The organism is Streptomyces capitiformicae (assembly GCF_002214185.1).
Classification (GTDB): Bacteria; Actinomycetota; Actinomycetes; order Streptomycetales; family Streptomycetaceae; genus Streptomyces; species Streptomyces capitiformicae.
The window spans coordinates 6358973-6589658 of record NZ_CP022161.1 but is presented as its reverse complement, the minus strand read 5'-3'; the positions used below and the strand labels follow the sequence as shown (position 1 = coordinate 6589658).

The window sequence follows — 230686 nt, the reverse complement described above, 5'->3', positions numbered from 1 at the left end:
GCAGCCGGGACACGGCTGAGCGCAGCTCCGTCACCCTCGGATCCTCGTCACTGCCGGTCACTGGCGTCTGCCCCAAGCTCCGCAACACAGCTCTCCCCCCTCTCACGCACACCCTTGTGCGCGAGCCCCGGTCGTACGCCGTCGCACGCCCCACCACCCCGTGGCGTCGGTCGGGCGCCGGGGTGGCGCGGGACAGTAAACGCCAACAGTGTGGCGAGCGCCACTCCACGGACCGAAATTCAGTCCGTCGAGATCACACCGGACCGCCCCCGGACGGGGGCGCTCCCGCGCCGGGTCGGGTATGCAGGGGGCATGACGCACCACACACGCCCCGGCAGGGGGCAGGCCACGGACCAGGCCGTCGGGGTCGTCGGGCTTCTGCTCGCCGCCGGCGGCGGTCGGCGCCTCGGCGGACGGCCGAAGGCCCTGCTGCCCCACCGCGGCCGGCCTCTGGTCGAACACGCGGTCGCGGTGCTGCGGGCAGGCGGCTGCTCGCGGATCCATGTGGTCCTGGGCGCCGAGGCGGCAGCCGTACGCGCCCGGGCCGACCTGTCCGGCTGCGTACTGGTGGACAACCCGTCCTGGACCGAGGGCATGGGCTCGTCGTTGCGGGCCGGACTGGGGTCGCTGGCCGGGACGGGCGCCGAGGCCGTCCTGGTCTCGCTCGTCGACCAGCCGGGAATCGGACCGGAGGCCGTGGCCCGCGTGCTCGGCGCGTACGAGTCGGGCGCGTCGCTCGCTGCGGCGGCGTACGACGGCGAGCGGGGCCACCCCGTTCTCTTCGGCGCCGATCACTGGGCGGGCATCGCGGCGACCGCCACCGGCGACCGAGGGGCACGCGCGTATCTGAGGGCCCACGGCGACGCGATCACGCTCGTCGAGTGCGGGGACGTGGCGCGGCCGTACGACATCGACACGGAGACCGACCTCGTCCACCTCGAATGAGCTCGTCCACCTCGTGGCATCGACCCGAATCATCTCGACATCAACAAAAGATTGAACTTCCACCATGAGGAAACTAGTATCCACTTTTTAGAAGCGCCCCCGCCGAAGGAAGTGACAGCTCATGTCCGCACCAGCGCCGTCCCCGCTGGCCATCGTCGACGCCGAGCCCCTGCCCCGCCAGGACGAGGTCCTCACGGAAGCGGCCCTCGCCTTCGTGGCCGAGCTGCACCGGCTGTTCACGCCCCGGCGTGACGAGCTCCTCGCCCGCCGTGCGGAGCGCCGCGCCGAGATCGCCCGCACCTCCACGCTCGACTTCCTCCCGGAAACCGCCGCGATCCGCGCCGACGACTCCTGGAAGGTGGCCCCGTCGCCGGCCGCCCTGAACGACCGCCGCGTCGAGATCACCGGTCCCACCGATCGCAAGATGACGATCAACGCCCTCAACTCCGGCGCGAAGATCTGGCTCGCGGACTTCGAGGACGCCTCGGCGCCGACGTGGGAGAACGTGGTCCTCGGCCAGGTGAACATGGCCGACGCGTACACCCGGAACATCGACTTCACCGACCCGCGGACCGGCAAGTCGTACGCCCTGCGTCCGAACGAGGAACTGGCGACGGTCGTCATGCGCCCGCGCGGCTGGCACCTCGACGAGCGCCACCTCGTCGACGCCGACGGCAAGCCGGTCCCCGGCGCGCTCGTCGACTTCGGCCTGTACTTCTTCCACAACGCCCAGCGGCTGCTCGACCTCGGCAAGGGCCCGTACTTCTACCTCCCGAAGACCGAGTCGCACCTGGAGGCCCGCCTCTGGAACGACGTGTTCGTCTTCGCCCAGGACTACGTCGGCATCCCGCAGGGCACCGTCCGCGCCACCGTCCTCATCGAGACGATCACGGCCGCGTACGAGATGGAGGAGATCCTCTACGAACTCCGCGACCACGCCTCGGGGTTGAACGCCGGCCGCTGGGACTACCTCTTCTCCATCGTGAAGAACTTCCGTGACGGCGGCGAGAAGTTCGTCCTCCCGGACCGCAACGCCGTGACGATGACGGCCCCTTTCATGCGGGCGTACACCGAACTCCTCGTCCGCACCTGCCACAAGCGCGGCGCGCACGCGATCGGCGGCATGGCGGCCTTCATCCCGTCGCGGCGCGACGAAGAGGTCAACAAGGTCGCGTTCGAGAAGGTCAAGGCCGACAAGGACCGCGAGGCGAACGACGGCTTCGACGGCTCCTGGGTCGCCCACCCCGACCTGGTCCCGATCGCCATGGCCTCCTTCGACGCGGTCCTCGGCGACAAGCCGAACCAGAAGGACCGCCTGCGCGAGGACGTCCACGTCGACGCGGCCGATCTGATCGCGATCGACTCGCTGGACGCCAAGCCGACCTACGCCGGTCTCGTCAACGCCGTCCAGGTCGGCATCCGTTACATCGAGGCCTGGCTGCGCGGCCTCGGCGCGGTCGCCATCTTCAACCTCATGGAGGACGCGGCCACCGCCGAGATCTCCCGCTCCCAGATCTGGCAGTGGATCAACGCGGGCGTCGAGTTCGAGAACGGCGAGCGGGCCACGCCCGAGCTGGCCCGCAAGGTCGCCGCGGAGGAGCTGGCGAACATCCGCGCGGAGCTGGGCGAGGAGGCCTTCAGCGCCGGCCACTGGCAGCAGGCCCACGACCTGCTGCTGGAGGTCTCGCTCGACCAGAACTACGTCGACTTCCTGACGCTGCCGGCGTACGAGCAGCTGAAGGGCTGACCCTAGGAAGCAGGCTTGTCCGAGTGGCCCAGGGACTTTCCCGGGGCCACTCGGTCGCGTACGGCCTGCTTGACGGCCGTCGGCTCCGGGAAGCCCTGCTCGCGACGGTCCCAGACGACCTCGTCGCCCACGCGGACGACGAAGACGCCGCCCTTGCCCGGCTTGAGGGCCAGTTCGGTGAGTTCGGTCTCGAAGGTGGTCAGCAGCTCCTGGGCCAGCCAGGCGGCACGCGGCAGCCACCGGCACTGCGTGCAGTACTCGATCTCCACGCGCTGAACGTCGCTCATCCCAGATGCACCGACCAATCCTGTTCCGCCGCCGGTTTGCCGTGCAGGTCGGGGACCCGCTTGAGCCAGTTCGGGCGGCCTCGCTGTGTCCTCGCCGCGCGGAGGGCCTCCTCGGCGGCCAGTTCCTCCCGGGAGGGGAAGTCGGTGGGGAGCCAGGCGGCGGAAGCCCGCACGCGCGCGTGGAGGTAGTTCACATACGCCGAGCGCGCCTCGTCGGGTGACACGAACCCGTCCTCGGTGGTCAGCCAGGCGTCCGGGACCTCCGCCACGATCCCCCGCAGCAGCTCCTCCGTCACCTTCGGCGCCAGCTCGGCGTCGGCCGCGCGGACGTCGGGGGTGTAGTGGCCGAGGGCGTGGTGGCGGAAGTCGTAGGCCTTCGCGGGGTCCGAGGCGTCCCAGCGGTGGTGGAAGACGAGGGCCGCGCCGTGGTCGATCAGCCAGAGGCGCGGAGGTACGGTGCCGAACGTGGGCCAGATCATCAGGTTCGAGCTGTGGACGGTGCGGTCGACGTTGACCGTGAGGGCGTCCAGCCACACGATCCGGCCCGCCTCCAGCGGGTCGACCCGGAACTCCTTCGCGACCTCCGGCGTGAAGTCCTTCGCGCCCGGCAGATAGTCCATGCCGAGGTTGAGGCCCGCGCTCGCGCCATGGAGTTCCCGTACCTCCTGATGGGCCTCGTGCTCGGCGATCGCCGGGTCGAAGTGCGCGAGGACCAGCTCGGGGAACCTCAGCCCCAGCGCCCGCGCCAGCTCCCCCACGATCACCTCGGCGACCAGCGCCTTGTGTCCCTGCGCGGAGCCGGTGAACTTCACGACGTACGTGCCGTCGTCGTCCGCCTCGACGATTCCGGGGACGGAGCCGCCGGAGCGTAGGGGCGCGATATAGCGGGTTACGCTAACCTCTCTCATCATCTTCAAAGGCCCCATAGCTCGATCGCCTTACATTTCACGGCCAGCTCCAACGCGGTGCAATCCGGGAAAACCTCCCCGCTCAGCCCTGGGGAGAATCTGGGGAGCTTCGGCCGGCATGCTCGTCCCCCGTCCCCAGCAGTCCGTCAATGGCGGTGCGCCCCTCGCTTCCGGCTTCCGGCTTCCGGCTTCCGGCTTCCGGCTTCCGGCTTCCGGCTTCCGGCTTCCGGCTTCCGGCTTCCGGCATGAAGTGAGCATAGTAACCAAGCGTGACAGCCGGGGAGGAGTGCCCGAGCCATCGTGCCAGCGTCGCCACGGACTCCCCCGCCTCCAGCATGATCGAGGCGTAGGTGTGCCGCAGCACGTGGAAGCCGTCCTTCGGCGCCGCCTCCCACTGCCAGTCCTTCGCACCCTTGGCGCGCGGCGGAATGACGCCGGCCTTGGCCAGCGGCGGCTTCCAGGTGTAGGTATTCCACGCGTTCACCGCCACGGCGTTGCCGAATCGGGTGGTGAGCAGGAGGGAGAACTTCTTCCGCTGCTTGTCCGCCTCTGGCGTCCCCCACGGAAGCTCCACCTCCACCGGCGGGAACGCCTCGACGTGACGCTTCAGCTCGTCGGCCACCGAGGAGGGCATGTCGACGATGCGCGTCTTCACCCCCTTCGGCAAGGCGAAGTGCAATCTCCCTTTGATCGTCTGCACTCGGCGACGAACGTGGAGGACTCCTCGGGCATAGTCGATGTCCTCCGGGCTCAAAGCGAAGACTTCGGCCTGCCGAAGTCCGTACCCCAGTCCGACCACGACGGCTATCCGATGCCGCGAACTGATCCCATCACGGACTCGGAGCGCTCTCTCCAGCGGCCACGCTTCCCGTCGCTCCTTCGGCGCCTTCGGCCAGCGCACGGATTTCGCGTGCATGGGGTTCCTGGCGAGCTGCTTGTCGTCGACGGCAGCCTCCAGAATGCTCGACAGCTCGGACAAGATGCCGCGCCGGTAGTCGACCGAAGAGACTGCCGTCTCCAACTTGGCTACGTACGCACGCAGTTCGGCCGCCGTGATGCTCCGGAGTGGGAGTTCGCCCAGATGCGGAACGATATGATGGCGCGCCCTGCGCTCCTGGTTGTCCTGCGTCTTCGGAACACCGCCTCGGCCCGGCGCCCAGTGCGAGGCGATGTAGTCGGCCAGCGTGATGGATCCATCGCGCGGGTCCACGAACTCCCCACGCTCCTCGTCGGTGGCCGCCCGACGTAGCCACGCCTTGGCGTCTTCCAGGGTGTCGAAAGAGCGGTCCCGGACTCCGGGTATGCCGGCGACCTTGTACCGCTTCCCCTTGCCGTAGCGAGCGGTTCGTTCCTCTTCCCCGTGATCGGGTCCTTCTTCTTGATCCAGCGGTCTTCGATGTAGCCGGCCAGGGGAGCCTCCTTGTCGAAGGCGAAATGGCGCTCTACGGCGCCTGGCGCTTCAGGTGCTGGCGGTACGACTGAACCGTTGCTGCGGAGTCGCGTTTACCGGGTTCAGGACGGTGTTGGAGCGGGAGTCAGCCTGCTCCTGTTCACAGAACCAGGCGTCGAGGGCTTCCCGCCGGAACATGACGCGACCACGAGGCCTCATGCGGAAGCTCGGCGGTCCCTGCCGTCGGTGCCGCCAGACGTAGAGCGTGTGCGGTGATAGACCGAGGTACTCGGCGGCGTCCTTCACGCTGAGGAACGCGGCACGTGTTGCACCCATGGCAACGGGCGCGGGTTGCCGGAGCAAGGAGCGGATTTGCCCCCTCGCCGTTGGTGATGTAGCGCGAGAGGTCCGGGCAGGCTGCAGCGCTAACGGCGGCGCTCAGCGGTCGTCGACTCGCCCACTTCAGGAAGGGCGAGGGCGGCTTCGAGGCGACGCACGGGGAGGGTCCCCTCCAAAGCCGCTTGGGCGCAGGTGGGTTGAGGGACCGTTCTATCGCGTTCTCGCAGGTCGGAGCCGTCCGCGCCGTGTTGCCCGAGCGCCCGCGCCGAGCACACTGCAAATTTTACCTAGCGCAATGATTCATTCGCCGCTCTCATCCGTACCCCCTGGCGACCCAGCCGCTCGGGCGGGTCCGGCGCACCACGTCGAACCCGCCCGAGCGGCCACCCGCTGCCAGGAGCTGCCATGCCCCGTACGTGGAACATCGGAGCGATCTTCATGAGCGGCGGTCTAGTGCTGACCGTCGCCGCGCTCGCCTACCCCGCCATGCTGGGCGTCGAGAAGACGGCCACAGGCTCGGAGCGGATCATCGCCAACACGCCATACGGCCCACTGACCGAGGCCGACCGGGACTTCGTCATCAAGGTCCGCTCCGCCGGGCTGTGGGAATACCCGCTCGGCGAGATGGCCATGGAACGCGGTACGACGCCGGAGATGAAGGAGGCCGGCGAGCACCTGGTCGTCGGGCACGCCGGGCTCGACGAGATGTGCCGCAAGATCGCTCCCGAGCTGAACATCACCCTCAACAACCAGGCGAGCCCGCAACAGCAGCAGTTCGTGGCCACCGTCGACGCGGCCACCGGCAAGGAGTTCGACTCCACTGCGGTCACCATCATGCGCGTCACGCACGGTCAGATCTTCCCGACCATCGCCAAGATCCGCGCCAGCACCCGGAACACCCTGGTGCGCGCGCTGGCCGACCTCGCCAACGACACCGTGCTCGACCACATCACCGTGCTGGAGAAGACAGGGCTGGTGAACCACGACCAGGTCAACTACCAGCAGACCAACCCCCCGAAACTCCCCTCAGAGCAGGCCACCCCGCCCGTGCCCCAGCCGGGCGCCCCGGTGGTCGTCCTGAAGCCGCGCCCGGATCTGGACGTACAGACCGCCGCCCCTACGGCCAGCCCGACACCCGCTCCGCCGCCGTCGGAGTGACACGCGGCCGCCAGGTTCACCGCCGCAGCCTCGTCCTCAATAGGCGAAATCGACGGGGGTACGAGTCCGGCTGCGGTCGGCTAGAAGCGTCCTGAAGGTCTTGAAAATGCGCCCGGCTTGCCCTGGTTGATGGCGATTGACATTTACCGGCAATCCGGGGTGAGTCGGGCAGCCGGAGCAAGATCTTCAGCGGTCTCCCAGGGGTCTCAGGGCGACGAGGAGGCGGGACTCAGCCGGAAGGAGCGTACGACCGCGACCGCGCACCCGGCGACCAGTGCGCACGCCAGGGCGGCGACGCCGGCCAATCGCCCGCGCTCGGCCTCGGGGTCCACGCCTCGGGGCGGTACCTTGCCTTCGGGGTCGTACACGACCTCCAGCGCGTCCCCGGGCCTGGTCGACTGTCCGCAGCCCCGCCAGATCCTCGTACTGAGGGGGACGCCTTCTGGGCTGGCCACCGAGCACAGGTAGCGCCCGTGCCCGATGCCGACGCCCGGTCCGCCCTCGACCGCGGTCACCACCACCGGCTGCACCCGGCCCCGCTGTTCCAGCACCAGTCCCGCGGCGGCCTGCGGCGTCAGCAGCGCCAGGCACGCCCCGAGCACCGCGACGATCCCGACCAGCGCCCGTCCGGCCCCGGTGACGAGCAGATACACGCCCAGCGCGACGGCGACGATCAGCCCGGCCTCCCCGCCTGCGAGGGCCGTCCGTCCGGTCCACGCCCCCACCGCGCCCACACCGGTGATCGCCACGACAGCCAGGACCCCCGCGAACAGTCCCTCGGCGAGAAGCCGTCGCGGGGGCAGGCCGACGAACTCCGCGGGCCCCCACACGGTCGTCCGCAGATGAGACATCAGCCCCGCTTCCGCCACGGGCGGTCGCCGGCGCGGTCTTGGCATGCGCTTCTCCACCCCCGGGTCGTCCGCTGTCCACGAGTCGCAGCGCCCTTATAGTGGCGCGCTGACCCAACGACCCGCACCGCCTTCAGCAGCACATCCGGGAGCGGCGTATGCTGCCGGGCCCCGGCAACCGGACACCACTCCCTTGCATTATGCAAAACTCGTCAAGGGGGACACAAAGCGGGCCGGGAATTCCACGAACAGCGTTCAACTGGCGGGAGCGGCGGACGGTGACTCGTCCTCAGGCGCCACGCCCCACCGTCGTGTCCATCCAGCCCAGCGGATACGGCTCCGCGTCGTCCGCCTCCGGGGCCGGGGGCTCCCCGCCCGCCTCGTTGAACGCGGTGAGTGCCCCGACGAGCGCCCCCCGCTGCTCCGGAGCGAGCCGCTCGACGATCGCCGCGATTTCGGCACGCCGCCGGGCGGTGACGTCCGCGACGGTGCGCCGCCCCTCGTCGGTGAGCATGAGCATGGTCTCGCGGCGGTTGTTCGGGTTGACCTGACGGTCGGCGAGCCCGGCCGCGATCAGCCGGTCGACCATGCGCATGGCGGTGGACGGCGCCACCTGGAGCAGGTCCGCGAGCACGACCAGTTTGGTGGCACCCCGGGTGGACAGCACCACCAGCATGCGGAACTGCGGGAGCGTCACCCGCTCCTCGACCTCGGCCAGGGACCGCGCCGAGACCGCCACCAACAACCGCGACGCGGTCAGCACCGCACGAGTGACCGCATCGACATCGTCCACGCCCCCTACAGGGGTCTTACGCTCCGCCATGCCTCCCTTTCTACGCGCCGAGGCACCCGCGCGCTCAACCGGTCGGAACAGATTTTCCCTTTCCATGACCGTGGTAGCGCAGCAGGAGCATCGCGGCGTCGTCGTGCGGCGGCCCGGCCGCGTGCCGCCGCACGTCCTCGCGCAGCGCGTCCAGCGCGCTGTGCGGGTCGGGGTCCTTACGTTGTAGGTGGGTTGGTTTCGGTCACTCGTAGGATCGAAAGACCCAGGGATGCTGGGTGTGGCTCGTGGGTGTCCGCCTGTTGGTGGCTTGAAAGGATTGGCCGCTCGGCATCCCACGACGACTCGACCACTCATTGGGATGCGCGGCACAAGATCGCTTGGTAAGGACACGCTGGCGAGGTCGTCTGTTGGGCTGTGAACGGATACGACTTCAGAGGTGGCCGTGCCCGAACTGTGGGCCGGTACGGATGCGGGCAAGGCCGCGCATCACTGCGTGGTGCTCGACACGGACGGCAAGCGTCTGTTGTCGCGGCGGGTGGACAACGACGAGACCGCCCTGCTCAAGCTGATCGCCGACGTGCTGGAGCTGAGCGAAGGCGCCCCGGTGACCTGGGCGATCGACCTCAACGCCGGCGGTGCCGCGCTGATGATCGCGTTACTGACCGACAACGGCCAGCAGGTCCTCACCGTCGGTCAGCAACCCGACGACCACGGACCGCCCGCCGCCTGCAGGGCACATTCATGACCCGGATGTCCGCATGAGGCAGGGGCCTATTCCGCCTGTCCGGCGTCGCGTCGGGCCGCCGGGCGGGTGTGGACGTACAGCTTGCGGCGGCCGACGTCCCGCAGGCGACCTGGGAGGGTTCGGTGCGGAAGCGGCGAGCCTGCGCAGCCACCTCCGGCACGACCCGCAGGAGGGCGACTGATCCTCTTCACACAGGCGCAGGGCAAGGCCGTCATGTACCTCACAACAGCAGAGATGGTGGGAACGGTCGCAGCCTGCACCGTCACCGCCACGCATCGCGGGCTGCGTCTGAGGACCCGCGGCCGTAGACACCACACCCTCGACTGGAACAACCTCCAGTCATTCGGCCCGGACGCGGTCGCCGTCGAAAAGGCCGACCGCGTCCGCAACGACCCACGTGAGCGCAGCGCGACGACCGGGAGCACTGGGGAGGCGATCCGGTGACTCCGGCAGCCGGGAGGGTGAGAGAGGATCTCCGCCCTGCAGGGCCCGGGCCTGATATGGACGGCATGCCCGCAACAAAAGCGGCGGGCCGCCCCCTGCCGGTGATCGGCTGGGAGCGGCCAGGGGGCCGATGTCAGGCGCGGCCGAGCTCGGCGGCGCCGAAGGACACGTCGAACCGGTCGCACCAGATGCTCACGCTGGTGTAACGGGACGGGTCGACATTGTCGGGTATGGCGTAGTTCTGGCTTCCCTTGTTTCCCTTGAGTTTGCCGAGGCTGACGTACTCGCCGTCGTCAAAGACGTGCCATCCGGCCTGTCCCTCCTTCACCGGCGCGTCGGTCAGCCACACCCGCAGGTCCGGTCCGTTGCTCGTGTCGAGGTTCTCCAGTCGGACGACATGCGAGCCGTCGTCCAGCCGTACGAGCTTCACCGTGCCGGAGGTCGCGTGCTCATGGCTGATCAGCTCACCGCTGGCCAGCGTCTGGGGCCCGGCCGGGGAGGAGGGTGCCTCGGACGGCTCCGCCTCGGCGGCTCCCGGGGTGGTCGACTGCTCCTCCTCGGCGGGCCCGGGGGTCACCTGGGCCGCGGGCAGGGCCTCCTCCACGGTCTGGTCCTGCCACAGCTTCCACGGCTGGAACCAGTACAGCCCGAAGCCGGCCACGGCGACCGCCACCACCAGCACCCCGATGCCCAACGGCCTGCCCAGCAGCTTCCGTACGCGTGCCATGCCCGCCTCTCCTTTTTGCGGTCGACCTTCGTCACCCATTCAACGGGCCGGGCGGTCGTTCCCGTACCCGAGGGAGATGACGAAACCCTTACGGCGCACCCGCGCATACGGTCGAGGGCAGGTGCCCGGCTCTTGTCAGGCACGGGGGGACAGCCGGTGGCCCGTCCCGAAGACAGCCGGGCCAAGGCCGGGCCGGTGGCCGTGGCAGAGGGCACCCGGGAGGCTTCGCTGACGGTGTCCTCCCGAAGGTGGCCTTCTGTGCGGTAGCCGCGATGCCGGTTGCGTCACCGTCACTGCCCGCAGCAGCTGCCCTGCGATGTCCTCCAAACGGTCGCCCGGCACGTCGCCATCATGCCGATTACGTCACCGTCACTGCCCGCAGCAGCTGCCCTGCGATGTCCTCCAAACGGTCGCCCGGCACGTCGCCATCATCCTGACGGCTGCCGTCCAGCCGCCCGACACGCGCACAGGGACGTGCCTCGCGCGGCGCGCCGGCGGGGATACCCGCACCCGGTCGACGGCGCACCCTCACACAGCGATCGACAGCCGCCCGAGTCGGTGTCGCACCATCCGCCGTGCCCGGTCGGAGCGCAGGAAGGCGCCGAGGACCACGGTCAGAACAGCCGCACCGTAGGCAAGTGCCTGAAGGGGCCAGCCGGGCAGTATGCCTCCCGCGAGATACAGAACGGTGCCTGCGAGGGTGACGGTCAGCCATTCCCAGCGGCCGTCCAACGCCACGAGAGCGACGACGAGCAGCGAGTACCAGGGGTAGTTGGGCGAGACCAGCAGCAGGGCCGTGCCGGTCAGCAGCAGGGCGCCGCGCCAGGGGCGGGCGGGGTCGCCGCGCAACCATACGTACAGGGCGGTCAGTGCGAGGAGCACGACCACGGCCACTCCGGCGGCGGCGTCCGGCAACAGCAACCGCAGCAGGGCGAAGCGTCGGACGTGACCCGGTTGGTAGCCCTCCTCGTGGAGATAGCCGGGGAGGTAGCCGAGGACGCCGGCGCCGGAGGCGGCGACGTAGGGCAGGTAGGCGAGCGCGACCGCGGCGAGGACGGCCGCGAGCAGGCGCGCGATGTGTTTCGGACTGCGCCGGCCGGACAGGGCGCCGGGCAGGACCAGGACGGGCAGGAGTTTCACGGCGATGGCTGCGCCCAGGAGCGCACCGCGGCGTGCGCCGGCGGTGGCGGTGCCGAGGGCGAGGACGGTGAGCAGAACGCCGAGGGTGTCTATGTGGGCGTTGTTGACCGCTTCGAAGGGGACGGCCGGACACCAGGCCCACAGGGCGGCTCGGGCCGGTGCTCGCTGGGGATCTCCGCGACGGCGCAGCACGGCCAGAAGAGCGACTGTGGTGCCGAGCGCCAGGACCGCGCCGCCGACCTGGAGCGGCTTGTGGCGGCTGTCCGGTGGGGAGACGGCGTGCACGGCGAAGAACCAGCCCTCGGCGACGGGCGGGTAGATGGTCGGGACGGTGGGGCGGTTGATGCGGGCACACAGGCCGCTGTCCGTCCGGGTCACCCCCCAGTCCTCGCAGGCGCCTTCGCGGGGGAAGAGCCAGTCGTCGCGCAGGTGGGCGAGTTCGGGGGCGGCCGGCGGGTGCGCGTAGGGAGAGATGCCCGCGGCCTGGACGCGACCGTCCCAGGCGTAGCGGAACATGTCGGTGCTGGTGCGGGGCGGGGTGGCGAGCGCGGCCAGCGCGATGGCTGCCGACCCGGCCAGTACGAGACCGGTCGCGGCGCGGGCCGGGACCTTGCGCACCGTCCGGGCCGCTGCGGCGAACAGGGTCCAGGCGACGGCGTAACCGGCCAGCAGATAGCCGGATTCGCCCTGGTTGTCCCCCGCGTGGAGTGTGCCGACGACCGTTGCGGTGAGTGCGGCGAGCAGGGCCGCGGTGCAGGCGGCGCGGATACGTGTGCGCCGGCTGCTGCGACTCGGCGGCCGTCGGGGCCGCCCTTGGGGAGGCTCGGTCGGCAGGGGTTGCGGCGAGTGGGTAGCGGCGGTGTCGATCATGGGCGTGCGTGCTTTCCGTTGGCCGTGGGCGGCGCGGCGCCGTGCGTCGGCTTCCGGCGGTGGAGTTCGAGGAAGGGGCGGCCATAAGCCGTCCACCGACCGGTCAGGACCCAGCCCGTGGCGTCGGCGGCATACAGCAGCGCGGTGGTGCCGACACGGGCCCAGGGGAACGGCCGACCGTGCCGTCCCCGGCCGTCCTCGACACGGACGGTCAGTCGTTCGTCCACGTCGTGCGGGGCGGCCTCGGCCAGCAGGCACCCGCCGGGGGCGACCAGTTCTCGCAGCCGGGTGAGCAGGGCGAACGGATCGCCGCCGATGCCGATGTTGCCGTCCATCAGAAGGACGGTGCCCCAGCGGCCTTCATCCGGCAGGCGGTCGAAGACCGACCTCCTCACGGCGGCACCCCCGTGGCGCCGGGTCCGGGCGACGGCCGCCGGGCTGAGGTCCGCGCCCAGCGCAGGTACACCGCGGGCGGCCAGGGCGGCCACCAGACGCCCTGGCCCGCAGCCGACGTCCAGGACCGGACCGGTGCAGCGGCTCAGCACGCTGGTGTCGGCGGCGTCGGGGGGTGCGCACCAGCGCTCGACATCCAGTGGGAGCAGCCGCTCGCGGAGGCCGTCCGGATGATCAGGGGATGACAGGCGGCGCAGGAACAGCGGGCCGCGGCCGACGCGAAGGGCGTGGGCATAGGGGTCGTCGGTCCACGGCTCGCCGGGTGCGGCCGCAGGTTGTGTCAGCGTGGAGATCCGCGCCGTGCGCGCCGTCAGGGTCTGCGGCCGCGGTCCCGTCGTGGCCGGCTCTGTCCGCCCCGTTGCGGCGGTGTCCAGGCCGGTCGCCGCCCCCCTCATCGGGCGACCTCCGCGAGCGAGGCCAGGGCGGTAGTGAAGCGGGAGCCGGGCGGACAGCAGGCGGCGACCTGTGCGGCGTCGGCGGCGGTGTCCACATCGCGCAACTCCGGCAGATTGGCCACCGCCAGTCCCGCCTCGGCCAGGCGCGACCGTTGGACCGCACCGGTGCGGTCCGTGGACATCGGCACCCCCCGGACGACCGACCCCGCCCGCGCCGGATCGGCGAACCCCAGCGCCCAGAAGCCACCGTCGGCGGCCGGACCGAACCAGGCGTCGTGACCGTCCCGGCCGACACCGGACAACAGCTCGGGAGTGAGCTGCGGGGTGTCCATGCCGACCAGAAGGGCCGGTCTGTCCTCGCACCGGGCGAAGGCGGCCGCGATCCGCTCGTCCAGACCGCCGTCCGCCTGCGGTACGACGTCGAAGCCGGGCGGCAGCCAGGGTCCGGGAGTCCCGTCGAGGACGAGGAGACGACGGCGGGCGGGGACCCGGAGCAGGGTGTGGAGGGTGTCGGCGAGGGCGGCCTCGGCCAAAAAGGCGGCCTCTTGGGGCGTGTAGGGCGGCGTGAGCCGGGTCTTGACCCGGCCCGGCACCGGCTCCTTCGCGATGACCAGTAGGGTGGCCGCACCCCGGCCCTGGTGCCGGGCGCTCATCGTCCGCCTCCCGGGACGGTGGTGGCCGGGACCGCCGGTGCCGTGACGACTCGCTCGCCGAGGACGGCGCGCATGTCGCGTACTGCCTGCCAGGTGCCGCGCCAGGTGCCCGTCACCTTCGAGCGGCCGGTGCGCGGGTGGTACGGCACGTCCGTCTCCGTCACCCGCCAGCCGGCCTCGGCGGCACGGACCACCATCTGCAGCGGGTAGCCAGAGCGCCGGTCGGTCAGGTCCAGGGCCTGCAGCGCTTCGCGGCGGGCGGCGCGCATCGGGCCCAGGTCGTGCAGGCGCAGTCCGGTGCGGCGGCGGATCAGGCGGGCCAGTTCCAGGTTGGCCAGGCGTGCGTGCACCGGCCAGGCGCCCAGGCTCGTGGGCCGCCGTCGGCCCAGGACAAGGTCGGCGGAGCCGTCGAGGACGGGGCCGGCGACCTCAGGCAGCAGGGCGGGGTCGAGGGAGGCGTCGCAGTCGCAGAAGCAGACGACGTCGGCGGTAGCGGCGGTCAGGCCCGCGTGACAGGCGGCACCGAAGCCGCGGCGCGGCTCGTGGACGACGTACGCCCCGAGGTCGCGGGCGAGGTTCGCGGAGCCGTCGGTCGAGCCGTTGTCGACGACGATCGCGCGCCAGCCGGCAGGGATCCGGTCCAGGACCCACGGCAGGGCCTCGGCCTCGTCCAGGCAGGGCAGCACCACGTCGACCCGGGCAGGGGTGGAAGGGGATGTCTCGATCACCCCACTCACCCTACGAACACGAAAGGGACATAAGGGATTTGGCGATCTTACGGATCGCTGACGTCCACAGCCGCTCCCGCCGCCGGCCGGACACCGGTGCGAGACTCCCCCATGTGAAACGTGTACTCGTCGTGGACGACGATCCGACCGTCTCCGAGGTCGTCGCCGGTTATCTGAACCGGGCGGGCTTCGCCGTCGACGTCGCCGCCGACGGCCCCACCGCCGTGACCAAAGCCACCGCGCAGCCACCCGACCTGGTGGTGCTGGACCTGATGCTGCCCGGCATGGACGGGCTGGAGGTCTGCCGCCGTATCCGCGAGGACGGCCCGCTGCCGGTGATCATGCTGACCGCACGGGGCGACGAGGAGGACCGCATCCTCGGTCTGGAGGTCGGGGCCGACGACTACGTCACCAAGCCGTTCAGCCCTCGCGAACTGGTCCTGCGGGTGGAGTCGGTACTGCGCCGCGCCGGGGCGGTGGCGGCCGCCCGGACCGCCCCCGCCCGGGCATGGCTGCGGGCCGGGCCGCTCGCCCTGGAGCCCACCGCCCGCCGCGCCACCCGCCACGGCGATGAACTCGCCCTGACCATCCGCGAGTTCGACCTGCTGGAGTTCTTCCTGCGCAACCCCGGGCGGGCCACGAGCCGGGAGGAACTGATGCACAAGGTCTGGGGCTGGGAGTTCGGAGACCTGTCGACCGTGACCGTCCACGTGCGGCGGCTGCGCGGGAAGATCGAGGACGATCCGGCGCACCCCCGGTTGATCACCACGGTGTGGGGGGTGGGCTACCGCTTCGACGCCCCCGGTACGAACGGAGCCGACGATGCTGCATGACACCCTCCTGATCGCGCTGTACGCGGCGATCGGCGCAGTCGCCGCCGGACTGCTCGGCACCGCGGCCCTGCGACTGCTGCGCCACCGCTCGGTCACGCTGTCGCTGGCCGTGGTCGCCGCCGTCACGGTCGCGGCGATGCTCGCCGGAACGATGCTGGTGGCCTGGGCGATGTTCCTGTCCGAGCATGATCTCTGGGTCGTGACGATGGTGTGCTCCATGGCGGCCGTCGTCTCGCTGGCCGTCGCCCTCGTCCTCGGCCGCAGCGTCGTCAAGGGCAGCCGGGCCCTGGCCCAGGCCACCCGTGCTCTCGGCGACGACGGCAGCTTCACTCCGCCCGCCGCCGCGCCCACGGCCGAACTCGCCGCGCTCAGCCGCGAGCTGGCCACCACGAGTGCGAAACTCGCCGCCTCCCGCGAACGGGAGCAGGCCCTCGAAGCCTCCCGCCGCGAACTGGTCGCCTGGATCTCCCACGACCTGCGTACCCCCCTCGCCGGACTGCAGGCGATGACCGAGGCACTGGAGGACGGCATGGTCGCCGACCCACGCGTCTACCACGCCCGCATCCGCACGGAGGTCGAGCGGATGAGCGACATGGTCGGCGACCTGTTCGAACTCTCCCGTATCCAGGCCGGTGTCCTTGCCCTGAACACCGCCCGCATCTCGGTCTACGACCTGGTCGGTGACGCCATCGCGGGTGCCGACGCCCTGGCCCGGGAGCACGGCGTACGGCTCGTGGGAGCCGGGGTCGAGCCCGTGCCGATCGAGGTCGACGGCCGCGAGATGTCCCGCGTCCTGGCCAACCTGCTGGTCAACGCCATCCGCCGGACGCCCGCCGACGGCACGGTCGCCGTCTCCGCACGCCGGCAGGCCGACAGCGTCGTCGTGTCCGTGACCGACGGCTGCGGCGGCATCCTGCCCGAGGACCTGCCCCGTGTCTTCGACACCGGCTGGCGCGGCACCCACGCCCGCACCCCGCCCGCCGGAGCAGGACTGGGCCTGGCGATCGTGCGCGGCATCGTGGAGGCCCACAAGGGGCGCGCGGCGGTGTGCAACGTACCGGGCGGTTGCCGCTTCGAGGTCCACCTTCCCGCGGCTGCCTGAGCGGTCCACACTGCGTGAAGGGCCGGCCCGACGGATCAGCAGGCAGCGTCCGGGGCGGTAGCCGCACCGGAAACGTCAGCCCGCCCGCAGCGGTGCCGTCGCGAACTCCGCCATCCCCTCCGCGAAGGAAACCTGCGCCTTCCACCCCAGTTCGTCGCGCAGCCGCTGCGAGGAGGCGGTGATGTGCCGGACGTCGCCGAGCCGGTACTGCCCCGTGACGACCGGCTTCGGCCCTCCGTGCGCCGCGGCCAGTGCGGCGGCCATCTCCCCTACGGTGTGCGGCTGCCCGCTGCCCACGTTGTACGCCCGCAACGCGCCCTCCGGCAGGTCGTCCATCCCTGCCAGAGCGGTCGCGTTGGCCGCGGCGACGTCCCGGACGTGGACGAAATCCCTCAGCTGACCGCCGTCCTCGAAGACACGCGGCGCCTCACCACGCTCCAGCGCGGACCGGAACAGGGAGGCGACGCCCGCGTACGGGGTGTCCCGCGGCATCCCGGGCCCGTACACGTTGTGGTAGCGCAGTGCTGCCACCCGGCCGCCCGTCGCCCGCCCCCACGCGGCCGACAGATGCTCCTGGGCGAGCTTGGTGGCCGCGTACACGTTGCGCGGGTCCGCCGGCGCCTCCTCGGCCACCAGTCCCGGGACGAGCGGGTCGTCGCACGTGGGGCACGGTGGTTCGAAGCGTCCCTCCTCCAGGTCCGCCACCCGGCGCGGCCCCGGCCGTACGACACCGTGCCGTGGGCACTCGTAGCGTCCCTCTCCGTACACCACCATCGAACTCGCGAGCACCAGCCGGCCCACGCCGGCCTGCGCCATCCCGGCCAGGAGCACCGCTGTGCCCAGGTCGTTGCAGCCCACATAGTCGGGAGCGTCGGCGAAGTCCTTGCCCAGCCCGACCATCGCGGCTTGGTGACAGACGGCGTCCACGCCCCGCAGAGCGGCGGCGACCGCTTCCCTGTCACGGACGTCGGCGTGCCACCAGTCCGCCCCGTCCGGGATCGGCGGAGCCGTACGGTGCGCGGCGGACAGCAGCGAATCGAGCACGCGCACCTCGTGCCCGGCGCCGGCAAGGGCGGTGACGATGTGCGAGCCGATGAAGCCCGCACCTCCAGTGACCAGGATCAACATGCGCCCGACGCTACGGCCGCGCACTCACCCACGGGCCCTGCGGCGGGGATCCGTCAGGAGTTCGTAAGGCTTCCCGCCGTGGCCCGCGTCCGCCGGACGCCACCGGTCCGGGACGCCACCACCAGCAGGCCGAATCCCACGGCGAAGCCGAGCATGGTCAACACGCCCTGCGGCCAGAAGATGTGGCTTTCGGCGAACGACCAGCACGCCCCCAGCACCACCACGACGCCGGGCAGCACCCGCGCACCGTGGCGCCGCAGCAGCACCAGGCCCGTGGCGAGGGTGGCGACCGCCAGCGCGTACACCCCCGTCAGGCCCAGATCATTGCCGGTCGCGAACAGCCGCCCCACCACCCCGCGCACGCCCGTGCCCGCCGCCGTCCCGGCTCCTATTCCGGCCACCGCGTCGAGGCCGGTGTAGTAGGCGGCGTAGCAGAAGCATCCGGCCCACGCGAGCACGGTCAGGGCGCCTTCCACGTCGCGCCCCGGCCTGCCCCACAACGGGAGCAGCAGGCCGAGGACCAGGAGGGGGAAGGCGGGCAGCAGGACGATGTGCAGTTCGGCCCAGTGGTCGGCCGTCGCAGCCGTCAGATGGCGTGGATGCGTCAGACCCGCCACGGCCAGCAACAGGGGCGGCGCGGTCACCAGAGCGGTCGTACGAAGGGTTCGCATCGCGCCACCGTAGGGGCCGGCCGAGCCCGGTACCGCCGCTGCCGCCGATGCGTAAGACACACGTAAGACACCCGCAGGACGGTGCTACAGACGTCATGTGGCGTCGGACTTACGAAGGTGGCCGCCGCCGGATGCCACGGATCCCCCGCACGGCCGCCAGGAGGGTCGTCACCGCCGCCACTGCCGCCAGCGCCAGCAGCCAGTTGCGCGGGTAATCCAGCGGCAGCACCGAGGAGTTGGCCGGCTTCCCCGGGCGCAGCAGCACCGGCAGCGCCACCGCCGTCATGGCGCCCGCGACCAGCAGCGCCCCGCGCACCGGTCCGCGCGCACCACCTCGTACGAGCACCAGCCCGACGAGCAGGACCACCGGCGCGATCACGACGTCGTGCAGCACCACCGCCCCGCCCAGCCAGACCAGCACACCCGTCAGGTCGCGCACGTCCAGCAGCAAGGACGCGCCGACGCCCATCAGTGCCACACCGGCCGCACCGGCCAGCACCCGCGGCACGCTCACCTTCATGACAGAACCTCCAGCCGGCCGACCCACTTCGTCTGCAGCACGCCGGGCCGGTTCGGGGCGATCAGGCGCACCGGGTACCCGTGGTCGGGGGAAAGCACCTGGCCGTTCAGGCGCAGCGCGAGCAGGGTCAGCGGGTCGCGGGCGTGTTCGTGCCCCATCTCCGAGACCCGGTAGCCGCCCCGGGTCTGCAACGACACCACCCGCACCCGCGCGTGCGGCGGGGCCCCCACCTGCTCCAGCAGGTCCACGACCCGCACGCCCGTCCAGCGCGCCGACTTGCTCCACCCCTCCACACAGGCGATCGGCAACTCCGCCTCGTGCTGTGGCAGGGAGCGCAGCTCATCCAGCGTCAGTGTGTACGCCCGCGGTCCGGCGACCGTCAGGCGGTAACGCTCCGCCGGAATCAGACCGACGCCGGCCGCGGCGGCGGTCCGGTTGACCGGCAATCCCTGGGGGCCGTGGTCCGGATGGCGGGGCGCGAGCAGAGCGAGGTCCTTCAGCGGGGTGAAGGACTGGCCCACGGTGGTCACGGTGACCGCCCCCACCGCCGCGGCCACCGCGGTCAGCAGCGAACGCCGGTCGGCCCCGTCCCCCTCCGGCAGGGCCAGTGTCCCCGGCGACCGCCGGCTCCAGTGGGCCCGGATCTCGGGCGCCTTGACCGCGATGTGCAGCACCAGAGCTCCGGCCAGCAGCCAGGCCACGGCGTAGTGCACCGGCACGAAGGAGAACGGCCACGGATACCACTGGGCGGTGTTCAGCAGGCCGGTGGCCACCTCGAAGACGGACGCGGCCACCAGGACCGCCACCGACAGCCGCTCCAGCGCGTGCCGCACCGAACGCACCGGCGGCCAGGCGAACAGGCGCGGATACACCGTCCACAACTTGGCCAGCAGCAGGGGAATCGCCGCGATGCCGGACGCGACGTGCAGCCCCTGCGTGAGCCGGTAGCCCCACACCGGGCGGCTGGGAAGGCCGCCGGCCGCCCATCCCGGCGGATGCTGCATCACATGACTGATCAGGCCGGTGACGAAGCACACCGCGAAGACGATGCCGAGCCACCGCCCGATCGAGGTCGCCGTCCGGGCATCGTGCAGCCTGCCCCGGAAGACCGGCGGAAAGAGACGCTGTTCCATACACCTCATCCCACCCGTTTCCAGGCCCCTTCGGAACGCCCGAGCCCCTTACAGAACACGGACGTATCCCTGACGGAAGTGGGCCTGCCTGCGATGCGTGGTGGCCGCAGACAGGCCCGGCGGTGGCTCAGCGGATCACCGTCACGTGCGGAATGGCCTGGAAGCCGTTCGGGCAGGCACCGGTGTCCGGGTCGGCGAACGCCACGTGATCACGGTGGTTGGCGCTGTCGATGTTCTGACCGTCCCAGCAACTCTGGAACTTGGACGTCCGGACCAGACTGCTGCCCTCGGGACAGATCGGGTACTTGTCCGTCAGCTGCCGGTCCTCGAAGCCCGTGCAGCTCCATGCCGCATTGGCGTTGGCCGTTCCGTTGGTGAACGCCTTGGCGTCTCCAGTGATGATCCGCAGGAACTTCGGCATCGCCACGACCTTGCTGCTCGGGTTGCCCACGTACTCCAGGGTCACCTCGGACGCGGTGAGGATCCTGCCGACGTTGCCCTCCGCGCCACCGCCCGGCTGGTCGGCGTCGAACTCCTGGGTGCCGTCCTGCAGGCGGAGAACCGGCCAGTAGTACGACGATTTGTCGCCCTGGTTCCGGCAGGTGGTCTCACCCGCCGCGCAGTCCTCGTTGTCGGCGAAGGCGTCGTTCGCCGAGCGAGGCGTTCTGTTGTTGCTGCGGGCTCCTGGTTGTCGCCGCCCTCGCCCTTGCCGGTGCCGGCTGGGTTCTCGGCAGCGAGGAGCGGGCATGCGGCAAGGGAGTCCAGGCCCTGCGGCCGGTCGGCCGTACGGCCGATGGCGATCGCGATGCGTTCGATGGCCGCGGCCCGCTTGTCCTTCAACGGGCCCATGATCGCGTTGTTGGCGACCTTGCTGTCCTGCCGTATGGCCTGGGCCGAGTTCTGCAACCGCTGGTAGACATGCGCGACTTGCTGGTCCAGCGACGCGAGTTCCCTGTCGACCTCACCCCTGGCCTGGTCGGGCACCTGCCGCAGCCGGGTACCGACATCGGGGCAGTCGATGGTGGCGGCCCCCGCCGCCATGGTTTGGTTCGTTCGATCCTGGGGCGAGCTCCTGGTGGTGTTGCCACTCCCGCCCCCCTGCCCCCTGCCCCCTGGGCCGTCGCCGCCATGGCGGCGACGGCCCGGCGGGTTGTCTTCGATCGCTTGCGCGTCTTACGTCGCATGCGATTCCTCAGTCGTGGCGTCCCTCCTCTGGTTCGAGCAGGCCGAAGAGAAGTCGCCCACCGTCGGTGAAGCAGCGTGTGGTCATGTGCCGCCCTGCGGAGAGGCGGCGCTGCTCCCGGGCCGCCCGACTCTCCGTACGGAGAGTCGGGCGGTACTTCCCGGCAGAGGGCGGCCGGTCACCGGTCCGCCCTTCTGCTTGTGGCGGCGTCAGAAGCCCACGGCGCCCCAGGAGTGGGCGGTGTAGTCGCCCGGCCCGAATTCCCAGCCGGCCATGACGCTGTTGAGGTAGTGGTCGTTGGTGTAGAGGCCCTTGTTCAGGCCGTAGTTGAAGAACGGCGTGAGGCTGCCGGACCACCAGCCGGACCTGCTCCTGTCCAGGAAGCTGAGGGTGTGGTCGCCGTTCGGCCAGTGGTAGTCGTAGATGTCCCAGCTGCGGCCGGCCAGGCTGACGTTGGTCGCGGTCGGGATCGCTTCGCCGTTCGCGTCGTAGCGGTCGGCCAGCGGCCTGGTGTTGTGCCAGTTGAGCCAGATCATCAGCTCGGTCTTGGAGTTGCGGTTGTTCGGCTCGGGGATCGGGTCGATGAAGATGTCGTACGTGGCGTTGTAGCGCGAGCCGGACTTCGGCCACGCCGACTGGCTGAACCACGACGTGTTGTTGGGATTGACGGCGCCGATCTTCTTGGGGAGTGTGGTCACCGGGGACGACCAGCCCCAGTCCTTGCCGTTGACCATGGCGACGAAGCCGGTGCCGGTCGGGGAGTTCACACCCCAGGAGTTGTCGTTGGCGTACCACGTCGTGGCGTTGCCGCCGGTCGAGTAGTGCTTGAACCAGTACGTCTGTGACGCGGCCACCGCCGAATTCGGCAGGGTGAAGACGAGAGCCAGAGCCGTGAGAAGCGCGGCCCAGCCGGTACGGAATTTCATCAGCCCTCCGGAATGTGTGCTGAGTGGGGGGATCACACAGGAGAGGAGAAGTCGGTCGCCCTGCCCTGATGGCAGGGCGACGTCGGTCTCCCTTTCGGGACGGCGGGTGCGGAGCGAGGCGGCCGGGAGCCGAACCTCACTTGGGGTCGCCGTAGATGACTCCTCGTCCGTTCGTCCCGAAGTAGACGCGACCGTGGACCCGGGGGTCTCCGGTGATGGTGTTGCCGGTCCAGGCGTACTGGTGCCGGTCGTCGTTGATGCGGATCCAGGTCCGGCCCGCGTTGTCGGACCGGAAGATGCCGCGCACGCCGCGGATCTTGGAGCTGGTGTAGACGGCGGGGTAGGTGGCGCCGGGCGCGGCCTTGCCGAATCCGACGACGTCGCCCTCGTCCACCGCCGTGAACCTGGTGAAGGACGTTCCGGAGTCGGTCGACCGCCACAGCCCGTACGGTGTGGGGGTGGTGGGCTTGGTGGTGCCGCCGGCCAGCCAGATGTCGCCCTCGTGGCCCGGTACCGGCTTGAACCGAACGTTCCCCGCGGTGGGCAGACCGGTCGCCGCCGTGGCCTCGAAGCTTTTGCCGCCGTCGGTGCTGAGGTAGAAGACGCCGGAAGCGTAGGCGTAGAACTTCGCCGGGTTCACCCGGTCGGAGCGTACGGGGGCCCCGCTCGGCAGCCCCTTCGACGCCGTCCAGGTCGCTCCGTGGTCGTCGGACCAGCTGACCGGCGCACCGGCCGGGGACCAGACGATCCGCCTGCCGTCGGCGCTGACGGCGACGGCCTGGTCCTCGACTCCGGGCCCGGTGACGCCGGCCGGCTCACTGCCCGACGGCTTCCAGGTGCCGCCGCTGTCGGTGGAGACGGCGAAGTGCTGGGTCCAGCCGCTGGTGGGGTGGCCGACCCGCACGATGGTGTGGGGCGCCAGCTCCGCGTAGTCCAGGGCCGGGGTGCCGCCGAAGGTCGGGTTGTCGTACATCTTCGGCGCCTTGTGGAAATCCGTGTGCCGGAAGCCGCCGACATCGCCCACGCCGGAGAAGAGGTGCGCCGCGCCGACGGGCGGGCTGATCACACACATGACAGCGGTTTCCTCCAACCCCTGGGCCCGTACGGCCAGGTGCACCGTGCCGCCGCTGTCCCAGTCGGTCAGGTTGTCGGCGCCGTAGATCGTCGCTCCGGTGCCGTACATGAAGTGGTCGGAGTCGAAGGGGTCGATCTGGACGGACTCCATCATCCAGCCCAGCTTGGGGGTCATCTCGGGCAGCGACGGCGAGGCGTTCCAGGTCAGCCAGGGGGAGTCGGAGATGTCGATGTCGTAGCGCAGGGTGCGCTCGGAATTCGCGCCCATGTCCCACGCGCGGGTCCAGCTCGCGCCACCGTCGGTGGAGCGGAAGAGGATGCAGTCGGGCCACCACTTGAGCTGGGTGGACACCATCAGGGTGTCCGGGTTCTGCCGGTCGATGGTCAGACCGCTGTAACCCCACTCGTTGTCGGCGCTGGTGGACGGGACCGGGCTGATGCAGGTCCAGGTGTCGGTGGCGGTGTCCAGCTTCCACACGTCGCCCTTGAAGCCTTCATACGGGCCGGCGGTGTCGCTGGTCGCCAGGTACAGGTAGCCGCCGACGTGGTCGAAGACCGCGTGGTGCGGGATGAAGCCGGTGGGCTGCCCGGGTACGCGCTCCCAGGTCGCTCCCGCGTCGGTGGACCGGTACAGGATGTTGTCCTTGTCAGCGACGGTGACGTAGAGGGTCCGGGTGGCCCTGCCCGCTCTGCCGGTGCGCTTGTCGAAGACGACTTGCAGCACACCCAGGTTGTCGCCGTTGTAGCCGTCGGGGGTGCTGGGGTCGATGACGAAGTTGCCCACGTTGGGGAAGCTGGTCACCTTCTCGAAGGTCTTGCCGTGGTCGGTGCTGCGCCACAGCCCATGGCCCCCGCGCACGCCCAGGTAGAGGATCTTGTTGCGGTTGGGGTCGATCACCAGCCGCTCGCCGATGCCCCGGCCGGGCATGTTGCCGCCCAGCCGGAACGGCAGGGTAGTGGTCTTCCAGGTGCGGCCGCGGTCGGTCGAGCGCAGGATCGCCGCCGTGGTCGGGTCCCAGTCGGGAAGGGTGTAGGTGCCCGCCGCCAGGTAGACGCGGTCGGGGTCGACCTCGTCGGTGGCGAGGCTGATGATGCCGGTGTGTCCCCACTCGTCCCAGCCGATCCAGTCGGTGAGGGGGATCCACCGCTTGGTCGCCGTGTCGAGGCGGTAGGCGCCGCCGATGTCGGTCCGGGCGTACACCAGTCCGGGTTCGCTCTGGTTGAAGACGATGCCCGGGACGAAGCCGCCGCCGACTATTTCCGCGTTGCGGAAGGTGTAGGGCGTGCGTCTGAGCTTCCCGGCCGCGCCGGTGGACGCGGCGGAGGCAGCGGAGGGGGCGAGCACAGGGAGTGCGGCCGCGGCCGCGCCGGCGGCCAGCAGTCCTCGGCGGGAGAGGTGCGGGGCATGGGTCATGACGGGTACTTGCCTTTCAGGTGCGTGGGAAGAGTGAGGTAACCCGGCTCCGTGACCGCTCCGTTGGGGAGCCTCGCAGACGCGACGTCCGGCTTGCCGACCGTCCTGGGCCCTTCCACTGGCAGCGCGGCGGCCAGGCCCTTCTTGCTGCCGGTGCCGCCCTTGCCGGTACCCGAGGCGCTGCCCCGCAGGCGGCCGACAGCGGTGAGAGAGAGGCGGCGCCCGCTACGCCGGCGGCTGTTCGCAGGACGGCTCGGCGGTTCATCTCGGTGCTCATGTCGGTGCGGCCCTTCGTTTTCGTGGATCCGACCGGCGGGCGGCCGACGCTGAGTCGTCCGGGGCCTGATGCCGGGACGGCGGGAGGAAAGCGGCGTCGATGCGCTTCGACGTTTCGGTGACACTAAGGCCGTGTTTCAGGGCGCGACAACGGGCCGTCCAGGTCACTTTTCGGTAACAGGCATGGTCTCGGGTGGCGGCACGCCCTGCCCTCCATGCGGCTTTCCCCAGGTGATCTGTGACTCTGGGCGAACTCTCAGAGAGGAACACCAACGCTGGAAAAACGGCTGGCGACGGCTGGGCGGCCTGTCATTGACGCACGACTCAGCGTCATGCGGTGTCGAAGCGCTTCAACGACACGAGAGCGCGATCCAGGAAGGCCGTACGCCGCTCGGGCCCGCAGGCGCCCACGCTTCCCACGCCCTCTCGACCTCCTGGAAGGGACATCTCACGTGAGTACCGCCGCGACATCCCTCGAGCCGTCCGGGTCAAGCCGGCCCGCAACCTCATCGGTCGACACTGCGGGGCGGTGTCCACCTGGCCGCGATCGCCGACGGGACGCGGTAACGACCGGTGGGGCGCGGTAACGACCGGGTGGGACGCGGCAGGAAAACTGTCCACCGCCGCCGCGTTCCCTACTTCCCGAGCATTGACGCACGTGGTCCGCGCGGATCTATCCTCTGCCTGAAGAGGGGGCGCCTTCGCTCCGGCCGCGTCGTCGTACCGCCGGACGGCGTGGAGGATCGAGGGCCTCCGCGCCGTCCGGTCGGCGAACTTGCCGCGCACATCCGCGAGACGTGGCACGCCGCCGACGTACCGGAGGAGGGCCGGGGCAGGTATGCGACAGATCGCACGCCATGACGTCGTCTTCGTCGCCGGCACCGCCGGAGAGCATGAACTGACGTGGTCGCAGAAGGCCCATGAACGCGAGGGATGCCACCCCCATCTCCACGGACCCCGCAACAGGAACGTACGGATGGGGCGGGCACTCGACGGCACGCCGGACATGGCTGCGGTGCTGCATGCCTTCGCCGTGGTCATGGCCCACTTCGAGGCGCTGCGCACGCTGTATCCACGTGACGCGGACGGGCGCCCGCGCGCGGTCGTCGTGGCTTCCGGGGTGCTCCAGGTCGACGAGTACGCCTCCGACGTCCCGGCGACCCACGACGAGCTGAACGCCTTCACTCTCCGGCTGGCCGAGCCCGGATTCGCCCCGGACGACCTGCCGTTGCGGGCCGCCGTCGTCACCGTGGACAGCAGGCCCATCCACATCGCGCTGTCATTGCACCATTTCTCGGCGGACACGACGGCCGCCCGGATCGTGGCCGAACACATAGCCCGACTGGCCGCCAATCCGGGCGCCGACCTCGGTTCGGGGTGGCAGCCGCGGCAGATCGCGAGCTTCGAAGCCAGTCCCTCGGGGCTGCGGCACGCCCATCGTGTCGACACCCATGACCGGGCCATGCTCCGTCAGTCCGTCATGCCCGAACTCCGGACGCCCGCGGGCCACAAGGACGCCGTCTACAACTTCGTATGCCTCGACTCGACGGCCGTCGCCCTCGCGGCAGCCGGTCTGGCGAAGCAGTACCGGACATCCGTGGCCGCCGTCCTGCAAGCCGCATACGCGTGCGCGCTCGCCGAGCACCTCGGCATTGGCAACTGCGTGTTCAACACCGTGATGGCCAACCGGCAGACCACCTTCGCCCGCGAGTCGGTGGCCCATATCGCCGGCCGGGCACTCGTCCTGGTCGACACGTCCCTGGGCAGCGACCGGTTCCCGACGCTGTGCCGGGCCGTTGACACGGCACTCGTCAGATCCTCGTCCGTCAGCCTGCGAGAGCCCGACCGCTACGCCAGGTCCCTGGACGAGGTCTCCGCCGAACTGGGCCGCTCGGCACACAACCCGTACGTGGTCAACATCCTCCCCATAGCGCCCCGCACGCTGATTCGGGCTCGCGCGGACAGGGCACAGCAGGACATCGAGCGAGCCATGGAATCCAGCCTTTACAGACGATTCCCCAAACCCGTCGACCCATACTCCGGAAAGCTCTGCTTCGTTGTCTGGGGTATGTCCGAGACGGCCGGAATCAGTCTCGGGACGGATGCGACGTCGTTCGACGCGAACGATCTCGAACAGATACTCCTCTCCTTCGAGAGGCGGCTGGTCAAAGCCGCGACCGGCGATCACGCCGCACGGAGTGGCTCCTTCGCCGGCGCGTAGGGACGCGGCGGGCTGCGGATGGCCGACGCCGAGATCCGGCTCGGTGTTCCAACTGCTTGTGGGCCGTCTCCGGCAACCGCAGGTACACCACCGACGAGCCCAGGCAGCGGCGGGAAGACCTCGCGTTCACCGCCGCGCTGATCGAGGTGAACCCGCTCAGCAGTTCAGCTGCATCACCGCAGGTCAGCGCCACCCTGTGGACAACTTCACCGCGCCGGCCGCGCTGGAGGCCACCGGCGCGCGCACCGTCCCGTGGCACAGGGCGCTCGACGCCTCGTGCTACCTGATCGTCGCGGCGGACACGGTCGTCACGGACCACGACTCGACCGCCCGTGTGGTCTTCCCGACGCCGCGCAGTCCGCTCAGGAGGGCCACGAAGGGCCGCCCGGCACCTCGCCACTCCAGGTGGAAGTCGATCACTGTGAAGTGCCGTACTCGGACAGGGGGTTGGGCAGTGGCAGATACCTTGCGTCCGCCCCGTCCGCCGCCGTCCAGCGGAGCAGTAGGTTCGTCTTGCCTGGGAGCGTGGGGGAGTTGAGGAGTTCCTCGGCCTCCGGGATGTCGCGGTGGCGCTTCAACTCGCGTCGTACGGCGGGCCAGTGGTCGACGCCCGGGTGGTGTTCGGCCAGGGCCGCCGCGATCTCCATGAGGTTGTTGACGAGCAGGCAGTAGACCAGCCGTTCCCAGCCGGCCGCGCGCGTCACGTCCGGCAGGAGCTTGACGCCCTCGGCGTCACGGTAGAGGGCCTGTACGGGGGTGCCGGCGGGGTCGCAGGCGACGAGGGTGTTCTGGAGGTGGGCTTCGAGGACGACGCCGTGGTGGTGGAAGACGCCGAGGGCCGGGGGTACGACCGCGCGCAGATACGCCTCCCACCAGGCCTCGGGCTCGGCGGTACGGACCAGTGGGTTGCCTGGGAAGGCCGCGGTGTCCTCGGTGAGGGCGGCGGCGAGGAAGGGGGTCGTGCCGGGGGCCAGGTGGTCGGCCAGTCCGTCGCGGGTCAGTACGGCCAGTTCCTCGAAGGCGAAGTCGGCGGTGCGGTAGCCGCGGTCACCCAGCCAGGCGGCGCCCGGCAGTTCGGCGAAGGCCGCGGTGACCGCCGTGTCCGTGCGGCGCAGCTTGAGCAGATCGTGGCGCCACAGGCGGCGGATGTCGTTGGTGATGCGCACATCCAGGCTGAACTTGAGGAAGAGGTCCGCCTCGGGGGTGTACACGGTACGGATCGCCGCCGTCGGCCACACCTCCCCCTCCGTACGCCCCAGCCGTACGAGGCGGCCGTCGGCGAAGGCTTCCGCCAACTCCCTGCCCACGAGGTCGAGTTGCCAGGGGTGGGCCGGCAGGAGCCGGTAGCCGGGCGGGGCCGTGCCCAGCGTGTCGAGGGCGGCGGTGTCGCCCTCCTCGACCACCGCGTCCTCACGGACGCCGAGCAGGATCAGGGGGAAGGCGGCGTACGCCTCGGGCGCGTACGGCAGCCAGGCGGCGGGCGGGCCGCCGCCGCGGGCCTTGGGGGCGGGGTGGTACGGGTGCCCGGTGATCAGGGACTGCTCGGAGAGACGGTACGGGTCCTCGGGTGCCGTCGCGTGGGCGCGTGCGGTGAGGACGGCGGCCACGGCCTCACGGCTGTCGAGCATCTCGGCGGGCAGTTCGGAGTTGGGCAGGCCGGTGAGGAGGCGGAGTTCCTCAGCGGTGAGTTTGACCAGTTCCGTATGGGTGAGTCGCTGCCAGGTGCCGTTGGTGAGCAGTTCGGGTTCCGTGGGGCGGCGAGTACCGCGTACGCGCAGGAGACGACCGCTGGCTCTGAGCCGGTGCGCTCCGGCGGCTCCGGCCGCGCCCGGCTCGACGAGCTCCCCCGCCTCCCGCAGGAGACAGTTGAGCAGCGGGGCGGCGGCGTGGGCGTCGGCGGCGGTGCCGTCGCGGGTCGGGTTGGCGTCCACGGGGTCCATTCGTTCCATACGGTGCACTCGTGATCAGTATCTCTGCCCGCCGCGATGCGCCACGAAGCCGTCATACGGCATCCGTGCGTTGTCACAGAGGTGTGCGGGCAGTGGTCGTACGCCGTTCCGATGCGGTCCCCGTATCTGCCCTCGTACCCGCCCGACGCCGTTTCCGCACCCGAGGAGCCCGCCCGTGCATCGTCAACCGTTGTCCGACGCAGAGGCGGCGCTCGGCGCCGAGTTGGGCGCCGTACGCCCCGATCTGACGCAGCCGTACACGGCCGCGCTGCCCGGCGCCCGCGCGGCCGTGTTGTCCCGGCTGTGGCGGGGCCTCGTCCATGAGCCCATGCCCTGGGTGGTACGCCGGGAGGCGGCCGGGGACGACGGGGTCACCCTTCACCTGGCCGACGGGCATCGGCTGCACGGCCCGCTCGTGGACCCGTACGCCACGGCCGCGCGCGTCGACGAGGTGCGGCTCGACGCGTTGTCGTACGACCGTCCGGCACGGCTCATGACCGCCCTGGCCGTCCCGCACAGCGCCGCCTTCGCCGCCGAACTCGACCACAGCGTGGCCTCCTTGGCACTGTCACGTGCCAACCGGGCGGCCGCGACCGCGCGCCCCCCGGTGACGAGCTGGGAGTGGGAACAACGGCTGGTCGACGGACACCCCTTCCACCCCAACTGCCGCTCCCGGCCCGGCTTCTCGACCGCCGATCAGCTCGCCTACGGGCCGGAGCACCGGCAGATCGTACGGCTGGGTCTGGCGCCGGTGGACGAGGCGCTGGTGGTCGGGGAGTGGCCGGAGCGGTTCCGGGACGGGGGGCGGGTGCTGATCCCGGTGCATCCCTGGCAGGCGGCCCATGTACTCAAGTGCCCCCTGGGTGAAGTGATCGAGGCCCACCCCCTGATGTCCCTGCGGACCCTCGCCCTCCCCGGCGGCGGGCCGCACGTCAAGACCACGCTGAGCGCCCGGATCACCTCCTCCGTCCGGGACATCTCGGTCTACTCGATCGAGACCTCGGCGATCGTCTCGGACTTCATGGCGAAGGTCGCCGCCCGCACGGACGGTCTGCTGCACGTGACCCGCACGCTCGGCGCGGTCACCGCCGGTTCACCGGATCTGGCGGCGGTGTTGCGCGAGTCACCGGAGGCATACGCGGACACGGCGACCGGGGAGCGGGTCGTTCCGGTGGCCGCGCTCGCGACGACCGAGCTGCCCCGGTCGCCCTCCTGGCTGGCGGATTTCACCCGGCTCACGCTCACGGTCTGCCTCCGGCTGCTCGACCTGGGTGTGGCCCTGGAGGCGCACGGTCAGAACCTCCTGGTGGTCCTGTCCCCGTCGGGTGCCCCCCGCCGCCTGATCTACCGTGACCTCGCCGACATCCGGGTCAGCCCGGCCCGCCTGGCCCGGCACGGCATCCCGGCCCCCGCGATGGCCGGCCGCATCATCACCGACGACGAGACCACGCTGCGCCGCAAGCTGTTCGGCGCCCTGGTCACGGGCACACTGGGCGCCACGGCCGGTTCGACGCCCGTACTGCGCGAGGCGCTCTCCACCGCCATACGGGACCTGCCGCGCACCCCCGATCTGGACACGCTGCTGGAGGGGCCGGTACCGACGAAGGCGTTGACGCTCATGCGCCTTTCGCCGGAGCGGCCGGGTGACATCTGGACGGAGGTACCCAGTCCGCTGCGGTGAACAGCTCGTCAACAGTGGGCTCGTTTTGAAGGGTGACCCCGTGGATCAATAGGATCCGCCGATGATCACAAGACAACGGCTGGCGGCAGGAATATTCGCCCTGCTCGCCGCCCTGACGGTCGGGATCGCCGTCCCGTCCACGGCCGTCGCCGACGAGACCACGGCCACCGCGCCCAAGGTCAACCTCCTACTGGACGTCAGCGGTTCGATGCGGGCCAAGGACATCGACGGGCAGTCCAGGATGGCCGCCGCGAAGCAGGCGTTCAACGAGGTGCTGGACGCCACGCCCGAAGAGGTCCAGCTCGGCATCCGCACCCTGGGCGCCAACTATCCCGGCGACGACCGCAAGACGGGCTGCAAGGACACCGCGCAGCTCTACCCGGTCGGCCCGCTGGACCGCACCGAGGCGAAGGCGGCGGTCGCCACACTCGCGCCGACCGGCTGGACCCCGATCGGTCCCGCGCTGCTGAAGGCGGCCGACGACCTGGAGGGCGGCGAGGGCACCAAGCGCATCGTGCTGATCAGCGACGGCGAGGACACCTGCGCCCCGCTGGACCCGTGCGAGGTGGCCCGCGAGATCGCGGCGAAGGGCATCGGCCTGACCATCGACACGCTGGGCCTGGTGCCCAACGCCAAGATGCGCCTCCAGCTGAGCTGTATCGCCGAGGCGACCGGCGGCACGTACACCTCGATCGAGCACCGCGACGAACTCACCGACCGCGTCAACCAGTTGGTCGACCGCGCCGCCGACCCGGTCGTCGTGCCGAAGGCCGTCGAGGGCGCTGAGGCGTGTGCCAAGGCACCCACGCTCACGTCGGGTCTGTACACCGACCGTGAGGAGTTCGGGCAGCAGCGCTGGTACCGCGTGGACGTGAAGCCGGGCCAGGAACTGCGCGCCTCGGTGAGCGTGGCGGCCGATCGCGAGGTCAACCCCGACTACGGGGTGCTGCTGCGGGCGGTGACCGTCAAGAACCGCGAGATCGTACGCGGCGAGGCGGCGGGCACCGGCCGTACCGATGTCATCTCGACGGGCCTGCGCTATCCGAAGCCGGAGGCCGAGGAAGAGGAAGAGGAGGACGTCGCCGAGAGCGTGTGCCTCCAGGTGACCAACTCGTACTCCCCCGCGAGCGGTGTGAAGACCACGCCCGGTCTGCCGCTCGAAATCACCGTCGACGTCGTGGACGGTCCCGACCAGGCGAGCGATGTGGCCTCCTTCGGCCTCGGCCGCGGCTGGTGGCTGCTCGGCGTGCTGGTGCTCGTCGGTTTCCTGGCGGGTGTGCTGTGGGGCTGGCTGTCGCGCTGGCGTGTCGCGGTCTGGAGGACCAACTGATGCGGATCACACGTGTGTTGAGCGCGGCCCTGCTGACACTGGGCCTGGCGGTGTCCCCGGCCGTCGCCGACTCCACCCCCTCCGCGAGCCCCTCGGAGGAGAGTGACGCGCCCACCGAGGCGGGCACCTCCTTCCGTACGGCGGCGGAGTTCGAGCAGGGCCGGACGGCGACGGCGAGCGCCTCGACCGGCGACTACCTGTACTGGTCGTTCCCGGCGGACGCCGGCGGGCGGCCCACCGTACGGGCGACCGTCAAGCTGCCCGAGGCGGCCCAGTCCTCCTCCACCTGGCAACTCGACGTGTACGACGGCCTGCGGCGCCGCCAGGCCTGCCAGTACGGCGCGCAGACCCGGACCGCCGGGGCGGAGGCCACCTCCGTGGAGCTGTCCTGCACCCTGCGTACCGTCCGAGCCTGGTCGGAGCAGTGGTCCGACGACCCGCTGCCGGGCACGTACTACATCCGCCTGACCACGATCCGGCTGGCCACGGCCGATCTCGGGTTGCCGGTCGGTGTCGAGGTCGAGGCCGATTCCAAGGACATCGGCGGTTCGGCGGCAGTGGACGGTTCGCTGGCGCAGCCGCTGGTGCCGGGCATCGCGGTGACCTCGCAACAGGACGAGGACGAGGAATCCTCGACGGACGCCGTCCTCTCCTCCCTCGAACCGGACGACGGCTGGGCCTCGGGCTGGTGGAGCGACCGCTGGGTCTGGACGGCGATCGGCGCGGTGCTCGCCGCGCTGGCCGGCATCGGAGGGTATTCGCTGACGCGGGGCGCGGGGCGACCGACTCGGGTCCCGCCACCGGGGGCCTGACGCCACATCAAAGGCCCGCCGAACCAGGCCGGTTCGGCGGGCCTTTCGCTGCGCCGGGTGCGGTCCCGCAGGGTCGGCCGAGCGCCTCAGAGCCCGGCGGTCAGGGCCCTTCTGATGGATCTCCGTGGGAGAAGGAGCGGCGTCCGGTGCGTGCTCTCGGCGTGCCGCGTGGAAGCCCTCGATGGGGGTCCCCCCACTCGCGCGAAGCCGAGAGTGGGGGAGCGTGCCGGGCGTCGCGACGCCGCGGAGATCCATCAGAAGGGCCCTAGTAGTGCTTCGTTACGTTGAGTGATCTCGGCTGATTGTGGGCAGCTTCCCGGGGTGAGGTTGGGGGAAGTGGACCGCCAAGCCCGCATCAGCCACTACAAACGACGCGGACACAGTCCCTGAAATCTGCCCAGCAATCAGCACAAGCACCGTTGCAGTACTAGTTGCGATCAAGGGTTGGTCCGTGTGAGGTGTTGACCCAGATGATCGAGGCGGAGGTGGAAGCCGACGAGGTAGCTCCCAGGGCGCATCGCCGACGAGCTGACCACCTTCGTCTTCCCCGACAACACCCTGGTGTACAGCGCCCGCGACGAGGCCGCCTACAGCCCGGTCGCCCCGGACGCCATCCCGTCCACCGGCACCTCCGGCACCAACACTTCGAAGGCGACGACGGTTCCGGCTGGACCGGCTGCGGACACCTCCGCTCCGTACAGGTGCGGGCTACCGCTGCCGTCGTGGAACCGGCTCTTGCTTTCGAGACCGGGCCGCAGAAACCTGTCAGGCACGGCGGCGAGGTCGACTGTGTGCTTCCGGGAGACGAGGTGAGCCGGCCCGAACTCCTCAGGCACGTCCGCCAGGTACACGAACATCTCCAACTGGCGGAAGCCGGGCGCGCTGCTGGGCACCAGGAGGGTATGGCCCAGGTAGTCGCGGTGCAGGTCCTGGTCGTAGTCGCTGGCGCCGGCGAACTTCGCCCAGGCCTCGGCCCGTAGATCTGGAGACCTTCGTCCTCCAACAGCATCTCGGCGAGCGCCAGGATCCGATGGTTCACGGCCAGCAGACTGATCTCCGTGCTGGCGAACGGGAAGTAGTCGATCCCGGCGAACGGGTCACCGATGAACCGCTCGCGCCGCTGATCGGTTTCGTCATGGAAGCCCTTGGCGGACGGGAAGAGCACGTGCAGCTCGCCGGCCGCGGGCTTCAACTCGTCCGGAGGAATGAAGCCAGGGAGGATCACGGAGCCGTATCACGCCACGCCTGTGCCGCTTCTCTGAGATCCATCAGGCCAGGATGATTACGGCGAGGGCGGCGGGTAATCGGTTTTCCGGTAGGTCGTGCGGCTCCGGACCAGAGGATCTTCGACCTCGGCCCCGCCGTGCAGAATCCGGCGCGGCACCGTGAGACCTGAGTGAAGGGGTCGTGGTCCACCTGGCCATGCGCTGGGCACAGGGGTGCGCAACCGGGATGATGAGCGAGCTGGCTGCGTCGATCGCCCAAGGGGAGTGGCAGTTGATGAGAGCGTGTGTTGTCGGGGCCGGCCCCGGGGGAATCGTCACCGCCAAGGTACTGCTGGAGAACGGCTTCGACGTCACGGTCTTCGACAAGTACCAGCAAGTCGGCGGAATTTGGTCATCAGGAGGCTGCTACGACGGGCTGGCCAACCAGTCCGCGCTCCGCATCTTCGAGTTCGCGGACCTGCCCAACCGCTTGCACTTCGCCAGCGCGGCGGACACGCAACGCTACTTGGAGAACTACGCCGAGACCTTCGGCGTGCTGGACCGCGTTCGACCCGGCACCGAGGTGATCTCCATCCGGCCGGTGGACGGTCCTGGGAGGGTGGGCGCCTCCGGCTGGTCGATCGACTCTCGGCCCGCTGGGGACAAGGCGGCGGAGGTTCATCGCGAAACATTCGACTACGTCGTTGTCGCCACCGGGGCTCATCATCATGCCCAGCTGCCCGAGCTGCCAGGGCGCGAATTGTTCCGCGGGACCGTGCTGCACTCCAACGAGGTGCGGGCGGGGACATTCGCCGACCGGCGCGTGGCCGTCGTGGGCGGCGGCAAGTCCGCGTTGGACCTGGTCACCCGGGCCGCACGCGAGGCGGCCTCGGCCACCCTCGTGCAGCGCAAGGTGAACTGGATGGTCCCCGAGCGGTTCCTGCTCGGTCTGGTCGGCTACAAGTGGATCCTGTTCACCCGGCTCGGTGAGGCCCTCCTGCCCCGCTACCACGATCCGGCCTGCATCCGTCCGATCGACCGTATCGACGAGCGGGTCAAGCGAGCCCTGTGGTGGCTCATCACCCGCGACACGCTGTTCTCCACCGGGCTGTACCGGCTGCCGAGGGAGCTGCGGCCCGCTCACGCGCTCCCTTTCCACCTGGCCCACGCGGGAGTGATGCCACGCGGCTACGTGCGGGCCGTCCGCCGCGGCCTGATCGCCCCCAAGATCAGTGCGGTCGAGGCGTACACCGACAAGGGGCTGCGACTGGCGACCGGCGAGGAAGTGGCGGCGGACGTCATCGTGTTCGCCACGGGGCACCACAAAGTCTTCCCCTTCCTGGATCCGAGAGTACGAGTGCACGATTCCGCCGGGCGGCTGCGGCTCTACCGAGGCATCGTGCCACCCAGCGCCGACCGGCTCGGGTTCGTCGGTTTTCGGCAGGTCTTCAACAACATCATGGGCATGGAACTCACCGCGCACTGGCTGACCTGCCATTTCCGCGCGACGCTGCGCACCACCCCGAGCGAGCAAGAGATGCGGGAGGCCACGGACGCGCGCCTGGCCTGGCAGGAGCAGGTGCTGCCGGGCTCCGGCGGCTACGACTTCGGCCCCTACGACATCCACTGCGCGGACGAACTCCTGCACGACATGGGACTGCCGTCCCACCGCGCCGGCAACCTACTGGCCGAATACCTGCTCCCCGGCGGACTCGCACACCGCTACGCGGGCCTGACTCGATCGGGTTCGGCGAAATGAACGCGGGGCATGAGCAGCCCCGATGGCGTGATCGGTGGCAGGTGATCACCCGTCAGCGCTGGATCTCGTCGGTCACCCAGCTCGGGGAATCCCGCCGGGGGAGGCCGGGCCCGCCTCGGCCGTTCACGCTCCTTTGGCGCTCTGAGGGCCTGACACCCGCCCGAAGGACCGCGAAACGCCCATTGACCTGGCATTTCTCCCGCTACCTGCTTCATGTGACGGGATTCCGATGACGCATCACGTGGAGATTCCGCGCTCGGGTACCTTGACGGTTGTCTAAACGGAGTTTGGCGGACACGAACAGGGACAATCCCAACCGTCAGGTCCGCCTGTCGTTTCTCGGGTAGCCCTGGTGCGGCCACGACTGTAGGGCCGAATTCCGGCCACACCAAGTGAGTGGGTGCGGGGCGACGGCGTCGACCGTCGATGTGGATGTGCGGGAGACAGGGCGGCCGACGGGCCGAATTCGGGCGGCAGGGCCAAGACGGTGAGGAAGATGGTTGTCGTCTTTCGAGCGGTCGTCACGGTTGAGTCCCCTTGGCTGATGCCGACGGCGGGGCCGCTGGGCCGAGACCCTGGGCCACGCTGATCTTGTGGAGGAGGAGTTCGGTGGTTTCGACGGAGCGTGCGGGGCCTCCCGGAGCGGTGCGCTCGGCTTCGCGGGCGCTCGCGTACAGCGCGGCGAAGGCCTCACCCCGTCTGCCCCCGCACCGCTCGGCCGCTCTGACGAGGAGGTCGAGCAGAAGCTCACCGCGGTGTCCGGTGTCATCGGCCGCCCGGTGGAGCCAGCGTGCCGCGTGCGGCTGCCACGTCGCCCGCGGCAGCTCGGCCAGTACCGCATACCAGCACGTGATCAGGGAGCGCTGTACTTCGTTCTCCTCCACCAGCGCGCGAGAGATGTCGGAGGAGTCCGTCAGCGGCACCGGATCGCTGGCTCGCAGGAAGATGTCGAGGTCGGACAGATGGAGTTCGGATCGCGCGAGGCGGTCGAGCAGCCTTCGGCGCAGCCGGTGGCTGCCCGCCACCAGATCGTCCAACGCCTGCAGGGCAGGCTGCGCCGGGTCGCGCTCGCGGCGGGCCAGGTAATACAGCCTGAGCAGAGCCTGATCCGGATGGCTGGCCGCGAGGACATCAGCGCAGATCCGGACGAGTACCTGTGCGAACTCCCCCCGGAGACGACGGTATGCACACCACTGATAGATCCGTCCGCGGAACTCCCTGCCGTGAGCTGGATCCTCAAGACCACAGGTGAGCGCATGGACAGCGGCTTCCAGCCCCGCCCTGCTCGTCGCCTCGACGCTCCATCGTTCGGCGAGGGACGCCAGACCGTCCCCGCGCCCGGTCCGCAGGTACTGTCCGGCCAGACGTGCCACCAGCCCGTCACGAACGGCAGGGACGACGTGCGGGTCGTTCAGGTCCACTACACTCGCGGCCCACGTGCCGAGGTGGGGCCGCAGGTCAGGCATGTGGTCCCAGAGATGTGCGCGGACGGCCGAGTCGTAGTCCAGTTTCTCGAAGCGCACGTGTCCGCTCGACCCGGTATGGGCTGAGATCTCCGCGAGCCGCTCGGCGAGGTCCTTGTGCTGGAGCAGCGGGACCCCGTCCGAAGGGGAGCGGAGAGTGCGCAGCAGGAGCTGGGCCGCGCGATGGATGACATCGGCGTGCGCCCCGTGGAGCATGGAGACGGCGATCAGCAGCGCTCGTTGTGGCGCCTCGCGCAATTCAGCGACGAGAGCGGCGACTTCCCTCCGCCGGTCGTTCCGTGCGCTCCTGGCTGTCGCGCACCACTGTGCGAACCCTTCGTCCGGCTGAGCGGTCTCGCGGGCTCGGCGCACCAGGTCGGCGAAGTCCGCGATCTCCCACATCGGCCTTTCCACGCCCAGGAACTCGTCGACGGTGACGTCGGACCGCATGTACTGCTCGTACGGCACGCCGTGCATGCGCAGGTGTCGCCTGAGCACCTGCCGGCCGGGTGGCCGCTCGATGGTGACCCGGTAGTACTGGAGATCGGGGTCGAGGGTGCCGCCGTGTGGCATGACGACGACAAGATGTGCCTGGTGTTCGTGTACGGACTTGCGGAGCGCGGGGAGGTCGGCCCGTGCCGCGGACCATTGGCGGTCGTCGGCGGCGGACAGATCCAGCAGCAACTGGTCACCGGTTCCGACCAGCGCAGGCTCGTGGAGGGCCAGTTCCTCCTCCTCTCCGGGGAGAAGTTCGTGGAAGACGCCGCAGTCCCGGTGGCATTCGCGAAGGAGTACGCGGGCCGCGGAGGTACGGCCGCTGCCCGGAGCACCGTCCAGGACGACGGTGCCGGTGTCGGCGAGCAGGGAGCGGGCCTTGCCCATGCCGACCGGCTCGACCAACACGCGCCGCAGCCACTGCAGTTGGTCCTCGGCGACACGTCGGAAGGCCGGCTTGTCCGAGTCCTGCGGGTGGGCGCCGCCGTTGACGTAGATGTGGCCGGGACCTGTGTGGATGAAGCCCTGCGGGTTCTCGACTCGTGTATCGCCCTGCTGGTTCACCGGCTGTCGTCCTCGCGCCGATCCGGCTCGCCGAACCGATGCTGGACGTTGCCGTGGTTGTCGCCCTCGAAGTACGTCATCCCGTTGCCCGAGAAGTGCCGGTCGCCCGACACATGTCGGGTGTTCTGTGTCGCAGCGCGGTGAGCAGGGAGTCGGGGTAGGCCTCGCCGGGAGCGATGGACCTCGACGCACGGAAGATGTGCTGCGGGCCGAAGCGACGTGACAACTCCTGGTCGATCAGGGCGGCGGTCTTCTCCCCTTCGCCTGTGCGGTAGTTGATGAAGACCTCTTTCATGGTGGTGTCTCCTTCAGGAAGTGGACGAGCGGGACAGCGTGCCGAGCCGTGGTCCGAGCTGACTTACGGAAGGGTGATCCGCATGGCGGGCAAGGACCTTGGCGAGACGCTGAAGATCGGTCGTGACGGTCGCCGAGCGCACTGCCGCCACGCCGTCGAGCAGCGGTGCCGTCAGTGCACACGCGTGGTCGATCTCGCCGGCGGACGCATGGGCGAGCGCACGGCGCACGCCGTACCGGACCTGCGTACGCACCGCGTCCTGGCCGACCAGGGCGAGTTGTCGGTCGAGTTCTCGCTCGCTTCCCGTGGCCGGCCGAGAGTGCGGCAACCCCTCCCGGACGGACAAGGCGATCGATGCTGTTTCCCGTTTCCTTCTCCGAGGGCGGGGCGCGGCATTCGGGGGTGCCTCTATGTGCCGTCGCGGAGCATGGCGAACAGGACGCTGGTGCGGTGACGGGCGAGGCGGAGGAGGGCAGGCCTGTGTGTGGGGCTTCCCCCCCGACCGGGCGTTTGTCGTGGTAGGCGCGGGACCGTGGGACGCCTCGTGCAGGGCGGCGAAGACCGAAAGGAACACGGCCCGTTTGAGCTGCCGATTTCCGCCTCGGGGCGCGTGTTCGCCGTGGATCGAGGTGCCCGAGGACTTCGTGACCGGGGCGAGGCCAGTGGCGGAAGCCGGTGCCGTCCGCGACGGTGACCAGCAGCACTGCGGTGGTTCTGACCGCGACCCCCGGCATCCAGGTGGTCAGTGGGCTTCGACAATGCTGGGCGTGCCGGTTGCTGCACGCCTCCGTGATCTGACCTTTGTGTAGCCACTGGTTCTCGACGGACGTTGGTGAGGCCGTAAATCCGTTGCCAGGGCATCGGCATCTTCGATCCAATGCCTCCATGACTGCCCATGACAGCCGTACGGACCATGTGGAGCAGAACCGACGCTATTGGGATGACGAAGCGGCTGCGTGGCACGGGCCGCTCGCCCGCGATCACTGGTCACAGGCGGAACCGCGTTGGGGCTTGTGGGCCACCCCTGAGTCACAGGTTTCCGTACTTCCCTACGACATAGGCGGGATGCGGACCATTGAGCTGGGCTGCGGTACTGCCTACGTCTCCGCTTGGCTGGCCAGAGCAGGGGCCCACCCGGTCGGGATCGATCTGTCGGAGAAGCAGCTCGCCACTGCTCGCGCGATGCAGGCGGAGTTCGGCATCGACTTCCCCCTCGTCCTGGGCAAGGCTGAGAAAGTTCCCTACGACGACAACACGTTCGACTTGGCGATCAGCGAGTATGGCGCCTCGTTGTGGTGCGACCCCTATCAGTGGATCCCGGAGGCGGCCCGGCTTCTCGTTCCTGGAGGCCATCTGGTGTTCATGCGCTACTCACCGCTGTTCGCGCTGTGCGTACGGCCCGAAGGGTCGGCATCCACCACCCTGTCTCGCGCACAATTTGGCCTGAAGCGGCTGGACTGGGGAAATCACGTGCAGTTCATCCTGCCGCATGGCGAGATGCTTCGTCTGCTCCGGTCCTCCGGCTTCGTCGTTGAGGACCTGATTGAGGTCCAGGCACCCCAGCCCGCACACCGGGACTACACAGAAGTCCCCGCTGACTGGGCCCAGCAATGGCCCAGCGAGGAGATTTGGAAAGCCCGGCTGGCAGGCTGACAGGGCGTCGAGGTCACCGCGCCGGACAGTCCGGCGTTCAACTTCTCTCGTCCGGACGTGAAAAGGCTCAGTGCCAACCCAACCGTCAGGTCCGCTTGAGCTTCCTCGCGTGGCGAAATACGGGGCCGCGATTCAAGTGAAGCCGATCGGCCATGTATGTCGAGTCGGATCAGGCCGGCACCATCACGTCACCCTCGTGACCGCTACCCAGAGCACCGGCCTCACATCACGATCACGTAGATCTTCCGTACGGTTTCGATGGTCTTCCAGACACCGACAAAGCCCGGCTTCATGACGAAGCTGTCGCCAGCCCTGTAGACCACCGGCTCGCCACCTTCGGGCGTGAGTTCGACGATGCCGGCGAGGATGTGGGCGCTGCCGCTCCTCGTGCGCCTCGACCGTCGGACCACACCGCCACCGCCAACGCGCTGTCCTCGCGCTGTACGACGTACTCGCGGCGCCTCCGCCTCCACCTCCAGACAAGGTCTGGAGGTGGAGGCGGGAACCTGCCGTGCCAGTGGCGGCCGGGCCGTCTCTCTCAGCCGGTTGACCGGTCGCAGGTGACGTCCGTAACGGGCAGGCGGCCGGTGGCGAGGTAGGTGTTGACCGTCGCGTCGACGCAGGAGTTACCGAAGACGCCGTACACGGCGTGCTGGTCCGCGCCGCGGAGGGTGACCAAGCGGGAGGAGGGCCACATGCGGCGCACCGTCTGCGCGTTCCGGTAGGTGGTGCGCGGGTCACCGGTCGCGTTGACGAGCAGGGCCGGAAGGTCGCCGCGGACCGTGGTCGGGCGTTCGCGCGGCGGGTCCCAGAACGCGCACGGCCCGATGTTGTGGGTGACGGGACCGAACAACGGGTCCTGCGCGCGGGCACGTTGGACATCGCGCCAGTACACCTCGGGGGAGCGTGGCGCGGACGCGTCCCCGCACAGGATCGCTGTCTGGACACTGCCGTATGCGGAGTCGGATCCGTTCAGCAGGAAGCCGAGCGTTTCGGCCAGCCACGGCGAGGGGGTGACCGTGTGGCCGCCGGCGGCGCGTCGCATGTCCCGTACGGCCTGCGCGAGATCGGCGTAGGCGGCGTCGTTGTCCTGTGAGAGGCCGCTGAAGACGACGACGGGCACCAGATGCTCGTCCACCCGGTGGGCGCCGATCAGCAGGGGCGTACGTCCGGCTGCCGCCTGGACGCTGTCCACGGCCGCCAGCACCTCGCCCGGGGTGCGGCCCAGACCGTGGACGGTGTCACGGGCGGCTGCCCAGGTGGCCCAGCCCTTGAGAGCGTGCCGGTTGGCCGGTCCCGTGCCGCGCAGCAGCCGGGGGTTGTAGCGGCCGGGAGCGACGAGGCCGTCCAGTACGACGCGGTCGGTGCGGCCGGGGAACATCGTGGCGTACACCTGGCCGAGGTAGGTGCCGTACGAGTAGCCGAGGTAGGAGATCCTGCGCTCGCCGAGCGCGGCGCGGATGACGTCCATGTCGCGCGCGGTGTTCCGGGTGGTGGTGTATGGCAGGACGTCACCCTGGGAGGTCTGGCAACGATCGGCGAGTTCGCTGGCCAACGCCACCGCGCGGTCGAACCCCGCACGGTCCGTCCCCGCACCGCGTATGAAGGAGCCGGTGGGCCAGTGGCAGTCCAGCGGCGTGCTGCGGCCGACGAAACGGGGGTCGACGCCCACCACGTCGTAGCGCTCACCGACCTGCTTCATCGTCGTGCGCACCCACGGCGGGTCGCCGATGGTCTGCCCGCCGGGGCCACCGCCGTTGAGCAGCAGCGCGCCCGCGCGGTGGGCCGTGTCGGTGGCCCGGATCCGCGAGATCGCGACGGTGATCGTGCGGCCGTCCGGGTCGTCATAGTTCAACGGGACGGTGACATCGGCGCACTGGGCGCCCGCCTGCTGGAGTTCCTTGCCGGTCTCGTCGTCGGGTCCGAGCATGCAGCTCTTCCAGTCGAGGTGCTGTCGGTAGTAGTGGGCGAGGGGGTCAGCGGTCGTACGGGCGGGTTCTGCCGTGGCGGGCGACCCGGGGACGGCGAGCGCCCCGACCAGGCACAGGGCGGTCCCTGCCGCGGCGCGCGACACAAACCGGCGCAGGCCGTCGGTCGCGGAACCGCGCGGGTCGGCCGTGCTCGCGGCTGCGGGGCAGGTGGGGGCAGGTGGATGGGCGGCGGAAGAAGGAGTCGCACGGGCCGAGGAGGTGAGGGACGAAGCCGCACCGGACGGTGTGCCGGGGGAGGGGGAGCCAGTCATGCGGAAGTCCTTTCGGAAGGCCTGCCCTCGCAGAGGGACTTGTCGACGAGGTCCAGGAAGTCGGACTCGGCCTGGAGCGAGGCAGGCACCTCGTTCAGGGCGACGGCGACGCTCCGGCCGCCGGGACCGACGGCCACCAGCGCCCGGTGACCGCCGGGCACCGTGCCCGCGTGTCCCCACCACGTCCCGCCGCAGGACAGCGGTGTCGAGATCAGGCCCAGCCCGTAGTGGGCGCCCGGCCACAGCCGGTCGACGTCGACCTCCACCGTCCGTCGCATCTCCGCGAGCTGGGCCGCGGGCAGCAGGCGGCCGTCGAACAGGGCGGCGGCGAACCGCGTCAGGTCGCCCGGTGATGACACGAGGGCGCCGCCGACCCCGCCTAAGGTCATGTTCCAGGGGGTGCCGTCGACGCGCCGGCCGCCGCCGTCGGTGAAGTAGCTGCGGGAGTGCGCTCCTCGAATGCGGGTGTCGTCGCCGGGCCAGTAGGTGTCGTGCAGCCCGAGGGGCTTGATGATGCGGCGGGTGACCTCCGCCTCGGGGGTACGGCCGGTGACCTCGCGGACGATCATGCCGAGGACGAGGTAGTTGGTGGTGGCGTAGTGCCAGGTGCCCTGCGGGCGCGGCAGTTCGAGAGCACGCGTGACGAGGTCGTGCGGCTCGAAGTGGCGGTACCGCAGCCGCTCGGGATGCTCCCATTCGGGAGCGTCGAGATAGTCGGGCAATCCACTGGTGTGCTGCAGGAGTTGTCGTACGGTGATCAGACGGCCGTCGTGGCCGTCCCCTTGGATCAGGCCGGGCAGATAGCGGTCGACGGGGGCTTCCAGCGAGAGGCGGTGCTCGGCGACGAGTTGGAGGACGAGTGCCGCGGTGAACGTCTTGGTGACGCTGCCGACGCGCAGCCGGTCGGTGGTGTTCGTCGGGCGTCCGGTGCGCAGATCCGCCGTTCCGGCTGTCTCGGTCCAACGCCCGCAGGGCTGGCCCGCGGTGGGGTCGACCACCAGGACCGCGGCACCGGTGATGCCGTGGTGGTCGGTGAGGCTGCGCAGCACCTGGCGGGTCCGGTCGTGCGTGCCGCAGTCCACGGCAGGGCTGGAGTCCGGCGCCTGCGCGGTCGCCGTCGGGCCGGTGGCCAGCACGATGGCCGCCACCAGCGCCGCGAGACCGACGCGCTTGCCGGTCTCCGAAGTCGGTAAGAAGGTTGGCATGCCACATCACGGTAGGCACGGGCCGTCCCGTGATCACTCCGGCAGGCATGTGCTTCCGAGTTGACGCCAGCCCGAGCAGAGAGCAGGGAGAAGACCCCCTGGACGGGTTGGACCTGCTGCTGGTACGGGCGAGCCGGTGCGGCGGTTGCCCCCGCTCCTCACAAGGTCGTTGGGAAGGCCGACGACCGACGCACCATGACCGCGTCCGCCCTCCGAACGCCGGGAAGCTGCTGCCGGGCCAGATCCGGAGATCCTGGCCCCAGACGATCAGCCAGGCGGCGCCGATCCATCAGCACCACGACGACGAGCGGCAGGGCGAGGTGGTCGCCGGGCCGGACGAGAGACTGCGTGCCGGAAAGCCCACGGGCGGCGTGTGCTGGACGCGTTGTGGGGCCTTCCGTACGGGTGGTTCGCAGGCGTCGGCCCGGCCGCAGGACGAGGGCCGCGTCGACACGGTGATCGCGATGTGTCGGCCATCTGGAACCGAGTCGTGGAACCGGGTACGTCCGAGGCTGCCCAACGGAGTTTCGTGGATACGAACACGAGTAACACGGACCGTCGGGTCCGGTTGAGCTTCCTCGGCCAGGTGCCTTGGTGGGACTCCGGGGGCCCAGTCCGGCCGCACCGAATGCCCTCACGCCGGCAGGGCGGTGAAGCCTCCGACGATCGCTCCGAAGCCGACATGGGCCAAGACGGTGACCACAGGGGTTCCGGGCCCGTAGTTGCGCATCAGGAAGCCAGGAGGTTCGAGCAGGGCCACGTCAGGGGCGCTGGTCAGCGGGCTGCCCATGCGCGGGTGGACGAGCGGCAGCAGGATGTTCACCAGTGCCGTGCCGGCGAACAGGCCGTGTGCGAGTCCGAACAGGGCCCCCAGCCACCAGCCGCTGTGGTCGATGGCGAGGAAGACGGCGAAGTAGACGAACCCGAATATCTGTCCGTTGAGGAAATGCATCAAGTAGCCGATGGCCTTCGCGCGGATGCGGTTGATGGTCACCACCGTGCCGAGCAGGAAAGGCAGGTCCATGCGGGTCAGGCTCAGCTCACTGGCAGCGCGCAGCGCCGTCGTGAGCGCCAGTGTGCCGACGAAGGCTCCCGCGGCGGCTGACCACGCGCTCATCGCGACGCGTCCTTGCTTGCCCCGGTGATGGCGCCGGCGGCGCTGATCAGCGCCAGATGGCTCAGTCCCTGGGGAAGGTTTCCCAGGAAGTCGCCGGTGGCAGGGTCGATCTCCTCGCTGTAGAGGCCGACGTCGTTGGCCAGGCCGACCAGCTCGTCCATCAGCTCGATCGCCTCGGGAAGGCGGCCGGTGCGGGCGAGGGATTCGGCGAGCCAGAAGGAGCAGGCGAGGAAGGCGCCTTCGCCGCCGGCGAGTCCGTCCTCTCCCGAATAGCGGTCGACGTACGGCCCGTGACGAAGGTAGCGGGCCAGCGTGGTGATCGTGGACCGTATGCGCCGCTCATCGCCGTATCCGTAGAGGTGCCCCAGCAGGACGGCGGCGTCCAGATCCTCGCCGTCGGCGGCGCGAACGTAGCTGTCGCGGGCGGATGAGAAACAGCGGGTCTCGATGAACGCGGTGATCTCGTCGCGAGCGGCGTGCCAGCGGTCCACATGCTGGTCGGGGATTAGTCCGCGGCGGGCGAGGTCGGCGGCGCGGTCGAGCGCGACCCAGCACATCATCTTGGACTGGGTGAAGTGCCGGGGCGTACTGCGCACCTCCCAGATGCCCGAATCGGGTTGCCGCCACCTCGTACAGACCAGGTCGGCGAGCTCCACGAGGCGTCGCGCGACGTCCGCGTCCAGCCGTCCCGCGGCCTGAGCGTACAGCCAGGCCGTCTGCACCAGCTCGCCGTAGATGTCGAGCTGTGCCTGGCCGGCCGCGGCGTTGCCGATGCGGACCGGCCCCGAGCGCCGGTAGCCCTCCCAGGGCAGGGTCCGCTCAGGGGTGCGATGGCCGCCGTCCAGCCGGTACAGCACCTTGAGGTCGGGGTGGGTGAGCTGGGAGGCGTGCATCAGCCACCAGAAGTAGGCGTGCGCTTCCGCCGGGCAGCCCAGCCGCAGGAAGGCCGCCAACGTGAAGGCGGAGTCGCGCACCCAGGAGAACCGGTAGTCCCAGTTGCGCTCGCCGCCGATCTCCTCCGGCAGTGAAGTCGTCGCTGCGGCGGCGATCGCACCGGAAGGGGCATGGACGAGCAGCTTCAGGACCAGCAGGCTGCGCATCACCGCTTGATGCCACCGCCCCGTGTACAGGCGGCCCTCGACCCAGCTCCGCCACGCCGCGCTCGTGCCGTCCAGGCGCGCCTCGCACTCGCGGCGGGCGGGCAGGACGAGTGGCTCCTGCTCGGCGAACGGCATCGCGATCATGGCGCGTCGACCCTGTGGCAGCTCGAATCGGCCGCTGATCACGCCCCCGTGGCATTCGGGTTCGCCGGCATCCCACGCGCAGACGGCGAGAGCGCTGCTGCCGGCTGTCGCCACCGGGACGCCCGCACGCCGCGCGAGCCGTGTGCGGTGGGTGCCGTAGGCGAAGCAGGGCTTGACGCTCCAACGCAGCGGCACGGACCCGGACAGCCCGTCGACGCGCCGCAGCAGTTCCCGCATCGGTGTCAGTGCGGTGTCGTCGTGCAGGGTGAGCGCGTCGGTGACCCGCACCGAGCCGGTGTGGGTGAGGAAGGTCGTCTCCAGCACATTGGTGCCGGGCAGGTAGCGGCGCTCCGTCCGGTAGGGCACCACCGGCTCGAGCCGGAACCCGCCCCCGCCGGGGGCGTCCAGGAGGGCGCCGAACACGGCGGGGGAGTCGAGGTCGGGCAGGCCCAGCCAGTCCACCGACCCGTCACGTGCGACCAGGGCGGCGGTGCGGCCGTCGCCGATCACCGCGTACTCGCGCAACGGAACATAGCGACCCGTCCGCGAGCCCTCGGCCCAGAGGCCAGGCCCAGGCGATGGTCCTGGAGAACAGCTGAAGCTCCCCATGACACCACCATCCCACCGGCTTCCGTGCGCCGCCGAGGGGCTTCAGCGCGGCTGCCGCTCGCCGTGATAGCGCTGGGCGAGCCGGGCGAGGGCCACCGCGCCGAGCAGGAGGCCGAAGTCGCGCAGCGCGATGTCGTAGTAGCCGGGGATGCTCAGCAGATTGACGATGATCCCGACGAGCCATCCGGCCACCAGCCAGCCCCCGAAGCGCGGTGCGAGGGCCACGACGATGCCCGCGACGATCTCGATGACACCGACGGCGTACATGGCGGCCTGCGCACTGCCCGGAACGACGTCGTCGATCCACGGCGCCAGGTAGGTGGGCCAGTCCACGAGCAGGTTGGTGAATTTGTCCAGCCCGAACAGGATCGGCGCCACGGTGAACCCCGTGCGCAGGATGACGAATGCCTGGTAACCGGGGTCGGTGAGCACGGAACGCCAGGGGGTGGCGGTCGTGGTGGTTGTGGTTGCGGAGGACATGGCGCCCCTCCTTCTATAGGCAACTCTCACTATCAATAGAAGCGCGCCAGCCTTCTTTAGTCAATGGCTGTGGGTTTTACACTGGTGTTCGTGGACCACCCGAAGGAAGCGCCCCGCCCCGACATCTCCGCCGTCGCAGCTCTCGACGAGCCGACCCGCAGGAGGCTCTACGACCATGTCGTTCGCCAGCCGGAGCCCGTCAGCCGCGACGAGGCCGCCGGAGCTCTCGGACTGGCACGTCAGACCGCGGCCTTTCACCTGGATCGGCTGGCTGACGAATCACTGCTCGACGTGGTCTACGAGCGGCGCAGCGGCCGCACCGGGCCGGGCGCGGGCAGGCCGGCCAAGCTCTACAGGCGCTCCACCAAGGAGGTCACTGTCAGCCTGCCGGAGCGTCACTACGAGCTGGCCGGACGGCTCCTCGCCCAGGCCGTGGAGGAATCCGAAGTCACCGGAGAACCGGCCCGCGCCGTCTTGCTCCGGACAGCCCACCAGCTCGGCGAACAGCTCGCGGGCGAGAACAGCCCAGGTACGACAGATGTGTTCGACCTGCTTGAGCGGTACGGGTTCGAGCCCCGCCATGATGGTGACGACATCGTGCTGGGCAACTGCCCCTTTCACGCGCTCGCCCGCCTACACACCCAGACGGTCTGCGGCATGAACCTCCACCTGCTTCGCGGCGCCCTCCTGGGGCTGGAAGAAGACGGCCTCCAGGCCTGCCTGGAGCCCAGCCCCGGCCACTGCTGCGTCCGCCTTCGACCGGCTACCTCCCGGCCTGCGACCGCGAGCTCCTGACCCACACTCACGCGCGGTCCGGCAGGCTCTTCCCCGTCAAGCGAGGAACGCGTCGCGAACTTCGCCGCAGCGATCGGCGATCACCTGTCGCAGCGTGTCGATGCCATCCTCGCCCGGAAGCGCACATCCCGAACTCGTCCACGGCGGCTGACCCGCCTGCGCGGTGACGGCCCTGACGCTGTCCATCGCCGTCCATCGCCGTCCATCGCCGTCCATCACCACCGGGCCATCGACGGGGCCGCGGGTGCCGATGCCGTTCAGGAGCGGGTGGGTCCCTGCTCGGGTGGCCACCACGGCATCCCGCCGCGGGCCGTGCGCGGAGAGCCCGCGACGTACCCTACGACCGGGATGCCCGGTCCTTGCCGTCGGCCTCAGCAAACGGGGGGTTGCCCTAACGGAGTTTGGCGGATACGAACAGGGACAATCCGAGCCTCCGGGTTCGGTTGTCGCTCCTTGGGTTGTCGCTCCTTGGCTGAGGGCCGAGGCATGACGGCTGTAGGTCTCAAGTCCGGCCGGCCTCTGTCGCCGTTCGTGGTCCGCTCGTGGTCCTTTCCGTCGTCGGCGGCGGTTCAGTAAAGCTGTCAACCGACGTCGAAGAGATTCGGCAGTCGGAGGAGGTAACGCGTGCGGTCGTGGCGTTTGAGCGCCTCGAACTCGGGGTCCGGTACAGCGGGGTGACGGTGCATCGCTCGGCTGCCGAACCGATCCTGTCCAGCAGGGCGTTGACAGCCTGCCGGGCTGAGGTGTTGGCGCCTTCCATGGTGGCCAGATCCATGGGCACGGCCACATAGTCGCCGGACAGGAAGAGGTTGGGGATCTTCGTGGCCGACCGCGGACGGTGGTGCAAGGTCCCCACTGGATGGATGAGCAGCTGTTCCTCGTTGACCGGGTTGGGGGTGCCGAGTCCGTCCACGGCCGGATCGAGGAACCATGAGTGCAGCACGGAGTCCTTCAGGACCATACGACCGCTGTCGTTGAGCGCCGCCTTCAACTGCGCCCACACCTCGCGGGCGACTTCGGTGCGGGTGCACTGCTTGGCCGTCTTGCCGTACAGGATGCCCGGCTGGTCCCACTCGGAACCATCAGGGCGAGGAACAGCATGCAGCAGGCGAAGGCCGCGAAGACGGTGAAGACGGTGAAGACGGGGAACGGGCTTTCGGCGACCAGTTCGTACGCGGCGGCGTGTCCGTACACGGCGGCGGCAGGCTCGTACGCGATGGTCATCGTCCGCCCTCCCGGCGGGCCAGCAGACGCTCGGCGACCGGATCGAGATGAGCGGCGGCGTAGCGGGCGTACCACTGGACGGCGCCCGCGGTGGCGGCGCACAGCACCAGGCCCGAGGCGAGGCCGACGGACAGCGGGCCGAGGAGGACCGCGCCCATGAAGTCCGGTGCCACGGCGGCGAGGACGACGTTGAGCAGGTAGAGACCGAGCACCGCACCCGTCACGGCACGATGCTCAGTCCGCGAGAAGGACTTGGCGTCGGAGGAGGTCGAATCCGGCCCGGCCGTACCCGTCCCTTATGATCCGCTTCACCCTGTTGACGTTGCCCTCGCCCTTGCCGGAGCTCCACTCCAGGGCGAGTCCGGTGGCGACGGCATCGAAATCCTGCCGTAGGCCACGGGCCAGGCTCCGCAGTGGCTTCAGCCCGGTGTGCTCGGCACGGGTGAGCCAGCTGCCGAGGTCGCTGCCGCGGCGCTCGGTCATCATCTGGGCGAAGGCACGCACGCAGTCGGCGACGGCTGCCGGCAGCCAGCCCCAAGTGTGGAGCCTTTGCGCGCCGGATGCGAGTCGTCGACGTGCCAACGGATCAGCAAGTGTGTACCGCACCCTGGCTGCCGGACGGCGCATGCTGGTGGCCCTGGACGACGCCGCGAACGCGGAGCAACTCAAGATCAAGATGGCCTATTTGCTTCTGTGAAACCGGTGGGATGGGCCGCACCATGACAGCGCAGGGTTTCAGGCTTGTCGAGACAGGAGCCACACATGCCCCCCACATCCCGTCTGGCCGCAGCGGTCTGTGCCGCTGTAGCTTCCATCAGCTTGGCCGGTTCCGCTCATGCGGCCGATGACGGCCGCCAGTACGTCGGCTTCATCGCGCCGCCCACCGGGCAGTCCATCCTCTTCCAGTACAAGGGCTCGCAGAATCCTGACTGGGCTTCCGCCTGCTTCCGCTGGCCGGGCGGTGTCAACCGTGGTGAACCCGCCAGCGCGTTGAACGGACTGGAGGCATGGAACGCCTACCGCCAGGCGTGGGAGAATGCCGGCATCTGGAGTAAGCCCTTCCGCAAGTGGTCCATCAGGGCCGAGCTCTACAGCGGCGGACACTGCGATGGTGCCAAGGTCGGCCTGAGGAAGGAGTCCCCCTTCCGGTCGAACGATGGCAGCCAGGTTTACTGGATCGACTTCCGGTAGGACACTGCCGCGCTGCTGTCCCAGAGGCGTTCGGCGCTTCTGGGGGCGTTCTTCACGGTCCCAGCCGTCTCGCCGGCTCCAGCGCCACCATCACACGCCCGACGCTTCCGGCCGGTGTGAGCCCTGCCGTTCGCGGCGTCAGGCTCAATCACGCAGTCCTGCGGATCCGCAGGACGAAGCGGAGGCAGCCGGGCGGCAGGTGCGCCATCGCCTCAAACGCCACCGCGCGGTCGCCACGAGACACGGCGAGCTTGCCGTCCGCTACGAAGCGACTGCGCTGGTCACGGCCATCAATGAGTGGCTGTGACCAGCACTTTCGGACTCCCTGGCGTGCCAGGAATTGGCAACGATCTTGTTGCCGAGTGTGTCCAGCCGTGATGACCTCTGTATGGATGACCGGCATGGGCGAGGAGAACCCATGAGTTCAACGGCAGTTGAGGACCTACGGCCGCTGTACTCGGTTTGGGACAAGCGGGCGGCGCCATCGCGAACGATCTGGTCGCGGCGGGGGCGCGCGTACGTGGCTATGACCCTGAGGTGCCGGCACCCGCGGGTGTGATGCGTTGACTCCAGCCGCCGGTTGGGGCTGGCGTTGAGCGGAGTAGTCGATCTCGTATTCGTGGGGCGGGATGTCTCCGATCGTGCTGTGGAGCAGCCGTTGGTTGTTGAACCAGCCGACCCATTCCGCGGTGCCGAGTTCCACATCGGCGAGGCCGTGCCAACAGGGCTTGATCAGCTCCGTTTTGCAGAGCCGATCTGGGACTCCATGAGCGCGTTGTCCAGGGCATCACCGACGGTGCCGACCGAGGCGTCGATGCCGGCCTCGATGAGGCGCGCGGTGAACGCGAAAGACGTGTACTGCCCGCATCCGAATGATGAACCAGCACCCATCCAGCGGGAGTTCCAGCACGGTCGCGCCGCCACAGGGCCATGTCGAGGGAGTCCAGGACGAGCTTGGCCCGCTTGCTGGTGGCTGCGGACCAGCCGACGATCGCCCGGGAGGAGACGTCCACGACGAACGCCACATAGACGATCCCGGACCAGGTGGCCACGTAGGTGAAGTCAGCAACCCACCTCTCGTTCGGCCGGGACGCGGTGAAGTCGCGTTGCAGCAGGTCGTCCGCCCGTTCATGCCCACCGTCGCGGACAGCGGTGCGGATCTTCCTGCCGCGTCGGGTGCCCTCCAGGCCCAGCTCGCGCATGAGCCGGGCGACGGTGCAACAGGCCGCGGGTATGCCCTCGCAGTGCAGCTGCCGCCAGACCTTCCGGACCCAGTAGACGCCGTAGTTGTCGGCATGGACCCGGCTGATGTGCGCTTTCAACTCCGCGACGCGCACCGCCCGGCGCTGGGTGTGCGGTTCTTGGCGGCGTAGTAGGTGCTCGTTGCGATCTTCAGTCCGTGGCCGGACAGCACACGGCAGATCGGCTCGACCCCGAACACCTTCTTGAACTCGTCGATGAATGCTACGAGCGCTTCGACGGCCGGTCGAGCTCGGCCGTGCAGAAAGCCGACGCCGCCTTCAAGATCTCATTGGCCCGCCGCAGTTCGGCGTTCTCGGCCCGCAGCTGCTTGATCTCCGCAGCCTCCTCCGACGTCGTGCCGGGCCGCTGACCGGCGTCTTCCTCGGCCTTGCGGACCCAGGTCCGCACAGTCTCCGCCGCGCCGATGCCCAGCTTCGCCGCGACCGCCTTCATCGCGGCCCACTCGGTCGGATAGTTCGGACGGATCTCGGCGACCATGCGCACCGCACGCTCACGAAGCTCAGCAGGGTAGGGGGACGGACGTGCCATGACTCGATCCTCTCAGGGAATCGAGCCTCCATCAGACCCGGAGCGGTTCATGGGGGGTTGATCCCGGTCGTACGTACCCACTTCCCTGCCTCCGGCGACGCAGCCGAGCCGGGGAAGGCGCGAGGTGCTGCTCTGTACCAGACCACGGCATGACTGCGGCGGGCTCCAGCACCTCGGGAGAAAGCAGCTTCCAGGTACTGCCGGACGAGAGCCCGAAAAAAGCTGACGTGAACACGTCGGCTTCTTCGGTCGGAGCGGGCCCGGACCGGGCTGCCGACCACATGGGCCCCGCCAGGGTTCAGGCCTGTACGGGAAGAGGCAGCCCGGGCCGCCCGGCGTGCTGTGGCCGGGCAGACACCACCCGCGCGCCGCTGTTGGTCCGCCGTCAGGTTGTCGACATCTTCGAGCCCGCTCGCGAGCTGGAGCGACCGTCCACCCTTGCCTTCGTTCCGGGTGCCGAGGGCCTCATTGAGGCCGAGTTGAGGCCGCAAGGACAGGCACAGACCGACAAGGAAACCCGCACATGACGAGGGGCGGCGGACCGAGACCCCGTCCGCCGCCCCGCTCACCGGGTCAACTCACCTGTCAGCGCCCCTTGAAAACAGGCGCCCTCTTCTCCACGAACGCGCTCATCCCCTCCCTCTGGTCCTCTGTCGCGAACAGCGCATGGAACACGCGCCGTTCGAAAAGAAGCCCGTCGCGCAGACCGGTCTCCAGGGCCCGGTCGACCGACTCGCGGGCGGCCGTGACGGCCGGGCGGCCGTAAGAGGCGATGATCGCGGCGGCTTCCGTGCCCTCGGTGAGGACGCGGTCGTCTGGGACCACCCGCGACACCAGGCCCGAGGCCTCCGCCTCGCGGGCGCTCATCGTGCGGCCCGTGAGGATCAGGTCCATGGCCTTGGCGCGGCCGACCAGGCGGGTGAGCCGCTGGGTGCCGCCGATGCCGGGAATCACGCCGAGCTTGATCTCCGGCTGGCCGAAGACCGCCGACTCGCCCGCGATGATCAGGTCACACATCATCGCGAGTTCGCACCCGCCGCCCAGCGCATAGCCGTTGACCGCCGCGATCTTCGGCGTTCGGAATCCGGCGAACTCCTCCCAGCCCGCGAAGTAGTCCTCAGCGGCCATGTCCACGGCCGACTTCCCGGCCATCTCCTTGATGTCTGCACCGGCCGCGAAGACCTTCTCCGAACCGGTGACGACGAAGCAGCCGACGTCCGGGTCGCGATCCAATGGGCGGAGTACGTCGAGGAGTTCGGCCAGCAGCTCGCTGCTGAGGGCGTTCAGGGCGTGCGGCCGGTGGAGTCGTACCGTGACGACGCGGTCATCACGTTCGATCTTGACGGTGTTCATCGACTCTCCCTCTCTCCTTCTCTGCTGCCGGTCCGTTACGAGTCCCAGATCGCGCCGTACGCGGGAATGCCGCGCCGCTCGAGACCGTGAACGACCTGCCAGGTCAGCTTCTTGTTTGAGATGCAGATGACAGCTTCGGCACCGAAGTCGCGGTACGCGGTGTACGCGAGCCGCACCATGTCCGGTTTGCCGTGCCGCGAGGTGTCCCAGACCAGCGCGTTCGGCTGAACGGCGAGGATCTCGTCGACCAGGTCGTCACCGTAGGTCCTGCGGGGATCACGCGTCGCCCACACGAGCCGTGAGGGCACCTCAGCGGCCAGCAGATGCGGCAGACAGGGACCGATACCGCTGCCGGTGGCGACGTAGATCACCTTGCTGAACAAGGTCTCGATATTGGCGACCCCGGCTGTGGTGATGCCCTTGACCCAGACCTTCGGGGGCGCGTCGTCGATGAACGAGCCCGTCCAGTCGCCCGCACGGGAGATGGTCAGCCGGAAGCCAGGTTCGCTGGGTGAGGGCACGTTGGCGAAGGAGTGCCACTCGGTGAGCGGGCTGCGGCTGATTGCGGTGGAGGACCCCGCGAAAGGGGTCACGCCGTAGTCGAAACGAGCCAACACGACGTGCGTGGAGGGCTTTTCGATCCGTACGTCCACCTTGCGCAGCCGCAGCCAGGGCAGGGCGACGCTGAAGGTGACCACGGCCAGCACCCCGAGGGCGACCGGCCCCTGCCCGCTCAACAGCGTATGCGTCCAGAACAGCGCGAGGGCGCTCCAGCCGCCGAAGCGGTGGATCTTCTCGAAGTGGTCGTGGAAGCGGGAGCGGAAGGCAGGCAGGGAGGTTATGACGATGACGACGAGCAGGGCGACCAGTACCCAACTCACTGTGATGAGCGGCAGGTTGGCGCCGTCGACGGTCATCACGAGCGTCCCGGCGACGAACCACACCGCTCCGGCCAGTGCCCCGCCCACGTGCAGTCCGCCGAAGTGGTACACCTTTCCGAGCGTCCATCGCGCCTTCAGCGGCCAGCTCGTCGGAGCCCAAGTCGCCAGCCGGAAGAAGAGGTTGATGACGTACTGCTGCCGTACAACCACTGCGAGCGCGAGGTTCAGGAGGGCCGCGTAGCCGATGGCCTCGGCGTTCGGTGGCCAACTCATCGCCAGTAAGCCGATGTTGGCCAGCACCACCAGGGCCGCCAGACGGTTGTAGTGCATCAGGAGGGGGTGTTTGAGGAGGCGACGGGGCGCGGACGTGAGCGGAGGAAGTTCGGCGAGAGCCGCGGGAGGGACGGGAGGCGCTGCGTGCGTTTCGCCTCCCACCTCGACGGACGAGACCTCAGTGGACGAGGTCTCAACGGACGGCGTCATCAGACCGCCCCCTCTCGCACCGCCGACACCGGCAGCAGGGCTGCTCCCTCGCCATGAACCGTCACCGCCCGCCCGGCCTCCTCCCGTTCCGCCGCCAGCCGCAGCAGTGCCGCCCGGTCGACCTTGCCCCGGTCCGTCTCCGGCAGCGCGGCCACCGGGAGGACCGTGGCCGGCACGCAGTAGTACGGCAGTACGTCGGCCACCGCGCGCCGGGCCGTGTCCGGGTCGACGTCGGCCGGGCAGACGAAGGAGATCAGGCTGCGGGCGTCCCGCTTGAGTGTGACGGCGCGGGAGCAGCCCGCCACCGACTCCAGCACCGAGGAGACGGAGTCGAGTTCTACGCGGAAGCCGCGGACCTTGACCTGGTCGTCGGTACGGCCCAGATGCTCGAGTTCGCCGTCCGGCGTCCAGCGGCCGAGGTCGCGGGTACGGAACATGCGGCGTCCGCCGCCGAGGAAGGGGTCGGGGGCGTACCGCTCGGCGTTCAGTGCCTCGTTGTTCAAGTAGCCCGCCGATACGCAGTCACCCCCGGCCCACATCTCGCCGACCTCCCCGATGGGCAGCGCACGCCTGTGCTCATCGAGGACGTACACCGTGTTGTTGGGGGTGGGGCGGCCGATCGTGAGCAGTGCGTCGTCCACGCGGTGGTGGCGCATCGTGTTGACGATCGTCGTCTCCGTGGGCCCGCAGGAGTTGTGGAAGGCGGACCGCCGGGCCCAGGCGTCCGCGAGCGGGCGCGGGCACGGCTCGCCCGCGACCGCCACCGTCCGCACGTGGGGGCAGTCCGCCGGGTCGATCCCGGACAGCACCGTCGGCGTCGCGATCAGCACGTCCGCCGTACGGGCCGCCGCCGCGACGTCCTTGCCGCGGACGACGAGCGTGCCGCCGTGGGCGAGACAGCCGAGGATCTCCCAGGCGGCCATGTCGAAGGCGATGTTGAGGAGCTGGGCGACCCGGTCACCGGGGCGGATGCCCAGGTCACCGGGTGCGGTGAGGAGGATGTTCGCGACGTTGCGGTGGGTGACCTTCACTCCGTTGGGCTTGCCGGTCGTGCCGGAGGTGAACAGGACGTAGCACCCGTCGTCGGGGCGTACGGGCCGCTCGAGACGGACCGGCCCTTCCGTGGTGAGGTTGGCGAGATCGTCGTCGAGCGTGATCAGCCGGTGTCCGGTGTCAGCCGGAGGCACCCGCTGCGTGTGCTCCGACTGAGTGAGGACGACCCGGGTTCCGGCGGTGCGGATGACGTGCCGCAACTGGGCGGCTGGGGTGAGACCGATGTCCTGCGGGACGTACGCGGCGCCGGCCTTCAGCGTGCCGAGCAGCCCGACGAGCATCGGGATGGAGCGGCGTAAGAAGAGGCCGACGTGATCGCCGGGCCGTACGCCCTCCCGTACGAGTCTGGCCGCGAGCCGGGTGGCACGACGGTTCAGCTCGCCGTATGTGATCGTCGTTCCCTGGTGCTCGGCGGCGACGGTGTGCGGCGCGGCGGTGGCCCACCGTTCGAAGGCGTGGTGGACGAGGGGGTCGGAGACGGGGACTTCAGGACCTTGGCCGAACTGCCAGAACAGGGCCCTGTCTTGGGGGGACAGATGGCTCAGGGGCATGCTTCACAGACCTCCTGGCTGTGTGGGGAGAAGATGCCTCGGGCTACTGAACGCTGACGTGCCTCGATATGTGGATATGTCGAGCATCGTGCGGGGGTGCAGGGCGACACCACCGGAGTCCGGTGGCGGCTCAAGTAGCTTCAACGTTCAATGTGGGCTGCGTCACTGAGAAAACAAGTCACATGACTGGACTGACAGCACATCGACAGCTTCCATACAGGCGGGCGACAGGAGCCTCACGTGTAACGCGCGCAACGGGACGCGAGGGTGAGGTGAGGCGCCGGGACCCAGAAGACCGGCCGCCGGGCGCGACGCGTCTGGTCACCCCCCATGGCACCGGAGGGCGCGGAGGCGGGAAGAACGACCACGCCGCTCTCGCCGCACGGGACTGCCTGCCGCCGAGCACTGGGTGGACGCCGGCTGTCCCAGCTCCTCGCTCTCGGTTCTGGCGCCTGTCTCTCGGCTGGGACGACGGTGGTTGTGGCAGCCGGACCTATTTACCCGGGACGCGTTCGGGACGCAAGTGGGACACAAGGAGCGGAAAAGACTGACAAGGGTGCAAGACGAGAAGGAGCGCGGCATCCAACAGCCTCTGACCTGGGGGAAACGCCCAAGATGAGGGTTGATCGACAAGGCCCGGGGAAAAGCGGCCGGCCTTGTCGCGCCCGGCGCGGCGGCGGCCGTGCCCCTCGCCCTGCCTCCGATGCTGACCGCGAGCCAGCTCTCCGTGCACATCTTGCTCGCTCTGTCGGCTCCATGGCCGTCACCATCGGCAACTACGGCCTGGACACCCTGCGCCACCTCTTCCTGCTGGTCGGCTCCTTCTGGCTCACCGCCCTGTTCTTCGTCCTGGTCCTCCTCGGCACGGTCAGGCGCATCAACGGCCTGCGTCTGCTTCCCTTCCTCCGCTACATCAAGGAAGAGCTGCTGATCGTCCTGGGCACCTCGTCCAGCGAGCCGGTGCTGCCGCGCATGATGGCCAAGCTCCAGCACGCGGGCGCCTCGAAGCCGGTCGTCGGGATCACGCTGCCCGCCGGATACTCCTTCAACCTCGACGGCACCGCCGTCTACCTGACCATGGGCTCGGTCTTCCGCGCCCAGGCCCTCGGCATCGACCTCAGCCTCACCCAGCAGCTGTCCATGCTCGCTGTCATGCTGCTCACGTCCAAGGGCGCGGCCGGCGTCACCGGCTCCGGCTTCATCGCCCTGGCCGCCACCCTCAGCGCCATACCGTACGTACCCGTCGCCGCCCTGGCCCTCATCTTCGGCATCGACCGCTTCATGTCCGAGGCCCGTGCTCTGACAAGCGCCGTGGGCAACGGCGTCGCCACCCTGGCGGTGGCCAAGTGGGAGGGGCAACTCGACGAGGACCGTGCCAAGGCCGTCCTCCGTGGCGACCTCCCTTACACCTCCGCTCCCGAGACCGACCACACCCCCGAGCCGCAGGCAGAACCGACGCCCGACTCCAAACCCGAGGCGGTCGAGGAGGCCGACCCGAAGACGGCGACCGGGGCGGACCGTGAGCCGGTGCCCGCCGCCGGCTGACACACCCCTCACCGCCGGTCCGGAGCGTGGGCTCCGGATCGGCCCCTTCTCGTGATCAGAAGCACCCCGCTCATGGCAGCACCCTGGGACGTCATCGTGGTCGGCGGCGGAAACGCCGGGCCTCTGCGCCGCACAGTCCGCCCGGCAGGAGGAGCCCAGGTCCTCGTACTGGAAAAGGCCCCACGTCAGTGGGCCGGTGGCAATTCCTCCTTCATCGCCGGCGCCATGCGCACCAGTCACGGCGGGCTCGCCGACCTGAAGGACCTTCTCGAACCGGCCGCACAGGACCGCTTTCCCCTCACCGGCCTTGCGCCGTACGCCGAAGCGACTTCCTCGACGAAGTGCGGGTTGACGGCGCCGCGCTGCTCGCCGAACGGGCCGCGTTGACTCCCGAGCGCTTCGAACGCTCAGGACGCCCCGGGTCCGGACGCCCCAGCCCGGTCCACGGGTACGGTGACGACCGCGATGTCCGTCGCTGCCCCGTGCCGGTCACAGGGAGGGGCACAGGTCCTCAGGAAGTGCCGTCCGCGGGTACGGGTTCGGTGAACTGGTCGAACAGCATGACGGCAACCCTTGTGACGAGGGACCAGTTCTCGTCGCCATGCGGGTCCGCCAGGTCCCCGTAGCCGGCGATCCACCGCATGTGGAAGCCGTCCAGCAGGGACGCGATGCTGGTGGCGAGGTGATCGACCTGGTAGGGCGCACGCATGCGTAGTCCGTATGTGTCGAGCAGGGCCTGGTACGCCTCGCAGGCCACCTTCGTGAACGATTCGCCGTAGTGCCCGAGGGCCTCACGCACACGGGGGTTCGCGGCGCTGGCGTAGAAACCGAGCATCACCCGGTAGATCGGATCCACCCGGTGGTTCTTGTGGTTGTCGGTCAGTACGTCGTTGAGGGCTTCCTGCCAGGTGATGCCCTTCTCGACGGCTTCCTGGAAGCGCCGGATGCTGTCGGGTAGACCGGGTACCAGTTCCGCCTGCCGGGAGGTGAGGTGGAACAACAGTTCGGCCTGGAAGTCGGCCTGAGCCGGCCAGATCTGGTAGATCGATCCTGTGGTGACCGCCGGTGCCGCCTTGTCGCCCAGCCGGTCCCGGATGATGCGGGTGGCCTCTTCCGTCACCTGCTTGACCCGCACGTGGGCCAGTGCGGCGGAGACCGCGGCCTCACTGGTGTCGGCGGTCCCCGCACAGACGAGTTTGGTCGCCGCTTCCAGCATGAGGGCCCGGGTCTCCTCGAGTGAGCGCCGAGGCAGTCTGCGCCTTCCGGCCTGCGTCGTCACACCCTCCCCCTTCTCTGCGTGATCGTTAAATCGAAGTGAACCGAGGCGTTGACAGGGGGTAAGCGTACACCTAGATTCCCGGTTCGTAAGAAAGTTACGAAAGCCCGGGAGCTTGCCTGAGCAGGCCTTTCCGGGTGCCTCTGAGCCGCCCTTCGCGCTGGTCACCCCGTGCGCTCCAGGTCTCCGGCCGACCGCTCGACTCACCGTTGCGCATGCCTTCGGCATGTCTCCCCTTCGCTCCGTCCACGGAGGTCTCGTATGCCTACCCATCCGCGTGTCCGAAGACTGGGCCTCATCGCCTCCCTCCTGGCGCCCGTCATGGGCCTCACCGCCTGCAGTGGCTCGCAGAGCCCGGGCTCGACCTCGACCGGTGCCGGCGCAGCCGACTCGTCAGCCGCCGCGGACACCCGCCCGGCGGCCGCCCGGGTGACCGACTATCCGAGTTACGTGGGGAGCAAGGCGGGCAAGGCCGACTCCGGCCTGTCTCCGATCACTCTCGGCTGGGTGAACGTCGAGGGCGGCCCCGGTGGCAGCCCTGAGGCGACCCTGGGCGCCAAGGCAGCCGTTCGGTACGTCAACGAGAAGCTGGGCGGAATCGGTGGCCACCCGCTACGGCTGAACGTCTGCACGGTGGTCTCCGCCGAGGAGGAGGGACAGAAGTGCGGCCAGCAACTGCTCGGCGACAAGGCCGTCTCCGCCATCGCCCTCGGCAATCTGTACCTGGGTGACGCCTCCTTCAACTCCGTGGTGGCGGGCAAGAAGCCGGTCCTGGTCGGCGTGGCGACGGGACCCACCCTGCCCACGGCGAAGAACACCTACAGCACCTTCGGCGACCTGCCGCACATCTTCGGCACCTGGGGCACGTACTCGCGTGACGTCCTCAAGGCGAAGACGGCGGCGGTCATCCACACGAACACCCCCGGCGACAAGATCGCGTCGAGCGCGGCGGTCAAGGGACTCAAGGCCGCAGGTCTCACCGTCAAGTCGGTCGGCTTCGACGCGCAGGCCACGGACCTGATCGGCCCGGTCACCGCGGCAGGCGCCAACTCCGCCGATGTCATCGTGCCCATCACGATCGGCTCCGGGTGTGTCGGAGTCGCCAAGGCACTCAAGCAACTCGGCATCGACAAGCCCGTGGTGTCCACGCCCCTGTGCATGTCACCGGACGTGGCCAAGGGCCTGGGCGGTGATCTGCCCACATGGACGTACGGCGTCGCCCAGACGCTGCCGACCGACACCTCGGCCGCCGACTCCAAGGCGTTCCTGGAGGCATCCGGCAAGGTGGGGCTGGACAAGGCCACCGCGTCCCAGGTCTTCGCACCACTGGGCTGGAGCACGATCCTGACGTACGCCAAGGCGCTCAACGCCGTGGGAGCCGACAAGATCACCCCGGCGGCCGTCTCCGCGCAGCTGAAGAAGTTCACCGGGCCGGTCGTCATGGGTGCCGCCGAGGTCAAGTGCGCCAAGTACCCGGACGCCCCCGCGGTCTGCAACGACCAGGCGCGGTTCTACCAGTACAAGGGCAAGGGTGCCTTCCAGCCGCTGACCGACTGGCTCCGCCCGCCCCGGTGACCACCGTCCCACCGTCCGCCCGGGTCGCCTCCGGCCCGCGACAGACCTTCCCGTGCCGTGTTCCTGAAACCCGACGGCTCCCCTACAGCCTCAGGAACACGGCGCTCCAGGAGTAAGTAATGGAACAGATCCTGCTCTTCGCCGTGCTCGGCCTGGGCCAGGGGGCACTGATCGCCGGCATCGCACTCGGCGTCGTGGCGACCTACCGGGGTTCAGGCATCATCAACCTGTCGACCGGCGCCGTCGCGATGGTCGCCGGTTACACCTTCTGGGCCCTGAGCACCGGCTTCTTCGGCTTCTCACTGCCGATTGCCGCAGCCTTGGCGGGGGCGCTCACGGCGGCGCTCGCGGTCGGTGTGCTCACCGAAGTAGCCGTGTTCAAGCCCCTGCGGGCGGTCTCACCACTGGCCAAGCTCGCGGCGTCACTCGGCATTCTGCTCACCCTGCAGGCCACCGTGCTGCTGGTGTTCGGAACCCAGCCCCAGCAGGCCCCCAGCATCCTGCCCTCGGACGCCGTCACCGTCCTGGGCGTCACCACGCCCGTCGACCGTTTCGTTCTGACAGGACTGGTGATCGCCATCGCGCTCGCCCTCGGGGCCCTGTACCGATGGACCCGGTTCGGGCTCGCCACCCGCGCCGCCTCGGAGAACGAACAGGCGGCCCTGCTGGCCGGTCTGTCACCCAACAGCGTCTCCCTCGCCAACACCCTGCTGTCCGCGCTGATCGCGGGACTGCTCGGTGTCCTGGCCGCACCCATCGTCCAGGTCGACTCCGTCACGCTCCCGCTGCAGGTGGTCCCGGCCCTGGCAGCGGCCCTCTTCGCCGGATTCACCTCACTGTGGATCGCCTGCAGCGCCGGCATCCTCATCGGCGTGATGCAGTCGGTCGTCTACTACCTGTCCACCCAGAGCTGGTTTCCGACCGACAACGGCAACGCCATGCCCGGACTCCAGCAGCTGATGATCTTCATCTTGATGATCATCGCGCTCTACGTGAAGGGAGCGGGCCTGCCGCGCCGTGGCGAACTCGTCGAGCAGCGGCTGCCCGCCGTACCGCTGCCGGACCGACTGCTACGACCGGCCGTCCTGGCCACGGCCGCCGCCGCCCTCGCCTTGATCGTGCTGCCGTTCGACTTCCGCCAGGCGCTGACGAACTCGCTGATCGGCGCGATCATCGTCCTCTCGTACGTCGTCATCACCGGCTACGTGGGACAGATCTCCGTGATGCAGCTCGCGCTCTCCGGCACTGCCGGTTTCGTCCTGTCCCACTTGGCGACCGGACTGCACATCCCCTTCCCCTTCAGCGCCCTCGGCGCGACTCTCCTGGCCACCCTGCTCGGTGTGGCGGCCGGCATCTCCGCCCTGCGGGTCCGCGGCGTGAGCCTGGCCGTCGTCACGCTGGCCGCCGCGCTCGCGATGGAACAGGCCCTGTTCACCAACACCTCCTTCGGCGGCACCGCCGGAGTGACCGTGCCCCCTCCCCGCCTGTTCGGGGTGGACCTCGGTCCGGGGGCGGCCTTCCGCGGCCTGGACGGCAACGAACCCAGCCCCCTCTTCGGCTTCCTCGTCCTGTCCGTCGCCGTCGCCCTGGGGCTGTACGTGGCCAACCTCAGACGCACCGGGCTGGGGCGGCGCATGCTCGCTGTCCGCTCCAACGAGCGCGCCGCCGCGGCGGCAGGCGTCAACGTACGGGGAGTGAAAATCGCGGCGTTCGCCATCAGCTCTTTCATCGCCAGCGCCGCGGGCACCCTGTACGCCTACAACTTCGGCTCCGTCAGTGCGGCCCGGTTCACCGCACTGGCCGCACTCGGCCTCATCGGCTTCGCCTACATCGGCGGCATCACGATGGTCTCCGGAGCCGTCATCGCCGGCCTGATGTCCACCGAGGCACTCGTCCCGCACGCCCTGGACAAGTGGTTCGGCGTCAAGGGGACCTGGGCGCTGCTCTTCGGCGGCGTCTCCCTGATCGTGACGCTGATCGCGAACCCGGACGGCATCGCGGGCGCCAACCACCGCCGTAAGAAATCCAAGAGAGCCGCCCGCGCGGCGAAAGCCGCCCAGGTCCGTGCCGAAAGCGCCACGTCGGACACCGCCGGGGCCACAACGGCGCCCGCCCGCGAGGAGGTCGCACGATGAGCATGTTCAAGGTCCGTTCGCTGGGCGTCAGTTACGGCGGCGTCCACGCACTCAGCGACGTCACCCTGGATGTCGCCGAAGGCCAACTGGTGGGACTGATCGGCCCCAACGGCGCGGGCAAGACCACCTTCGTGGACGCGGTCAGCGGACTGGTCGGCGCCCGGGGCCGGGTGGAACTGGACGGCGAGGACCTGACCGGCATGCCACCGCATGCCCGGGCCCGCCGAGGCCTTGCCCGCACTTTCCAGAGCAGCGAACTCTTCGAGGACCTCACGGTGACGGAGAACCTGCGCGTGACGGCGGAACAACCGACCTGGGTCAGGGCGTTCGGCGAGACCTTCGGCCGCCGCACACCGCCGCCCTCCGCCGTCGCCGACGCCCTCACCACTCTGGGCCTGCAGGATCTCGCCGACGCATCCCCGGCCGAGCTGTCCCAGGGACAGCGCAAACTCGTCGGCGTGGCCCGGGCCCTGGCCGCCCGACCCCGCATCATCTGCCTCGACGAGCCCGCCGCCGGCCTGGACACCGCGGAGAGCGCCGAACTCGGCCGCCGCCTGCGTGCCGTCGCCGACGCCGGTACCGCGCTGCTCCTCATCGACCACGACATGGGCCTGGTGATGGGCATCTGCGACCACCTGGTCGTCCTGGAATTCGGCAAGGTGATCGCGGCGGGACCCCCGAGCCGGGTCCGCGACGACCCCGCCGTCATCACCGCCTATCTCGGCGCGTCCGTCGTCCAGCCCGCCGACGCACCCGTACCGGACGGCGGCACTCCCTCTCCCGCCACCGGCCGACCCGGGGTTCCCAGCGCACCGGAGACATCTTGACTTCCTCCCCCGCCTAGAGGCGGGCGAGTCCAGCGGTCGCCCGCTGGGTTTCCTGCTTCACCGACGACCGCCCCGTCCGGGAGGACCCCCGTTGAGGTCTTACACCGTCTCCACAGGCAGACGCCGCCAGCCCGGCGGCCAGGATGTTGCGTGCCGCGTTCACGTCGCGGTCATGCACGGCGCCGCAGTCGCACGTCCACACGCGGACGTTCAGCGGCAGCTTCTCGCGAACCGTGCCGCAGGTTCCGCACAGCTTCGAGCTGGGGAACCAGCGGTCGATCACGACGAGTTCACGCCCGTACCAGGCGCACTTGTACTCCAGCATGGAGCGCAGTTCTGTCCACGACGCGTCGGAGACGGCGCGTGCGAGCCTGCCGTTCTTCAGCAGGTTACGGACGGTGAGGTCCTCGATCACGGCCGTTTGGTTCTCACGGACGAGACGAGTCGACAGCTTGTGCAGGAAGTCGCGGCGTCGGTCGGCGATCCGCACGTGGACACCGGCGACGCGACGGCGGGCTTTCTCCCGGTTCGCCGAGCCCTTCGCCTTCCGCGACAGCTCGCGCTGCGCGCGGGCCAGACGGTCGCGGTCACGCCGTTCGTGCTTCGGGTTGGCGATCTCCTCCCCGGTGGACAGGGTCACCAGGGAGGTGATCCCGGCGTCCAGGCCGACCGCCGTCGTGGTAGCGGGAGCCAGGGCGACGGTGTCCTCGCACAGCAGGGAGACGAACCAGCGGCCCGCGCTGTCGCGGGACACGGTCACAGTGGTGGGCCCGGTGTCCTCAGGCAGCGGACGCGACCAGCGGATGTCCAAGGGCTCGGCCACCAGCGCTTGCTGGAGCGGGACGGAGGACACCTCCGTCATGAAGGCCAGTTCCTCGGTCTTCTTCCACTGCGTGAGCGCGGCGGACGACTGTACGTAGGAGATCCGGCGCTGCTCGCCGTACCAGGCCCGTGTGCGGTCCTCCAGCGCCTTGTTGTAGACGAGGCGGACGCAGCCGAACGTGCGGGACAGCTCAGCTGCCTGCTCGTCCGTGGGGCGGAAGCGGTACTTGAACGCCCGCTTGACCTGCCGTGTCACGCCTCACACGCTGTCAGCTCCAGTGTGAGTGGCGGGTGTCGGCCCGTGGCGGGTGGACGCCGGTCCGCCCTGGCGGCGAACCGGCTCTTCCTGCCCTGCTCCGCAGGAGCTTCGTTTCTCCCCCGCAAGCGGGAGGTACCCCCACCCCGGCCTGAAGGCCGGGGTATCGACGAAGGAAAGCCCTCATGAACACACCCGTCTTGGAAGTGGCCGGACTCACCGCCGGCTACGACGGAGCCCCCGTCGTCCGCGACCTCGGCATCACCGTCGGCGCAGGCGAGGTCGTCGCCCTGCTGGGCGCCAACGGAGCGGGCAAGACCACCACGCTCAAGGCCGTCTCCGGGCTGCTGCGTCCCTCCGCCGGCACCATCACCTTCAGCGGAACACCCCTCGACCAGGTGCCGGCGGCGGCCCGCGCACGACGGGGCATCGCACACGTCCCGGAAGGCAGGGGCATCTTCTCCGGACTGACCGTGGCGGAACACCTGCGGCTGGGACACCGGGGAGAACGGCTCGACGAGAAGGCGGCGTACGCCTACTTCCCGGTCCTGACCCGCCTGCGGGACCGCAAGGCCGGACTCCTGTCCGGCGGAGAACAGCAGATGCTCGCTCTGGGACGGGCCCTGGCCCGTCGTCCCAAGCTCCTGCTGCTCGACGAACTCAGTCTCGGCCTCGCCCCGGTCATCGTCGAGGAACTGCTGCCCGTCGTCCGGCGCTTCGCCGACGACTCCGGCTGCGGGGTGCTGCTCGTCGAGCAGCACGTCGGCCTCGCCCTGGAAGTCGCCGACCGAGGCTGTGTCCTCTCCCACGGCGAACTCACCGTGCAGGCCACGGCCCGGGAACTGAGAGCGGACCGGTCCCGGATCGTGGCCGGATACCTGGGCGAGAGTTCCTGACCGCTCAACCGGCACGGACCACGCCTCTCCACTCACCCTTTCCTAGGAGAATCATGTTCACTTTCGACAGCGGCAAGGACGGCGTACGCATTCACGTGCACATGTGGCAGCCCGTTGGGCCACCGCGCGGTGTGGTGCAGATCGCGCACGGCATGGGCGAACACGCCGGCCGATACGCCCCGCTCGCCCAGGCGCTGACGGCCCGCGGCTTCGCCGTGTACGCCAACGACCACCGGGGACACGGGCTCAGCAGGCATGCCGCACCCGGCCATCTCGGCGAGGACGGTTGGAACAGACTCGTCGGCGATCTGGTGACACTCTCCGAGACCATCCGGGAGCGGCACCCCGGTCTGCCCCTGACGCTGCTCGGCCACAGCCTCGGCTCCTTCGCCGCGCAGCAGTACGTACTGCACCACTCCCACCTGATCGACGCCCTGGTTCTGGCCGGCACCACCGCGGTCGACGTGATGATGGCCAACCAGGCGGCCGACACCGGGGACCCGCTCGTCGCCCTCAACAAGGGCTTCGAGCCCGCTCGGACGCTGTTCGACTGGCTCAGCCGTGACCCCGAGGCCGTCGACGCCTACCTCGCGGACCCGCTCTGCGGCTCCAGCCTCGACGCCGAGGGAATGCGGCAGGTCGGCGTCGCTTCGGCAGCACTCGCCCAGCCCCGGGGCATCCCGGCACACCTGCCTGTCTGTGTCCTGGTCGGCGACCGGGACCCGCTGAATGCCGGGCTCGCGCTGAGTGACCTGCTCGTCGACCGCTACCGGCAGGCCGGCCTCAAGGACATCACCTACCGCATCTACCCCGAAGCACGGCACGAGCTGTTCAACGAGACCAACCGCGCCGAAGTCGAGGGCGACCTGCTGGCCTGGCTGCAGCGGGTACTCGCCTCCGAGCTGGAGCAAACCAGTCAGGAGCCCCGTGCCCTTGTCCCTCCAGGACGCGTTCGGGACGCGTTCGGGACGCAAGGACAGGAACAGACTGGCAAGAGCTGAGAAGCTCCGACCCCAAAGGACTCATAATCCGTAGGCCGTGGGTTCGAGTCCCACCCGCCCCACCAGGCAGGTCTCTGCCCTGTGGAAACGTATCAGCGGGGGTGCATCGGCCTGTCCGAGGCCGTCCTCAGCGACCGCCTCCTGAAGCTTATCGCGGCCGGCATCCTGAAGACCGTCCCCTACCAGGAGCCGGGCAGCCGCTCCCGCAACGGGTACCGCCCGACCCGCAAGGGCTGGGACCTGTGGCCCGTCCTGATGGCGCTGAGCCAGTGGGGCGAGGCGTACGCCCTCGACTCCGAGGGCCCCGTACTGGACGTTCGCCACACCGACTGCGACGCCTCGGTCCGCGTCGTCGTCGAGTGCTCCGAAGGGCACTCCACCCTCACCCCTGGGCAGGTCACCGCCCGGCTGGGACCCGGTGCCCGGCTTCGGTCGTAAGCCGTCAGCATGAGACCGCAGCCGGGGCTCGACGTCTGGCGCCATTCGGCCCGGTGTCCGCCTTTCCGGGCGGGCATGCCCCATGGAGCCCGGTGGGCGGGGTGACCCACCGTCGGCCACTTGGAGAGCCGACCGTTCAGGGGGTGTGGTCGGCGCGGCGCAGGACAGGGCGCAGGATCTCGATGACGCCGGGGTCGTCCACCGTGGAGGGGATGGGCTCGTCGTGGCCGTCGGCGATGCCGCGCATCGTCTTGCGGAGGATCTTTCCCGAGCGGGTCTTGGGCAGGGCGGCCACGACCGCGACGTCCTTGAGGGAGGCGACCGCGCCGATGCGTTCGCGTACGAGCTGGACGAGCTCGGCCTCGACCTCGCCCGGTTCGCGGTCGGTCCCCGCTTTCAGGACGACGAAGCCGCGCGGCACTTGCCCCTTCAGAGAGTCGGCCACGCCGATGACAGCGCATTCGGCGACGTCGGGGTGGGCGGCCAGGGCCTCTTCCATGCTGCCCGTGGACAGTCGGTGGCCGGCGACGTTGATGACATCGTCGGTGCGGCCCATGACGAAGACGTAGCCGTCGTCGTCGATGTGGCCGCTGTCGCCGGTGAGGTAGTAGCCGTCGTAGGCGGAGAGGTAGGAGGCGACGTAGCGGTCGTCGTCGTCCCAGAGAGTGGGGAGTGCGCCGGGCGGCAGTGGCAGCTTCACGACGATCGCGCCGTCGACGCCCGCGGGCACCGGAGCGCCCGAAGGGTCAAGGACGCGGACGTCCCAGCCGGGCAGCGGGCGGGTGGGGGACCCGGGTTTGAGGGGAGCGGCCTCTAGGCCCATCGGGTTGGCGACGATGGGCCAGCCGGTCTCGGTCTGCCACCAGTGGTCGATCACCGGGATGCCCAGAAGATCACTCGCCCAGTGATAGGTCTCGGGGTCGAGGCGCTCGCCGGCGAGGAAGAGGTGGCGCAGGCCGGTCAGGTCGTAGCCCGAGGTGAGCGTTCCGAGCGGGTCCTCCTTGCGGATGGCCCGGAAGGCGGTGGGCGCGGTGAACATGGTCTTGACCCGGTGCTCGGCGGCGACGCGCCAGAACTGTCCCGCGTCCGGGGTGCCCACCGGCTTGCCCTCGTACAGGACCGTCGTGGCGCCGGCCAGCAGGGGCGCGTAGACGATGTATGAGTGCCCGACGACCCAGCCGACGTCCGAGCCGGTGAACATCGTCTCGCCCGGGCCCACGTCGTAGACGGCGCCCATCGACCAGTGGAGGGCGACCGCGTAGCCGCCGCAGTCACGCACGACTCCCTTGGGTTTTCCGGTCGTTCCGGACGTGTAGAGGATGTAGAGGGGGTCCGTGGCAGGGACGGGAACGCAGTCGGCCGGCGGTGCGCCGGCGACCAGGTCGGCCCAGTCGAGATCGTCGGGCCCCAACTCGGCAGGCTCCTGGGGGCGTTGCAGGATCACGCTCTTCTGCGGCTTGTGGGCCGCGAGTTCGATGGCCTGGTCGAGTAAGGGCTTGTACGCGATGACACGCTTGCCCTCGATGCCGCAGGAGGCGGAGACGACCACCTTGGGGGCCGCGTCATCGATACGGAGGGCGAGTTCGCGCGGGGCGAACCCGCCGAAGACGACCGAGTGGATCGCGCCGATACGCGCGCAGGCCAGCATCGCGATCGCGGCCTCCGGGACCATCGGCATGTAGATGACCACACGGTCGCCGTGCCCCACGCCGAGCTGCGCGAGTGCCCCGGCGAAGGCCGCAACCTCGTCCCTCAGCTGCGCGTAGGTGTAGGTACGCCGGGTGTCGGTCACCGGTGAGTCGTAGATCAGCGCGGGCTGTTGGGCGCGGCCGGCGTCGACGTGCCGGTCCAGCGCGTTGAAGCAGACGTTGAGCCGCCCGTCGGGAAACCAGCGGTAGAAGGGTGCGCCCGAGGAGTCCAGGGCGCGTCGTGGAGTGACATCCCAGTCGATGGCCTCCGCCGCCTTCAGCCAGAAGCCCTCCGGGTCTTCGGTGCTGGCGCGGAAGACATCCTCGTACGTTCCCATCGTGTACTCCTTCGTGGCATCGAGGGACAGACGTGTGGCGGCGTGCAGGACGGTGTCGGACACAAGTACCGCATGCCGGCCGACCTGGTCGAGCAGGATGCCGGAGACCGGTGGCCCGGTCACCGGCCTGGCGGTGGTGCAGCGGGGCCTGCTCGGCAGGCCCCGTCATCGCATTCAGCTCCCGCTCAGGTACCGAGGTGCCGGCGCAGCCACTGGCCCATCTGCTGGATGGTCTGGTCGACCTCGGGTACGCGTCCCGCGCCCAGGATGAACGAGTGCTGTCCCTCGGGCAGCGGGTGGACCGTCAGGTCGGCGTTCACGAGGCTGATCTCGGGAGCGGCGAGGTCCACTTTGGGCTCCTGCAGCCAGGATGCCCGGAAGAGCTCCAGGGTGTTCCTGCTGAGCATCTTGTCGTTGTCCTCGTTCTCGTCCACCGACGCGTTCTGGAGGGTGAGGTCGGTCCACGGCGGGACGCTGACGATCGCGCCCGGGGTCGCCTCGCCCTTCGCGAGCAGACGCAGCGGCAGCATCACGGTGAGGGGGCGCCGATCGAGTGTCCGTGCTGCCGATGTTCCGCGGCTCTCGGGAGCACGTTGACGGCTCTGACCTGCGGCGGAGCAGGTGGTCAAGAGAGTTGCGGGCCTCAACAGGGGCGGTTGCCTTGTGGCGCGCAGCCAAGATCCAGGGGCCAGACAGGGGGGCAGGACGGCGCAGATGCGTCGCGTGTGCGGGACCCCAGAGCCGGGGGCCGGTGGGAGACCGGCTGAGCACACGCGGCGGGAACACCGTCAGTGCGCCGACGTACCAGCTGCGCTTGGCGGTTGCTGCCGTAGGACCTGCCTACGAGGTGACCCGTCGAGAGTCTCCGAGGCGGGCCGGCTGCCGATGGCGGCCGCCGGTGTTGCGCAGGGCGAGCTCCGCGACCGCCCGCGCGTCGAGTGTCCGGCCGGCGTCCACCGCTTCGTCGTGGGCGTCGTCGCCCAGCACGGCCCGTGCCGACTCCTCGGCCGCGGCCCGCAGGCTCTGGTCGGGGTGGTAGTACGCGTAGACGTCGGCGCCGACCGTCTCGCGGAGACCGGTCGTGGCCCCGAGAAGAGTGGCGACGCGGATGTGGTCGCCTTCCTGCGACTCGATGACCGCCAGCGTCTCGACGAAATAGGCGAGGTTGGCCAGGTCGCGGGTCTCCTGGGAGAGGATGATGCCCTCCTCGACGTGCCGGCGGGCGAGGGGATGGTCGCCGAGGGCGAGGGCGGCTTGGGAGAGGTTGTAGAGGGCGACGTACGTCGACAGCCGGTCGCCTCGGGTGCGGGCGAGGCGGAGGCCGCGTTCGATCTCGGGTACGGCGGTCGCGGGTGCGCCGCGGAGCAGGTGCACCGTGCCGAGCCAGACGTGGGTGAGGGAGGCGGTCCAGGGCGAGCCGTGGTCCTGGAGGGCGTAGTCGAGGGCGGCGTGGAAACGGTCCTCGGCGGCATCGAGGTCGCCGTCGGCGAGAGCGGAGAGGCCGGTGCCGGCGCGGGCCTTGCTGCGGACCTCGGGGTCGTCCTGACCGGCGGCGATGCGGTCGGCCTGGGCCCAGTACGAGGCGGCGGTGGCGGCACCACCCGGGTGGTCGGCAACCTGCTGAGCCTGCGTGAACCACCCACAGCGGTCTTCGCCGAGCAGGACGAACTGGCCGCCTCCGTCATCTCCACCCTGCGCACCGTGCAGATCGAGGTGCCCCAGCGCATCTCCGTCCTCGGCTTCGACGACCAGCTGATGGCCGAGTGGCTCGACCTGTCCACCGTCGCCCAGTCCCCCTCCGACATGGGCCGAGCCGCCGCCGAACTGGCCCTGGAACTCATCAACGACCCCGACGCCGACCGCGCCCGGCACATCGTCCTGCCCACCCACCTCATCCCACGAGGAACCACAGCCCCGCCACCCGCTCACCACAGCGAGCAGGAAAGCTCCGGCGGGCTTTCGGACGGCGCGGGCCGAAGGCCCTGACGCCAGGCCGGGCGGCCGATGCGTCAGTTCGGCTCCGGACCCGGCCCGCAGCAGATTCAACGTCGCCGCCGGGCGGGCGGTCACCAGCAGGTCGTACGCGAGGGGGAGTGGCTGGTGCGGTCCGGGTGCGGCCGTGAACGGGACGGCCGCTCGCAGCAGTTCGAGCTCCGCGGCCGGTATGACCCGCAGCGTGCCGTCCTCATGGGTGTCCACCACACGTGGTGCCGTGAGAACTCCGGACCAGCCCGCGCGGTCCACCTCCTCGCGCGGGCGTGACTCCCCGTTGGGTTCGAAACCCACCTCCGAGGAGGCCTCGCAGCGCAGCGCCCGGCGTGATCGCCCGACAGCCCGGTGTTCCTGGCCGCCGAGTCGCCGAGCGGGCTCCTTCCTCGCGCTCCTTACCGTCACCGCTTCCGACCGAAACCCGACCTGTCCCAACGGGCAGTACCCCAACAGGCAGTGCCTCAATAGCCAATAGAGCCAACGCAGTTGAAGCGCATAACGTGCTCGCCTCACGGACGGCAGCCTCGACGCGATGCCGTCCCTCCATCAACGAGGGGACGCACACCCATGCGCATCAGCGCGCCCAGAAAAGCCGTCATAGGTGCCGCTCTCGGCACGCTCCTCCTCACCGGTGTCAGCGCCGCGACCGCGCAGGCCGCACCGGCGAAGTACAGCCTCACCGTCGCCCAGGCCCCGGCCGTCAAGACCGTCTACGCCAACACGGCCGCCGCCGCGAGCTGCAAGATCAACACCATCACCGTCACCCGCACCAGCATGTGTCTGCACGTCGACGCCCGCGTCGACGTGCGCAGGAACGGCAAGCCGGTCGGCTCCGCCACCTTCGACATCAAGCACTCCATGACGCTGAAGACCAACAAGCTGAAGTGGGCAGAGAGCTTCACCGTCGGCAAGGCCAAGCTCGTCAACGCCGGCGGCATACGCATGAACGTTTCTGTCGGCGGCGGCAAGGGCGTCAAGACCGCCGTCAAGTTCCCGCAGGGCTCCACCCTCGGACCGGCCCGCAAGGGAACCGTCGGCTACGCAGCCAGGGTCGCGAAGAAGAAGCAGCTCGCCGGCCCCGCCTCCTACCGGTTCACCTTCACCAAGCCCGGCTACACGATGGGCGGCTTCACCTACAAGTCCGCCAAGTACCGCTGTGACGACACGTTCTGGGGCCCCAAGAAGCGCACCAAGAACCCCGGCTGCGTCTTCCCGGGCGCTTCTCCCGTCTTCACCCTCTCCCGCAGCGACGCGAAGGTGAAGCAGTCCGCCAACCACATCCTCGACGCCCAGCACAAGATCGCCGGTCACCCGGGCGCTTCCACTCCGCTGCACCGCATCACCAGCGAGAAGACCATCAACGCCAACCGCAAGGCCATGTGCGGGAAGGTGCACAACCCCGACCCCAAGAAGTACGACTGCGACGAGTACCCGTTCGCCGCCAGCAAGGAGGGCGGCAACCCGGCCCGCGGCAGCACCCGCATCATCTCCGCCAGTGACAACCGCAGCGCCGGCGCCCGCCTCGGCGGGTTCTACAAGTCCCAGCGCGTCCTCAACGGCGACGGCTACTACGTCCGTATCAAGTAAGGCACACAACGAGCCTGCCGCAGTTCCCGTCTACCCTTCCGAGACGTAACCGGCGGGCACAGCAAGCATGATGGGGGTTCTCCATGCAGCGTTCCAACTGGCCGCTCCTTGACGGCCGCACCCGGCCGCTCAAGTTGAAGGAGTGGGGCGACCTGGCCGTCATGGACCCCGACGCCGGCAAGCCGCCGCGCGGACGCGGGTTCCTGGCGGCCGAGAGGGACTGGCTGCACATCGATGCCGGAAGCGCTCTGGAGAACCCCATCGTCACCCTCTACGCCGGAGAGGACCCGGGTGCGGAGAGCGGCTGGGACGAGGTCGAAGAGATCACCGTGGTCTCCACGACCGGCTTCCTCGCCCTGTGCGACAGCGGATACGAGCCTCTGCGCAAGGAGAATCTCGCCACTGCGGGAGCCGGCCCCTATCTGATGCGCGTCCATGCCAGTGACCGGTCGTCGGACGGCAAGAGGCCCCGCTTCCTCATCCAGGTCATCCCCGGCGAGCGTACGGGGGTCGAGCCCGAGCCGCCCTCCTCCATGATCGAGGAGGCGGCCGGTCCGCTCCTGGTGCGGACGTCGTTCGAGCAGCCGGATGAGTGGGCACGCCTGCTCCAGGCCCTCGAAGGAGGCTCGGAGCACTACGAGTCGATCACCGTCATCGACAACCGCGCCTACGCGGGCTTCACGGCGGATCAGATCCAGGCACGTATCGGGCGCGATGACGAGGACTGGCCCGACAGCACCCTCGTCCTGATCGCCGACGAGCGGGCACTGGCCTCCGCGGAGCTCCCGCTGCTGGCCGTGAACAACTTGCCCGACGATGACGACGACCCGTTCAGGATCACCCTCGCGGCGGCCGGCTCCTTCGTCGTCAACATGGAGCTGGCGAACACGGACTTCGGTGAGTGGGGCCGTGGTGTCGATGCCGACGGCATCTACCGGGAAGAGCACTACTGACAGTGCTGGTGCGCCGCGAGTGGCCGGCCGGGCCTTCCCGCGGCCTGTTCACGCCGGCCGCGCCCGGCGGAGTGTTTCCTCTTTTCACGCCTCCTATTCACCGTTCTCGGCGTCGGTCGAACACTGACCCTCTGACGGCGCTTCAGGGCTCCAGGAGCATGCCCGACTTGGCTGGGGTAGCCCCTTGGCCCGCCCCGCTCTGTTGGGGGCGGGCCAAGGGCGTGCGAGGCGCGAGTCAGAGGGTGAGGACGAAGACCCTGCCCGGGTCGATCTTGCGGTCCCAGATGAGCCGGACCAGGTCGGGCAGGAACCGGCGCACCGGGGTTGGGCCGCCATTCGCTGTGGATGCCGGCGAGGAACACATGTGCCCGCCGGGGCGGATGGCGCCGATCGCCTGGCATGCAGCTGCGCCGACGAACCCTGTTCGATCCGCAGCCCCGATGCCCGGTACGACAGCGGATCCTCATCGCGAAGGCTCTTCTCGGCGACGCCACCCAGGCTGATGACGCGCAGACTCGGTACCAGGCACCTCAGATTTCCCTCAAGCCCCAGAAGCCTCGCGATTCGCTGAACTAGCGTCCCTGCCCGTAAGCACTGGCCCAGTCATTGCTCGTGCGGCTGGCCGGTGATCCCCTGGCCCCGAAGAGGCAAACCGCAGATGAAGCACCGGATGAAGAGCCGTTCCAAGAAGACCGTGATCTTTGCGGCGGCGGGCACCAGTGTGCTGGCCCTGACCGTGCCGATCACGGCGTTGGCGACCAGCACCGAGCCCGGTTCGGAGGCGCCCGGATCACATTGCACCGTCGATATATCCGGCGGTCCCGTGCAATGTTTCCCGACTTATCGGGCGGCCATCGCGGCAGCCACCGACGGCCGGGTCAAGGACGCTCCGCTGGACGTCCGCAAGGCCGTCGCCAACCCGGCCTTCCGGAAGAAGATCGACGTTGCGGGCACCGCCGCCGAGCTGCGGGCCGATGAGGAGTCGGACGAGGAGTCGTCCGTCGTCATCGGTACCGAGTACCTGGACGCGAACCACGCGGGCAAGTCCATGAGTTTCACCGCCGAGAGCAAGTGCACCCCTGACGAGCCGGGCTTCCAGGTCGACCAGGTGCCCGCCGAGTTCAACGACGCCATCAGCTCGTACCAGACCTTCAACGACTGCCAGGCCCGGCACTTCGCCGACCCCGGGCTGAAGGGCGACTCCACCAGCTGGCAGATCGGCGGTCAGCTCTCGGTCGGGGACGGTGTGGACAACCGCACCAGCTCCATCCAGTGGAGCTACGCGGAAGCACCGACTGCCGCCCAGCTCTTTGCGGACTGCGACGAGAAGATCGCGACCTGCAAGTTCGAGCACAAGGGCGACGTCACCTACAGCTACGGCGGGGCACACGAGGTGGCCCGCGCGTACAACTGCACGAGTATCGAGCAGGTGAAGAAGATGACCTGGACGGACGCGACCGGCGGCAAGAACTCGCTCAGCGTCGAGCTGGGAGCCAGTTACAAGATCGGAAATGCCCTGGTCGGCGGGGAGTACAGCCTCAGCTTCAAGACCACTTACGGCCACGAGTGGACCTGGGAGAGCAGGGTCTCCGACGAGACGGACCTCACCGTCCCGGCCGGGGAGGTCGGCTGGGTCAACCGAAACACCAAGATGCAGACTGCGGGGGGTGAGTACACGGTGACGTACAAGGACCGCAAATGGGGCCACTACATCTGGTACGTCCGTGACTTCGTCGCCACCGGTCCCGTCCCGCACGAGATGGGTGTCGTCGACTGGGTCTCCCGCCCCATGACGGCGGCGGAGAAGGCCGATCACTGCAAGGACGGCGCTGCCGTGGTCACCGCCACTCCAAAGAAGGCCAAGGCCGCATCCACCAAGAGTGTCCCCAGCACCGCTCACGTCCTGTCCGGCCCGCGTTGATCCGGCCGGCCTGAACAAGACATCCCCCCAGGCCGCCAACGCACTCGCGCGAGAGGTATTCCGGCGGCGGCTCGGCAGCGTGGCCGGGCTGGTCGGCCCATGGCGCTGCCATCTGCTCTGCGCTGTCGTGGAGACCGCCCAGGAGTGGGATGCCGACGAGCGGTGCTCCGGCCTGCGGGAGGGCCTGCGCACCGGTCCGGACAGGCAGGAGCCACCGGCGATCGTCCGGCGGCACGACCGGAGTCTGCTCCGTGATGGCTTCCGGCAGCTTCCAGCACAGCAGCAGGTGTTGCTGTGGCACACCGAAGTCGAGGCGGAGGACCTCGCCGCGGCCGCCTCGTACGCCGGACTGGATCTGGACACCGCGCGTGTGAAACTCCACCGGGCCCGCGCTCAGTTACGTACCGCCTGCCGACAGAATCATCTCGATCTGGCGCCCGACCAGGACCACTGTCGCTACAACCGGCTCATTGACGTCTCCAGCAGTGACAGCCAGGTCACGGACCGCGACCGGAAAGATCCTCAAGCGGGAGCTCGCCGCGGGCCCGACGCTCTGACCGTCACCGGCCGGTCTCTCCCGCAGGCGCCTCCTCCGGCGACGGACGTGCCGACCGTCCGCGTAGAGCAGAGGACGGAATCCGCACAGGGAGGGGCCGCGAGGTGGCGGTGCGCATGGTGTTCAGGACGGTCGGTACGGCGAGAGGGGCACTCAGAGGGACCAGATGCACGGCGATCGCGGCGGCGGCGATGGCCGCGCTGACCGCCTCCCAGGCGCCGGGGACCTCGGCGCAGGCCGCGGAGCCGGCGCGGACCGCGGCGCGCGCCGAGCACGGGCCGAGTGTGTCCGGCGACGCCCCGTACCGCACCCAGCTTCCGCCACTGCGGGCCGGGAAGTCCGACGAGGACACGGCGGCGGGGCCGGTCGGCGGTGCACTGCCCGCTACCGTGTTCGCCGCGTACCGGCGTGCCGAGTCGGAGCTCGCGGGCACCGCACCGGGATGCCGGCTGAAGTGGCAGCTGCTGGCCGCCATCGGCCAGGTGGAGTCGGGGCAGGCGCGCGGCGGCCGGGTGACCTCGGACGGCACGGCCGTGACACCGATCCTCGGCCCCCGGCTGAACGGCGGCGCCTTCGCGGTCATCCGGGACACCGACGGCGGCCGGTACGACGGGGACACGGCATACGACCGGGCGGTCGGCCCGATGCAGTTCATCCCGTCGACCTGGGCCCACTGGGGCGCGGACGGCAACGGCGACGGACGGGCCGACCCGAACAACGTCTTCGACGCGGCGCTCGCCGCCGGGCGCTATCTGTGCGCCGGCGGGCGTGACCTCTCCGACCCGGCCGACCTGGATCGGGCGATCCTCGGCTACAACCACTCGGAGGCCTATCTGCGCACGGTCAGGGCCTGGTACGCGTACTTCCTGGAAGGGCATCGGGTGGTGCCGGACCGGAGCGGCGGGTCGTCCGTGCGACCGGAGCCCTCGCGACCGAGCAGCACACGCGAACCCTCGCCGGAGCCGTCCGAGCGCCCGGGCGCGAGCCCGTCTCCTACGCCGTCCACACCGCCCGCCTCACCCTCCCCCTCGCCCTCCCCGTCCCGTCCGGCGGGCGGAGTGCAGGAGACGGAGGAGCCGCCGCTCCCCGTACCCGATCCGGGCGTTGAGCTGCCCGGCGACGACGTGCTGCCCGGTGCCGGCCCGCTGATCAGCGGCGGTGCTGACCAGCAACGGTGAGGACACGATGCGCCCCTCCCCCTCCACAACCGCGGATACCGGGCGGTAATGTCGCCACCCGCCGGACGGCACGAGACCGGCGGAGTAGCGCGAAGGGGCCCTCATGGCGACGGACATGCCTGCTGAGACAGAGGCGGCCATGGCTGCTGGGACAGAGTCGGACCACGACCGTTGGCAGCGCATGTGGAGCCACCGCGAGCAGTTGCTCAAGGTGGCCCGGCGCAGGTCGATGAGCCCGGAGGACGCCGAGGACGCCGTGCACGAGGCGATGCTGCGCGCCGCCGAGCGACCGGACCTCGACGACGAGCGCCTCGGCGCCTGGCTGACGACCGTGACCATGCGGCTGTGCGTCGACCGGTACCGGCAGGTCAACCGCGAGGCCGAGGTGGTGCGCACCAGTCCCACGCTGATCGCCCCGGGCCCGGTGCCCGTCGACGAGGCGGTGTGCGACCGGGCCGAGGCGAAGTGGCTGGCCGTGCGCAGCGGGGAGCTGCCCGCCCGGCAGGCGGAGGCGCTGCGGCTGAAGTCCGAGGACCTGGACGTCGGCCAGGTCGCCATGGAGATGGGGCTGAGCTACCGGACCGTCGAGTCGCTGCTCGCCCGGGCCCGGCGGACGCTGCGCGCCTCGCTGGCCGGGACGCTCGGCGTGGTGCTGTTCCTGCTCGGGCGCGGACGGCCGCGGGGAGGCGGGAAAGCGCATGCCGTGGCCGTCGCCTCGACGGCGGCGACCCTGGCGGTGGCGGGGTTCGCGCTGCCGTACGCGCTCGACGGGGGCGGGGACGGTCCGGCTCCGCGGCCCTCCGTGTCCGGGCCCTCGGAGGCGCTCACGACCGACAGGGGTGGCCGGGCGCGCGCGCCGGAGCCGCGCGAATCGTCGCCCGCGTCGGCGGCTCCCGGCGACGGACCGGCGGGATCCGCGGCCGACGACGCATCAGTGCTGCCGCTGTCCGTGCCGGCCTTGCCCGATGCCTCGGTGCCCCCGCTTCCGGGGCTGCCTGCGCCCGGGGTGCCGGGCGTGCCAGAGCTGCCGGACGCACCAGACGTACCGAATATCCCCGAAGCTCCAGATGTGCCAGATGTTCTTGACGTGCCCGATGCGCCGGACATGCCTGATGCGCCGGATGTGCCGGTCGAGTCCGCCGTCCCCCCAGTGCCGTCGGTGTCGTCGGTTCCGGACACGTCTGTCGCACCGGCCGCTCCCCTCTCCCTCCCTGCCGCCACCGAGCTCCCGTAAACGCGCAGGTCAGAGGCCGGGCAAGGCCGCCTGCCCAGTCGTCCGCGAACTCGCCCGCAAACCCGTCAGAAAAATTCGGCCTCGTAGCGACGGACGCCCCGCCCCTCCCCGTAGAGCAGATGTCGGAGCTGCTCCACGGCTGAAGGGTGGACCGGATGGGTGTCGAGATCTGTGTGGAAGGGCTGACCAAGTCCTTCGGTCACCAGGTCATCTGGCAGGACGTCTCGCTGACGCTGCCCGCCGGGGAGGTATCGGTCATGCTCGGCCCCTCGGGCACGGGCAAGTCGGTGTTCCTCAAGACACTCGTCGGGCTGCTGAAGCCGGAACGCGGCTCGGTCAAGATCGCCGGGCGGGACATCACGAAGCTCCGTGAGCACGACCTGTACGAGGTACGGAAGCTGTTCGGTGTGCTGTTCCAGGACGGCGCGCTGTTCGGCTCGATGAACCTGTACGACAACATCGCCTTCCCGCTGCGCGAGCACACCCGGAAGTCCGAGAGCCAGATCCGGCGCATCGTGCTGGAGAAGATGGACATGGTCGGGCTGATCGGCGCCGAGGGGAAACTGCCCGGCGAGATCTCCGGCGGTATGCGCAAGCGGGCCGGGCTGGCACGGGCCCTGGTGCTGGACCCCGAGATCATCCTCTTCGACGAGCCCGACTCGGGCCTCGACCCCGTACGCGTCGCCTACCTCAACCAGCTGATCGTCGACCTCAACGCGCAGATCGACGCCACCTTCCTGATCGTCACGCACGACATCGCCTCGGCCCGCCAGGTGCCGGACAACATCGGGCTGCTGTTCCGGCGCGAGCTGGTGATGTTCGGCCCCCGCGAGAAGCTGCTGACCAGCGACGAGCCCGTCGTACGCCAGTTCCTGGGCGGCCGGATGCAGGGGCCGATCGGCATGGCGGAGGAGAAGGATGCCGCCCAGGTCGAGCAGGAGCTGGCACAGCTCGGCGACGGCGAGCACACCACGACGCCCGGCAGTCAGGAGCTGCCTCCCCGCCTGCTGCCGGGTCCGGGCATCACCAGGCCGCCCCGCTGGGAGGCCATCGCACGACGGGAATCCGAGCTGCACCGGAGGGAGGTGGCCGGAGCGTGAGCCTGTCACCGACCGGAGCGCTGCGGCACTCGGGCAACCTGTTCGCGATGGCGCTGGATGTCGTGCGGACCATACCCCGACGGCCCTTCCAGGCACGGGAGTTCATCCAGCAGGCGTGGTTCGTCGCGAGCGTCACGATCCTGCCCACGGCCCTCGTGTCGATCCCCTTCGGGGCCGTCATCGCCCTCCAGATAGGCAGCCTGACCCGGCAGCTCGGCGCCCAGTCCTTCTCGGGTGCCGCCTCCGTCCTCGCCGTCCTGCGGGAGGCCTCGCCGATCGTCACCGCACTGCTGATCGCGGGCGCGGGCGGCACGGCGATCTGCGCGGACCTCGGGGCGCGCAAGATCCGCGACGAGATCGACGCCATGCAGGTGCTCGGCATCGACCCGATCCACCGGCTGGTCGTACCCCGCGTCCTGGCCTCCATGGTGGTGGCCGTGCTGCTCAACGGCCTGGTGTCGGTGGTCGGCGTCGCGGGCGGTTATTTCTTCAACGTGATCCTCCAGAACGGCACGCCCGGCGCGTATCTGGCGTCCTTCACGACCCTCGCCCAGCTCTCCGACCTGTGGGCGGCAGAGGTGAAGGCGCTGGTGTTCGGGGCGATCGCCGGGATCGTCGCCTCGTACAAGGGGCTCACCGCGAAGGGCGGCCCCAAGGGTGTCGGCGACGCGGTCAACCAATCAGTGGTGATCACCTTCATGTTGCTGTTCGTGACCAACTTCGTGATGACGGCGGTGTACTTCCAAGTCGTCCCGCAGAGGGGCTGAGGGAACCGACGATGCGACCTCTACGACTCCTCGACCGCCCGCTCCGCTCGCTGGAGGAGCTGGGCACCCAGCTCTCCTTCTACGGCCGCTCGCTCGCGTGGACGGGCCGCACCCTGCGCCGCTACAAGAAGGAGATCGTGCGGCTGCTCGCCGAGGTGAGCTTCGGGCGCGGGGCGCTGGCCGTCGTCGGCGGCACGGTCGGCGTCATCGCCTTCCTGTCGTTCTTCACGGGCACCGAGGTGGGCCTCCAGGGCTACGCGGCCCTCAACCAGCTCGGCACCTCCAACTTCGTGGCCTTCCTGTCGGCGTACTTCAACACCCGGGAGATCGCCCCGCTGGTGGCCGGGCTCGCCCTGTCCGCCACGGTCGGCGCCGGGTTCACCGCACAGCTCGGAGCGATGCGGATCAGTGAGGAGACCGACGCCCTGGAGGTGATGGGCGTGCCCTCGCTGCCGTTCCTGGTGACCACCAGGATGGTCGCCGGTTTCGTCGCCGTGATCCCGCTGTACGTGATCGGCCTGCTGTCCTCCTACCTCGCCGCCCGCACCATCACCACCGGCTACTACGGGCAGTCGACCGGCACGTACGACCACTACTTCCACCAGTACCTGCCGCCGGTCGACGTGCTGTGGTCCTTCGGCAAGGTGATCGTCTTCGCCGTCCTGATCATCCTGGTGCACTGCTACTACGGCTACTACGCGAGCGGCGGGCCCGCCGGGGTCGGCGTCGCCGTGGGCCGCGCGGTGCGGACCTCGATCGTCGCCATCAACGTCCTGGACTTCTTTCTGAGCCTCGCGATCTGGGGCGCCAACACGACCGTACGGATCGCGGGGTGAAGTCGATGAGAGCAATGAGAGTACTGAGGCTTCGGTTGTACGGCATCGCCTTCATCGCCGTGCTCGCGCTGCTGCTGTCGCTCGCCGTGGCCGTCTACCAGCAGGCGTTCACCTCGGTGGTGCGCATCACCCTGGAGGCGGGCAGCCTCGGCAACCAGCTGGATCCGCGCGCCGACGTCAAGCTGCGCGGGCTGCTGGTCGGTGAGGTGCGCGCGGTGCGCGCGGACGGCGAGAAGGCGACCCTCGACATCGCGCTCAAGCCGGAGTACGTCGCGTTCATCCCGTCGGACGTGCACGCGCGGCTGCTGCCCAAGACGCTGTTCGGCGAGAAGTACGTCGACCTCGTGGCACCGCGCGGTTCCTCGGCCCGGCCCATCCGCGCCGGGGACGTCATCACCCAGGACCGTACGAAGGTGGGCATGGAACTGCAGCGGTTGCTGAACGACCTGCTGCCGCTGCTGCGCACGGTCGAGCCCGGGGAACTGAACGCCACGCTCTCGGCGTTCGCCACCGCGCTGGAGGGCCGCGGCGACCGCATCGGCGACAACCTCACCCGGGTCGAGGCATATCTGCGCCGCCTCAACCCGCATCTGCCGTCCCTCAAGGAGGACATCTCGCGCTTCGCCGATGTCGCCGAGGTGTACGGGGACGCGGCGCCCGACCTGATGCGGATCCTGCGCAACACGGTCACCACCAGCCGCACGATCGTCGAGAAGAAGGACCGGCTGGCCGCCGCGCTCCGCACTACCGCGACCGTCGCGGGCACCGGTGAGGACTTCTTCGACGCGAACGGCGACCGGCTGATCACGCTGGGCCGGGTCTCCCGCCCCACCCTTCAGCTGTTCGCCCGCTACTCACCCGAGTACCCCTGCCTCCTCGATGGCCTGGTCCGGCAGGAGAAGGCGTCCGAGGAGGCGTTCCGGGGCGGCCGGATGCGGATCACCCTCGAAGTCGTCCGCCCGCAGGCCGCATACGAGCCCGGCGAGGAGCCGCGTTACGCCGAGCGGTCCGGGCCGAACTGCCGGGGTCTGCCGAATCCGCAGGTGCCCGCTCCCCACACCGACCTCAATGACGGTACGTCGTCCGGCCGTTCGAGCGACGCCCTGCCCGGAGGAGTCGACGTGTCCGCCACCGATGCCGAGCAGCGGGCCGTGGGCTCGCTCGTGGCCCCCGTCATGGGCGTACCGGCGGACGAGGTGCCGCCCGTCGCGACCCTGCTGTTCGGCCCGCTGGCCCGGGGAACGGCGGTGAGCGTCGCATGAGGACCACAGGAGCCCGTCGAACCGGCGCCCCGCTCGTCAAGTTCGGCCTCTTCGCGCTGGTGACGATCCTGGCGACGGCTCTGCTCGCCGCCACCATCGTCAACGTGTCCTTCGCGCCGAAGGACACGTACCGGGCTGTGTTCAGCGATGTGACCGGCCTGGAGGAGGGCGACGACATCCGCGTGGCCGGCGTGCGGGTCGGCGAGGTCGAGGGCATCCGGATCAAGGACCGGACACTGGCCGAGGTCACCTTCACGGTCACCGCGGAGCGCCCGCTGCTCACCAGCACCGGCGCGGTCGTCCGCTACCGGAACCTGGTCGGACAGCGGTACATCGCGCTCACCGAGGGCGCCGGCAACGGCACCCGGCTGCGGCCCGGCGGCACCATCCCGCTGTCCAGGACCCAGCCCGCGCTGGACCTCAACGCGCTGCTCAACGGCTTCAAGCCGCTGTTCGCCGCGCTCAGCCCAGGCGACGTCAACCAGCTCGCCACCGAGATCATCAAAACCCTGCAGGGCGAGGGCGGCACGGTGAACAGCCTGCTCGCGCACACGGCCTCACTCACCACGACGCTCGCCGACCGCGACGAGCTGATCGGCTCCGTGATCGACAACCTCAACTCCGTACTGAAGACGCTCGACGAGCGCGGTGGCCGTTTCTCCGGACTGCTGACGCAGTTGCGGCGGGTGATCTCCGGACTGTCCGCCGACCGCAAGCCCATCGGGGAGTCCCTGGTGAGCATCGGCGACCTCACGGAGGCCACATCGGGGCTCCTGCACGACGCCCGCCCGCCGCTGAAGGACGACATCGCCGAGCTGGGTGAGCTCACCGGAACGCTGAACAGGAACGAGAAGACCGTGGAGGGCGTGCTGAAGCGGCTGCCGAACAAGCTCACCGAGCTGACGGGGACGGCGTCCTACGGCTCCTGGTTCAACTTCTACCTCTGCGACTTCGACGGCCGGATCGTGCTGCCGAAGACGAAGCAGGTGCTCACCCCCGAGTTCCACGTGGCGCGGGCGAGGTGCGGCGCATGAGGATCCGCATCGCGCCGCGCAGGACGCGGCGCCGCCGCCCGGAGCCCCTGATGAAGGTGCGCATACTGCCACCGAAGCTGCCGAGGATCAGGCTTCCCCGGAAGGCGGGCCGCCCGCGGCTGAAGCCGTTCCGGGACCGCAACCCCGTGGTCGTCGGCGCGGTCGGGCTCACCACCCTCGCGCTGCTGACCGTGGCGGCGTTCAACGCCGACAGCCTGCCGGTCATCGGCGGCGGCGAGACGTACAGCGCCGCCTTCTCCGAGGCGGGCGGACTCAAGCCGGGCGACGAGGTGCGGATCGCCGGGGTCAAGGTCGGCAAGGTCGAGGACGTCGATCTGGACGGCGACCACGTCAAGGTGACCTTCAAGGTCAAGGACGACCCGGACTTCGGCACCGAGACCGGTGCCTCGATCCGGGTCAAGACGATCCTCGGCGCGAAGTACCTCGCGCTGCACCCGAAGGGGCCGGGCCAACTGAAGGCGGGCAGCGAGATCCCGCTGCGGCGGACGGTGTCCGCGTACGACGTCGTGCAGGCGTTCAGCGATCTGACCACCACGACGGAGGAGGTCGACACGGAGCAGCTCGCGAAGGCGCTGGACACGATCTCCACCACCTTCCAGGACTCGCCCCCGGAGGTGCGGGCGTCCATCAAGGGACTGTCACGGATCTCCCGGACCGTGGCCTCGCGCGACAAGGCGCTGCGCGAGCTCCTCGACCACGCGAACGGAGTCACCGGGGTGCTGGCCGAGCACTCCAAGGACTTCTCCACGCTGGTGAAGGACGGCGACAAGCTGTTCAAGGAGATCAGCAAGCGGCGCACGGCGATCCACAAACTGCTCAAGAGTTCCGCCCTGCTGGGCATCGAGCTCTCCGGACTGGTCGAGGACAACCGCGAGGAGATCGGGCCCGCGCTCAAGAACCTCAACACCTTCGTCAGGATGCTCGAACGCAACCAGGCGAGCCTCGACCGGAGCGTCAAGCTGCTCGCGCCCTACGTCCGGGTGTTCACCAACACCCTCGGCAACGGCCGCTGGTTCGACTCCTACGTCCAGAACCTGGTCGCCGCCCCGGTGGTGCCACGTACGGGAGGCTCACGATGACCAGGCGCTCGTCCGCCCGGCGCACCCTGGTACTGCTCACCGTGCTCGCGGTCGTCGCCGCGCTCGCCGTCGTGCTGTGGCCGCGCCCCGGGACCGTCCGGGTCACGGCGTACTTCCCGCGCACCGTCGGTATCTACCCCGGCTCGGACGTCCGCGTCCTCGGCATCCGCATCGGCGAGGTCAAGCGGATCACGCCGGAGGGCAACCGGGTGCGCGTCGAGCTGGAGTACGAGGAGGGCCGCAAGCTGCCCGCCGACGCCCAGGCCGCCATCATCAACTCCTCGGTGGTCAGCGACCGTTACGTGCAACTGCTGCCGGTGTACCGCAAGGGCCCGGTGCTGCGGGACGGCGACGTCATTCCCGAGTCGCGCACGGCCGTCCCCGTCGAGCTGGACCGGATCTTCGACAGCCTGCACACCACGTCCGAGGCGCTCGGTCCGAAGGGCGCGAACAAGGACGGCTCCCTGTCGCGGCTGCTGGGCGTGAGCGCGGACAACCTCGAAGGCCAGGGCGAGAACCTCAACCAGACCGTCGAGGACCTCTCACAGGCCGTCACCACCCTGTCCGACGGGCGGGGCGACCTGTTCGGCACCGTACAGAACCTCCAGGTGTTCACGGCCGCGCTGGCGGCCGACGACCGACGCGTGCGGTCGTTCAACGACAGCCTCACCAAGGTGGCGGAGCAGCTCGCCGGAGAGCGCGAGGATCTCGCGGCGGCGTTGAAGCACCTGGGTGCGGCACTTGGCGACGTGTCGGAGTTCGTGAAGAAGAACAAGAAGTCACTGACCTCGAACGTGCGGGGCCTCAGCAAGGTCACCAAGGTCCTCGTCGCCCAACGCGCCGCGTTGGAGGAGCTGTTGGAGGTCGCCCCCACGGGTCTGTCGAACCTGCAGAACGCCTACAACGCCTCCGCCGGCACCCTCGACACCCGCAACAACCCCGAGGAGCCGCAGGACCCGGCATCCCTCCTGTGCTCCCTTCTGAAGACGACCGGGGACGAGGGCGGCAAGAACCCCGACTGCGCGGAGCTGAAGAAACTCTTCGACTCCCTGCCCGAGGTACCGGCGGCCCCCGCGGTGACGGGCACGGTCGACCGAACGCTCGGCGGAATCCTGGAGGCCCGAGCATGAGCCGATTCATGAGTGTGCCGCGCGGGGGACGGACGGTCGTGTGGACGGCCGCCGGTTCGCTGCTGCTGTCGGGCTGCGGGTTCAACGGCTGGTACGACGTCCAGCTCCCCGGAGGAGCGGCGGCGGACGGCCGCGCCTACCACGTCACGGTCGAGTTCAGGGACGTACTGGACCTGGTGCCGCAGTCGGCGGTCAAGGTCAACAACGTCACCGTGGGCGCGGTCGAGAAGGTGGAGCTGGACGGCTGGCACGCCCGGGTGCGGCTGCGCGTCGCCGACTCGGTGAAGCTGCCCGCCAACGCGGTCGCCGAGCTCCGGCAGACCAGCATGCTCGGCGAGAAGTACGTGGCGCTGTCCGCGCCGGTCGGCGCCGCGCCCGTCGGACGGCTCCGCGACGGCGACCGCGTCCCGCTGTCCCGCAGCGGCCGCAACCCGGAGATCGAGGAGGTGTTGTCCGCCCTGTCCGCGCTCCTCAACGGCGGCGGTGTCGCCCAGCTCAAGACGATCACCGTGGAGCTCAACAAGGCCCTGGAGGGCCGCGAGAACCGGGTCAGGTCCCTGCTCACGGAACTCGACACGTTCCTCGGCGGCCTCGACGGGCAGCGCGCGGACATCGTCCGCGCCCTCAAGGGCATCGACCGGCTGGCCAAGCGGCTGAGGAAGGAGAAGAAGACGATCGCCGACGCCGTCGACACGCTGCCGCCCGCGCTGAAGGTCCTCGCCGACCAGCGCCGCGACCTGACGCTGATGCTCACCGCCCTGTCGAAGCTGGGCAAGACCGGCACCCGGGTCGTGAACGCCTCGCGGGACGACGCCGTCGCCAACCTCAAGCAGCTGAAGCCGATCCTGCAGCAGCTCAACAAGGCCGGCGACGACCTGCCCAACTCCCTTGAGCTGCTGACCACTTACCCGTTCCCGCGCAATGTGGTCGACGCCGTCAAGGGCGACTACGTCAACCTCGCGGTCACCGCCGAACTCGACCTGGCGGGCATCTACGGCAACGTCAAGGACAAGCCCGGCGAGTCCGGCGGCTCCGATGACGGGGACGACGGTTCCGGCATCCCGGACCTGCCGGAAGTGCCGGAACTCCCGGACGTGCCCGGTGTCCCGACGCCGACCCCGCTGCCCGAGACCCCGGAGGTTCCGGTCGCACCCTCGGCGCCCACTGACGGCGACGACCTGCTGTGCCCGCCGGTGTGCACCGCGGGCTACGGCCCCCGGGCGGACTCCGGCCGCCTCCCGGCGGGGATCGACCTCGCGCTCGCCGAGCTCATGCTGAAGGGAATACAGCCGTGATCACCCGTACGGTCAAGGCCCAGCTGCTCGCCTTCGCCACCCTCACCGCCGTCGGGGTGTCGTACGTCGGCGCCGAGTACACGGGCCTGGTGGACGACGTCCTCGACCGCGGCTACACCGTGCGGGCCGACTTCGCGGCGTCCGGGGGCATCTTCTCCGGTGCCGAGGTCACCTACCGAGGGGTGCCGGTGGGCCGGGTGGGCGAACTGCGGCTGTCCGGCCGAGGGGTGTCGGTGGACCTGGAGATCGAGGACGACGCGCCCCGTATCCCGGCCGACACCCTGGCGGTGGTCGCCAACCGTTCGGCGGTGGGCGAGCAGTACGTCGATCTGCAACCCCGGCGGGCCGGCGGCCCGTACCTGCTCGACGGCAGCCCGATACCGCGCGAGCGCACCCGGGTGCCCCTGCCCACCACCGACCTCGTCCTCAGCCTCGACCGGCTGGTCAACTCCGTCGGCAAGGACGATCTGCGCACCACCGTCGACGAACTGGGCAAGGCCTTCTCCGGTACCGGGCCGCGGCTGAGCCGACTCGTGGACTCGGGGAACGAACTCGTCGAGGCGGCGTCCGACACGCTCCCGGAGACGATCTCACTGATCGAGGACTCGCGGACGGTGCTCAAGACCCAGGCCGACCAGGGTTCGGCCATCAAGTCGTTCTCCCGCGATCTCGCGGCGCTCACCGCCGAGTTGAAGTCGAGCGACGGGGATCTGCGCCGGCTGATCGGCAACGCGACGCCCGCCGCGCAGGAGATCGACTCCCTGCTGAAGTCGACCCGGCCGGATCTGCCGGTCCTGCTGGCCAACCTCATCAGCGGCGGCCAGGTCACCGTGGCGCGGCTGCCCGGAGTCGAACAGGCCCTGGTCACCTTCCCGGTCGTCGTCGCCGGCAGCTACACGGTCATCCCGGGCGACGGCACCACCCACTTCGGCCTTGTCCTCGGCGCCGACGACCCACCGCCGTGCACCCAGGGGTACGGCGGGACGCAGCGCCGCGACCCCGCCGACACCGGCACCCGCCCGGCGAACACCGACGCCCGCTGCACGGCGCCGCGCGGCAGCGACACCTCGGTGCGCGGCGCGCAGAACGCCCCCGGCGCGTCGGCGGGTTCGTACGGCGCCGAACGGGCCGCGTACGTCACCCCGTACGACCCGGACACGGGCACCGCCACCGGCCCGGACGGGAGGCCCGTCGAGATCGGCTCGACGGGCGGCGAACAGACCGTCTTCGGAAAGGAGTCGTGGCAATGGCTACTCGTCGGACCGATGGCATGAACGCCGAGACCGATGGCATGAACACCGAGACCGATGGCATGAACACCGAGACCGATGGCATGAACACCGAGACCGATGGCATGAACGCCGCCGATGGGAAGCGGGGGCGCCGCAAGGCGCTGTCCGCCGTACTCGTCGTCGCGACCGTCCTGACGACCGCGTTGTCGGTCTGGCTGGCCGTGGGGCTGTCCGGGCAGCGCGCGGCCGAGCAGCGGCGGCAGGACATCCTGGCGGCGGCCTGCCAGTCGGCGCTGAACTTCACCTCGCTCGACTACCGCCACTACGACCGGGACAGCGGGAACGTGCTCAAGAGCGCCACCGGCGACTTCAAGGAGCAGTTCGCCGCGCAGACCGAGCAGTTGACCGAACTGGTCGCCGAGAACAAGTCCGTGTCCGAGGGACAGGTCCTCGAAGCGGGCATCGTGCGGTCCGACGCCAGGTCCGCCCGGGTCCTGGTCGTCGCCGACAGCAAGGTGACCAACATCGCCGTGCCCAAGGGAGAGGCGCGCACGTACCGGCTCCAGCTCGACCTCGTGCTCAAGGACGGCCACTGGCTGACGTCCGACGTCGAGTTCGTTGGCTGACGACCGGCCTCCCGTATGAACAGGCACCAGAGTTGAGGAGAAAGACCGTGGCGAACACGACCTCGCGAGGCCGCGGCGCCGGATCCCCCGCCCGCCGCACCATGACCGCGGCCGCCCGCGCGGCGGCCAAGCGCGCCCGACGTGTGGAACACCTCGTGGCCGAGGCACCACCACGGGCCGAGGAGCGGTACTCCGGGCGCACGGTGGTGATCGATGCTCCGAGCGGTGACGGGTGGGACGACCCGCCGGAGCCGGCGTCGGAATCCGAGAAGGCGGCGCCGGAGGAGAGCGCGTCCGTACGACGGTCCTGGCGACGGCTGCTCACCCTGGTGTCCTGCGTCCTGCTCGTGGCAGGTCTGGTTGCCATCGCCGTGCTCGGGTGGCAGTACCGGGAGGGGAGGCGCGCGGAACAGACGCGGGGAGAGGCGCTCGCGGCCGCGCGGAAGGCGGCGCCCGTCGTCCTGTCGTACGACTACCGGCATCTCGACCGGGACTTCGCCCGCGCCCGCACCCATCTGACCGGGTCCTTCCGCACCGAGTACGGAAGGACCACGACGAAGGTGGTCGGACCGACCGCCAGGAAGTACCACGGCGTGGTGAAGGCGACGGTGGCGGCACCCTCGGGCGGTGGCCTGCCCGCGGCGTCCGTCGTGTCGGCCGGACCGGACAAGGCCGTGGTGCTGCTGTTCGTCAACCAGGTCACCACGAGCACCCAGGTCACGAAGTCCCGCGTGGATCTGAACCGGGTGCGGATGACGCTCACCCGCACCTCCGAGGGCTGGAAGGTGAGCGCCGTGGACGCGCTCTAGGGTCTGTCGTCACATTCCCGTCGTCGCCCGGAGGGCGGCCTCGCGCCCGCCGCGGCAGCGGCTGATGTCCGCACCAGACGCCGCCCGACCCGCCCTCCGGGCGGACGACGGGACTTTCGCAACACGCCCTGGACGCCGGCGCCGACTCAGCTCAGCCGGAGTGCCACCCGGGAGCATCCGTTCAAGTGCCGAGCCACCACCTGGGCGCCGCCCATGCCAGCGCGTAGCCGAAACCGTTGATCGCCCAGTGCAGCGCCGCGGGAGCCAGCAGGCTGCCTGAACGGCGCCGCAGCTCGCACAGGATCACCCCGGCGGCGACCATGGCCACGACGGCCACCATGACGGTCGGTGCCACGTCTGCCGAACTGCTTCCGAAAGCCGTTGCCACGGCGGTGTTGGAACGGTTGAGTCCGCGGGACGGCAGCAGATGCCAGAGACCGAAGAGCAGTGACGACACGGCGGTGGCCCACGCCGTTCCGTGCCGGCGCCGGATCATGGCCCACAGAACACCGCGGAAGGCGGTCTCCTCCAGCAGCACGGTGCCGAACGGGACCCGCACCAGCACCCGCCACAGCAGCTGCTCCGCGGACAGGTCGACGGCCCTGGCGTCCCGGAACGCCTCTCGGCCGGCCGGAACGGCGAGAAGGAGCAGGAAGACGGCGAGGACGGCACCGGCCAGGACGGGCGCCCACCGCAGTCCCCGGCGCACACCCGCTGCGTCGAGCCCCAGATCGGCCAAGGTCAGACCGTCCCAGCGGGCGATCAGTACCAGTACGGCCGTCGCCGTCACACACGTGAGCACGTACGCGAAGGGGCCCCGCACGAGCCAGTTGTTGAGCAGGTTCGCGGCGACCAGAACGACAACGACACACACGATCCGCATCCTGCCTCCAGGATCCCGCGTCAGGGCATGGCCGCCACCGCACCTCGAAGAAATGTTCGAACATCCTCCGTGTCACCCTCTGGGCACAAGCACCTGGCAGCGGCCGGCTCGCAGGAGCCGGCCGTGAGGCTCGGCGACGAAGCCGCGCCCGAGGTCGCGGGTTGCCACGGACGCGCCCGGGCTGAGCGCCGAGACGACCGGACCGGACCGCGTCTCAGAGCCCGGTGACCTTGGCGCTCGCGGACAGCTCGTAGACCAGGGTGACTGTGCGGCGGCTGCCGGGCGGCAGGGGGACGTCCCAGCGGGCGATGCCGTCGGCGTCGACCACGTCGGGCGCCGGGGAGCATGAGTCCTTACGGACGCGTATCTCGACCGCCGAGACCTCGGAGACCGGGATCCGCTCCCGAAGGACGACCACCCGCTCGCCGTGCTCCCCGGGGGCGGAGAACCGGGACAGGTGCAGCCGGACCGTGCGGGTGACCACGCTCCGCTGGGTGATTCCGGCGGAGTCGCGGGACTCCTCGGTATGCCGGGTCACCCTGTAGTCGTCGCAGCTGCCGAAGGCCAGCTCGACGGGGGCGCCGGGGGCGGTGAAGTCCAGCGTGCCGCGGCCGCTGAATCCGCTGTCTCGGACCAGGTCCACGGGCCCGGCGAGCAGCGCGTGGCCGGACAGGTTGTCGAACCGCACCACCTGGGTGACCAGCGGCGACACCTCGGGTGAGCAGGCGTACTCGCTGCTCGCGGCTGTGGTGAACACGGAGAGCGGCACCCGGTGGGCGCGGCCGTCTCCGGGCACCGAGACCGGCGCGGGGGATCTCAGCACGCGCACCTCGCCGCCGTCGTCCACCCCGGGCAGGCCGAGCACCGGGGCTGGGCCGAGGTCCCCGATCTCCTCCTCGCGCAGTTCGACGTCGAGCGTGCGGCGCTCCGCTGCGGAGCGGTCCTTGAGCGTCAGCCGGTCCTCGCCCAGCCGCGGCGGTTCGGTGGCCGACGCGGAGCGGGCCGTCGACAGAGTCAGCCGTACGTCCGACCAGTCCTCACCGGTGCGCTGCCAGACCATCGCGTCGGTCTCCAGCGTCAGGGAGTCTCCGTCGAGCACGGCCCGATAGGCGGGCCGCCACAGCGCACACGGGGTGAGGTGGCTCAGGCGCAGCCCAACCGGCCCGGCGACCGCGGACTCCACGGTCAACTCGACATGGCCGACCAGTTCGGCGGGCTCCTCCTCGGAGAGCTGCATGGCCCGCTGGTCTTCGCCGAGTTCGGCGGCGAGGGCGGCCAGCCGGGCCTCCACGGTGCGGAGTTCCTCGCCGTGCGCGTCGCGCTCGCCGTCCACCCGGTCCAGTTCGCGGGCCCAGCGGGGCCGGTCACTCTCCCCGGAGCCGACGCCTTCGCGGATCTCCCGCAGCAGATCGGCGGCGAGACGGCCGAGCAGGTCAAGGCGGGCATGCAGCCGGTCGCGTCGCTGTCCCAGAGCCAGCCGCTCCTCTTCGAGGGCGTGTATGCGGTGGCGCAGGGGGGAGTCGTCGTCGGTGGACGGCCCCGGCCCGCGCGGCGTCCAGGTGCGGACGATCCGCACGTCGAGCACGGTTGCCGGGTGATCGGCGGTCAGCTCCGCATGGAGGGTCCGGTCGACGGCCAGCGCACTGACCGGGCCGAGACGCAGCCGCTGGACCCCGGCCTCCAGATCGAGCACGGCGGCGCGCTCGATGTGGGCGCGATCCTCGAGACATGTGACGGCGGTGACAGGAAGGGCGATGACAGGGAGGGCGATCGGCTTCGGGGCCGTGGACATGGCGTGTGTCAGCTCCTGCGGTTGCCGCCGACCAGGGCCTTGCCGGTCGGGATGCGTATCTCGTAGCCGCCGTCGAGGGCGGCGGTGGCGCCTGCGGGCAGGTCCAGTCGCCAGACGCGAGTGCCCGGCGCATGGCGATCGGGCCCAGTGCCGTCCTCGGGCGCTGCCCAGTCGGCCCGTTCCTCGATCCGGACGTCCGGCTCGGAGGTGACCGGCACCCGCTCGCGGACTTCGACGGTGACGGGCCTCGCGAGCCGGTTGGCCAGCTCCACGTGGACGCGGTGGTCGAGCACGGTGGTGTTGTTGCGCAGGCCCGCGGTGGACTCGTGCAGGTTCGTACGACGCGTGACCCGGATGCCCTCGGCCGGCCCGAGCCCCACCCGGCGGACACCGCCGGGGGCGAGCGTGGGCAGTGCGGTGGTCAGCAGGAAGTCGTCGTCGACGGTGACCTCCACCGGGCCGGCCAACAATGCCTGGTCGGTGGCGTTGGAGAGCACCAACGTGGCGTACACGGTCTGCTCCACGGACGGCACGCAGAGGTACTCGGTGCGCAGGCCGACCGGGATCTCGCCGACGGTGACGGTGTGCCAGGTGCCGTCCGACGGAATGTCGGCGCGGGCGGTGGCATCGAAGCGGTGGTCGAAGGAACCCGCCGACTCGCGGGGCCGCACGGCCTGTCCGGGCAGCGGCAGCGCGGCTACTGCTTCGGCGCGGCGGCGGTACTCGGCCGCCACGGGGTCGAAGGGAGCGTCGGGAAACAGTCGGCCTCTGCGCCCGCCCTGCTCGTCGGGGCCGCACAGGACGAGGGCGGCGTAGTCGAGCTCGGCGCCGCTCGGCTGCGGCGGACCGGCTACCGGTGCCGGAAGAGGTGGCGGTGCGGCCCGGCCGGGAGCAGCGGGCGCCATCGGGGTGGGGGCACCCGCGAAGGAACTGCCGCCGGAACGCGGCCTGCCGGCCGGTCGCGACGGGGCCGACTGCGACGCGAGGTCGGCCATCCCGCCGCCGAAAGGCTCCGGAGAGGCTTTGTACGCACCGCCGGGCACCGGCACCGCGGCCGGCGGACCGCCGTAACCCTGCGATGCCGGCGGCGGGGGAGGCAGCGGTGGCGGAACGGGACCGGACGCGGGGCTGCCCGCGGCACCCACGGGCGCGGAGCCGGCCACGACAGCCGCAGGTGCGGCGGTCGTGGCAGGGCGGGGGCCGGCTGCCTCGTACCCGGTGAACAGGTCGGCGAGCCCTGCCGGAGGCTCGCGCCAGCCAGAGGGCGCGGGGGCGGGTTGACGGCGTCCGATCCGGATCGAGCGGAGCCTCGGCAGGTCGGTGCGGCGCCGAAGATCGGCGGTGGCCAGGGCAATGCGCACGCCGGTCCAGTCCTCGCCGGTCCGCTGGGCGACCGAGGCACGCAGCACCAGACGGCCACTGCCGTCGCCCTGACGGTGCGTGAGGCGGTAGGTCGGCACCCAGACGGCGCCCGGCACCCCGTACTCCAGCTCCAGCTCCACCTCCGGCTTCGCGCCACCGGTGCCGTCGAGGGTCAGGACCGCGCAGACCGTGGTCTCCACATGTGCTGACGGTGCGTCGGTGGAGGCGCGGGCGAGCCTGTCGGCGGCGACGGTGAGCTTGTGCTCGACGTCGTGCAGCGCATCCTCCAGCTCGACGAGGCGGGTGTGCAGTCCCGTCAGCCGCTCGTCGACGAAGTCGGCGAGCTCCAGCCATGCGTCGACCGGGGTGCGGCGGTGCGGATCCTCGCGCCTGCGGGCAGGTGGGACCGGGTGGAGAGCCCTCACTTCCTCGATCAGGCTCAGCTGCCGGTCCCGGCGTCCCTGCGCCGCCGCGTACTCGTCGCCCAGCCGCTCGACCTCGCGCCGCAACTCGTCGGGCGTGCCGGTGCCGAGCGGCTGGGCCTCGACCTCCACCCGGGCTTCGGTGACACGGACCCCGGGGGCGCCCACGACCCGGGCCCGCAGCGAGCCCGGGTCCAGCGAGCGCGGCAGTCCCGTCACCCGTACCCGGCCGTCGGGCGGCACCATCCCCCGGGCGAGGCGGCGGCAGAGCGCGCCCTGCGCGTACACCACGACCGAATCGAGGGTCGACCCCCACCTCTGTGTTGACTCCACCGTCATGTGCTCCGCCCCCCGCCGTGTCCATGCTGAACGAAGCCTACGCCCGGGCGATCCGCGCGTTGGCGTCGACTCAGGTGAGCGCGGTTCTCGCCTCGTTCGTATCTGCCATGGCTCTGTCTCTCAAGGTCTCCGCTCGCCGCCGTCCCGGTGGATCGGGGTGCGTGAACCGGTCAGGGGCGTGCCCGTTCCGCCCTGGCGGGCCGCGATGATCTCCGCCGCGATGGACACGGCGGTCTCCTCGGGCGTACGGGCGCCGAGATCGAGGCCGATGGGGGAGCGCAGACGGGCCAACTCCCGCTCGGGCAGGTCCACTTCGCGCAGCCGTCGCTCCCGGTCGGCGTGGGTGCGGCGTGAGCCCAACGCGCCGATGCAGGCGACCGGCAGCCGCGGGGCCTCCGTCAGCAGGGGTACGTCGAACTTGGCGTCGTGGGTCAGGACGCACAGGACGGTGCGCTCATCGGTCGCCGTCCGCTCCAGATATTGGTGCGGCCAGTCGATCACGATGTCGTCGGCCTCGGGGAAGCGGGCCCGGGTGGCGAAGACAGGGCCGGCGTCGCACACGGTGACGTGGTAGCCGAGGAACTTGCCGGCCCGTACCAGTGCCGCCGCGAAGTCGATCGCGCCGAAGACGATCACGCGGGGTGGTGGTACGCACGTCTCGACGAAGAGCGTGAGGCCGCCGGTGCAGTGTGAGCCGTCTTCGGAGAGTTCGACGTTGCCGGTGCGGCCCGCCTCCAGCATGGCCCGGGTCTCGGCCGCGGCCGTCCGGTCCAGGTCCGGGTGGCCGCCGAGGGCGCCTTCGTACGCTCCGTCGGGATGCACGAGCAGGAGCCTGCCGAGGAGTTCGCCCGGGCCGCGGATCACCCTGGCGAGTGCCACCGCCTCGTCAAGGGCCGCGTACGACAGTGCCGAGCCGACCGTCTTGCCGTCCGGCGTGTGGGCGCGTACCGGCGTGACGAGGACCTCGATGGTGCCTCCGCAGGTCAGGCCGACCGCGAAGGCGTCGTCGTCGCTGTAGCCGAAGCGTTCGAGCACGGTGACGTCGTCCTTGAGGGCCTGGCGCAGGCGTCGTGGACCGCGCCTTCGACGCAGCCGCCGGAGACCGAGCCGATGGCCGTTCCGTCATCGGAGACGGCGAGGGCGGCGCCGGGAGGGCGCGGGGCGCTGCCGCCGACCCGCACGACGGTGGCGACGGCGAAATCCCGGCCCCGCTCGGCCCATCCGCTCAACTCGGCGGCGAGATCAAGCATGGCCGCCTGCCATCAGGATTCGGTCGGGCCGGATGGGCAGGTGGCGGTGGCGGACGCCGGTCGCGTGCCAGACCGCGTTGGCAATGGCCGCCGCGACGCCCACGATGCCGATCTCGCCGATGCCCTATGGCGCCCGCGCGAGAACTCCAGCGCCATCGGCCGGCACCTGGGGCACCAGGCGCACGTCGCCCACTTCGTGATCCGCAACCTCACCGCGGCCGAGCCCAGCCCGGACCCCGAGCTGGACGGCTTGATGGATTCGGAGAACCCCGAGCAGTTCCGCGGGACCCTGCCCACGATCCGACGCCTCACCGACTTCCGCACCACGGTCGCCGAACGCGTGCACGCCCGCATCGGCGACATCGCCGCCGGCCGGGTCGGCGCCGCCACCCAACTCACCATCGTGGCCGCCCACTTGCTCACCACGCTCGTCAACCACGAGTACCAGCACGACCAGTGGATCAGCGAAGTCCGCGCGAGAGACCTCGGCCACGCGCTTCCGCCGGACCCGGACAGTGGGCACGTACGCCGTATCGACGGCTATCTGGGCGTAGACAATCTGTAGCCATGTCGTAGACGCCCGACGCCTGTAGCCATAGGGAGAACACGCTTGTGACAAGCACCGCCCCGGACACCACCGCCGGTATGTCCCCGCGACCCGAGGCGCAGCGTCGCGTCCTCGCCGTCCTGGTCACCAGCCAGATCCTGAGCGGGGCGGGGCTCGCGGCCGGCATCACCGTCGGAGCCCTGCTCGCCCAGGACATGCTCGGCTCCACCGACCTCGCGGGGCTGCCCAGCGCCCTGTTCACCGCCGGCTCGGCCCTCGCCGCCGTCACCATCGGCCGCATCTCCCAGTCCAGGGGCCGCCGACCGGGCCTGGCCGCGGGATATCTGACCGGCGCCGTCGGCAGCGCGGGCGTCATCGCCGCCGCCGTCGCCGACAACGCCGTACTGCTCTTCATCGCCCTGTTCGTCTACGGCGCCGGAACCGCCACCAACCTCCAGGCCCGGTACGCCGGAGCCGACCTCGCCGCGCCCGCCCACCGCGCCCGCGCCGTCTCCACCGTCCTGGTCGCCACCACCCTCGGCGGCGTCGTCGGCCCCAACCTCGCCGCACCCACCGGCGACCTCGCGGACACCCTCGGCATCCCCACCCTGGCCGGGCCATTCCTGCTCTCCGGCACCGCCTACGCGCTGGCCGCCCTCGTCCTCGCCGTGTGGCTGCGCCCCGACCCCCTGCTGCTCGCCCGCAGCCTCGACCTCCAGCAGCGGACGGAGAACACCGCGGCGAGGACTCGTGGGCCGGGGCTGATACCGGGCGCGCTGACGATGATCCTCACCCAGCTCGTCATGGTCGCGATCATGACGATGACCCCCGTCCACATGCACGACCACGGCCACGGCACCGCCGCGTCCGGCCTCGTCATCGCCATCCACGTCGGCGCCATGTACCTGCCCTCGCCACTCACCGGCTGGCTCGTCGACGCGTACGGCCGCACCGTGATCGCCGCCGCCTCCGGCCTCACCCTCCTCGCCGCCGGAATCACCGCCGCCGCGGCGCCCGCGGACTCCGTCACCTTGCTGGCTTTGGCGCTCGCCCTCCTTGGGCTGGGCTGGAACCTCGGCCTCGTCTCCGGCACCGCGATGATCACCGACGCCGTGCCGCTGGCCACCCGCGCCAAGACCCAGGGCATGGTCGACGTCTCCATCGCCATCGCCGGCGCCACCGGCGGCCTCTCCTCCGGCCTCGTCGTCTCCGCCGCCGGCTACCCCGTCCTCGCCCTCACCGGCGGCATCCTCGCCCTCGCCGTCCTCCCGGCCATCGCCACCACCGCGAGAAGCCGGTGAACGGGCCCGCCCCGCCCGCAGAAACCGCCCTCACCGTCGACGGCACCGGCCTGCCCTGCGTCACCCTGCGCCTGCGCCTGCGCCAGGCCACCGACGGGGCGGCACCGGGCACCGTCGTCCACGTCATCGCCACCGACCCCGCCGCACCGCCCGACCTGCCCGCCTGGTGCCACCTGACCGGACATCTCTACCTCGGGCCCGTCTCCGGCACCGATCGGCCGGTGTGCGCCCTGAGGCTCGCCCCCGACGCGTGTCCCACCCGCTCGGACGCGCCCTGGCAGCGGGTCGAACCCGCTGCCGAGCCGGGGCATTTTCGGCCGTGAACGCGCTCGCGTGTACTGCCGACAGGGGCATGACTGCTCACACGAGCAGGAGCGTCTTGCCGATCGTCGTCCTGGCCTCCATGGCGGCGTGGGCGTCGGCCGCACGCTCCAGCGGGAACGTTCGTCCGATCACCGGCCGCAGCCGACCGGCAGCGGCCTCCTCGAGTACGGTGACCGCCGACTCGCGCAGGTTCAGACCCCTCTCCATCACCTGCTGCAGGCCGAGCACGGTGACACCCCGAGCCGCGAGCGCCGCGGCGTCCGTGTACACGCCGCCGGCCGCGCCGGTCGGCACGAATCGCCCGCCGGCCTCGACCAGAGAGGCCGCCCCCGTGCCGATCTCGCCGCCCACGCCGTCGAACACCACGTCGACGGCCGCGCCGCCGGTGAGTGCGCGCACCCGCTCAAATCCAGTCGGGCTGCGTGTAGTTCGGCAGGCGCCCGTCCGTGAGGCAGGTGTTGACGGTGCGGGTGACGCAGGCGGGGCCGCCGGGGAAGCCGTAGATGGCGTGGCCGCTGCGAGACGACGGTCGAGTCCGACGCCGCGGACGTACACGAGGCGCGATCCGTGGAGGGCACGGTGCATGGCACGGCCGCCGGGCAGCGGCGTCTGGGGGTCCCGCTGGTTGTGTAGTACCGGTCGAGACGGAAGGGGTGGTCCGCGGCCGCGGGCCGGGTGGTGGACGCGGTTGCTCCCAGGGGCTCGGGCAGGGCGAGGGCGGCGAGCAGGCCGGCGGCGGCCGACCTCGTGCCCGGCAACCGCCGGACGTACGGCCACATGCCGGAGGGGGTTACCGGAGAGCTGAAGGTACTCCCGCCTTCCACACCCCAGTCTGGGGCATCCATGAACTGGGCACGCTCCAGACCGAGTTCCTGCACAGTCAGAGCTTCGCCACGCAACTCTGAGCGACGAGGAGACCCGGCGTCTGGCCGATCAGCCGCGGAAGTCACCCGCTGAATCCGGTGGGGCACAGGTTTTTTTGGTTTCCCCGGCCCGGGCGGGCGACGCTCTCAGGATTTCCGCGCCGGAAACACCGCCCGCACCTCCCACCCCACGCCGCCCCGCGGGCCGGTGTCCAGTTCGCCGCCCAGCGCGGTCACCCGCTCCTTCAGGCCGACGAAGCCGAAGCCGCCGCCGTGGGCGGCCGCCGGGAGCTGGGTGCCGCCGCGGCCGTCGTCCGTCGACCGTCGCCGTCACGAGCGAGGACGACTACGACAGCCTGCTCGGCGGTGTCAACGGCGTGATCGCCCATGTCCCCGGCGGGCAGGAACGCATCGACACCGCCGTCACCGCCCTGACGCCGCTCGGGCCGGGCAGGTACGCCTTCACGCAGGACTGAGTGTCCGCGCCGGACGACACCGTCACCGCCCGCATCGCCACGGTCAGTACCGCCACCCTGGTGCTGAGCTTCCTCGTCGCGGCCGCCTCCGCAGGCCTCACGGCCGCCGCGAACGTCCTCGACCGGCGCCGCGTCCACGGCCTGCTGCGGCTGTCCGGCACCCCGCTGGAGGTGCTGGACCGGGCCCGGATCCGCGAGACCGTCATCCCGTTGACCGTCCTGGCCGGCGGTACCACCGGGATGGGCGCTCTTCGGCGCGATGCAGCTCAACAAGGCGGCCGGCACCACGATCAACATCTCCGGTGCCGTGCAACTGGTGATCTGCGTGGCCGTCGGCGCGCCGGCCATGCTCACCGCGATCGCGGGCAGCAGGCCGCTGCTGCGGAAGGTGACGCAGGGCCGGGCACAGACAGCGGACTGACGCCGTGCCCACGGTGGAACCGCCTCCAGTACCGCCGCGGTCGGGCCTACTTGGTGAGGTGCTGCTCCAGGTCGGCGAGCACTTCGTCCGCCGCGGTCACGCCGAGGCCGAGGTACCAGGTCTCGTCCGGAACGTCGTAGGCGTGGCCGGCCTTGACGGCGTCGAGGTTCTTCCACAGCGGGTTGCCCTGGGCCTTGGACTTGTCGGTGGCCTTGGGGTCGCCGTAGACGCCGGTGAAGATGTAGTCGGCGTCTGCCTGGTCGATGTTCTCGGCGCTGATCTCGGCCGCGAGGTCCTCGATGTCCTGGTTCTCGGGCCGGGGGATGCCGGAGTCCTTGAGAATCGTGCCGATGAACGAGGCGTTGGCGTAGAGGCGGATGACGCCGTCGGGCATGAAGCGGACCATCGAGACGGTCGGTTTGTCGTCGCCGAGCTTCTCACCCAGCGCGTCGGCCTTCTCCTCGTACGCCGCGAGCTTCTCCTTCGCCTGTGCGGTCTTGTCGAGGGCGGCCGCGTTGAGGAGGTAGTTCTCCTTCCAGGTGAAGCCGGGGCGGACGGAGAAGACGGTCGGCGCGATCTGGGACAGCTCGTCGTACTTGTCGGCGGCGCGCAACTGGCTGCCGAGGATCAGGTCGGGCTTGAGCGCGGCGATCGCCTCCAGGTTGAGGTTGTTGATCGTGCCGACGTTCTTCGGGTTGCCCGAGTCCTTCTTCAAGTACGACGGCAGCTCGGGGGAGCCCTCGGTGGGGGCGAGGCCCACCGGCTCGATGCCCAGCGAAACAACGTTGTCGAGCTCACCGACGTCGAGGACGACGACCCGCTTGGGCTGGGTCTTGATCTCGGTCTTGCCCATGGCGTGGGTGACGGTGCGGGGCCATTCGCCGGGCTCGGCGTCGGTGCCCATCGCGGCGGTCTTCTTCGCGGCGTCCGCGAAGTCCTTCCCGCCCTTGGCGACGTCCTTCTTGTTGCCGGCCCCGGCGGAAGGACTCGCCTCGCCATCGTCGGAGGATCCGCCGCACGCCGTCAGGGACAGCGCGGTGGCGAGTGCGAGGGCGGCTGCGGCGGTGCCGCGGCGGGGGAGGAGAGGCATGGGGGGCTCCAGTCGTACGAGTCAGCGGCCACCAGCCCGGTGGCGCTAAGGTGAGCCTTACCTTACGAGAACCCTGTGGGCGGGGCACAACCGGGTTGAGTGCTTCCCCGCACGGCGGCACGTACTCATGTCCCGTACGGTCACGCGGTTCCTCCGATACGGCCGCTACGGGTGCGGACGATCAGCCACAGCAGATACGGGGCGCCGACGAAGGCGGTGAACACGCCGACCGGCAGCTCCAGGGGCGAGAGCAGCTTGCGGGCCAGCAGGTCCGCGACGACCACGATCAGGGCGCCCGTCAGCGCGGCGCACACCAGGGGAGGGTGCGGGGTGCGGGTGAGCCGGCGGGCGATCTGCGGGGCGAGCAGGGCCACGAAGTCGACGGGGCCCGCGGCACCGGTCGCGGCGGAGGCGAGGACGACGCCGAGCACGCTCAGTCCGAGCCGCACCCGGCCGAGCCTGATGCCGAGGGCGGTGGCCGTGTCGTCGTCGAACGCCGCGTTCCGCTGTGCCCGCGCCGCCCACAGCAGGAACGGCACCAGCAGGAGGAGGACGGTCGCGAGGGGCGCCGCCTGGTCGTAGCCGCGGCCGTTGAGCGACCCGGTGAGCCAGGTCTTGGCCTGCTGGGCGACGAGGTAGTCGCCCTTGGTCACCAGCAGCCGGGTCAGGGAGCCGAGCGCCACCGAGATGCCGATGCCCACCAGCACGAACCGCGAGGCGGCGAGACCGCCCCGCCACGCGAGCACATAGACCAGCAGAGCGGCCAGCATCCCGCCCGCGACGGAGACGTACGGCAGGACGGCGTACGAGGTGAGGCCGAAGGTCATCGCGGCGACCGTCGCCGCGCCCGCGCCGTGCGTCACCCCGATGACGTCGGGGCTGGCGAGCGGGTTGCGGGCCATGGTCTGGATCAGCGCCCCGGAGACACCGAAGGCGGCACCCACCAGCAGCCCGGTCACCAGGCGCGGCAACCGCAAGGTGCCGACGACCAGTTGGTCGGGGCTGGGCAGCCCGAGCAGTACGCGCACGACCTCGCCGGGGGAGACGAACGACTCGCCGACGCTCAGGGACGCCACCACGGCGGCCGTCAGCAGTACGGCGAGGACGCAACCCACGACGACCGACCTGCGGTGCACCAGGAAACTGTTGCCCCGCCCGGTTCGCAGAACGGCGTGCCCGGCGGGCCGAAGGCTCGGTGCCGTCCTACCGCCGTCCGTTATGCCGCTGTCCGTCATGCCGCCGCCACTGTCTTCCTCCGCACCAGCACGATCAGGAACGGCACACCGGCCAGCGCGGTCATGACCGCCACGGGCACCTCCGAGGGCCGTACGACGACACGGCCGAGGACGTCCGCGAGGAGCAGCATCACCGGGCCGAGCAGCGCGGCCATGGGCAGCAGCAGACGGTGGCCCGGCCCGACGAGCGCGCGGGCGATGTGCGGTACGGCGAGACCGGTGAACGCGATGGGGCCGGCCGCGGCGACCGCGGCACCCGTGAGAACGGTCGCGCCCAGGGCGCCCGTCGCCCGCAGCAGGGCGACGTTGCGGCCGAGCCCCCGGGCGATGTCGTCGCCGAGCGCGAGCGCGTCCAGTCCGCGGGCCATGGCCAACACGAGCAGCAGACCGGCCAGCAGGAAGGGCCAGACCTGTCCGGCGATCGACGCGTCCCGCCCGCTGATCGAACCGACGTCCCAGAACCGGAACTCGTCCAGGGCATGCGCGTCGGTGGTGAGGATCGCCGAGATGACGGAGGCCAGGAACGCGTTCATCGCCGCCCCCGCCAGGGCCAGCCCGACCGGTGAGGCGCCGCCGCGCCCGCTGCTCGCGACGGCGTAGATACAGACCGCCGCGATCCCCGCGCCCGCGAACGCGTACCAGACGTATCCCGCCGGCGAGTGCACCCCGAGAAAGGCGATGGCGCACACCACGCCCAGCGACGCCCCCTGGCTGATGCCCAGGATGCCGGGCTCGGCGATCGGGTTCCGCGTGATGCCCTGCAACACCGTCCCGGCGAGGGCGAGCGCGGCGCCCACCAGCACACCGATGACCGTCCGTGGCACGCGCAGCGACCGTACGACAGAAGCGTCGTCGCTGGTACCGCCGTGCACCAGGGCGTCCCACACCGTCGAGGGAGGCATCGCCCGACTTCCGACCGCCAGACTCAGCAGCACCGCCAGCAACAACAGGAGAAAGGCGGCGCCCAACCAACCGGCGCGGCGTCTCGCGACTCCCGACATTCACCCTTCCCCAGATCAATCAGCCAAGCTTGCCCAAGAGTATGTTGTGGGTTTCTTATGCCTCTGACGGGCTGCCGGGTGTGGGGCGTCCGGTGGCAAGTCCGGGGGAACTCAACCTCGTTCAGCCGAGGACGAGCGGGAGTTTCGCGGCCAGTTCGCCCAGTTCGGCCCTCTCGGTGACGGTCGGGACGCGGCGTCCGGTGCCGATCAGCAGCGCGTCCCGGTCGGAGAACGACACGGGGAACTCGGCCCGGGCGATCCTCTCCAGCAATGCGCGTGACCGGGCAAGCCCCGCCGCCGGCGGTCCCGCCGCGTTCGGGAGGTACGCGACCAGGTCGAGGTGGTGCAGCGTCCATTCCAGGACGTACGCGGAGAGGTAGTCGCCCACGGTGAGGACCTCGTCGCGGGTGCTGACCCGGAGGGTCGGGTCGGCGAGTTCGGCGGCGCGTCCGGCCGCGGAGCCGACGTCGTCGAGGTGGAACCTGAGCAGCCACGGCTCCTCATACGCGGCGGCCAGCCGTACGGTCAGCGCGTCGAGCGGGTCGTCACCGGTGGGCGGCGTCGCGGAGACCTCCCAGTAGGTCACCGCGTCACGGGTAGGTTCCTCGTCGGCCGGGGTCACGAGGGTGATCAGGACGTCCTGCGCGTCGATGACCAGGTGGCACACCAGGTCCCGTACGAGCCAGCCCGCGCAGCCGGACGGTTGGGCCAAGTCCTCGTCGGACAGTTCGGCGGCGGTCGTGAGCAACGCTGTCCAGGAACGTGAGAAGAGATTCACCTCGGCAAGGTAGGTCGAAAGGCCGGTCCCTTCAAACCGGTTGGGGTGCGCGGATGGTGTCGTGCCGGGCACGGGTCGGCTGCGGCATGGTCTTGCCACGCCGATGAGCCGGGGCACAGGGCAGCATGACGACGTATGAGCAGAGATCGCTACGTCGACTTCCTGCGCGCATGGGCCATCGTGCTGGTGGTGATCGGCCACTGGCTGATCACCGCTCTGGTCCGCGGGCCCGGCGGGGAGATCACAGCCCTCGAGCTGTTGGCGGTCATTCCGTGGACCCAGTGGCTGACCCTGGGCTTCCAGGTCATGCCGCTGTTCTTCCTGGCCGGGGGGCATGCGGCGGGCGGATCCTGGGTGCGAGCCCGGGCGGCGGGTGGTACGGCGGCCGGGTGGGTGGCGCGGCGGGCGCTGCGGCTGCTGCTCCCGGCGGGGGTGTAGCGCCCTCGTGCTGCTCGCCGTCGGGCTCTGTGCGGCGGTCGGCGTGGATCCGGACACCCTCGCGCTGGTGGGGTGGGCGATGGCGATGCAGTTCTGGTTCCTCCCGGTGTATCTGATCCTCAGCGCGCTGACCCCGGCACTGCACGCGGCGCATCGGCGCTGAGGGCCGGCCGTTCCCCTGGTCATGGGTGTGGTCGCCCTGGCGGCGAGCGTGTCGGTGGTGGCGGCGCACACGCCGTACGTCGGGCTGCTCAACTACGTGCTCGTGTGGGGCGTGGCCTACCAGTTGGGCTTCTGCCGGCGCGACGGTCGGCTGACCGGACACCGGGCGGTCGCGCCCGCGATGGCGGCGGGGGGAGGGTCTCCGCCGCCAGGGTGCGTATACGCACATCCAGCGGATCGCCGAGGTCGAGGCGGACGGCATCGCCCCGGCGGATGTCCTCCAGCGCGTTCGCCACCTCCTCGTAGGAGTCGATGTCGGTCTCCGTCGCCAGCCGCGCCGACTGCGCCGCGACCGCGCCGCGCAGTTGCTCCGGACGGGTCCGCGCCATAACCCCGGCCCGGTCGAAACCGCGTACCTCGGGCTCGGGCCGGCGTTCGTGCTCGGGGAAGTCGTTCAGGACCGACAGCAGCAGGGCGCTGCTCAGCGCCTCGGCCACGTCCTGCTCCGGGCGGTAGACGAGCCGAAGTCCTCTGCCAGGCCCGCCAGAAGACGGGCGTACGCCGCGGTCGAGCCGGGCCAGAGATCCACCCCTTGACGCCTGGCCAAGTGCCCACCGGGCGACTGCACGTTGCCCTCGCGCGGCGACATCACGTGTTGGGCCGCTTCCGGACGCACGACGCCGTCCTCGGTGACGGAGAGGCACACCTCCGGGCCACGCCTGGTCAGCGCCACCGCCCGGCTGCCCGCGGACACCCGTCGTAGCACCTCGGGCCGGGTGAACTGCGCGGCCCCGATCTGCTCGTCCTCCTGGGTGGCGTACGACCAGTCGCCGACCGTGCCCACCCGGACCATCGGCCGGTGCCCCGCCCAGGTCGAGGCGGCCACGTCCTGCGCCCACCGCCGGCCGCGCGGCCGGACCGTGTCGGGGATCGCGCCCAGACGGCGCAGCAGTTCGGCCGGGGTGACGCCCTCCACGAAGACCACATCGGGCTGATCCGGCAGCGGTTCCGGACGGGGGCGGGTGACGCGGGCGAAGGCGAGAACGCGGCTTCCGCCGTCCTGCGCCGATGCGGCGGGCCCGGTGAGTCCGGTGGGAGCGACCGGCGACTCGGCGGCGACGGCAGGCGTCGGCACCGGTTCGGTGGTGGCGGCGGTTCGGTGGTGGCGGCGGCCAGCGCCAGTGGGGAGACCGGGTCCGGGATGACGGGAGGACCATGAGGTGAAGGCGGGCACGTCCTCGTCGAAATACCGGCCCACGCGGCCGAGGTTGGGTCCGCGGCGGCAGGACACGAACAGACCGTCGGAGGACTGCCAACCGATGCCCAAGGTGATCAGCAGCCGCTCCCGGTGCCAGAACACATCCAGTTCATCGTCCGGATTCTCCTGCTCCTCGCCGTCCTCCTCGTCCTCGTCGTCTGCGTGCTCCTCGTCCTCCGCGTCGGCCAGCCCCTCGCCGACATCGCGCGGGAACTGCGTGCTGTTGACGATGTCGGCGACCTTGGACAGCGGCCCGTAGTGGAGCGTGCGCTCGGCCGCGGCTATGTCCGCCTCGGACGCAGGTGGGACGCAGTCGAGCATGGGTGAGGGGAGCATGGCGGGCCAGCCAGGTGCCGATGCGGGCCCAGGACTCTTCGACGGCGGGTAACGCGGTCACGGCACGGACCTTACGGCCCACCACTGAAAAGCCACTCTGAGCTACGGGTCTGCGGTTGAAGGCGGGAGCGGGCCCCGCCATCCTGATCGATATGGCGGCCGGTGACGAGCTACTTCCCAAGCCGACTGGTCCCGGCGGGACCGGCAACGGGCCCGCCGTCTCCCGTCGGGAGTTCGACGCGCTCTTCGCGTCGGTGCGCACCTGGGGCCGTTGGACCCCGGCCGACCGCGGTGCCTGGAACCGGGTGACCGCGGACCACGTGCGTCGCGCCATGGCCGAGGTGCGGACCGGGACGGTCGTGCCGATGGCGCTGCCCTGGAACACCCGGCCCGCGCCCGACAACAAGAGGCCCGCCCTGCACCACATGACCGACCTCGGGGACGTGGAGAGCCCGGAACCCTCCACCCACAAGGACTTCATCGCCGCCGACTACCACGGCAAGGGAGTCACCCATCTCGACGCACTGTGCCACATCGCCTACCGGGGACAGCTCTACGACGGCCGGGCCGCACGCGAGGTCGTCGACGCCGCGGGCGCCCGCTTCGGCGCGGTGTCGGCGCTGGGCCCCCTCGTGACGACGGGTGTACTCCTCGACCTCCCCGCCGCCCTCGGCACCCGCTGGCTGGAACCCGGCCAGGCCGTGCACGCGGACGACGTCATCGCCGCCGAGGAGGCGCTCGACGTGACGATCGGCGAGGGCGAGGCGGTGCTGCTGCGCACCGGCGGCGTCCGCCGCCGCGTGGAACTCGGTGCCTGGGACCCCGACACGGCGAGCGCGGGCTTCCACGTCGACGCCGTACCGCTGCTGGCCGAGAGGGGTGTCGTACTGCTCGGGAGCGACGGTGACAGTGACGTACGGCCCTCGCCCGTGGATGGTGTGCACTCGCCCGTCCACGCCCTGGCCGTCGCCGCGATGGGAGTTCCGCTGCTGGACAACCTCGACCTGGAGGCCCTCTCCGCCGCGACCGCCGAGGCGGGGAGGCACAGATTCCTGTTCGTCGTGGCGCCGCTGAACGTACCTGGAGGGACCGGTTCGCCCGTCAGCCCGATCGCGGTCCTGTGAGCGGTCCTGTGACTAGTGCCCCCAATGCCCGTATCCTCGGCAATATCGGCTTTGTCCAAAAGTGGATGATCGTAGCCGGAGTGAGGTGAAGCGTGGTTCGGTCCGGCAGAGAACCGATGCCGACGGGGTGTGCCACAGGCGGCACCGGCCCCGCCCTTGTCCGTGAGCGGTTTCTGCAGGGCGAGCCGGTCGAGGTGATCGAGGGGGGTGTGCGGACGTCGATCCTGGACTCGTGGCAGCGCTGCCGGACCCTCGGGCTCTCACCCGACCGGGCCGACCTCCCCTTCCACGACGGCTTCGATCCGGACGGCCCGCTCGTCCACGCGGCTGTACCGGTGCTCGACCGGCTGCAGTCCAGGTACTCCGGAAGCGAGATCAACATCTCCGTCGCCGACGCGAACGGAACCGTCCTCCTGCGCCGATTCGGCGAGCCGACCCTGGCCGGCGGCCTCCCGGCGATCCAACGGGTCCCGGGCTTCGTGTTCGCGGAGCAGTACGGCGGTACCAACGGCATCGGCCTGGCCCTGGCGGAGCGGCAGCTCATCCGGGTCTACGGCGCCGAGCACTTCGCGGAACGCGCCCAGGGAAGCGCCTGCGTCGCGCTGCCCGTCCACGATCCGCTCAGCGGGCGCATCGAGGGCGTGCTGTGCTTCGGTTATCCGCGCAGCGCCGAGAACCCGGAGTTCGCCGTCGTGATCCGTAAAGCGGCCGAGGCGATGGAGCGGCGCCTGCTGGGGCAGAGTTCCGCGCGTGGGCGCGCTCTGCTGCGGGCGTACCTCGCCGCCGGCGCCGAAGCCGCCGCCGGGCCGCACCACAGCATCGCGGTGGGCGAACTGGCCTCCGAGCTGCGCCCCGGCGACCAGGCCCTCCTCCTGGAGAAGGCCGCCGAGCTGATCTCCCGCGCACAGCGGGCCGCCGTCGACGTACCCCTGTCCGACGGGCGCCGGGTCCGGCTCGTCAGCCGCCCGATGACGAGCGCCTCCGGAGTGGAGGGCATCGCCGTCGAGGCCGTCCTCCCCGGCCTGTCACCGGGAGGGGCGCTCACGGTGGGAACCCAGCCGGGACAGGACCGGGCGTGGCAGGCCCTGGCAGGAAGGGCCGTGGTGGGGCAGACCTTGGCGGGAGGCGCTCAGGCAGGGGAGACCCTGGCCGTTCCGCGCCGACTGGACGAACTCCTGGGTACCCCCGCCGAGCCTGCCGTCGCCACAGCCGCCTCCCGCCCCGCGGTCTCCGCCATACCCCCGCGCGAGTCCTCTGCTGCCCCCCGCCCCGTCACCCCGCCGCCCGGCCCCCTACCAGCGCCGTCGCCCAGAGGCCTCGTCCTCGTGGGCGAGCCGCACGTGGGGGCGTACGCCCTGGCCGCGCGCCGTCGCCTGGAGTTGCTGTCCGAGGCGAGCGCCCGCATAGGCACCACCCTGGACGTGCGCCGCACCGCCGAGGAGCTCGCCGAGACGGCTGTGCCGCGACTGGCCGACTTCGTCACCGTCGACCTGCCCGAGGCCGTACTCCGGGGCGAGGAGGCCACCGATCCTGTCGGTGATCTGCGGCGTACCGTGGTCCACGGCATCCGCGACGACCTCCCGTTCACCCCGCCCGGCAAGCGGATCGACTTCGGCCCGACCGCGCCCCAGCTGCGCTGTCTGACCAGCGGACAGGCGGTGCTGGAACCGGATCTGAAGGCCGCCGCGGGCTGGCTCGCCCAAGACCCCGAGCACACCGAACGGCTGCTGTCCCACGTCCACTCCCTCATCGCGGTGCCCCTTGTCGCACGCGGGGTCGTCCTCGGCATCGCCAGCTTCTACCGCGCCCAGGACCCCGCCCCCTTCGGTGACGACGACCGTTCGCTCGCCCAGGAACTCGCCGCCCGCGCCGCCCTGTCCATCGACAACGCCCGGCGCTACACCCACGAACGCACCATGGTCCTGGCCCTCCAGCGCAGACTGCTCCCGCACGGGCTGCCCGACCAGGACGCCGTGGAGGTCGCCCACCGCTATCTGCCCGCCGAGTCCGATGTCGGCGGAGACTGGTACGACGTCATCCCGCTCTCCGGCGCCCGCATCGGCCTCCTGGTCGGCGACGTCGTCGGTCACGGCATGCTGTCCGCCGCCACCATGGGCCGACTGCGCACCGCCGCACGCAGCTACGCCGAACTCGACTTCCCCCCGGACGAGGTCCTCACCCACCTCGACAACCTCGTGGCGCGCCTGGACCGCGAGGACCCCGGCGGCGAGGGCGCCGGCATCATCGGCGCGACATGCCTGTACGTGATCTACGACCCGACCTCGCAGCGGGCCGTCATGGCCCGCGCAGGCCACCCGCCGCCCGCGGTGGTCCGCCCCGACGGCACCGTGTCGTACCCCGACCTGCCGGTCGGCCCTCCGCTCGGCCTCGGCGGGCTGCCCTTCGACGCCGTCGAGATCGACATCCCCCAGACCAGTCAGCTGGTCCTCTACACCGACGGACTCATCGAGGACCGGCACCGCGACGTCGACGTCGTCCTCGACCAGCTGCGCGACGCCCTGGCCCACCACCCGGAGCGCACGCCCGAGCAGACCTGCCAGGCCATCCTGGACACCGTGGCGCCCGCTCACCCGTACGACGACGTCGCCCTGCTCGTCGCCCGCACCCACGCCCTCGACCCCGACCGGATCGCCACCTGGGAACTGCCCGCCGACCCGGCCCGCGTGGCCGAAGTCCGTGCCTCGGCAGGCCGGCGACTGGCCGCCTGGGGACTCGACGAGGCGGCGTTCGCCGCGGAACTGATCCTGAGCGAGCTGGTCACCAACGCCATCCGCCACGGCGCGGGGCCCATCAGGGTGCGGCTGCTGTACGACCGCACCCTGATCTGCGAGGTCTCCGACACCAGCAACACCGCACCTCACCTGCGCCGGGCGGCGGCCACCGACGAGGGCGGGCGGGGACTGTTCCTCGTCGCGCAGCTGTCGCAGAGCTGGGGTGCGCGCTACCTTCCCGAGGGCAAGGTCATCTGGGCCGAATGCGAGCTGGACACCACGGACACCACGGACGCCGCATAAGCGGTCTGTGTAGGGCGTATGGCCGTATGAGTGTATGGCCGTATGAGTGTATGGCCGCATGGGTGTATGGCCGCATGGGTGTATGGGTGTATGGGTGTATGGGTGTATGGGTGTATGGGTGTATGGGTGTATATCCGAAATGTTGTGATTCGGTCGACTAGCATCCACCGTGAACGTCGGGAAGAACTCACCCGGCCGACCCCCGGAGATGTCCGTGCACGACGCTCCCGACCCGTCCGCGAAGGCGGCGCAGCCCTTCGACGCGGAACCTCTGGTCCGCATCCGCGGGCTCACCAAGCGGTTCGGAGGGACCGTCGCACTGGCCGGGGTGGACCTCGACGTCCACGTCGGCAGCGTTCTCGCCCTCCTCGGACCCAACGGCGCCGGAAAGTCCACGCTCATCAAGGTGCTCGCCGGCGTCCACCACGCCGACGCGGGACAGATCACGGTGGACGGGCACCCCCTCGGCAGCCATGCCGCCTCGCACAGCATGTCGTTCATCCACCAGGACCTCGGTCTCGTGGAGTGGATGACGGTCGCCGAGAACATCGCCCTGGGCACCGGATACGGGCGCCGCAGCGGACTGATCTCCTGGCGGCTGACCCGCGAGCGCTGCGCCGACGCCCTGCGCGTCGTCGCCGGACACCTCGACCCCGGCACACCCGTCGCCCGGCTCGACCCGGCCGAGCGTTCGCTGGTCGCGATCGCCAGGGCCCTGGCCGCACGCCCGAAGCTCATCGTCCTCGACGAGCCGACCGCCCGCCTCCCGGCCGCGGACTGCGCCCGACTCTTCCGTGTCCTGCACACCCTGCGCGACCGGGGACACGCCATCCTCTACGTCAGCCATCGCCTGGACGAGGTGTACGAGGTCGCCGACACCTTCGCCGTACTGCGGGACGGCCACCTCGTCAGCCACGGCTCCCTGGCAGGTCACAGCCCCGTCCGCCTGGTTCACGACATCGTCGGCGAGGAACTGGCCGAAGAGCATCCCGCGCCGACACCTGCCGACACATCGGCAGTCCTCACCCTCGACGGCGTACGGACGCCCGGCACGGGACCGGTCAGCCTGGAACTGAGGGCCGGGGAAGCCCTGGGCCTCGTCGGCCTCTCGGGCGCCGGGCACATGGACCTGGGCCGGGCCCTGGCCGGCGCCCGGCCCCTGCTCGACGGGAGGGCCCTGCTCGCGGGACGCCCGTACCGCCCGCACACCGTCGCCGACGCCGTCCGGCTCGGTGTCGGCTTCGTACCCGGCGACCGACAGCGGGAAGGCTGCCTCGCCGAGCTGACCGTACGCGAGAACTTCCTGGCCGATCCCCGCGCCGGAGACCGGCCGGCGCTGCGCTGGATCAGGCCCCGCCGCGAACGCGCCGAGGCCACCACCCTGATCGAACGGTTCTCGGTGCGTCCCCGCGACAGCGAGGCCGCCATCGCCACCCTGTCCGGCGGAAACCAGCAGAAGGTCATGATCGGCCGATGGTTCCGGGCGGGCCTGCGGCTGCTGATCCTCGAGGAGCCGACCGCGAGCGTGGACGTCGGCGCCAAGGCCGCGATCCACCGCCTGCTCGACGAGGCCCTGGCCGCGGGCCTCGCCGTCCTCCTCATCTCGACGGACTTCGAGGAGGTCGCGCGGGTGTGCCGCCGCACACTGGTGTTCGTCCGCGGGGCGGTGACCACAGAGCTGAGCGGTGCGGACCTCACGGTCGCCGGGCTCACCAGGGCGGCCTCGGCCGTGCCCCCGCAGGGAACCGGGACGAACCCATGAGCCGCCCGGACGGGCCGGGCCGTCCCGGCGGCCACCTGATCGGCTCCTACGGCCTGCTCGCCCTCACCGCCCTGCTGTATCTGGTCTTCTCCCTCGCCCTGCCGGACACCTTCCCCACGCTGAACACCGTCGACTCGATCCTGTCCAACCAGTCGATCCCGGCCGTCCTCGCGCTCGCCGCCATGGTCCCCATCGTGACCGGCGCGTTCGACCTCTCCATCGGCTACGCCCTCGGCCTGGCCCACGTCATGGTGATGCAACTCGTCGTCAACAACGGGTGGCCCTGGCCGCTCGCCTGCCTCGCGGTGATCGCCGGCGGCGCGGTCGTGGGCGTCCTCAACGGAGTCATCGTCGAGTTCGGCCGCATCGACTCCTTCATCGCCACCCTCGGCACCGGCAGCATGCTGTACGCGGTGACCGGCTGGATCACCGACGGCGGCCGGATCGTCCCCGGCGCCCAGGGCCTCCCGCCCGCGTTCACCGACCTGTACGACTCCACGTTCCTCGGCCTCCCGGTCCCCGCCTTCTACGTACTTGCCCTCGCGGCCGTCCTCTGGGTCGTGCTGGAGCGCCTGCCGCTCGGCCGCTATCTGTACGTCGTCGGCTCGAACCCGCGAGCGGCCGACCTCCTGGGCATCCCGATCCGCAAGTACACCGTGTACGCGTTCGCCGCGTCGGGGCTGATCGTCGGCCTCGCAGGGGTGCTGCTCGCGGCCCAGCAGCAGATCGGCAACCCGAGCGTCGGCCTCGACTATCTGCTGCCCGCCTTCGTCGGGGCCCTTCTCGGCTCCACCGCGATCAAACCCGGCCGCCCCAACGCCCTCGGCACCGTCGTGGCCGTCGCCGTCCTCGCCGTCGGCCTCACCGGCCTCGGCCAGCTGGGCGCCGACTTCTGGACGGTCCCGCTGTTCCACGGCGGCACCCTGCTCATCGCCGTGGGCCTGGCCGGATACGCCGCCCGCCGCCGACAGCGCGGCGGCGCGGCGGGCACCACTCCATGACTCCATGAGAGGAGTTCTCTTGCAAGGCAACCGCACAGCCGTCCCCGGCGCCTTCAAGGTCAGGCTCTGTGCCCTGCTGGTGACGGCGACCGCCCTCGCCGGCTGCGAACGCGGCTCGTCGGACGACCCCGAGTCATCCCCCACGGGCGCGAGTGGCTGCCCGGCCGTCCACGCCGAGGCCCGGGCCGCCGTCATCCGGGCCGAGGACACCGACGTCCCCTGGGACGGGCCGACCAGCGGCCCCGCGGCGGTCTCCCGCAGGACCATCGTCTACGTCGCCCAGACCATGACCAACCCCGGAGTCGCGGGCGCCGCGAAAGGCGTGCGGGAAGCCGCGCGCGTCATCGGTTGGAACGTCCGGGTCATCGACGGCGGAGGCACACCCGCCGGCATCCAGGCGGCGATGAGCGAGGCCGTGGCCCTCCGGCCCGCCGGCATCGTCATCGGCGGCTTCGACCCCAACGCGACATCACGACAGGTGGCGAGGGCCAACGCGGCGGACATCCCGCTCATCGGCTGGCACGCGGTCGCCGCGCCCGGCCCCAGTGAGCAGCCGCGGCTCTTCACCAACGTCACCACCCGCGTCGAGGACGTGGCCGCGATCAGCGCGCAGTGGATCATCTCGGATTCGGGCGGCCGCGGCGGCGTCGTGGTCATCACCGACGCCTCGATCCCCTTCGCCAAGCACAAGTCCGACCTGATCCGCAAGGAACTCGCCACCTGCCGGGATGTTCGACTGCTCTCGTACGAGAACATCCCGATCCCGGACGCGAGCACCCGCACCCCGCGCGAGATCTCCTCGCTGCTCTCCCGGTTCCAGGACAGATGGACCCACTCGGTCGCCATCAACGACCTGTACTTCGCCGACGCCGCCCCCGCCTTCCGCGCCGCCGGCACTCCGGGCTCCGGTCCGCCCTTCAACATCGGCGCGGGTGACGGCGACCCGTCCGCGTTCCAGCGCATCAACAGCAGGCAGTACCAGGCCGCCACCGTGCCCGAGCCGCTGTCCCAGCAGGGCTGGCAGATCGTCGACGAGTTCAACCGGGCCTTCTCCGGCAGCCCCGCCAGCGGGTACGCGGCCCCCGTGCACATCACCACGGCGGACAACAGCGACGGCGCCACGACCTGGGATCCGGCGGGCTACCGGGAGGCGTACCGCGAGATCTGGGGCAGGTGACAAGCCGGCGTCGTCGCTACCGGATACCTGGTCCCTACCGGACACCAGCAGCTCCATACCGGACGTCAGAAGGAGAAACAGATGCTCACCACCGAGTTCCGTACCGGATCGCCCAACTGGATCGATCTCGGCAGTCCCGACCCGGCCCTGGTCGCCACCTTCTACGGCGACATCTTCGGCTGGGCCTTCGTCTCCGCCGGGCCCGACGCCGGCGGGTACGCGTTCTTCCAGAAGGACGGCAAGAACGTCGCCGCCCTCGGGCCGCTGACCGAGGAGGGCGCCCACTCGGCCTGGACGACGTACTTCAAGACCGACGACATCCAGGAGACCGCCCGCCAGGTCGTCGAGGGCGGTGGTGCCGTACGCGCCGAGCCCATGGACGTCATGGGGGAGGGGTGGATGGCCCAGTTCACCGACCCCCAGGGCACGCCGTTCGCCGTATGGCAGCCCGGGAAGACCAAGGGCCTGGAGAAGACGTCCGAGGACAACACTCTTCTGTGGGTCGAACTGCACGTCCAGGACCCGGTCAGTGCTCTCGCCTTCTACAAGGGTCTGTTCGGCTGGCGGTCCGAGGAGATGCCGGCACCCGGGATGACCTACCGGGTGCTCAGCGTCGAGGAAGGCGACCAGCAGGACGCTTCCTTCGGTGGCGTGGCGCCCCTCCAGGCGGGGCAGCACAAGGCCCGCTGGATGCCGTACTTCGCCGTCGCCGATGCCGATGACATCGCCCGGGCGGTGGAGGAGGGCGGCGGATCCGTGCTCATTCCTGCCGCCGACGTGCCCGAGGTCGGCCGGATCGCCTGGCTGGCCGACCCCTGCGGCGCGGAGTTCGCCGTACTGAAGCCGAACCCGCGCCAGGCCTAGAAAGGTCCGGTCACCGAGTCACTGGGTCGCCGAGCTGCCGGCCCGCGGAGTCCGTCGACACCGCGGGCGCCGCTTCGAGGACGGCCGCTTCGGAAACGGCCGGTTTGCGCGGCTTGCGGAGCAGGAGCAGCGCCGCGTCGTCTTCCAGTCGGCCGCCCACATGCGCCAGCAGTTCGGTGTGGAGCGCGGTGAGTGTCCGCGCCGGCTCGTCGGAGAGGTGCCGCCCCAGCCGCTCGGCGAGCGGATAGAACTCACGGCTGTGGTCGCGGGCCTCCGTGACCCCGTCGGTGTAGAGCAGCAGCTGATCACCGTCGGCGAAGGGCAGCACCTGGAGGCTGGGGCGCTCGTCGGTGAGGGCGCGCAGCCCGAGGGGCGGGGCCGGACGGGCGGGTTCCACCGGCACGACCCCCGATCCGCGCACGAGCAGTGGGGGAGCGTGTCCGCAGTTGACCACTTCCAGGGACCCCGACCGGGGGTAGCCGGCGACCACCGCGGTGACGAAGTCGTCGCTGCCGAGGTTGCGCGCCAGACTTCGCTCGATCCTGGCGACGACGGCGAGGAGATCGGGCTCCTCGTAGGCCGCTTCGCGGAAGACCCCGAGCACCAGGGCGGCGGTCCCCACGGCAGGCAGCCCCTTGCCGCGCACATCGCCGACGATCAGTCGGACCCCGTACGGGGTGGGCACCAGCGCGTAGAGATCCCCGCCGATACGGGCCTCCGCGGCCGCCGCGCTGTAGCGGACGGCCACCTGGAACGGGCCGACGGTCGCCGGTACGGGTTGCAGCAGCGCGTGTTGGGCGGCCTCCGCGACCGAGCGCACGGCCGCGAGTACACGCTCGCGACGCCCGCGCAGCGAGCCGGCCAGGGTACTTGCCAGGGTGACGGCCACCAGGGCGGCCAGGACGGAGGCGAGATCGTGACCCGGCGCTCCGTCCCGTACACCGAGCGTCGCGGCCAGCGCCCCGGCGAGGAGACCGACGCAGAGGACTCCGCGCGGCCCGCTCGTGGTGGCGGCCAGTGCGGGACCGGCGGCGAGCAGCGGCAGCCAGGTCAGCCCGGCTCCGCCGACGAGGTCGACGACCACGATGACGGAGACGATCAGCACGGGCAGTACGGGCGTATGGGAGGCCAGCTGTGCGGCACCGCGTTTCCGGGCCGACGTCGTACTCATCTTCCGTCCGAGTCCTCACCTGTGCGTGCGCGGGCGTGCTCCTGAAATGTCTGTTTCATCCAGGAAATAGGTTCGACGCGAGGGCCACAAGGATCTGATTTTCAGATAGTGAGCGAGAGACCCCTGGTCACCCGGCTCGCGGTCGGGATGAGCCGTCCCCGGATCTCCTCCAGCCGGGAGAGCCGGTCCTTCGGCAACGACACGCCGAGCGAGCCGAGGGTGCCCCCGCTGTACACGGGCACCGCGACGCAGACGGTGCCGAGGGAGTACTCCTCCAGATCCGTGACGGCAGGGGCCGCGGGCGAGGAGTCGAGGCGGCGGAGGAGTTCCGGCGGGTCGGTGATCGTCCGGGGCGTGAGATCGGTGAGGGGGTGCCGGGAGAGGTAGTCCTTGCGGGAGTCCTCGTCCAGCTCCCGCAGCACCGACTTGCCCAGTGCGGTGGCGTGCCCGGCGTCCTCGAACCCCACCCAGAGGTCCACGCGGGGCGCCCGGGGGCTGTCCACGATCTCGGCGACCCGGATCTCGCCGTCCTCGTAGAAGGTCAGGTACGCGGCGGTCGTGAGCTCGTCCCGCAGCGCGGCCAGTGTCGGACGGACCCGGCTGAGCAGCGCCTGCTCGCGGCCGGTGGTGTGGAGCGCCCGCAGCCTGTCGCCCAGGATGAATCCGCCGTCGTCCAGTTTGCGCAGGTAGCCGTCGTGGACCAGGGTCCGCAGCAGGTGGTACGCGGTGGCCAGCGGCAGCCCTGTCTCACGTGCCAGCTGTTTCGCCGGCGCGCCGTTCTCGTGCGCGCTCACCGCCTCCAGCAGACGGAAGGCCCGCTGCACGGACGTGATGAGCGTAGGGCCGTCGTGAGCAGCCATATGACCAGCGTGCGCCGGGTGCGGAGCGCAGGCAAGACGCGTCCGGCTCGGCACGGCGTCGGGCGAGAGGACTGCCAGCCGCTACTTCCATCCGTACGCGTAGGCGGCGACCCAGGTGATGTCGAGCTGAGCGCTGCTGCCCGGAGCCGCGCCGGGCCCTTGCAGGGCGCTCTCGTTCTGCAGGATCCAGGACAGGGGGCGGTCCGGCACGTTCCGGGTGTCATGTCCCGTCTGCCGTCCGTCCACGAAGAACCGCACATGGCCGGGCGTCCACTCGGTCGACACGGTGTGCCACTCCGTCCAGTGGTCGCTCCCCGGGAAGTAACCCTGTTCGCCTCCGCCGCACGGATGGTGGAAAGCGGTGAGATCGCCGGTCCACTCGCCCTCGGGATGGTCCATCTCGCAACCCCCGCCGTAGTGCAGCCAGGCGGACTTGTATCCCGGAGCGAGCCTGGTCACCTTGATGCGGGCGCTGTACTTGCCGTACTTCATCTGCATGACGGCACGAGGTACCACCGCCGCCGCGTGGACGGGACCTCCGTCGGCGGGCCGCCACATGCGGATGTACATCCTGCCGTCGCCGTTCGTCGCAGGACCCACGCTCACCGTGTCCTCCGGGTGGTAGACGCCCACGACGTCCCGGTCGCGGTCGTCGGCCGTATCCCGCCAACCGGTCGGATAGGCCCACCAGTTGTCGCGGTACTCGCCGCTCAGGCCCCCGCAGTACGCGGCGGAGGTGTCGACGTGATGATCGCAGTCGCTGAAGGAGCCCAGCGGAACCCGGTCACCGTCGAAGTCCTCCGCGAGGACCTGCCAGAACGGCCCGCAGTCGCCCCGGGGCAGCTGGGTGCCCGTCGTGTGGCAGGCGTCGGCCGACCCGAGGGCTCCATCGGCACGGGGGACACCGAGCAGCACGGCCAGGAGCATGAGGCCCAGGGGTACCAACAGGGCGGCGCGTCGACGACGGGGCGGTGCTGCGTGCAAGCCCATCGGAAGGCCCTTCCGGTCCGCGGCGGAATGTGCCTGTGCGAGGGAGCATCCTCGTCGCATGACCGGTGCGACGCCATCCCAGGAGCAGAACGCCTACCGGACCGTCCTGCTCCGCTACCACTGGGGGCGGGGAGACGTCTGCGTGGCGAGACCGCTCACGTCCGCTGCGCAGCCGTGGACGTTTGTTCGGATCGGATCGAGTCGTCCCGCCGCCCTCGCACGCGCCGTACGAGGTCGTCGGCGGCCTCCGGCCACTCGGGGTGGTCGAAGGTGAAACCCGCTTCGAGCAGGCGGCCGGGGACGACGCGTCGGCTCTTCAGGAGCAGTTCGGTGTCCGTGCGCAGGACGAAGGCGCCGATCTCGGCCATCCACTTCGTCGCGGGCAGCCCCACCGGGACGCCCCGGGCGGCACGCAGTGCGCGCATGAGAGCGCGTTGCGGCAGGGGAGAGGGGGCAGCGAGGTTCACCGGGCCGGTGGCATCGTCCCGGTCGATGAGGAACTCGACCGCCCGGACGAAGTCGCGGTCATGGATCCAGGACACGTACTGCGCGCCGCCCGCGACCGGGCCGCCGAGCCCGAGCCGCGCCATCCACAGCAGGACGTCGAACACGCCGCCCCGGTCGGGGCTCATCACCATGGCCGAACGCAGGGCCACCTTGCGGGTGTGCGAGGTGTCGGCCTGCTCCTGTTCCCGCTCCCAGGACTTGGCGATGTCGACGCTGAACGACCAGTAGCCCGGCACATCGGGTTCGGTTCCGCCGATCACACCGGTGTCCTCGTCATGGGGCGCGTCGAAACGGTGGGCGTAGATCGTGGCGGTGCTCATCTGCAGCCAGACGCGGGGAGGCCGGGCCGCGGCGGCGATGGCCTCGCCGACGACCCGGGTGGAGTGGACACGCGAGTCCATCATCGCCTGGAGATTGGCAGGGGTGTAGCGGCAGCTCACGCTGCGGCCGGCCAGGTTGATCACGACATCGCTGCCGTCGATCGCCTCGGCCCACGGCCCCATGGTCTCCCCGTCCCAAGGGACTTCACCCCGGCCGGCCGGTCGCCGGGTCAACACCGTCACCTCATGCCCGGCCGCCGTCAGTGCGCGGTTCAGAATCGCGCCCACCTGCCCGGTTCCCCCGGGGATCACGATCTTCATCCGGCTGCTCCCATTCGTGTGTGGGACGACCCTAGCCCAAACTTGAACGCGTTCAAAATGATGACTGGCGGCGGCCCGGGCCGCGACCGGCGTCCGCCAGGCCTGAGCCCGACGGACGCCGACGTTCATTGGCCCGGCGTGAGGACGTACGTGTTGAGGTTGCCGACGGTCGTGAGCGGGGTGGGGGAACCCAGGTCGTAGCGGTCGACGGCGAGGTAGTTGGGCTTCTTGCGGGCGGCGGGGGTGCAGAAGTTCTGGGTGCGGTTGAGGAGCTTGCCGTTGTCGGTCCCGGCGGTCCCGCTGATCGTGTAGTCGCGGAAGTGGTTCATCACGAACAGCGGATGGAAGGCGGTCGAGTCCGTGGTCAGCGGCCGGCTCGTGCCCCAGCGGCTGTAGCAGGACCAGTCGGAGCCGCCGATCCCGCCGCCCATGGACCAGTAGTTCTCGACGGTCCACTCCCGCTGGTACATCACACCGAAGGTGTCGCGCGTGGCGTAACCGCTGGACACGTCACTCGCGCGCGTACGGTCGCTGAAGATCAGCAGTTGCTTGCCCCGGTCGGCGAGGTCCGCCATCGTCGGCCAGCCGCCGGTCGCCACGCCCTCCTGGTCCGGCCGGTACAGCACGTCGGACAGGCCACTGACCGAGGTCAGGGACGACCTCAGCACGTCGGAGGCGGTGTAGTCCTCCAGGAAGACCGTGGCGAACTCGCCCGGACGGGCCTTGAGGAAGTCGACGATGCGTTGCAGATCCGTGGCGAGCGGTACCGGACTGCTGACCCCGTCACAGCTGTTGTGACACAGCACGGCCTGCCCCGACACGGTGTACGTGTCCAGCATGAACCCGCGTACGCCGTCGGTGAGTTGCTGACCGACGCCGCGCGACTGGTTGGGGAAGAGGCTGACGGGGAACGAGGCGAAGTTTCCGTCGACCCCGTTGGCGTAGGCGTTGTGCGAGGTGAGGAACGTGACCTGGTCGAGGGTGCGGGTGTCGGCGGACGGCATCGCCGTCGTGGTGTGGGTGACCGGCGTGAGATGCCAGCGGGCGAGAGCGCCGCTCGCCCCGATCTGCACGGCCGACGAGTCGGAGGACGTCCCCGTGAGGTACTGCGAGGTCCCGGGCACGCTCACCGTGTAGGTGCTGTTCGCCGCGGCGGTGATCGTCCACGTCGTGCCGTCCGCACCGCAGCTCGCCGTCACCGCCGACGTGCCGCTCCGCCCGAGACAGACCCCGGACTCGTCGGCGTTCCGCAACTGGTGGCCGCCGCTCACGGCGACCGGCGTCCATTGCTGGTGGTCCTCGTTGCCTCTGGGGTTGTGCGCGACGACCGTGCCCTCGCTGTCGGCAGCGTTGAGACCCGTGACGGTGTTCTGCAGATAGACCGAGTACGTGGGGACCGCCGCGGCGGCGGGGCCCGAGAACAGGACGGGCACGCTCAGGGCCAGCGCGGCGACTGTGTACAGGGCACGGGGGCGGGAACGGGGGTGGGTCAGGTTCACGGGGGATTTCCTCCACGCCGATGCGTCGGGGTTGGGGTCGGGCTCCATGTCAGAGGCATGACACACCGGCGGCCGGGTCGTGCGCCAGCCCCGGCACATGAAGACATGGTGAGTCCGAACTCGCCCTCGGTGTACGGGAGATGGCGAATGTTCCGCTTGCATATTCAAGCAAGTTTTGGTGATTCTGTGGGGGAGGTCTGTTCGAACTCTGAAGTCATCCCGGAGAGAGACCGCGCGTGAGTGAACCGACAGGCCCTGTCTGCCCCCAGTGCGGTACGTCCCGGGCGGCGGACGGCACTCCGGCCTGTTCCTGCGGCCGACGCGCGTCCGACGCCCACCGCGAGAGCCGTACGGTGGAGGCGGCGGCCGCGGAGGACTTCGATCCGGTGCGCATACGCCCGTTCGTCAAGGTCGGTGACGAGACGGAGGCGATCGAGGACACGGAGGCGATCGAGGACACGGAGGTGGTCGAGGACACGGAGGTGGTCGAGGACACGGAGCGCGTGGACGCGGACGACGGCGTACCCACCGCCGTGTTGGAACCAGCCCCCGGCGCGCCTTCCCTTCCCGACGCGCACCCTCCAACCGCCACCGACCCGGACCGTCAGCGGCGGCGACGCCGCGCCATGCTCGCCACCGGGGCCGGAGCCGCCGCCCTCCTGGTGACCGGACTAATCGTCGGCGGCCTCTTCTCGTACGAGACGCCCTCGCGGGACGGCTCCGTGTCCGACGATGTGCGGGCGGACCTGCCGGAGGCGGCGCCCGAGAACGACGCGGCTGCAGTTTCCCCGTCCCGTACGGCTCCCACGCCGCGGCCGTCCGAGACCCCCTCCGCCTCGCCGTCCGCGACCCCGTCCGGGAGTCCGGTGACCCCGACCGGCTCGGCCGACCCGACCAGCCCTCCGTCCAACGGCGGCACGACCGCCACGGCGGCCCCCGCGCCGACGGGGTCGGAGGAGGAGAGCAGCCCCGTACTCCGCTTCGGCGACAGCGGGCCGGAGGTCACCGAACTCCAGCTCCGGCTGCGGCAGGTCGGGCTCTACAACGGAGACATCGACGGAGAGTACGACCGCACGGTCGAGAACGCGGTCCGCGGCTACCAGCTGACCCGCGTCCTTCTCGACGACGAGTCCGGCGTGTACGGCCCCACGACCCGAGCCGCCCTCGAATCCGAGACCTCGGAGCCCTGAGACGAGTCAGTGGCTGATCCGTACCTCTCCACACGGATGTAGAGTCCTGTGGTTCGGTGATCACAAGTGCCGGACGAGCAGGGGGAGTCGACCGGCCGGTGCGGCCGAGGCGGGGGAAGGCCGGTGAGCGGTACGGGAAAGCGACGCGCGGGTGCCGGAGGCGGGGCGACGCGGAAGGGCCGGACGCTGGGATGGGTCGCGGGAAGCTGCGCGCTGCTCGTCCTGGGGGTCGCGGGTGTCGGTGCCTGGGTGTACAAGGACCTGGACAACAACATCACCGGCGCCGACGTCGACAACAAGCTCGGCGGGGACCGTCCGGTCAATCTCAGCCCGGGCTCCAAGAACATCATGGTCGTCGGCTCGGACAGCCGTGACGGGGCGAACGCGAAGTACGGCACCGATCTGACCACCATGCAGTCGGACACGCTGATGGTGCTGCACGTCCCGGCGAACCGGGAATGGGCGACCGTGGTGTCGTTCCCGCGTGACTCCTGGGTCGAGATAGCGGCGTGCGACAAGGGCGACGGCAGCACGTCCAGCCCGCACCTCGCGAAGATCAATGAGGCGTTCGCGATCGGTGGTGCGAGCGGTGAGGTCGCCGGCGCGGCGGCCTGCTCGATCAGGACGGTCGAGGCCAACACCGGTCTGCGCATCGACAGCTTCATGTCGGTGGACTTCCAGGGCTTCAAGGGGATGGTCGACGCACTGGACGGCATCGAGGTCTGCCCCGAGCAGGCCATCAAGGACAAGAAGGCCCTCCTCGACATGAAGGCGGGCTGTCAGACCGTCGGCGGCGAGACGGCGCTCGGCTACGTACGGACCCGCTACGCCGTGGGCGACGGCTCCGACATCGGACGCATCGGACGTCAGCAGGAGTTCATGGAGGCCCTGGCCGCCAAGGCCAAGTCCAAGCTGACCAGCCCCACGTCGCTCTACGACTTCCTGCAGTCGGCCACCAAGTCCCTCACCACGGACGAGGACCTCGCCGGCATCGACCCGCTCTACGACCTCGCCTCCGAGCTCAAGGGCATCCCGAGCGACCGGCTGACCTTCCTGACCGTCCCCAACTACCCCCGCGAGGCCGACGTCCCCACCGACAAGGCCAACATCGTCTGGCAGTACCCGCAGGCGGCCGACCTGTTCACCTCCCTCGCCAAGGACAAGGAGGTCAACAAGGAGCAACTGCAGGCGCAGGCCAAGAAGGATCTGGTCTACGCTTCCAATGTGCGCGTCCAGGTCCTCAACGGCACCGGAGTCACGGGGCGTGCCGCGGCGGTCGCCGACCGGCTGCGCGAGGCCGGCTTCACCGTCGTCGGCACGGGCAACGCGCCGGAGACCACCGGCGAAACGACCGTGACCCACCCCTCGGATCTGGCCAAGCATGCGAAGGTCCTCGCCTCGCGGCTGCCCGACACCGAAGCCACCCAGGCCGCGGACGCCCCCGCGGGCGTCGTGACCCTGGTCGTCGGAACGGACCTCGACATCGACGACCTGCCCTGACCCCCCACCCTCGTCGGCACGTCGAGGGTGGGCGGTCAGGTCGGGGGGCGTCGCTCAGGCGAGCGGCTTGCCCTCCCGATGGCGGCGCAGACCCTCCGGGCCCTCCACGACAGCCGCCGTGAGTTCCTCGACACTCGTGTCCTCGCGGCGTACGTCGAGGATCTTGCGGAACGAGCGGGCCGGCTCCGGTGGAGAGGCCGGCCTGAAGACCTGGTCCGCCGCCACGCCCAGTGACCCGAGGGTCGGCCACGCAGGCCGAGTGCCGCGACGACGGTGCCGATGACGGTGAGGACGCCGGTGACCGGTACGGCGGTGTGGATGGTTCATGAACGCGGTGTGACTGCCTTCGACCACCGCCGCCTTGAGGTGTGCCGTCACGCCGTCGAAGACGGGGGCGACGCCCATCGCGACCGTGCCCGGTGCGGCGCGGGCATGCCCGTTCCCCGGCGCGTCCGACCAGGACGTCGGCCCCTCGGACTCCCAGACGCTGGGGCTTGAAGTTTCAAGCAATCCACGTGAGACTCTCGTTTGACGCTTCAAACGTCTCGCTTTGTTGCTCCCTCAGATCCCTCTGGAGTTGGCCATGTCTGTTGCCTCCGCGGCAGTCCCCGTCCGCCGTGGTCCGCTCGTTGTCGCGGGAGGGGTGCTCGCCGCGATCGTGGTGTCCTCACTGGCGAACGTGGTACTCGCCGTCCTCGCGCTGGCCCTGGGCGCGCCCGACGACTTCCAGCCGCTGATGCCCGGCTCGTACGTCTTCCTGACGGCGGTCGGCGTGATCGCGGGCGCCATCGGCTGGGTCGTGGTGCGCAAGGTGTCCAAGGACCCCGAGAAGCTCGTGCGTTGGCTGGTGCCGACCGTCGTCGTGGTCTCCTTCGTCCCCGACTTCCTGCTCTTCGGCGCCGGCGGGGTCGTCGGCGTCATGGCGTTGCTCCTGATGCACGTGGCGGTCGCGGCGGCCGCCGTGTTCGCCTACCGCAAGGTCATGCCGCTGTCGTAGGCCGGAATCCGAAACGGCGGGCGGGGAGGGACCTGCGAATGAGGTCCCTCCCCATGTTCGACCTCAAGTACCGCGGCGCTCGCTTCTCCCTCGGCTACGGCGCCTGCCCCGACCTGGAGGACCGCGCCAAGATCGCGGAGCTGCTGGAGCCCGAGCGGATCGGCGTACAGCTCTCGGAAGAGTTCCAGCTCCACCCCGAGCAGTCCACGGACGCCATCGTGATCCACCACCCCGAAGCCAAGTACTTCAACGCCCGCTAGGCCGGTCACTCAACGCGCGCGGGGCCGGGGCCGGTGAGAACCCCGGGTTCCCCCGTGCTCGTACGGCAAACAAAAGCGCTTCTCCCGACGGAGCCGTACACTGGTCGGTCCACCGCAGGCCGGTTCCCCACCCGGGAACCGGCCTGCTCGCCCCACAAGGAGGTGCGCCGGATGACCACGACGATCCCCGCGCTCGGAACCCGTACGGCCGAAGGCTCCGCCCTTCAGGCCGTGCTCCTCGACATGGACGGCACTCTGGTGGACACCGAGGGCTTCTGGTGGGACGTGGAGGTCGAGATCTTCGCCGGCCTCGGCTACACCCTCGACGAGACCTGGCGCCATGTCGTGGTCGGCGGCCCCATGAGCCGCAGCGCGGGTTTCCTGATCGAGGCCACCGGCGCCGACATCACTCTCGCCGAGCTGTCCGTACTGCTCAACGACGGCTTCGAGGCCCGCATCGGCCGCACCCTGCCGTTGATGCCGGGCGCGGCCAGACTCCTCGTCGAACTTGCCGCGCACGGCATCCCCACCGCTCTGGTCTCCGCCTCGCACCGGCGCATCATCGACCGCGTCCTGGCTTCCCTCGGCCCCCAGCACTTCGCGCTGACGGTCGCCGGCGACGAGGTGGAGCGGACCAAGCCGCACCCCGACCCGTACCTCCTGGCGGCCGCCGGGCTGGGCGCGGACCCGGCCAGATGCGCGGTCATCGAGGACACCGCGACCGGTGTCGCGGCCGCCGAGGCCGCGGGCTGCCATGTGGTCGCCGTCCCGTCCGTGGCCCCCATCACCCCCGCCGCCCGGCGCACCGTGGTGACCTCGCTGGAAGAGGTCGATCTGCCATTCCTGCGCGGCCTGATGGCGGCCACGGTCAATTGAAAGCGCAAGAAATTCCAAGATCACCGACAGGCCTCGGCCGGGGAAATTCAGCCGACGGGGAATGACTGAATTCCCGCGCCCGGGAAGCCCTTTCCAGCTGTGACGTTTACCACTCGAAAGGTGCTCCGAGGCCCCCTTCAGGCGCGCCGAATCCCCGCATTCACGGGTGTTCGGCGCGCCCTTGTGTCCCGATTGGTGAAGGGTGCACCCAAACATTCCATGGGTACTACACCATTTCCGTTCACGCCCGGTTCCACAGCGTGAGGGGAACCCAACTCCCTTGCGCGCGGGCCACTTAGATCAACCGAGCTAATCTCGACGCGAGAACATCGCCGTACGCCCCGTGACGCGCTCGCCCCACCCCGCCTGCACCCGTCTCGGAACACAGCTCAGGAGTAACACGAGCATGAACCGCAAGTCCCTGGTGCTGCCGGCCGTGATCGGTCTGCTCGCCCCGGTCCTCGCCGCCTGCGGCGCGACCGACAGTGAGGGCGGCGGCGGCGACGCCATCGTCGTCGGCACCACCGACCGGTTCACCGCCTCGACGGACTCCCCGGCCCCCATCGACCCGGCCTACGCCTACGACGTCGGCACCTGGAACATCCTCCGCCAGACCGTGCAGACGCTCCTGGTCCAGTCCCGCGGCGACGGCGAACCCGAACCCGAGGCCGCCTCCGACTGCCGCTTCACCGACACCGGCAACGAGCGCTACGTCTGTACCCTGCGCAGCGGTCTGAAGTTCGCCGACGGCAGCCCCATCACCGCCGAGGCCGTGAAGTTCTCCATCGACCGCGCCCGCTCCCTCAAGGCCGACAGCGGCGTCTTCGCCCTGCTCTCCACCATCGACCTCGTCGAGACCAAGGGTGCCAAAGAGGTGATCTTCCACCTCAACAGCCCCGACGCGGCCCTCCCTTACAAGCTGACCACGCCGATCGCGGGCATCCTCAACCCGGCCGACTACGACAAGAACAAGCTCCGCGACGGCTTCGAGGTCGACGGCTCCGGCCCGTACACCCTCGACGCCGAGGTCGAGAACAACGAACTGGTCAAGGCCGTCTTCACCAAGAACCCCCACTACAAAGGCCAGTTGGACCCGAAGCACGACCAGGTCGAACTGCGTTCCTTCGCGAGCGCCGACGCCATGGGCGCCGCCCTCGCGGGCGGTGACATCGACCTGATGATCCGTGGCATGACGCCGGAACAGATCACCAAGTTCTCCCAGGCCGACGACAGCGACATCGACCTGATCGAGTCCGCCGGCCTGGAGATCCGCTACCTCGCCTTCAACACCGAGGCCTCCCCGGTGAAGAGCACCGCCGTGCGCCGGGCCATGGCCCAGGTCATCGACCGCGGCGAACTGGTCTCCAAGGTGTACGACTCCCAGGCCGAGCCGCTCTTCTCCCTGGTCCCCGCCGGCATCATCGGCCACACCGACTCGTTCCTCGACAAGTACGGCGACCCGAGCGCCCCCAAAGCGAAGTCGACCCTGGAGAAGGCCGGCATCACCACCCCGGTGAAACTCACCCTGCACTACACGACCGACCACTACGGATCGGCCACGAAGACGGAGTTCGAGCTGCTGAAGAAGCAGCTCAACGACAGCGGCCTCTTCGACGTCGACATCAAGGGCACGCCCTGGTCGACGTTCCGCCCCGCCGAAAAGGAAGGCGAGTACGCCGTCTACGGCATGGGCTGGTTCCCGGACTTCCCGGACGCCGACAACTATCTCGCGCCCTTCCTCGACAAGGACAACTTCCTCGGCTCGCCGTACGCCAACAGCGAGATCCGCAGCGAGCTGATCCCCGCCTCCCGCCGCCAGGCCGACCGCCTCACCGCCTCCGAGAGCCTCACCCGCATCCAGGACATCGTCGCCGCCGACGTACCGATTCTGCCCCTGTGGCAGGGCAAGCAGTACGTCGCCACCCGCGACGACATCACCGGCGCCGAATACGCCCTCAACTCCGCCTCGACGCTCCAACTGTGGGAACTCGGCCGCGGCATGGGCAACTGACCGACCTCACCCCCTACGCGCCGGCCCTCGGGGGAGCCCGGCGCGCAGTAAGACACCACCCGACGACACCAAGGCACTCATACGTGAACATGCGCACCCAGTGGCCCGTCCTCACCATCGCGACAGGGCTGGCCGCCGGTCTGCTGACCGCTTGCGGCTCCGAGACCGGGGGCACCGGCGGCTCCGGCTCCAACGTGGTGATGGGGATGTCCGACGACGTCCTCGCCACCGACCCCGCCTCCGGCTACGACCCCGGATCCTGGCTGCTCTTCAACAACGTCTTCCAGTCCCTGCTGAGCTTCCCCAACGGAGCCACCGAGCCCGAGCCGGACCTCGCCGAGGAGTGCGACTTCACGGGCACCGGGACCACGGTCTACGAATGCACCCTGAAGGACGGCCTGAAGTTCAGCAACGGTGAAGCCCTCACCGCGAAGGACGTCAAGTTCTCCTTCGACCGCATGCTGAAGATCAACGACCCCGAGGGGCCCGCGATCATGTTCCCCATGCTCGACAACGTCGAGACCCCGGACGACAAGACCGTCCGCTTCAACCTCAAGTACGCCGACGCCACCTTCCCCAGCAAGATTGCCTCCGGCGCCGGCTCCATCGTCGACGAGAGCACCTACGACGCCGACGGTCTCCGCGAGGACGGCGAGGCCATCGGCTCCGGCCCGTACAAGCTGGAGTCCTTCAGCGAGGACGAGGCCGTCTTCACGGTCAACGAGAACTACAAGGGCACCGCCGACGTCGAGAACCAGGGCGTCACCCTCAAGCTCTTCCACGGCGACCAGGACGCCCTCAAGAAGGCCCTCCTGGAGGGCGAGGTCGACGTCACCTACCGAGGCCTCAGCGCCTCGGACATCTCCGACATCGAGACCGAAACCTCCACCGCCAGCGGCGTCGACATCGTCGACGGCACCGGCGCCGAGGTACAGCACCTGGTCTTCAACATGGACGACCCGGTCACCGGCAAGCTCGGCGTCCGCCAGGCCATCGCCTACCTCCTTGACCGCGAGGCCCTCGTCGGCGAGGTCTACCAGGACACTGCGACACCGCTGTACTCGATCATCCCGGCCGGCATCACCGGCCACAACACCGCCTTCTTCGACACCTACGGCGCCCGCCCCTCCGAGGACAAGGCCGAGGCGGCCCTGCGCGCCGACGGCATCACCGGCAAGGTGAAGCTGACCCTCTGGTCCACGCCGTCGCGCTACGGCCCCTCCACCGACCAGGAGTTGAAGGCCATCGCGGAGCAGCTCAACGACAGCGGCCTGTTCGACGCGACCATGAAGTCCGTCCCGTTCGACCAGTACGAGAAGGACATCGCCGACGGCAAGTACGGCGTGTACGTCAAGGGCTGGATCCCCGACTACCCGGACCCCGACAACTTCACCGGCCCCTTCTTCGGCAAGGGCAACGTCCTGGGCAACAACTACACCAACAAGACCATCACCGGTGACCTCCTCCCCAAGACCGCCGCCCTGCGCGAGCGCTCGTCCACGGAGAAGGAATACGCCCAACTGCAGAACATCGTCGCCGAGGACGTCCCCCTCATCCCCATCTGGCAGGCCAAGCAGTACGCCGTCGTCCGCGACAACGTCTACGGCCTCGAGTACTGCCTGGACGCGTCGACCGTGTTCCGCTTCTGGGAGATCAGCAAGGACTAACCCCCCCCCGAACGACACCCCCCGAACGACAACCCCCGTACGGCCCCGTACGACACCGAGGGCGCCCCCTTCACCCGAAGAGGGCGCCCTCGGCGCACAATTGCGATGCCGGGCTCGACCGCTCTACTGCGCGCCGGGACGCACCAGCCCGCTCTCGTACGCGTACACCGCCGCCTGCACCCGGTCACGCAGCCCCAACTTGGTGAGCACATGCCCCACATGCGTCTTGACCGTGGTCTCGCTGACAAACAGATCCGCGGCGATCTCCGCGTTCGAAAGGCCCCGCGCCACCAGCTTCAGCACCTCGACCTCACGGTCGGTCAGCGTGTGCAACGTGTCCGGCACCGGCTCGTCGCCCGACGGCAGATGCTCCGCGTACTTGTCCAGCAGCCGACGCGTGATGCTCGGCGCCAGCATCGCCTCACCCGCCGCGACCACCCGGATCGCCTGCACCAACTCGTTCGCCGGAGCGTCCTTCAACAGGAACCCACTGGCCCCCGCCCGCAACGCCTCCACCACGTACTCGTCCAGGTCGAAGGTCGTCAGCACCAGCACCTTCGCCGGACCGTCCCGCCCCGGCCCGGTGATCTGCCGCGTCGCCTCCACCCCGTCCATCCGCGGCATACGGATGTCCATCAGAACCACATCAGGCTGCAGCGCTCGCACCTGGTCGAGCGCCTGGAGACCGTCACCGGCCTCCCCGACGACAGCGATGTCCTGCTCCGCCTCCAGAATCATCCGAAAGCCCGTACGCAGCAGGGGCTGGTCGTCAACCAGTAGGACGCGGATGGCCACGAAAGTCTCCTTCGGCTAGTCCGGGCCCATTCTGCCTTGCGGCCCACCCACCGACTCGCTCGACCTCACCTGGAGCGGGTACGGCGGGGGAGTGCCACCGAATTCCGGACACACCGCCTGGTGATCGCACCAACCGCACAGCTTGGTCGGCCGCGGCCGCCAGTCACCCGTCTCGGTCGCCAGCCGGATCGCCTCCCACAGCGCCAGCAGCTTGCGCTCCACCCGCTCCAGATCCGCGATCACCGGGTCGTACGTCAGCACATCCCCGCTGCCCAGATAGACCAGCTGGAGACGGCGCGGCACCACCTGCTTCAACCGCCACACCACCAGGGCGTAGAACTTCATCTGGAACAGCGCGCCCTCGGCGTACTCGGGTCGCGGCGCCTTGCCCGTCTTGTAGTCGACGATCCGCACCTCACCGGTGGACGCCACATCCACCCGGTCGATGATCCCGCGCAGCCTGAGCCCCGACTCCAGCTCCGCCTCCACGAACAACTCGCGCTCGGCGGGCTCCAACCGCGTCGGATCCTCCAGCGTGAACCAGCGCTCCACCAACCGCTCCGCCTCGCCCAGCCAACGGGCCAGCCGCTCACCCTCCGGGTCGTCCGCGAACAGCTCCACGACCTCCGGCCTCGTCTCCCGCAACCGGTCCCACTGCCCCGGCACCAACGCCTTCGCCCGCGGCGCCGTCCGCTCGGCCGCCGGCGCGTCGAAGAGCCGCTCCAGCACCGCGTGCACCAGCGTGCCGCGCGTCGCCGCCTCACTCGGCTTCTCCGGCAGCCGGTCGATCACCCGGAACCGGTAGAGCAACGGGCACTGCATGAAGTCACTGGCGCGCGAGGGCGACAGCGAGGCCGGCGGCGCGGCGGCCCGCACGCCACCACGAACGCCCTCGCCACCCGTCCCACCCGTGCCGCCGCCGGTGCCCTCGCCGCTGTTTTCCATGAGCACAGACCATACGGCCCACCACTGACAGTGACAGCCACGGGTCCCGCCCGACCGACGCTCCGCGCACCGCCTCCCGACACCGGTGTGCCTCCTGCGACCTCAGGGAAAGCTGAGAGGGTGCCGAGGCGGACCGCACCGCGACGACCGCATAGCATCGACCACAGACCCTTCCGCCCGGCCACAGGCGCGGAAGACGCTTCGAACGAGGGGACATCGTGGAGACGAGCGGCGGGAGCGGGCAGCCGCGGTCCGGCAGTGACGAGGCGACGGAACGCGCGGACCGCCACGCGACCGACACACCGGCAGAGGAAAGGCCCCCCGCCGGGCCCCGCCCTGCGAACAACGACCCCGCCGCCGACCCCGAGCCCCACGGCGACTCCGCCCCGACGAACCCCGGGGACCCTGAAGCCGCCCAGCAGCCCCCACAGGACACGGAGACCGCGAAGACCCCGCAGCAGTCCCAGGCCCTGGCGCAGTCCCCGGACCCGGCCGACCTGAAGAAGGCGCCGACCGACGAGCCGGAGACCACGACCACCACCGCGCGCCTCCACGCCCACTCGGACGCCCCCAAGCCGCCCGAGCGCCCCAAGGAACCCGGCGGCGGCATCCTGATGGGTCGCCTCTTCGGCGTACCCGTCTACGTCGCCCCCAGCTGGTTCCTCGTCGCCGCCCTCATCACCTGGGTCTTCGGCGGCCAACTCGACCGCGTCCTGCCCGAACTCGGCGGCGCCCGCTACCTGGTCTCCCTTTTCTTCGCGGTCGCCTTCTACGCCTCCGTACTCGTCCACGAACTCGCCCACACCGTCGCCGCCCTCCGCTTCAAACTGCCGGTACGGCGCATCCAGCTCCAGTTCTTCGGCGGAGTCTCCGAGATCGAGAAGGAATCCGAGACCCCCGGCCGCGAATTCATACTGGCCTTCGTCGGCCCCCTGCTCTCCCTGGTCCTCGCAGGCGCCTTCTACCTCGCCCTGCAGACCGTCGAGCCGGGCACCGTCCCCGGCGTCCTACTGGCCGGCCTGATGATCTCCAACCTCATCGTCGCCGCCTTCAACCTGCTGCCCGGCCTCCCCCTCGACGGCGGCCGCATGCTCCGCGCCGTCGTCTGGAAGCTCACCGGCAAGCCGATGAGCGGCACCATCGCCGCCGCCTGGGCCGGCCGCGCCCTCGCCGTCTCCGTCCTCATCGGCCTGCCCCTGTTCACCCAGTCCGGCGCCCTCGGCTCCGCCGCTGAGGACAGCGTCGGCATGGACACCGTCATGGACGCCCTGCTGGCCGCCATCCTCGCCGCGATCATCTGGACCGGCGCCGGCAACAGCCTCCGCATGGCCCGCCTGCGCGAACACCTCCCCGAACTCCAGGCCCGCGCCCTCACCCGCCGCGCGGTCCCCGTCGAGACCGACACCCCCCTCTCCGAGGCCCTGCGCCGCGCCAACGAAGCCGGCGCCCGCGCCCTCGTCGTGGTCGACCCCGACGGCGAACCCCTCTCCCTCGTCCGCGAGGCCGCCATCGTCGGCGTCCCCGAACACCGCCGACCCTGGGTCCCCGTCAGCGGCCTCGCCCAGGACCTCACCGACGGCATGCGAGTCTCCGCGGAACTGGCGGGGGAGGACCTCTTGGACGCCCTCCGTGCGGCCCCGGCGACGGAGTACCTGGTGGTCGAGGAGTCCGGAGAGATCTACGGAGTCCTGTCAGCAGCGGACGTGGAACGAGCCTTCGTAAAGGCCATGGCCCGCCCCAACTGAGCGAGGCCTTTGAGGACACCGGTGCGGTACCGCGCCCTGAAGGGGCGCGAGGCCGTATCGATGTGCGGCTCCGCCGCGATGGGGGTCCCCCCGCTCATGGGGGTCCCTCCCGCTCGAGCGAAGTCGAGAGTGGGGGAGAAGCCGAGAGTGGGGGGAGCGACCAGCCACGACGGACCTGCAGTGCCGCCACGGGCCCGAGCTCACCCAGTGGTCGGCAGCCCCGCCAAACGCCGGTAGGCTGAGTCACATGTCCGAACCGACCGGTGCCGCCCGCCGTCGCGGGCCCTTCAAGGTCGGGGACCAGGTACAGCTGACCGACCCCAAGGGACGCCACTACACGTTCACGCTCGAAGCCGGGAAGAACTTCCACACCCACAAGGGTTCCTTCCCGCACGACGAGCTGATCGGCGCACCCGAGGGCAGTGTTGTCCGCACCACGGGGAACGTCGCCTACCTGGCGCTGCGCCCCCTGCTCCCCGACTACGTCCTGTCCATGCCCCGCGGCGCCGCCGTGGTCTACCCCAAGGACGCGGGGCAGATCCTCGCCTTCGCCGACATCTTCCCCGGCGCCCGCGTCGTCGAGGCCGGCGTCGGCTCCGGCTCGCTCAGCAGCTTCCTGCTGCGCGCCATCGGCGACCAGGGCATGCTGCACAGCTACGAGCGCCGCGAGGACTTCGCCGAGATCGCGAAGCAGAACGTGGAGCGCTACTTCGGCGGCCCGCACCCCGCCTGGCAGCTCACCGTCGGCGACCTCCAGGACAACCTGTCCGACACCGACGTCGACCGCGTCATCCTCGACATGCTCGCCCCCTGGGAATGCCTGGAGGCCGTCTCCAAGGCCCTCGTCCCCGGCGGCATCCTCTGCTGCTACGTCGCCACCACCACCCAGCTCGCCCGGACCGTCGAGTCCATCCGCGAGATCGGCTGCTTCAACGAGCCGACCGCCTGGGAGACGATGATCCGCAACTGGCACATCGAGGGCCTCGCCGTCCGCCCCGACCACCGCATGATCGGCCACACCGGCTTCCTGCTCACCGCCCGCCGCCTCGCCGACGGCGTCGAGCCGCCCATGCGCCGCCGCCGCCCCGCCAAGGGCGCCTACGGCGAGGACTACGCCGGCCCCAACGCCGACGGCGGCACCGCCCGCTGAACCGGAACGCATGACCCCGCGCCCCTTGCTTTCAAGGGGCGCGGGCTTCAAGGGACCCGGGGCTCTGCCGATATGCGGCTCCGCCCCGTGTCACTCACGCACCCAGCCGCGTACAACGCGCCACTGACACCCCCGACTTCCCGGCAGCGCCAGAGAACCCGCCCACGCCGCTTCCGTGTTGACACGCCACCGGAAAGCCACGGGAACCACACACCCCGCCGTTCCAACCCACAGTGACGTATGGCACCATGCGGGTCACCCCAACCGCACAGCCCTCTCAGGAGACGCTCCTAGTGCAGCAATCCGCGGTCCCGGAACTGGCACACGCGCACACCCGCCCGATCCACTGGCTCGCCACGGCCACCGCCCTCGCCGGAGTCATGGCCCTGTCGTCGGCCCTGCAACCCGACGCGGCGAGAGCTGCCCAGTCCGGCCCGGAGTCGAGGCCGGCCCCAGCCGCGGTCGCGGCCCCCGATCCCACCGAGGTGGACCTGCCCCTCGAATGCGGACCCGTCGACATCGTCATCAAGAAGAAGGCCTCCGGAGACCTCGACGGAGACGGCCGCCCCGAAACCGTCGCCGTCGCCCACTGCGACTCCAGCATGGGCACACCACCCGACGGCGTGTACGTCCTCACCCGCTCCACCGACGCCGCGAAACCCCGAGTCGTAGCCACCCTCGTCGCACCCAAGGACCGCAAGACCGTCTCGGACTTCGCCGTCCGTGACGCGGCCGTCACCGCGACCCTGCACGGCTACTCCTCGGCCGACGTACCCAATTGCTGCCCGGACGTCACCGACGACGCCAAGTGGCAGTGGAAGAACGGGGCGTTCGTCCGCTCGGCACCCGCAGGCACCCAAAGCGTGTGACACCACCCACGCCCGGACAGACGGGATGTGATCACCCGGCAAACCCGGTGTGAGAAAGCAGACACAACACCACGCGGAGTGCCCGCAGGGTCACTCCGCGTCAGGCCCGAAGACCTCGACCCTGTCCGAAACCCGACGCACATGGATGCACTCGCCCGGACACTCCTTCGCGGAGTCCACCACATCCGTGAGAAGCGTCAGCGGAACGGGCGTTGTGGCCCCCTGGGCCTGCAACAACTCGTCGTCCGCGCCCTTCACATAGGCCAGCCCATCGATGTCCAACTCGAACACCTCGGGCGCGTACTGGGCGCAGATGCCGTCACCGGTGCACAGGTCCTGGTCGATCCAGACCTCGAGCGCCTCGCCCGCGGCTCCGGCCTCCTGCTGCACGGTCATCTCTCCTGCCATTTCTCTCGTCGAGCCGATCGGGAACCATGCAGGCTCTGACGGGTGTTGAACACTTCGACCCTACCTGGGTCCGCTTCCCAACCATGTTCGGTGGGTATTCCCCTGGCGTGAGGGAGAGCGCAAGGGTGAAGATCGGACACACCCCCACCGTCTTTGTGATCTAGGGGTTTCAATCGACACCCACCCAGGTAGGGTCTGGAAGCGTCCAGCTCCCCTTGGAGGAGGTGAGGACCGTGGCAGCCCACGACGACGACATGAACCGCGGCATCCGCCCGGGACGAGGGTCCGACGACCCGGCCGGGCAGATTGCCTACCTTGAGCAGGAGATCGCCGTCCTGCGACGCAAGCTCGCCGACTCTCCGCGACACACGAGGATTCTCGAAGAGCGGATCGTCGAGCTGCAGACCAACCTGGCCGGCGTGTCCGCACAGAACGAGCGGCTCGCCAACACCCTCCGTGAGGCCCGCGACCAGATCGTGGCCCTCAAGGAAGAAGTCGACCGGCTCGCACAGCCGCCGGCCGGCTTCGGTGTCTTCCTCACGGCGAACGAGGACGGCACGGCCGACATCTTCACCGGAGGACGCAAACTCCGCGTGAACGTCAGCCCGAGCGTCGACCTGGACGAGCTCCGGCGCGGCCAGGAAGTGATGCTCAACGAAGCGCTCAACGTGGTCGAGGCCATGCAATTCGAGCGGGTCGGGGACATCGTCACCCTCAAGGAGATCCTCGAGGACGGCGAGCGCGCCCTCGTGCTCGGGCACACCGACGAGGAACGGGTGGTACGGCTCGCCGAGCCGCTGCTGGACGTCACCATCCGCCCCGGCGACGCCCTCCTGCTCGAACCCCGCTCCGGCTACGTCTACGAGGTCGTCCCCAAGAGCGAGGTCGAAGAACTCGTCCTCGAAGAGGTCCCGGACATCGGCTACGAGCAGATCGGCGGCCTCGGCAACCAGATCGAGATGATCCGCGACGCGGTCGAGCTCCCCTACCTCTACCCGGACCTGTTCAAGGAGCACGAACTGCGCCCGCCCAAGGGCGTCCTCCTCTACGGACCCCCCGGATGCGGCAAGACACTCATCGCCAAGGCCGTGGCCAACTCACTGGCCAAAAAAGTCGCCGAAGTCACCGGCCAGGCCCAGGGCAAGAGCTTCTTCCTCAACATCAAGGGCCCCGAGCTCCTCAACAAGTACGTCGGCGAGACCGAGCGCCAGATCCGCCTCGTCTTCCAGCGCGCAAGGGAGAAGGCCAGCGAGGGCACCCCCGTCATCGTCTTCTTCGACGAGATGGAATCCCTCTTCCGCACCCGCGGCTCCGGCGTCAGCTCGGACGTGGAGAACACCATCGTCCCCCAGCTCCTCGCCGAGATCGACGGCGTGGAAGGCCTGCAGAACGTCGTGGTCATCGGCGCCTCCAACCGCGAGGACATGATCGACCCCGCGATCCTGCGCCCCGGCCGCCTCGACGTGAAGATCAAGATCGAGCGCCCGGACGCCGAAGCGGCCAAGGACATCTTCCAGAAGTACCTCACCGAGCGCCTCCCGCTCCACGCGGACGACCTCGGCGAACACGGCGGCAGCAAGGCCACCACCGTCCAGAGCATGATCCAGACGGCAGTGGAACACATGTACGCCGAATCCGAGGAGAACCGCTTCCTGGAAGTCACCTACGCCAACGGAGACAAGGAAGTCCTCTACTTCAAGGACTTCAACTCCGGCGCCATGATCGAAAACATCGTCGGCCGCGCCAAGAAAATGGCGATCAAGGACTTCCTCGACAAGAACCAGAAGGGCCTCCGCGTCTCCCACCTCCTCCAGGCATGCGTGGACGAGTTCAAGGAGAATGAGGACCTGCCCAACACCACCAACCCGGACGACTGGGCCCGAATCTCCGGAAAGAAGGGCGAACGGATCGTTTACATCCGTACCCTGATCACTGGAAAGCAGGGCGCCGACACCGGACGCTCCATCGACACGGTGGCGAACACCGGACAGTACCTGTAACAAAGCAGGGCGGCTGCGGGTGCCCTCAGCGGGTACCCGCAGCCGACTGTTTTCTCAGGCGAACGCTCGATCAATGACGCAAATGATCTCCCCACCAGCGCAGAGCCGTTCTAGGCTCTTTCGTACCGCCGAGTCGCGCAGTGCGGGGACGGGCACCGCACACGCACCGGAGCGCCAGCGGTACTTGAGCAGCGTCCCCGACCGAGGACGCCGCCGGGCAAGGAGGGCCGCATGACCGTACGGCGAGTAATGGGCATCGAGACGGAGTACGGGATCTCCGTCCCCGGCCACCCCAATGCCAATGCCATGCTCACCTCGTCCCAGATCGTCAACGCCTACGCCGCGGCGATGCACCGGGCCCGCCGGGCCCGCTGGGACTTCGAGGAAGAGAACCCGCTACGGGACGCGCGAGGCTTCGACCTCGCCCGCGAGGCCGCCGACTCCAGCCAGCTCACCGACGAGGACATCGGCCTCGCCAACGTCATCCTCACCAACGGCGCACGCCTCTACGTCGACCACGCACACCCCGAATACAGCGCCCCCGAGGTCACCAATCCCCTGGACGCCGTCCTCTGGGACAAGGCCGGCGAACGCATCATGGCCGAAGCCGCCGAACGCGCCGCCCAGCTCCCCGGCGCCCAGCCGATCCACCTCTACAAGAACAACACCGACAACAAGGGCGCCTCCTACGGCACACACGAGAACTACCTGATGAAGCGGGAAACCGCTTTCTCGGACATCGTGCGCCACCTCACCCCCTTCTTCGTCTCCCGCCAGGTCTTCGCCGGCGCCGGCCGCGTCGGCATCGGCCAGGACGGCCACGAACACGGCTTCCAGCTCAGCCAGCGCGCGGACTATTTCGAGGTCGAAGTGGGCCTCGAAACGACCCTGAAGCGCCCCATCATCAACACCCGCGACGAGCCGCACGCCGATGCGGAGAAATACCGCCGCCTCCACGTGATCATCGGCGACGCGAACCTGTCCGAGATCTCGACGTATCTGAAGCTGGGTACGACAGCCCTGGTGCTGTCGATGATCGAGGACGGCTTCATCGCGGTGGACCTGGCGGTCGACCAGCCGGTCCGCACGCTGCACCAGGTCTCCCACGACCCGTCCCTGCAACGCCTCGTCACCCTCCGCAGCGGCCGCACCCTGACCGCCGTACAGCTCCAGATGGAGTACTACGAGCTGTCACGCAAGTACGTGGAGGAGCGGTTCGGAGCGGACGCCGACGAGCAGACCAAGGACGTCCTCACCAGGTGGGAAGACACCTTGAACCGCCTGGAGAACGATCCGATGAGCCTCTCCGGGGAGCTCGACTGGGTCGCCAAGCGGGAGCTGATGGAGGGCTACCGGCGCCGTGACAGCCTCGACTGGGACGCCGCCCGCCTCCACCTCGTCGACCTCCAGTACGCCGACGTACGCGCCGAGAAGGGCCTCTACAACCGTCTGGTGGCCCGCGGCAAGATGAAGCGGCTCCTCGACGAGACAGACGTCGACCGGGCCCGTACGAAGCCACCGGAGGACACCCGCGCCTACTTCCGCGGGCGCTGCCTGGAGCAGTACGCCGACGACGTCGCGGCCGCCTCCTGGGACTCCGTGATCTTCGACCTCCCGGGCCGGGACTCGCTCCAACGCGTCCCAACCCTCGAACCGCTACGCGGAACGCGAAATCACGTCAAGGAGCTCCTGGATCGCTGCCGCACGGCAGAAGACCTGGTCAGGGTTCTCTCCGGCAACTGAACCGGGCTTCAATCGTGATCAGCCGGGCAGGGTGGAAACAGCGGCGTCCGGGAATCATCGAGGTGGTCCCCGGACGTTGTGGATATCAGGAAACAACGGGGCCAATGTCAGACCCGGCTTGTAGGGTCTGATCATCACCGATCGGCAGGAATGCCGACCTGTCGACCATGTCGGGCAACAGAGCGGGGTGAGGGTTATGGCGACCAAGGACACCGGCGGCGGCCAGCAGAAGGCCACCCGTTCCACTGAAGAGGTCGAGGAGGCGCCCGAGGCGCAGGCCTCGGAGGACCTCAAGGAGCGGCAGGAGAAGCTGAGCGACGACGTGGACTCGGTTCTTGACGAAATTGACGATGTCCTCGAGGAGAACGCAGAGGATTTCGTCCGTAGTTTCGTTCAAAAAGGTGGCGAGTAGCCTTCGAATCGAAGGTTACGGGGGTGCTGGGGTTGTCAAGCGAAGAAGGTATGAAGCGCTGCGTGCGGTGCGGTGAGTACAAGTCGCGCGCAGCCTTCGACCGCAAGCGGTCAAACCTTGATGGCTTGCAGCGGCATTGCCGGGGCTGCGCTACTCGTTATCACTGCCGGGCGGCGGAACCCCCGGTTCTTGGCCCTGAGGACTACGTGTCCGTCGGGCACAAACGCTGCCGGGGTTGCGGAGAAGTGAAGCCGCACAGCGAGTGGCATCGGAAAGGTGATGGCCTGTCTAGCCGCTGCAAGGCTTGCCGAGCGGCCCTGGCGCCTGCACAGCACCTGTGGCGCAAGTACGGCCTCACCGAAGTCGAACGAGACGAGCTGATTGCATCTCAAGGCGGGGTCTGTTGTATCTGCCTGTCTGCCCCCGCAACGCATGTGGATCACTGCCACAAGACGGGTAGGGTCCGTGGCGTACTGTGCTTCAACTGCAATTCCGGCCTCGGCCTGTTGAGGGATGACCCCGCAGCGATGAACCGAGCTGCCGACTACCTGGAAGGAAACGCGTGGAAGCCAACACTCGTAGCACCGGGCGTCTACCAGCTGCCTTCCTGACGCCTGGGTCGTCGTCCTTCATGGACTTTCTGTCGGAGCACCAGCCGGAGCTGCTCCCCGGCAAGAGGCAGCTGCCGCCGACGCAGGGCGTGATCGAGGCCCCGCACGGGACGACGATCGTGGCTGTCACGTTCCCCGGTGGTGTCGTGCTCGCCGGTGACCGGCGGGCCACGATGGGGAACATGATCGCGCAGCGGGACATCGAGAAGGTGTTCCCGGCGGATGAGTACTCGGCTGTCGGGATCGCCGGTACGGCTGGTCTGGCCGTGGAGATGGTGAAGCTGTTCCAGCTGGAGCTGGAGCACTTCGAGAAGGTGGAGGGCGCTCAGCTCTCGCTGGAGGGTAAGGCCAACCGTCTGTCGACCATGATTCGTTCCAACCTCGGCATGGCCATGCAGGGCCTGGCTGTGGTCCCGCTGTTCGCCGGCTACGACGTGGATCGTGAGAAGGGGCGCATCTTCTCGTACGACGTGACAGGTGGCCGTTCCGAGGAGACCGGCTTCGCGGCCACGGGCTCCGGTTCGATCTTCGCGCGCGGTGCGATGAAGAAGCTCTTCCGTGCCGACCTTTCCGAGGGTGATGCCACGACCCTGGTGATCCAGGCTCTCTACGACGCGGCAGACGACGACTCGGCGACCGGTGGTCCCGATGTCGCCCGCCGGATCTACCCCATCGTCACGGTGATCACCGAGGACGGCTTCCGTCGGCTCACCGATGAGGAGTCGTCCGAGATCGCCCGCTCGATCCTGGAGCGGCGTCTGGAGCAGCCCGACGGTCCGCGGGCCGCGCTGCTCTAGCCGATCCAGTCGGCGGCCCTCTTATCAAGGTGATCAAGTGACTTCGACAGAAAGGGACGGATAACCGGTGTCGACGCCGTTCTATGTATCTCCCCAGCAGGCGATGGCCGACCGGGCGGAGTACGCCCGCAAGGGCATCGCTCGTGGCCGCAGCCTGGTCGTGCTGCAGTACGCCGATGGCATCGTGTTCGTCGGTGAGAACCCGTCCCGTGCGTTGCACAAGTTCAGCGAGATCTATGACCGGATCGCTTTTGCGGCCGCCGGTAAGTACAACGAGTACGAGAATCTGCGGATCGGTGGTGTCCGGTACGCGGATCTTCGTGGTTACACCTATGACCGTGATGACGTGACCGCCCGGGGTCTGGCCAACGTCTACGCCCAGACCCTGGGCACGATCTTCTCCTCGGCGGCTGAGAAGCCGTACGAGGTGGAGTTGGTCGTGGCCGAGGTCGGGGAGACCCCCGAGGGCGATCAGATCTATCGTTTGCCCCACGACGGTTCGATCGTGGACGAGCACGGTTCGGTCGCGGTCGGTGGTAATGCGGAGCAGATCAGCAGCTATCTGGATCAGCGTCACCAGGACGGTATGTCCCTGGCCGAGGCCCTGAAGCTCGCCGTCCAAGCCCTCTCGCGGGACACCAACGGCACGCAGCGGGAGATCCCCGCCGAGCGTCTCGAGGTCGCCGTCCTCGATCGCACCCGCCCGCAGCAGCGCAAGTTCAAGCGCATCGTCGGCCGTCAGCTCGCCCGGCTGCTGGAGGCGGACGGTGCCGCCACGGAGGCCGAGAGCTCCGAGGAGGAGTAGCCCCGCCGTCTGTGAAACCCCGCCCGTAGTGCGCCCCGGCCGAGGCAGGCCGGGGCGTGCGGCGTATCAGGGGGCGTTCAGCTCGCTGGGCGCCCCGTGGAACCCCGAACCACCAGCTTCACAGGAATATCCCCCTGCGTGGGTGTACGTCCCTCCAGAACGGCCAGCAGGGCCTCCATGCCCCGTTCCCCGAACAGTTCGGCGTCCAGTCGTACGGTCGTCAGTTCGGGGTCGAGGGCCGTGGCGAGGGCGAGGTCGTCGAGGCCGGTGATGGAGATGTCCTCCGGTACGCGCAGTCCGAGGCGTCGCGCGGCCTTGTAGGCGCCGGCCGCGAGTTTGTCGTCGTCGCACACCAGGGCCGTGGGCCGGGGTCCGGGACCGGCCAATGCGGTTTCGGCGGCGGTGAGGGCCCCGTCGATGGAGATCGGCGCGGCGGTCGTACGCAGGGTCGTCCCTGGCACTGCCTCCAGCCGTGCGGTGAGTTCCCGCGCACGTACGTCGAAGGTCCAGGAGGGTACGTCGGCGGCCAGGTGGAGGAAGTGGCGGTGTCCGAGTTGCAGCAGGTGGTCGGCGACCTGGCGTACTCCGTCGCGGATGTCGAGGTTGACGGTCGCGGCCCCGAGGCTGCCCTCGGGGTCGCTGTCGAGCATCACGAGGGGGAGTTGGTCGCCGCGGATGGCGGTGAGGGCGTCGGCGGCCATGGAGGAGGCGATGACGCCGTCGAGTGCGGCCTGTGCGGAGGCGAAGGGGTCGCGGGCGGGGCCGACGCCCTCGGGGGAGGGGTAGAGGACGACGCCGAAGCCGTGTTCGGCGGCGACGCGGGCGGCGCCTGTGTACACGCCTGCGAAGAACTCGGTTGTCAGGGCCGGTACCACGAGCAGCACGGTCCGTGTGCGGCCGAGGCGGAGGTTGCGTGCGGCGAGGTTGGGCCGGTAGCCCAGTTCCCGCGCGGTTTCCCGGACGCGTTCGGCTGTGGTTTCCGAGACGCGGCCGCGCCATTTGTTGCCGAGGACCAGGGAGACCGCGGCCTGGGAGACTCCGGCGGCCTGGGCGACGTCACGGCTCGTGGGTCGTGTACTACCTCGTGCCACCGTCGGCCTGCTCCTTCGTCTGGACTCGCGGACAGGGCACATGGTACGTATGACGGGGGACGTTATACGTAACACTTCACTCGTCGAGAGCCCTTCGAGAGGCAGGACATGGCCGCCGGATACATGGAGATCTTCAGGGCGCGGCATGCCGCGCGGCTGCTCGCGGGCACGTTGGTGGGGCGGTTGCCGAACGCCACCGCGGCGATCGCGATCGTGCTCTTCGTGCGGGCGGAGGGTGGTACGTACAGCCTCGCGGGGGCGCTCGCCGCGGTGTACGGGGTCGCCAATGCCGTGGGGCAGCCGCTGTTGGGGCGGCTGGTGGATCTGTACGGGCAGCCGCGGGTGCAGTTGCCCGCGGCCGTCGTCTCGGCCCTGGGGATGACCGTCTTCGCTCTCGTGGGTCTGGAGCCGCTTCCGCTGGCGTATCTCTCCATGATCGTCGCGGGGCTGTTCACGCCTCCTCTTGAGGGTGGTCTGCGGGCTCTGTGGTCCTCGGTCCTCCGTAAGGAGGAGCAGGTGCACACGGCGTATGCGATGGATGCGGTGGCGCAGGAGGTCATGTTCACGGTCGGGCCGCTGCTGGTGACGCTGTGTGTGGCGTTGTGGTCGGCGCAGGCGGCGCTGATCGTGTTGAACGTGATCGGGGTGCTCGGGGCGCTCTGGGTGGTCGTGTCGCCGCCTTCGCGGGCGTGGCGTTCGGTGCCGCGTGAGGCGCACTGGCTGGGTGCGCTGCGTTCGCCCGGGCTCCTGGTGTTGCTGGGTGCGTTCTTGTTCGTGGGTATCGCGCTCGGTTCCATCACGGTGGCCGCCGTGTCGTACGCGGACGGCAACGGTGGGGACGTGGTGTACGGCTGGCTCATGGCGGGCGTCGGGCTCGGTGCGCTCGTCGGTGGTACGGCGTACGGGGCGCGGCAGTGGAACGGGGTGCCGGAGCGTCGACTCCAGGTGTTGGTGGCGTTGCTGGCGGTCTGTTATGTGCCGTTGACGTTGATGCCGGGGCCGGTGGTGATGACGGTGCTGATGGCGCTCGCCGGTGTGTTCCTGGCGCCGGCCATCGCCTGTTCCTTCGTGCTCGTCGACCGGCACGCGCTGCGCGGCACGGTCACGGAGGCGTTCTCGTGGATCGTGACGACGTTCATGGTCGGTCAGTCGTTCGGAGCGGCCGCCGCGGGGCCGGTCGTCGAGTGGGGCGGGACGGTGTGGGGCTTCGTCGTGCCGGGTGCCGCGGGGTGTGTGTCGCTGCTGGTTCTGCTGGCTACGGGGCGTCTTCTCGCTCTTCCTTCCGGGGGTGCGGTGGTCGCGGTCTCATCGGAAAATGATCCAAACCGTGCTGTCGAACCCCGTTTCAGCTCGGTCGATCGGGCGTAATGTTCAGTCATGGACCGCCGCATTTTCGGGCTGGAGAACGAGTACGGCGTCACGTGCACGTTCAGGGGACAGCGCCGTCTGTCTCCTGACGAGGTGGCGCGGTACCTCTTCCGCCGTGTCGTGTCATGGGGCCGCAGCAGCAATGTGTTTCTGCGGAACGGGGCCCGTCTGTATCTCGACGTGGGCTCACATCCGGAATACGCGACACCCGAATGTGACAACGTGACCGAGCTGGTCACTCACGACAAGGCCGGCGAGCGCATTCTCGAAGGACTGCTGGTCGACGCCGAACGCCGCCTGCACGAGGAGGGAATCGCGGGCGACGTCTATCTCTTCAAGAACAACACCGACTCGGCGGGCAACTCGTATGGTTGCCACGAGAACTATCTGGTGGCCCGGCACGGGGAGTTCTCCCGGCTCGCGGACATCCTCATCCCGTTCCTCGTCACACGGCAGCTGTTGTGCGGCGCGGGCAAGGTGCTGCAGACCCCGCGTGGTGCGGTGTACTGCGTGAGTCAGCGGGCGGAGCACATCTGGGAGGGCGTCAGCTCGGCGACCACCCGCTCCCGGCCGATCATCAACACCCGCGACGAGCCGCACGCGGATGCCGAGCGGTACCGCCGGCTGCACGTCATCGTGGGCGACTCGAACATGTCCGAGACGACCATGCTGCTCAAGGTCGGTGCCACCGACCTGGTGCTGCGCATGATCGAGGCGGGCACGGTGATGCGTGACCTCACTCTGGAGAACCCGATTCGGGCGATCCGCGAGGTCAGCCATGACATCACGGGCCGCCGCAAGGTGCGGCTGGCCAGTGGCCGGGAGGCCTCCGCGCTGGAGGTGCAGCGCGAGTACTACGAGAAGGCCGTGGACTTCTGTGAGCGCCGCGGGATTCGTACGGGCACGGTCGAGCAGGTCCTGGAGCTGTGGGGCCGCACGCTGGACGCGATCGAGGCGGAGGACCTCGACCGGATCGGCACCGAAATCGACTGGGTGATGAAGTACAAGCTCATCGAGCGGTACCGGGCCAAGCACAACATGACCATGTCGCATCCGCGGGTCGCGCAGATAGACCTCGCGTATCACGACATTCACCGCCGTCGGGGTCTCTACTACCTTCTGGAGAGGAAAGGCCAAGCCGCCCGTATCTGCAATGACTTGAAGATCTTCGAGGGCAAGTCGGTTCCGCCGCAGACCACTCGGGCCCGCCTTCGCGGTGACTTCATCCGGCGGGCGCAGGAACAGCGCCGGGATTTCACGGTCGACTGGGTGCATCTGAAGCTCAACGACCAGGCGCAGCGCACGGTGTTGTGCAAGGACCCGTTCCGTTCGGTGGACGACCGGGTGGAGAAGTTGATCGCGGGAATGTGAGCTGAAAATGTTCCGGCCCGGTTTCCGGAACGCAACGCGGGGCGCCGTACGTTTGCCGTACGGCGCCCTTCTCACGCCGTAGAGTTGCGCGCACGCCATCCGACAAGATCGACCGATACGAGGCCCTCATCGTGCGCCGACGCTCACTCCTCATCGCTGTCCCCGCTGGACTGGTCACGCTCTCCGCCTGTGGTGACGAAAAGGCCGACTCGGCCAAGGCCAGCAGCAGCCCCTCCGCGTCGGCGAGCGAGGCGAAGCCGCCGAAGATCGTGGACGGTCCTCTGCCGGCGATCACGGCGGGTGTGAAGTTCGACGAGAAGCCGACCGTGGCCAAGGGCAGCGGGGATCCGTCGAAGGACCTGGCGGTGAAGACGGTCATCGCGGGCACCGGCAGGACGGTCGTCGAGGGTGACTACATCCAGGCGCACTACCTGGGTCAGGTCTGGAACACGGCCAAGGTCTTCGACAACTCCTACGACCGTAAGACGCCGCTGGTCATCCAGCTCACCCCGCAGGGCATCATCGACGGCTGGCGCTACGCCCTGACCGGTAAGAAGGCCGGCAGCCGTGTCGAGATGTCCGTGCCCCCGACCTGGGGTTACGGCACCGAGGGCAACGCGCAGGCGGGCATCAAGGGCACCGACACGCTGGTGTTCGTCGTCGACATCCAGGACACGTTCAACGCCAAGAGCTCCGCGAAGGGCACCGAGGTCGCGCAGGACAATGTGGATCTGCCGAAGGTGGGCACCAACACCGACGGCAAGGCTCCCTCCATCGAGGTCCCCAAGGTGGACCCGCCGACCAAGCTGGTGGCGAACTACATCCTGGAGGGCGACGGCCCCGAGCTGGCCGCCGACGACAGCGTCCTCGTGCAGTACAAGGGCGTGCTGTGGGACACGGGCAAGGAGTTCGACTCCTCGTACAGCCGGGAGCAGCTGAGCTCGTTCGGGCTGCAGCAGGTCGTCAAGGGCTGGTCCCAGGGCATGACCGGCAAGAAGGTGGGCAGTCGCCTGCTCATCGTGATTCCGCCGAAGCTGGGTTACGGGGACACGCCGCCGAGTGGCAGCGACATCAAGAAGGACTCCACGATGGTGTTCACCGTGGACATCCTCGCGAAGATGTGAAGCTCGGGGATGCGAGACTGTTCCGCGTTGCCTTGTTCGTAAACAAGCAGGAGCCTGAAGACGTGAGCATTGAGAAGCCCGAGATCGACTTCCCCGGTGGCGAGCCCCCGAAGGACCTTGAGATCAAGGACATCTGGGAGGGCGACGGCGAGGTGGCGAAGGCCGGCCAGACCGTCTCCGTGCACTACGTGGGTGTCGCCTTCAGCACCGGCGAGGAGTTCGACGCCAGCTGGAACCGCGGTCAGCCGTTCCGCTTCCCGCTCGGTGGCGGTCGTGTCATCAAGGGCTGGGACCAGGGCGTGCAGGGCATGAAGGTCGGCGGCCGTCGTCAGCTGACCATTCCGGCCCACCTGGCCTACGGCAACCAGAGCCCCACCCCGGCGATCAAGCCCGGCGAGACGCTGATCTTCGTGGTGGACCTGCTCGGGGTCTGACCGTCACAGGGGTCTGACCGTCACAGGGGTCTGACCGTCACAGGGGTCTGACCGTCATAGGGGGGCGTGCTCGGGTCGGTCGTGCCGCGACCGGTATCGACCGACTGGGGTTCGCGCCTGTGTCGTCTGGGGTCCATGCCTGTCCGGGCATGGGCCCTCGGCTTTTGCCGCGATGCTTCGTAGCGGTACGGTCATCCGCTAGAAGCACCTTAGGGAAGGGCGTCGATGGCCATTGCCAAGGCCGAGCGGTTGATGAACCTGGCGCTGTGTCTGCTGGGGACGCGCCGGCCGCTCAGCAAGCGCGAGCTGCGGGATTCCATCGAGGCGTATGTCGAGGCCGCCAGGCCGGGTATGGACGCAGCCGGGTCCGACGACTCCTTCAACCGCATGTTCGAGCGCGACAAGGACGACCTTCGCGAACTCGGCCTGGTCATCGAGACGGTGGAGAACCTGGAGGGCGAAGTCGGGTATCAGGCCCGCCGCGACAGCAACAGCCTTCCGCCGATCACCCTCGACGCCGAGGAGGCCGCCGCCCTCGGTGTCGCGGCCAAGGTCTGGCAGCAGGCCCGGCTCGCCGGTGCCGCGAGCGGCGCCCTGCAGAAGCTGCGCGCGGCGGGGCTTCCGGAGGACGTCGACCCGTACGAGGCCCATGGCGCGCTGGAGCCGCGCATCCCCGTGCACGAGGCCGCCTTCGAGCCGCTGATGCTGGCCTGCCGCGACCGCCGCCCGGTCGTCTTCGACTACCGCAAGGCCACCGCCGCCCGCCCCGAGCCCCGCCATGTCGAGCCGTGGGCGCTCGAGTGCTGGCGCGGCCACTGGTATCTCGCCGGCTTCGACCGCGACCGGGGCGCCGAGCGCGTCTTCCGGCTCTCGCGGATCACCGGCAAGGTGCGCAGCCGGGGGAGTGCCTTCACCGCGCCGGTCCCGGACGTCGTCACCGTGCGGGAGACGGTCGCGAGCTGGGCGGGGGAGACCGCGGACCGCTCCGCGCTGATCCGGCTGCGCTCCGGCGCGGGCTACCCGCTGCGGGCCAGGGCGAGTGCCGTGCGGGAACTGGGGGACGGCTGGGACGAGTTGGAGATTCCGTACGGGCACGGTCTGGACGCCTGGCTGGTGGAGTTCGGGCCCGATGTGGTGGTCCTGGAGCCGGCTGAGCTGCGGGCCGATGTGGTGGACCGGCTGCGTGCCGTGGCCAAGGGCTGAAGGGGACGTAAGAACGTGGTGGGAAAACCGGCCCGGCCGGGGAACGCCATCGACCAGACCCGGCGGATGCTCTCCCTGGTGACGTATCTGCGGGAGCGGCCCGGCGCCCGGATCGAGGACGTCGCCCGTGCCTTCGGGATCACCGAGGACGAGCTGGTCTCGGACCTCGATGTGCTGCCCATGTGCGGGACCAGCTTCCGCGGGGGTGACCTGCTCGACATCGACACCGACGGCGAGCGCATCTGGTGGCACAACCCGGCCGCGCTCGGCGCGGAGACCGCCGAGCCGCTCAGGCTGGCCGCCGACGAGGCGACCGCGCTGCTGGTGGCCGCCCGCGCGGTGGCCACGCTGCCCGGGCTGCGCGAGGGCGACCGGCAGGCGCTGCTGCGGGCCACCGCGAAGGTGGAGGCCGCTGCGGGCGAGGCGGCCGGGGCCAGCTCACGGCTCTCGGTGACCTTCGAATCGGAGGGCGGGGTCTTCGCGGACGTCGACCGGGCCATCTCGGAGCGCCGCCGCCTGTGGATCCGCTACTACTCGCCGGCCCGTGACGAGGTCACCGAACGCGAGATCGACCCGATCCGTCTGGTCAGCGTCGGGCACACGTACGTCGAGGCCTGGTGCCGTCGCTCCGAGGCGCGCCGTACGTTCCGGCTGGACCGGGTCGCCGAGATCAAGATCCTCGACGAGCCGTCCGCGCCGCCCGAGATCGAGTTGCGGGATCTGTCGGAGGCGCTGGTGCAGCCCGCCGCCGAGGACCCGGAGGTCGTGGTGGAGGTCGGTCCGGGCGGGCGCTGGGTCGCCGAGTACTACCCGCACGACAGCGCCGATGAGCTGCCGGAGGGTGGGCTGCGGATCTCTCTGCGGACGCCCGACCCGGCCTCGCTGCGGCGCCTCGCGCTGCGGCTCGGGCGCGACGGCCGGATCGTCTCGCCCGCGGACCTCGCGGACAGCGCCCGCCGGGCGGCCCGTGAGGCGCTGGCGGCCTACGACGAGGTCGTACCCGCGTACGACGGGCCGCGGGGCTCGCTCGGCGAGGTGGCCGGGGTCCAGGACCGGCGGCGGTACGACGGGCGTGAGTGAGCCGCGAGGGCGATCCGGGGGCGACGAACGACCACACAAGGGAGGCGCGGGGGTTGTGAGCGGCGGTTCGGCTATGTCTGGTGTGCAGGGCGTGCAGGAGATGTCCGTGGCGGTCGCCTTCGCGGGTATGAAGAGGGCGGTCGACGTGGTCTTCAGAGCCGGCTGCCCCGACTGCCGGGCCAATTTCGAGTTGGGCGCGAGCGCCCTCCGCCTCGCCATCGGCGCCACCAGCAACACCACCTTCTACTCCTTCACCTGCCCCGAGTGCGGCGTCGCCGTCCGTAAGCCGGCCGGGGAACGGATCGTCGAGCTGCTGACCGGGGGCGGGGTCAGGACCTTGCGGCTGCATTCGGCGGGCTAGGGTCTGCCCGGCGGATCAGGCCGGCGGTTGTGCCGGGGACCTTGTGACCGGGGGTGAGCGGGGCCTGGTGCGTGCAGCTGCAAGGCGGTGGAAGGAGTCGACGCGGAGCGTCGGCGACTGACGACAACGCGGCAGATGCGCGTGCCAGGCCCCGCGTCGCTGGCCGGATCCGCCGGGCAGGCCCTAGGGTCGTCGCCATGTTCTGGCCGATGTTTGCCGTTGCCGTGGGGTTCGTGGGTCTTGCCGTGCTGGGGGTGCTTGCCGTGCGGGTCTTTGTGGAGGCTCAGCGGCTGGGGCGGCAGGTCGCGGAGTCGGCTCGGCGGATCAATCGGGCGGCGGAGGAGCTGGAGCGGGCGACGGTGAGCGCGGCCCGCTCTGTGGACGCTCTGTGAGTTCCGGCCGAGCCTGCTGTGAGTTGGCTGCCGGGTGCCATATGTGCCACTTCGCCCTGTCACCTTCACACCATCGGCAGGTACGCTGCCTGTCGCGGCACGGAGAACGAGGCCCGAGTCGCGAATCGGGAGTACGCACAGGGATTGCCTCGCATTCACCCCTGAGCGTTACGATCGCTGCCAACACGATTGTTCGGACACATGTCCGACCGGTCGGACAGCCCCCACCTGCTGCCTCGGTGAGAAGGTAAAGACATATGTTCGGAAAGCTCGGCCCCACCGAGATCATTCTCATCCTCGTCGTCATCATCCTGCTCTTCGGCGCGAAGAAGCTTCCGGACATGGCGCGCTCGCTCGGCAAGTCCGCGCGCATCCTCAAGAGCGAGGCCAAGGCGATGAAGTCGGACGGTCAGGAGGACACCACGGCCGCGTCCGCTCCGCCCACCCCCGGCGAGGCTCCGGCTCAGCGCACCATCCAGGCCGCCCCCGGTGACGTGACCAGCTCCCGCCCGGTCGCCGAGCCGACGGACACGACCAAGCGCTGACACAAGGCCGGACAAGTCTTCCGGCCTGCCGCACGAGATGAGGACGTGGGTTGCTCAAGTCTGCCCGCAAGAAGGAGAAGGACCCCGAGGGGCGGATGCCCCTCGTGGAGCACCTTCGTGAGCTCCGCAACCGGCTGGGCAAGTCGATCCTGGCCATCATGCTGGCCGCGGTGGTGGGGTTGGTCTTCTATCAGGAGATCATCAACTTCCTGACCCGGCCCGTCCAGGAGTCCGTCGGCTGTACGAAGGCGTTCACGGAGCTCGCCAAGCAGAGCAAGGGGGCCTGCGGCAACATCACGATGTCGGGCCTGATGGGCCCGTTCACGCTGATGATCAAGGTGTCGCTGACGGCCGGTGTCGTCATCGCCAGCCCGGTCTGGCTCTACCAGCTCTGGGCGTTCATTGCGCCCGGTCTGCACCGGCACGAGAAGCGCTACTCGACGGCCTTCGTCGCGGCGGGCTTCCCGCTGTTCATGATGGGCGCCTACTTCTCGTACCACGTGCTGCCCGCGGCCGCCGAGGTCATGATCGGCTTCACTCCCGACGGCGCCGTCAACCTGCTGCCCCTGGACGAGTTGCTGGACCTCGTGACCCGCATGGTGATCGTCTTCGGGCTCGCCTTCGAACTGCCGCTGCTGCTGGTCATGATGAACATGACCGGCATGGTCACCGGGCGCCGGATGCTGGGCTGGTGGCGGCCCATGATCATGGGTGTCACCCTGTTCGCCGCCTTCGCCACGCCCACGGTCGACCCCGTGTCGATGATCGCGCTCGCCGCGCCGATCATCCTGCTCTACTTCCTCGCCACCGGCTTCGCCCTGGTGAACGACAAGCGCAAGCGGCGTCGCGAGGCCCTGGAGCCCGACGACGACGAGGCCTCCGAACTGGATCTCACCCCCGAGGCCATCGGCGAGGTCGAGGCGGTCTCCGCCAGCCGGTCGCTGCCGTCCCAGGCGGACCCCGAGCACGAGCGGATCAACGGCTACGACGACGTCACCTGAGACACGGGCTGTACGCGGCCGGGGCGCCCACGGGGCGCACCCGGCCGCTTCTGCGCGCGGGCAGATATCCGGATAATGATCGTCCTGTTGTCAGTGGGGCCCGGTACGCTCGAAAGCACGATGACAGAGGACCTCTCCCCGGCCGAGCGGTATGCGGCAGCACGTAGGCGCGCTGCCGAGCAGGCCACCGCGCTCGCGTCCTTCCGCGAGATGTACGACTTCGGTCTCGACCCCTTCCAGATCGAGGCCTGCCAGGCGCTGGAAGCCGGCAAGGGCGTGCTCGTGGCCGCCCCCACCGGCTCGGGCAAGACGATCGTCGGCGAGTTCGCCGTCCACCTCGCCCTCCGGCAGGGCAAGAAGTGCTTCTACACGACCCCCATCAAGGCACTGTCGAACCAGAAGTACGCCGACCTGTGCCGCCGTTACGGCGCCGAGAAGGTCGGCCTGCTCACGGGCGACAACAGCGTCAACTCCGACGCCCCCGTGGTCGTGATGACCACCGAGGTGCTGCGGAACATGCTGTACGCGGGCTCCCAGACCCTCATCGGTCTCGGCCACGTGGTCATGGACGAGGTGCACTACCTCTCCGACCGCTTCCGCGGGGCCGTATGGGAGGAAGTGATCATCCACCTCCCGGAGTCCGTCACCCTCGTCTCGCTGTCGGCGACCGTGTCGAACGCCGAGGAGTTCGGCGACTGGCTGGACACCGTGCGCGGCGACACCGAGGTGATCGTCTCCGAGCACCGGCCCGTGCCGCTGTTCCAGCACGTCCTCGCCGGGCGGCGGATGCACGACCTCTTCGAGGAGGGCGAGGGCCACAAGAAGGCCGTCAACCCCGACCTCACGCGCATGGCGCGCATGGAGGCCAGCCGCCCCTCCTTCCAGGACCGCAGGCGCGGCCGCGCCATGCGCGAGGCCGACCGTGAGCGCGAGCGCAGACAGCGTTCCAGGGTGTGGATCCCGAGCCGGCCCGAAGTGATCGAACGGCTCGACTCCGAAGGCCTGTTGCCCGCCATCACCTTCATCTTCAGCCGCGCCGCCTGCGAGGCCGCCGTACAGCAGTGCCTGTACGCGGGGCTCCGGCTCAACGACGACGACGCCCGGCTCAGAGTGCGCGCCCTCGTCGAGGAGCGCACGGCGTCGATCCCCGCCGAAGACCTGCACGTCCTCGGCTACTACGAGTGGTTGGAAGGCCTGGAGCGCGGCATAGCGGCCCACCACGCGGGCATGCTGCCGACGTTCAAGGAGGTCGTCGAGGAGCTCTTCGTACGCGGCCTGGTCAAGGCCGTGTTCGCCACCGAGACCCTCGCCCTCGGCATCAACATGCCCGCCCGCTCGGTGGTGTTGGAGAAGCTCGTCAAGTGGAACGGCGAGCAGCACGCCGACATCACACCGGGTGAGTACACGCAGTTGACGGGGCGGGCCGGCCGGCGTGGCATCGATGTGGAGGGGCATGCGGTCGTGCTGTGGCAGCGCGGCATGAACCCCGATCATCTGGCCGGCCTCGCGGGTACGCGTACGTATCCGCTGCGCTCCAGCTTCAAGCCGTCGTACAACATGGCGGTCAACCTGGTCGAGCAGTTCGGGCGGCATCGGTCCCGCGAATTGCTGGAGACGTCGTTCGCGCAGTTCCAGGCCGACAAGTCCGTCGTCGGGATCTCCCGGCAGGTGCAGCGCAACGAGGAGGGTCTGGAGGGCTACAAGGAGTCCATGACCTGCCACCTCGGCGACTTCGAGGAGTACGCGCGCCTGCGGCGGGAGCTGAAGGACCGCGAGACCGAGCTGGCCAAGCAGGGAGCGGCCCAGCGGCGTGCCGAGGCCGCCGTGGCGCTGGAGAAGCTCAAGCCCGGGGACGTCATCCATGTCCCGACCGGCAAGTACGCCGGACTCGCGCTGGTCCTGGACCCCGGGCTGCCCGCCGGGCGGTCCAACGGCCACCGGGGCTTCGAGTACCACGACGGGCCGCGTCCGCTGGTGCTGACCGCCGAGCGGCAGGTCAAGCGGCTGGCGTCGATGGACTTCCCGGTGCCGGTCGAGGCCCTGGAGAGGATGCGGATCCCGAAGTCCTTCAACCCGCGCTCGCCCCAGTCGCGACGGGATCTGGCCTCCGCGCTGCGCACCAAGGCCGGGCATCTCGTGCCTGACCGGCACCGCAAGCGGAGGGCTGCCGCCGCCGACGACCGCGAGATAGCGCGGCTGCGGACCGAGCTGCGGGCCCATCCGTGCCATGGCTGCAACGACCGTGAGGACCACGCCCGTTGGGCCGAGCGCTACTACCGGCTCAAGCGGGACACCGCGCAGCTGGAGCGGCGTATCGAGGGGCGAACGAACACGATCGCGCGGACCTTTGATCGCATCGTCGCCCTGTTGACCGAGCTGGACTACCTGCGGGGTGACGAGGTCACCGAGCACGGGAAGAGGCTCGCACGGCTCTACGGTGAGCTGGATCTGCTCGCGAGTGAGTGCCTGCGGGCCGGTGTGTGGGAGGGCCTGGGCCCGGCTGAGCTCGCGGCGTGTGTTTCGGCGCTCGTGTACGAGGCCCGGGTCGGCGATGACGCGATGGCGCCGAAGCTGCCGTCCGGCAATGCCAAGGCCGCGCTGGGGGAGATGGTGCGGATCTGGGGGCGGCTGGACGCGCTGGAGGAGGAGTTCCGGATCACGCAGAGCGAAGGGGTCGGGCAGCGTGAGCCCGACCTCGGCTTCGCCTGGGCCGCGTACATGTGGGCGTCGGGGAAGGGACTCGACGAGGTGCTTCGGGAGGCGGAGATGCCGGCCGGGGACTTTGTGCGGTGGTGCAAGCAGGTGATCGATGTGCTGGGGCAGATCTCGGCCGCGGCGCCCTCCGGGTCGAGCGTGGGGAAGAGTGCGCGTAAGGCTGTGGATGGGCTGTTGCGTGGGGTGGTCGCCTACTCGTCGGTGGGGTAGTTGTTATCTGGCGGCTGACGGGTAGTCGGTGGCTGGTCGCGCGCACGCGGCGGAGCCGCATATCGATACAGCCCCGCGCCCCTGGGGATGCTGTCCCTGCTCAGCGGTTCAGATATGAGCGCCAGCTGCCGTACCTCGTGATGTCCTCGGCGTCCGCCAGGGCGTCAGGCTCGCAGAGGAAGCCGGGGACATGGGTGCCGTCGGAGAGTTCGATCGTGCCCAGGGTCATGGGGCGGGGAAGGGCCGCCAGTAGGCGGCCCAGGCCTTCTGCGGGGAGGCGCCATACCTCCGTCTCGATTGAGGCGCCGTCCTCGCCCGCGTGGACCAGGCCCGGCTTGGGTGGGGTCGTTCGCAGGGCGTGCAGGCGGTAGACCGGGGCCGTTGTGGTCGTTCGTTCCAGGTGGGCGCCCAAGGACAGGAGCTGAGGGTTCAGCGGCTGGTCCGAGAGGTGGGCGCCCACCACGGCCAGCTGGGGCTCCGGTTGGAGGAGCGCGGCGATGCGGGCCAGGCGGGCGTCCGTGAACGCCGGTCCGATCAGCATGACGCCGAAGGGGAGGCCGTTCGCCTCGCCCGCCGGGACGGCCACCGCGGCCTGGTCGAAGAGGTTCGTGGAGTTGGTGAAGCGGCCCAGGCGGGCGTTCGAGCCCAGCGGGTCGGCGGCCACTTCGGCGAGGGTGGGGTGGCCCGGAGTGGTGGGCAGCAACAGGGCGTCCGCGTCGGCCAGTTCGGTGAGGGCCCGGGTGCGCAGGTCGGCCAGGTGGGCCTGGTCGGTGAAGAGTTGGTGGGCCGGGATGTCGCGGGCGCGGGTGATGATGCCGACGACGGTGGGATCGAGGGAGTCGACTCCGTCTGTGATCGCCTTGTCGATAAAGCTTCCTACGGCTGTGTAGCGCTCGGCGACGAACGCGCCCTGGTACAGCATCGCCGCCGCCTCGGTGAAGGGGGTGAGGTCGAGGGGGCGGATCTCCGCGCCTGCGGAGGCCAGTTGGTGTACTGCCGCCTCGTATGCCTCCGCCCAGCCCTCGTCCAGCTCGCCGAGTTGGTCGCGCGGGGGGACGGCGACGCGCCAGGGACTGGGGGCGCGCTGGGGCAGGGGCGGGAGGTCGCGGGACGGCGGGGAGGCCATGTGGGCGAGGGCCTGTTCGGCTTCCGGGAGGGTGCGGGCGAACACCGTCACGCAGTCCAGGGAGGCGCAGGCCGGGACGACGCCGGTGGTGGGGACCAGGCCTCGGGTGGGCTTCAGTCCGACGATGCCGTTGAAGGCGGCGGGGACGCGGCCGGAGCCCGCCGTGTCCGTGCCGAGGGCGAAGTCGACGATGCCGAGGGCTACCGCTACGGCCGAGCCCGAGCTGGAGCCGCCGCTGATGCGGGTCGGGTCGTGGGCGTTGCGGACGGCGCCGTGGGGGGAACGGGTGCCGACGAGGCCTGTGGCGAACTGGTCGAGGTTGGTGATGCCGAGGACGATGGCGCCGGCGTTGCGGAGGCGGGCGACCACGGGGGCGTCGGACTCCGGTGTGTACGCGTAGGCCGGGCAGCCGGCGGTGGTGGGGAGGCCGTGGACGTCGATGTTGCCCTTGACGGCGAAGAGGCGGCCGGCGAGGGGGAGGTGGTTGCCGGCGGCGAGACGTTCGTCGATGGAGCGGGCCTCGGCCTCGACCTCTGGTTGTCGGCGCAGGTCGATCCAGAGCTCGGGGCGGTTTACGGCGTCGATGCGGGCGTAGGCCGTACGGACTCTGGTGAGGGTGTGCTGCTGGGGCGACATCTGTGTTCCTTGGCTCGGTGGTGCGGTCGGCTGCGGGCCGGTGGGCGGTCTGTGCCCACCCTCCCCCACTCTCGGCTTCTCCCCCACTCTCGACTTCGCTCGAGCGGGAGGTGCCCCCATGAGCGGGAGGTGCCCCCATCGCCCTGCGGAACGACTGCCCACAGACCGCGGCGGCGGCTTCAGGGCGCCCGGGATCCTGTCGGCGCCAGAACGACCAGTGCCGTGCCGGCCTCCACCTGGGTGCCCGGCATGGTCAACAGCTCCTGGACCACGCCGTTCACAGGGGAGTCGACTCGGGACTCCATCTTCATGGCTTCCAGGGTGAGGAGGGGCTGGCCGGGGGTGACCGTGTCGCCCACGTCGACGTGGAGTTGCCATACCGACGCCGGGAACTCGGCCTCGATCAGGTGGCCGCCTGCCGGGATCTCCGTCTGCGCGGGCGGTGCCGGCGGTGTCGTGGGGGTCTCCGCTCTCGTGAACTCGCCTGCCGCTTCCCAGGCCGCCCGCTCCGCTGCGAAGGCGGACTGCTGGCGGGCTCTGAAGTCGGCTATGGAGTCGGCGTGTTCCGCCAGGAACGTCTCGTGGTCGGCCAGGGAGAAGACGCCCTCCTCCACGCGCGGGACGAAGCGGCCCGACACGATGTCCGCCCGTAGGTTCAGGAGTTCCTCCGCGTCGACCGGGTACCACTTGATGCGGTCGAAGAAGCGCAGCAGCCAGGGAGAGCCCGGTTCGAAGGCGCCGCGTTGCTGCCAGGGGGACCAGACCTGGGTGGTGCGGCCGACGAACTGGTAGCCGCCGGGACCCTCCATGCCGTAGACGCAGAGGTACGCGCCGCCGATGCCGACGGAGTTCTCCGCGGTCCAGGTGCGGGCCGGGTTGTACTTCGTCGTCACCAGGCGGTGGCGGGGGTCGAGCGGGGTGGCCACGGGGGCACCCAGGTAGACGTCGCCCAGGCCAAGGACCAGGTACTCCGCGTCGAAGACCGTGTCGTAGACGTCCGCCACCGACGCCAGGCCGTTGACGCGGCGGATGAACTCGATGTTCCACGGGCACCAGGGCGCGTCGTCGCGGACGCCTGCCATGTAGCGGGCGATGGCCTCGCGGGTCGCGGGGTCGTCCCAGGAGAGGGGGAGGTGGATGGTGCGGGAGGGGACGACCAGTTCGTCCGCCGGGGGCAGTGCCGCCGCGATCCGGCGTACCTGTGTGAGGAGTTCGGACGGGGGCAGGGTGGCCGGGTTCGTCTGGATCTGGAGGGAGCGGATGCCGGGGGTGAGGTCGGTGACGCCGTCGATGGCGGCTTCCGCCACCGCCTCCATCAGGGCGTGCACCCGCATGCGCAGGGCGAGGTCCAGTTGCATGGGGCCGAACTCGACCAGCAGGTTGTCGTCGCCACTGCGGCGGTACGTCACATTGCCGTCGCGGGCCAGTACGCCGCTGTCGACGATCGGCGGGCGGGGCGAGGTGTCGTCGGACACCGGCCGGAAGCGGACCGTGTCGCCGGGGCGGAACTGGCCGAGCTTCCAGCGTTCCGTGGAGATCACCGTGGCCGGGCAGACGAAGCCGCCCAGTGAGGGGCCGTCGGGACCGAGCAGGACCGGCATGTCGCCGGTGAAGTCGACGGCGCCGACCGAGTACGGGGTGTCGTGGATGTTGGAGGGGTGCAGGCCCGCCTCGCCGCCGTCGCCGCGCGCCCAGCGCGGCTTCGGCCCGACCAGCCGTACACCGGTGCGGGCCGAGTTGAAGTGGACCTTCCAGTCGGCGGCGTAGAACTCGTGGATGTCGTCCTCGGTGAAGAACTCCGGCGCCGCGTGCGGGCCTTCGAGGGCGGCCACCTGCCAGACGGAGCCGAACTCGGGGCGCGCGTCCACCGGGACGGGTGAGCCCCCGGTGACGGCTCCGCCGTGCAGGATGTCGCCCGTCCGCAGGGCGCGGCCGCCGTGCCCGCCGAAGCGGCCCAGGGTGAAGGTGGCCGCGCTGCCGAGGAACGACGGTACGTCCAGGCCGTCGCCCGCGAAGAGCACATAGGTGCGCAGGCCGTGTTCCGCCGGTGCGCCGACGGCCAGCACGGCTCCGGCGGGCACCGTCACCGGCTCCCACTGCCGGACCGGTGAGCCGTCCACGGTCACGGGGGCGGGGGCGCCCGTCACACAGACGGTCGTGGCGTGGGTGAAGCGCAGCGACGGCCCCTGGAGGGTGCATTCGAGGCCGGGGGCGCCGTCGGAGTTGCCGAGCGCCCGGTTACCCAGGCGGAAGGACAGGTCATCCATGGGGCCGCAGGGCGGCACGCCGACCTGCCAGTAGCCGGTGCGGCCTGGCCAGTCCTGCACGGTGGTGAGGGTGCCGCCGGAGACGACCTCGATGCGCGGGGTCGGGTCGCTCACCGATGCCAGGGTCGCGGTGGAGTGGGTGGCCTGCTCGAAGTCCTTTTGTGTGAGCGCCGCCCGGACCAGCCCCAGGTTCGTCTCGATGCCGTCGACGCGGGTCCTGGCCAGCGCCTCGTCGAGCCGCCGCAGCGCGTGCGCGCGGTCCGAGCTGTACGCGACGACCTTCGCGAGCAGCGGATCGTACGACGTCGTGACCTCGGTACCTGTCTCCACCCAGCCGTCCACGCGCACACCTTGCGGGAACTCGACCCGGGTCAACAGGCCCGCGCTCGGCCGGTGTTCGCGGGCCGGGTCCTCGGCGTAGACGCGGGCCTCGACGGCGTGGCCGCGGGGTTGCGCCGGGGCCTGGACGACGGCGGAGTCGCCGCGCGCCAGGCGCAGCATCCAGGCGACGAGGTCGACGCCGTAGATCTCCTCGGTGACCGGATGCTCCACCTGGAGGCGGGTGTTGACCTCCAGGAAGTACGCCTCCTCGCGTGCGGTGTCGTATACGAACTCGACGGTTCCGGCGGAGCGGTACTCGACGCTCGCGCACAGGTCGCGGGCGGAGGCGGTCAGTTGCGCGCGGACATGGTCGGGGAGGCCTGGGGCCGGGGCCTCCTCGACGACCTTCTGGTTGCGGCGTTGAAGGGTGCAGTCGCGGTCGCCGAAGGTGACGACGAGGCCGTCGCCGTCGCCGAAGACCTGCACCTCGACATGGCGGGCCCGCTCGACGAGGCGTTCGAGGTAGACACCTGACGAAGACGCCGCGGAGAACGAAGCGGCGGCGACGCGCTGCACCCGCTCCCAGGCCTCGGTCAGTTCATCGACGGATCGACATGCCGCCATACCGATACCGCCTCCGCCGCCGGTGGCCTTGAGCATCACCGGCCAGCCGATGGCCGCGGCCCGGTCGAGGGCCTCGTCGAGCGAGGCCAGCAGCCCGGTGCCGGGGAGCAGGGGGACGCCCGCGGCCTCGGCGGCCGCCCGCGCCGTGTGTTTCGTGCCGAACAGCTCCAGCTGCTCGGGGGTCGGCCCCACGAACACGATGTCCGCGTCCACGCAGCGGCGGGCGAAGGCCGCGTCCTCGGAGAGGAAGCCGTAGCCGGGATGGATCGCCCCCGCGCCCGCGTCCTTGGCGGCCTTCAGGACCAGGTCCGCGTCGAGGTACGACTCCTTCGCGGGCGCCGGGCCGAGCCGTACCGCCTCGTCGGCGAGCCGGACATGGGGCGTGGCGCGGTCGGCGTCGGAGTACACCGCGACCGTGCGCAGGCCGAGTTCGCGGGCGGTGCGGATGATGCGTACGGCGATCTCGCCCCGGTTGGCGACCAGCAGGGTGTCGAAGGTCATGCGCCGCCTGCCTCGGTGATCGTCATCTCCACCGCCGTCGGGTCGAAGCCGTTGCAGGGGTTGTTGATCTGGGGGCAGTTGGAGACGAGGACGAGTACGTCGCGTTCGGCGCGCAGGGTCAGGGAGAGGCCCGGGGCGGAGATGCCGTCGACGATGCCGAGGGTGCCGTCCTTCTCGACGGGCACGTTCATGTACCAGTTGATGTTCGAGACGAGGTCGCGTTTGCCCAGGCCGTGTTTGGCGCCCTCCGCGAGGAAGTTGTCCACGCAGGCGTGCTGCGACCAGGTGTGGTGGCCGTACCGCAGGGTGTTCGACTCCTTGGAGCAGGCGCCGCCGACCGTGTCGTGCCGGCCCACGTCGTCGGCGACCACGGTCATCAGCGGAGTGTGCTCGTTGGACATCAGCACGCTGCCGGTGGTGAGGAAGATTCCGCCCTGCGCGTGGATGGTGTCGGGGGCGCTGTAGCGGACGGACGTGTCGTGGGCGTCGTACACGAGGAAGTCGACGGCCTGGTTTCCGTGCAGATCGGTGATGGTGAGGGCGGCGCCGGCGCGGATCACGGACGACCAGGCGGCGCGGGCGGGAACGACCACGGTCTTCACGCGATCCCCCTCGCGGCGAGGAACTCGGCGGTGTTGAGGAAGGCGCGGCGGCCCTCGGGGGTGGCGTCCCACAGGGCGTCGCCGGGCCGGGTCGGCCGGGCGCGCCAGGCGAGGACCTCCAGCGCGGTGCTGACGTACTCCGGGCGCGGATCGACCGGATGCGGCACATTGGCGATCAGTACGGTCACGTCCTGCTCGGCGCGCAGCGTCACGCTGCCGCCGGGGCCGACGGAGCCGGTGAAGTCGAGGGTGCCGTCGTCGCGTACCCGCACGCCCTGGAAGAAGGAGAGCGAGGGCGGCAGATCGCGCGGGTCGAGTCCGTTCTTGGCGGCGGCGAGCTTGAACAGCTCGCGCCCGGCGGGGGAGGGGGACTGCGGGGTGCCGTCCCCGTATCGCTCGGTGTTGCGTACGAGAGTGGAGGTGCCGCACAGCGCGTCGTGCCGGCCCGAGGTGTCGGCGACGACCGAGGCGAGGACGCGGCCCTGGTCGGACAGGAGCAGGACGCCCTCGCCGAGGTAGGCGTTCCACTGGACCTTGACCGTGTCCGCGACGTTCAGCCGCTCCCAGGGCCGGTCGGCGTGGTGGAGCAGCAGATGCGCGCAGGCGTCGCCGTGCGTATCGGTCAGGCGGAACTCCGTGCCGCGGGCCAGCACCCTGTGCGTGTAGTTGCCGCCCGCCACCGTCTCCGCCCACACCAGGCGGCTCGCCTCACAGGGGGGTTCCGGCCAACTGCTCGCCGGTACGACGGGCATCGCCTCGGTGCGGGTGCCCTCCTGCGCCCTGGCGTGATCACGTGCTCCGTACGTCGTCGCTGTCGCCATCGCGGGGCCTCCGGGTGCTCCGGTGATTTCTGTCGCTCGACAGAAACTATGAGTGGGTGACGTCGAGGGCGTGACGCCGAGGTTCCGGGTCGGTTATCGAACGCTCACGGGGCCGCCCCTCGAACCCTCACCAGGGTGGTGCCACGAAGGGGCGCGGGGAACGGCGCGACCGGCCACATAGGACCCGCGCGTACCCACCGTCCAAAGGCTCCAGCGCCCCATGTGCGAGGATCGAACGCATGGGAAGCGCAGGTGGCACGGGTGGGCGAAAGGTCGGCAGGCCCCGGGCCGAACACCGGCCCGACACCGGCCTCTCGCCCCGTGACGAACTGCTCGCGGCCGCCGCCGAGTTGTTCACGACTCATGGCTACGCGGCCACCTCCACCCGCGCCCTGGCCGACCGCGCCGGCATGCGACAGGCGTCGATGTACCACTACGTCTCAGGCAAGGAGGAACTCCTCGCCGAGTTGCTGGAGTCGACGGTCACCCCCTCGCTGACCCTGGCCCGCCGCCTGCTCGCGGACGACGCGACCCCGGCCGAGGACCGGCTGTGGGAGCTGTGCCGCACCGACGTCCAACTGCTCTGCGGCGGCCCGCACAACCTCGGCGGGCTCTACCTCCTCCCGGAGGTCCGCACCGAACGCTTCGCGGGCTTCCACGCCGTACGGGCGGAACTCAAGGACGCCTATCGGCAGTTGATCGCGGCGACGGCGGCGGGCGCGGCGCTCGCCAAGAGTGAGCTGGACCTGCGTACGGACCTGGTGTTCGGCCTGATCGAGGGTGTCATCCTCGTCCACCGCTCCGACCCCGACCGGCCTGTGTCCGCGTTCGCCGACGCCACGGCGGATGCCGCGTTGCGGATCGCCGGGGTCTGAGCCGGAGCGCGGCTCACCTGCGCCTTTGCGTCCCGTCTCACCCTGTCAAGGGGCGATTCTCGTACGCTCGTTCGCCGTTACGCAATGCGTTCGAACGGCTGCCCTGTGTGTAAACGACCAGAGCGTACCCCAGTTGCGAGGGTGGTTTCAGGCGGTTGCTGAATATGACACAGCGATGATCCGGTCGGACTAAGCTCGCCCGCAGCGCACCGAGTTGAGATGTAATCGTGCGCTTGTTCCAAAAAATACCGAAGACGCAGTTTGAACTGCGGAAGAACCATCAGCAAGTCCCCCATAAGTCCCTGACCTTCAGCCGATCTGTCTTTAGAGGGCATACATGGTGAGTGTTCAATCGCCTCCCGGTGGCCGTGAACTTCCCGACGTGCGCGTGCTGTTGCTACCGGCGATACTGATGGCCGCGGCGACCGGGACCACCGTCTCCCTGGTGACGGGGTCGGTCCGGCTCGCCGTCGGCTTGTGCGGCACCGTCGCGACGCTCCTGCTGGTCGCGGTCGCGGTCATCGCGGTGCGCGGACGCCGTCGTACGGTCCGCCAACTCCGCGCCGAACAAGGGCGGCGGACCGCCAGTCTCGAACAGCGCATCGCCGCCCACGACCAGGAGTTCACCCGGCTGGGCAAGGAGATCCTGCCCGCCGCGCTGTACCGACTGCGCGGCGGAGAATCCCCCTCAGAGGTGATTCGTCATGTCATCGACGGTGACGCCGAGTGGCGCGAACTTCCCAAGTCCCAGCGTGACGTGCTGTACACGGTGCTCGACGTCATCGACCGCGAGACAGCGATGCGCGACTCCTCGCAGCGTTCCTTCGTCAACATCGCCCGACGTGTCCAGGCGATCGTGCACCAGCAGAACAAGGAACTCCGGGAGATGGAGGAGGACCACGGGCGCAACCCTGAGGTCTTCGACGACCTGCTGCGCATCGACCACGGCACCGCGCTGATCGGCCGGCTCGCCGACTCCATCGCCGTCCTCGGCGGCAGCCGCCCCGGCCGTGTGTGGCCCAAGCCCGTCCCGCTCTACAGCTGCCTGCGCGGCGCCATGTCCCGCATCCTGGAGTACCGCCGCATCGAGTTGCACTCGATCGCCAAGGTCAACGTCAACGGCGTCTCCGTCGAACCGGTCATCCACGCCTGCGCCGAACTCCTCGACAACGCCACCCGCTACTCGCCGCCGCACACCAAGGTGCACGTCACCGCCATCGAGGTGCAGACCGGCATCGCCATCGAGATCGAGGACGGCGGCGTCAGCCTCAACGAGGAGTCCCGCGCCAAGGTCGAGGACATGCTCAAAAAGGCCCAGCGGGGCGAGGACATCCAGGACATGGGCGGCAGCCCGCGCCTCGGCCTCGCCGTCGTGGGCCGACTGTCCACGATGTACAAGATGAAGATCTCGCTCAGGCCGTCCGCCTACGGTGGGGTCCGCGCCGTGGTCGTCGTACCACGCAACATGCTCACCGAGGAGCCCGCACCCGGTCTCGCCCACGGCATCGGCGCCGCCGCCGTGCCGACCATGGACACCGGAGGCGTCGAGGGCCCCGACCGCAAGCCCAAGCGCCGCCGCCCGACCACCGGACCGCGGATCCCGAGCTCCGCGGAGGAGATGGCCCCGGGCATGGAGGACGACGTCCCCGTCGTCACCGAGTGGACGGCCAACGGCCTGCCGCAGCGCCGCAGCCGGATGACCATCCCGCTCAGCCAGCGGTACGCCGAGGCAGCCGCGGCCGAGGCAGCGGCCGAAGCCGCGATGGCCGCCGCGCCCGTGTGGCAGCCCGAGCCCGAACCGAAGAAGGAACTGCCGCCTCCCGGCCTGTGGGTCGAGGCGTTCATGGAGGGACTCAAGCGCGACCCGGATCCCAAGGCCGCCACCAGGAACCCGAACGACGCGGCCGCCCCGGCCGAGTCCAGCGCGGCCACCGGGTTCACCGCTTCCACCGCGAACAACGAGTCGGCCCACAGCGAGGCCGGCGACGAGGGGGATCTCAAGTGATCCAGCAGCGAGCCAATTTCGACTGGATGCTCAAGGATCTGGCCGACGGCGTGCCGGGCATCCAGCAGATCGTGGTGCTCTCCGCCGACGGCCTGCGCATCGCCCGCTACGGCGGTGACCCGGACGCCGCCGACCGGGTCGCCGCCGCCTGCGCGGGCCTGCAGAGCCTGGCCGGCGCCGTCGCCAGTGAGATTCCGCAGAGCGACGGCGAGATGCGGATGGTCATCATCCAGATCAACGGCGGCTACTTCTATCTGATGGCCGCCGGATCCAACGCCTACCTCGCGGTGCTCGCCAACGAGATCGCCGAGCCCGGGCTGATGAGCAACCGTATGCGCGACCTCGTCGACCGCATCGGCTCCCATCTGACCAGTCCGCCGCGGCGGAACGGGCAGACCGTATGACTCCTCCGCAACGCCGACGACGCCACCCCAAACAGGAGCCACCTCCGCCGCCCCTGGAGTTGGAGGGGCCCAAGGACGGAGAAGGGGAGCGCCCCCCCGAGCGGCTCTACATCCTCACCGGAGAGGACGGCGAGCGGGCCCCGATCGACCTCGTCACGTTGATCGTGGCGCGCGCCGATCCACCGCGCTCCGCCGCTCCGGAACAGTCGGCGCTGCTCCGGCTCTGCCAGGCTCCCCTCTCCGTGGCCGAGATCTCGGCCTATCTCAACCTGCCGATCAGCGTGGTGACCGTCCTGCTCACCGAGCTGCTGACGGCCGAACTGGTACAGGCGCGCGCACCGGTCATCCGGCAGGCGCGAGCAGACCGTTCCCTCCTCGAAGCGGTGATGCATGGACTTCAAAAGCTCTGACACCATCACGGGTCCACGGACCGAGGACCACCTGCCGCACACCGCACAGGCCGCGGCGAAGATCGTGATCGTGGGCGGTTTCGGAGTCGGCAAGACGACCATGGTGGGGTCCGTCAGCGAGATCAAACCGCTGACGACCGAGGAGACCATGACGCAGGCCGGCATCGGAGTCGACGACAACTACGGCTCCAAGTCCAAGACGGCCACCACCGTGGCCATGGACTTCGGCCGCATCAGCATCACGGACCAGCTGGTGCTCTATCTGTTCGGCACCCCGGGGCAGGAGCGCTTCTGGTTCCTGTGGAACGGACTGTTCGAGGGCGCCCTCGGCGCGGTCGTCCTGGTCGACACCCGTCGGCTGGAGGTCAGCTTCGACGTCATGGGCCGCCTCGAGGAGCGCGGTGTGCCCTTCGTCGTCGCCGTCAACGACTTCCCGGACGCGCCTCGCTATGCCCTCGACGAGCTCCGCCAGGCGCTCGACCTCGCGGAGGAGATTCCCATCGTCCGCTGCGACGCACGGCGCCGGGCGTCCAGCCGGGACGTCCTGATGACGCTGATGAGCTTCCTGCACTCCCTGGCGATGTCGGCGGCGTCGACATGAGCCCCGCGCGGGTTCCACGAGTTCCCTGAGCCACACACCGTACGAGTCCCACGACCGGGAGCCGTGTTGTCCCGCACGCCAGTCCCCTCCCGGTCGCTCACCAACTCCCCAGACACCGGATCCACTTCAGTTCGGAGCGACATTCGTGACGCCTGAAACCCACTCCCCGACCAGTACGGACGACCCCAAGCTCGGTCCGCCCCCCGGTTGCCCCGCCCACGGCAATGGCCCCGGCAGCCTGCGCCGGCTGTACGGCCCGGAGGCGGAGGACCTGGGAGCCGTGTACGAGAAACTCCGCGCCGAACATGGTGCGGTGGCCCCGGCACTGCTCCACGACGACGTGCCCATCTGGGTGGTGCTCGGCCACGGCGAGAACCTGCACATGGTGAGCACCCCCTCGCAGTACTGCAAGGACAGCCGGTTGTGGACCCCCATGCAGGACGGCACGGTCAAGCCCGACCACCCGCTCATGCCGCACTTCGCCTGGCAGCCCATCTGCTGTCACGCCGAGGGCGAAGAGCACCTGCGGCTGCGCGGGGCGGTCACCGGCGCCATGTCGACCATCGACTACCGGAGCATCCGCCGCTCCATCAACCGTGCGACCCAGCACCTCGTCAACCAGTTCTGCGAGGACGGCAGGGCTGACCTGGTCAGCCAGTTCGCCGAGCACCTGCCGATGGCGGTGATGTGCGAGATCCTCGGCATGCCCGAGGAGTACGGCGACCGGATCGTGCAGGCCGCCCGCGACATGCTCAAGGGCACCGAGACCGCGATCGCCAGCAACCAGTACGTCATGGATGTCCTGATGCGGCTCACCGCCCGCCGCCGGGCCGAGCCCCAGGACGACTTCACCAGCCACCTCATCAACCACCCGGCGGGGCTCAACGACGAGGAGATCGGCCAGCACCTGCGGGTCGTCCTGATCGCCGCGTACGAGGCCACCGCCAACCTCCTCGCCAACGTACTGCGCGTGGTGCTCACCGACCCGGGCTTCCGCGCCCAGCTGAACGGCGGCCAGATGACCGTGCCCGAGGCGGTCGAACAGTCCCTGTGGGACGAGCCGCCGTTCAGCACCGTCTTCGCCTACTTCGCCAAGCAGGACACCGAGCTGGGCGGCCAGCGCATCCGTCAGGGCGACGGACTCCTCCTCGGCATCGCACCGGGCAACGTCGACCCGCGCGTACGCCCCGACCTCAAGGCCAACATGCAGGGCAACCGCGCCCACCTGGCCTTCAGCGGTGGCCCCCACGAGTGTCCGGGCCAGGACATCGGCCGCTCCATCGCCGACGTCGGCGTCGAGGCGCTGCTGGCCCGGGTTCCGGACATCCAACTCGCCTGCGGGGAGCACGAGCTGCGCTGGCGGTCGTCCATCGGGAACCGGCACCTGGTGGAACTGCCGGTGAAGTTCGAGCCGAAGACCCCGGAGGAGGTCATGGAGCGGCCCACCGTCAAGCCGGTGGCGCCGCTGCGCCCGAACAACTGGCAGGTCAGCACGGAGCAGTCACAGCCCACGGCTTCGGAACCCGCGGTTCCGGCCGATGAGCCCACGCCGACGTCGGCGTCGCCCGAACCGGCCCGCCGGCCAGGCCTGTACCGGCGTCTCCTGCGCTGGTGGCGCCGCAACTGAGCCGACCGGGCACCGGGGCTACCCCGCCCCACCGGGGCTACCCCGCCCACTCCTCATACGACGACCAGGCCCGCAACACCCGTGGGCTGACGAACCGGTGATCGCGCCCCGTGACCGGGTCGGTGAACTCCAGGGCCCGCGCCAGCAGTTGGAGCGGACGCCGGAAGTCACCGGTCGGCACGGGCCCGGTGACCGTCGGATAGAGGGGATCGCCGAGGATCGGCACCCCCAACGCGCTCATGTGCACCCTCAGTTGGTGCGTCTGCCCGGTACGCGGTAGCAGCCGGTACCGGGCACGCCCGTTCCGGTGCTCCAGCAGCTCGACCCGGCTGACGGCGTTGGGCTCGCCTTCGACCTCGCGGGCCGCCACGACCCCGCGTTCCTTGACGATCCGGCTGCGCACAGTGCGGGGCAGGACCAGCACGGGGTCGTACGGCGCCACGGCCTCGTACTCCTTCGCCACCCGTTTGTCCCGGAACAGCGACTGGTACGCGCCGCGCTCCTCGGGCCGCACGGTGAACAGCACCACCCCGGCCGTGAGCCGGTCCAGCCGGTGCGCCGCGCCCAGCGTCGGGATGCCCAGCTGCCTCCGCAGCCGCGCCAGGGCCGTCTCGGCGACATGGCTGCCGCGCGGGGTGGTGGCCATGAAGTGCGGCTTGTCGGCCACCACCACGTGCTCGTCCCGGTAAAGGACGCCGACCTCGAACGGCACCTGCTCCTCGTGGGGCAGCTCCCGGTGGAACCACACGAACATGCCCGGCACGTACGCCATGTCCCGCGGCACCGGACGCCCGGTGACGTCCACGATCCGCCCCGCGTCGAGCATTCCGTCGATCACCCCTGGCCCGGCCGCGAGCCGCGCCACGAGATGATCCCGCACGGTCGCCCACGCGTCCCCGGCCGGCAACCGCACCCGCACCGGATCCACCCCGTCGCGCTGCGGCAGGGGAGAGGGCGGGGGCGGGGTACGGCGTCTCATCACGATCAAGCATACGAGGGGCGCGGCATGCCGGGCCGGCCCTCATCGCCCGGTCGTGGTGGGTCTACGCAACCGCTGTGGCCGCGTTGTGGCGGTCTCCGCAGTGTGGACAGACACCAGCGGCCGAGTAGTGCACGTCGGCCCTCATCCGGTGATGGGTGGGACCATGAGGCCCGGTCCTGGGGGTAGGGCGTCCCGCGCGACGGTTGTGCCGTCCGGTGAGGGTGTGCCATTCGAGATTTCCCCGCATCCAGTGCCGCAGTCCGGCGAGGTAGCGGGCGAGTTCGGGTGAGGCGTGGCGCGCGACGTCGGGTTCCAGACGCAGATACTCACGCATGAGGCGGTCGTGGAGTTCGCCGGTCGCGCACATGCTCCGTTCGAGAGACCATCCGTGGCGTGCGGAGAGCACGGTGGGCAAGCTGTGGCTGCCGATGTCGGCGCTTTCTTTGGCGACCGAGTACAGATCGTTCACCAGCATGATCATCAATGAGGCGGCGAGCGAAAGAGACCGGACACCAGGCTCTTCCCAGTCGCGTACGGGCAGTTCGTAGCCGCCGACGGCATCGATCAGTACCAGGCAGGCCATGGCCCCGTTGTACTTGCGATGCGCCAGGTACTCCGCGGGATCGGGAACATGCCCGGCGATACGCCAGGCGTTTTCCGCCGCCATCGCCAGGAACGTGGCGATCGTCTCGTGGCGCAGACGGCCTACTTGCGCCGGCGTGCCCAGGCGTGTGATGTGTTCTGCGGTCGCGCGGAGCGCACGCGTCACTGGGTCACTGCCGACAAAGCCCTCGATCGAGGGGCAGTCGGGCAGCCGGGATCCGTTCTCCAGGGCGGTCAACGACCCCGCGAGCCGGGAGGCGCTCATGGCGAGGCTGACGCCTTCGATTTTCTCGTCGCAATAGTGATCGTCCGCGGCGAACAGGGCGGTCATGTTGCGGGCCGCGAGCATCAGGTGATCGTGGTCGACCGCGTCAGGGTGCGTCAACGCCGCGAACGTGCCGAACCGGTATCCGTTCAGCTCGGCCCGCTGCCCCGGGAAGAGATCAAGGCTCAGCGCCCAAGCAGCGATCTCCTCGTCCGCCCTGCGCGCGGCAGTCTCGTCGTATGTGACTGGAAAAGGGCACAACACACTCGGCACTGACAGATTCCATGTGCAGGTGTCGCTACTCATACACCTTATGGTGCGATGCGCGGTCCCTTTAAGGAATGGCTGGTTCTGGCCACAATGGCAAGGACTCTCAAGCCGTTTCCCCTCGCAGCAGCATCGATTGTCCCTGTCGCATCGGATTTCGTGCTGGATACAGGCAGGGGCGGTCGGCCTTGAGCCAGGTCGAAGTCTCGCCAATGCGGCGGGCTTGTCCAACGGGCCGCCCGCAAGGCCACCCCGCTGGATCGGCCACCGCGGACCACCTGGAGGCGCCGTAAGGATCGCCTGGCTGAAACCGGATCGCGGATCAGGCTCACTCGGCAGAGTGCACGCGTCGTGCGCGCGTCAGCCGGTACAGAACTCCGAGCCCCACCGTGACCACCAAGAACAGCACCGTGAACCACTGGAACCACCAGTGTCCGCCTGACGGGTCGTAGACCTCGGCGCGGGGCCAGGCCAGGTTGAGGGTCATGAAGAGGCCGTAGAGGAGGGCGAAGGCGTTGATGGGGATGCCCCAGCGGCCGAGGGTGAAGAGGGGCTTGCCGGTCTCGTCGGTGTCGTCGGTCGTGAAGGCGCCCTTCAGACGTCGTACCAGGAGCGGGCCGGTGACCATCGCGTACGCCAGGTACAGCATCACGATGCAGGTGGTGCCGATGGCCAGGAACGCGTCCGGTGAGGTGAAGTTGAGGAGGAGGAGCGCGGCGGCGAGGAGGCCTACGACCAGGGCGCAGGCGCTCGGCATGCCGGTGCGGGGGTTGACCCTGGCGAGCCTTGTGGCGAAGGGGAGTTGGCCGTCGCGGGCCATGGAGAAGAGCATGCGGCACGCGGACGTCTGGATGGCGAGCGTGGCCACCGTGATCGCCACCACCACGTCGGCGAGCAGCAGCCGGCCGACCCCGTCGCCGAGGCTGCTGGTCAGGACGTAACTCAGGCCGTCCACGCCCAGCTTGCCGTCGGTGAGGCTGGGCGCCGCGAGCAGTCCGCCGAGGACGATCAGACCGCCGAGCAGACCGGCCGCGCCGAGGGCGGTGAGGATCGTGCGGGGCGCGGTGCGGCGCGGATGGCGGGTCTCCTCGCTCATCTCGCCCGCGCTGTCGAACCCGATCATCACGTACGCCGCCATGAACGAGCCCACCAGCAGCGCTCCGAGCAGCCCGGTGCTGCCCTCGGCGGTGTGGAACGTGATGCCGGGGGAGCGCTCGGCGTGGGTCAGCAGGAGCACGATGATCAGCGCGGCGCCGATGATCTCGGCCGTGACGCCGACCCGGTTGACCAGGGACAGCACGCGGTTGTCGAGCACGTTCACGACAGTGGTGAGCAGCAGCAGGATCACGCCCAGGACGGCCGCGTTCGCCGCTCCGGTGGCGCTGGTCGGGGTCGGGTCGCCGCCGACGAGCTGGAAGCCCGACCAGATCGCGGGCATCACCATCTGCAGCGCGAGTGCGGCCGCGGCGACCACCACGATCTGCCCGATCACCATGATCCAGCCGGCGAACCAGCCGAAGGTGAGGTTCGACAGCCGTGACGACCACTGGTAGATCGCGCCCGACAGCGGATAGCGCGCGGCCAGCTCCGCGAAGCAGGCGGCCACCGCCAACTGGCCGAGCAGCACCGCCGGCCAGGTCCAGAAGAAGACCGGACCGCCGAACGAGTACCCGAACGCGAAGAACTGGAAGACCGTGGTGAGGACCGAGATGAAGGAGAAGCCGGCGGCGAACGAGGCGTACCGCCCCAGGCTGCGGTGCAGTTCCTGGCGGTAACCGAACGCGGTCAGGGAGCGGTCGTCGGGGGAGTGCGGCGGATCCGGGCGGACATCGGCGGAGGCGGTGCTCGTCATGGCGGCAACCTGCTTTCACACAAGCGGCGCGAGCTTTCGCACACGCGGCGCGCGAAGGGCGAATTCCTGTCGGGCGACAGAAATTAGGGACGAGCTGTTTCACCCGCGTCACGCGGCCGTGTCCGAGGCGGGCCCAAGTCCTCACGCACCCGCCGCCGGGATGTACTACGACACAGGAAGACACTGGAACGCGTGCGGCACGCGCATCCGACCCCCAGCGAGGACCCTTGATGAACGATCCAACGGCCCCCCACCGGCTCACCCCGGGGGCGCCGGACTCCCCCGTCATCCTGCACGCGCCACACGGTGCACGGAAGATTCCGGCCGCCGTACGCGCCGAAATTCTTCTCAACGACCGCTCTCTGACACGGGAGTTGGACCACATCACCGACACGCACACGGACCGGATCGCCGAGCAAGCCGCCGCCCGGTCGGCGACCCGGCCCTGGACGTTCGTGAACCGGCTGTCCCGTCTGGTCGTCGACCCCGAGCGCTTCCCCGACGAGCGGGAGGAGATGCTGGCCGCCGGCATGGGCGCGGTCTACACACGGACCACGCACGGGGAGGACCTCCGCCCCGCCGATCACGACGGCCGACCGCTCCTCGAGCGTTACTTCCATCCGTACGCCGCTGCCATGACCGACGCGGTGACCGACCGTCTGGAAGCCGCGGGCCGGGCGGTGATCATCGACGTTCACTCCTATCCGAGCGCCCCCCTGCCCTACGAACTCCACGGCGACGGCCCCCGACCGCCCATCTGCCTGGGCCGCGACCCCTTCCACACCCCGCCCGACCTGCTCGCCCGCGCCGAGGAGACGTTCGCGGGCTTCGGCGGCACGGGAGTCAACAGCCCGTTCGCGGGGGCGTACATCCCGCTGAAGTACTACGGAAACGACCCCCGGGTGAGCGCCCTGATGATCGAGATCCGCCGCGACACCTATATGACCGAGCCGGGCGGCCCGGCGGGGCCGGGGCTGGATGCCCTCGCGGAGGCGCTGGCCGAACTCGTCGACGCGGTGACCGCCGCCCCGCCGACTCGCTAGCCCGTCAACCCCCTATCCCCGCCTGAACGTTCCCAAGCCGCCTTTGTCGAACGCCCCGATCGTCACCTGTGTCGCCGTGCCGCCCTGGTCGCCGCGGAACGTGACGCCGGAGGGGCCGCTCGCGTTCTCGCCGACCGTTTCGAAGGAGAAGGTGTCGCCGTCGTAGTGGGTCAGACGGAACGTCATCGGCTTCGGGCCCAGACGCAGGGCGAGTTCGCCTCCGACTCGGTGACGGTCAGGGGGCCGTAGTAGGCGTTGCGGTAGGTGCCCGTGTAGGCGGAGTCGGGGCGGGGCTCGGCGGCGTCGTCCGGGGGCTTGGAGCAGTCGGTGGTGGAGCGGGCGTTCTGCTCCTCCTGCGCGTAGACCTGGCCGATGAGGTCCAGTCAGTCCTGGGTCGGCTTGCCGTGCCGGGCGCCGAGGGGCGAGGTCAAGGCCGTGGCGACCAGCGCCGTGTTCCTATGACGTGTCCTCGCCTGCCGAACACTCGTGGGCTTCTCACCTGCCGAACACCCATGTGTTCATTCAGACGGGTGAGCCGGGCTTTGTCCTGCGGAGGGCGGAGGGCGGAGGGCGGAGGGCGGAGGGCGGAGGGCGGAGGGCGGAGGGCGGAGGGCAGGGCGGCGGGCGGAGGCTGGAGGCGGACCCGGCCCGGGGGTCACGCTGGTGTGGACACGCCCTCCTGCTCGCCTTCCTGCTCGGCCTCCACGCGCGCGTTCCACTCCTTCTTCGACGCCTGCCAGCCGTCCTCGTCGTGGCCGAGGCGCCAGTAGCCGGAGATCGACAGGTCCTCGCGCGGAATCTGAAGCTCGACGCGCAGCAGCCGGCGCAGCTCCTTCACGAAGCCCGCCTCGCCGTGCACGAAAGCGTGCAGTCGGCCCTCGGGGAACTCCAGCGCGCGTACGGCCTCGACGAGGACCGAGCCGACAGGGCGGTCCCCGCGGTGCAGCCAGACGACGTCCACGTCGGAGTTGATCTTCTGCTCCTCCTCGGGGCCGGCGACCTCGACGAGCGCGTGGACCCGGGCCCCGTCGGGCAGGGCCTCCAGCGAGGCGCCGATCGCGGGCAGGGCGCTCTCGTCGCCGACGAGGAGATGCCAGTCGGCCTCCGGGTTGGGCGCGTACGCACCGCCGGGGCCCAGGAAGCGGACCAGTTCGCCCGGCTGGACCCGCGTCGCCCAGGGGCCGGCGAGGCCCTCGTCGCCGTGGAGCACGAAGTCGATGGTCAGCTCGCGCAGTTCGGGATCCCAGGCACGTACGGTGTACGTCCGGGTCACGGGCCACTGGTCCCGGGAGAACTCCGCGCGGATGCGCTCCATGTCGAAGGGCTCGGGGTAGGTCACGCCCTCGGGGCCGAACAGGAGCTTGACGTAATGGTCGGTGCTGCCGCGTGTGCTGAACTCGGCGAGGCCGTCGCCGCCGAGGACGACCCGCTGCATGTGCGGGGTGAGCCGCTCGGTGCGGACGACTCGCGCGGAGTGGGGCTTCGGGGTCCTGCGTACCGGACGCTCTGCCATGACAGCCTCCCAAATACCTAGCTAAGGCTTACCTAAGTTATCATCTTCCCTTCATGAACGCCCCATGTTCGCCGCGGGGACCACATCTTCGCGATGTGAGTCGCGCCTCAGGGCTCTCACGAGTGGCTCGGGGCCCTCGCAACCCAAGTGCCGTCCCATCCCCCGGCGTTCCGTCCCCTCCTCACCCCTGAAGTGTCGTGAGCAGCCGCTGCAACGATCCCCCCAGACCCCAGCGCGTGGCGAGCGCCTCCAGTGTGGCCGGGTCCCGCGGTGTCCGCGGCAGTGCCGTGTCGACGTCCGGCAACGGTACGTCGACGGCCACCCGCACGACCCTGGGTGCGACCGCAACATAAGAGCGCGCCTCGTCGAGCCGCTTGCGCTGCGACGGGGTGAGACTGGCCGCCGGGTCGTCGACCGCGGCCATGATGCCGGCCAGGTCGCCGAACCGGTCGAGCAGCTTCGCGGCCGTCTTCTCGCCGATGCCGGGCACCCCCGGCAGTCCGTCGCTCGGGTCGCCGCGCAGCAGAGCCAGATCCACGTACCCCCGGCCGTCCACCCCATACTTCTCGCGCAGCGCCGCCTCATCGGTGAGCTGCAGCGTCCCCACGCCCTTGAGCGGGTACAGCACGCGCACCTCGCGCGCGTCCTCGACCAGCTGATACAGGTCGCGGTCGCCGGTGACGATGTCGACCGGCTCCTTCGCGAGGGCCGTGAACGTGCCGATCACGTCGTCCGCCTCGTACCCGGCGACGCCCACGCGCGCGATACCGAGCGCGTCCAGCACCGCCTCGATGACCGGCACCTGCGGCGACAGGGTGTCCGGCACCTCCTCCTCGTCGGGCCCGACCGCGTGCTCCTCGGCGACGCGGTGCGCCTTGTAGGAGGGGATCAGCTCGACCCGCCAGTGTGGCCGCCAGTCCGCGTCCATGCACGCCACCAGGTCCGTCGGCCGATGGTCCCGGACCAGGCGGTCGATGAACTCCAGCAGCCCGCGCACGGCGTTCACCGGGGTGCCGTCCGGGGCTTTCACGGACTCCGGCATCCCGAAGTAGGCGCGGAAGTAGAGCGAGGCGGTGTCGAGGAGCATCAGGCGTCGGGTCACGCCCCGCATCATGCCGTACCCCACCGACAGGCTGTCCCCGACGCGGACGCGGACCCGTGCACGCGCCAGGCGTACGCGCCGCACGTGTGCACCAGTGAACGATCTGCGAAGCCGGCCACTTTCCCGTTTGCCCTGCTCGGGCGTGGGCACGTGCAGCCCCGGAGCAACGCAAGGCTGGCGTGCCGACCTGTGGAGACCTGGTGTCAACAGTGTGATGCCACCGGTCGGGCGGGCCGATCCCGCCGTGCTCCACGGCCGTCCTGCGGGCGGGGGAGGCGGGCTGTCCTGTTTGCGGACCGAGAGGTATCTGTGTCAGCCACTCAGCCCTCCAGGCTCCAGGCTCCAGGCCGAGAACCTGTACAAGGTCTTCGGCAGAAGACCCGACCAAGCGGTGGACCGCCTGCGCGCCGGCACAGCCCGCGCCGTACTGCGCGCCGACGGCACCACCGCCGCCGTGATCGACCGCCGCCGTGATCGACGCCTCCTTCACGGTGGAGGCAGGCCGGATCTTCGTCGTCATGGGCCTGTCCGGCTCCGGCAAGTCCACCCTGCTGCGCATGCTCAACGGGCTCCTGGAGCCACGGTCGGCCACGTCCGCTTCGGCGGCCGGGACCTGACCGCGCTGAGCGACCGCGAACTGCGGGCGGTCCGAGCGCACGGCATCAGCATGGTCTTCCAGCACTTCGCGCTCTTCCCGCACCGCAGCGTCCTGGAGAACGCCGCGTACGGCCTGGAGGTCCAGGGCGTTCCGCGCGCCGAACGCGAGAAACGCGCCACCGAGGCGCTCGCCCTGTGCGGCCTGGCGGGCTGGGAGAAGTCCTGGCCCGACGAGCTGTCCGGCGGTATGCAGCAGCGCGTCGGTCTGGCCCGCGCCCTCGCCACGGACGCCGATCCGTATCGTCCGGACCGGTACCGCCGAGGACATCCTCCTCCGCCCGGCCGACGACTACGTGGCCTCCTTCATCAGCCGGAACCCGGACGCGGCGGACAGATGGACGCCCACGGCGTCTGGAGGGTCCACAGCCCCTGACGGGCCGTACAGAGGGGTGGGGCGAGCCATGTGGCGAACCCCACCTCTCTTCGCGCGCTCGGGACCGGGCAGGCGCCCGTACTCTCGACTGCCCGCCCCACCCGTTCCTGTGAGCCCCCATGCCCACAATGCCCACACGCCGCCTCGCCCCCGCCGCCCTGGCGCTCGCGCTCGCCCTCACCGTCCCGTTGCTCGCCGCCGCAGGCGACGCGCTGCCGCTCACGAAGGTGGCGCCGGCGTCCCCCGCGACCGCCAGGTTCGCCGAGCTGGCCGGCGACGTACGACAGGCCGACGGCCACGCGTACGACGTACGGGACCACACGGGCCGGACCATGGACACCGCCGAGATCACCCAGACCCCGGACGGCACCTACCTCGCGGTCTACCACTCGACCCTCCCCGACGGCCGCTTCCACGCGGCCGTCGCCACCTCGACCGATCTGCGCACCTGGACCCGCCGCCACGACTTCGGCCCGGGCACCAGCCAGGCCTCACTCGTACCGAACGGACGTGGCGGTTACGTACTGGCGTACGAGAAAGATCCGGACAACCACATCGCGGTCCGCGGCTACCCCGATCTCGACGCCCTTCTGACAGGTGAGGCCGACCGCGCCTTCGACGCACCCCGCACCCTCTCGCGCTGTGCCGAGGGCACGCCCGACGTCACCGCCGTGGACGGCGACACGATCGAACTCACCGGCCACTACCAGGAGTCCTGCGGCACGGACCGCCAACTCCGCGCCCGGCTACGGGACTTCACCACCTGGCGCGCCGAGCCCGATGACCGGCTGGACCGTGCCGTCGCGGCCTGGGGGACGGCCGGGAACATCGGCGACCGCACCCGCGTTGCACTGGGTGGCGAACCCATCGTGCTGATCGAGGGCCAGCACCGGCGCGACGACTTCGGCAGTTGGCGGACGTACGCCTACGATCCGGTGACCGGGCGCGCCGACCGTCTCACTCCGCGCACCCATGGCGGCAGCGAGGCCCTGGCCAACCCGTCGGCCACCGTCCTCACCACGCCCGAGGGGCGTCCCGCGCTCCTGGTCAGCCTCTTCGTACCGCGGGAGGGGGCGGCGCACGGCGAGGCGGGACAGCTCGTCTACTGGCGCGAACTGTGAGCATGAACCCCTCCCCGGTTTACAGGGATGTGACGGGCGCATGAAACGGTTTGCCGAACATGCGTAGGGTGCAGAGAACTCATCAGGAGATGTGCGCCGGATGAGTCCTGTATGAGCCCCGGGCCGGTGGGCATCCGTAACCGGACCCGTAGGCGTCCGAGAGCCGACCGACGAGCGAAGGAGGGAGCCGGAGCTATGGGCGACCACAAAGAACAGCCCCTTCGGGTGGGCGCGGCCGTCCGGCGGCGGCGCCGGGCACTGGAGCTCACCCTCTCCGTCGTGGCCGAGCGCAGCGGCCTGTCGGTCCCCTTCCTCAGCCAGGTCGAGAACGAGAGGGCCCGCCCCAGCAAGCCCTCCCTGGAACGCATCGCTGACGCACTCGGCACCACCGCCGTCGAACTGCTCGCCGCGGCCGACCCGGCGTGCAGTGTCGACGTCGTACGCGCCGCCGGCGCCGCCGACGATGCGTTCACGCCCGCCGACTCCCACTCGCGCTCCCTGGTGCGCGGTCACCACCAGCTGCACGCCATGGAGTTCACCGGCGACCACGACGAGGGCCGCGAGGTCCAGCACCGCAACGACGAGCTGATGTACGTCGCCGACGGTGCCGTCGAGGTCGAGGCCGAGGGACGCGCCCACCGGCTCGGGCGCGGCGACACGCTGTACATGTCCGGCGGCGTACGGCACCGGTGGCGGGCCACCGTGCCCGACACCCGGGTGATCGTGGTGGCCGTCGCCGACCACATCGAGGCCCTGGAGGACCGGCACGGGGGGCGCGGCCGAGCGGGGGGCGCCTGAGAGCTCGGGTGGTTCGGTCGGGTTGGCGGCTGCGGGTGCGTGGGGGTGCTCGCGCAGTTCCCCGCGCCCGCGATCGCAACCGCACTCACCCGAGCTCTCAGGCACTCCACACCCCGGCATAAGCTGAAGTTATGAGCGACCGTGATCGTGACCATGCGCGTGTGGAGCGGAGCGCCGGGCTGGCCCATCGTGTGCCGGATCTGGGCGCCCTCGAGCTGCTGCTGGCCGTCGCACGGCTCGGCTCGCTCGGGCGGGCAGCCCAGTCGTTGGGGATCACTCAGCCGGCGGCGAGCAGCCGGATCCGTTCGATGGAGCGGCAGCTGGGCGTGGCCCTGGTGGACCGGTCGCCGCGTGGGTCCAGCCTCACGGACGCGGGGGCGCTGGTCACGGACTGGGCCCGGCGGATCGTGGAGGCGGCCGAGGCGTTCGACGTGGGCGCGCAGGCGCTGCGGGACCGGCGCGACTCGCGTCTGCGGGTCGCCGCGAGCATGACGATCGCCGAGTATCTGCTCCCGGGCTGGCTCATCGCGCTGCGCGCCGAGCGCCCGGACACGGCGGTCTCGCTGCTCGCGGGCAACTCGACGGTGGTCGCGGAGCGGCTGCTGGCAGACGAGGCAGACCTGGGCTTCGTGGAGGGACCGACCGTACCGGCCGGCCTGGACGCTGCGGTCATAGCCCACGACCACCTGATCGTCGTGACGGCCCCCGACCACCCCTGGGCCCGCCGCCGCAAGCCGCTGGACGCGGCGGAGCTTGCCTCGACCCCCCTGATCCTCCGCGAAAAGGGCTCCGGCACCCGCCAGGTCCTGGAAGGGGCCCTCGGCGGCCTCGCCCGCCCCCTCATCGAGCTCTCCTCCACCACGGCGGTCAAGTCCTCCGCCCTCAGCAGCGCCGGCCCCGCCGTCCTGAGCGAGCTCGCCCTGGGCGAGGAACTCTCCGCCCGCCGCCTGGTCCGCATCCCCGTAGAGGGCATCCGCCTACGCCGAGCCCTACGAGCGGTCTGGCCAACGGGCCACAGACCCGCAGGCCCAGCAAGAGACCTACTGAGCCTGACCCGAGGCGCCACCGGCTGACCGAAGCGCCCCTGCAAGGGGCGCGGGGAACTGCGCGACAAGCCACGAACAACCCGCACTCGCCAACGAACCGGAGGCCCCCGAGCTGGAAGGCGCAGCGGGGTCGAAGGGGCGGCAGCCCTGGGGGATGGGACGTGGATGGGACGTGGATGGGACGGGTAGGGGCCGCGGGGCGAGAAAAACCGACTCAACCAGCGGCCAGCGCCAACGCCCGCATCACCCGAACGTCCTCCCCCATCTCCGGATGCCACTGAACCCCCAAAACCCACCCCACCCCCGCCCCCGTCCCCACCCCACCGGCGAACTCGACCGCCTCCACCGTCCCGTCCGCCGCATACGCCGAAGCCACCAGCCCCTCCCCAAGACGATCCACCGCCTGATGGTGATAGGTCGGCACCAACGTCTCCTCGGGCACGATCTCCGCATAAAGCGACCCCGGCACGGGCTTGACCGCATGCCGCCCGAACACCCCCACCTCCACCACATGGTCGTCGATGTGCTGCACGAGCGTCCCCCCGAGCGCGACGTTCAACAGCTGCATCCCCCGGCAGATCCCCAGCAACGGAGTCCCCGCCGACAGCGCCGCGCCGATCAGCGCCAACTCCCACGCATCCCGCTCCGCCGCCGCCGGCCCCGTACGCGGCGACCGCTCGGCCCCATAACGCGACGGATCGACATCCGGCCCACCCGCGATCACCAGCCCGTCAAGCCGCGCGACGACTTCCGCGGCGTACGCCGGATCGTCTGGCGGAAGCATCGCGGCGACACCCCCCGCCGCCTGTACGAGCCGCGGATAGCCGACCGGCAGCAGCGCCGCCTCCAGCTCCCACACACCCCAGCGCGCCCCGGACTCCAGATACGTACTCACACCGATCAGCGGCCTGGCCACGCGCTTCTCCCTCGCGCTCAATGGGACACGTCCATACCTTTGTACCGCGCACCCCGCGCACCCCGGGCAGGGCTCACGTCAGGAACCCCCGCAGCAGCGCCGCCGTCCCCGCGCAGTGCTCCCGCATGATCTCGCGCGCCCCGTCCGCGTCCCCGTCGAGCACGGCCTCGACGAGCGCGACATGCTGCCGCTGGGAGTGCTCCAGGTTCCGTACCAACAACGGGATGCAGTCGAGAAGTTCGTTGACGGAGGAGCGTACGGCCGCGTACTGGGCGGTGAGGCTGGGGGAGCCGCACAGTTCCGCGAGCGTGAGGTGGAGGAGGGTGTCGAGGCGGCGATACTCGGCGAGCGGCGCGTCGTGGGTACGGGCCAGTGCCTCCCGCAGACGTACCTCCTGCTCGTCGGTCAGCCCGTGCGTCGCGCACAACCCGGCCGCGCCCACCTCCAGCACCTCCCGGAAGCGCAGCACGTCCTCGATGTCGACCTCGGCGATACGGCGCCGCAGCTCGTCCTCCCCGCCGGCGTCGGCGCGCGGCAGCACGAACGTGCCGCCGTACCGCCCGCGCCGCGACTCCACGAGCTTCTGGTCCTGGAGGACTTTCAGCACCTCGCGCAGCGTGACCCGGCTGATCCCGAGCCGCTCGGCCAGCTCGCGCTCCGCGGGCAGCCGCTCGCCGCCGGGCACCAGCCCGAGCCGTACGACCTGGAGGATCTGTTCGAGGGCCTCCTCGAAGCCGTTGCCCGCCCGCACCGGCCGCAGCACCGGGGTCAACCGGTCCTCCGGACCGCCGTCAGGTTCCGCCGACATGTGGACGTGCCCCCTTCCCAAGCAATGGTTCTCGGCAATACCTTATGGCTCTCGCTCCACCGTAGAAGCGTGAAGAACCTCGCAGCAAACCAAGCCCGCAGCAAGCCCGCAGGAGACAGCAGAAAGCCCGAAGGAGCCTTCCCGTGGCAGACCGCACAGCCCCGCTCAGCGTCGAGGAACTGCACGCCCTCGTCGCGGGCGGTCAGATCGACACCGTCGTCCTGGCCTTCCCCGACATGCAGGGACGCCTCCAGGGCAAGCGGTTCGCCGCGCGCTTCTTCCTCGACGAGGTGCTCTCCCACGGCACCGAGGGCTGCAACTACCTGCTCGCCGTCGACACCGAGATGAACACCGTCGACGGATACGAGATGTCCTCCTGGGACCGGGGCTACGGCGACTTCGCCATGCATCCCGACCTGAGCACCCTGCGCCGGGTGCCCTGGAACGAGGGCACGGCCATGCTGATCGCCGACCTCGCCTGGAACGACGGTTCACCGGTCGTCGCCGCGCCCCGCCAGATCCTGCGCCGCCAGCTGGAGCGCCTCGCCGAACTGGGCTACACGGCCAACGTTGGCACCGAGCTGGAGTTCATCGTCTTCAAGGACACCTACGAGCAGGCCTGGGACGCGGGCTACAAGGCCCTCACCCCGGCGAACCAGTACAACATCGACTACTCGGTGCTCGGGACGGGCCGTATCGAACCGCTGCTGCGGCGGATCAGGAACGAGATGGCGGCCGCCGGGCTCACCGTCGAGTCCGCCAAGGGCGAGTGCAACCCCGGGCAGCACGAGATCGCCTTCAAGTACGACGAGGCCCTGGTCACCTGTGACCAGCACGCCATCTACAAGACCGGCGCCAAGGAGATCGCCGCCCAGGAGGGCATGTCGCTCACCTTCATGGCCAAGTACAACGAGCGCGAGGGCAACTCCTGCCACATCCACCTCTCCCTCGCGGACGCCGACGGCACCAACGCCATGGCCGACGGTCATGAGATGTCCCAGGTCATGCGGTACTTCCTCGCCGGCCAGCTCGCCGCCCTCCGCGACTTCTCACTGCTCTACGCGCCCAACATCAACTCGTACAAGCGGTTCCAGCCGGGCTCCTTCGCGCCGACCGCCGTCGCCTGGGGATACGACAACCGGACCTGCGCCCTGCGGGTGGTGGGCCACGGGCGCTCCATGCGCTTCGAGAACCGGCTCCCCGGCGGCGACGTCAACCCGCACCTCGCCGTCGCCGGGCTCGTCGCGGCCGGGCTGTACGGCATCGAGCAGAAGCTGGAGCTGCCGGAGGTGTGCGAGGGCAACGCCTACACCGCCGAGTACGCGCACGTTCCGACCACCCTGCACGAGGCCGCCGAGCTGTGGGAGAACAGCCCCATCGCCAAGGCCGCCTTCGGGGACGAGGTTGTCGCCCACTACCTCAACATGGCCCGCGTCGAACTGGCCGCCTTCGACGCCGCCGTGACCGACTGGGAGCTGCGCCGCTCCTTCGAACGCCTGTGAGAGGTCCTTCCTTGTCGTACGAGCACGAGCTCCAGGTTCTCAACCCCGCCACCGAGGAGGTTGTCGCCACCGTCCCGGCCGCCACCGCGGCGGACGTCGACGCGGCCGTCGCCCTGGCGACGAAGGCCCAGCGGCTGTGGGCCACCGTCATGGCCCCCGCCGACCGTGCCCGGCTGCTGCGCCGCTTCGCCGCGACGGTGGATGACCACCTCGAGGAGCTGGCCCTCCTCGAGGTCCGTGAGGCCGGGCACACCATCGGCAACGCCCGCTGGGAGGCCGGCAACGTCCGTGACCTGCTCGACTACGCGGCGGGCGGCGTGGAGCGCCTCACCGGACGGCAGATCCCGGTGGCCGGCGGTCTCGACGTCACGTTCCTCGAACCGCTCGGCGTCGTCGGCGTGATCGCCCCGTGGAACTTCCCGATGCCCATCGCGGCCTGGGGCGTGGCCCCCGCGCTCGCCGCGGGCAACGCGGTGATCCTCAAGCCCGCCGAGACGACCCCGCTCACCGCCCTCCGCCTGGTCGAACTCTCCCGTGAGGCGGGCCTGCCGGAAGGCCTCTTCCAGGTGCTGCCCGGCCACGGCCCCGTGGCGGGCAACGCCCTCGTCGAGCACCCCGGCGTCGCGAAGATCGTCTTCACCGGGTCCACGGCCGTCGGCAAGCAGGTGCTGGCCAAGGGCTCCGCGCTCCTCAAACGCGTCACCCTCGAACTCGGCGGCAAGAGCCCCAACATCGTCTTCGCCGACTCCGACCTCGAAACCGCCGCGGCCGCCGCCCCCATGGCCTTCCTCGACAACTCCGGCCAGGACTGCTGCGCCCGCACCCGCATCCTCGTCCAGCGCTCCGCCTACGACCGCTTCCTCGACCTCCTCGCCCCCGGCATCGAGTCGGTCCGCGTCGGCGACCCGGCCGACGAGGCCACCCAGATGGGCCCGCTGATCTCCAAGGTGCAACTGGAGCGCGTCCGTTCGTACGTCGACGCCGACGCGCCCGGCATCCGTGGCAAGGCTCCCGAAGGGCCCGGCTTCTGGTTCCCGCCGACCGTCCTCACCGACGTCGAGCCGCACGCGCGTGTGGCCGCCGAGGAGGTCTTCGGACCCGTCGCCGTCGTCATCCCCTTCGAGGACGAGGCCGACGCGATCCGGCTCGCCAACGACACCCCGTACGGCCTCTCCGGCTCCATCTGGACCCGGGACGTCGGCCGCGCCCTGCGTGTCTCCCAGGCCGTCCGCGCGGGCAACCTGTCCGTCAACTCCCACTCCAGCGTCCGCTACTGGACGCCCTTCGGCGGCTTCAAACAGTCCGGCATCGGCCGTGAACTCGGCCCGGACGCCCTGACCGCCTTCACCGAAACCAAGAACGTCTTCATCAGCACGGAGGGCCCAGCACAGTGACCCAGCCCCAGGAGACTGTTACATCCACTGGGGGTTCCCCCCAGACCCCCGCCTGCCGCCGCCTCGTCGGCCGTACCGCCGTCATCACCGGCGCCGGCAGCGGCATCGGCCTCGCCACCGCGCGCCGGCTCGCCTCCGAGGGCGCGCACGTGGTCTGCGGCGACGTGGACGAGGTGCGCGGCAAGGCCGTCGCCGAGGAGGTCGGCGGACTCTTCGTGAAGGTCGACGTCACCGACGCCGAGCAGGTCGAGGCGCTGTTCAGGACCGCCTACGACACCTACGGCAGCGTCGACATCGCCTTCAACAACGCGGGCATCTCGCCGCCCGACGACGACTCCATCCTGGAGACCGGCCTGGAGGCCTGGAAGCGGGTCCAGGAGGTCAACCTCACCTCCGTGTACCTGTGCTGCAAGGCCGCGATCCCCTACATGCGGCGCCAGGGCAAGGGTTCCATCATCAACACCGCGTCGTTCGTGGCCCGGATGGGCGCGGCGACCTCCCAGATCTCGTACACGGCCTCCAAGGGCGGTGTACTGGCCATGTCCCGCGAGCTGGGCGTGCAGTTCGCGCGGGAGGGCATCCGCGTGAACGCGCTGTGCCCCGGCCCGGTCAACACCCCCCTCCTCCAGGAACTGTTCGCCAAGGACCCGGAGCGGGCCGCGCGCCGTCTCGTGCACATCCCGCTCGGCCGGTTCGCGGAGGCCGACGAGATCGCCGCCGCCGTCGCCTTCCTCGCCAGCGACGACTCGTCCTTCGTGAACGCCACCGACTTCCTGGTCGACGGCGGCATTTCGGGCGCGTACGTCACGCCGCTCTAGAAGTCCGGAGCCGCGCCCACCGCAGGTGTGATTAGAGTGCCGGGATGAGCAGTTCGCCGCCGCCCGGCTGGTACCGCGACCCGTCCTACCCGCTCACCGAACGCTGGTGGGACGGGACCGCGTGGACCGACCACCGACGCCAGCCGGCGGTGCCCGATCCGCTGCCGGCCCAGCCGGGGCCGCCCGCGGGCAAGGGTCCCGGGCGCACCAAGGTCGTCGCCCTGGCCGTGGCCGGTGCCGTTCTGGTCGCCGCCGCCGTCACGGGCGGCGTCGTCGTGTTCGCGAAGGACGGCGACGGGGGCCAGGAGACGAGGACGACGACCTCCGCGCCCGCGGCCCCGTCCTCCGGCACCGACGGCAGTGACAGCCCCTCCCCGTCGGCGTCCCCCTCCGGCGACCCGACCGTCGTCGTGGACGACCTCAACGGCATCACCTTCCCGATCCTCGACGGCTGGATCAGCGGCGAGGACACCGCCGAGGACGCCGTCCTGGTCCGGGACGGCACGTACGACTGCCCCGGCGACGGCGGTCTGTGCCGCAGCGGCTGGGTCTACTCGCGGCCCGTGACCGGCAAGAACGAGACCTCCCCGAAGGTCCTCGCCGAGAACGACATCGAGGACGCGGCGAACGACGCGTACGACCGTGACAAGCTGGAGCGTCGCCCCTACAACGGCATCACCGGCCACGAGGTCGTGGACTCCGGCTCGGTCGCCGTGGCGGGTCGCGCCGGGTACTTCGTGCGCTGGCGCGTCACGACCGAAGCCGGACCCGGCGGCTACGTCCAGTCCCTCGTCTTCCCGTCCAGCCGTGGCACCGGGACACCGGTGCTCGTTCGGTTCACCCTCGACGCGGGCCCCGACGGCCCGCCGGTCGACGACATCGACAAGATCATCAAGGGTATCCGGCCGATGGGCGACGAGGCGGACGAGGAGACGGGCGGGGGAGTGGGGAGCAGCATCGGCCCGTAACCGACCCTCCGGGGGCCTACAAGAACGTGTGGCCCTCGCCGCGGTACGTCGGCACGGTCGCCGTCACCTCGTCGCCCTCGATCAGATGCAGCACGTCGAACCGCTCGCACAGCTCCCCGGCCTTGGCGTGCCGGAACCACACCTTGTCGCCGAGCAGCAGGTCGTCCGCCGGCGACCCGAGCAGCGGGGTCTGCACCTCGCCGGGCCCCTCCTGCGGGTCGTACTTCAGCCCTTCCGGCAGATGCGGCACGGGCAGCCGGTCACGCCCCGCGGCGCCGGAGGCCGGGTAACCACCGCCCAGGACGGTCACGACGCCCACACCCGGACGCCGTACGACGGGCATGGCGAACAGCGAGGCCGGACGCCCGCTGAACGAGGTGTAGTTGTCGAACAGCCGGGGGACGTACAGCCCGGAGCCGGCGCCGATCTCGGTGACCGCGTCCTCGGCCGCCGTGTGCTGCACACTGCCCGTGCCGCCGCCGTTGACGAACTCCAGGTCCGGCGCCACCGCCCGTACGGCACGCACGACTTGGGCCCGCCGCGCGGCCAGCTCCTTCTTCGCGGTGGCCTGCATCAGCCGCACGGCACGCGAACGGAAGGGCCGCCCCGCCACCGAGTCGCCCACCCCGGCGATATGCCCCTCGTACGCCATGATCCCGACCAGCTTGAACCCCGGCCGCTCGGCGACGGCCCGGGCCACGTCGGCGACCTGGGCGGGTGAGTGCAGCGGCGACCGCCGGGCCCCGACGCGTACGCGCCCGCCGAGCAGCTTCAGCGAGGTGTCCAACTCCAGGCAGACGCGCACCACTTCACCGCCGCCCCGGCGGGAGTCGTCGATCAGCTGGAGGTGGGCGGGGTCGTCGACCATCACGGTGACGGCGGCGGCGAGCTTCGGGTCGCCCGCCAGTTCGGCGAAGGCCTCGCGGTCGGCCGACGGATAGGCGAGGAGGATGTCGTCGAACCCGGAACGCGCCAGCCACAGGGATTCGGCGAGGGTGAAGGACATGATGCCCTGGAAGCCCTCACGGGCCAGCACCCGTTCGAGGAGCGTCCGGCACCGCACGGACTTGCTCGCGACACGGATCGGCTTGCCGCCGGCCCTGCGGACGAGATCGTCGGCGTTCGCGTCGAAGGCGTCGAGGTCGACGATCGCGAGAGGTGCGTCGAGATGAGCGGTGGCCCGGTCGTAGCGGACCCGGTCGGCGGCGCGCGCAGTCATGAACGAAGCCTGCCAGACATGATTACCGCAGGGTAGGGGGACGTTCCGGGCTAAAGCCCCGGTGCTGCCGACTGGTTCCCGTTCGACGGGTGGCAACCCGTAGAGTGACGCGAACGCACGGGACGACCTCGACGGGGATGCCGATCCGCTGCCGCGGGTATGGCTTGCCCGTGGTGTGGCGCATGCCTCCGCGGCACAGTCCACCGCATGCGTGACGGCCCGGGTACGAGGAAACTGGGGGGTGCATGAGCACGGAAGCGCGCCGCGCCTCCATCCCCCCACGCCCACCGCGGCCACCCCGCCCGTCGATACCTCCGGGCACCGACACACCGTCCACCACGACACCGCCGCCGCCCGAGCCCGCGCAGAACGACGACGGGGCGGGGCCGCGTTCGACCACCGGGAGCGTTTCGGGGTGGGGGCCGTCCGCGGGGGACGGCTCGGGCTCGCGTCCGGCTGCTGGGGGTGGCTCGGGCTCGCGTCCGGCTGCTGGGGGTGGCTCGGGCTCGCGTTCGTCCGCGAGTGACGCCTCGGCGTCGGGTCTTTCGTCCGGCGGTACGGCGGCCGTGCCGCGGCGCCCGCAGCGGCCGCCGGTGGTGGGGGTGCCCGCGCGGCCCGGTACTCCTCCTCGTCCGTCCACGGCGCCGGGTGCGCCCCGGGACGTACGCGACCCAGCTGCCGGGGGCGGGCAGAGTCCCTCGCGTGGCTCCGGCGGGGACGGCGGTGCCACTCAGCGCCGTGCGGAACACCCGCGCTTCTCCGACTTCCGCCGAACCGCCGGGCAGGGAGGCGGCACCTCGGCCACACCACCACCCCCGGTGGCCTCGGCACGTTTCCCCGACGCCCCGCCCTCGGTGTCGCCTCTCCGGCGCCCGCTCCCCGAAGAGGTCAGGCCCGATACCCGGCCGCGTTCCGCCGAGTTCGACCGGCCCGGTGGCTGGCAGCCCCCGACGGCGTCCTCCCGGCGCTCCGCCGAAGCTCTCGACGCGGCGCTCGGCGCGCCCTCCGGGCGCCCCTTCGTGACGTTCGCGCAGCCCGACACGTCGGCGTGGGAGGAGTGGGAGGCTCCCGAGCCGTACGACGGGCACCGCAGCTCCCGCCCGTCCGGGGCCCGTGCCGCAGCCGTCGCCGCGTGTGTGGTGCTGGGCATCGGGCTCATCGGCGGTGCGGCGGCGGGGAGTTGGCTCACGGGGGACGCGGGGACCGACGGCGTCCGCGGCAGCTTCGCCGCGGCCGCCGAGCTGTGGCACGGCGTCCCCGTGGACGAGTTGTTCCCGCCCACCGTGCAGGGGGAGGGCGCGGGGCCCGGCGGCACCGACCGGACCTGGACCCGCGTAGCCGTCGCCCCCGACAGCGACTGCGCGGACGCCTTCGACCCGCTGCTGCGCAAGGCCCTCACCCCTGCCGGCTGCCTGCGGCTGCTGCGCGCCACCTACACCGACGCGACCCGCAGCAACGTCACCACCGTCGGCATGATGTTCACCAAGGCCGACGCCGCCACCATGGCTTCCCTCAAGGCCCGCTTCGCGAGAGAGGGCCTCGACCGCCGGACCGATCTGATGCCCCGCCCGTACGCCGCCGAGGACACCGTCGCCGCCGGGTTCGGCGACGACCAGCGGGCCTCCTGGACGATCTCCGTGCTCACGGACGTCCCGGTCGTCGTCTACGCGGTCTCGGGCTTCGCCGACGGCCGTACGGTCACCGAACCGCAGCCCGCCGAGGACGCGATGAAGTCCGACGCCACCACGGCCCCCGCCCAGTCCGGCCTCGGTCACGAGGCCCAGGGCCTCGCCGACCGCGTCGAACGAGGCCTGCGCAAGACCGCCGCGTCCGCCACGGAGCAGCCTTCATGAGCGCCGACAAAACCGAGAACACCGTGAAGAGCGGCCGACAGTGCCGCCGTACCCTCCGTGTCGGTCTCCTCGGTCTCCCCCTCGCCGCCTCCCTGGCTCTCCTGCCGTCCACCGCCGCCCACGCCGACAGCATCCGCGACCAGCAGTGGGCGCTGGACGCCATGCACACCCGGGAGGCGTGGCGCACCACCAAGGGCGAGGGCATCACCGTCGCCGTTCTCGACACGGGCGTCGACGACGAACACCCCGACCTGGCCGGCAACGTCCTGCCGACGAAGGACATGGTCGGCTTCGGCGCCTCGCGCGGCGACCGCGCCTGGGCCCGGCACGGCACCGCGATGGCCGGGATCATCGCCGGACACGGGCACGGCGTGAACAACGGCGACGGCGTCCTGGGCATCGCCCCGGAGGCCAAGATCCTCCCCGTCCGCGTCATCCTCGAAGACGGCGACTCCGCCCGCTCCAAGGCCCGCAGCACCCGGGGCAACGCCCTCGCCGAGGGCATCCGCTGGGCCGCCGACCAGGGCGCCGACGTCATCAACCTCTCCCTCGGCGACGACTCCAAGTCCGCCCACCCCGAGCCCTCCGAGGACGCCGCCGTCCAGTACGCCCTGAAGAAGGGCTCGGTCGTCGTGGCCTCCGCCGGCAACGGCGGCGAGAAGGGCGACCACGTCTCGTACCCGGCCGCCTACCCCGGCGTCATCGCGGTGACCGCCGTCGACGAGTACGGCACCCGCGCCGCCTTCTCCACCCGCCGCTGGTACGCCACCGTCAGCGCCCCCGGCGTCGACGTCGTCATCGCCGACCCCGACCGCAAGTACTACGAGGGCTGGGGCACCAGCGCCGCCGCGGCCTTCGTCTCCGGCGCCGCCGCGCTCATCAAGGCGGCCCACCCCGGCCTGACCCCCGCCCAGGTCAAACGGCTCCTGGAGGACACCGCCCGCGACACCCCCACCGGTGGCCGCGACGACTCCCGGGGCTTCGGCTTCGTCGACCCGGCGGCCGCCATCAGAGAGGGCGGCAAGCTCGTACCGGACGACCTCACGTCGGCGTCGTACGGCCGCGAGTACTTCGGCTCCGGCCCGGACCCGGTGAAGGAGGACGACGGCACCTCCGGCTGGGCCGCCCCCGTCGCGGGCGGCCTCGGCGTCGTCCTGCTGGTCACAGCGGTCGTGGTGTGGCGCGGCGGCCGCGGCCGCCCGGACGAGTTCGTCGTCTGAAGTTTGAAGTCTGAAGTCTGAAGTCTGAAGTCTGAAGGCTGACGGCTACGACGCGGCGGTCGCGCTCGCGCTCGTACTCGCCGGGGCGACCGAGCCGCCCTCGTCCCCGGAGTCCCCGGAGTCCCCGGAGTCCCCGGAGTCCCCGGAGTCCCCGGAGTCCCCGGAGTCCCCGGAGTCCCCGGAGTCCTTGAGGTCCTCGATCTCCCCGAACACCGAGACGGCCGCCCGAGCCGCCGCCTCGACCAGCGCGATCCCCTTCTCCTTCGTCGTGTTGCCGTGCGACACCACCGCGACCAGATACTCCCGCCCGTCAACCGTGACCCGGCCGATGCTGTTGATGACCCACAGCCCGGTGGCGGTACGCGGCAACCACCCGTTCTTCAGGGCGAATCCGGAGCCGGAGGCCCCCTCGTCCGAGGCGTCCGACGCGGCGGCCGAGACACCCCAGTCCTGCCCCACCGCGATCCGCCCCATCAGCTCCTGGAGATACGCCCGCGAGGCCTCGCTCAGCTCGGAATCCCCGCTCTCCCCGAACACCTGCTGGAGCAGAGCGAGTTGATCGGCGGCCGTGGTCCGCGTCAGCCCCCAGTACAGGCCGTCGCCGCCCTCGGTGTCCGTCAGCCCGAACCGCTCGTTCGCGGCGTCGAGCCCGTCCGCCAGCCCGATGGACTTCCACAGCGCCGTCGCGGAGGCGTTGTCGCTGTCGCGGATCATCGCGGAGGCGTACGTCCTCTCCTGCGCGGTGAGCTGCCGGTCCGCGTCCTGCGCCTGGAGCAGCAGGGCCGCGAGGATGTTCACCTTCACGATGCTCGCGGTCTCGAACCGCGCGTCCCCGTACCCCGCCCCGTCCCCGGACGCGACGTCCAGCACGGCCACGGACACCGCCGCCCCGTCCTCGACGGCCACGTCCTCGAGGGCCGTCACGAGCGACTCGTCGTGATCCACCTCGGGCGCCGCCACAGGTTCCACCAAAGCCTCCTCAGCGACCGCGTCCGCACCCGGCGCGACGGAAGCGGAGGCCGAGGGCGATACCGACGATGACGCCGACGACGATACGGCGGCACTCCCACCCTCCTGCGCCCGGGCCGTCATGTACACCGTCCCGGCGGCCGCCGTGGCGCACACCACGACGGAGGCCAGCGCGGCGTGGAAGAGCGGACGGCGCCCGGACGGGCGGGCACGGCGACAGGCTCTGTTCGGAGGCATGCGGCGATGGTTCTGCGCCGCGCTGTGCGCATGGTTAGGCCAGTGTTAGATGCTTGTCAGGGCGAGCTGAGAAAACCGTGAGTGATGTGACGGCCACGTTTCCAGCCCGGCAAAGGCCCAGGAGACTTCCCCCGATAGGGTCGACGACCGTGGCGAACAAGAACATTCCCGACCCCGGCTTCTCCGACGACGACGGCTCCGCCGACCCCCGGCTCAGCGCCGCGCTCGCCGCCTGGGCCGAGGACCGGAGCGCCGTGGGCCCCGTCCTGGAAGCGCTCAAAGGCGCCCGGCTGCTCGTCCCCGTCGTGGCCGTGCTCGGCGAGGTCGAGGAGGACGAGAACGGCCTGCGCCGCGAGAAGACCAGCGACATGGCCGTCCCCACCCTGAAGGCCGGCGGCCGTACCGCCCTGCCCGCCTTCACCTCCACCGACTCGCTCGCCCGCTGGGACCCCGCCGCCCGCCCCGTCGCCGTACCCCTGCACCAGGCCCTCCAGGCCGCCGCGCACGAGAAGGCCGACACGATCGTGCTGGACCTGGCCGGTCCGGTGCCGTACGAGCTGACCGGTCCCGCGCTGCTCGCGCTCGCCGAGGGCCGTACGACGACCGACCCGCTCGCCGATCCGGCCGTCGTCGAGGCCGTACGGGACGCCGTCGCCGCCGAGCCCGCCGTGCTCCGTGCCCACCTCGGCCCGGGCCGGGCGGACGGCACGCTGGCTCTCGTACTGGACCCGTCCGCGCCCCCCGCCGACGCCGCACAGGCGGTCGCCCGGCGCCTCGCCGCCGACGAGACACTCAGGGCCCGCCTGGTACGCGGCCTCGACCTGGCACTCCTGCCGGTCGGGGCGACGCCACCGGGCGAGCCCTTGTACGTCAGAGGGTGAGCTATCCGTAGACCGGGCCCGTGTACTTCTCGCCCGGGCCCTGGCCGGGCTCGTCCGGGACGAGGGACGCCTCGCGGAAGGCCAGCTGGAGCGACTTCAGACCGTCGCGCAGCGGGGCCGCGTGGAAGGAGCTGATCTCGGTCGCGGACGCGTCGAGGAGGCCGGCGAGGGCGGTGATGAGTTTGCGGGCCTCGTCGAGGTCCTTGTACTTGTCGCCCTCTTCGGTCAGACCGAGCTTCACCGCGGCGGCGCTCATCAGGTTGACGGCGACCGTCACGATCACCTCGACAGCGGGGACCTCGGCGATGTCGCGGGTCATGGAGTCGAAGTCGGGAGCCTCGGAAGACTCGGCAGGGGTGTCACTCATGCCCCACACGATAGGCCCCGGCGCCCGTGCCCCGATCTGAGGGAGCCCGTCGCCCGGATTGGCGGCCAGGGTCTTGACACTGTAAAGTGGCTTAACGACCGGTCGGACATATGTATGCCCGACCCGCAAGTGGAGGCTCCGAACTCCCACCTGACCATCCTCCGGGAAGGCAGGTCACCCGGTCAGACGGCCCCCACCGTTCCGTACGGACGGTGGAGTCGTCCGAAATCGCGCCCCGCGGAACACCCGCGGCGGTGCTCCGGCAGTGCTAGGAGCCCCGCCTGTGTACCGTCCGGGGCATTTTTCATGGCCCCCGGTGGTTGGTCCCTATGTCAACCAGACATTACGCGGCGGTCCGCCAGACCGTCGTGGGGTGCTACCGAGGAGGATCCATCAGCGCCGAGCCCCGCATCAACGACCGGATTCGCGTTCCCGAGGTGCGACTTGTCGGTCCCAGCGGCGAGCAGGTCGGGATTGTTCCGCTTGCCAAGGCCCTGGAGCTTGCGCAGGAGTACGACCTCGACCTGGTCGAGGTGGCCGCGAACGCGCGTCCGCCGGTCTGCAAGCTCATGGACTACGGGAAGTTCAAGTACGAGTCGGCCATGAAGGCCCGTGAGGCGCGCAAGAACCAGGCGCACACGGTCATCAAGGAGATGAAGCTCCGGCCGAAGATCGACCCGCACGACTATGACACCAAGAAGGGTCACGTCGTCCGGTTCCTCAAGCAGGGCGACAAGGTCAAGATCACGATCATGTTCCGTGGTCGCGAGCAGTCCCGGCCCGAGCTGGGCTACCGACTGCTGCAGCGTCTCGCGGAGGACGTCCAGGAGCTCGGGTTCGTCGAGTCGAACCCCAAGCAGGACGGCCGCAACATGATCATGGTTCTCGGTCCGCACAAGAAGAAGACCGAGGCGATGGCCGAGGCCCGCCAGGCGCAGGAAGCTCGGAAGGCGGAAGCGAAGGCCAACCCCGGCAAGTCGCAGAACGCCGCCGACGCGGACGTATCGTCCGAGGCGCCGGCCGAGGAGCCTGCCGAGGCGTAAGTCCCCTGGGTGCGAGCCCGGGGAAACCCCGGGCGCGAGCCCAGGGTGCCAACCGATAGATATGACGTTCCGTCGTGCCCGGTTTAGCGACCGGGCACGGGAGCGCCACTGACGAGGAGAGAACGGCGCTATGCCGAAGAACAAGTCGCACAGCGGTGCCAGCAAGCGCTTCAAGGTCACCGGCTCCGGCAAGGTGCTCCGTGAGCGCGCCGGCAAGCGCCACCTGCTCGAGCACAAGTCGTCCCGCGTGACGCGTCGCCTCACCGGCAACGCCGAGATGGCCCCGGGCGACGCCGCGAAGATCAAGAAGCTTCTCGGCAAGTGACGTGAGCGGCGCCCCCTGGGAGCGCCGTACGTCAGGACCGGGACCCAATCGATTCCGGGTCGTGTGAAGACCACCACGGCCCCGCTACAAGGAGTAAAAAGTGGCACGCGTCAAGCGGGCAGTCAACGCCCACAAGAAGCGCCGGGCGATCCTCGAGCAGGCCTCCGGCTACCGCGGTCAGCGTTCGCGTCTGTACCGCAAGGCCAAGGAGCAGGTCACCCACTCGCTGGTCTACAACTACAACGACCGCAAGAAGCGCAAGGGCGACTTCCGTCAGCTGTGGATCCAGCGCATCAACGCCGCTGCCCGCGCCAACGGCATCACGTACAACCGCTTCATCCAGGGTCTGAAGGCCGCGAACATCGAGGTCGACCGCAAGATCCTCGCCGAGCTGGCCGTCAACGACGCCACGGCTTTCGCCGCGTTGGTCGAGGTGGCTCAGAAGGCGCTGCCGGCGGATGTGAACGCGCCCAAGGCGGCGTGACCGCTGGCGCTGGCTTCAGCCGCCGAAGGACCCGCAGGCCCCCTGGGGTCTGCGGGTCCCGGTGTTTGGCGCCGGTTCATCTGGGGTGCGCTTGTACGTGCGGGGTGTGTTGGGTTGCCCGCGCAGTTCCCCGCGCCCCTTAAAAGCACCGGGCGCGACCCATGCCGTTCAGGGGGCGGGGAACTGCGCGAACAACCCCCACTCGCCCGCACCCGCCACACGATCCCACTTCCCGAGTTCTCAGGCGCCCCTCCCACAGAAGGTGACCCATGCCCGCCCCCGAGTTGATCTCCCCGCGCTCCGCACGCGTCTTTGCCGCGCGGCGGCTCGCCAAGCGGAACTTCAGGGGGAAGGACCGGCTGTTCCTCGCGGAGGGGCCGCAGGCCGTGCGGGAGGCAGCGGGGCACCAGGTGGACGGGACAGCCACGCTGGTGGAGCTGTTCGCCACGGTCGAGGCCGCGGAGCGGTACGCCGACATCGTGGGGGAGGCCCGCGCGGCCGGTGCTCGGGTGCACCTGGCCGATGAGGCGGTCATCGCCGATATCTCCACCACCGTGACGCCGCAGGGGGTCGTCGGGGTCTGTCGGTTCCTCGACACGCCCTTCGAGGACATCCTCGCGGCCCGGCCCAAGCTCGTCGCCGTACTCGCCCACGTACGCGATCCCGGCAACGCCGGCACCGTACTGCGGTGTGCGGATGCCGCGGGAGCGGAGGCGGTCGTACTCACCGACGCGTCCGTCGACCTCTACAACCCCAAGGCCGTGCGCGCCTCCGTCGGCTCGTTGTTCCATCTGCCGGTCGCCGTCGGGGTGCCGGTCGAGCAGGCTGTCGCGGGGCTCAGGGACGCCGGGGTACGGATCCTCGCCGCGGACGGGGCGGGGAAGGACGACCTGGACGACGAGCTGGACAAGGGGACCATGGGCGGGCCCACGGCCTGGGTGTTCGGCAACGAGGCCTGGGGGCTGCCCGAGGAGACGCGGGCGCTGGCCGACGCCGTCGTCCGCGTGCCCATCCACGGAAAGGCCGAAAGCCTGAACCTCGCGACGGCCGCCGCCGTATGTCTCTACGCGTCCGCCCGTGCGCAGCGCGCCTTCGGAGGGTGCCGCACCGTCACCCTCAGCTAGTAGGGTGACGGGCTCGGGGGCCCACTGCACAACGCGAGAGGTGGGGTACGGGGATGAGGGTCGGCACGAGCAGCACACTGGGGGGCCGCGACGTGCGTGCTACGCCCGCGACCCGGCACGATGATCCCGCCGAGCTCGGTATCGACCCCGACGACCTCCCCGACGGACTCGTCGTCGCCGATGACCAGGGTCGCGTGATCTGCTTCAACGCCGCCGCCGCCCGCATCACCGCCACCCCCGCCGCCCAAGCCCTCGGCCGTTCCCTCGAATGCGCCCTGCCGTTAGAGGACCTCGAAGGCCGCCGCTGGTGGCAGCTGACCGACCCGTACGGGGGGCTCGCGATCCGGGTCGGACAGCCCGAGCGGAACCTGCTCCTGCCGGGGGCGCGCGAGGTCCTCGTATCGGCGCGCTACATCCGTACCGAGCCCACCGGCCCCGTCCGCCGGGTCGTCGTCTCCCTCCGCGACACCGAGGCCCGCCGCCGCACCGAGCGCAGCCACGCCGAACTGATCGCCACGGTCGCCCACGAACTGCGCTCGCCGCTCACGTCCGTCAAGGGGTTCACCGCCACCCTGCTGGCCAAGTGGGAGCGGTTCACCGATGATCAGAAAAAGCTGATGCTGGAGACCGTCGACGCCGACGCCAACCGGGTCACCCGGCTCATCGCCGAGCTGCTCGACATCTCGCGCATCGACTCCGGGCGGCTTGAAGTGCGCCGCCAGCCCGTCGACATAGGCGCGGCCGTCGGACGGCACATCCAGGCGTATGTTGCCGCGGGACAGCCCGCCGACCGGTTCCTGCTGCGGATCGAGCAGCCCCTGCCCAGCCTGTGGGCCGACCCCGACAAGATCGACCAGGTGCTGAGCAACCTGCTGGAAAATGCGGTGCGGCACGGCGAGGGAACCGTCACGATTGACGTCACGCCCGCGGAGTCCCCCCGGGAAGGGGACGGCCATCCAAATGCTGCCACGTCGGTCATCGTGAGCGACGAGGGCACCGGCATCCCGGAGGAGTCCATGAACCGCGTCTTCACCCGCTTCTGGCGGGGCAGCAAGCGCGGCGGCACAGGCCTCGGGCTGTACATCGTCAAGGGCATCGTCGAGGCCCACGGCGGCACCATCACGGTCGGACGCGCCCCCGGCGGCGGCGCCGAGTTCCGATTTACGTTGCCCGTGGGGGCCCCGGCCTATCTGGCCTGAGCTGCCTGCGGGCGCGTTCGCATACCCCGACCCCGTTAGACTCGGTCATTGGCACCTTTGCGTCCAAAACCAGAGACGAATCGTCTTCAGGTCGAGACGGGGCACTTCAGCCAGCCAATCGGAAGCACGGGAAGAGATGTCGGCACCGAATAAGTCGTACGACCCTGTCGAGGTCGAGGCGTTGAAACCGGAAGAGATCGAGCGCATGCGGGACGAGGCGCTCGCCGCCTTCGCCGCCGCGGACTCCCTCGACGCGCTCCAGGAGGCCAAGGTCGCCCACACCGGGGGCACCTCCCCGCTGGCGCTCGCCAACCGCGAGATCGGCGCCCTGCCCCCGCACGCCAAGGCAGCCGCCGGAAAGCTGGTCGGCCAGGCCCGCGGCGCCGTGAACAAGGGCCTCGCCGCCCGCCAGGCCGAGCTGGAGGCCGAGCGCGACGCGCGCGTGCTGGTCGAGGAGGCGGTGGACGTCACGCTGCCGTACGACCGCGTACCGGCCGGCGCCCGCCACCCGCTGACCACGCTCTCGGAGCGCATCGAGGACATCTTCGTGGCCATGGGCTACGAGGTCGCCGAGGGCCCGCAGGTCGAGGCCGAGTGGTTCAACTTCGACGCCCTCAACATCGGCCCGGACCACCCGGCGCGCGGCGAGGCCGACACGTTCTTCGTACAAGGACCCGAGGGCGGCACCGAGTCCGGCGTCGTGCTGCGCACCCACACCTCGCCCGTGCAGATCCGCTCCCTGCTCGACCGTGAGCTGCCGGTCTACGTGATCTGCCCCGGCGTCGTCTACCGCACCGACGAGCTGGACGCCACCCACACCCCGGTCTTCCGCCAGGTCGAGCTGCTGGCCGTCGACGAGGGCCTCACGATGGCCGACCTCAAGGGCACGATGGACCACATGGTCCAGTCGCTGTTCGGCGAGGGCATGAAGACGCGGCTGCGGCCGAACTTCTTCCCGTTCACCGAGCCGTCCGCCGAGATGGACATGGTGTGCTACGTCTGCCGCGGCGAGTCCGTCGGCAACCCCGACCGGCCCTGCCGCACCTGCTCCAGCGAGGGCTGGATCGAGCTGGGCGGCTGCGGCATGGTCAACCCCAAGGTGCTGACCGCCTGCGGTGTCGATCCCGAGAAGTACAGCGGGTTCGCCTTCGGGTTCGGTATCGAGCGGATGCTGATGTTCCGCCACAACGTCGAAGACATGCGAGACATGGTCGAGGGTGACGTCCGGTTCACTCGGCCCTTCGGGATGGAGATCTGATGCGGGTCCCGCTTTCTTGGCTGCGGGAGTACGTCGACCTGCCGGCCACCGAGACCGGCCGTGACGTCCAGGCCAAGCTCATTTCGGCCGGCCTCGAGGTCGAGACGGTCGAGCAGCTCGGCGACGGCCTCAAGGGCCCCCTCGTCGTCGGCCAGGTACTGACCATCGAGGAGCTGGAGGGCTTCAAGAAGCCCATCCGCTTCTGCACCGTCGACGTCGGCACCGCCAACGGCACCGGTGAGCCCCAGGAGATCGTCTGCGGCGCCCGCAACTTCGCCGTCGGCGACAAGGTCGTGGTCGTCCTCCCCGGCGCCGAACTGCCCGGCGGCTTCGCGATCTCCGCCCGCAAGACCTACGGCCGCAACTCGCACGGCATGATCTGCTCCAGCGACGAGCTGGGCATGGGCGACGACGGCACCAAGGGCATCATCGTGCTGCCCCCGGAGACCGAGGTCGGCAAGGACGCCGTCGAGTTGCTGGAGCTGGTCGACGAGGTCCTCGACATCGCCGTCACCGCCAACCGCGGCGACTGCCTGTCGATCCGCGGCGTCGCCCGCGAGACTGCCATCGCCTACGGCCTGCCGCTGCGCGACCCGGCGCTCCTCGACGTACCGGGCCCGAACGCCTTCGGCCACCCGGTCCAGGTCTCCGACCCGCTCGGCTGTGACCGCTTCACCGCCCGCACCGTCACCGGGCTCGACCCGGAGGCGCGCTCCCCGATCTGGCTCAAGCGCCGGCTGCAGAAGGTCGGCATGCGCCCGATCTCGCTCGCCGTCGACATCACCAACTACGTGATGATGGAGCTCGGCCAGCCGCTGCACGCCTACGACCGGGGGCTGGTCCAGGGCACGATCGGCGTACGCCGGGCCGCGGAGGGCGAGAAGATCGTCACCCTCGACGGTGTCACGCGCGCCCTGCACGCCGAGGACCTCGTCATCACCGACGAGCGCGGCCCGATCGGCCTGGCGGGCGTGATGGGCGGCGCCAACACGGAGATCGCGGACCACGAGGACGTCGAGAACGCGTCCACCGAGGTCGTCATCGAGGCCGCCCACTTCGACCAGGTCGCCATCGCGCGCACCGCCCGCCGCCACAAGCTGTCGTCGGAGGCGTCCCGCCGCTTCGAGCGCGGCGTCGACCCGCAGGCCGCGGCCGCCGCGGCCCAGCGCACGGTCGACCTGCTGGTGCTCCTCGCGGGTGGCACGGCCGACGCGGGCGTCACCGAGGTGACCGCCCCGTCCGCGCCGCACACGATCACCATGCCGGCGAACCACCCGGACAAGGTCGCGGGCGTCACCTACGGCCGCGAGACCGTCGTACGCCGCCTCCAGGAGGTCGGCTGCGACGTCTACGGGCAAGATGAGCTGCTTGTCACCGTGCCGTCCTGGCGGCCCGACCTCACCGAGATCAACGACCTCGCCGAGGAAGTCATCCGGCTGGAGGGCTACGAGAGCCTGCCCTCCACGCTGCCCAAGCCGCCCTCGGGCCGCGGCCTGACCCACCGGCAGCGGCTCCACCGCCGCGTCGGCCGGGCACTGGCCGGCGCCGGGTACGTCGAGGCACCCAACTACCCGTTCATCAGCGAGCAGATCTTCGACCAGCTCGGCCTGGACGCCGACGATCCGGCCCGCCGCGTCGTCAAGCTCACCAACCCGCTCAACGACGAGGAGCCCGCGCTCCGCACGTCGCTGCTGCCGGGGCTGCTCGGTGCGCTGCGGCGCAACGACGGACGGGGTTCGCACGACCTGGCCCTCTTCGAGACGGGGCTGGTGTTCCACCCGCGTGCGGAGCAGAGTGTCGCCGGGCACCTGCCCGTCGACCGGCGCCCGACCGACGAGGAGATCGCCGCGCTGAACGCCGTGCTCCCCGAGCAGCCGCGACACGTCGCCGTCGTCCTCGCCGGAGCCCGTGAGCAGGCCGGCTGGTGGGGCAAGGGCCGTCCGGCCGACTGGGCCGACGCCGTCGAGGCGGGGCGCGCGGTCGCGCGGGAGGCCGGTGCCGAACTGGCCATCCGCAAGGGGCAGTACGGGCCATGGCACCCGGGCCGGTGCGCCGCGCTGGCGGTCACCGTGGACGGTGCCGAGCAGGTCATCGGTCACGCCGGTGAACTGCACCCGCGTGTCGTGAAGGCGCTGGGGCTGCCCGCCCGTACCTGCGCGATGGAGCTGAACCTGGACGCGCTGGAGGCGGTCGGCGACGACGCCCCACAGGCGCCGGGCATCTCCACGTTCCCCGTCGCCACGCAGGATGTCGCCCTCGTGGTAGACGAGTTCGTGCCACACGCCGACGTGGAGGATGCACTGCGGGAGGGCGCGGGTGAGCTTCTTGAGGGCATCCGGCTGTTCGACGTGTACGAGAACGCGGAGCAGCTGGGAGAGGGGCGGAAGTCGCTGGCGTACGCGCTCCGCTTCCGGGCCGGGAATCGCACGCTGACCGTGGACGAGGCGAGCGCTGCGCGGGATGCGGCGGTCGCCCTCGCGGGCGAGCGCACCGGGGCGGTTCTGCGGAGCTAGGGCGCCTATGGGGCGGGGGCTGCGTGTTGATCGGCGGCTGCGGGTAAGTGGGGGCTGGTCGCGCAGTTCCCCGCGCCCCTTGACAGCATGGGTGGCGGCCGGGGATTTAAGGGGCGGGGCTGTGTCGATATGCGGCTCCGCCGCGTGGGCGCGACCAGCCACGAACTACCCGCAGCCGCCAATCAACACGCAGTCCCCGGTCCTCAGCAGCCCGCCCAACCGCCGGAGGCGCTACGCTGCCAATCGCCGGCACCGAGCCACTCCGGAGGGCCTCCATGCAGCCCAACACCCTGCTCGACGCGATCCTTGACGAGGCCGGTGTCTCCCATGCCGGACTCGCCGCGCATGTCAACCAGGCGGGGCGGGCGAGGGGGCTCGCGCTGAGGTACGAACACACCGCCGTGGCACGGTGGTTGAAGGGGCAGCGGCCGCGCGGGCAGGTGCCCGACCTGATCTGCGAGGTGCTCGCCGCCCGGCTGCACCGGACCGTCACCCTCGACGACATAGGGCTCGGCGTGCCCGGAGAGCTCACCTCTCAGCACGGTGCCGGGCTCTCGGGTTTCGTGGAGCGCGCCACCGCCCTGTGGCGCTCCGACGAACAGCAGCGGCCCCATGTCCTCGGTGCCCCCGCCGTCACCGGGACGCCCGCCGTGATGCCCGTGTGGGAGTGGGAGAACCCGCCGGAGGACGTCGACGTCTCACGCGGCGGGCGGCACCAGGTCAGCATGGCCGACATCGAGATGCTGCGGGCGGCCCGCACCCACTACGAGCAGATGTACCGCAAGGCGGGCGGCATAGCGACCCGTACGCGGATCGTCGGCTTCCTCAACGCCGAGGCCGCGCCCCTGCTGCGCGGCAGCTACACCGACGCCACCGGGCGCCAACTGCACCGGGCCACCGGCGGGTTGGTGGCCGTCGCCGGGATCTGCGCGTACGACTCCGACGCCCATGGGCTCGCCCAGCGGTACTTCCACCAGGCGCTCAGGCTGGCGAAGGCGAGCGGAGACCGGGGGCTCGGGGCCTATGTGATCGCGCTGCTCGTCAACCAGTCGCTGTTCATGAAGGAGTACCGGCAGGCCGTCGCCTTCGCCGAGGCCGCGCTGCGCACCGCCGGCAAGGACATCACCCCGGCGCTCGCCTCCGACCTGTACGCGATGCAGGCCAAGGCGTACGCGCACCTCGGCGACGGCACGAGCGCGCTGTCCTGCATCCGGCGGGCGGAACAGGCCGCCGAACGCATCCGGCGCGGGTACGAACCCGACGAGACCGGCTATGTCCAACCCGGTCTCGTCAACGTACAGGTGGCGGAGGCGCTGCTCAGCCTCGGCGACCTGACGGCCGCCGCGGAGCACGCCGCGGCAGCCGTCGACAACCCGGCGCACGACCGGGGGCGTGTGCACCGGCTCGCGATGCTCAGCCAGATCGAGCTGAGGCAGGGCAACGCGGACAAGGCCGTGGCGAGCGCGGTCGAAATGGCCGAGCGGGCGCGCGGAATGGAGTCCATGCGTCTGCGTGACAGACTGCGGGCGGTACGCGAACACCTCGTGCGCAGCGGCTGCGCGGGGACCGCCGAAGCCGCCGAACTCATCGACGGAGCACTGCGCGTACCGCTCTGACACCGTCCGCGCGGCGCGGCCGTGCACCGGCTGTGCGCCTGCTGTCATAAAGCTCCTGCTGCGATATTGCCACTTACTCGGCGGAAGGTGGCAGAACCGTGCAGTGGACGAAACAGAGCGAACAAACCGTGTATTCGAACCGCTGGTTCAGCGTCAATCTCGCAGATGTCGCGCTGCCGGACGGGCGGCACCTCGATCACTTCCTGATACGGCTGCGGCCGGTGGCCGTGGCCACCGTGGTCAACGAGGCCAACGAGGTACTGCTTCTGTGGCGGCACCGTTTCATCACCGACAGCTGGGGATGGGAGCTGGCGGCGGGCGTGGTCGAGGACGGCGAGGACATCGCCGTGGCGGCGGCCCGCGAACTGGAGGAGGAGACCGGATGGCGGCCGGGACCCCTGCACCACCTGATGAGCGTCGAGCCCTCCAACGGGCTCACCGACGCCCGGCACCACATCTACTGGGCCGACGAGGGCGCCTACGTCGGTCACCCCGTGGACGACTTCGAGTCGGACCGCAGGGAATGGGTCTCCCTCAAGCTCGTTCCCGACATGGTCGCCCGCGGTGAGGTCCCGGCCGCCAACATGGCGGCCGCGCTGCTCCTCCTGCACCATCTGAGGCTCGGGCAGGACGCCAAGCCCTGATCCCCCCGCGCGTCCCGTCCGAACCGGTCAGCGGCCGACGACCTGCCAGATCGACACCACCAGGGCGCCCACGGCCGCGAGAGCCGCGACGGCGGGCAGCGGCCAGCGGGAGTGCTCCAGGTTGACGACGCGTGTGCTCAGGTCGTCGAGTTCCTTGGCGGTCTGTTCGGCGCGGTGGCTCAGCAGGGTCAGCCCTCCTTCGACGCGCGCGTGCGCCACATCCAGGCGACGGCGTAACTCTGCGAGTTCGCCGTGGGGCACGGGATGCTCGGGGTCGATGGCCACGAGTCCGCTCCTATCTGTAGTCGTTTTCCATCCCTTGCATGCGCACGGCAAGTCAACTCGCCTGGTGGACGAGTGGGGAGCGTGTGCGAACGGCATATGCGTGTCCGTCGCGCACACGGTGTGTGAATGCCGCGGGCCCGGCACCGTTTCCGGTGCCGGGCCCGCAATGGCTACGTTCTGTGGCCAGCGTGGTCTCTGATCAGGCGTATGAGTAGAAGCCCGAGCCCGTCTTCCGGCCCAGCCTGCCCGCGTCCACCATGCGCTGGAGCAGCGGGGGAGCGGCGTACAGCGGCTCCTTGTACTCCTCGTACATCGAGTTGGCGATGGAGACGATGGTGTCCAAGCCGATCAGATCGGACAGCTTCAGCGGGCCCATCGGGTGGGCGCAGCCCAGCTCCATGCCGTTGTCGATGTCCTCGCGGCCCGCGATGCCCGACTCGAACATGCGGATCGCGGAGAGCAGATACGGCACGAGCAGCGCGTTGACCACGAAGCCCGAGCGGTCCTGGGCGCGGACCGTGTGCTTGCCGAGCAACTTCTCGGCGAAGAGCTGCGCCCGGCTGAGGGTGCCCTCGGAGGTGGTGAGCGCCGGGATCAGCTCGACGAGCTTCTGCACCGGGGCCGGATTGAAGAAGTGGATCCCGATGACGTGGTCGGGCCGCGAGGTGGCGACCGCCAGCTTCACCAACGGGATCGAGGAGGTGTTGGACGCGAGGATGGCGTCCGGGCGGGTCATCACCTGGTCGAGCACCTGGAAGATCTGGGTCTTCACCTGCTCGTTCTCCACGACCGCCTCGATGACGAGATCACGGTCGGCGAACTCGCCGAGGTCGGTGGTGAAGCTCAGCCGCGCCTGCGTGGACGCCCGCTCCTCCTCGGTGATCTTTCCGCGGCCGGCTGCCTTGGACAGGGAGTTGAACAGCCGGGTACGGCCGATCTCCAGGGCCTCGCCGTTGGTCTCGGCGACCTTCACGTCCAGACCGGCGCGGGCGCACACCTCGGCGATGCCCGCTCCCATCTGGCCGCAGCCCACGACTCCGACGCGCGCGATGTCTCCCGCCGCGATGTTCGTCACATCGTCCCTTTCGCTGGTCTACGTGCCTGGCGGATACCCCTGGTGTGGGCCTGCGCCAAACCTGCACGTTACCCGCGACGGCTACTGATCAGTATCCCGGGTGCCCCATGGAAGGCTGGCGGGGAGCAGTGCGCGATACAGCGGGCGCACAGCGGTACGCGGAAGTACGCGGAAGTACGCGGAGGTATGAGGATGCATCGGAAGCCACGGATGTCACGACGGGCGTTCTGGGCGACCGCGGCGGTGACGCTCGTGGCGGCGGGTGGGGTGGCGGCCGGCACGGCCATGGCCGGCGGGGAACCGAGCCCGCGCCGGCGGGCCGGCGGCGACATGCGCGGCATGTGGCTGGCCACGGTCGTCAACCGGGACTGGCCCTCCAAGCCGGGCCTGACTGCCGACGAGCAGCGCGCCGAGCTCCTCGCGCACCTCGACACCGCCGTGGAGTGCCGCCTCAACACGGTGATCTTCCAGGTCCGCCCCACCGCCGACGCGCTCTGGCCCTCCCCGTACGAGCCCTGGTCGCAGTACCTCACCGGCACCCAGGGCCGGCACCCCGGCTGGGACCCGCTGGGCACGGCCGTCGAGCAGGCTCACGCCCGCGGGCTCGAGCTGCACGCCTGGTTCAACCCGTACCGGGTCGCCAATCACACCGACCCGAACCGGCTGGCGGCGGGCCACCCCGCCCGCGAGAACCCTGGCTGGGTCGTCCCCTACGGCGGCAAGCTCTACTACAACCCCGGGATCCCGGCCGTCCGCGCCTTCGTCCAGCGGGCCATGCTCGACGCCGTACGGAAGTATCCGATCGACGCCGTGCACTTCGACGACTACTTCTACCCGTACCCGGTCGCGGGCCAGGTTTTCGACGACGACGCGGCGTACGACCAGTACGGCGGGGGCTTCGCCAACCGGGCCGCCTGGCGGCGCGACAACATCGACAAGCTGGTGCGGGAGATGGCGACGGGCATCAAGGGGATCCGCCCGGGCACGCAGTTCGGCATCAGCCCCTTCGGCGTGTGGCGCAATGCCACTACCGACGAGCGGGGCTCCGACACCCGGGCGGGCGTGCAGACGTACGACGACCTGTACGCGGACACGAGGAAATGGGTCCAGGAGAACTGGATCGACTATCTCGTGCCCCAGCTGTACTGGAACATCGGCTTCGCCGCCGCCGACTACGCCAAGCTGCTGCCCTGGTGGGCGGAGACCGCCCGTGGCACCGGGACCCGGCTCTACATCGGGGAGGCCCTGTACAAGGCGGGCGATCCGGCGCAGCCCGCTGCCTGGCAGGACCCGGCCGAGCTGTCGGCACACCTCACCCTGGCCCGCGAGTACCCGGAGGCGGGCGGGCATGTGTTCTTCGCGGCCAAGGAGGTGGCGGCCGACAAGATCGGCGCGATGGCCCGGGTGGTCGCCGACCACTACCAGCAGCCGGCGGAGCCACCGCGCTGAACTGGAGCCACCGCGCTGAACTAGTGTTGCGCGTCCTTGTGCCGGATCTCCGTGTCGGGACCGGGCGAGCAGACACCCTCGTGCCCGTCCTCGAAACGGACGCGGTACGGGGGGTTTCCCTCCTGGCCCATGACTTCGACGATCTCGCCGACCTTGTCATGTTGTCCGACCACCCTGCCGTGCTGGACAAGCTGGTCGCCCACGGTTGCACGCATCTTCGGGGCCTCCTCACGAGGTGCGGGAGCAGCGGTCCGTGGCCTTGAGTCTACGGCGCGGGAGCCCGGTCGGAGCCGGTGCGGGCGCCGCTCAGCTCCGCGACCGCTGAGTGACGGCGATGCACACCAGCACCGCCGCGGCCGTCAGCGGGGCGGCCACTGTCAGGTGCTCGCCCAGCAGCAGCACCGACCACACCAGTGTGAGCAGCGGCTGCGCCAGCTGCAACTGGCCGGCCCTGGGGATGCCGATCGCCGCCATGCCCCGGTACCAGACGACCAGGCCCAGGAACTGGGACCCGGCGGCCACCCACAGCAGCCCGATGACGCTGTGCGCGGTCAGCTGGACCGGCTCGTACGACAGGGCCGGCAGCGCCCCCGTAACGCTGAGCGGCAGACAGAACACCAGGGCCCAGCCGATGACCTGCCAGCCGGGCATCACTCGGGCCAGCCGCCCGCCCTCGGTGTAGCCGGCCGCGCACACCAGCAGGGCGGCGAAGAGGTAGAGGTCGGCCGTGGAGAGGCCGCCGCCGCTCTGCGTCACGGTGAACGCGAGCACCGCGGCGGCTCCGGCCAGGGCGGCGAACCAGAAGGTGCGCGAGGGGCGGGTACCCATGCGCAGCGCTGACAACAGGGTGGGCGTACGGAGGCTGAGGGCGGCTGTGGACGGTTCGACGTCGGGCCCCTGACCTGCGGCCCGCCATGGCCGGCGAGGTCCACCGCAGGCTTCCACCGGAGCAGGTCGCGTACGCGCGCGTGGTGACCGAACCTTGGGTAATTCCTGAGTAACGCCCCCTTGACCTGCGGAGTCTGTCGTTCCACCATCGCCGCATGCATGTTCGGGTCACGTTCGTCGCCGCCGCGCGTTGCTCCTCACTGCTCGCCGAGCGCTTCGAGGACGACCGGCCGCTGGACCAGGCCGGCTGGGACGAGGTGCAGCGCGCCGCCCACGACCTGGTCCCGCTGGCGGCGGCCGAGCTGCGCTACTGCTCGCCGACGCCCCGCAGCCGGGCCACCGGCGACGCGCTCGGCTACGCACCGCTGGCCCAGCCCGCGCTGCGGGACTGCGACATGGGCCGCTGGCGTGGCTTCACGCTGGGCGAGGCCATGGCCCGGGAGCCCTCGGCGGTGGACGCCTGGCTGGCCGACCCCCGTTCCATCCCGCACGGCGGCGAGTCCCTGATGGACTTCATCTCCCGCATAGGGGGCTGGCTCGACACACGTCCGTTCGGCGACAGCGGCCGTATCGTCGCCGTGGCCGAGCCATCCGTGCTGCGTGCCGCCCTCGTCTACGTGCTGAAGGCCCCACCGGCGTCGTACTGGCACATGGACATCCGCCCTCTGTCGACGGTCACGGTCGCAGGTCATCCGGGCCGCTGGAACCTGCGGTTGGGCGCCGCGTAGGGGACGCCTGAGGCATGCGTGTGCAGTCGGTGACCAGGAGCCGGCCCGTGGCGGGGCGGCGGACGTCCCGGTCGGGTACTGGCCGGAAAGCGCCCCCTGTCCCTCACTTCCGACACTTTCGGTCCCGCGCGACCCGTTGACGCTCTCCTGGCACCCTCCTATCTTGCCGTTCGATGTGCTGATCACCGTCTGATATTTCGAACAACTCCAGGACCCCCACATCGAGCCGCGGAGTATCCATGTCACGCAGCACCCGCACCCGTTGGAGACTCGGCCTCACCGCCACCGCCTTCCTGGTGGCGGCCGCCTCGGTCCCGGCGCCCGCGCACGCCGAGGACGTCACCGACTACGCGATCAACGTCGACCCGACCGCCAAGGGCGCGAAGATCGACGACACGATGTACGGCGTCTTCTTCGAGGACATCAACCGGGCCGCGGACGGCGGCCTGTACGCCGAACTCGTGCAGAACCGATCCTTCGAGTACTCGACCGCCGACAACCGCACCTACACCCCGCTCACCTCCTGGGCGGTCGACGGCTCCGCGCAGGTCGTGAACGACGCCGGCCGACTCAATGAACGCAACCGCAACTACCTCTCCCTGGGCGCCGCTTCGGCGGTCACCAACGCCGGTTACAACACAGGTGTCCGCGTCGAGGAGGGCAAGACATACGACTTCTCGGTGTGGGCGCGCGCCGTCGCCGGTACGACCCTGACCATCACCCTCAAGGACGCCGACGGCACGCTGGCGGAGGCCCGACAGGTGGACGTCAAGGGCGGCTGGGCCAAGTACAAGGCCCACTTCACCGCGACCCGGACCAGCAGCAACGGCCGTGTCGCCGTTGCCTCCTCCGACGCCGTCGCCCTGGACGAGGTGTCCCTCTTCCCGCGTGACACCTACAAGGGCCGCAAGAACGGCCTGCGCAAGGACCTCGCCGAGAAGATCGCGGCCCTGAAGCCGGGCTTCGTCCGCTTCCCCGGCGGCTGCCTCGTCAACACCGGCTCCATGCAGGACTACAGCGAGGCCTCGAACTGGGAGCGCAAGCGCTCGTACCAGTGGAAGGACACCATCGGCCCCGTGGAGCAGCGCGCCACCAACGCCAACTTCTGGGGCTACAACCAGTCCTACGGCCTCGGCTACTACGAGTACTTCCAGTTCTCCGAGGACATCGGCGCGATGCCGCTGCCCGTGGTGCCCGCCCTCGTCACCGGCTGCGGCCAGAACAGGGCCACCGACGACGAGGCCCTGCTCCAGCGGCACATCCAGGACACGCTCGACCTCATCGAGTTCGCCAACGGGCCCGTGACGAGCGAGTGGGGCAAGAAGCGGGCCCGGATGGGCCACCCGAAGCCCTTCGGCCTCACCCACCTCGGCGTCGGCAACGAGGAGAACCTGCCGAACGAGTTCTTCGCCCGCTTCCAGAAGTTCCGGGCCGCCATCGAGGCGAAGTACCCCGACATCACGGTGATCTCGAACTCCGGCCCCGACGACGCGGGCACCACCTTCGACACCGCGTGGAAGCTGAACCGCGAGGCGAACGTCGACATGGTCGACGAGCACTACTACAACAGCCCTCAGTGGTTCCTCCAGAACAACGACCGCTACGACTCCTACGACAGGAACGGCCCGAAGGTCTTCCTCGGCGAGTACGCCTCCCAGGGCAACGCCTTCAAGAACGCCCTCTCCGAGGCCGCGTTCATGACCGGCCTGGAGCGCAACGCCGACATCGTGAAGCTCGCCTCCTACGCACCGCTCCTCGCCAACGAGGACTACGTGCAGTGGAGCCCCGACATGATCTGGTTCAACAACCACGCGTCGTGGAACTCCGCCAACTACGAGATGCAGAAGCTCTTCATGAACAACGTCGGGGACCGCGTGGTGCCGTCGACGGCGACCGGCACCCCGGCGGTGACCGGGCCGATCTCGGGAGCAGTGGGCCTCTCCACCTGGGCCACGACAGCGGCGTACGACGATGTGAAGGTCACGAGCGCCGACGGGACGACCCTGCTCAGCGACGACTTCAGCGGTGACGCCTCGAAGTGGACCCACACCGGGCGCGGCAGCTGGTCCGTCCAGGACGGGCAGTACGTACAGACCGATGTGGCCGCCGAGAACACCATGGTCTCGGCCGGCGACACCTCCTGGCACGACTACGACCTCAAGGTGAAGGCCACCAAGAAGTCCGGCAAGGAGGGCTTCCTGGTCGCCTTCGGCGTCAAGGACACCGGTAACTACTACTGGTGGAACCTCGGCGGCTGGAACAACACCAGCAGCGCGGTCGAGCAGGCCGTCGACGGAGGCAAGTCCACGCTGATCTCCAAGCCGGGGACCATCGAGACGGGCCGTACGTACGACGTCGAGGTCAAGGTGCGGGGGCGGCAGGTGACCCTGCTGCTGGACGGCCAGGAGTGGGGCGGCTTCACCGACGACAAGCCGGCCGAGCCGTTCCGCCAGGTCGTCACTCGGGACGCGAGGACCGGTGACCTGATCGTCAAGGTCGTCAACGCCCAGTCCGCTGCCGCGCGTACGGCCATCGACCTCGGGGGTGCGAAGGTGCGTTCCAAGGCTCGCGTGACCACGCTCACGGCCGCGCCGGACGCCGTGAACACGGAGACGGCCACGCCGGTCGCTCCGGTGACGTCGACGTTCAGCGGGGTGGCCGACGAGTTCAGCTACACGTTCCCGGCGAACTCGGTGACGTTCCTGAGGATCAAGAAGAAGTGAGGTGAGGGCGGCCCGGGGTCCGCGTGAGCCCGGGCCGTGTCTCACGAGCGGCGGCGGGGCTTTCCGCCCTTGCCGCCGCTCTTCGCGTTCCTGCCGCCGCCGGAGCCGCCGCCTCGGGGGTTCCGGCCGGTCGCCTTGCCCGCCTTGCCCGCCGCTGGCTGGCGTCGTGCGCCGCCCGCGGCTGGACGCTTGGCCTTCGGAGGCTGCTTCTCCTCAGAGGGCTTGGCGCGGCCCCGGGAGCTGTTGACCGTCCGACCCCGGACGATGCCGATGAAGTCCTCGACCATGTCGGTGGTCGCGTCCTCGGGCCACGACAGCGCGACGCGCGACTCGGGGGCGTCGGTGACCGGACGGTACGTGAGGTCCTTGCGGTGGTGGAGACGGGCGAGCGACTGCGGTACGACGAGCAGCCCGATGCCGGCCGCCACCAGCTCGATCGCGTCCGCCGTGGTCGCGGGACGTTCGAACGCCGGCTGCCCCGGCGGCCGCTCCCAGTCCAGGGTGTCGTCGAGGGGGTGCAGCACGATCTCGTCGGCCAGATCCTCGGTGGACACCTCCTCGACCGCCGCGACGACATGGTCCTTCGGGATCACGACCACGGTGGTCTCGGTGTAGAGGGGGATCGCGCTGAGGTCGGTCCGGTCCACCGGCAGCCGTACGAAACCGGCGTCGGCGTCGCCGCCCCGCAGCACGCCGAACGCCTCGGCGGCGGGCACCTGGAGGAGGGTGAGGGGGATGTCGGGCAACCGCTCGTTCCAGATCCGCACCCACTTGGTGGGCGTCACTCCCGGGACGTACGCGAGCCGGAACGAGGAGGATGCTTCCGAGCCAGTCACCTGACCAGGTTATCGGGCGGTGGCGGGAGGCCGGGCATCGGCCGAGGGCTCTGTGGTCAGGGGCGGCGCACACGCTCGATACCCTGGACACCATGACGTCGCACCAGACCACCCAGACCATGAAGCCCGCGACCGCGGCGAAGAAGCTGGGTGTGTACCTCGAAGCCACCCCCGCCGAGTTCCAGGAGGGCGTCATCTCGCGCGCCGAGCTGAACGCCCTCCAGGCGAACCCGCCGGCCTGGCTGGAGGAGCTGCGGAGCAACGGCCCGCACCCCCGACCGGTGGTCGCGGCGAAGCTGGGCATCTCCATCGCCGGGCTCGCCCGCGGTAGTGTCACCGAGCCCCTCACCACCGAGCAGATCGAGGCGCTGAAGAACGACAACCCCGAGTGGCTGCAGAAGGAGCGCGCCATTCAGGCCGAGGTCCGCAAGGAAGGCGCCCGCATCAAGAAGCGGAACGCCGAGCGGGCGGCCCGGTCGGGCGACCGGCGTTCCTGAACGCGGGCCCGGCGAATCGGCGGCGGCTTCTGGTCCTGTGGCTGGGCCCGGGGGATGGCGGCTGACGGCTGACGGATAACAGCTGACGGCTGACGGATAACAGCTGACGGATAACAGCTCGGCGGGCTCGAAAACCGTGAGCCATGCGGGCGCGGTCCGGGCAGGATGCCGTCTGTGAATCACGTCCTGTGCGGGCTCGCCGCCAACCCGGCCCTGCCGTCCGAGCTGGTCGACCGGCTGATCGCGGTCGCGGACGACGACGTTGACCACGAGCTCGCCGGTCGTGCGGACCTCAGCCGTGCGCAGGCGGTCGCGTTGGCCGCGCGGGACGAGGGGATCGGTGTTCGGCTGGCGTACGAGGGGCGGCTGACCGCGGCCGACGTGGATCCCACGGCACAGCCACTCGCCGCCCTCGCCCTGCTCGACGAGGGCGCCGGCAGACCCGAGTGGGCTCGTCTCCTCATGGTGGATCCGGTCGTCACGCATCGGGAGAAGCTGGCCGCCTGCCCCGGCCTTCCTCCCGACGTGGTGGAGACGCTCACCTCGGACTCGGACGTACAGGTCGTCGCGGAGCTCGCGTTCTGGTGCGCACCGGACGTGGCCGCCCGCCTCGCGGGGCATCCGCATGCCGAGGTCCGCCGCGCGGTCGCGGCCAACGAGGCGACGCCGCCGGACGTACTGGCGGCGCTCATCAGCGGCGACGGGCTGACACCCGCACGGCGATGTCTGGTCTGCGACCGCGAGAAGCCGCCGTTCACGCACAGCCCGGACTGTCCGAAGCCCGACTGCGATCTGCCCCCGGGCGCCTCCTGCGACGGGTCCCACGAGTCCACCGTGCACAACACGCTGCTGGCAGCACTGGAGAACCGGGCCACGCCCACCGAAGCTGTCGTCGGCTTCGTCGACCACCCCTCGATGCTGTTGCGCCAGGCGCTCGCGAGTCGCGCCGGTCTGCCTTCGGAGGCGTACGCGCGGCTCGCCGAGGACCCCACTCCCTGGGTGCGCGGCAAGCTCGCCGAGAACCCTGCCATCCACGATGCCCTGATCCGTACGCTGGCCGACGACCGCGCCCCCGATGTACGGCGCGACCTCGCCCACAACCCGCGCGTACCGCTCGACGTGCTCACCCGCCTGGCCGCCCACACCAGGATCGGCCCCACTCTGCTGCCGCGTATCGCCTCCGCCTCCGCCTCCGAGGTGACCGAGCTGGCCCACTCGCCGGAACCGGCCATGCGGATGTTCCTGGCCCAACGACGTGATCTGCCGGCCGGGATCCGCGACCTGCTGGCCGATGACCCCGACGCGAAGGTGGTCAGGTCCATCGCTGCGCACCCGGGCCTCTCCGAAGCGCGACTGCGCGCCATGGTCGAGCGGTATGGAGCCCAGGTACTCGCCGGGGTGGCTGCCAACCCGGACGCTGCCCCGGCGCTGCTGGAGCAGGTGACCCGCCACACACCGCCGGTGCGGAAGACCTTCCGCGAGGTCGCCAGGCATCCCCGTGCGACGCCTCCGGCCCTGCTCGCCTGCCTCACGGACGACCGGGCGAGACCCCTGGCCGCCGCCCACCCGGCACTCCCACCGACGACCGTCGCGGAACTCCTCACCGACCCCGACTGGGTGGTGGTCGAAGCGGCAGCCGCCAACCCGTCGCTACCACGCACGGTGATGACGAAACTGTTGGGCACCCCCGTCGTCCCGCCGTCCAAGGCGGGCACGGACGTCCACCGAGGGAATCAGCCGGTGCCGGACAACCCGTGCCACCAGTGCCCGCACTCGCTGGAGCAATAGCGTTCGCGGCGCCGCTCGTGGCGATCACGAGCACCGCGATCAGCCGCCGGGAGGCGCAGAGGCTATTTTCCTCGGCAGGCTCTGCCGCCCCGTGATTGCATAAAAGTGCAGCGAAACGTATAGTCATGCCATCAAAGAGGAGGGTTCCATGGCGGTACGCGCGGCGGTGGCGGGAGCGAGTGGTTATGCGGGCGGCGAGGTGCTGCGCCTGCTGCTCGCGCACCCCGAGGTCGAGATCGGTGCTCTGACCGGCAACTCCAACGCGGGTCAGCGGCTCGGCGGGCTGCAGCCGCATTTGTTGCCGCTGGCCGGCCGGGTACTCCAGGAGACCACGGCCGAGGTGCTGGCCGGGCACGATGTGGTGTTCCTCGCGCTGCCGCACGGGCAGTCCGCCGCCGTGGCCGAGCAGCTCGGCCCGGATGTGCTCGTCGTCGACATGGGCGCCGACTTCCGGCTCAAGGACCCGGCGGACTGGGAGCGGTTCTACGGTTCGCCCCACGCCGGGACCTGGCCCTACGGCCTCCCCGAACTACCGGGTGCCCGCGCCGCGCTGGAGGGGTCCAAGCGCATCGCGGTACCCGGTTGCTACCCCACGGCCGTCACCCTGGCCCTCTTCCCGGCGTACGCGGCCGGGATCGCCGAGAACGAGGCCGTGATCGTTGCCGCGTCCGGGACGTCCGGCGCCGGCAAGGCGGCCAAGCCTCATCTGCTGGGCTCCGAGGTCATGGGCTCGATGTCGCCGTACGGCGTCGGCGGCGGCCACCGCCACACCCCCGAGATGATCCAGAACCTCGGCGGGGTGGCGGGGGAGCCGGTTTCCGTCTCCTTCACCCCGACCCTCGCCCCCATGCCCCGCGGCATCCTCGCCACGTGCACCGCCAAGGCCAGGCCCGGCGTCACCGCCGACTCGGTCCGCGCCGCGTACGAGAAGGCCTTCGCCGACGAGCCGTTCGTCCATCTGCTCCCCGAGGGGCAGTGGCCCGCGACGGCGTCCGTCTACGGTTCCAACGCCGTATCGGTGCAGGTCGCGTACGACGAGGCCGCGGGCCGCATCATCGCGATCAGCGCCATCGACAACCTCACCAAGGGCACGGCCGGTGGCGCCGTCCAGAGCATGAACATCGCCCTCGGGCTCCACGAGAGCACCGGGCTGACGACGATCGGAGTCGCACCGTGAGCGTGACGGCAGCAAGGGGATTCACGGCGGCGGGCATCGCCGCCGGGATCAAGGAGAACGGCAACCCCGACCTGGCCCTCGTGGTCAACAACGGGCCCCGCCTCGCCGCCGCGGGCGTCTTCACCTCCAACCGGGTGAAGGCCGCGCCGGTGCTGTGGTCCGAGCAGGTCCTCAAGGGCGGCCAGGTCTCGGCCGTCGTCCTCAACTCCGGTGGTGCGAACGCCTGTACGGGCCCGAAGGGCTTCCAGGACACCCACGCCACCGCCGAGAAGGTCGCGGACGTCCTCGAAGGCCACAGCGCCGGTGAGATCGCCGTCTGCTCCACCGGGCTCATCGGTGTGCTCCTCCCCATGGACAAGCTGCTCCCGGGGGTCGAGACGGCCGCCGCCCAACTCTCCGAGCACGGCGGCGAGAAGGCCGCCATCGCCATCAAGACCACCGACACCGTGCACAAGACGTCCGTGGCCCAGGGCGACGGCTGGACCGTCGGCGGCATGGCCAAGGGCGCGGGCATGCTCGCCCCCGGCCTCGCCACCATGCTGGTCGTCCTCACCACCGACGCCGACCTCGACAGCGAGACGCTCGACAAGGCCCTCCGGGTGGCCACCAAGGTCACCTTCGACCGGGTCGACTCCGACGGCTGCATGTCCACCAACGACACCGTGCTGCTGCTCGCCTCCGGGGCCTCCGAAGTCACCCCGGGCTACGAGGAGTTCGCCGAGGCCGTCCGCAAGGTCTGCGACGACCTGGGCCAGCAGCTCATCCGGGACGCCGAGGGCGCCAGCAAGGACATCAAGGTCGAGGTGATCAACGCCGCGACCGAGGACGACGCCGTCGAGGTGGGCCGCTCCATCGCCCGCAACAACCTCCTCAAGTGCGCCATCCACGGCGAGGACCCCAACTGGGGCCGCGTCCTCTCCGCCATCGGCACCACCTCCGCCGCCTTCGAGGCCGACCGGCTCAACGTCGCCATCAACGGCGTCTGGGTCTGCAAGAACGGCGGCGTGGGCGAGGACCGCGACAAGGTCGACATGCGCTACCGCGAGGTCCACATCACGGCGGACCTCGCGGCAGGCAATGAGTCTGCGGTGATCTGGACCAACGACCTGACGGCCGACTATGTCCACGAGAACAGCGCCTACTCGTCCTGACGTGCCCGCTTGGTTGTCGCGGGTCCTCGTCGTCGCCGACGAGGGTTCCTGTTGCGCGGGCGACCGCTCGCCCTCGGACGAGTCCGGGGTGAGTCTTACGTCGCCTCCGCAGGCCAACACCGCCCGCCCGGCGGCTGATCCGAGACCTTTCCGAAAGTCGGCTATGACGGTCAATCACTCAGAAGAGCGAAAGTCCCCCACCCGCAAACACACCGCCCTCCCCAAGGCCCAGATCCTTATTGAAGCGCTCCCGTGGCTGACCCGCCACAACGGCAAGACGGTCGTCATCAAGTTCGGCGGCAACGCCATGGTGAACGAGGACCTGAAGGCGGCCTTTGCCCAGGACGTCGTCTTCCTGCGGCACGCCGGACTCAACGTCGTCGTCGTGCACGGCGGCGGCCCGCAGATCAGCGCCGCCCTCGACAAGCACGGCATCGTCAGCGAGTTCAAGGCCGGCCTGCGCGTCACCACCGAGGACGCCATGGACGTCGTACGCATGGTGCTTGCCGGACAGGTGCAGCGCGAGCTGGTCGGACTGCTCAACCAGCACGGGCCGCTCGCCGTCGGACTGACCGGCGAGGACGCGCACACCATCACCGCCACCAAGCACCAGCCCGAGATCGACGGCGAACTGGTCGACATCGGGCGGGTGGGCGAGATCACCGCGATCGACACGGGCGCGATCGAGGCACTGCTCGCCGACGGCCGTATCCCGGTCGTCTCGTCCATCGCCCGTAGCCAGGACGACGGACATGTCTACAACGTCAATGCTGATACGGCGGCTGCGGCACTCGCTGCTGCTCTTGACGCCGAAACCCTCATGGTCCTCACCGACGTCGAAGGCCTCTACGAGGACTGGCCCAACTCCGACGAGGTGATCAGCCGCCTCACCGCTTCCCAACTGGAGAAGCTGCTGCCGGAGTTGTCCTCCGGCATGGTGCCGAAGATGGAGGGCTGTCTGCACGCCGTGCGCAACGGCGTCCAGACCGCCAGGGTCATCGACGGCCGGGTCCAGCACTCGATCCTGCTGGAGATCTTCACCGACGAGGGCATCGGCACGATGGTCGTGCCGGACGCCGAGGAAGAGGGGGATGCCGGATGACCGAGACCGCGCAGAACGCAGAGCTGACCCAGCGGTGGCAGGGCTCGCTCATGAACAACTACGGCACCCCGAGGCTCCCGCTCGTGCGCGGTGAGGGCACCAAGCTGTGGGACGCGGACGGCAAGGAGTACGTCGACTTCGTCGGCGGCATCGCGGTCAACGCGCTCGGCCACGCCCACCCGGCCGTCGTCGAGGCCGTCAGCACGCAGATCGCCTCCCTCGGCCATGTCTCCAACCTGTTCATCGCCGAGCCGCCCGTCGCGCTCGCCGAGCGGCTCCTGGAGCACTTCGGCCGGGACGGCAAGGTCTACTTCTGCAACTCCGGTGCCGAGGCAAACGAGGGCGCCTTCAAGATCGGCCGGCTGACCGGGCGGACCCACATGGTCGCCACCCAGGGCGGCTTCCACGGCCGGACCATGGGCGCCCTCGCCCTCACCGGCCAGCCCGGCAAGCAGGGTCCGTTCCTGCCGCTGCCCGGTGACGTCACACACGTCCCGTACGGCGACGCGCAGGCCCTGGCCGGCGCGGTCACCGAGGAGACGGCCCTCGTCATCATCGAGCCCATCCAGGGCGAGAACGGGGTCGTGGTCCCGCCCGCCGGCTATCTGAAGGCCGCCCGGGCCATCACCGCCGCCACCGGCTCGCTCCTGGTCCTCGACGAGGTGCAGACCGGCATCGGCCGGACCGGGCACTGGTTCGAGTACCAGGCGCACGAGGGCGTACTCCCGGATGTCGTCACCCTCGCCAAGGGCCTCGGCGGTGGACTGCCGCTCGGCGCGACCGTCGCCTTCGGGCGGGCCGCGCAGCTTCTCCAGCCGGGCCACCACGGGACCACCTTCGGCGGGAACCCCGTCGCGTGCGCCGCCGGACTCGCCGTCCTGGAGACCATCCAGGCCGAAGGGCTCCTGGAGAACGTCAAGCGGCAGAGCGAGAAGCTGCGGGACGGAATCGAGTCTCTCGGCCACCCGATGATCGACCATGTCCGTGGTGCGGGCCTCCTGCTGGGTATCGTGCTCACCGAGCCGCTCGCGCCACTGGCGCAACAGGCGGCTCAGGACGCCGGTTTCCTGGTGAACGCGCCCGCCCCCGATGTCGTACGGCTCATGCCCGCGCTCAACATCGGCGATGCCGAGGTGGGCGCGTTCCTCCAGTCGCTGCCCGGCATCCTGAACGGGGCGCTGGCCGCGCACGAAGCCAGTGGGGACGGACGATCCGGGGAATGAGACGACGATGAGCCAGGCGCAGGAGCACGACCAGGCGGGGCCCGCCGTACCGCAGACCCGCATGGCCCGCCACCGCCGGATCGTGGACATCCTCAACCGGCAACCTGTGCGGTCGCAGAGCCAGTTGGCGAAGCTGTTGTCCGACGACGGGCTGAGCGTCACACAGGCGACGCTCAGCCGGGATCTGGACGAGCTCAACGCGGTGAAGATCCGCAACACCGACGGCGACCTCATCTACGCGGTGCCGAGTGAGGGCGGTTTCCGGACCCCCCGGGCTCCGCTGGGCGAGTCGGCGAAGGAGGAGCGGATGCGGCGGCTCTCGCAGGAGCTGCTGATCTCCGCGGAGGCCTCCGCGAACCTCGTGGTCCTGCGCACGCCTCCGGGCGCGGCCCAGTTCCTCGCCTCCGCGATCGACCAGGCCGAGCTGCACGACATCCTGGGGACCATCGCGGGCGACGACACGTTGTTGTTGATCAGCCGGGATCCCAGTGGAGGACAGTCCTTGGCCGACCACTTGCTGAGGCTGGCTCAGAACGGCCACTGAGAGGGGCGGTTACTGCCGTGCGCCGACTGCGGGTGGGCGGGGGCTGATCGCGCGGTTCCCCGCGCCCCTTACGGGGCGCGGCCCAGCCCCGTCAGCCCAGGCGTGCGGCCAGTCCCCCCGTGCACCGCACCTCGTCCCCCGCCGTGATCAGCAACGCCTCCGTGTCCGGGAGGGACTCCAGCCACGCCAGGCCCTCCCGCGAACCCATCGCGAACGCCGCCGTCGCCCAGCAGTCCGCCCAGGTGAGGCGGGGGCCCACCACGGTCACCGAGACCAGGTCCGTCACGGCGGACTTGCCGGTACGGGGGTCGACGATGTGGGCGCCCCGTTCCGCCGTGCCGGAGGTGGCCACCGCCAGCCGGTCGGCGCGGGCGGCGGTGACGACGGCGGCCAGGCCACCGGGGCGCAGGGGGTCCGCCACACCGACCCGCCACGGCCGATCGGGGCCGGGCACGCCACAGAGCTGGACGTCCCCGCCACCGTTGACGCTGACCCCGACCGCACCGGCCTCGACCAGACGCAGGGCGGCCCGCTCGGTGGCCCATCCCTTGACCAGCCCGGTCGGATCGAAGCGGCCCTCGTACGTGGCGCTGAACCAGCCCTCGCTCAACCGCTCGGCCTCGGCGCACAGTTCGAGGACCTCGGCGACCTCCGGATCGCACTCCTCGATCGTCACTTCACCCCGGTCGAGCCGCGATATCTGGCTGTTCTCGCGGTAGGTGCTGAACACCTCGTCGACGGTGTGCAGCCCGGCCACCGCCTCTTCGAGCGCGGCCTTGACCGCAGTGGGCTCGCCTCCCCGTATGTCGAACGAGAAGACGGTGCCCATGACCTCCTCGGCGTGGCGCAGTTGGGAGAGAGGTACCGCGGCGGGGTCGGCCCCCGGATCAGCCACCGGCCTGGTCCAGCGCGGACTGGAGGGATTCCTTGTAGCCACCGCTGGTGTACGTGGCGCCCGAGACAGCATCGATGTCAGCGCTCCCTGCCGCTACGGCGTTCTGGTTGAGCTGGGGAATGGCCGTGCCACTGATCTGGGTGCTGCGCCCACCGCTGGGCTGCTGCAGCGCCTCGGCCTGGGTGATCTTGCCGCCGCTGACGGTGATACGGACCTGGACCGGCCCGTAGTCCGTCTGCACGGCGCTGCCCGTGAGCACCTGCGTACCCGTCGACTGCCCGGCCCCGGAGTCCGCGGCCCCGGAGTCCGCGGCCCCGGAGTCCGCGGCCCCGGAGTCCGCGGCGCCGCCGCCCGCGGCCCCTGAGTCCTCGGCGCCGCCGCCCGCGTCCTGCTGGCCGCCTGCCTCGACCTCGCCACCGGACCCCTCCCCGCTGCCGGCCTGGTCGAGGGCGGACTGGAGGGATTCCTTGTAGCCGGCGCTGGTGTAGGTGGCGCCGGAGACGGCGTCGATCGGTTTGCATGCACGCCGGGTGGGGTTGGCGGCGAGTGGTGCGTGGTGGGGCGTGGGGGTGAGGGGTTGGGGGGTGAAGGGGTGGGGGGTTGGTGGTGTGTGGGGGTGAGGGGGTGGGGTTGGTGGTGTGTGGGGGTGAGGGGGTGGGGTTGGTGGTGTGTGGGGGTGAGGGGGTGGGGTTGGTGGTGTGTGGGGTGCGGGGGCGTGGTGGGTGGCGGTGCGGTCGGGGGGCGGAGGGCTCAGGGGCGGCTGTTTTTCGATGAGGTCAGGGTCGTCTGGATTTCGGTGAGCATGTGGGCTGGGCGGTGGAAGACGTCCTCGGCGGTGTAGCGGAGGAGGCTGCGTACCTCTGGGCACTGGTGGAGTTGGTTGAAGCGGGTTACGTCGCGGCGGTGGGCCTCTCGGGTGCCGTGGTAGGCGTAGCCCTCGATCTCGATGGCCAGGCCCTCGGCTCGGAAGAGGAAGTCGAGGACGACTCGGCGGCCGTTCGGGGTGCGCAGCGTGACCTGGCTTTCGGGGTGGAGCCCCGCGTCGTACATGCGTAGGCGGGCGATGGTCTCGGCCGGTGATCCGGCGTGCGGGTCGCACAGCCGTAGTCGGTGGCGAGCCCGTACCGCTCCCCGGTGGGGAAGGTCGAGCGCGGACGCGATGGCGTCGAGGCGGGTGAGGGGTGCCCGGCGGGTCTGGCCGAACCGGCGGTGGGTGAGGGCGGACTCCACGGCGACGATCGCGTCGTCCCTGGGTGCGGTGCGCAGGAGGTCGGCCAAGGTGCGGGGCACGGTGGTGATGCGGAAGCCGTGCCGTTCCACGATGTCGTGCTCGGCGAGGGGGATTCGGTGCACTCGTACTCCGGTGCCCGCGCGGCGGAGCCCGAGTTCAGGGTCGGTGAACTCCAACGGCCGCTCTGTACTGGAGTCCAGGGTCTCGATCCACCACAGTTCGGCTGCGGAACGGTGGCTCACGACGAGGTGAGGGTTGAGCAACTGGAGGGCGCGGAGCCTTACGCCGTCATCGATTGGCCGCCCCGGCGGAGCCCACGCCCCGCCCCCGACCCGGGTCCATTCCTCCGCGGCCAACCGCCGGAAGAGGGCGCCCCGGGACCAGCCGGCCCCCAACGCCCACGAGGTCAGCAGCACATCTCTTTCGACCAGCGACAACAACCCCTTGCGCTCCACCCCCCAACTTTCGCGGAAGAGCCCAAGACCCCGCTTCAGCCTGTGGATAACTCCGGCGGAGGGGAGGGGCAAGGGGAAGGAGGTTGGTGATTGGCAGATTCGTCTCGCTGAAAGGGGATGGAAGGGCTGTCCAAGGGGGTGGATGGTGGGACGGAACTGCCAATTGCACCCCCGGCCCCCCGGCCCCCCGGCCCTCCGGCCCCGCCCCCCCGTTACGGGCGCACGACTCGGCCGCGGTGGCTCCCCCTCCGCGCCACCGCGGCCGATCCCCGTCGGGATGAAGGTCTGTTGGGTTACTTGCCGCCGTCCAGGTTCAGGGCGGGCGGGGCGGGCATGTTGATGTCCGACTTCGTTTCGATGGATTCTTCGGCGGGGTCGCCGGACGTGTCGGTGGGCGTGTCCTTGGGCGGCGTGGGCATGTTGATGTCGGACATCGACTGGATGGCGTCCGCGTCCTTGGGCGGGGCGGGCATGTTGATGTCGGACATCGACTTGATGACGTCCGCGTCCTTCTTCGTCTCGCTCATGTCCAGAGATCCTTCGCTGTGGTGACGAGTCAGCAAGGCCCGCCCGGAAACTCCCCCGAGGGCCGCCGGACGGGCTGTTCGGAGTTGCGACCTCAACTGGTCGCGCTCCTGGTCGGACCGTCTGCCCCCCGACGCGACGGTCTGGCAAGTAAGAGAGTGCCGGGGGGAGATAAACGAATGCTGAACGCCCCAGCTCCCTGTGCCGGATGCGGGGCGTTCAGGCCGCCGTCGCGGGGGCCAGCAGGGCCCGTACCTCCTCGGCCTCGGGGGCGCCGCTCTCCTCGTGGAGGTTGAGCGCCTCGCGCCAGCAGGCTCGGGCCCGGTCCACCTGGCCCAGGGTGGAGAGGGCTCGGCCCAGGAGGGTCAGGACGTTGCCTCGGGTGCGGTCGCCGCCGATGCATTCGAGGGCCAGGGCCTGTTCGGCGTGCTGGGCCGCCTGGGCCGGGCGGTGGGCGACGGCGTGGGCCTGGGCGATCCTGAAGTGGGTGGTCCCGGCCCAGAGGCGTTGGCGGTGCTCCTGGAAGATGGTCAGTGCCTCGGAGAACTGGGTGAGGGCCTCCGCGTGGCGGCCGGCCGCGGTCAGGGCCACACCCAGCGCGTAGTGGCCGTTGGCCAGCCGCATCGTGCTGCCCACCTCTATGTGGACGGCGAGGCCGCGCTGAGCGAACTCGACGGCCTTGGCGGTGTTGCCCATGCCCATGTAGGCGCGCGAGAGGTTGCACAGGGCCGTGGCCTCGCCCAGGCCGTTGCCGGCTGCCCTGAAGCCCTCTATGGCCTGGTCGAAGAAGAGCTTGCCGTCGTCGTAGCGGTGCTCGTGCAGGGCGATGACCCCCCGGCCCTGGGCGGCCCACGTGGTGGCGGTGGGGTCACCGGCGGCGCTCGCGCACTCCATGGTGAGCCGGGCCTCCTCCTCGGCCTGCCGGATACGGCCGGAGACGAGCAGGACGTTGGTGAGGATGGCCCTGACGCGGCCCTCCGCGCGGATGTCCCCGGCTGCTCGGGATGCCTCGAACATCGCCTTGGCCGTCATCTCGTACAGATGGGAACTCGCCCCGGACTCGCCCAGGTCCCGTGCCGCCCACAGGAGGTCCACCGCCCGTCGCAGGCGGGTCGAGCCCGCCGCCTGCCGTACGCAGGACAGCAGGGGGGCCGACTCCGTGTACAGCCAGTCGAGGGCCGCGGAGCCGTCGGTGAAGCGCAGCCCGGGGTACTCGGTGGCCTCCAGGTCGTCCACCAGCTGGTCCCTCGGCCGCTCGATCGCGTACACCTCCGCCGCCGTCGCCAGATAGAAGTCCAGCAACCGCGACATCGCCGCCTCCCGCTCGGCCGGCGGCTGTTCGTCCCGTTCGGCGCAGGCACGCGCGTAGAGCCGGACCAGGTCGTGGAAGCGGTAGCGGCCGGGGGCCGCCGACTCGAGGAGGGACGTGTCGACCAGGATCTCCAGGAGGTCCTCGGTGTCGACGGAGGGAAGGTCCAGTACGGCCGACGCGGCCGCCAAGGAAATGTCCGGGCCGTCGGCCAGGCCCAGCAACCTGAACGCCCTTGCCTGGGCCGGTTCCAGTTGGCCGTAGCCCAGTTCGAAGGTGGCCTTCACCGCCAGGTCACCGGCCTGGAGTTCGTCCAGGCGGCGGCGTTCGTCCGCGAGTTTCGTGGCCAGGACCGAGACCGTCCAGGTGCGGCGGGCCGCCAGGCGGGAGGCGGCGATACGGATGGCGAGGGGAAGGAAGCCGCAGGCCGCGACCACGTCCAGCGCGGCCTTGCGTTCGGCGGCCACACGTTCCGCGCCGACGATCTTCGTGAAGAGCCGGAGGGCCTCGTCCGGTGACATCACGTCCAGGTCGACCAGGTGCGCCCCGGCCAGGTCCACCATCCGGGTCCGGGCGGTGACCAGGGCCGCGCAGCCCGCCGTGCCCGGCAGCAGCGGGCGTACCTGGGCGGCGTCGCGGGCGTTGTCGAGCAGGACCAGGACCCGGCGGCCGTCGAGGACCGACCGGTACAGCGCGGCCCGTTCCGCCAGGGAGTCGGGGATCGCGGAGTCGGCGGTGCCGAGGGCGCGGAGGAAGGAGCCGAGGACGGTCTCCGGTTCGGCGGGGCGGGGGCCGGTGCCCTGGAGGTCGATGTACAGCTGGCCGTCCGGGAAGGCGTTGCGGGCCTGGTGGGCGACGTGGACGGCGAGGGTTGTCTTGCCTACGCCGCCTATACCCGCCAGCGCTGATACGGCCATGACCTGGCCCTCGGCCGCGGTCGCCGCCGACAGCACCTCGCTCAGCTCGGACACGAAGGACGCCCGGCCCGTGAAGTCCGGGACGGTGGCGGGGAGTTGGGCGGGGCGGACGGGGGATGCGGCCGGTTCCGGGGCGAGCGGGGCGGAGGGCTCGGCGAGGGCCGGGTCCGCCTGGAGGATGCGCTGCTGAAGCTCCCGCAGGCCGGGGCGCGGGTCCACGCCCAGCTCGTCGGCGAGCAGGCGGCGCGTGTCCGCGTACACGGCGAGTGCCTCGGCCTGGCGGCCGCTGCGGTACAGGGCGAGCATGAGCAGTTCGCGCAGGCGCTCCCGGAGGGGGTGGGCGGCGGTGAGGGCGGTCAGCTCGGACACCGCCTCGGCGTGGCAGCCCTGCTCCAGGTCCATGTCGAGGCGGGTCTCGACGAGTTGGAGGCGCCACTCGTCGAGACGGGCGCGCTGTGTTTCCGCGTACGGGCCGGGCAGGCTCGCCAGCACCTCGCCGTCCCACAGGCCCAGCGCCTGGTTCAGCAGCTGGCGGGCGTGGGACAGGTCGCCGGAGTTCTTGGCCTTCTCGGCGTCTGCCGCCAGGTCCTGGGCGACCGCGAGGTCCAGCGCGCCGCCCGCGAGGGAGCGGATCGCGTAACCGCCGGACTCGCTGACCAGTACGTCGGCGGAGAGGACCTTGCGCAGCCGCGAGGCGTACGTCCGTACGGCCGCCAGGGCCTGCGACGGCGGCTCGTCGCCCCAGAGCGCGTCGATCAGCTCGCTCGCGGTGGCCGTGCGGCCCTCGCGGAGCAGTAGGGCGGCCAGCAGCGCGCGTTGTTGGGGCGAACCCGTGGGGAGGGGCTCCGTCCCGCGCCAGGCCCGTACGGGTCCGAGCACGCTGAAGCGGAGCCCGGCGGCGTCGGCGTCGGCATCGCCGGCGTCCGGTTTCCCGCCCGGCGCCCCGTTCGGCCCGCGGGCGGCGTCGGGCGCCGGTGGGCGCGCGTCCCTGGGACTCCGCTGCTCCGGCACTCGCGGCCCACCGTCCTCCGGCACTCGCGCTTCACCGCCCATCGACGCCGCCCCTTAGGTCTCCCTGACAACCAAGCTAGTTTGCCTTGTTCATGGCAGATCCGTCAGCTGTGCGAGAGTGCGCTCACAGGTGGGCGCGCGGTGTATCACAAGGTCCACACAACCTCTCCTCGCGCATTCGCGAACCCCGGTCCGTCGCGGGTGGGTTTCCTCGCCCCCTACCCGTCCCATCCCAGGGGCGGCTGCCCCTTCGACCCCGCTCCTGGGGGGCTGCGCCCCCAGACCCCCGCCATCGCCCTTCGGGCTCGTCCTCAAACGCCGGACGGGCTGGAATTCGGGGGCGGTTGCTTCTTCGGCTTCCGCCTTCGGCTTCGGGGTCGTCCTTAAGGGCTGGGTGGCTGGGTTCGGGGGCGGTTGCTTCTTCGGCTCCTGCCTTCGGCCTTCGGGGTCGTTCTCAAGGGCCGGGCGGGCTGAACGGATAGCTGACGATCCGTCAGATCGGCGCTACCGTGACCCACATGGACACCATGGAGACGAGCGCCACGGAACCCACGATCGCCCCCGACTTCCCGAGGATCATCTCCGTCGACGACCACACGGTGGAGCCGCCGAACGTCTGGCAGGACCGCCTCCCGAAGAAGTACCGGGACACCGGCCCCCGCATAGTCCGGGCGCCGCTGAAGGAGATGACCTTTCTCGGCGGCCGCTTCAAGCCAGTCATGGGCGCGCCCGGCGACGACGGACCGATCGGCGACTGGTGGGTCTACGAGGATCTGCACCGCCCACTGACCCGCCTCGACACCGCGGTCGGGTACAGCAGGGACGAGATCAAACTGGAGGTCATCACCTACGAGCAGATGCGCCCCGGCTCGTACGACGTCCCGCAGCGCCTCGCCGACATGGACGTCAACCATGTCCAGTCCGCCCTCTGCTTCCCCACCTTCCCGCGGTTCTGCGGCCAGACCTTCACCGAGGCCGCCGACCGCGAACTCGGGCTGCTGGGCGTCCGGGCGTACAACGACTGGATGGTGGAGGAGTGGTGCGGTCCGGCGGCGCGGGGCCGCCTCATCCCCCTCACCCTCATACCTCTCTGGGACGCGGAGTTGGCGGCGGCGGAGGTCCGCCGCAACGCCGCCCGCGGCGTCCGGGCGGTCGCCTTCTCCGAAATACCCCCGCACCTCGGCCTGCCCTCCGTCCACACCGACGACTGGGACCCCTTCCTCGCCGCCTGCGACGAGACCGGCACGGTCGTCGCCATGCACATCGGCTCCAGCAGCCGTATGCCCTCCACGTCGGCCGACGCCCCGCCCGCCGTCGGCTCCACCATCACCTTCGCCAACTGCTGCTTCTCGATGGTCGACTGGCTGATGAGCGGCAAGTTCGAACGCTTCCCCAACCTCAAGGTCATGTACGCCGAGGGGCAGATCGGCTGGATCCCGTACATCCTGGAGCGCGCGGATGTGGTGTGGGAGGAGAACCGGGGCTGGGGCGGGGTCGCCGACAAGGTGCACCGGCCGCCGTCCGAGTTGTTCGCCGACCACGTCTACGGCTGCTTCTTCGACGACGCGTTCGGCCTGAAGAACCTCGACGCGATAGGTGTCGGCAACGTGCTGTACGAGACCGACTACCCCCACTCCGACTCCACCTGGCCCAAGTCCCGCGAGGTCGGGGAGGCCCAGATGGGGCACCTGGAGCCGGACGTGGTCGACCGGATCGTACGGCGGAACGCGATCGAGCTGCTGGGGCTGACGAAGGACGGGCTCTGGGCGGGGGCTTGAGTGGGGGGCGCGGAAGATGTGGGCTTCGGGTGAGGAATAAGAGGTAAGTGTGCCACTCGTGTGAACTGTCTGGTCATCGGATAGCATGACCGCCCTTGGGGGGCCAAGTGTGTTGCGGCTGCCCCCGTGCCGGTTTGCGCAGAGGATTCAGGGGCGTCAGTTGCCGTACACCGCAGAGATCAGCCGTACCAACCCCGGGTGCTTCATCTTCCTCGTGGATCAGTCCGCCTCGATGAGCGATCCCATGACCAGCGGTGAGGTGTCGCGACAGCGCGCCGAGGTCGTCTCGGACGCCATCAACCGGCTGCTGACCGAGCTGTCGGTCAAGTGCGCCAAGGAAGAAGGCGTACGCGACTACTTCCATGTCGCGGTCATCGGATACGGGCACAACCACGTCGGCTCCGCCTTCCAGGGAGCGTTGGCCGGCCGCGACCTCGTTCCACTGAGCGAGGTCGCGAACAACCCGGCCCGGGTGGAGAGCCGTACGAAGAAGGTGCCGGACGGCGCCGGCGGTCTGGTCGAGACGGCCGTGCAGTTCCCGGTGTGGATGGACCCGGTGACCAACGGCGGTACGCCCATGACGCGGGCACTCGGTTACGCGGACTCGCTGGTCGCGAACTGGGTCGAGGCGCACCCCGGGGGCTTCCCGCCGATCGTCCTCAACCTCACCGACGGCGAGTCCACCGACGGCGACCCGACCAGCGCGGCCATCGGCCTCGCCTCGCACGCCACGGCCGACGGCGCGGTGCTCCTGTTCAACCTCCATGTCTCGGGCAGCGGCGGCACCCCGGTCACCTTCCCGGACAGCGAGGAGGGACTGCCGGACACGTACGCGCGCCTGCTGTTCCAGATGTCGAGTGTGCTGCCCAGCCACATGCGCTCCTACGCGGCCTCGCAGGGCCACCGGGTCAGCGAGACGACCCGGGGCTTCGTCTACAACGCCGACATCGTCAACATCGTGGAGTTCCTGGACATCGGCACCCGCGCGACGGAGCTGCGCTGACCATGGGGGACCTCCCGGTGCTGCCGGACCGGCAGCTGCTGCGGGTGCCCAAGGCGGGCAGCCTGCGCGAGGAGTGCGAGGACGCCGGGCACATCTGGCCCGGTGATCCGCGCGTCGACGGCGAGGGGCGGGCCGTCACCTCGCTGTACGCGGCCGTGTCGGACGGCGCCTCGGAGAGCCTGCTCGCCGGCGCCTGGGCCGAACGGCTGGTCAACGACGTCGTCGAGTCCATGTGCCTGGCCGGTGACTGGTGGCAGGACCTCGGCGGCTTCGTCGGTGACCTCATCTCCCGTTCGGCGGACCGCTGGGACGCCTTCCTGACGTGGTACCAGGCCGACCGGGCCGAGCGGGGCAGGCCGATCACCTGGTACGAGCAGCCCGGCCTGGAGAAAGGGGCCTTCGCCACCGTACTGGGCGTCGAACTCCGGTCGTCCGTGGCGGAGAGCGGTGAGGTGAGCTGGGACTGGTATGCCTTCGCCCTCGGCGACAGCTGCCTCTTCCACCTGCGGGACGGCCAGGTCCACGGAGCCTTCCCGATCAACGACCTGGACGACTTCGGCATCACCCCGCAGCTCCTCGGCAGCCGCAACCATGACGTGGCACTGGTCGCCGAGCGGGTGAGGGTCGCCCACGGCACGCTGCTCCCCGGCGACGAACTCCTCCTCGCCACCGACGCGCTGGCCGCCTGGCTGCTGTCACCGCGCCCCGAACTTCCTGCTCCCGGAATGCTGTTGGCCGAACTCGCCGAACTCGGCGAGGAGTCCTTCGAGGAGTGGGTGAACGACCAGCGGGCGCGGTCCCGCATGCGAAACGACGACGTGACGCTCATCCGGATGAGGGTGAGAGCGGAGGGGTGATGGCGGTCTCCCACGGCGGCGGACCCGCCGCCGGATCCGGAGCGGTCAGAAAGTTCCCGACGGGCGCCAACTACGCGGAGGCCCTGCAGCATCCCGAGGTCTGCTTCCGCGACCCCGGCCTCAAGCACGGCACCGTCCAGCAGACCCCCGTACTGGGCCCGAAGGCGATCTCCGGCAACTTCGCCAGCGTCTTCTCGGTCACCGCCCCGGACGGACAGCGGTACGCCCTCAAGTGCTTCACCAGGGACAGCACGTCCCTCACCAGGCGGTACGCGGCCATCAGCTCCGCCCTCGGCGCCCTGTCACATACGTGGTCGGTGGGCTTCGAGTTCCTGGACGAGGGCGTGCTGGTCGCGGGGGAGTGGTACCCCGTGGTCAAGATGGCCTGGGTCCAGGGCACCGACCTCCTCACCTGGCTGGACCGCAACCGCACCGACACGGCCGCCGTCCAGGCCCTGGCCGACCGGTTCCTGGCTCTGGTGGCCGATCTCGACAAGGTCGGCATCGCTCACGGAGACCTCCAGCACGGCAACATCCTGGTGGCGTCCGACGGAACGCTTCACCTCGTCGACTACGACGGGATGTACGTCCCGGCCCTCAAGGGCGAGAAGGCCACCGAGAACGGCCACCGCAACTACCAGTCCCCGTCCCGCACGGCCGCCGACTTCGGCCCCGCGATGGACCGCTTCTCCGCCTGGGTCATCCAGCTCTCCCTGCTCGCCGTCGCCGCGGACCCCGGACTCTGGACCCAACTCCACGATCCGCAGGGCGAGTTCCTGATCCTCTCCGAGGCCGACTTCACCGAACCGGCCATGTCCCTGGCCTGGCCGATGCTGCTCGGCCACCCGGACGAACGGATCCGAGCCGTGGCCACCCGGGTCAGGAACCTCCTCGGGAAGCCGTGCTCCGCGCTGCCCGCCCTGACGCCGGACGCCGTGGCGCTCCCCAAGCAGCGCTCGGCATCGGGCAAGGGCAAGGGCAAGGCCACGGCCTGGGGCACCGCCAAGGGCGGGAGCCGGTCGGCGGCGACCGCGCCGCCGACCACCTCCGGCCCACTCCAGCAGGGTGTACCGGCCTGGATGGCGGGACACATTCCGGCGGCGGCCGCCGGGGGTACAGCAGCACAGGCCGGCCCGGGCCCCGCCGGGCAGCCCGCCCCTGGCTTCGGCCGGCGGCGCGCGGGTGACCTGGTCGTGGCGGCCTCCGCCCTGCTCGGCAACGCGGCCCCCGGCGCCCTCGCGCTGGCCGCCGTCCAGCCCTACGGCTACCTGCCCCTGACGCAGGGGATCGCACTCGCCGTGTCCGGGGCCGCGATCGGCCTCGGCCGACGGCTGCGCCCCGAGTGCCGTGACGCAAAGGCACGCGTACGCGAACTCCGCCTGCGCGCACGCGAGTTGAAGAATCCGTCCACGGCCCACCAGCGCCTGGAGAAGGACATCCGCAAGCTGGACGAGTCGGTCGCCAAGAACAACGCCGCCTCGGACAAACGCCTCCAGGCGCTGACCACCGAACTCAAGGACGGCCAGGCCCGCATCACCGTGGACCTGAACCGCAGTACCGGCCGGATCCAGAAACAGCTGACGGAACTGGCCACCAAGGAGGCGCGCCGGATCGCCGACGCGCTGGCGCCCGCGGTCCGGACACACATCCAGGAGAGGCTGCGCAGGACCTCGATCCAGGAGGCGCGCAAGCTCACCAACATGGGCGACAAGATGGTCCGGGCCCTGATGGACGCGGGGATCCGTACCGCCGCCGACTTCACGGGCGTGGCGTTCGCCCAGCAAGGGGGCGCCTACCTGGTCGGCACCAGCGGCCAGTGGATCCGCGTGCCGGGCATCGGCGAGGCCAGGGCCAACACGCTGGAGTCCTGGCGCCGGGGCCTGGAGCAGCGCGCCCGGGCCACCGCACCGACCAAGGTGCCGCCACCGGTCATGGCGAACATCCAGATCGAGATGGCCACCCTCCGGAACCAGCTGAACGACGAGCTGAAGCAGATCGAGACCGGCGCCCAGCGGAGCCGCGACGCCCTGAAGAACCGTATAGCCGACGAGCGGCAGCGGCTCACCGCCGAGCGGCAGCGGAGGGGTGTGGAGAGCCAGCGGCAGCGGGCCGAACTGATCCAACGTCAGAAGCGGTTGGCGGGCTCCGAGGCGGAGCTGGCGCGGGTGAGGACCGACCTTGCGACGGCGCGAGCGGAGACCCGACGCACCCTGGGCACCCGCAGATACGTGAAACTGCTGGCGACCGGTCGCTGAGAGGCGTGCACGCCGCTCACGGTGAATCCCCGTCACGTCGGCGGGGGTTCCCGTGCACCAGTCCGCCCGAGACCGGCGCGGTGCCGAGGTCCGCGCCGTCGCCGTCCTCGTGGCGCAGCACCCAGTCGTCGAGGTCGAGCGCGGCGTCCCGGGGGTGCCGTGCCACATGGGTCTGCCACCACCTCGCCTCGCCCGGAGCGCGGTCGACGGCCGTCGCGAATCGGTCGCGCGCGGTCTGCGGGGGCAGGTTCAGGAGCGCGCCGATGAGTCGCCAGTCGGCGCCGCCCAGTCGCTCGTACACGACGGCGGCTTCCAGGAACCGGTGTGCGGCAGTGAGTATCCGGTCGGCATCGGCCAGCACGGAGCCGGGGGCGCCGGTCGTGCCGTCCGGCCTCAGCTCGTGCTCGCCGACCGGGACGGCGGCGCGGGCGAGCTCGGCCAGTTCGTACGCCTCGTAGGCCATCACCAGCCTGGCCTGCGATGTGTCCGTGTACGGGACGCCGGTGCCGTCATCATCGTCCCCATGGTCTTCATGGCACTCGTCGCCGGTGGCCGTCATGTCAGCCGTCCAGGGCGCGCAGGAAGTACAGGACGGTCATCGTCACCGCTGTGGTCAGGACGATGGTGCGCAGGGCCCGGGCCGGGAGGCGCAGGGCGAGGTGGGCGCCCAGGTAGCCGCCGGCCAGGGCGCCGGTCAGCATCGTGGTCAGGAACAGGGGGGTGGCC

General features: G+C 70.2%; 204 protein-coding genes and 15 pseudogenes (2 of these 219 cut by a window edge). 123 read left to right on the top strand and 96 right to left on the bottom strand.

What is annotated here, in order from left to right:
* Positions 1–88, bottom strand: partial view of a DUF5955 family protein gene (locus CES90_RS29355; protein WP_189787111.1) — the beginning only. Its footprint begins 227 nt before the window's first position; only the first 88 of its 315 coding nucleotides appear in the window; its start codon is at positions 86–88; its stop codon lies beyond the left edge, outside the window.
* Positions 89–312: 224 nt separating this feature from the next.
* Here CES90_RS29355 and CES90_RS29350 point away from each other — a divergent pair, with 224 nt between their 5' ends.
* Both CES90_RS29350 and aceB read left to right on the top strand, forming a co-directional pair.
* Positions 313–945: a nucleotidyltransferase family protein gene (locus CES90_RS29350; protein WP_189787110.1), complete on the top strand. Its 633-nt coding sequence runs from the start codon at positions 313–315 to the stop codon at positions 943–945.
* Between the two features lie 121 nt (positions 946–1066).
* The gene (gene aceB / locus CES90_RS29345) at positions 1067–2692 is read left to right on the top strand and encodes a malate synthase A (RefSeq protein ID WP_189787109.1); all 1626 of its coding nucleotides are present in this window, start codon (positions 1067–1069) and stop codon (positions 2690–2692) included.
* Positions 2693–2694: 2 nt separating this feature from the next.
* Here the strand turns inward: aceB and CES90_RS29340 are convergent, their stop codons facing one another.
* The 4 genes from CES90_RS29340 to CES90_RS29325 all read right to left on the bottom strand — a co-directional run bounded on the left by CES90_RS29340 (position 2695) and on the right by CES90_RS29325 (position 5613).
* Positions 2695–2979 carry a SelT/SelW/SelH family protein gene (locus tag CES90_RS29340; protein WP_189787108.1) on the bottom strand — a complete coding sequence of 95 codons (285 nt, stop codon included), beginning with the start codon at positions 2977–2979 and terminating at the stop codon, positions 2695–2697.
* Positions 2976–3890 carry a HipA family kinase gene (locus CES90_RS29335; protein ID WP_189787107.1) on the bottom strand — a complete coding sequence of 305 codons (915 nt, stop codon included), beginning with the start codon at positions 3888–3890 and terminating at the stop codon, positions 2976–2978. Before CES90_RS29335 ends, CES90_RS29340 begins: the two co-directional genes overlap by 4 nt.
* A gap of 79 nt (positions 3891–3969) precedes the next feature.
* On the bottom strand, positions 3970–5097 hold the full coding sequence (locus CES90_RS29330; RefSeq protein ID WP_229914318.1) for a tyrosine-type recombinase/integrase: 1128 nt from the start codon (positions 5095–5097) through the stop codon (positions 3970–3972).
* A gap of 249 nt (positions 5098–5346) precedes the next feature.
* Positions 5347–5613, bottom strand: a complete 267-nt coding sequence (locus CES90_RS29325) for a helix-turn-helix domain-containing protein (RefSeq protein ID WP_189787106.1) — start codon at positions 5611–5613, stop codon at positions 5347–5349.
* A gap of 408 nt (positions 5614–6021) precedes the next feature.
* Between CES90_RS29325 and CES90_RS29320 the strand changes: the two genes are divergently transcribed.
* Complete coding sequence (locus CES90_RS29320; protein WP_189787105.1) at positions 6022–6774, top strand: DUF4142 domain-containing protein; 753 nt, start codon at positions 6022–6024, stop codon at positions 6772–6774.
* 206 nt (positions 6775–6980) lie between these two features.
* Here the strand turns inward: CES90_RS29320 and CES90_RS29315 are convergent, their stop codons facing one another.
* A complete protein-coding gene (locus CES90_RS29315) occupies positions 6981–7670 on the bottom strand; it encodes a hypothetical protein (RefSeq protein ID WP_229914317.1) in 690 nt (229 codons plus the stop codon).
* Between the two features lie 241 nt (positions 7671–7911).
* Positions 7912–8445, bottom strand: a complete 534-nt coding sequence (locus tag CES90_RS29310; protein WP_189787104.1) for a MarR family winged helix-turn-helix transcriptional regulator — start codon at positions 8443–8445, stop codon at positions 7912–7914.
* 397 nt (positions 8446–8842) lie between these two features.
* On the opposite strand from CES90_RS29310, the pseudogene CES90_RS29305 reads away from it, so the two are divergent.
* Positions 8843–9097, top strand: a pseudogene (locus tag CES90_RS29305) (IS110 family transposase); the annotation flags it as partial.
* A gap of 288 nt (positions 9098–9385) precedes the next feature.
* The gene (locus CES90_RS29300; RefSeq protein WP_189787102.1) at positions 9386–9595 is read left to right on the top strand and encodes a hypothetical protein; all 210 of its coding nucleotides are present in this window, start codon (positions 9386–9388) and stop codon (positions 9593–9595) included.
* A gap of 133 nt (positions 9596–9728) precedes the next feature.
* On the opposite strand, the gene CES90_RS29295 is transcribed toward CES90_RS29300, so the two are convergent.
* The 5 genes from CES90_RS29295 to CES90_RS29275 form a co-directional block, all read right to left on the bottom strand.
* Positions 9729–10322, bottom strand: a complete 594-nt coding sequence (locus CES90_RS29295; protein ID WP_189787101.1) for a DM13 domain-containing protein — start codon at positions 10320–10322, stop codon at positions 9729–9731.
* Between the two features lie 528 nt (positions 10323–10850).
* On the bottom strand, positions 10851–12332 hold the full coding sequence (locus CES90_RS29290) for a glycosyltransferase family 87 protein (protein WP_189787100.1): 1482 nt from the start codon (positions 12330–12332) through the stop codon (positions 10851–10853).
* Positions 12329–13180: a class I SAM-dependent methyltransferase gene (locus CES90_RS29285; protein WP_189787099.1), complete on the bottom strand. Its 852-nt coding sequence runs from the start codon at positions 13178–13180 to the stop codon at positions 12329–12331. The genes CES90_RS29290 and CES90_RS29285 overlap by 4 nt, the downstream gene beginning before the upstream one ends.
* Positions 13177–13833, bottom strand: a complete 657-nt coding sequence (locus CES90_RS29280; RefSeq protein WP_189787098.1) for a TIGR04282 family arsenosugar biosynthesis glycosyltransferase — start codon at positions 13831–13833, stop codon at positions 13177–13179. The genes CES90_RS29285 and CES90_RS29280 overlap by 4 nt, the downstream gene beginning before the upstream one ends.
* A complete protein-coding gene (locus CES90_RS29275) occupies positions 13830–14561 on the bottom strand; it encodes a glycosyltransferase family 2 protein (protein ID WP_189787097.1) in 732 nt (243 codons plus the stop codon). The genes CES90_RS29280 and CES90_RS29275 overlap by 4 nt, the downstream gene beginning before the upstream one ends.
* 113 nt (positions 14562–14674) lie before the next feature.
* On the opposite strand from CES90_RS29275, the gene CES90_RS29270 reads away from it, so the two are divergent.
* Together CES90_RS29270 and CES90_RS29265 are read left to right on the top strand one after the other, a co-directional pair.
* A complete protein-coding gene (locus CES90_RS29270; RefSeq protein WP_229914316.1) occupies positions 14675–15394 on the top strand; it encodes a response regulator transcription factor in 720 nt (239 codons plus the stop codon).
* Positions 15384–16496: a sensor histidine kinase gene (locus CES90_RS29265; RefSeq protein WP_189787095.1), complete on the top strand. Its 1113-nt coding sequence runs from the start codon at positions 15384–15386 to the stop codon at positions 16494–16496. Before CES90_RS29270 ends, CES90_RS29265 begins: the two co-directional genes overlap by 11 nt.
* Positions 16497–16571: 75 nt before the next feature.
* Here the strand turns inward: CES90_RS29265 and CES90_RS29260 are convergent, their stop codons facing one another.
* The 5 genes and pseudogenes from CES90_RS29260 to CES90_RS29240 form a co-directional block, all read right to left on the bottom strand.
* Positions 16572–17624: an NAD-dependent epimerase/dehydratase family protein gene (locus CES90_RS29260; RefSeq protein WP_189787094.1), complete on the bottom strand. Its 1053-nt coding sequence runs from the start codon at positions 17622–17624 to the stop codon at positions 16572–16574.
* 53 nt (positions 17625–17677) lie between these two features.
* The gene (locus CES90_RS29255) at positions 17678–18295 is read right to left on the bottom strand and encodes a hypothetical protein (RefSeq protein WP_189787093.1); all 618 of its coding nucleotides are present in this window, start codon (positions 18293–18295) and stop codon (positions 17678–17680) included.
* A 109-nt stretch (positions 18296–18404) separates the two neighbouring features.
* Positions 18405–18815, bottom strand: coding sequence for a hypothetical protein (locus CES90_RS29250; RefSeq protein WP_189787092.1), 411 nt, complete (start codon positions 18813–18815; stop codon positions 18405–18407).
* On the bottom strand, positions 18812–19948 hold the full coding sequence (locus CES90_RS29245; protein ID WP_189787091.1) for a molybdopterin-dependent oxidoreductase: 1137 nt from the start codon (positions 19946–19948) through the stop codon (positions 18812–18814). The genes CES90_RS29250 and CES90_RS29245 overlap by 4 nt, the downstream gene beginning before the upstream one ends.
* Positions 19949–20090: 142 nt before the next feature.
* Positions 20091–20600, bottom strand: a pseudogene (locus tag CES90_RS29240) (DUF1996 domain-containing protein); the annotation flags it as partial.
* Positions 20601–20741: 141 nt separating this feature from the next.
* Between CES90_RS29240 and CES90_RS51675 the strand changes: the two are divergent.
* Positions 20742–20864 (top strand): hypothetical protein, encoded by a 123-nt coding sequence (locus tag CES90_RS51675; RefSeq protein ID WP_332836403.1) that lies wholly within the window; start codon positions 20742–20744, stop codon positions 20862–20864.
* 476 nt (positions 20865–21340) lie between these two features.
* Here the strand turns inward: CES90_RS51675 and CES90_RS29235 are convergent, their stop codons facing one another.
* Positions 21341–22057 (bottom strand): GH12 family glycosyl hydrolase domain-containing protein, encoded by a 717-nt coding sequence (locus tag CES90_RS29235; protein ID WP_189787090.1) that lies wholly within the window; start codon positions 22055–22057, stop codon positions 21341–21343.
* Positions 22058–22193: 136 nt separating this feature from the next.
* Positions 22194–24545, bottom strand: coding sequence for a sialidase family protein (locus CES90_RS29230; RefSeq protein ID WP_189787089.1), 2352 nt, complete (start codon positions 24543–24545; stop codon positions 22194–22196).
* Between the two features lie 1114 nt (positions 24546–25659).
* Here CES90_RS29230 and CES90_RS29225 point away from each other — a divergent pair.
* Positions 25660–27042, top strand: a complete 1383-nt coding sequence (locus CES90_RS29225; RefSeq protein ID WP_189787088.1) for a condensation domain-containing protein — start codon at positions 25660–25662, stop codon at positions 27040–27042.
* A 279-nt stretch (positions 27043–27321) separates the two neighbouring features.
* Here the strand turns inward: CES90_RS29225 and CES90_RS29220 are convergent, their stop codons facing one another.
* Positions 27322–27462 (bottom strand): hypothetical protein, encoded by a 141-nt coding sequence (locus tag CES90_RS29220; RefSeq protein WP_189787087.1) that lies wholly within the window; start codon positions 27460–27462, stop codon positions 27322–27324.
* Positions 27459–28982, bottom strand: coding sequence for an IucA/IucC family protein (locus CES90_RS29215; RefSeq protein WP_189787148.1), 1524 nt, complete (start codon positions 28980–28982; stop codon positions 27459–27461). Before CES90_RS29215 ends, CES90_RS29220 begins: the two co-directional genes overlap by 4 nt.
* Positions 28983–29166: 184 nt before the next feature.
* Between CES90_RS29215 and CES90_RS29210 the strand changes: the two genes are divergently transcribed.
* The 3 genes from CES90_RS29210 (at position 29167) to CES90_RS29200 (ending at position 32814) form a co-directional block, all read left to right on the top strand.
* The gene (locus tag CES90_RS29210) at positions 29167–30672 is read left to right on the top strand and encodes an IucA/IucC family protein (protein WP_189787086.1); all 1506 of its coding nucleotides are present in this window, start codon (positions 29167–29169) and stop codon (positions 30670–30672) included.
* A gap of 61 nt (positions 30673–30733) precedes the next feature.
* On the top strand, positions 30734–32002 hold the full coding sequence (locus CES90_RS29205) for a VWA domain-containing protein (protein ID WP_189787085.1): 1269 nt from the start codon (positions 30734–30736) through the stop codon (positions 32000–32002).
* On the top strand, positions 32002–32814 hold the full coding sequence (locus CES90_RS29200) for a hypothetical protein (RefSeq protein ID WP_189787084.1): 813 nt from the start codon (positions 32002–32004) through the stop codon (positions 32812–32814). Before CES90_RS29205 ends, CES90_RS29200 begins: the two co-directional genes overlap by 1 nt.
* Positions 32815–33401: 587 nt before the next feature.
* Here CES90_RS29200 and CES90_RS29195 read toward each other — a convergent pair.
* On the bottom strand, positions 33402–33707 hold the full coding sequence (locus CES90_RS29195; protein ID WP_189783472.1) for a hypothetical protein: 306 nt from the start codon (positions 33705–33707) through the stop codon (positions 33402–33404).
* Between the two features lie 607 nt (positions 33708–34314).
* Here CES90_RS29195 and CES90_RS29190 point away from each other — a divergent pair.
* Complete coding sequence (locus CES90_RS29190) at positions 34315–35778, top strand: flavin-containing monooxygenase (protein WP_189783473.1); 1464 nt, start codon at positions 34315–34317, stop codon at positions 35776–35778.
* A 521-nt stretch (positions 35779–36299) separates the two neighbouring features.
* Here the strand turns inward: CES90_RS29190 and CES90_RS29185 are convergent.
* From CES90_RS29185 to CES90_RS29170, 4 genes and pseudogenes are all read right to left on the bottom strand, one after another.
* On the bottom strand, positions 36300–38300 hold the full coding sequence (locus tag CES90_RS29185) for a hypothetical protein (RefSeq protein ID WP_189783474.1): 2001 nt from the start codon (positions 38298–38300) through the stop codon (positions 36300–36302).
* A gap of 76 nt (positions 38301–38376) precedes the next feature.
* Positions 38377–38595 (bottom strand): hypothetical protein, encoded by a 219-nt coding sequence (locus tag CES90_RS29180; protein WP_229913864.1) that lies wholly within the window; start codon positions 38593–38595, stop codon positions 38377–38379.
* A gap of 13 nt (positions 38596–38608) precedes the next feature.
* On the bottom strand, positions 38609–38941 hold the full coding sequence (locus CES90_RS29175; RefSeq protein ID WP_373313354.1) for a hypothetical protein: 333 nt from the start codon (positions 38939–38941) through the stop codon (positions 38609–38611).
* Positions 38942–39003: 62 nt separating this feature from the next.
* A pseudogene (locus tag CES90_RS29170) lies at positions 39004–39356 on the bottom strand (transposase); the annotation flags it as partial.
* Between the two features lie 124 nt (positions 39357–39480).
* Between CES90_RS29170 and CES90_RS29165 the strand changes: the two are divergent.
* A complete protein-coding gene (locus CES90_RS29165) occupies positions 39481–40248 on the top strand; it encodes a class I SAM-dependent methyltransferase (protein WP_189783475.1) in 768 nt (255 codons plus the stop codon).
* Positions 40249–40469: 221 nt separating this feature from the next.
* Here CES90_RS29165 and CES90_RS29160 read toward each other — a convergent pair whose 3' ends face one another.
* From CES90_RS29160 to CES90_RS29135, 6 genes are all read right to left on the bottom strand, one after another.
* Positions 40470–40658, bottom strand: a complete 189-nt coding sequence (locus CES90_RS29160; RefSeq protein WP_229913865.1) for a cupin domain-containing protein — start codon at positions 40656–40658, stop codon at positions 40470–40472.
* Positions 40659–40786: 128 nt separating this feature from the next.
* Complete coding sequence (locus CES90_RS29155; protein ID WP_189783476.1) at positions 40787–42490, bottom strand: alpha/beta hydrolase; 1704 nt, start codon at positions 42488–42490, stop codon at positions 40787–40789.
* Entirely contained in the window at positions 42487–43695 is a 1209-nt protein-coding gene (locus CES90_RS29150) for a serine hydrolase domain-containing protein (RefSeq protein ID WP_189783477.1), read from the bottom strand. Before CES90_RS29150 ends, CES90_RS29155 begins: the two co-directional genes overlap by 4 nt.
* 634 nt (positions 43696–44329) lie before the next feature.
* Positions 44330–44812 (bottom strand): hypothetical protein, encoded by a 483-nt coding sequence (locus CES90_RS29145; protein WP_189783478.1) that lies wholly within the window; start codon positions 44810–44812, stop codon positions 44330–44332.
* The gene (locus CES90_RS29140; RefSeq protein ID WP_229913866.1) at positions 44809–46581 is read right to left on the bottom strand and encodes a glycoside hydrolase family 15 protein; all 1773 of its coding nucleotides are present in this window, start codon (positions 46579–46581) and stop codon (positions 44809–44811) included. Before CES90_RS29140 ends, CES90_RS29145 begins: the two co-directional genes overlap by 4 nt.
* Positions 46582–46707: 126 nt before the next feature.
* Positions 46708–47145 carry a DoxX family membrane protein gene (locus CES90_RS29135; protein WP_189783480.1) on the bottom strand — a complete coding sequence of 146 codons (438 nt, stop codon included), beginning with the start codon at positions 47143–47145 and terminating at the stop codon, positions 46708–46710.
* An 84-nt stretch (positions 47146–47229) separates the two neighbouring features.
* Between CES90_RS29135 and CES90_RS29130 the strand changes: the two genes are divergently transcribed.
* Complete coding sequence (locus CES90_RS29130; RefSeq protein ID WP_229913891.1) at positions 47230–47940, top strand: helix-turn-helix transcriptional regulator; 711 nt, start codon at positions 47230–47232, stop codon at positions 47938–47940.
* 36 nt (positions 47941–47976) lie between these two features.
* Here the strand turns inward: CES90_RS29130 and CES90_RS29125 are convergent, their stop codons facing one another.
* From CES90_RS29125 to CES90_RS29105, 5 genes and pseudogenes are all read right to left on the bottom strand, one after another.
* Positions 47977–48231: a hypothetical protein gene (locus tag CES90_RS29125; protein WP_189783482.1), complete on the bottom strand. Its 255-nt coding sequence runs from the start codon at positions 48229–48231 to the stop codon at positions 47977–47979.
* 290 nt (positions 48232–48521) lie between these two features.
* A pseudogene (locus CES90_RS29120) lies at positions 48522–49024 on the bottom strand (FAD-dependent oxidoreductase); the annotation flags it as partial.
* The gene (locus tag CES90_RS29115; RefSeq protein WP_189783632.1) at positions 48928–49164 is read right to left on the bottom strand and encodes a hypothetical protein; all 237 of its coding nucleotides are present in this window, start codon (positions 49162–49164) and stop codon (positions 48928–48930) included. The gene CES90_RS29115 and the pseudogene CES90_RS29120, both read right to left, overlap by 97 nt.
* Positions 49161–49388: a DUF485 domain-containing protein gene (locus CES90_RS29110; RefSeq protein ID WP_189783483.1), complete on the bottom strand. Its 228-nt coding sequence runs from the start codon at positions 49386–49388 to the stop codon at positions 49161–49163. Before CES90_RS29110 ends, CES90_RS29115 begins: the two co-directional genes overlap by 4 nt.
* A 10-nt stretch (positions 49389–49398) precedes the next feature.
* The gene (locus CES90_RS29105) at positions 49399–49650 is read right to left on the bottom strand and encodes a transposase (RefSeq protein ID WP_189783484.1); all 252 of its coding nucleotides are present in this window, start codon (positions 49648–49650) and stop codon (positions 49399–49401) included.
* A gap of 333 nt (positions 49651–49983) precedes the next feature.
* Here CES90_RS29105 and CES90_RS29100 point away from each other — a divergent pair, with 333 nt between their 5' ends.
* Positions 49984–50355, top strand: a complete 372-nt coding sequence (locus CES90_RS29100) for a hypothetical protein (protein ID WP_232791334.1) — start codon at positions 49984–49986, stop codon at positions 50353–50355.
* A gap of 580 nt (positions 50356–50935) precedes the next feature.
* On the opposite strand, the pseudogene CES90_RS29095 reads toward CES90_RS29100, so the two are convergent.
* From CES90_RS29095 to CES90_RS29080, 4 genes and pseudogenes are all read right to left on the bottom strand, one after another.
* Positions 50936–52146 (bottom strand): annotated as a pseudogene (locus tag CES90_RS29095) (IS3 family transposase); the annotation flags it as partial.
* A 585-nt stretch (positions 52147–52731) separates the two neighbouring features.
* Entirely contained in the window at positions 52732–53499 is a 768-nt protein-coding gene (locus CES90_RS29090; protein ID WP_189783486.1) for an enoyl-CoA hydratase-related protein, read from the bottom strand.
* A 35-nt stretch (positions 53500–53534) separates the two neighbouring features.
* The gene (locus tag CES90_RS29085; protein WP_229913867.1) at positions 53535–54863 is read right to left on the bottom strand and encodes a ferredoxin reductase domain-containing protein; all 1329 of its coding nucleotides are present in this window, start codon (positions 54861–54863) and stop codon (positions 53535–53537) included.
* Positions 54863–56467 (bottom strand): amino acid adenylation domain-containing protein, encoded by a 1605-nt coding sequence (locus CES90_RS29080; protein WP_189783487.1) that lies wholly within the window; start codon positions 56465–56467, stop codon positions 54863–54865. Before CES90_RS29080 ends, CES90_RS29085 begins: the two co-directional genes overlap by 1 nt.
* A 263-nt stretch (positions 56468–56730) precedes the next feature.
* Between CES90_RS29080 and CES90_RS52060 the strand changes: the two are divergent.
* The 3 genes and pseudogenes from CES90_RS52060 to CES90_RS29070 form a co-directional block, all read left to right on the top strand.
* A pseudogene (locus CES90_RS52060) lies at positions 56731–56903 on the top strand (IS5/IS1182 family transposase); the annotation flags it as partial.
* A gap of 314 nt (positions 56904–57217) precedes the next feature.
* Positions 57218–58012: pseudogene (locus tag CES90_RS29075) on the top strand (cation:dicarboxylate symporter family transporter); the annotation flags it as partial.
* Positions 58013–58084: 72 nt separating this feature from the next.
* Positions 58085–58399, top strand: coding sequence for a hypothetical protein (locus CES90_RS29070; RefSeq protein ID WP_189783488.1), 315 nt, complete (start codon positions 58085–58087; stop codon positions 58397–58399).
* A gap of 124 nt (positions 58400–58523) precedes the next feature.
* On the opposite strand, the gene CES90_RS29065 is transcribed toward CES90_RS29070, so the two are convergent.
* Positions 58524–59228: a hypothetical protein gene (locus tag CES90_RS29065; protein WP_189783489.1), complete on the bottom strand. Its 705-nt coding sequence runs from the start codon at positions 59226–59228 to the stop codon at positions 58524–58526.
* 321 nt (positions 59229–59549) lie between these two features.
* Here CES90_RS29065 and CES90_RS29060 point away from each other — a divergent pair, with 321 nt between their 5' ends.
* The 3 genes from CES90_RS29060 to CES90_RS29050 all read left to right on the top strand — a co-directional run bounded on the left by CES90_RS29060 (position 59550) and on the right by CES90_RS29050 (position 63825).
* Positions 59550–60863, top strand: coding sequence for an ABC transporter substrate-binding protein (locus CES90_RS29060; RefSeq protein WP_189783490.1), 1314 nt, complete (start codon positions 59550–59552; stop codon positions 60861–60863).
* A 119-nt stretch (positions 60864–60982) separates the two neighbouring features.
* A complete protein-coding gene (locus CES90_RS29055; RefSeq protein WP_189783491.1) occupies positions 60983–62998 on the top strand; it encodes a branched-chain amino acid ABC transporter permease in 2016 nt (671 codons plus the stop codon).
* Positions 62995–63825 (top strand): ABC transporter ATP-binding protein, encoded by an 831-nt coding sequence (locus tag CES90_RS29050; RefSeq protein ID WP_189783492.1) that lies wholly within the window; start codon positions 62995–62997, stop codon positions 63823–63825. Before CES90_RS29055 ends, CES90_RS29050 begins: the two co-directional genes overlap by 4 nt.
* A 13-nt stretch (positions 63826–63838) precedes the next feature.
* Here CES90_RS29050 and CES90_RS29045 read toward each other — a convergent pair whose 3' ends face one another.
* Positions 63839–64903 (bottom strand): RNA-guided endonuclease InsQ/TnpB family protein, encoded by a 1065-nt coding sequence (locus CES90_RS29045; RefSeq protein ID WP_189783493.1) that lies wholly within the window; start codon positions 64901–64903, stop codon positions 63839–63841.
* A gap of 185 nt (positions 64904–65088) precedes the next feature.
* Here CES90_RS29045 and CES90_RS29040 point away from each other — a divergent pair, with 185 nt between their 5' ends.
* From CES90_RS29040 to CES90_RS29030, 3 genes and pseudogenes are all read left to right on the top strand, one after another.
* On the top strand, positions 65089–65799 hold the full coding sequence (locus CES90_RS29040; protein WP_189783494.1) for an ABC transporter ATP-binding protein: 711 nt from the start codon (positions 65089–65091) through the stop codon (positions 65797–65799).
* Between the two features lie 53 nt (positions 65800–65852).
* Positions 65853–66800: an alpha/beta hydrolase gene (locus tag CES90_RS29035; protein WP_229913868.1), complete on the top strand. Its 948-nt coding sequence runs from the start codon at positions 65853–65855 to the stop codon at positions 66798–66800.
* A gap of 105 nt (positions 66801–66905) precedes the next feature.
* A pseudogene (locus tag CES90_RS29030) lies at positions 66906–67238 on the top strand (winged helix-turn-helix transcriptional regulator); the annotation flags it as partial.
* A 136-nt stretch (positions 67239–67374) separates the two neighbouring features.
* On the opposite strand, the gene CES90_RS29025 reads toward CES90_RS29030, so the two are convergent.
* Both CES90_RS29025 and CES90_RS29020 read right to left on the bottom strand, forming a co-directional pair.
* A complete protein-coding gene (locus CES90_RS29025; protein ID WP_189783618.1) occupies positions 67375–69264 on the bottom strand; it encodes a propionyl-CoA synthetase in 1890 nt (629 codons plus the stop codon).
* A 185-nt stretch (positions 69265–69449) separates the two neighbouring features.
* On the bottom strand, positions 69450–69794 hold the full coding sequence (locus tag CES90_RS29020; RefSeq protein WP_229913869.1) for an alpha/beta hydrolase family protein: 345 nt from the start codon (positions 69792–69794) through the stop codon (positions 69450–69452).
* Between the two features lie 184 nt (positions 69795–69978).
* Here CES90_RS29020 and CES90_RS51670 point away from each other — a divergent pair, with 184 nt between their 5' ends.
* A complete protein-coding gene (locus CES90_RS51670; RefSeq protein WP_332836430.1) occupies positions 69979–71250 on the top strand; it encodes a substrate-binding domain-containing protein in 1272 nt (423 codons plus the stop codon).
* Between the two features lie 15 nt (positions 71251–71265).
* On the opposite strand, the pseudogene CES90_RS50020 reads toward CES90_RS51670, so the two are convergent.
* A pseudogene (locus CES90_RS50020) lies at positions 71266–71529 on the bottom strand (glycoside hydrolase family 32 protein); the annotation flags it as partial.
* Between the two features lie 291 nt (positions 71530–71820).
* Between CES90_RS50020 and CES90_RS29010 the strand changes: the two are divergent.
* The 16 genes from CES90_RS29010 to CES90_RS28935 all read left to right on the top strand — a co-directional run bounded on the left by CES90_RS29010 (position 71821) and on the right by CES90_RS28935 (position 89873).
* Positions 71821–72840: a NucA/NucB deoxyribonuclease domain-containing protein gene (locus tag CES90_RS29010; RefSeq protein ID WP_189783497.1), complete on the top strand. Its 1020-nt coding sequence runs from the start codon at positions 71821–71823 to the stop codon at positions 72838–72840.
* 83 nt (positions 72841–72923) lie between these two features.
* Positions 72924–73793 (top strand): DUF6924 domain-containing protein, encoded by an 870-nt coding sequence (locus CES90_RS29005; RefSeq protein ID WP_189783498.1) that lies wholly within the window; start codon positions 72924–72926, stop codon positions 73791–73793.
* A gap of 670 nt (positions 73794–74463) precedes the next feature.
* Positions 74464–75714 (top strand): hypothetical protein, encoded by a 1251-nt coding sequence (locus CES90_RS29000; protein ID WP_189783499.1) that lies wholly within the window; start codon positions 74464–74466, stop codon positions 75712–75714.
* Between the two features lie 672 nt (positions 75715–76386).
* Positions 76387–77448, top strand: coding sequence for a lytic transglycosylase domain-containing protein (locus CES90_RS28995; RefSeq protein ID WP_229913870.1), 1062 nt, complete (start codon positions 76387–76389; stop codon positions 77446–77448).
* Between the two features lie 139 nt (positions 77449–77587).
* Complete coding sequence (locus CES90_RS28990) at positions 77588–78682, top strand: sigma-70 family RNA polymerase sigma factor (RefSeq protein ID WP_229913871.1); 1095 nt, start codon at positions 77588–77590, stop codon at positions 78680–78682.
* Positions 78683–78837: 155 nt separating this feature from the next.
* Positions 78838–79782, top strand: a complete 945-nt coding sequence (locus tag CES90_RS28985) for an ABC transporter ATP-binding protein (protein WP_189783501.1) — start codon at positions 78838–78840, stop codon at positions 79780–79782.
* Complete coding sequence (locus CES90_RS28980) at positions 79779–80549, top strand: MlaE family ABC transporter permease (RefSeq protein WP_149823077.1); 771 nt, start codon at positions 79779–79781, stop codon at positions 80547–80549. Before CES90_RS28985 ends, CES90_RS28980 begins: the two co-directional genes overlap by 4 nt.
* An 11-nt stretch (positions 80550–80560) precedes the next feature.
* The gene (locus CES90_RS28975; RefSeq protein ID WP_189783502.1) at positions 80561–81385 is read left to right on the top strand and encodes an MlaE family ABC transporter permease; all 825 of its coding nucleotides are present in this window, start codon (positions 80561–80563) and stop codon (positions 81383–81385) included.
* 14 nt (positions 81386–81399) lie between these two features.
* On the top strand, positions 81400–82647 hold the full coding sequence (locus CES90_RS28970) for an MCE family protein (RefSeq protein WP_189783619.1): 1248 nt from the start codon (positions 81400–81402) through the stop codon (positions 82645–82647).
* The gene (locus CES90_RS28965) at positions 82644–83681 is read left to right on the top strand and encodes an MCE family protein (protein ID WP_189783503.1); all 1038 of its coding nucleotides are present in this window, start codon (positions 82644–82646) and stop codon (positions 83679–83681) included. The genes CES90_RS28970 and CES90_RS28965 overlap by 4 nt, the downstream gene beginning before the upstream one ends.
* Entirely contained in the window at positions 83678–84781 is a 1104-nt protein-coding gene (locus tag CES90_RS28960) for an MCE family protein (RefSeq protein WP_373313355.1), read from the top strand. The genes CES90_RS28965 and CES90_RS28960 overlap by 4 nt, the downstream gene beginning before the upstream one ends.
* Positions 84778–85911, top strand: coding sequence for an MCE family protein (locus CES90_RS28955; RefSeq protein WP_189783504.1), 1134 nt, complete (start codon positions 84778–84780; stop codon positions 85909–85911). The genes CES90_RS28960 and CES90_RS28955 overlap by 4 nt, the downstream gene beginning before the upstream one ends.
* A complete protein-coding gene (locus CES90_RS28950; RefSeq protein WP_229913872.1) occupies positions 85908–87206 on the top strand; it encodes an MCE family protein in 1299 nt (432 codons plus the stop codon). Before CES90_RS28955 ends, CES90_RS28950 begins: the two co-directional genes overlap by 4 nt.
* Positions 87203–88480 carry an MCE family protein gene (locus tag CES90_RS28945; RefSeq protein ID WP_189783505.1) on the top strand — a complete coding sequence of 426 codons (1278 nt, stop codon included), beginning with the start codon at positions 87203–87205 and terminating at the stop codon, positions 88478–88480. Before CES90_RS28950 ends, CES90_RS28945 begins: the two co-directional genes overlap by 4 nt.
* Positions 88481–88560: 80 nt before the next feature.
* A complete protein-coding gene (locus CES90_RS28940; RefSeq protein WP_189783622.1) occupies positions 88561–89064 on the top strand; it encodes a hypothetical protein in 504 nt (167 codons plus the stop codon).
* Positions 89065–89111: 47 nt separating this feature from the next.
* The gene (locus tag CES90_RS28935; protein WP_189783506.1) at positions 89112–89873 is read left to right on the top strand and encodes a hypothetical protein; all 762 of its coding nucleotides are present in this window, start codon (positions 89112–89114) and stop codon (positions 89871–89873) included.
* 181 nt (positions 89874–90054) lie between these two features.
* Here CES90_RS28935 and CES90_RS28930 read toward each other — a convergent pair whose 3' ends face one another.
* The 4 genes and pseudogenes from CES90_RS28930 to CES90_RS28915 form a co-directional block, all read right to left on the bottom strand.
* On the bottom strand, positions 90055–90756 hold the full coding sequence (locus tag CES90_RS28930) for a CPBP family intramembrane glutamic endopeptidase (RefSeq protein ID WP_189783507.1): 702 nt from the start codon (positions 90754–90756) through the stop codon (positions 90055–90057).
* A gap of 214 nt (positions 90757–90970) precedes the next feature.
* Positions 90971–92548 (bottom strand): DUF4139 domain-containing protein, encoded by a 1578-nt coding sequence (locus tag CES90_RS28925; RefSeq protein ID WP_189783508.1) that lies wholly within the window; start codon positions 92546–92548, stop codon positions 90971–90973.
* 8 nt (positions 92549–92556) lie between these two features.
* Positions 92557–94671, bottom strand: coding sequence for a DUF4139 domain-containing protein (locus CES90_RS28920; protein ID WP_189783509.1), 2115 nt, complete (start codon positions 94669–94671; stop codon positions 92557–92559).
* A 120-nt stretch (positions 94672–94791) separates the two neighbouring features.
* Positions 94792–95921 (bottom strand): annotated as a pseudogene (locus tag CES90_RS28915) (XdhC family protein).
* Between the two features lie 64 nt (positions 95922–95985).
* Here CES90_RS28915 and CES90_RS28910 point away from each other — a divergent pair.
* The 3 genes from CES90_RS28910 to CES90_RS28900 are packed head-to-tail and all read left to right on the top strand — an operon-like array spanning position 95986 to position 98092.
* Positions 95986–96486 carry a DinB family protein gene (locus CES90_RS28910; protein ID WP_229913874.1) on the top strand — a complete coding sequence of 167 codons (501 nt, stop codon included), beginning with the start codon at positions 95986–95988 and terminating at the stop codon, positions 96484–96486.
* Positions 96487–96533: 47 nt separating this feature from the next.
* Positions 96534–97769 carry an MFS transporter gene (locus CES90_RS28905; RefSeq protein ID WP_189783510.1) on the top strand — a complete coding sequence of 412 codons (1236 nt, stop codon included), beginning with the start codon at positions 96534–96536 and terminating at the stop codon, positions 97767–97769.
* A complete protein-coding gene (locus CES90_RS28900; RefSeq protein WP_189783511.1) occupies positions 97766–98092 on the top strand; it encodes a sulfurtransferase TusA family protein in 327 nt (108 codons plus the stop codon). The genes CES90_RS28905 and CES90_RS28900 overlap by 4 nt, the downstream gene beginning before the upstream one ends.
* Positions 98093–98129: 37 nt before the next feature.
* On the opposite strand, the gene CES90_RS51665 is transcribed toward CES90_RS28900, so the two are convergent.
* On the bottom strand, positions 98130–98870 hold the full coding sequence (locus tag CES90_RS51665) for a zinc-binding dehydrogenase (protein WP_189783512.1): 741 nt from the start codon (positions 98868–98870) through the stop codon (positions 98130–98132).
* A 432-nt stretch (positions 98871–99302) separates the two neighbouring features.
* Positions 99303–99638 (bottom strand): hypothetical protein, encoded by a 336-nt coding sequence (locus CES90_RS49995; RefSeq protein ID WP_229913875.1) that lies wholly within the window; start codon positions 99636–99638, stop codon positions 99303–99305.
* 53 nt (positions 99639–99691) lie between these two features.
* Here CES90_RS49995 and CES90_RS49990 point away from each other — a divergent pair, with 53 nt between their 5' ends.
* Entirely contained in the window at positions 99692–99853 is a 162-nt protein-coding gene (locus CES90_RS49990) for a hypothetical protein (RefSeq protein ID WP_229913876.1), read from the top strand.
* Between the two features lie 46 nt (positions 99854–99899).
* On the opposite strand, the gene CES90_RS28885 is transcribed toward CES90_RS49990, so the two are convergent.
* The 4 genes from CES90_RS28885 to CES90_RS28870 form a co-directional block, all read right to left on the bottom strand.
* Positions 99900–100943 carry an ABC transporter substrate-binding protein gene (locus tag CES90_RS28885; protein WP_189783513.1) on the bottom strand — a complete coding sequence of 348 codons (1044 nt, stop codon included), beginning with the start codon at positions 100941–100943 and terminating at the stop codon, positions 99900–99902.
* 140 nt (positions 100944–101083) lie between these two features.
* The gene (locus tag CES90_RS28880) at positions 101084–102178 is read right to left on the bottom strand and encodes a FecCD family ABC transporter permease (RefSeq protein ID WP_189783514.1); all 1095 of its coding nucleotides are present in this window, start codon (positions 102176–102178) and stop codon (positions 101084–101086) included.
* Positions 102175–103179 carry a FecCD family ABC transporter permease gene (locus CES90_RS28875; protein WP_189783515.1) on the bottom strand — a complete coding sequence of 335 codons (1005 nt, stop codon included), beginning with the start codon at positions 103177–103179 and terminating at the stop codon, positions 102175–102177. Before CES90_RS28875 ends, CES90_RS28880 begins: the two co-directional genes overlap by 4 nt.
* 121 nt (positions 103180–103300) lie before the next feature.
* Positions 103301–103957, bottom strand: coding sequence for a maleylpyruvate isomerase N-terminal domain-containing protein (locus tag CES90_RS28870; protein WP_189783516.1), 657 nt, complete (start codon positions 103955–103957; stop codon positions 103301–103303).
* A gap of 135 nt (positions 103958–104092) precedes the next feature.
* Between CES90_RS28870 and CES90_RS49985 the strand changes: the two genes are divergently transcribed.
* Together CES90_RS49985 and CES90_RS49980 are read left to right on the top strand one after the other, a co-directional pair.
* On the top strand, positions 104093–104395 hold the full coding sequence (locus tag CES90_RS49985) for an acyltransferase family protein (protein WP_229913877.1): 303 nt from the start codon (positions 104093–104095) through the stop codon (positions 104393–104395).
* 7 nt (positions 104396–104402) lie between these two features.
* On the top strand, positions 104403–104558 hold the full coding sequence (locus CES90_RS49980) for a hypothetical protein (protein WP_229913878.1): 156 nt from the start codon (positions 104403–104405) through the stop codon (positions 104556–104558).
* Between the two features lie 88 nt (positions 104559–104646).
* On the opposite strand, the gene CES90_RS28860 is transcribed toward CES90_RS49980, so the two are convergent.
* Together CES90_RS28860 and CES90_RS28855 are read right to left on the bottom strand one after the other, a co-directional pair.
* The gene (locus CES90_RS28860; RefSeq protein WP_189783633.1) at positions 104647–105054 is read right to left on the bottom strand and encodes a hypothetical protein; all 408 of its coding nucleotides are present in this window, start codon (positions 105052–105054) and stop codon (positions 104647–104649) included.
* Complete coding sequence (locus CES90_RS28855) at positions 105039–106136, bottom strand: DUF6461 domain-containing protein (protein WP_189783517.1); 1098 nt, start codon at positions 106134–106136, stop codon at positions 105039–105041. The genes CES90_RS28860 and CES90_RS28855 overlap by 16 nt, the downstream gene beginning before the upstream one ends.
* A gap of 167 nt (positions 106137–106303) precedes the next feature.
* On the opposite strand from CES90_RS28855, the gene CES90_RS28850 reads away from it, so the two are divergent.
* The 6 genes and pseudogenes from CES90_RS28850 to CES90_RS28825 all read left to right on the top strand — a co-directional run bounded on the left by CES90_RS28850 (position 106304) and on the right by CES90_RS28825 (position 115114).
* The gene (locus CES90_RS28850) at positions 106304–107275 is read left to right on the top strand and encodes a cyclase family protein (RefSeq protein WP_189783518.1); all 972 of its coding nucleotides are present in this window, start codon (positions 106304–106306) and stop codon (positions 107273–107275) included.
* Positions 107276–107391: 116 nt separating this feature from the next.
* Complete coding sequence (locus CES90_RS28845; protein ID WP_373313357.1) at positions 107392–110310, top strand: SpoIIE family protein phosphatase; 2919 nt, start codon at positions 107392–107394, stop codon at positions 110308–110310.
* A gap of 214 nt (positions 110311–110524) precedes the next feature.
* Positions 110525–112072 carry a sugar ABC transporter ATP-binding protein gene (locus CES90_RS28840; RefSeq protein ID WP_189783520.1) on the top strand — a complete coding sequence of 516 codons (1548 nt, stop codon included), beginning with the start codon at positions 110525–110527 and terminating at the stop codon, positions 112070–112072.
* Positions 111996–113073 (top strand): annotated as a pseudogene (locus CES90_RS28835) (ABC transporter permease). Before CES90_RS28840 ends, CES90_RS28835 begins: the two are co-directional and overlap by 77 nt.
* Before the next feature lie 19 nt (positions 113074–113092).
* Positions 113093–114250: a substrate-binding domain-containing protein gene (locus CES90_RS28830; RefSeq protein WP_229913879.1), complete on the top strand. Its 1158-nt coding sequence runs from the start codon at positions 113093–113095 to the stop codon at positions 114248–114250.
* 81 nt (positions 114251–114331) lie between these two features.
* A complete protein-coding gene (locus CES90_RS28825; RefSeq protein WP_189783523.1) occupies positions 114332–115114 on the top strand; it encodes a VOC family protein in 783 nt (260 codons plus the stop codon).
* A 10-nt stretch (positions 115115–115124) separates the two neighbouring features.
* Here the strand turns inward: CES90_RS28825 and CES90_RS28820 are convergent, their stop codons facing one another.
* The 5 genes from CES90_RS28820 to CES90_RS28800 all read right to left on the bottom strand — a co-directional run bounded on the left by CES90_RS28820 (position 115125) and on the right by CES90_RS28800 (position 120782).
* Complete coding sequence (locus CES90_RS28820) at positions 115125–116285, bottom strand: PP2C family protein-serine/threonine phosphatase (protein WP_189783524.1); 1161 nt, start codon at positions 116283–116285, stop codon at positions 115125–115127.
* 101 nt (positions 116286–116386) lie between these two features.
* Positions 116387–117145: an IclR family transcriptional regulator gene (locus CES90_RS28815; protein ID WP_189783525.1), complete on the bottom strand. Its 759-nt coding sequence runs from the start codon at positions 117143–117145 to the stop codon at positions 116387–116389.
* A gap of 81 nt (positions 117146–117226) precedes the next feature.
* A complete protein-coding gene (locus tag CES90_RS28810; RefSeq protein WP_189783526.1) occupies positions 117227–118135 on the bottom strand; it encodes a glycoside hydrolase family 16 protein in 909 nt (302 codons plus the stop codon).
* 155 nt (positions 118136–118290) lie between these two features.
* Positions 118291–119283: a TIGR01777 family oxidoreductase gene (locus CES90_RS28805; protein ID WP_189783527.1), complete on the bottom strand. Its 993-nt coding sequence runs from the start codon at positions 119281–119283 to the stop codon at positions 118291–118293.
* A 125-nt stretch (positions 119284–119408) separates the two neighbouring features.
* Positions 119409–120782 carry an RICIN domain-containing protein gene (locus CES90_RS28800; RefSeq protein ID WP_229913880.1) on the bottom strand — a complete coding sequence of 458 codons (1374 nt, stop codon included), beginning with the start codon at positions 120780–120782 and terminating at the stop codon, positions 119409–119411.
* Between the two features lie 236 nt (positions 120783–121018).
* Here CES90_RS28800 and CES90_RS28795 point away from each other — a divergent pair, with 236 nt between their 5' ends.
* Both CES90_RS28795 and CES90_RS28790 read left to right on the top strand, forming a co-directional pair.
* Positions 121019–121972 (top strand): peptidoglycan-binding domain-containing protein, encoded by a 954-nt coding sequence (locus CES90_RS28795; RefSeq protein ID WP_189783528.1) that lies wholly within the window; start codon positions 121019–121021, stop codon positions 121970–121972.
* A gap of 123 nt (positions 121973–122095) precedes the next feature.
* Positions 122096–123472 carry an LCP family protein gene (locus CES90_RS28790; protein WP_189783529.1) on the top strand — a complete coding sequence of 459 codons (1377 nt, stop codon included), beginning with the start codon at positions 122096–122098 and terminating at the stop codon, positions 123470–123472.
* A gap of 54 nt (positions 123473–123526) precedes the next feature.
* Here CES90_RS28790 and CES90_RS51660 read toward each other — a convergent pair whose 3' ends face one another.
* Positions 123527–123982 (bottom strand): hypothetical protein, encoded by a 456-nt coding sequence (locus tag CES90_RS51660; RefSeq protein ID WP_308437860.1) that lies wholly within the window; start codon positions 123980–123982, stop codon positions 123527–123529.
* 73 nt (positions 123983–124055) lie between these two features.
* Between CES90_RS51660 and CES90_RS28780 the strand changes: the two genes are divergently transcribed.
* The 5 genes and pseudogenes from CES90_RS28780 to CES90_RS28760 all read left to right on the top strand — a co-directional run bounded on the left by CES90_RS28780 (position 124056) and on the right by CES90_RS28760 (position 129283).
* Positions 124056–124469, top strand: coding sequence for a DUF6069 family protein (locus tag CES90_RS28780; RefSeq protein WP_189783530.1), 414 nt, complete (start codon positions 124056–124058; stop codon positions 124467–124469).
* A 53-nt stretch (positions 124470–124522) separates the two neighbouring features.
* A pseudogene (locus tag CES90_RS28775) lies at positions 124523–124729 on the top strand (vitamin B12 dependent-methionine synthase activation domain-containing protein); the annotation flags it as partial.
* Positions 124730–124900: 171 nt separating this feature from the next.
* Positions 124901–125605: an HAD family hydrolase gene (locus tag CES90_RS28770; protein WP_189785869.1), complete on the top strand. Its 705-nt coding sequence runs from the start codon at positions 124901–124903 to the stop codon at positions 125603–125605.
* Positions 125606–126011: 406 nt separating this feature from the next.
* Positions 126012–127616 carry an ABC transporter substrate-binding protein gene (locus CES90_RS28765; protein WP_189785870.1) on the top strand — a complete coding sequence of 535 codons (1605 nt, stop codon included), beginning with the start codon at positions 126012–126014 and terminating at the stop codon, positions 127614–127616.
* A gap of 83 nt (positions 127617–127699) precedes the next feature.
* Positions 127700–129283, top strand: a complete 1584-nt coding sequence (locus CES90_RS28760) for an ABC transporter substrate-binding protein (protein WP_189785871.1) — start codon at positions 127700–127702, stop codon at positions 129281–129283.
* Positions 129284–129406: 123 nt separating this feature from the next.
* Here CES90_RS28760 and CES90_RS28755 read toward each other — a convergent pair whose 3' ends face one another.
* Both CES90_RS28755 and CES90_RS28750 read right to left on the bottom strand, forming a co-directional pair.
* Positions 129407–130078, bottom strand: coding sequence for a response regulator (locus tag CES90_RS28755; RefSeq protein ID WP_149823249.1), 672 nt, complete (start codon positions 130076–130078; stop codon positions 129407–129409).
* A 15-nt stretch (positions 130079–130093) separates the two neighbouring features.
* Entirely contained in the window at positions 130094–131023 is a 930-nt protein-coding gene (locus CES90_RS28750; protein WP_373313518.1) for a RecB family exonuclease, read from the bottom strand.
* A 218-nt stretch (positions 131024–131241) separates the two neighbouring features.
* Between CES90_RS28750 and CES90_RS28745 the strand changes: the two genes are divergently transcribed.
* The 3 genes from CES90_RS28745 (at position 131242) to CES90_RS28735 (ending at position 134787) form a co-directional block, all read left to right on the top strand.
* Positions 131242–132768, top strand: coding sequence for a site-2 protease family protein (locus tag CES90_RS28745; RefSeq protein WP_189785872.1), 1527 nt, complete (start codon positions 131242–131244; stop codon positions 132766–132768).
* Between the two features lie 247 nt (positions 132769–133015).
* On the top strand, positions 133016–133918 hold the full coding sequence (locus tag CES90_RS28740) for a tRNA (adenine-N1)-methyltransferase (RefSeq protein WP_189785873.1): 903 nt from the start codon (positions 133016–133018) through the stop codon (positions 133916–133918).
* Positions 133919–134211: 293 nt separating this feature from the next.
* Complete coding sequence (locus CES90_RS28735; RefSeq protein WP_189785874.1) at positions 134212–134787, top strand: hypothetical protein; 576 nt, start codon at positions 134212–134214, stop codon at positions 134785–134787.
* Positions 134788–134877: 90 nt separating this feature from the next.
* Here the strand turns inward: CES90_RS28735 and CES90_RS28730 are convergent, their stop codons facing one another.
* Positions 134878–135183, bottom strand: coding sequence for a ferredoxin (locus CES90_RS28730; RefSeq protein WP_189785875.1), 306 nt, complete (start codon positions 135181–135183; stop codon positions 134878–134880).
* Positions 135184–135428: 245 nt separating this feature from the next.
* On the opposite strand from CES90_RS28730, the gene arc reads away from it, so the two are divergent.
* From arc to prcA, 6 genes are all read left to right on the top strand, one after another.
* Positions 135429–137195 (top strand): proteasome ATPase, encoded by a 1767-nt coding sequence (gene arc / locus CES90_RS28725; RefSeq protein ID WP_189785876.1) that lies wholly within the window; start codon positions 135429–135431, stop codon positions 137193–137195.
* A 231-nt stretch (positions 137196–137426) separates the two neighbouring features.
* Positions 137427–138938 carry a depupylase/deamidase Dop gene (gene dop, locus CES90_RS28720; RefSeq protein WP_373313519.1) on the top strand — a complete coding sequence of 504 codons (1512 nt, stop codon included), beginning with the start codon at positions 137427–137429 and terminating at the stop codon, positions 138936–138938.
* A gap of 196 nt (positions 138939–139134) precedes the next feature.
* A complete protein-coding gene (locus CES90_RS28715) occupies positions 139135–139350 on the top strand; it encodes a ubiquitin-like protein Pup (protein WP_123544333.1) in 216 nt (71 codons plus the stop codon).
* Positions 139351–139400: 50 nt separating this feature from the next.
* Positions 139401–139961, top strand: coding sequence for an endonuclease VII domain-containing protein (locus CES90_RS28710; RefSeq protein ID WP_189785877.1), 561 nt, complete (start codon positions 139401–139403; stop codon positions 139959–139961).
* The gene (gene prcB / locus CES90_RS28705; RefSeq protein ID WP_189785878.1) at positions 139913–140758 is read left to right on the top strand and encodes a proteasome subunit beta; all 846 of its coding nucleotides are present in this window, start codon (positions 139913–139915) and stop codon (positions 140756–140758) included. Before CES90_RS28710 ends, prcB begins: the two co-directional genes overlap by 49 nt.
* A gap of 67 nt (positions 140759–140825) precedes the next feature.
* Positions 140826–141563, top strand: a complete 738-nt coding sequence (gene prcA, locus CES90_RS28700) for a proteasome subunit alpha (protein WP_189785879.1) — start codon at positions 140826–140828, stop codon at positions 141561–141563.
* Between the two features lie 77 nt (positions 141564–141640).
* Here the strand turns inward: prcA and CES90_RS28695 are convergent, their stop codons facing one another.
* Positions 141641–142654, bottom strand: coding sequence for a LacI family DNA-binding transcriptional regulator (locus tag CES90_RS28695; protein WP_189785880.1), 1014 nt, complete (start codon positions 142652–142654; stop codon positions 141641–141643).
* A gap of 108 nt (positions 142655–142762) precedes the next feature.
* Here CES90_RS28695 and CES90_RS28690 point away from each other — a divergent pair, with 108 nt between their 5' ends.
* From CES90_RS28690 to CES90_RS28640, 11 genes are all read left to right on the top strand, one after another.
* The gene (locus CES90_RS28690) at positions 142763–144022 is read left to right on the top strand and encodes an MFS transporter (protein WP_189785881.1); all 1260 of its coding nucleotides are present in this window, start codon (positions 142763–142765) and stop codon (positions 144020–144022) included.
* A gap of 9 nt (positions 144023–144031) precedes the next feature.
* A complete protein-coding gene (gene pafA / locus CES90_RS28685; protein ID WP_059196529.1) occupies positions 144032–145393 on the top strand; it encodes a Pup--protein ligase in 1362 nt (453 codons plus the stop codon).
* 131 nt (positions 145394–145524) lie between these two features.
* Positions 145525–146517, top strand: coding sequence for an FKBP-type peptidyl-prolyl cis-trans isomerase (locus tag CES90_RS28680; protein ID WP_189785882.1), 993 nt, complete (start codon positions 145525–145527; stop codon positions 146515–146517).
* A 62-nt stretch (positions 146518–146579) separates the two neighbouring features.
* Positions 146580–146951 (top strand): FKBP-type peptidyl-prolyl cis-trans isomerase, encoded by a 372-nt coding sequence (locus tag CES90_RS28675; RefSeq protein ID WP_189785883.1) that lies wholly within the window; start codon positions 146580–146582, stop codon positions 146949–146951.
* A gap of 225 nt (positions 146952–147176) precedes the next feature.
* Complete coding sequence (locus CES90_RS28670) at positions 147177–148154, top strand: helix-turn-helix transcriptional regulator (protein WP_189785884.1); 978 nt, start codon at positions 147177–147179, stop codon at positions 148152–148154.
* 15 nt (positions 148155–148169) lie between these two features.
* Positions 148170–149234, top strand: coding sequence for a helix-turn-helix transcriptional regulator (locus CES90_RS28665; RefSeq protein WP_189785885.1), 1065 nt, complete (start codon positions 148170–148172; stop codon positions 149232–149234).
* A gap of 73 nt (positions 149235–149307) precedes the next feature.
* The gene (locus CES90_RS28660; protein ID WP_189785886.1) at positions 149308–149595 is read left to right on the top strand and encodes a hypothetical protein; all 288 of its coding nucleotides are present in this window, start codon (positions 149308–149310) and stop codon (positions 149593–149595) included.
* Positions 149596–149792: 197 nt separating this feature from the next.
* On the top strand, positions 149793–149987 hold the full coding sequence (locus CES90_RS28655) for a hypothetical protein (protein WP_189785887.1): 195 nt from the start codon (positions 149793–149795) through the stop codon (positions 149985–149987).
* A 257-nt stretch (positions 149988–150244) separates the two neighbouring features.
* On the top strand, positions 150245–150532 hold the full coding sequence (tatA, locus tag CES90_RS28650; RefSeq protein ID WP_189785888.1) for a Sec-independent protein translocase subunit TatA: 288 nt from the start codon (positions 150245–150247) through the stop codon (positions 150530–150532).
* 50 nt (positions 150533–150582) lie between these two features.
* On the top strand, positions 150583–151533 hold the full coding sequence (gene tatC, locus CES90_RS28645; RefSeq protein ID WP_189785889.1) for a twin-arginine translocase subunit TatC: 951 nt from the start codon (positions 150583–150585) through the stop codon (positions 151531–151533).
* 75 nt (positions 151534–151608) lie between these two features.
* A complete protein-coding gene (locus tag CES90_RS28640; protein ID WP_189785890.1) occupies positions 151609–154458 on the top strand; it encodes a DEAD/DEAH box helicase in 2850 nt (949 codons plus the stop codon).
* Positions 154459–154558: 100 nt separating this feature from the next.
* Here the strand turns inward: CES90_RS28640 and atzF are convergent, their stop codons facing one another.
* The 4 genes from atzF to CES90_RS28620 form a co-directional block, all read right to left on the bottom strand.
* Positions 154559–156220 carry an allophanate hydrolase gene (gene atzF, locus CES90_RS28635; protein WP_189785891.1) on the bottom strand — a complete coding sequence of 554 codons (1662 nt, stop codon included), beginning with the start codon at positions 156218–156220 and terminating at the stop codon, positions 154559–154561.
* Between the two features lie 179 nt (positions 156221–156399).
* A complete protein-coding gene (locus tag CES90_RS28630) occupies positions 156400–159933 on the bottom strand; it encodes a 5-oxoprolinase/urea amidolyase family protein (protein WP_189785892.1) in 3534 nt (1177 codons plus the stop codon).
* Positions 159930–160535 carry an urea amidolyase associated protein UAAP2 gene (locus tag CES90_RS28625; RefSeq protein WP_189785893.1) on the bottom strand — a complete coding sequence of 202 codons (606 nt, stop codon included), beginning with the start codon at positions 160533–160535 and terminating at the stop codon, positions 159930–159932. The genes CES90_RS28630 and CES90_RS28625 overlap by 4 nt, the downstream gene beginning before the upstream one ends.
* Positions 160532–161356 carry an urea amidolyase associated protein UAAP1 gene (locus tag CES90_RS28620; protein ID WP_189785894.1) on the bottom strand — a complete coding sequence of 275 codons (825 nt, stop codon included), beginning with the start codon at positions 161354–161356 and terminating at the stop codon, positions 160532–160534. Before CES90_RS28620 ends, CES90_RS28625 begins: the two co-directional genes overlap by 4 nt.
* A 239-nt stretch (positions 161357–161595) precedes the next feature.
* Here CES90_RS28620 and CES90_RS28615 point away from each other — a divergent pair, with 239 nt between their 5' ends.
* The 6 genes from CES90_RS28615 (at position 161596) to CES90_RS28590 (ending at position 167278) form a co-directional block, all read left to right on the top strand.
* On the top strand, positions 161596–162231 hold the full coding sequence (locus tag CES90_RS28615) for a TetR/AcrR family transcriptional regulator (RefSeq protein WP_189785895.1): 636 nt from the start codon (positions 161596–161598) through the stop codon (positions 162229–162231).
* A gap of 337 nt (positions 162232–162568) precedes the next feature.
* Positions 162569–164236: a sensor histidine kinase gene (locus CES90_RS28610; RefSeq protein ID WP_189785896.1), complete on the top strand. Its 1668-nt coding sequence runs from the start codon at positions 162569–162571 to the stop codon at positions 164234–164236.
* The gene (locus CES90_RS28605) at positions 164233–164640 is read left to right on the top strand and encodes a roadblock/LC7 domain-containing protein (RefSeq protein ID WP_189785897.1); all 408 of its coding nucleotides are present in this window, start codon (positions 164233–164235) and stop codon (positions 164638–164640) included. Before CES90_RS28610 ends, CES90_RS28605 begins: the two co-directional genes overlap by 4 nt.
* Positions 164637–165050 (top strand): DUF742 domain-containing protein, encoded by a 414-nt coding sequence (locus CES90_RS28600; RefSeq protein ID WP_189785898.1) that lies wholly within the window; start codon positions 164637–164639, stop codon positions 165048–165050. The genes CES90_RS28605 and CES90_RS28600 overlap by 4 nt, the downstream gene beginning before the upstream one ends.
* Complete coding sequence (locus tag CES90_RS28595; RefSeq protein WP_189785899.1) at positions 165031–165651, top strand: GTP-binding protein; 621 nt, start codon at positions 165031–165033, stop codon at positions 165649–165651. Before CES90_RS28600 ends, CES90_RS28595 begins: the two co-directional genes overlap by 20 nt.
* Positions 165652–165796: 145 nt before the next feature.
* The gene (locus tag CES90_RS28590; protein WP_189785900.1) at positions 165797–167278 is read left to right on the top strand and encodes a cytochrome P450; all 1482 of its coding nucleotides are present in this window, start codon (positions 165797–165799) and stop codon (positions 167276–167278) included.
* Positions 167279–167315: 37 nt separating this feature from the next.
* Here CES90_RS28590 and CES90_RS28585 read toward each other — a convergent pair whose 3' ends face one another.
* From CES90_RS28585 to CES90_RS28575, 3 genes are all read right to left on the bottom strand, one after another.
* Positions 167316–168257, bottom strand: coding sequence for an RluA family pseudouridine synthase (locus tag CES90_RS28585; protein WP_189785901.1), 942 nt, complete (start codon positions 168255–168257; stop codon positions 167316–167318).
* A 64-nt stretch (positions 168258–168321) separates the two neighbouring features.
* The gene (locus tag CES90_RS28580; protein WP_232791333.1) at positions 168322–169212 is read right to left on the bottom strand and encodes a terpene synthase family protein; all 891 of its coding nucleotides are present in this window, start codon (positions 169210–169212) and stop codon (positions 168322–168324) included.
* Between the two features lie 511 nt (positions 169213–169723).
* Positions 169724–171247, bottom strand: coding sequence for an amino acid permease (locus tag CES90_RS28575; protein ID WP_189785902.1), 1524 nt, complete (start codon positions 171245–171247; stop codon positions 169724–169726).
* 230 nt (positions 171248–171477) lie between these two features.
* Between CES90_RS28575 and CES90_RS28570 the strand changes: the two genes are divergently transcribed.
* Positions 171478–172290: an N-formylglutamate amidohydrolase gene (locus CES90_RS28570; protein ID WP_189785903.1), complete on the top strand. Its 813-nt coding sequence runs from the start codon at positions 171478–171480 to the stop codon at positions 172288–172290.
* A 12-nt stretch (positions 172291–172302) separates the two neighbouring features.
* On the opposite strand, the gene CES90_RS49970 is transcribed toward CES90_RS28570, so the two are convergent.
* The 3 genes from CES90_RS49970 to CES90_RS28555 form a co-directional block, all read right to left on the bottom strand.
* On the bottom strand, positions 172303–172476 hold the full coding sequence (locus tag CES90_RS49970; protein ID WP_229914158.1) for a hypothetical protein: 174 nt from the start codon (positions 172474–172476) through the stop codon (positions 172303–172305).
* A gap of 469 nt (positions 172477–172945) precedes the next feature.
* Complete coding sequence (locus tag CES90_RS28560; RefSeq protein WP_189785904.1) at positions 172946–173803, bottom strand: siderophore-interacting protein; 858 nt, start codon at positions 173801–173803, stop codon at positions 172946–172948.
* A 181-nt stretch (positions 173804–173984) separates the two neighbouring features.
* Positions 173985–174929 carry a 5'-3' exonuclease gene (locus tag CES90_RS28555; protein WP_189785976.1) on the bottom strand — a complete coding sequence of 315 codons (945 nt, stop codon included), beginning with the start codon at positions 174927–174929 and terminating at the stop codon, positions 173985–173987.
* A gap of 331 nt (positions 174930–175260) precedes the next feature.
* Here CES90_RS28555 and CES90_RS28550 point away from each other — a divergent pair.
* From CES90_RS28550 to CES90_RS28535, 4 genes and pseudogenes are all read left to right on the top strand, one after another.
* A pseudogene (locus CES90_RS28550) lies at positions 175261–175867 on the top strand (ATP-binding cassette domain-containing protein); the annotation flags it as partial.
* 196 nt (positions 175868–176063) lie between these two features.
* Positions 176064–177056 carry a hypothetical protein gene (locus CES90_RS28545; protein WP_229914159.1) on the top strand — a complete coding sequence of 331 codons (993 nt, stop codon included), beginning with the start codon at positions 176064–176066 and terminating at the stop codon, positions 177054–177056.
* Between the two features lie 195 nt (positions 177057–177251).
* Entirely contained in the window at positions 177252–177854 is a 603-nt protein-coding gene (locus CES90_RS28540; protein ID WP_189785905.1) for a helix-turn-helix domain-containing protein, read from the top strand.
* Between the two features lie 131 nt (positions 177855–177985).
* Complete coding sequence (locus tag CES90_RS28535; RefSeq protein ID WP_189785906.1) at positions 177986–178927, top strand: LysR family transcriptional regulator; 942 nt, start codon at positions 177986–177988, stop codon at positions 178925–178927.
* Positions 178928–179114: 187 nt separating this feature from the next.
* Here CES90_RS28535 and CES90_RS28530 read toward each other — a convergent pair whose 3' ends face one another.
* Positions 179115–179816, bottom strand: coding sequence for a gamma-glutamyl-gamma-aminobutyrate hydrolase family protein (locus CES90_RS28530; protein WP_189785907.1), 702 nt, complete (start codon positions 179814–179816; stop codon positions 179115–179117).
* A gap of 73 nt (positions 179817–179889) precedes the next feature.
* Positions 179890–180624 (bottom strand): FadR/GntR family transcriptional regulator, encoded by a 735-nt coding sequence (locus CES90_RS28525; RefSeq protein ID WP_189785908.1) that lies wholly within the window; start codon positions 180622–180624, stop codon positions 179890–179892.
* Positions 180625–180767: 143 nt separating this feature from the next.
* On the opposite strand from CES90_RS28525, the gene CES90_RS28520 reads away from it, so the two are divergent.
* From CES90_RS28520 to CES90_RS28505, 4 genes are read left to right on the top strand one after another with little or no spacing between them, the layout of a single operon-like run.
* A complete protein-coding gene (locus tag CES90_RS28520) occupies positions 180768–182126 on the top strand; it encodes a glutamine synthetase family protein (RefSeq protein WP_189785909.1) in 1359 nt (452 codons plus the stop codon).
* Between the two features lie 11 nt (positions 182127–182137).
* Positions 182138–183520: an aldehyde dehydrogenase family protein gene (locus CES90_RS28515; RefSeq protein ID WP_189785910.1), complete on the top strand. Its 1383-nt coding sequence runs from the start codon at positions 182138–182140 to the stop codon at positions 183518–183520.
* A complete protein-coding gene (locus CES90_RS28510; RefSeq protein WP_189785911.1) occupies positions 183517–184338 on the top strand; it encodes a 3-oxoacyl-ACP reductase in 822 nt (273 codons plus the stop codon). Before CES90_RS28515 ends, CES90_RS28510 begins: the two co-directional genes overlap by 4 nt.
* 44 nt (positions 184339–184382) lie before the next feature.
* Positions 184383–185306, top strand: a complete 924-nt coding sequence (locus tag CES90_RS28505; RefSeq protein ID WP_189785912.1) for a DUF2510 domain-containing protein — start codon at positions 184383–184385, stop codon at positions 185304–185306.
* A 16-nt stretch (positions 185307–185322) separates the two neighbouring features.
* Here CES90_RS28505 and CES90_RS28500 read toward each other — a convergent pair whose 3' ends face one another.
* A complete protein-coding gene (locus tag CES90_RS28500) occupies positions 185323–186525 on the bottom strand; it encodes an amino acid deaminase/aldolase (RefSeq protein WP_189785913.1) in 1203 nt (400 codons plus the stop codon).
* 241 nt (positions 186526–186766) lie between these two features.
* Here CES90_RS28500 and CES90_RS28495 point away from each other — a divergent pair, with 241 nt between their 5' ends.
* The 3 genes from CES90_RS28495 to mycP all read left to right on the top strand — a co-directional run bounded on the left by CES90_RS28495 (position 186767) and on the right by mycP (position 189598).
* Complete coding sequence (locus CES90_RS28495; protein ID WP_189785914.1) at positions 186767–187051, top strand: hypothetical protein; 285 nt, start codon at positions 186767–186769, stop codon at positions 187049–187051.
* 292 nt (positions 187052–187343) lie between these two features.
* Positions 187344–188378, top strand: coding sequence for a hypothetical protein (locus CES90_RS28490; protein WP_229914160.1), 1035 nt, complete (start codon positions 187344–187346; stop codon positions 188376–188378).
* Positions 188375–189598 carry a type VII secretion-associated serine protease mycosin gene (gene mycP, locus CES90_RS28485; RefSeq protein ID WP_189785915.1) on the top strand — a complete coding sequence of 408 codons (1224 nt, stop codon included), beginning with the start codon at positions 188375–188377 and terminating at the stop codon, positions 189596–189598. The genes CES90_RS28490 and mycP overlap by 4 nt, the downstream gene beginning before the upstream one ends.
* A 45-nt stretch (positions 189599–189643) precedes the next feature.
* Here the strand turns inward: mycP and CES90_RS28480 are convergent, their stop codons facing one another.
* On the bottom strand, positions 189644–190804 hold the full coding sequence (locus CES90_RS28480) for a serine hydrolase (protein WP_189785916.1): 1161 nt from the start codon (positions 190802–190804) through the stop codon (positions 189644–189646).
* 149 nt (positions 190805–190953) lie between these two features.
* Between CES90_RS28480 and CES90_RS28475 the strand changes: the two genes are divergently transcribed.
* The gene (locus tag CES90_RS28475) at positions 190954–191685 is read left to right on the top strand and encodes an SseB family protein (RefSeq protein ID WP_189785917.1); all 732 of its coding nucleotides are present in this window, start codon (positions 190954–190956) and stop codon (positions 191683–191685) included.
* Position 191686: 1 nt separating this feature from the next.
* Here CES90_RS28475 and CES90_RS28470 read toward each other — a convergent pair whose 3' ends face one another.
* Positions 191687–192052, bottom strand: a complete 366-nt coding sequence (locus CES90_RS28470) for a DUF1844 domain-containing protein (protein WP_189785918.1) — start codon at positions 192050–192052, stop codon at positions 191687–191689.
* A 329-nt stretch (positions 192053–192381) separates the two neighbouring features.
* On the opposite strand from CES90_RS28470, the gene infC reads away from it, so the two are divergent.
* The 9 genes from infC (at position 192382) to CES90_RS28425 (ending at position 202258) form a co-directional block, all read left to right on the top strand.
* The gene (gene infC, locus CES90_RS28465) at positions 192382–193095 is read left to right on the top strand and encodes a translation initiation factor IF-3 (protein WP_229914161.1); all 714 of its coding nucleotides are present in this window, start codon (positions 192382–192384) and stop codon (positions 193093–193095) included.
* Between the two features lie 130 nt (positions 193096–193225).
* A complete protein-coding gene (gene rpmI, locus CES90_RS28460; RefSeq protein ID WP_004933563.1) occupies positions 193226–193420 on the top strand; it encodes a 50S ribosomal protein L35 in 195 nt (64 codons plus the stop codon).
* A 100-nt stretch (positions 193421–193520) separates the two neighbouring features.
* Entirely contained in the window at positions 193521–193904 is a 384-nt protein-coding gene (gene rplT, locus CES90_RS28455) for a 50S ribosomal protein L20 (protein ID WP_033531708.1), read from the top strand.
* Positions 193905–194173: 269 nt separating this feature from the next.
* Complete coding sequence (locus CES90_RS28450) at positions 194174–195028, top strand: TrmH family RNA methyltransferase (RefSeq protein WP_189785919.1); 855 nt, start codon at positions 194174–194176, stop codon at positions 195026–195028.
* Between the two features lie 53 nt (positions 195029–195081).
* On the top strand, positions 195082–196227 hold the full coding sequence (locus tag CES90_RS28445; RefSeq protein WP_189785920.1) for a sensor histidine kinase: 1146 nt from the start codon (positions 195082–195084) through the stop codon (positions 196225–196227).
* Positions 196228–196363: 136 nt separating this feature from the next.
* The gene (gene pheS / locus CES90_RS28440) at positions 196364–197485 is read left to right on the top strand and encodes a phenylalanine--tRNA ligase subunit alpha (protein WP_189785921.1); all 1122 of its coding nucleotides are present in this window, start codon (positions 196364–196366) and stop codon (positions 197483–197485) included.
* Positions 197485–199998 carry a phenylalanine--tRNA ligase subunit beta gene (pheT, locus tag CES90_RS28435; protein WP_189785922.1) on the top strand — a complete coding sequence of 838 codons (2514 nt, stop codon included), beginning with the start codon at positions 197485–197487 and terminating at the stop codon, positions 199996–199998. Before pheS ends, pheT begins: the two co-directional genes overlap by 1 nt.
* Before the next feature lie 275 nt (positions 199999–200273).
* Entirely contained in the window at positions 200274–201614 is a 1341-nt protein-coding gene (locus CES90_RS28430; RefSeq protein WP_189785923.1) for a transcriptional regulator, read from the top strand.
* A gap of 98 nt (positions 201615–201712) precedes the next feature.
* Positions 201713–202258: an NUDIX hydrolase gene (locus tag CES90_RS28425; RefSeq protein WP_189785924.1), complete on the top strand. Its 546-nt coding sequence runs from the start codon at positions 201713–201715 to the stop codon at positions 202256–202258.
* Positions 202259–202285: 27 nt separating this feature from the next.
* On the opposite strand, the gene CES90_RS28420 is transcribed toward CES90_RS28425, so the two are convergent.
* Positions 202286–202543 carry a hypothetical protein gene (locus CES90_RS28420; protein ID WP_189785925.1) on the bottom strand — a complete coding sequence of 86 codons (258 nt, stop codon included), beginning with the start codon at positions 202541–202543 and terminating at the stop codon, positions 202286–202288.
* 199 nt (positions 202544–202742) lie between these two features.
* Entirely contained in the window at positions 202743–203618 is an 876-nt protein-coding gene (locus CES90_RS28415) for a 3-hydroxybutyryl-CoA dehydrogenase (protein ID WP_189785926.1), read from the bottom strand.
* A gap of 210 nt (positions 203619–203828) precedes the next feature.
* Here CES90_RS28415 and CES90_RS28410 point away from each other — a divergent pair, with 210 nt between their 5' ends.
* Positions 203829–205067 (top strand): glycoside hydrolase family 10 protein, encoded by a 1239-nt coding sequence (locus CES90_RS28410; RefSeq protein WP_189785927.1) that lies wholly within the window; start codon positions 203829–203831, stop codon positions 205065–205067.
* Between the two features lie 20 nt (positions 205068–205087).
* On the opposite strand, the gene CES90_RS28405 is transcribed toward CES90_RS28410, so the two are convergent.
* Both CES90_RS28405 and CES90_RS28400 read right to left on the bottom strand, forming a co-directional pair.
* Positions 205088–205282 (bottom strand): DUF1918 domain-containing protein, encoded by a 195-nt coding sequence (locus CES90_RS28405; RefSeq protein WP_189785928.1) that lies wholly within the window; start codon positions 205280–205282, stop codon positions 205088–205090.
* A 91-nt stretch (positions 205283–205373) separates the two neighbouring features.
* Positions 205374–205922 (bottom strand): annotated as a pseudogene (locus CES90_RS28400) (EamA family transporter); the annotation flags it as partial.
* Between the two features lie 188 nt (positions 205923–206110).
* Here CES90_RS28400 and CES90_RS28395 point away from each other — a divergent pair.
* Positions 206111–206683, top strand: a complete 573-nt coding sequence (locus CES90_RS28395) for a histidine phosphatase family protein (protein ID WP_189785929.1) — start codon at positions 206111–206113, stop codon at positions 206681–206683.
* A 239-nt stretch (positions 206684–206922) separates the two neighbouring features.
* Entirely contained in the window at positions 206923–209406 is a 2484-nt protein-coding gene (locus CES90_RS28390; protein WP_189785930.1) for an alpha-L-arabinofuranosidase C-terminal domain-containing protein, read from the top strand.
* A gap of 41 nt (positions 209407–209447) precedes the next feature.
* On the opposite strand, the gene CES90_RS28385 is transcribed toward CES90_RS28390, so the two are convergent.
* On the bottom strand, positions 209448–210242 hold the full coding sequence (locus tag CES90_RS28385) for a LysR family substrate-binding domain-containing protein (protein ID WP_189785931.1): 795 nt from the start codon (positions 210240–210242) through the stop codon (positions 209448–209450).
* Positions 210243–210334: 92 nt separating this feature from the next.
* On the opposite strand from CES90_RS28385, the gene CES90_RS28380 reads away from it, so the two are divergent.
* The 7 genes from CES90_RS28380 (at position 210335) to CES90_RS28350 (ending at position 217724) form a co-directional block, all read left to right on the top strand.
* Positions 210335–210739 (top strand): DUF5997 family protein, encoded by a 405-nt coding sequence (locus CES90_RS28380; RefSeq protein ID WP_189785932.1) that lies wholly within the window; start codon positions 210335–210337, stop codon positions 210737–210739.
* A gap of 174 nt (positions 210740–210913) precedes the next feature.
* Positions 210914–212527 (top strand): hypothetical protein, encoded by a 1614-nt coding sequence (locus CES90_RS28375; RefSeq protein ID WP_229914162.1) that lies wholly within the window; start codon positions 210914–210916, stop codon positions 212525–212527.
* A 148-nt stretch (positions 212528–212675) separates the two neighbouring features.
* Positions 212676–213704 carry an N-acetyl-gamma-glutamyl-phosphate reductase gene (argC, locus tag CES90_RS28370; RefSeq protein WP_189785933.1) on the top strand — a complete coding sequence of 343 codons (1029 nt, stop codon included), beginning with the start codon at positions 212676–212678 and terminating at the stop codon, positions 213702–213704.
* Positions 213701–214855 carry a bifunctional glutamate N-acetyltransferase/amino-acid acetyltransferase ArgJ gene (argJ, locus tag CES90_RS28365; RefSeq protein ID WP_189785934.1) on the top strand — a complete coding sequence of 385 codons (1155 nt, stop codon included), beginning with the start codon at positions 213701–213703 and terminating at the stop codon, positions 214853–214855. Before argC ends, argJ begins: the two co-directional genes overlap by 4 nt.
* A 163-nt stretch (positions 214856–215018) precedes the next feature.
* A complete protein-coding gene (argB, locus tag CES90_RS28360; protein ID WP_189785935.1) occupies positions 215019–215957 on the top strand; it encodes an acetylglutamate kinase in 939 nt (312 codons plus the stop codon).
* The gene (locus CES90_RS28355; RefSeq protein ID WP_189785936.1) at positions 215954–217180 is read left to right on the top strand and encodes an acetylornithine transaminase; all 1227 of its coding nucleotides are present in this window, start codon (positions 215954–215956) and stop codon (positions 217178–217180) included. The genes argB and CES90_RS28355 overlap by 4 nt, the downstream gene beginning before the upstream one ends.
* A gap of 7 nt (positions 217181–217187) precedes the next feature.
* Positions 217188–217724, top strand: coding sequence for an arginine repressor (locus tag CES90_RS28350; RefSeq protein WP_189785937.1), 537 nt, complete (start codon positions 217188–217190; stop codon positions 217722–217724).
* 91 nt (positions 217725–217815) lie between these two features.
* Here the strand turns inward: CES90_RS28350 and CES90_RS28345 are convergent, their stop codons facing one another.
* From CES90_RS28345 to CES90_RS28325, 6 genes and pseudogenes are all read right to left on the bottom strand, one after another.
* Positions 217816–218619 (bottom strand): FAD:protein FMN transferase, encoded by an 804-nt coding sequence (locus CES90_RS28345; protein WP_189785938.1) that lies wholly within the window; start codon positions 218617–218619, stop codon positions 217816–217818.
* Entirely contained in the window at positions 218612–218878 is a 267-nt protein-coding gene (locus CES90_RS49965) for an FMN-binding protein (RefSeq protein ID WP_232791423.1), read from the bottom strand. The genes CES90_RS28345 and CES90_RS49965 overlap by 8 nt, the downstream gene beginning before the upstream one ends.
* Positions 218879–219070: 192 nt before the next feature.
* Positions 219071–219487: pseudogene (locus tag CES90_RS49960) on the bottom strand (hypothetical protein); the annotation flags it as partial.
* Positions 219370–220305: a hypothetical protein gene (locus CES90_RS28335; protein WP_229914245.1), complete on the bottom strand. Its 936-nt coding sequence runs from the start codon at positions 220303–220305 to the stop codon at positions 219370–219372. The gene CES90_RS28335 and the pseudogene CES90_RS49960, both read right to left, overlap by 118 nt.
* A gap of 293 nt (positions 220306–220598) precedes the next feature.
* Positions 220599–220832 carry a hypothetical protein gene (locus CES90_RS28330; protein WP_189786576.1) on the bottom strand — a complete coding sequence of 78 codons (234 nt, stop codon included), beginning with the start codon at positions 220830–220832 and terminating at the stop codon, positions 220599–220601.
* Between the two features lie 217 nt (positions 220833–221049).
* Entirely contained in the window at positions 221050–224109 is a 3060-nt protein-coding gene (locus tag CES90_RS28325) for an AfsR/SARP family transcriptional regulator (protein WP_189786577.1), read from the bottom strand.
* A 476-nt stretch (positions 224110–224585) separates the two neighbouring features.
* Here CES90_RS28325 and CES90_RS28320 point away from each other — a divergent pair, with 476 nt between their 5' ends.
* The 4 genes from CES90_RS28320 (at position 224586) to CES90_RS28305 (ending at position 229960) form a co-directional block, all read left to right on the top strand.
* The gene (locus tag CES90_RS28320) at positions 224586–225845 is read left to right on the top strand and encodes an amidohydrolase family protein (RefSeq protein WP_189786578.1); all 1260 of its coding nucleotides are present in this window, start codon (positions 224586–224588) and stop codon (positions 225843–225845) included.
* A gap of 160 nt (positions 225846–226005) precedes the next feature.
* Positions 226006–226848, top strand: a complete 843-nt coding sequence (locus CES90_RS28315; protein ID WP_189786579.1) for a vWA domain-containing protein — start codon at positions 226006–226008, stop codon at positions 226846–226848.
* Positions 226849–226850: 2 nt separating this feature from the next.
* Positions 226851–227705, top strand: coding sequence for a hypothetical protein (locus tag CES90_RS28310; RefSeq protein ID WP_189786580.1), 855 nt, complete (start codon positions 226851–226853; stop codon positions 227703–227705).
* The gene (locus CES90_RS28305) at positions 227705–229960 is read left to right on the top strand and encodes a hypothetical protein (protein ID WP_189786581.1); all 2256 of its coding nucleotides are present in this window, start codon (positions 227705–227707) and stop codon (positions 229958–229960) included. Before CES90_RS28310 ends, CES90_RS28305 begins: the two co-directional genes overlap by 1 nt.
* Positions 229961–229976: 16 nt before the next feature.
* Here the strand turns inward: CES90_RS28305 and CES90_RS28300 are convergent, their stop codons facing one another.
* Positions 229977–230519 carry a hypothetical protein gene (locus CES90_RS28300; RefSeq protein ID WP_229914246.1) on the bottom strand — a complete coding sequence of 181 codons (543 nt, stop codon included), beginning with the start codon at positions 230517–230519 and terminating at the stop codon, positions 229977–229979.
* Between the two features lies 1 nt (position 230520).
* Positions 230521–230686: the end of a sulfite exporter TauE/SafE family protein gene (locus CES90_RS28295; RefSeq protein ID WP_189786582.1), read on the bottom strand. It continues 605 nt past the right edge of the window; 166 of the gene's 771 nt are visible here — the last part of the coding sequence; the start codon falls outside the window, past its right edge; it ends in the stop codon at positions 230521–230523.

Bases quoted from the DNA above. Each gene is read 5' to 3' on its own strand.
- CES90_RS29350 (WP_189787110.1), top strand. From the start codon at position 313: ATGACGCACCACACACGCCCCGGCAGGGGGCAGGCCACGGACCAGGCC.
- aceB (WP_189787109.1), top strand. From the start codon at position 1,067: ATGTCCGCACCAGCGCCGTCCCCGCTGGCCATCGTCGACGCCGAGCCC.
- CES90_RS29340 (WP_189787108.1), bottom strand. From the start codon at position 2,979: ATGAGCGACGTTCAGCGCGTGGAGATCGAGTACTGCACGCAGTGCCGG.
- CES90_RS29335 (WP_189787107.1), bottom strand. From the start codon at position 3,890: ATGATGAGAGAGGTTAGCGTAACCCGCTATATCGCGCCCCTACGCTCC.
- CES90_RS29325 (WP_189787106.1), bottom strand. From the start codon at position 5,613: ATGGGTGCAACACGTGCCGCGTTCCTCAGCGTGAAGGACGCCGCCGAG.
- CES90_RS29320 (WP_189787105.1), top strand. From the start codon at position 6,022: ATGCCCCGTACGTGGAACATCGGAGCGATCTTCATGAGCGGCGGTCTA.
- CES90_RS29315 (WP_229914317.1), bottom strand. From the start codon at position 7,670: ATGCCAAGACCGCGCCGGCGACCGCCCGTGGCGGAAGCGGGGCTGATG.
- CES90_RS29310 (WP_189787104.1), bottom strand. From the start codon at position 8,445: ATGGCGGAGCGTAAGACCCCTGTAGGGGGCGTGGACGATGTCGATGCG.
- CES90_RS29300 (WP_189787102.1), top strand. From the start codon at position 9,386: ATGGTGGGAACGGTCGCAGCCTGCACCGTCACCGCCACGCATCGCGGG.
- CES90_RS29295 (WP_189787101.1), bottom strand. From the start codon at position 10,322: ATGGCACGCGTACGGAAGCTGCTGGGCAGGCCGTTGGGCATCGGGGTG.
- CES90_RS29290 (WP_189787100.1), bottom strand. From the start codon at position 12,332: ATGATCGACACCGCCGCTACCCACTCGCCGCAACCCCTGCCGACCGAG.
- CES90_RS29285 (WP_189787099.1), bottom strand. From the start codon at position 13,180: ATGAGGGGGGCGGCGACCGGCCTGGACACCGCCGCAACGGGGCGGACA.
- CES90_RS29280 (WP_189787098.1), bottom strand. From the start codon at position 13,833: ATGAGCGCCCGGCACCAGGGCCGGGGTGCGGCCACCCTACTGGTCATC.
- CES90_RS29265 (WP_189787095.1), top strand. From the start codon at position 15,384: ATGCTGCATGACACCCTCCTGATCGCGCTGTACGCGGCGATCGGCGCA.
- CES90_RS29260 (WP_189787094.1), bottom strand. From the start codon at position 17,624: ATGTTGATCCTGGTCACTGGAGGTGCGGGCTTCATCGGCTCGCACATC.
- CES90_RS29255 (WP_189787093.1), bottom strand. From the start codon at position 18,295: ATGCGAACCCTTCGTACGACCGCTCTGGTGACCGCGCCGCCCCTGTTG.
- CES90_RS29250 (WP_189787092.1), bottom strand. From the start codon at position 18,815: ATGAAGGTGAGCGTGCCGCGGGTGCTGGCCGGTGCGGCCGGTGTGGCA.
- CES90_RS29245 (WP_189787091.1), bottom strand. From the start codon at position 19,948: ATGGAACAGCGTCTCTTTCCGCCGGTCTTCCGGGGCAGGCTGCACGAT.
- CES90_RS51675 (WP_332836403.1), top strand. From the start codon at position 20,742: ATGGCGATCGCGATGCGTTCGATGGCCGCGGCCCGCTTGTCCTTCAAC.
- CES90_RS29235 (WP_189787090.1), bottom strand. From the start codon at position 22,057: ATGAAATTCCGTACCGGCTGGGCCGCGCTTCTCACGGCTCTGGCTCTC.
- CES90_RS29230 (WP_189787089.1), bottom strand. From the start codon at position 24,545: ATGACCCATGCCCCGCACCTCTCCCGCCGAGGACTGCTGGCCGCCGGC.
- CES90_RS29225 (WP_189787088.1), top strand. From the start codon at position 25,660: ATGCGACAGATCGCACGCCATGACGTCGTCTTCGTCGCCGGCACCGCC.
- CES90_RS29215 (WP_189787148.1), bottom strand. From the start codon at position 28,982: ATGGACCCCGTGGACGCCAACCCGACCCGCGACGGCACCGCCGCCGAC.
- CES90_RS29205 (WP_189787085.1), top strand. From the start codon at position 30,734: ATGATCACAAGACAACGGCTGGCGGCAGGAATATTCGCCCTGCTCGCC.
- CES90_RS29200 (WP_189787084.1), top strand. From the start codon at position 32,002: ATGCGGATCACACGTGTGTTGAGCGCGGCCCTGCTGACACTGGGCCTG.
- CES90_RS29190 (WP_189783473.1), top strand. From the start codon at position 34,315: ATGAGAGCGTGTGTTGTCGGGGCCGGCCCCGGGGGAATCGTCACCGCC.
- CES90_RS29180 (WP_229913864.1), bottom strand. From the start codon at position 38,595: ATGAAAGAGGTCTTCATCAACTACCGCACAGGCGAAGGGGAGAAGACC.
- CES90_RS29165 (WP_189783475.1), top strand. From the start codon at position 39,481: ATGACTGCCCATGACAGCCGTACGGACCATGTGGAGCAGAACCGACGC.
- CES90_RS29155 (WP_189783476.1), bottom strand. From the start codon at position 42,490: ATGACTGGCTCCCCCTCCCCCGGCACACCGTCCGGTGCGGCTTCGTCC.
- CES90_RS29150 (WP_189783477.1), bottom strand. From the start codon at position 43,695: ATGCCAACCTTCTTACCGACTTCGGAGACCGGCAAGCGCGTCGGTCTC.
- CES90_RS29145 (WP_189783478.1), bottom strand. From the start codon at position 44,812: ATGAGCGCGTGGTCAGCCGCCGCGGGAGCCTTCGTCGGCACACTGGCG.
- CES90_RS29135 (WP_189783480.1), bottom strand. From the start codon at position 47,145: ATGTCCTCCGCAACCACAACCACCACGACCGCCACCCCCTGGCGTTCC.
- CES90_RS29115 (WP_189783632.1), bottom strand. From the start codon at position 49,164: ATGACCATCGCGTACGAGCCTGCCGCCGCCGTGTACGGACACGCCGCC.
- CES90_RS29105 (WP_189783484.1), bottom strand. From the start codon at position 49,650: ATGATGACCGAGCGCCGCGGCAGCGACCTCGGCAGCTGGCTCACCCGT.
- CES90_RS29090 (WP_189783486.1), bottom strand. From the start codon at position 53,499: ATGAACACCGTCAAGATCGAACGTGATGACCGCGTCGTCACGGTACGA.
- CES90_RS29085 (WP_229913867.1), bottom strand. From the start codon at position 54,863: ATGACGCCGTCCGTTGAGACCTCGTCCACTGAGGTCTCGTCCGTCGAG.
- CES90_RS29080 (WP_189783487.1), bottom strand. From the start codon at position 56,467: ATGCCCCTGAGCCATCTGTCCCCCCAAGACAGGGCCCTGTTCTGGCAG.
- CES90_RS29070 (WP_189783488.1), top strand. From the start codon at position 58,085: ATGGCAGCACCCTGGGACGTCATCGTGGTCGGCGGCGGAAACGCCGGG.
- CES90_RS29065 (WP_189783489.1), bottom strand. From the start codon at position 59,228: ATGCTGGAAGCGGCGACCAAACTCGTCTGTGCGGGGACCGCCGACACC.
- CES90_RS29060 (WP_189783490.1), top strand. From the start codon at position 59,550: ATGCCTACCCATCCGCGTGTCCGAAGACTGGGCCTCATCGCCTCCCTC.
- CES90_RS29055 (WP_189783491.1), top strand. From the start codon at position 60,983: ATGGAACAGATCCTGCTCTTCGCCGTGCTCGGCCTGGGCCAGGGGGCA.
- CES90_RS29050 (WP_189783492.1), top strand. From the start codon at position 62,995: ATGAGCATGTTCAAGGTCCGTTCGCTGGGCGTCAGTTACGGCGGCGTC.
- CES90_RS29040 (WP_189783494.1), top strand. From the start codon at position 65,089: ATGAACACACCCGTCTTGGAAGTGGCCGGACTCACCGCCGGCTACGAC.
- CES90_RS29035 (WP_229913868.1), top strand. From the start codon at position 65,853: ATGTTCACTTTCGACAGCGGCAAGGACGGCGTACGCATTCACGTGCAC.
- CES90_RS29025 (WP_189783618.1), bottom strand. From the start codon at position 69,264: ATGGGAACGTACGAGGATGTCTTCCGCGCCAGCACCGAAGACCCGGAG.
- CES90_RS29020 (WP_229913869.1), bottom strand. From the start codon at position 69,794: ATGCTGCCGCTGCGTCTGCTCGCGAAGGGCGAGGCGACCCCGGGCGCG.
- CES90_RS51670 (WP_332836430.1), top strand. From the start codon at position 69,979: ATGCGTCGCGTGTGCGGGACCCCAGAGCCGGGGGCCGGTGGGAGACCG.
- CES90_RS29010 (WP_189783497.1), top strand. From the start codon at position 71,821: ATGCGCATCAGCGCGCCCAGAAAAGCCGTCATAGGTGCCGCTCTCGGC.
- CES90_RS29005 (WP_189783498.1), top strand. From the start codon at position 72,924: ATGCAGCGTTCCAACTGGCCGCTCCTTGACGGCCGCACCCGGCCGCTC.
- CES90_RS29000 (WP_189783499.1), top strand. From the start codon at position 74,464: ATGAAGAGCCGTTCCAAGAAGACCGTGATCTTTGCGGCGGCGGGCACC.
- CES90_RS28995 (WP_229913870.1), top strand. From the start codon at position 76,387: ATGGTGTTCAGGACGGTCGGTACGGCGAGAGGGGCACTCAGAGGGACC.
- CES90_RS28990 (WP_229913871.1), top strand. From the start codon at position 77,588: ATGGCTGCTGGGACAGAGTCGGACCACGACCGTTGGCAGCGCATGTGG.
- CES90_RS28985 (WP_189783501.1), top strand. From the start codon at position 78,838: ATGGGTGTCGAGATCTGTGTGGAAGGGCTGACCAAGTCCTTCGGTCAC.
- CES90_RS28975 (WP_189783502.1), top strand. From the start codon at position 80,561: ATGCGACCTCTACGACTCCTCGACCGCCCGCTCCGCTCGCTGGAGGAG.
- CES90_RS28970 (WP_189783619.1), top strand. From the start codon at position 81,400: ATGAGAGTACTGAGGCTTCGGTTGTACGGCATCGCCTTCATCGCCGTG.
- CES90_RS28965 (WP_189783503.1), top strand. From the start codon at position 82,644: ATGAGGACCACAGGAGCCCGTCGAACCGGCGCCCCGCTCGTCAAGTTC.
- CES90_RS28960 (WP_373313355.1), top strand. From the start codon at position 83,678: ATGAGGATCCGCATCGCGCCGCGCAGGACGCGGCGCCGCCGCCCGGAG.
- CES90_RS28955 (WP_189783504.1), top strand. From the start codon at position 84,778: ATGACCAGGCGCTCGTCCGCCCGGCGCACCCTGGTACTGCTCACCGTG.
- CES90_RS28950 (WP_229913872.1), top strand. From the start codon at position 85,908: ATGAGCCGATTCATGAGTGTGCCGCGCGGGGGACGGACGGTCGTGTGG.
- CES90_RS28940 (WP_189783622.1), top strand. From the start codon at position 88,561: ATGAACGCCGCCGATGGGAAGCGGGGGCGCCGCAAGGCGCTGTCCGCC.
- CES90_RS28930 (WP_189783507.1), bottom strand. From the start codon at position 90,756: ATGCGGATCGTGTGTGTCGTTGTCGTTCTGGTCGCCGCGAACCTGCTC.
- CES90_RS28925 (WP_189783508.1), bottom strand. From the start codon at position 92,548: ATGTCCACGGCCCCGAAGCCGATCGCCCTCCCTGTCATCGCCCTTCCT.
- CES90_RS28920 (WP_189783509.1), bottom strand. From the start codon at position 94,671: ATGACGGTGGAGTCAACACAGAGGTGGGGGTCGACCCTCGATTCGGTC.
- CES90_RS49995 (WP_229913875.1), bottom strand. From the start codon at position 99,638: ATGACGGTCTCGCGGATCCGGGCCCGGTCCAGCACCTCCAGCGGGGTG.
- CES90_RS49990 (WP_229913876.1), top strand. From the start codon at position 99,692: ATGCAGCTCAACAAGGCGGCCGGCACCACGATCAACATCTCCGGTGCC.
- CES90_RS28885 (WP_189783513.1), bottom strand. From the start codon at position 100,943: ATGCCTCTCCTCCCCCGCCGCGGCACCGCCGCAGCCGCCCTCGCACTC.
- CES90_RS28880 (WP_189783514.1), bottom strand. From the start codon at position 102,178: ATGACGGACAGCGGCATAACGGACGGCGGTAGGACGGCACCGAGCCTT.
- CES90_RS28875 (WP_189783515.1), bottom strand. From the start codon at position 103,179: ATGTCGGGAGTCGCGAGACGCCGCGCCGGTTGGTTGGGCGCCGCCTTT.
- CES90_RS49985 (WP_229913877.1), top strand. From the start codon at position 104,093: ATGAGCAGAGATCGCTACGTCGACTTCCTGCGCGCATGGGCCATCGTG.
- CES90_RS28855 (WP_189783517.1), bottom strand. From the start codon at position 106,136: ATGCTCGACTGCGTCCCACCTGCGTCCGAGGCGGACATAGCCGCGGCC.
- CES90_RS28850 (WP_189783518.1), top strand. From the start codon at position 106,304: ATGGCGGCCGGTGACGAGCTACTTCCCAAGCCGACTGGTCCCGGCGGG.
- CES90_RS28845 (WP_373313357.1), top strand. From the start codon at position 107,392: ATGCCGACGGGGTGTGCCACAGGCGGCACCGGCCCCGCCCTTGTCCGT.
- CES90_RS28825 (WP_189783523.1), top strand. From the start codon at position 114,332: ATGCTCACCACCGAGTTCCGTACCGGATCGCCCAACTGGATCGATCTC.
- CES90_RS28820 (WP_189783524.1), bottom strand. From the start codon at position 116,285: ATGAGTACGACGTCGGCCCGGAAACGCGGTGCCGCACAGCTGGCCTCC.
- CES90_RS28815 (WP_189783525.1), bottom strand. From the start codon at position 117,145: ATGGCTGCTCACGACGGCCCTACGCTCATCACGTCCGTGCAGCGGGCC.
- CES90_RS28810 (WP_189783526.1), bottom strand. From the start codon at position 118,135: ATGGGCTTGCACGCAGCACCGCCCCGTCGTCGACGCGCCGCCCTGTTG.
- CES90_RS28805 (WP_189783527.1), bottom strand. From the start codon at position 119,283: ATGAAGATCGTGATCCCCGGGGGAACCGGGCAGGTGGGCGCGATTCTG.
- CES90_RS28780 (WP_189783530.1), top strand. From the start codon at position 124,056: ATGTCTGTTGCCTCCGCGGCAGTCCCCGTCCGCCGTGGTCCGCTCGTT.
- CES90_RS28770 (WP_189785869.1), top strand. From the start codon at position 124,901: ATGACCACGACGATCCCCGCGCTCGGAACCCGTACGGCCGAAGGCTCC.
- CES90_RS28765 (WP_189785870.1), top strand. From the start codon at position 126,012: ATGAACCGCAAGTCCCTGGTGCTGCCGGCCGTGATCGGTCTGCTCGCC.
- CES90_RS28750 (WP_373313518.1), bottom strand. From the start codon at position 131,023: ATGGAAAACAGCGGCGAGGGCACCGGCGGCGGCACGGGTGGGACGGGT.
- CES90_RS28740 (WP_189785873.1), top strand. From the start codon at position 133,016: ATGTCCGAACCGACCGGTGCCGCCCGCCGTCGCGGGCCCTTCAAGGTC.
- CES90_RS28730 (WP_189785875.1), bottom strand. From the start codon at position 135,183: ATGACCGTGCAGCAGGAGGCCGGAGCCGCGGGCGAGGCGCTCGAGGTC.
- dop (WP_373313519.1), top strand. From the start codon at position 137,427: ATGACCGTACGGCGAGTAATGGGCATCGAGACGGAGTACGGGATCTCC.
- CES90_RS28715 (WP_123544333.1), top strand. From the start codon at position 139,135: ATGGCGACCAAGGACACCGGCGGCGGCCAGCAGAAGGCCACCCGTTCC.
- CES90_RS28710 (WP_189785877.1), top strand. From the start codon at position 139,401: ATGAAGCGCTGCGTGCGGTGCGGTGAGTACAAGTCGCGCGCAGCCTTC.
- CES90_RS28690 (WP_189785881.1), top strand. From the start codon at position 142,763: ATGGCCGCCGGATACATGGAGATCTTCAGGGCGCGGCATGCCGCGCGG.
- pafA (WP_059196529.1), top strand. From the start codon at position 144,032: ATGGACCGCCGCATTTTCGGGCTGGAGAACGAGTACGGCGTCACGTGC.
- CES90_RS28670 (WP_189785884.1), top strand. From the start codon at position 147,177: ATGGCCATTGCCAAGGCCGAGCGGTTGATGAACCTGGCGCTGTGTCTG.
- CES90_RS28660 (WP_189785886.1), top strand. From the start codon at position 149,308: ATGTCTGGTGTGCAGGGCGTGCAGGAGATGTCCGTGGCGGTCGCCTTC.
- CES90_RS28655 (WP_189785887.1), top strand. From the start codon at position 149,793: ATGTTCTGGCCGATGTTTGCCGTTGCCGTGGGGTTCGTGGGTCTTGCC.
- tatA (WP_189785888.1), top strand. From the start codon at position 150,245: ATGTTCGGAAAGCTCGGCCCCACCGAGATCATTCTCATCCTCGTCGTC.
- CES90_RS28640 (WP_189785890.1), top strand. From the start codon at position 151,609: ATGATCGTCCTGTTGTCAGTGGGGCCCGGTACGCTCGAAAGCACGATG.
- atzF (WP_189785891.1), bottom strand. From the start codon at position 156,220: ATGTCGCCCCAGCAGCACACCCTCACCAGAGTCCGTACGGCCTACGCC.
- CES90_RS28630 (WP_189785892.1), bottom strand. From the start codon at position 159,933: ATGACCTTCGACACCCTGCTGGTCGCCAACCGGGGCGAGATCGCCGTA.
- CES90_RS28620 (WP_189785894.1), bottom strand. From the start codon at position 161,356: ATGGCGACAGCGACGACGTACGGAGCACGTGATCACGCCAGGGCGCAG.
- CES90_RS28615 (WP_189785895.1), top strand. From the start codon at position 161,596: ATGGGAAGCGCAGGTGGCACGGGTGGGCGAAAGGTCGGCAGGCCCCGG.
- CES90_RS28610 (WP_189785896.1), top strand. From the start codon at position 162,569: ATGGTGAGTGTTCAATCGCCTCCCGGTGGCCGTGAACTTCCCGACGTG.
- CES90_RS28600 (WP_189785898.1), top strand. From the start codon at position 164,637: ATGACTCCTCCGCAACGCCGACGACGCCACCCCAAACAGGAGCCACCT.
- CES90_RS28595 (WP_189785899.1), top strand. From the start codon at position 165,031: ATGGACTTCAAAAGCTCTGACACCATCACGGGTCCACGGACCGAGGAC.
- CES90_RS28585 (WP_189785901.1), bottom strand. From the start codon at position 168,257: ATGAGACGCCGTACCCCGCCCCCGCCCTCTCCCCTGCCGCAGCGCGAC.
- CES90_RS28580 (WP_232791333.1), bottom strand. From the start codon at position 169,212: ATGCTCGCGGCCCGCAACATGACCGCCCTGTTCGCCGCGGACGATCAC.
- CES90_RS28575 (WP_189785902.1), bottom strand. From the start codon at position 171,247: ATGACGAGCACCGCCTCCGCCGATGTCCGCCCGGATCCGCCGCACTCC.
- CES90_RS28570 (WP_189785903.1), top strand. From the start codon at position 171,478: ATGAACGATCCAACGGCCCCCCACCGGCTCACCCCGGGGGCGCCGGAC.
- CES90_RS49970 (WP_229914158.1), bottom strand. From the start codon at position 172,476: ATGACGTTCCGTCTGACCCACTACGACGGCGACACCTTCTCCTTCGAA.
- CES90_RS28560 (WP_189785904.1), bottom strand. From the start codon at position 173,803: ATGGCAGAGCGTCCGGTACGCAGGACCCCGAAGCCCCACTCCGCGCGA.
- CES90_RS28545 (WP_229914159.1), top strand. From the start codon at position 176,064: ATGCCCACACGCCGCCTCGCCCCCGCCGCCCTGGCGCTCGCGCTCGCC.
- CES90_RS28540 (WP_189785905.1), top strand. From the start codon at position 177,252: ATGGGCGACCACAAAGAACAGCCCCTTCGGGTGGGCGCGGCCGTCCGG.
- CES90_RS28535 (WP_189785906.1), top strand. From the start codon at position 177,986: ATGAGCGACCGTGATCGTGACCATGCGCGTGTGGAGCGGAGCGCCGGG.
- CES90_RS28525 (WP_189785908.1), bottom strand. From the start codon at position 180,624: ATGTCGGCGGAACCTGACGGCGGTCCGGAGGACCGGTTGACCCCGGTG.
- CES90_RS28505 (WP_189785912.1), top strand. From the start codon at position 184,383: ATGAGCAGTTCGCCGCCGCCCGGCTGGTACCGCGACCCGTCCTACCCG.
- CES90_RS28500 (WP_189785913.1), bottom strand. From the start codon at position 186,525: ATGACTGCGCGCGCCGCCGACCGGGTCCGCTACGACCGGGCCACCGCT.
- mycP (WP_189785915.1), top strand. From the start codon at position 188,375: ATGAGCGCCGACAAAACCGAGAACACCGTGAAGAGCGGCCGACAGTGC.
- CES90_RS28480 (WP_189785916.1), bottom strand. From the start codon at position 190,804: ATGCCTCCGAACAGAGCCTGTCGCCGTGCCCGCCCGTCCGGGCGCCGT.
- CES90_RS28470 (WP_189785918.1), bottom strand. From the start codon at position 192,052: ATGAGTGACACCCCTGCCGAGTCTTCCGAGGCTCCCGACTTCGACTCC.
- infC (WP_229914161.1), top strand. From the start codon at position 192,382: ATGTCAACCAGACATTACGCGGCGGTCCGCCAGACCGTCGTGGGGTGC.
- rpmI (WP_004933563.1), top strand. From the start codon at position 193,226: ATGCCGAAGAACAAGTCGCACAGCGGTGCCAGCAAGCGCTTCAAGGTC.
- CES90_RS28450 (WP_189785919.1), top strand. From the start codon at position 194,174: ATGCCCGCCCCCGAGTTGATCTCCCCGCGCTCCGCACGCGTCTTTGCC.
- CES90_RS28445 (WP_189785920.1), top strand. From the start codon at position 195,082: ATGAGGGTCGGCACGAGCAGCACACTGGGGGGCCGCGACGTGCGTGCT.
- pheS (WP_189785921.1), top strand. From the start codon at position 196,364: ATGTCGGCACCGAATAAGTCGTACGACCCTGTCGAGGTCGAGGCGTTG.
- pheT (WP_189785922.1), top strand. From the start codon at position 197,485: ATGCGGGTCCCGCTTTCTTGGCTGCGGGAGTACGTCGACCTGCCGGCC.
- CES90_RS28430 (WP_189785923.1), top strand. From the start codon at position 200,274: ATGCAGCCCAACACCCTGCTCGACGCGATCCTTGACGAGGCCGGTGTC.
- CES90_RS28410 (WP_189785927.1), top strand. From the start codon at position 203,829: ATGTCACGACGGGCGTTCTGGGCGACCGCGGCGGTGACGCTCGTGGCG.
- CES90_RS28405 (WP_189785928.1), bottom strand. From the start codon at position 205,282: ATGCGTGCAACCGTGGGCGACCAGCTTGTCCAGCACGGCAGGGTGGTC.
- CES90_RS28395 (WP_189785929.1), top strand. From the start codon at position 206,111: ATGCATGTTCGGGTCACGTTCGTCGCCGCCGCGCGTTGCTCCTCACTG.
- CES90_RS28390 (WP_189785930.1), top strand. From the start codon at position 206,923: ATGTCACGCAGCACCCGCACCCGTTGGAGACTCGGCCTCACCGCCACC.
- CES90_RS28380 (WP_189785932.1), top strand. From the start codon at position 210,335: ATGACGTCGCACCAGACCACCCAGACCATGAAGCCCGCGACCGCGGCG.
- argC (WP_189785933.1), top strand. From the start codon at position 212,676: ATGGCGGTACGCGCGGCGGTGGCGGGAGCGAGTGGTTATGCGGGCGGC.
- argB (WP_189785935.1), top strand. From the start codon at position 215,019: ATGACGGTCAATCACTCAGAAGAGCGAAAGTCCCCCACCCGCAAACAC.
- CES90_RS28355 (WP_189785936.1), top strand. From the start codon at position 215,954: ATGACCGAGACCGCGCAGAACGCAGAGCTGACCCAGCGGTGGCAGGGC.
- CES90_RS28350 (WP_189785937.1), top strand. From the start codon at position 217,188: ATGAGCCAGGCGCAGGAGCACGACCAGGCGGGGCCCGCCGTACCGCAG.
- CES90_RS28330 (WP_189786576.1), bottom strand. From the start codon at position 220,832: ATGAGCGAGACGAAGAAGGACGCGGACGTCATCAAGTCGATGTCCGAC.
- CES90_RS28325 (WP_189786577.1), bottom strand. From the start codon at position 224,109: ATGGGCGGTGAAGCGCGAGTGCCGGAGGACGGTGGGCCGCGAGTGCCG.
- CES90_RS28320 (WP_189786578.1), top strand. From the start codon at position 224,586: ATGGACACCATGGAGACGAGCGCCACGGAACCCACGATCGCCCCCGAC.
- CES90_RS28310 (WP_189786580.1), top strand. From the start codon at position 226,851: ATGGGGGACCTCCCGGTGCTGCCGGACCGGCAGCTGCTGCGGGTGCCC.
- CES90_RS28305 (WP_189786581.1), top strand. From the start codon at position 227,705: ATGGCGGTCTCCCACGGCGGCGGACCCGCCGCCGGATCCGGAGCGGTC.
- CES90_RS28300 (WP_229914246.1), bottom strand. From the start codon at position 230,519: ATGACGGCCACCGGCGACGAGTGCCATGAAGACCATGGGGACGATGAT.